The 177475-nt window shown below is 58.5% G+C and carries 148 protein-coding genes, 1 tRNA gene, 8 pseudogenes and 2 riboswitches (1 of these 159 running past the window's edge); of the genes and pseudogenes, 87 read left to right on the plus strand and 70 right to left on the minus strand.

What is annotated here, in order from left to right; all coding sequences use genetic code 11:
• From BN1129_RS17055 to ptsG, 3 genes are all read left to right on the plus strand, one after another.
• Positions 1–1126 carry the 3' portion of a maltoporin gene (locus tag BN1129_RS17055; RefSeq protein WP_042038136.1) on the plus strand. The gene continues 149 nt to the left of window position 1, outside the view, so the window shows 1126 of its 1275 coding nt (coding positions 150–1275); its start codon lies beyond the left edge, outside the window; its stop codon occupies positions 1124–1126.
• A gap of 182 nt (positions 1127–1308) precedes the next feature.
• Positions 1309–2178: a MalM family protein gene (locus BN1129_RS17060; RefSeq protein WP_244463074.1), complete on the plus strand. Its 870-nt coding sequence runs from the start codon at positions 1309–1311 to the stop codon at positions 2176–2178.
• Between the two features lie 433 nt (positions 2179–2611).
• Positions 2612–4042, plus strand: coding sequence for a PTS glucose transporter subunit IIBC (gene ptsG / locus BN1129_RS17065; RefSeq protein WP_042038138.1), 1431 nt, complete (start codon positions 2612–2614; stop codon positions 4040–4042).
• A gap of 252 nt (positions 4043–4294) precedes the next feature.
• On the opposite strand, the gene BN1129_RS17070 is transcribed toward ptsG, so the two are convergent.
• From BN1129_RS17070 to map, 4 genes are all read right to left on the minus strand, one after another.
• A complete protein-coding gene (locus BN1129_RS17070; protein WP_042038140.1) occupies positions 4295–4678 on the minus strand; it encodes a DUF3461 family protein in 384 nt (127 codons plus the stop codon).
• Positions 4679–4805: 127 nt separating this feature from the next.
• Positions 4806–5633: a 2,3,4,5-tetrahydropyridine-2,6-dicarboxylate N-succinyltransferase gene (dapD, locus tag BN1129_RS17075; RefSeq protein WP_042038143.1), complete on the minus strand. Its 828-nt coding sequence runs from the start codon at positions 5631–5633 to the stop codon at positions 4806–4808.
• 135 nt (positions 5634–5768) lie between these two features.
• Positions 5769–8456, minus strand: a complete 2688-nt coding sequence (gene glnD / locus BN1129_RS17080; protein ID WP_042038145.1) for a bifunctional uridylyltransferase/uridylyl-removing protein GlnD — start codon at positions 8454–8456, stop codon at positions 5769–5771.
• Positions 8457–8520: 64 nt separating this feature from the next.
• The gene (map, locus tag BN1129_RS17085) at positions 8521–9309 is read right to left on the minus strand and encodes a type I methionyl aminopeptidase (protein WP_042038146.1); all 789 of its coding nucleotides are present in this window, start codon (positions 9307–9309) and stop codon (positions 8521–8523) included.
• 362 nt (positions 9310–9671) lie between these two features.
• Here map and rpsB point away from each other — a divergent pair, with 362 nt between their 5' ends.
• The 17 genes from rpsB to accA all read left to right on the plus strand — a co-directional run bounded on the left by rpsB (position 9672) and on the right by accA (position 29084).
• Entirely contained in the window at positions 9672–10400 is a 729-nt protein-coding gene (gene rpsB, locus BN1129_RS17090) for a 30S ribosomal protein S2 (protein WP_005312073.1), read from the plus strand.
• Positions 10401–10504: 104 nt separating this feature from the next.
• Positions 10505–11386 (plus strand): translation elongation factor Ts, encoded by an 882-nt coding sequence (gene tsf / locus BN1129_RS17095; protein WP_042038148.1) that lies wholly within the window; start codon positions 10505–10507, stop codon positions 11384–11386.
• A gap of 71 nt (positions 11387–11457) precedes the next feature.
• The gene (gene pyrH / locus BN1129_RS17100) at positions 11458–12192 is read left to right on the plus strand and encodes a UMP kinase (protein WP_042038153.1); all 735 of its coding nucleotides are present in this window, start codon (positions 11458–11460) and stop codon (positions 12190–12192) included.
• Between the two features lie 102 nt (positions 12193–12294).
• Positions 12295–12852, plus strand: a complete 558-nt coding sequence (gene frr / locus BN1129_RS17105) for a ribosome recycling factor (RefSeq protein ID WP_042038155.1) — start codon at positions 12295–12297, stop codon at positions 12850–12852.
• A 72-nt stretch (positions 12853–12924) separates the two neighbouring features.
• A complete protein-coding gene (gene uppS / locus BN1129_RS17110) occupies positions 12925–13701 on the plus strand; it encodes a polyprenyl diphosphate synthase (RefSeq protein WP_042038156.1) in 777 nt (258 codons plus the stop codon).
• A gap of 26 nt (positions 13702–13727) precedes the next feature.
• A complete protein-coding gene (locus tag BN1129_RS17115) occupies positions 13728–14585 on the plus strand; it encodes a phosphatidate cytidylyltransferase (RefSeq protein ID WP_042038158.1) in 858 nt (285 codons plus the stop codon).
• A gap of 132 nt (positions 14586–14717) precedes the next feature.
• Positions 14718–15911, plus strand: a complete 1194-nt coding sequence (gene ispC / locus BN1129_RS17120; protein ID WP_042038160.1) for a 1-deoxy-D-xylulose-5-phosphate reductoisomerase — start codon at positions 14718–14720, stop codon at positions 15909–15911.
• An 82-nt stretch (positions 15912–15993) separates the two neighbouring features.
• Positions 15994–17346 (plus strand): sigma E protease regulator RseP, encoded by a 1353-nt coding sequence (rseP, locus tag BN1129_RS17125; RefSeq protein ID WP_042038162.1) that lies wholly within the window; start codon positions 15994–15996, stop codon positions 17344–17346.
• A 34-nt stretch (positions 17347–17380) separates the two neighbouring features.
• A complete protein-coding gene (gene bamA / locus BN1129_RS17130) occupies positions 17381–19804 on the plus strand; it encodes an outer membrane protein assembly factor BamA (RefSeq protein WP_042038164.1) in 2424 nt (807 codons plus the stop codon).
• Between the two features lie 148 nt (positions 19805–19952).
• Positions 19953–20465: an OmpH/Skp family outer membrane protein gene (locus BN1129_RS17135; protein WP_042038165.1), complete on the plus strand. Its 513-nt coding sequence runs from the start codon at positions 19953–19955 to the stop codon at positions 20463–20465.
• 3 nt (positions 20466–20468) lie between these two features.
• Positions 20469–21488: a UDP-3-O-(3-hydroxymyristoyl)glucosamine N-acyltransferase gene (gene lpxD / locus BN1129_RS17140; protein ID WP_042038365.1), complete on the plus strand. Its 1020-nt coding sequence runs from the start codon at positions 20469–20471 to the stop codon at positions 21486–21488.
• Between the two features lie 24 nt (positions 21489–21512).
• The gene (gene fabZ, locus BN1129_RS17145) at positions 21513–21974 is read left to right on the plus strand and encodes a 3-hydroxyacyl-ACP dehydratase FabZ (RefSeq protein ID WP_042038166.1); all 462 of its coding nucleotides are present in this window, start codon (positions 21513–21515) and stop codon (positions 21972–21974) included.
• A 5-nt stretch (positions 21975–21979) separates the two neighbouring features.
• On the plus strand, positions 21980–22771 hold the full coding sequence (gene lpxA, locus BN1129_RS17150; RefSeq protein WP_084204677.1) for an acyl-ACP--UDP-N-acetylglucosamine O-acyltransferase: 792 nt from the start codon (positions 21980–21982) through the stop codon (positions 22769–22771).
• On the plus strand, positions 22764–23903 hold the full coding sequence (gene lpxB, locus BN1129_RS17155; RefSeq protein ID WP_042038167.1) for a lipid-A-disaccharide synthase: 1140 nt from the start codon (positions 22764–22766) through the stop codon (positions 23901–23903). The genes lpxA and lpxB overlap by 8 nt, the downstream gene beginning before the upstream one ends.
• 81 nt (positions 23904–23984) lie before the next feature.
• On the plus strand, positions 23985–24575 hold the full coding sequence (rnhB, locus tag BN1129_RS17160) for a ribonuclease HII (protein ID WP_108536080.1): 591 nt from the start codon (positions 23985–23987) through the stop codon (positions 24573–24575).
• Positions 24576–24637: 62 nt separating this feature from the next.
• Complete coding sequence (dnaE, locus tag BN1129_RS17165) at positions 24638–28117, plus strand: DNA polymerase III subunit alpha (protein WP_042038369.1); 3480 nt, start codon at positions 24638–24640, stop codon at positions 28115–28117.
• A gap of 16 nt (positions 28118–28133) precedes the next feature.
• Positions 28134–29084, plus strand: coding sequence for an acetyl-CoA carboxylase carboxyl transferase subunit alpha (accA, locus tag BN1129_RS17170; RefSeq protein WP_042038168.1), 951 nt, complete (start codon positions 28134–28136; stop codon positions 29082–29084).
• Between the two features lie 183 nt (positions 29085–29267).
• On the opposite strand, the pseudogene BN1129_RS24265 reads toward accA, so the two are convergent.
• The 3 genes and pseudogenes from BN1129_RS24265 to BN1129_RS17180 all read right to left on the minus strand — a co-directional run.
• Positions 29268–29602: pseudogene (locus tag BN1129_RS24265) on the minus strand (IS4 family transposase); the annotation flags it as partial.
• Positions 29568–30989 (minus strand): MATE family efflux transporter, encoded by a 1422-nt coding sequence (locus BN1129_RS17175; protein WP_042038169.1) that lies wholly within the window; start codon positions 30987–30989, stop codon positions 29568–29570. The gene BN1129_RS17175 and the pseudogene BN1129_RS24265, both read right to left, overlap by 35 nt.
• Before the next feature lie 107 nt (positions 30990–31096).
• Complete coding sequence (locus BN1129_RS17180; protein ID WP_042038171.1) at positions 31097–32005, minus strand: LysR substrate-binding domain-containing protein; 909 nt, start codon at positions 32003–32005, stop codon at positions 31097–31099.
• Positions 32006–32509: 504 nt separating this feature from the next.
• Between BN1129_RS17180 and BN1129_RS17185 the strand changes: the two genes are divergently transcribed.
• Together BN1129_RS17185 and yjeH are read left to right on the plus strand one after the other, a co-directional pair.
• The gene (locus BN1129_RS17185; protein WP_042038172.1) at positions 32510–33805 is read left to right on the plus strand and encodes an HAAAP family serine/threonine permease; all 1296 of its coding nucleotides are present in this window, start codon (positions 32510–32512) and stop codon (positions 33803–33805) included.
• Positions 33806–33943: 138 nt separating this feature from the next.
• Positions 33944–35224 carry an L-methionine/branched-chain amino acid transporter gene (gene yjeH, locus BN1129_RS17190; RefSeq protein ID WP_042038173.1) on the plus strand — a complete coding sequence of 427 codons (1281 nt, stop codon included), beginning with the start codon at positions 33944–33946 and terminating at the stop codon, positions 35222–35224.
• Between the two features lie 59 nt (positions 35225–35283).
• On the opposite strand, the gene BN1129_RS17195 is transcribed toward yjeH, so the two are convergent.
• From BN1129_RS17195 to BN1129_RS17210, 4 genes are all read right to left on the minus strand, one after another.
• Positions 35284–35820, minus strand: coding sequence for a GNAT family N-acetyltransferase (locus BN1129_RS17195; RefSeq protein ID WP_042038174.1), 537 nt, complete (start codon positions 35818–35820; stop codon positions 35284–35286).
• An 81-nt stretch (positions 35821–35901) separates the two neighbouring features.
• Positions 35902–37635, minus strand: coding sequence for an ABC-F family ATP-binding cassette domain-containing protein (locus BN1129_RS17200; RefSeq protein WP_042038176.1), 1734 nt, complete (start codon positions 37633–37635; stop codon positions 35902–35904).
• A 382-nt stretch (positions 37636–38017) separates the two neighbouring features.
• Positions 38018–38455: a PliI family lysozyme inhibitor of I-type lysozyme gene (locus tag BN1129_RS17205; RefSeq protein ID WP_042038177.1), complete on the minus strand. Its 438-nt coding sequence runs from the start codon at positions 38453–38455 to the stop codon at positions 38018–38020.
• Between the two features lie 124 nt (positions 38456–38579).
• A complete protein-coding gene (locus BN1129_RS17210; protein WP_042038178.1) occupies positions 38580–40610 on the minus strand; it encodes a M13 family metallopeptidase in 2031 nt (676 codons plus the stop codon).
• A 129-nt stretch (positions 40611–40739) separates the two neighbouring features.
• Here BN1129_RS17210 and tilS point away from each other — a divergent pair, with 129 nt between their 5' ends.
• Entirely contained in the window at positions 40740–42080 is a 1341-nt protein-coding gene (tilS, locus tag BN1129_RS17215; protein WP_042038180.1) for a tRNA lysidine(34) synthetase TilS, read from the plus strand.
• A 67-nt stretch (positions 42081–42147) separates the two neighbouring features.
• Here tilS and BN1129_RS17220 read toward each other — a convergent pair whose 3' ends face one another.
• The gene (locus BN1129_RS17220) at positions 42148–43068 is read right to left on the minus strand and encodes a GGDEF domain-containing protein (RefSeq protein ID WP_042038182.1); all 921 of its coding nucleotides are present in this window, start codon (positions 43066–43068) and stop codon (positions 42148–42150) included.
• A 100-nt stretch (positions 43069–43168) separates the two neighbouring features.
• Here BN1129_RS17220 and BN1129_RS17225 point away from each other — a divergent pair, with 100 nt between their 5' ends.
• Positions 43169–45121 carry a cation:proton antiporter domain-containing protein gene (locus BN1129_RS17225; RefSeq protein WP_042038183.1) on the plus strand — a complete coding sequence of 651 codons (1953 nt, stop codon included), beginning with the start codon at positions 43169–43171 and terminating at the stop codon, positions 45119–45121.
• 36 nt (positions 45122–45157) lie between these two features.
• On the opposite strand, the gene BN1129_RS17230 is transcribed toward BN1129_RS17225, so the two are convergent.
• Entirely contained in the window at positions 45158–46294 is a 1137-nt protein-coding gene (locus BN1129_RS17230; protein WP_042038185.1) for a patatin-like phospholipase family protein, read from the minus strand.
• 209 nt (positions 46295–46503) lie between these two features.
• Positions 46504–47148 carry a response regulator gene (locus tag BN1129_RS17235; protein WP_042038187.1) on the minus strand — a complete coding sequence of 215 codons (645 nt, stop codon included), beginning with the start codon at positions 47146–47148 and terminating at the stop codon, positions 46504–46506.
• 158 nt (positions 47149–47306) lie between these two features.
• Here BN1129_RS17235 and BN1129_RS17240 point away from each other — a divergent pair, with 158 nt between their 5' ends.
• Positions 47307–47933: a glutathione S-transferase gene (locus tag BN1129_RS17240; protein ID WP_042038189.1), complete on the plus strand. Its 627-nt coding sequence runs from the start codon at positions 47307–47309 to the stop codon at positions 47931–47933.
• A 75-nt stretch (positions 47934–48008) separates the two neighbouring features.
• Here BN1129_RS17240 and BN1129_RS17245 read toward each other — a convergent pair whose 3' ends face one another.
• The 5 genes from BN1129_RS17245 to BN1129_RS17265 form a co-directional block, all read right to left on the minus strand.
• Entirely contained in the window at positions 48009–50120 is a 2112-nt protein-coding gene (locus BN1129_RS17245; protein ID WP_042038190.1) for an alpha-amylase, read from the minus strand.
• Positions 50121–50329: 209 nt separating this feature from the next.
• The gene (locus tag BN1129_RS17250) at positions 50330–51490 is read right to left on the minus strand and encodes a membrane protein (protein WP_042038191.1); all 1161 of its coding nucleotides are present in this window, start codon (positions 51488–51490) and stop codon (positions 50330–50332) included.
• Complete coding sequence (locus tag BN1129_RS17255; protein WP_042038192.1) at positions 51490–51861, minus strand: GtrA family protein; 372 nt, start codon at positions 51859–51861, stop codon at positions 51490–51492. The genes BN1129_RS17250 and BN1129_RS17255 overlap by 1 nt, the downstream gene beginning before the upstream one ends.
• On the minus strand, positions 51858–52922 hold the full coding sequence (locus BN1129_RS17260; protein WP_042038193.1) for a glycosyltransferase family 2 protein: 1065 nt from the start codon (positions 52920–52922) through the stop codon (positions 51858–51860). The genes BN1129_RS17255 and BN1129_RS17260 overlap by 4 nt, the downstream gene beginning before the upstream one ends.
• Before the next feature lie 56 nt (positions 52923–52978).
• Positions 52979–53524 (minus strand): hypothetical protein, encoded by a 546-nt coding sequence (locus BN1129_RS17265; protein ID WP_042038194.1) that lies wholly within the window; start codon positions 53522–53524, stop codon positions 52979–52981.
• 327 nt (positions 53525–53851) lie between these two features.
• On the opposite strand from BN1129_RS17265, the gene BN1129_RS17270 reads away from it, so the two are divergent.
• The 4 genes from BN1129_RS17270 to BN1129_RS17285 all read left to right on the plus strand — a co-directional run bounded on the left by BN1129_RS17270 (position 53852) and on the right by BN1129_RS17285 (position 57448).
• Positions 53852–54625, plus strand: a complete 774-nt coding sequence (locus BN1129_RS17270; protein WP_042038196.1) for a substrate-binding periplasmic protein — start codon at positions 53852–53854, stop codon at positions 54623–54625.
• An 81-nt stretch (positions 54626–54706) separates the two neighbouring features.
• Entirely contained in the window at positions 54707–56191 is a 1485-nt protein-coding gene (locus tag BN1129_RS17275; RefSeq protein WP_042038197.1) for a L,D-transpeptidase family protein, read from the plus strand.
• Between the two features lie 366 nt (positions 56192–56557).
• On the plus strand, positions 56558–57103 hold the full coding sequence (gene mepK, locus BN1129_RS17280) for a peptidoglycan L,D-endopeptidase MepK (RefSeq protein ID WP_042038198.1): 546 nt from the start codon (positions 56558–56560) through the stop codon (positions 57101–57103).
• Positions 57104–57196: 93 nt separating this feature from the next.
• A complete protein-coding gene (locus BN1129_RS17285) occupies positions 57197–57448 on the plus strand; it encodes a hypothetical protein (RefSeq protein WP_042038200.1) in 252 nt (83 codons plus the stop codon).
• Positions 57449–57539: 91 nt separating this feature from the next.
• Here the strand turns inward: BN1129_RS17285 and BN1129_RS17290 are convergent, their stop codons facing one another.
• Positions 57540–58154, minus strand: a complete 615-nt coding sequence (locus BN1129_RS17290; RefSeq protein WP_042038201.1) for a trimeric intracellular cation channel family protein — start codon at positions 58152–58154, stop codon at positions 57540–57542.
• Between the two features lie 143 nt (positions 58155–58297).
• The gene (gene cysZ / locus BN1129_RS17295) at positions 58298–59062 is read right to left on the minus strand and encodes a sulfate transporter CysZ (protein ID WP_042038203.1); all 765 of its coding nucleotides are present in this window, start codon (positions 59060–59062) and stop codon (positions 58298–58300) included.
• A gap of 109 nt (positions 59063–59171) precedes the next feature.
• Between cysZ and BN1129_RS17300 the strand changes: the two genes are divergently transcribed.
• The 3 genes from BN1129_RS17300 (at position 59172) to ligA (ending at position 65796) form a co-directional block, all read left to right on the plus strand.
• Positions 59172–62546: an AAA family ATPase gene (locus tag BN1129_RS17300; RefSeq protein WP_042038204.1), complete on the plus strand. Its 3375-nt coding sequence runs from the start codon at positions 59172–59174 to the stop codon at positions 62544–62546.
• A gap of 15 nt (positions 62547–62561) precedes the next feature.
• Positions 62562–63686 (plus strand): cell division protein ZipA, encoded by a 1125-nt coding sequence (zipA, locus tag BN1129_RS17305; RefSeq protein ID WP_042038206.1) that lies wholly within the window; start codon positions 62562–62564, stop codon positions 63684–63686.
• Between the two features lie 103 nt (positions 63687–63789).
• The gene (ligA, locus tag BN1129_RS17310) at positions 63790–65796 is read left to right on the plus strand and encodes an NAD-dependent DNA ligase LigA (protein WP_042038207.1); all 2007 of its coding nucleotides are present in this window, start codon (positions 63790–63792) and stop codon (positions 65794–65796) included.
• A gap of 69 nt (positions 65797–65865) precedes the next feature.
• Here the strand turns inward: ligA and BN1129_RS17315 are convergent, their stop codons facing one another.
• Positions 65866–66837 (minus strand): ABC transporter substrate-binding protein, encoded by a 972-nt coding sequence (locus BN1129_RS17315; RefSeq protein WP_209418525.1) that lies wholly within the window; start codon positions 66835–66837, stop codon positions 65866–65868.
• A 442-nt stretch (positions 66838–67279) separates the two neighbouring features.
• On the opposite strand from BN1129_RS17315, the gene nrdD reads away from it, so the two are divergent.
• From nrdD to BN1129_RS17335, 4 genes are all read left to right on the plus strand, one after another.
• Positions 67280–69397: an anaerobic ribonucleoside-triphosphate reductase gene (gene nrdD / locus BN1129_RS17320; RefSeq protein WP_042038209.1), complete on the plus strand. Its 2118-nt coding sequence runs from the start codon at positions 67280–67282 to the stop codon at positions 69395–69397.
• A 100-nt stretch (positions 69398–69497) separates the two neighbouring features.
• Positions 69498–70007, plus strand: a complete 510-nt coding sequence (gene nrdG, locus BN1129_RS17325; RefSeq protein ID WP_042038211.1) for an anaerobic ribonucleoside-triphosphate reductase-activating protein — start codon at positions 69498–69500, stop codon at positions 70005–70007.
• 64 nt (positions 70008–70071) lie between these two features.
• Positions 70072–70242 carry a YqaE/Pmp3 family membrane protein gene (locus tag BN1129_RS22740; protein ID WP_042038214.1) on the plus strand — a complete coding sequence of 57 codons (171 nt, stop codon included), beginning with the start codon at positions 70072–70074 and terminating at the stop codon, positions 70240–70242.
• A 151-nt stretch (positions 70243–70393) separates the two neighbouring features.
• Positions 70394–70768, plus strand: a complete 375-nt coding sequence (locus tag BN1129_RS17335; RefSeq protein ID WP_042038215.1) for a hypothetical protein — start codon at positions 70394–70396, stop codon at positions 70766–70768.
• A 29-nt stretch (positions 70769–70797) separates the two neighbouring features.
• Here BN1129_RS17335 and BN1129_RS17340 read toward each other — a convergent pair whose 3' ends face one another.
• The 5 genes and pseudogenes from BN1129_RS17340 to slyA all read right to left on the minus strand — a co-directional run bounded on the left by BN1129_RS17340 (position 70798) and on the right by slyA (position 75219).
• On the minus strand, positions 70798–71157 hold the full coding sequence (locus BN1129_RS17340) for an MliC family protein (protein ID WP_042038216.1): 360 nt from the start codon (positions 71155–71157) through the stop codon (positions 70798–70800).
• Between the two features lie 108 nt (positions 71158–71265).
• Positions 71266–72138, minus strand: coding sequence for a beta-1,6-N-acetylglucosaminyltransferase (locus BN1129_RS17345; RefSeq protein WP_052449374.1), 873 nt, complete (start codon positions 72136–72138; stop codon positions 71266–71268).
• Between the two features lie 527 nt (positions 72139–72665).
• On the minus strand, positions 72666–73691 hold the full coding sequence (locus BN1129_RS17350; RefSeq protein ID WP_042038217.1) for a DUF2955 domain-containing protein: 1026 nt from the start codon (positions 73689–73691) through the stop codon (positions 72666–72668).
• 10 nt (positions 73692–73701) lie between these two features.
• Positions 73702–74744 (minus strand): annotated as a pseudogene (locus BN1129_RS17355) (HlyD family secretion protein).
• Position 74745: 1 nt separating this feature from the next.
• The gene (slyA, locus tag BN1129_RS17360; protein ID WP_042038218.1) at positions 74746–75219 is read right to left on the minus strand and encodes a transcriptional regulator SlyA; all 474 of its coding nucleotides are present in this window, start codon (positions 75217–75219) and stop codon (positions 74746–74748) included.
• Positions 75220–75534: 315 nt separating this feature from the next.
• Between slyA and BN1129_RS22745 the strand changes: the two genes are divergently transcribed.
• The 5 genes from BN1129_RS22745 to BN1129_RS17380 all read left to right on the plus strand — a co-directional run bounded on the left by BN1129_RS22745 (position 75535) and on the right by BN1129_RS17380 (position 81433).
• Entirely contained in the window at positions 75535–75726 is a 192-nt protein-coding gene (locus tag BN1129_RS22745; RefSeq protein ID WP_084204678.1) for a hypothetical protein, read from the plus strand.
• 556 nt (positions 75727–76282) lie between these two features.
• Entirely contained in the window at positions 76283–77590 is a 1308-nt protein-coding gene (locus BN1129_RS17365; protein ID WP_042038219.1) for a 2-hydroxycarboxylate transporter family protein, read from the plus strand.
• A gap of 10 nt (positions 77591–77600) precedes the next feature.
• Complete coding sequence (locus tag BN1129_RS17370) at positions 77601–79151, plus strand: NAD-dependent malic enzyme (RefSeq protein WP_042038222.1); 1551 nt, start codon at positions 77601–77603, stop codon at positions 79149–79151.
• 17 nt (positions 79152–79168) lie between these two features.
• Positions 79169–80737 carry an ATP-binding protein gene (locus BN1129_RS17375; RefSeq protein ID WP_042038224.1) on the plus strand — a complete coding sequence of 523 codons (1569 nt, stop codon included), beginning with the start codon at positions 79169–79171 and terminating at the stop codon, positions 80735–80737.
• 3 nt (positions 80738–80740) lie between these two features.
• Positions 80741–81433: a response regulator gene (locus BN1129_RS17380; RefSeq protein WP_042038225.1), complete on the plus strand. Its 693-nt coding sequence runs from the start codon at positions 80741–80743 to the stop codon at positions 81431–81433.
• An 87-nt stretch (positions 81434–81520) separates the two neighbouring features.
• Here the strand turns inward: BN1129_RS17380 and BN1129_RS17385 are convergent, their stop codons facing one another.
• On the minus strand, positions 81521–82420 hold the full coding sequence (locus BN1129_RS17385; RefSeq protein WP_042038227.1) for a DMT family transporter: 900 nt from the start codon (positions 82418–82420) through the stop codon (positions 81521–81523).
• A gap of 103 nt (positions 82421–82523) precedes the next feature.
• Here BN1129_RS17385 and BN1129_RS17390 point away from each other — a divergent pair, with 103 nt between their 5' ends.
• Positions 82524–83318 carry an AraC family transcriptional regulator gene (locus BN1129_RS17390; protein WP_042038230.1) on the plus strand — a complete coding sequence of 265 codons (795 nt, stop codon included), beginning with the start codon at positions 82524–82526 and terminating at the stop codon, positions 83316–83318.
• Between the two features lie 82 nt (positions 83319–83400).
• Here the strand turns inward: BN1129_RS17390 and exaC are convergent, their stop codons facing one another.
• Entirely contained in the window at positions 83401–84918 is a 1518-nt protein-coding gene (gene exaC, locus BN1129_RS17395; RefSeq protein WP_042038231.1) for an acetaldehyde dehydrogenase ExaC, read from the minus strand.
• A gap of 354 nt (positions 84919–85272) precedes the next feature.
• Between exaC and BN1129_RS17400 the strand changes: the two genes are divergently transcribed.
• From BN1129_RS17400 to BN1129_RS17460, 13 genes are all read left to right on the plus strand, one after another.
• Positions 85273–86934: a sigma-54-dependent Fis family transcriptional regulator gene (locus tag BN1129_RS17400; RefSeq protein WP_042038234.1), complete on the plus strand. Its 1662-nt coding sequence runs from the start codon at positions 85273–85275 to the stop codon at positions 86932–86934.
• A 128-nt stretch (positions 86935–87062) separates the two neighbouring features.
• Positions 87063–87473 (plus strand): VOC family protein, encoded by a 411-nt coding sequence (locus BN1129_RS17405; protein WP_042038236.1) that lies wholly within the window; start codon positions 87063–87065, stop codon positions 87471–87473.
• 102 nt (positions 87474–87575) lie between these two features.
• Complete coding sequence (gene phoB / locus BN1129_RS17410; RefSeq protein ID WP_042038237.1) at positions 87576–88265, plus strand: phosphate regulon transcriptional regulator PhoB; 690 nt, start codon at positions 87576–87578, stop codon at positions 88263–88265.
• A gap of 8 nt (positions 88266–88273) precedes the next feature.
• A complete protein-coding gene (gene phoR / locus BN1129_RS17415) occupies positions 88274–89569 on the plus strand; it encodes a phosphate regulon sensor histidine kinase PhoR (RefSeq protein WP_042038238.1) in 1296 nt (431 codons plus the stop codon).
• Positions 89570–89945: 376 nt separating this feature from the next.
• Positions 89946–90920: a PstS family phosphate ABC transporter substrate-binding protein gene (locus tag BN1129_RS17420; protein ID WP_042038239.1), complete on the plus strand. Its 975-nt coding sequence runs from the start codon at positions 89946–89948 to the stop codon at positions 90918–90920.
• Between the two features lie 163 nt (positions 90921–91083).
• The gene (locus tag BN1129_RS17425; protein WP_042038240.1) at positions 91084–91890 is read left to right on the plus strand and encodes a M48 family metallopeptidase; all 807 of its coding nucleotides are present in this window, start codon (positions 91084–91086) and stop codon (positions 91888–91890) included.
• Positions 91878–92384, plus strand: a complete 507-nt coding sequence (locus BN1129_RS17430; protein ID WP_042038242.1) for a GNAT family N-acetyltransferase — start codon at positions 91878–91880, stop codon at positions 92382–92384. The genes BN1129_RS17425 and BN1129_RS17430 overlap by 13 nt, the downstream gene beginning before the upstream one ends.
• Positions 92385–92489: 105 nt before the next feature.
• On the plus strand, positions 92490–93392 hold the full coding sequence (locus tag BN1129_RS17435) for an ROK family protein (protein WP_042038244.1): 903 nt from the start codon (positions 92490–92492) through the stop codon (positions 93390–93392).
• Positions 93393–93433: 41 nt separating this feature from the next.
• Complete coding sequence (locus tag BN1129_RS17440; protein ID WP_042038245.1) at positions 93434–94180, plus strand: copper homeostasis protein CutC; 747 nt, start codon at positions 93434–93436, stop codon at positions 94178–94180.
• Positions 94181–94361: 181 nt separating this feature from the next.
• Positions 94362–94973: a BamJ family beta-barrel-assembly machinery protein gene (gene bamJ, locus BN1129_RS17445; RefSeq protein ID WP_042038246.1), complete on the plus strand. Its 612-nt coding sequence runs from the start codon at positions 94362–94364 to the stop codon at positions 94971–94973.
• A gap of 153 nt (positions 94974–95126) precedes the next feature.
• Positions 95127–96008: an ABC transporter ATP-binding protein gene (locus tag BN1129_RS17450; RefSeq protein ID WP_042038247.1), complete on the plus strand. Its 882-nt coding sequence runs from the start codon at positions 95127–95129 to the stop codon at positions 96006–96008.
• 70 nt (positions 96009–96078) lie between these two features.
• A complete protein-coding gene (locus tag BN1129_RS17455) occupies positions 96079–97092 on the plus strand; it encodes an ABC transporter permease (RefSeq protein ID WP_042038248.1) in 1014 nt (337 codons plus the stop codon).
• Entirely contained in the window at positions 97089–97403 is a 315-nt protein-coding gene (locus tag BN1129_RS17460; protein ID WP_042038250.1) for a DUF2845 domain-containing protein, read from the plus strand. Before BN1129_RS17455 ends, BN1129_RS17460 begins: the two co-directional genes overlap by 4 nt.
• 52 nt (positions 97404–97455) lie before the next feature.
• On the opposite strand, the gene BN1129_RS17465 is transcribed toward BN1129_RS17460, so the two are convergent.
• Positions 97456–97674 carry a DUF1107 family protein gene (locus BN1129_RS17465; protein WP_042038252.1) on the minus strand — a complete coding sequence of 73 codons (219 nt, stop codon included), beginning with the start codon at positions 97672–97674 and terminating at the stop codon, positions 97456–97458.
• Between the two features lie 211 nt (positions 97675–97885).
• On the opposite strand from BN1129_RS17465, the gene yfcD reads away from it, so the two are divergent.
• From yfcD to BN1129_RS17480, 3 genes are all read left to right on the plus strand, one after another.
• The gene (gene yfcD / locus BN1129_RS17470) at positions 97886–98368 is read left to right on the plus strand and encodes an NUDIX hydrolase YfcD (RefSeq protein WP_042038372.1); all 483 of its coding nucleotides are present in this window, start codon (positions 97886–97888) and stop codon (positions 98366–98368) included.
• Positions 98369–98722: 354 nt separating this feature from the next.
• Positions 98723–99196, plus strand: coding sequence for a peroxiredoxin (locus BN1129_RS17475; protein ID WP_042038253.1), 474 nt, complete (start codon positions 98723–98725; stop codon positions 99194–99196).
• Positions 99197–99319: 123 nt separating this feature from the next.
• On the plus strand, positions 99320–100288 hold the full coding sequence (locus BN1129_RS17480) for a calcium/sodium antiporter (protein ID WP_042038254.1): 969 nt from the start codon (positions 99320–99322) through the stop codon (positions 100286–100288).
• Positions 100289–100376: 88 nt separating this feature from the next.
• On the opposite strand, the gene BN1129_RS17485 is transcribed toward BN1129_RS17480, so the two are convergent.
• Positions 100377–101528 carry a type III PLP-dependent enzyme gene (locus tag BN1129_RS17485; protein ID WP_042038255.1) on the minus strand — a complete coding sequence of 384 codons (1152 nt, stop codon included), beginning with the start codon at positions 101526–101528 and terminating at the stop codon, positions 100377–100379.
• Between the two features lie 507 nt (positions 101529–102035).
• Positions 102036–102151, plus strand: a riboswitch (glycine riboswitch).
• A gap of 119 nt (positions 102152–102270) precedes the next feature.
• On the opposite strand from BN1129_RS17485, the gene BN1129_RS17490 reads away from it, so the two are divergent.
• Positions 102271–103647, plus strand: coding sequence for an alanine/glycine:cation symporter family protein (locus tag BN1129_RS17490; protein WP_042038257.1), 1377 nt, complete (start codon positions 102271–102273; stop codon positions 103645–103647).
• A 78-nt stretch (positions 103648–103725) separates the two neighbouring features.
• On the opposite strand, the gene BN1129_RS17495 is transcribed toward BN1129_RS17490, so the two are convergent.
• A complete protein-coding gene (locus BN1129_RS17495) occupies positions 103726–104442 on the minus strand; it encodes a lipoyl protein ligase domain-containing protein (protein WP_042038259.1) in 717 nt (238 codons plus the stop codon).
• A 102-nt stretch (positions 104443–104544) separates the two neighbouring features.
• A complete protein-coding gene (locus tag BN1129_RS17500; protein ID WP_042038260.1) occupies positions 104545–105942 on the minus strand; it encodes a nucleobase:cation symporter-2 family protein in 1398 nt (465 codons plus the stop codon).
• A 248-nt stretch (positions 105943–106190) separates the two neighbouring features.
• Here BN1129_RS17500 and BN1129_RS17505 point away from each other — a divergent pair, with 248 nt between their 5' ends.
• Positions 106191–107330 carry a GGDEF domain-containing protein gene (locus BN1129_RS17505; protein WP_042038261.1) on the plus strand — a complete coding sequence of 380 codons (1140 nt, stop codon included), beginning with the start codon at positions 106191–106193 and terminating at the stop codon, positions 107328–107330.
• Between the two features lie 34 nt (positions 107331–107364).
• On the opposite strand, the gene BN1129_RS17510 is transcribed toward BN1129_RS17505, so the two are convergent.
• Together BN1129_RS17510 and BN1129_RS17515 are read right to left on the minus strand one after the other, a co-directional pair.
• Complete coding sequence (locus tag BN1129_RS17510) at positions 107365–107613, minus strand: DUF2498 family protein (RefSeq protein ID WP_042038263.1); 249 nt, start codon at positions 107611–107613, stop codon at positions 107365–107367.
• A 149-nt stretch (positions 107614–107762) separates the two neighbouring features.
• Complete coding sequence (locus BN1129_RS17515; RefSeq protein WP_042038265.1) at positions 107763–109142, minus strand: MATE family efflux transporter; 1380 nt, start codon at positions 109140–109142, stop codon at positions 107763–107765.
• A 120-nt stretch (positions 109143–109262) separates the two neighbouring features.
• On the opposite strand from BN1129_RS17515, the gene BN1129_RS17520 reads away from it, so the two are divergent.
• Positions 109263–110120 (plus strand): helix-turn-helix transcriptional regulator, encoded by an 858-nt coding sequence (locus BN1129_RS17520; protein WP_042038268.1) that lies wholly within the window; start codon positions 109263–109265, stop codon positions 110118–110120.
• Between the two features lie 68 nt (positions 110121–110188).
• Positions 110189–111883 (plus strand): NAD-dependent malic enzyme, encoded by a 1695-nt coding sequence (locus BN1129_RS17525; RefSeq protein WP_042038269.1) that lies wholly within the window; start codon positions 110189–110191, stop codon positions 111881–111883.
• Positions 111884–111996: 113 nt separating this feature from the next.
• On the opposite strand, the gene BN1129_RS23565 is transcribed toward BN1129_RS17525, so the two are convergent.
• The 4 genes from BN1129_RS23565 to BN1129_RS17540 form a co-directional block, all read right to left on the minus strand.
• Positions 111997–112254, minus strand: a complete 258-nt coding sequence (locus tag BN1129_RS23565) for a hypothetical protein (RefSeq protein WP_157013453.1) — start codon at positions 112252–112254, stop codon at positions 111997–111999.
• Between the two features lie 236 nt (positions 112255–112490).
• On the minus strand, positions 112491–113492 hold the full coding sequence (locus BN1129_RS17530; protein WP_042038270.1) for an OmpA family protein: 1002 nt from the start codon (positions 113490–113492) through the stop codon (positions 112491–112493).
• Between the two features lie 434 nt (positions 113493–113926).
• On the minus strand, positions 113927–114946 hold the full coding sequence (gene ompA, locus BN1129_RS17535; RefSeq protein WP_042038272.1) for a porin OmpA: 1020 nt from the start codon (positions 114944–114946) through the stop codon (positions 113927–113929).
• 307 nt (positions 114947–115253) lie between these two features.
• Complete coding sequence (locus BN1129_RS17540; RefSeq protein ID WP_042038273.1) at positions 115254–115850, minus strand: hypothetical protein; 597 nt, start codon at positions 115848–115850, stop codon at positions 115254–115256.
• A gap of 259 nt (positions 115851–116109) precedes the next feature.
• Here BN1129_RS17540 and BN1129_RS17545 point away from each other — a divergent pair, with 259 nt between their 5' ends.
• Positions 116110–116376, plus strand: a complete 267-nt coding sequence (locus BN1129_RS17545) for a helix-turn-helix domain-containing protein (RefSeq protein WP_005298604.1) — start codon at positions 116110–116112, stop codon at positions 116374–116376.
• A 204-nt stretch (positions 116377–116580) separates the two neighbouring features.
• Positions 116581–117942, plus strand: a complete 1362-nt coding sequence (locus BN1129_RS17550; RefSeq protein WP_042038275.1) for a sodium-dependent transporter — start codon at positions 116581–116583, stop codon at positions 117940–117942.
• A 268-nt stretch (positions 117943–118210) separates the two neighbouring features.
• Here BN1129_RS17550 and BN1129_RS17555 read toward each other — a convergent pair whose 3' ends face one another.
• A complete protein-coding gene (locus BN1129_RS17555) occupies positions 118211–119080 on the minus strand; it encodes a patatin-like phospholipase family protein (RefSeq protein ID WP_042038277.1) in 870 nt (289 codons plus the stop codon).
• A 45-nt stretch (positions 119081–119125) separates the two neighbouring features.
• Positions 119126–120667: a sensor domain-containing diguanylate cyclase gene (locus BN1129_RS17560; RefSeq protein WP_042038279.1), complete on the minus strand. Its 1542-nt coding sequence runs from the start codon at positions 120665–120667 to the stop codon at positions 119126–119128.
• 198 nt (positions 120668–120865) lie between these two features.
• Between BN1129_RS17560 and BN1129_RS17565 the strand changes: the two genes are divergently transcribed.
• The 3 genes from BN1129_RS17565 (at position 120866) to BN1129_RS17575 (ending at position 127554) form a co-directional block, all read left to right on the plus strand.
• Positions 120866–121915 carry an efflux RND transporter periplasmic adaptor subunit gene (locus BN1129_RS17565; RefSeq protein WP_042038280.1) on the plus strand — a complete coding sequence of 350 codons (1050 nt, stop codon included), beginning with the start codon at positions 120866–120868 and terminating at the stop codon, positions 121913–121915.
• On the plus strand, positions 121915–125031 hold the full coding sequence (locus tag BN1129_RS17570; protein WP_042038281.1) for an efflux RND transporter permease subunit: 3117 nt from the start codon (positions 121915–121917) through the stop codon (positions 125029–125031). The genes BN1129_RS17565 and BN1129_RS17570 overlap by 1 nt, the downstream gene beginning before the upstream one ends.
• A 174-nt stretch (positions 125032–125205) precedes the next feature.
• Positions 125206–127554, plus strand: a complete 2349-nt coding sequence (locus BN1129_RS17575; protein ID WP_042038283.1) for a YgiQ family radical SAM protein — start codon at positions 125206–125208, stop codon at positions 127552–127554.
• A gap of 95 nt (positions 127555–127649) precedes the next feature.
• On the opposite strand, the gene BN1129_RS23570 is transcribed toward BN1129_RS17575, so the two are convergent.
• The 3 genes from BN1129_RS23570 to BN1129_RS23575 all read right to left on the minus strand — a co-directional run bounded on the left by BN1129_RS23570 (position 127650) and on the right by BN1129_RS23575 (position 129765).
• Positions 127650–128162 (minus strand): hypothetical protein, encoded by a 513-nt coding sequence (locus BN1129_RS23570; RefSeq protein WP_157013455.1) that lies wholly within the window; start codon positions 128160–128162, stop codon positions 127650–127652.
• Between the two features lie 284 nt (positions 128163–128446).
• Positions 128447–129271 (minus strand): hypothetical protein, encoded by an 825-nt coding sequence (locus tag BN1129_RS17580; RefSeq protein WP_157013456.1) that lies wholly within the window; start codon positions 129269–129271, stop codon positions 128447–128449.
• Positions 129272–129456: 185 nt separating this feature from the next.
• Positions 129457–129765, minus strand: a complete 309-nt coding sequence (locus BN1129_RS23575) for a hypothetical protein (protein ID WP_157013457.1) — start codon at positions 129763–129765, stop codon at positions 129457–129459.
• A gap of 434 nt (positions 129766–130199) precedes the next feature.
• On the opposite strand from BN1129_RS23575, the gene BN1129_RS17585 reads away from it, so the two are divergent.
• Positions 130200–131150, plus strand: coding sequence for a transposase (locus tag BN1129_RS17585; RefSeq protein WP_042038285.1), 951 nt, complete (start codon positions 130200–130202; stop codon positions 131148–131150).
• Between the two features lie 289 nt (positions 131151–131439).
• On the opposite strand, the gene BN1129_RS17590 is transcribed toward BN1129_RS17585, so the two are convergent.
• The 6 genes from BN1129_RS17590 to BN1129_RS17605 all read right to left on the minus strand — a co-directional run bounded on the left by BN1129_RS17590 (position 131440) and on the right by BN1129_RS17605 (position 138969).
• Positions 131440–132249, minus strand: coding sequence for a helix-turn-helix transcriptional regulator (locus tag BN1129_RS17590; RefSeq protein WP_042038286.1), 810 nt, complete (start codon positions 132247–132249; stop codon positions 131440–131442).
• Between the two features lie 189 nt (positions 132250–132438).
• Positions 132439–133098, minus strand: coding sequence for an isoprenoid biosynthesis glyoxalase ElbB (elbB, locus tag BN1129_RS17595; protein ID WP_042038287.1), 660 nt, complete (start codon positions 133096–133098; stop codon positions 132439–132441).
• Positions 133099–133189: 91 nt separating this feature from the next.
• Positions 133190–135373 carry an acyltransferase family protein gene (locus BN1129_RS24020; protein ID WP_280136040.1) on the minus strand — a complete coding sequence of 728 codons (2184 nt, stop codon included), beginning with the start codon at positions 135371–135373 and terminating at the stop codon, positions 133190–133192.
• Positions 135360–137558: an AMP-binding protein gene (locus tag BN1129_RS24025; protein WP_209418527.1), complete on the minus strand. Its 2199-nt coding sequence runs from the start codon at positions 137556–137558 to the stop codon at positions 135360–135362. Before BN1129_RS24025 ends, BN1129_RS24020 begins: the two co-directional genes overlap by 14 nt.
• A gap of 213 nt (positions 137559–137771) precedes the next feature.
• Positions 137772–138329, minus strand: a complete 558-nt coding sequence (locus tag BN1129_RS22750) for a YbhB/YbcL family Raf kinase inhibitor-like protein (protein WP_084204679.1) — start codon at positions 138327–138329, stop codon at positions 137772–137774.
• Positions 138330–138537: 208 nt separating this feature from the next.
• On the minus strand, positions 138538–138969 hold the full coding sequence (locus BN1129_RS17605; protein ID WP_042038288.1) for a DUF2787 family protein: 432 nt from the start codon (positions 138967–138969) through the stop codon (positions 138538–138540).
• A gap of 87 nt (positions 138970–139056) precedes the next feature.
• Here BN1129_RS17605 and BN1129_RS17610 point away from each other — a divergent pair, with 87 nt between their 5' ends.
• The 3 genes from BN1129_RS17610 to ruvC all read left to right on the plus strand — a co-directional run bounded on the left by BN1129_RS17610 (position 139057) and on the right by ruvC (position 141354).
• A complete protein-coding gene (locus tag BN1129_RS17610) occupies positions 139057–139524 on the plus strand; it encodes a LysR substrate-binding domain-containing protein (RefSeq protein WP_280136041.1) in 468 nt (155 codons plus the stop codon).
• 130 nt (positions 139525–139654) lie between these two features.
• Positions 139655–140560, plus strand: a complete 906-nt coding sequence (locus tag BN1129_RS17615) for a Gfo/Idh/MocA family protein (protein ID WP_042038289.1) — start codon at positions 139655–139657, stop codon at positions 140558–140560.
• 272 nt (positions 140561–140832) lie between these two features.
• Positions 140833–141354: a crossover junction endodeoxyribonuclease RuvC gene (gene ruvC, locus BN1129_RS17620; protein WP_017412842.1), complete on the plus strand. Its 522-nt coding sequence runs from the start codon at positions 140833–140835 to the stop codon at positions 141352–141354.
• A gap of 522 nt (positions 141355–141876) precedes the next feature.
• On the opposite strand, the gene BN1129_RS17625 is transcribed toward ruvC, so the two are convergent.
• The 3 genes from BN1129_RS17625 to BN1129_RS17635 form a co-directional block, all read right to left on the minus strand.
• Positions 141877–142632, minus strand: coding sequence for a lytic transglycosylase domain-containing protein (locus tag BN1129_RS17625; protein WP_042038291.1), 756 nt, complete (start codon positions 142630–142632; stop codon positions 141877–141879).
• A gap of 155 nt (positions 142633–142787) precedes the next feature.
• Entirely contained in the window at positions 142788–144185 is a 1398-nt protein-coding gene (locus BN1129_RS17630) for an alpha-amylase family protein (protein ID WP_042038293.1), read from the minus strand.
• Positions 144186–144366: 181 nt separating this feature from the next.
• Positions 144367–145518 carry a M23 family metallopeptidase gene (locus BN1129_RS17635; RefSeq protein ID WP_042038294.1) on the minus strand — a complete coding sequence of 384 codons (1152 nt, stop codon included), beginning with the start codon at positions 145516–145518 and terminating at the stop codon, positions 144367–144369.
• A gap of 473 nt (positions 145519–145991) precedes the next feature.
• Between BN1129_RS17635 and BN1129_RS17640 the strand changes: the two genes are divergently transcribed.
• Entirely contained in the window at positions 145992–146432 is a 441-nt protein-coding gene (locus BN1129_RS17640) for a GNAT family N-acetyltransferase (protein ID WP_042038295.1), read from the plus strand.
• A gap of 4 nt (positions 146433–146436) precedes the next feature.
• On the opposite strand, the gene BN1129_RS17645 is transcribed toward BN1129_RS17640, so the two are convergent.
• The gene (locus BN1129_RS17645) at positions 146437–146979 is read right to left on the minus strand and encodes a YceB family lipoprotein (protein ID WP_042038296.1); all 543 of its coding nucleotides are present in this window, start codon (positions 146977–146979) and stop codon (positions 146437–146439) included.
• 96 nt (positions 146980–147075) lie between these two features.
• On the opposite strand from BN1129_RS17645, the gene cls reads away from it, so the two are divergent.
• On the plus strand, positions 147076–148557 hold the full coding sequence (cls, locus tag BN1129_RS17650) for a cardiolipin synthase (RefSeq protein ID WP_042038298.1): 1482 nt from the start codon (positions 147076–147078) through the stop codon (positions 148555–148557).
• Positions 148558–148652: 95 nt separating this feature from the next.
• The gene (locus BN1129_RS17655) at positions 148653–149915 is read left to right on the plus strand and encodes a DUF945 family protein (RefSeq protein WP_042038300.1); all 1263 of its coding nucleotides are present in this window, start codon (positions 148653–148655) and stop codon (positions 149913–149915) included.
• A gap of 84 nt (positions 149916–149999) precedes the next feature.
• Here the strand turns inward: BN1129_RS17655 and purU are convergent, their stop codons facing one another.
• Complete coding sequence (gene purU / locus BN1129_RS17660) at positions 150000–150836, minus strand: formyltetrahydrofolate deformylase (protein ID WP_042038302.1); 837 nt, start codon at positions 150834–150836, stop codon at positions 150000–150002.
• 209 nt (positions 150837–151045) lie between these two features.
• Positions 151046–151200: riboswitch (FMN riboswitch) on the plus strand.
• 105 nt (positions 151201–151305) lie between these two features.
• Between purU and ribB the strand changes: the two genes are divergently transcribed.
• Positions 151306–151959 (plus strand): 3,4-dihydroxy-2-butanone-4-phosphate synthase, encoded by a 654-nt coding sequence (ribB, locus tag BN1129_RS17665; RefSeq protein ID WP_042038304.1) that lies wholly within the window; start codon positions 151306–151308, stop codon positions 151957–151959.
• A 225-nt stretch (positions 151960–152184) separates the two neighbouring features.
• Positions 152185–152427, plus strand: a complete 243-nt coding sequence (locus BN1129_RS17670) for an Lpp/OprI family alanine-zipper lipoprotein (protein ID WP_005334342.1) — start codon at positions 152185–152187, stop codon at positions 152425–152427.
• A gap of 141 nt (positions 152428–152568) precedes the next feature.
• Here BN1129_RS17670 and BN1129_RS17675 read toward each other — a convergent pair whose 3' ends face one another.
• Positions 152569–153417 carry a tetratricopeptide repeat protein gene (locus BN1129_RS17675; RefSeq protein ID WP_042038305.1) on the minus strand — a complete coding sequence of 283 codons (849 nt, stop codon included), beginning with the start codon at positions 153415–153417 and terminating at the stop codon, positions 152569–152571.
• Entirely contained in the window at positions 153414–154136 is a 723-nt protein-coding gene (locus BN1129_RS17680; RefSeq protein WP_042038307.1) for a 4'-phosphopantetheinyl transferase family protein, read from the minus strand. Before BN1129_RS17680 ends, BN1129_RS17675 begins: the two co-directional genes overlap by 4 nt.
• 300 nt (positions 154137–154436) lie before the next feature.
• Between BN1129_RS17680 and BN1129_RS17685 the strand changes: the two genes are divergently transcribed.
• The 3 genes from BN1129_RS17685 (at position 154437) to BN1129_RS17695 (ending at position 156995) form a co-directional block, all read left to right on the plus strand.
• Complete coding sequence (locus BN1129_RS17685) at positions 154437–154901, plus strand: C40 family peptidase (RefSeq protein WP_042038374.1); 465 nt, start codon at positions 154437–154439, stop codon at positions 154899–154901.
• A 150-nt stretch (positions 154902–155051) separates the two neighbouring features.
• Complete coding sequence (gene rlmF, locus BN1129_RS17690; protein WP_042038308.1) at positions 155052–156008, plus strand: 23S rRNA (adenine(1618)-N(6))-methyltransferase RlmF; 957 nt, start codon at positions 155052–155054, stop codon at positions 156006–156008.
• 267 nt (positions 156009–156275) lie between these two features.
• The gene (locus BN1129_RS17695) at positions 156276–156995 is read left to right on the plus strand and encodes a MaoC family dehydratase (protein WP_042038309.1); all 720 of its coding nucleotides are present in this window, start codon (positions 156276–156278) and stop codon (positions 156993–156995) included.
• A gap of 138 nt (positions 156996–157133) precedes the next feature.
• Here the strand turns inward: BN1129_RS17695 and BN1129_RS17700 are convergent, their stop codons facing one another.
• Positions 157134–158144 (minus strand): DUF481 domain-containing protein, encoded by a 1011-nt coding sequence (locus BN1129_RS17700; RefSeq protein WP_042038310.1) that lies wholly within the window; start codon positions 158142–158144, stop codon positions 157134–157136.
• Between the two features lie 30 nt (positions 158145–158174).
• Positions 158175–159092 carry a L,D-transpeptidase family protein gene (locus BN1129_RS17705; protein WP_042038313.1) on the minus strand — a complete coding sequence of 306 codons (918 nt, stop codon included), beginning with the start codon at positions 159090–159092 and terminating at the stop codon, positions 158175–158177.
• A 437-nt stretch (positions 159093–159529) separates the two neighbouring features.
• On the opposite strand from BN1129_RS17705, the gene BN1129_RS17710 reads away from it, so the two are divergent.
• Together BN1129_RS17710 and BN1129_RS22760 are read left to right on the plus strand one after the other, a co-directional pair.
• A tRNA-Ser gene (locus BN1129_RS17710) sits at positions 159530–159619 on the plus strand.
• A 112-nt stretch (positions 159620–159731) separates the two neighbouring features.
• A pseudogene (locus BN1129_RS22760) lies at positions 159732–159965 on the plus strand (IS1-like element transposase); the annotation flags it as partial.
• Between the two features lie 131 nt (positions 159966–160096).
• On the opposite strand, the gene nhaC reads toward BN1129_RS22760, so the two are convergent.
• The 3 genes from nhaC to BN1129_RS17725 all read right to left on the minus strand — a co-directional run bounded on the left by nhaC (position 160097) and on the right by BN1129_RS17725 (position 164404).
• Complete coding sequence (nhaC, locus tag BN1129_RS17715) at positions 160097–161566, minus strand: Na+/H+ antiporter NhaC (protein ID WP_042038314.1); 1470 nt, start codon at positions 161564–161566, stop codon at positions 160097–160099.
• Positions 161567–161710: 144 nt separating this feature from the next.
• The gene (arcA, locus tag BN1129_RS17720; RefSeq protein ID WP_042038315.1) at positions 161711–162964 is read right to left on the minus strand and encodes an arginine deiminase; all 1254 of its coding nucleotides are present in this window, start codon (positions 162962–162964) and stop codon (positions 161711–161713) included.
• A gap of 15 nt (positions 162965–162979) precedes the next feature.
• Positions 162980–164404, minus strand: a complete 1425-nt coding sequence (locus tag BN1129_RS17725) for a basic amino acid/polyamine antiporter (RefSeq protein WP_042038317.1) — start codon at positions 164402–164404, stop codon at positions 162980–162982.
• 823 nt (positions 164405–165227) lie between these two features.
• On the opposite strand from BN1129_RS17725, the pseudogene BN1129_RS23580 reads away from it, so the two are divergent.
• A pseudogene (locus BN1129_RS23580) lies at positions 165228–165691 on the plus strand (IS4-like element ISAs18 family transposase); the annotation flags it as partial.
• Positions 165692–165703: 12 nt separating this feature from the next.
• Here the strand turns inward: BN1129_RS23580 and BN1129_RS23585 are convergent.
• The 8 genes and pseudogenes from BN1129_RS23585 to BN1129_RS17760 form a co-directional block, all read right to left on the minus strand.
• A pseudogene (locus BN1129_RS23585) lies at positions 165704–165858 on the minus strand (IS4 family transposase); the annotation flags it as partial.
• A gap of 5 nt (positions 165859–165863) precedes the next feature.
• A pseudogene (locus BN1129_RS22770) lies at positions 165864–167011 on the minus strand (IS3 family transposase).
• 69 nt (positions 167012–167080) lie between these two features.
• Positions 167081–167230 (minus strand): annotated as a pseudogene (locus tag BN1129_RS24610) (ATP-binding protein); the annotation flags it as partial.
• Positions 167231–167250: 20 nt separating this feature from the next.
• Positions 167251–167810: pseudogene (locus BN1129_RS22775) on the minus strand (IS21 family transposase); the annotation flags it as partial.
• Between the two features lie 180 nt (positions 167811–167990).
• Positions 167991–168368 (minus strand): SHOCT domain-containing protein, encoded by a 378-nt coding sequence (locus BN1129_RS17745; RefSeq protein ID WP_042038326.1) that lies wholly within the window; start codon positions 168366–168368, stop codon positions 167991–167993.
• 69 nt (positions 168369–168437) lie between these two features.
• A complete protein-coding gene (locus BN1129_RS17750) occupies positions 168438–168662 on the minus strand; it encodes a LapA family protein (RefSeq protein ID WP_042038327.1) in 225 nt (74 codons plus the stop codon).
• A 20-nt stretch (positions 168663–168682) separates the two neighbouring features.
• A complete protein-coding gene (locus BN1129_RS17755) occupies positions 168683–169486 on the minus strand; it encodes a ceramidase domain-containing protein (RefSeq protein WP_042038329.1) in 804 nt (267 codons plus the stop codon).
• A gap of 84 nt (positions 169487–169570) precedes the next feature.
• Positions 169571–170680 (minus strand): META domain-containing protein, encoded by a 1110-nt coding sequence (locus tag BN1129_RS17760; RefSeq protein ID WP_042038330.1) that lies wholly within the window; start codon positions 170678–170680, stop codon positions 169571–169573.
• A gap of 590 nt (positions 170681–171270) precedes the next feature.
• Between BN1129_RS17760 and BN1129_RS17765 the strand changes: the two genes are divergently transcribed.
• The 5 genes from BN1129_RS17765 to BN1129_RS17785 form a co-directional block, all read left to right on the plus strand.
• On the plus strand, positions 171271–172770 hold the full coding sequence (locus BN1129_RS17765; protein ID WP_042038332.1) for an alpha/beta hydrolase: 1500 nt from the start codon (positions 171271–171273) through the stop codon (positions 172768–172770).
• 31 nt (positions 172771–172801) lie between these two features.
• Entirely contained in the window at positions 172802–173806 is a 1005-nt protein-coding gene (glsA, locus tag BN1129_RS17770; RefSeq protein ID WP_042038334.1) for a glutaminase A, read from the plus strand.
• A 68-nt stretch (positions 173807–173874) separates the two neighbouring features.
• Positions 173875–175512: an MFS transporter gene (locus tag BN1129_RS17775; RefSeq protein WP_209418529.1), complete on the plus strand. Its 1638-nt coding sequence runs from the start codon at positions 173875–173877 to the stop codon at positions 175510–175512.
• 61 nt (positions 175513–175573) lie between these two features.
• Positions 175574–176689, plus strand: coding sequence for an efflux RND transporter periplasmic adaptor subunit (locus tag BN1129_RS17780; RefSeq protein WP_042038335.1), 1116 nt, complete (start codon positions 175574–175576; stop codon positions 176687–176689).
• The coding region (locus BN1129_RS17785) for an efflux RND transporter permease subunit (protein ID WP_042038336.1) at positions 176686–177475 on the plus strand (790 nt) is incomplete at its 3' end. The genes BN1129_RS17780 and BN1129_RS17785, both read left to right, overlap by 4 nt.

Raw genomic sequence — 177475 nt, forward strand, 5'->3', positions numbered from 1 at the left:
AGGTCGTCTGGGCAACGAAGCCGAGACCTACGGCGAAGTACAGCTGGGCCATGAGGCCTACAACAAGGATGGCAAGTCCTTCTACGTAGACTCCATGTTTGCAATGGTTTCTGGTCAGCAAGGACGTGACTGGGAAAGCACAGGCGGCGACGATGCCGACTTTGCTCTGCGTCAATTCAACGTTCAAGCCAAAGGTGTTTTGGGCTTTGCCCCAGAATCTACCCTGTGGGCCGGTAAGCGTTACTACCAACGTCACGACATCCACATCACAGATTTCTATTACTGGGATGTGTCTGGTGCCGGTGCTGGCGTAGAAAATATCCAAGCTGGTCCGGGCAAGCTCTCTTTTGCATGGCTGCGTAACGACCCGTGGGAAGATTACGACAAGTTTGTTGGCGGGGTTGGTGTAGACGAGCGCGTTAACACTGACGTGCTGGACCTGCGTTATGCAGGCATCCCGCTGTGGAAAGATGGTTCTCTGGAGTTGGGTTATAACTACGCCCGTGGCAATCTGACCGATGAGCAGAAGTCCGTTCTGGGTGACAAGGAATTCGAGAGAAATGGTCACATGGTGACCGCAGAGTTGACCCAATCCATGCTGGGTGGCTTCAACAAAACCGTTGTTCAGTACTTTGCTGATGGTTATGCCGCTCAGGCGGTTGAATATGGTAGCGGTTCTGGTAGTGGCTTGAGCCAAGCTGCCGCCAAGGGCGACGGCTGGCGTTTCATCAACTGGGGCGTGCTGCCGGTGGGTGATAAAGTCGAAGTTGGTCACCAGCTGGTCTTCGGGACTGCCAGTGACATCGACAATAACAGCGCTGACAAGGAAACCTTCTCTGTAGTCGTTCGTCCGATGTATAAATGGAACGATACAATGAAGACTATCGCTGAGCTTGGTTACCACCACGATAACAATAAGCCGCACAACGGTACCGAAAGCAGTGATATCGGTAAGAAGTATACCCTGGCACAAGCCTGGTCCGCCGGTTCTGGTTTCTGGGCCCGTCCGGAAATCCGTGTTTACGCTTCCTATTTGGATGCTGATGGACAGTTCCGTCCGGATTCCAATGGCGTGAAACAGGATGACGTTTGGACCTTCGGTGTTCAAGCCGAAGCCTGGTGGTAAGCTGTTCATGACATGATTACAAGCGCCCCCGCATGACGGGGGCTCTTTTTTTACAACACGTTTCGTAGGGTCACGCAATGAGATATTCCAGATTAGCTTTGACTGTATTCTGCTCTGTTGCCCTGGGGGGATGTGCTGCGTTGGAAACGAACGTAGCCCCGACTCAAGAGTTCAAGTCTATTATGGAAAATCGCGAGGTTGCGATGGACCAATTGGCTACGGTTAGTAGCTGCTGTCGCGATGTCTCCAGCCTGCCTTTTCAGGATCTCCATCTTGGTTCGACCAAGTTGATCCCAATCAATGGCAGCTCTCCGGTTTACAATTTCAGTGAAGGGAAAAGCTATTTTTTAGCCTTCCGTTTACCCGTAAACTCTGGTGATCTACGTATCACAGTCGATGGATTAATTGATAAATCACTGTTCAACCCGACAGTCTTGATGCTTGATGCCAAATTCAATGTGACCCGCAAGTTAGGCAGCGATGTGTTCAAGTATGAGCCGGCGCGCATGCTGCAGGGTGATCGAATAGCAGCGGTGTTTACCGTTGATCGCTCCTATGTCGGCAACCCGAACAATGAGAGCTATATGGTGATCTATACCGACCATGGCACTCTGGATAAGACAACGACCATTTTTAGTCCCTCCAAGCTGATGACCAGGTCACTGGGGGTGGTTGACTATGGAGAGAAGGATCCTGTCATTCCGCACTCTCCCTGGGGGGTTGTCAGCATTTCTGTGGAAGACTTGAGTGGCGTAAAGACAGACAGCAACTATTACAAGCCTATCTATCAGGATGTGATTGATGCCAATACGCCGGTGGTCAACTCTTCGCCTAATAAACTGGTGGTGCCACTGGCCACTACTGGGGTTGCCAACAATGTGGCACCCATGCTGACCGAGACCGAAGCCTTCTATCAGTCCCAAATCGAGAAAGCGGTAAAAGCCGGCGATATCGACAAGGCGATGCAACTGGTCAATGAGGCCGAGCGTGCCGGTTCAACCAAGGCGAAATCCATCTTTATTGACGCGGTCAAGCGTTCGCAAAAAGGCTGAATATTGCCCAGTCTTTATAGAATAATATTTATTTGAGGCCTCCCTTGTTGGAGGCCTTTTTAATCGGTAGACTAAAATAGAAAAACAGCAATAAGTTACATTTGGTTACAAGGTGTTTCCTTTGGAATTGTTATGATTAGTTAAAATACAATGCGAAACAGCACTTTTCATATTAATGGCGTAGCATGACAGTGCCGAATTATATCTTCAATTCTTTCTAATTCCCCCTCAGAATTATCTTGTGATCTCCCCTCCAAATTTTTTATTCCCTTGCGCCTGAACGAAGAAATTTCCGATCTACTGGGTTATATTCATCTGGTCAAAATAAACAACCCCCCAATCGAATTCATGCCGATGAAGATGATGCTCGTGATCGTCTATCAATTGGACTGAAGCGTTTACGGGAAGATAATCCATTCAGGAGCATACACTCATGATGAAAAATGCGTTTTCTAATCTGCAAAAGGTTGGTAAATCGCTGATGTTGCCCGTCTCCGTATTGCCAGTAGCAGGTATCCTGCTCGGCGTCGGTGCTGCAAACTTCAGCTGGTTGCCAGAAATTGTTTCCCATTTGATGGAACAGGCCGGTGGCTCGGTATTCGGTCAGATGGCACTGCTGTTCGCCGTCGGTGTGGCTCTCGGCTTTACCAATAACGACGGTGTTTCCGGTCTGTCAGCCATCGTTGGCTACGGTATCATGACCGCCACCCTGTCTGTGATGGCGCCAGTGATGGGTGTTGACAAGATCGACACCGGTGTCCTGGGCGGTATCCTCGCCGGTGGTGTCGCCGCCTGGGCGTTCAACCGTTTCTACAAGATCCAGCTACCAGAGTATCTGGGCTTCTTCGCGGGCAAGCGTGCCGTCCCCATCATCACAGGTTTCGTCTCTATCGGCCTGGGTGTGATCCTGTCGGTAATTTGGCCGCCAGTTGGCGCTGCCATCGGTGCCTTCTCTGACTGGGCTGCCAACCAGAACCCGGTACTGGCTTTCGGTATCTACGGCGTGGTTGAGCGCTCACTGATCCCGTTCGGTCTGCACCACATCTGGAACGTGCCTTTCTTCTATCAGGCAGGTACCTGTGTTAACGCTGCCGGTGAAACTGTTCACGGTATCATGACCTGCTTCCTGACTGCTGATGACGCTTCCCGCGCTGCCGGTAACGGTTTTGGTCAGCTGGCTGGTGGCTACCTGTTCAAGATGTTCGGTCTGCCTGCTGCTGCGTTTGCTATCGCTCACGCTGCCAAGCCGGAAAACCGCGCCAAGATCGTTGGTATCATGGCCTCTGCCGCCCTGACCTCTTTCCTGACCGGTATCACCGAGCCGATCGAGTTCTCCTTCCTGTTCATCGCCCCTGTGCTGTACGCAATCCACGCTGTACTGGCTGGTCTGGCTTATGTGCTGACCAACTCCCTGGGCGTGGTACACGGTCATACCTTCTCCAACGGCTTCATCGACTTCGTGGTGCAATCACCCCGTGCCGAGAACATGCTGTTGCTGGTAGGTCTGGGTCTGGTCTACGCGGTCATCTACTACGTGGTGTTCAGCTTCGTTATCCGTGCCATGAACCTGAAAACCCCGGGCCGTGAAGACGAGACTGCTGAAGAGACCGTTAGCCAAAGCAAGGACGGGATGTCTGCTGCTCTGGTTGCCGCCTTCGGTGGTAAAGAGAATATCGCTTCTCTGGATGCCTGCATCACCCGTCTGCGGGTTGGTGTGAACGATGTTGCCAAGGTTGACCAGGCTGGTCTGAAGAAACTGGGGGCTGCCGGTGTGGTCGTGTCTGGTTCCGGCGTACAAGCCATCTTCGGTACCAAGTCCGATAACCTGAAAACCGAGATGGACATCTGGATTAAGAGTAACTAATCCTGTTGCCTGAATATCTGCGTGTTTGAAGAGGGAGGCGAAAGCCTCCCTCTTTCTATGTGTGGTCCGGGATAGTGCGCGTCGACGTGAGTCGGGTCGTGGCAGGTATGGAGTTGCCAAAGTGGCGCAGTGGAACAGTCGGCTCTGTTCACAAGGTGGCATGCTTAGCTCACCTGATCGAGAGTCATCAGTGGATAAAGCCTGCCCATAAAAAGAGCGCCACTTTGGCGCTCTTTTGGCGAGTTGGGGGGGCTAGAGTTTCTCCAGATCCCGCTCTATATCGCGGATCTTGTTCTGCACCACTTTTTCTAGATGACGCAGATCACGCAGTATCTTCTGCTTGATATCCGGGTCAGCCTGGGTGTGCACGCCCTGAGTCAGGTTATCCAGCTCATCCACCACATACTTGAGATTGGCGTTGATTTCGGTGACATCCTTGTACTCATGGGTACCCGAGTCGACCAGCATGGTCTTGCGCTGGCGGGGATATTTGAATTTGACACTCTTGGCGAAGAACTCGCCCTTCTGCTTCTTGAAGTAGATCTTGAGGATGTCGTGATTGGCTTCCTGGCGCAGGGTATAGCTGTCCACTGAGGTGGGTTCCTGGATCCCCAGGCTCTTCAGATTCTCGTACATCGGGCTTCCTCGGTTTGAAACGATCCTGACCCGTCTATCTTAACCGAAGCCTGATGGCTTGCCTGTGACAGGGGCGCCAAAATCAAAAGGGCGCCATAAGGCGCCCTTTTCATCACAGCAATGCTGATTACTCGTCGATGGAGCGCAGCAAGGCGTTGATACCGACTTTGGCGCGGGTCTTGGCATCCACCTTCTTGACGATCACGGCGGCGTACAGGCTGTACTTGCCACACTTGGAGGGCAGGGAGCCGGAGACGACCACGGAACCCGCCGGTACGCGACCATAGTGGATTTCACCGGTTTCGCGATCATAGATGCGAGTGGACTGGCCGATGAAGACGCCCATGGAGATGACGGAGCCTTCCTCGACGATAACCCCTTCAACCACTTCGGAGCGGGCACCGATAAAGCAGTTGTCTTCGATGATGGTCGGGTTGGCCTGCAGCGGCTCCAGTACGCCACCGATGCCGACGCCGCCGGAGAGGTGCACGTTCTTGCCGATCTGGGCGCAGGAGCCCACGGTAGCCCAGGTGTCGACCATGGTGCCTTCGTCAACGAAGGCGCCGATGTTGACATAGGAGGGCATCAGCACGGTATTGGGGGCGATGAAGGCGCCTTTGCGGGCAGTCGCCGGTGGCACCACGCGCACACCCGCTTCCTTGAACTGCTCGGCGGTGTAGTCGGAGAACTTGAGTGGAACCTTGTCGTAGTACTGGGCATCGTCGCCCTTGATGATGCCGTTGTCATTGATGCGGAAGTAGAGCAGTACCGCTTTCTTCAACCACTGGTGTACCACCCACTCGCCAGCAATTTTCTCGGCGACACGGGCCTTGCCGGTATCCAGCAGGTCGATGGCCTGCAGGATGGCGGCTTTGGTGGCGGCATCGACTGAGCCTGGCGTGATGGAATCACGGCGCTCGAAGGCCGCTTCGATGATCTGTTGCAACTCGGTCATGACAGGTTTCCTTTAAAAAATTCGGTTTGTTGTATCACACTTTTCCAATTGTTTTTAAGGGCTCAAGCCGATTTCTTCGGGAGAACGGTGATTTATTGTGCTTAAGTGGTCCAACCATTTGTTCTGCTTGATAAATCAGGATGAAGAAAGGCGTCTTGTGAGGCCTTTCTCCGGTCTGTCGCTGCTCTCCTCATCGGCGGACGCCTGGGGGTTGAGCTGATTCACCAGCCGCTCTTCCAGCGCCTGCTGCTCAATCTGGGTCAAGGGGTCGCCCGTGAGGGTGGTGAGGCTGAAGAAATCCTCCACCCGCTCGCCAATGGTGGTGATCTTGGCCGCATGCAGGGAGAGGCCGCACTGCTGGAACACGGCACCGATCCGGGCCAGCAGACCAGGCGTATCCAGCGCCGTCAGCTCCAGTAGCGTGTGGCGGTTTTCGCCCTTGTGGGGCAGGAAGACGGCGCGGGTCGGTACGCTGAACTGGCGGTGGCGCCGCGACAGCGGCTTGTTGCGCAGCACCAGCTTGCCCGGCTCCTGCAAGGCTTTCTCTAGCGCCTTCTTGATGGTGGCGGTGCGGTTGGGGCTGATGGGCTCGCCACTCGGCTCCAGCACCACGAAGGTATCCAGCACATAGTCGCTGCGCGAATTCATGATCTGGGCATCGTGGATGTTGAGGTTCTTCTGATCCAGCGCCGAGGCCACGGTGGCAAACAGGTTCGGGGTATCGCGGCAGTAGATGAACACCTCGCTGCCCCCCCGGGTCGGATGCTTGCCGATGATCACCAGCGGGGCCGGGTTGTCGCCATGCGCGATGATCTTGCGACAGTGCCAGGCGATCTGCTCCGGGCTGTGGCGCAGGAAGTAGTCAGCCTTGAAGTCGCTCCACAGCTGGTTGATGGCCGCTTCCGGCACGTCCCGCTGGGCCAGGATCTGCTTGGCCTGACGCTGGTTCTCGCGAATGCGCAGCCGCATGTCGGGCGGATTTTCCAGCCCCTGGCGCAGCGCCTTCTGGGTGGCGAAGTAGAGTTCGCGTAGCAGGGTGCCTTTCCAGTCGTTCCAGAGGCTGTCGTTGGTAGCACAGATGTCGGCCACAGTGAGGCAGTAGAGCAGGTCGAGATGTTGTTCGTCGCGTACTTTCTGGGCAAAGTCGGTGACCACCTCGGGATCATAGATGTCGCGGCGCTGGGCGGTGACTGACATCAGCAGGTGGTGGCGCACCAGCCAGGCGACCAGCCTGCTCTCGTAGCGATCCAGGCCGTGCAGCTGGCAAAACTCCAGTGCATCCACGGCGCCGAGCTCGGAGTGATCCCCGCGCCGGCCCTTGGCGATGTCGTGAAACAGGGCGGCGATACTGAGCAGCTCCGGCTTGCGCAGCCGAGTGAACACCTCGTGGCAGAGCGGGTGGCTCTGGCGACTGGCCGGATTGGGGAACTGGTGAATGTTCTTGAGCAGCCGGTGAGTGTGCTCATCGACCGTGTAGGCGTGGAACATGTCGAACTGCATCTGGCCCACGATGAGATTCCACTGGGGCAAATAGGCCGCCAGGATCCCGTATTTGTGCATCAGGGTGAGCGGCTGACCTATGCCGTTGGGGTGGCGCAGCAGCGCCATGAACAGGCGACGGCACTCGGGCAAATCCTGCAGCCAGCAGTTGAGCTTGCGGCGCGCCTCGCGCAGCTGGCGCAGGGTGGCGGAGTGGATGCCAGCCATCTCGGGATGTTGGGCTATCTGGTAGAAGAGCCGCAGTATGGCGGCGGGCTCGCGGCCAAACAGCTCGGCATCCACCGCGTCGATGAGGCGACCACGGAGCTGGAATTCGTCAGAGAGGCGGCGCACGTCCATGGCGGTGTTGCCGAGGATAGCCTCGTCAAACAGTTGCAACAGCATCTCGTTGAGCTCCGAGACCCGCCGCACCGTCTGATAGAAGCGTTTCATCATCTGCTCGACCGGGCTGTTGCCGTCCCCCTCGAACCCCAGCATCTGGGCTACGGTGCGCTGGCGGTCGAACAGCAGGCGGTTGTCGCCCTTGTTGATGGCCATGTGCAGGGCGAAACGCACCTTCCACAGGAAATTCTGGCAGTCGAGCAGCTCACGATACTCGGCCCGGTTGAGAAAGCCGTGGCTGGTCATCTCGAACAAGGTGGTGGCGCCGAAATGGCGGCGGGCGACCCAGGCCAGGGTCTGGATGTCCCGCAGTCCGCCCGGATTGCTCTTGAGATCCGGCTCCAGCTTGTAGGCTGTGCCCTGAAATTGCTGGTGGCGCAGCGCTTGCTCTTCGCGCTTGGCCTGGAAGAACTGCTCGCTCGGCCAGAAGTGCTGAGGGCCGGTCGCCTCCTTGAGTTGCTGGAAGCCTTCCAGGTTGCCGGTGATGTAGCGTGCCTCGATCAGGTTGGTGGCGACCGTGATGTCGGCGCGGCCCTGCTCTATGCATTCGGCCACGTTGCGTACCGCCTGACCCACCTCCAGCTTGAGATCCCACAGCAAGGTGATGAATTCGCCGATGCGCAGCCCCAGCACCTCGTCCAGCTCATCGCCTTCATAGAGGATCAGCAGGTCTATGTCGGAGTGGGGGTGCAGCTCGCCACGGCCATAGCCGCCCACTGCGATCAGGGTGAGCGCCGTCTTGTCGAAGCCGAACTTCTGCCACAGCCGGGTCAGCAGATCATCCATGTATTCGGAGCGGGTGGCCACCAGTTCAATGATGTTGTCACCGGCATCGAAACGGGCGTGCAGCCAGCCGAGAAAACGGCTCAGATACTCTTTGCAGTTCTCGCGAGTGAGCTGATCGTCGGGTAACAGATGGGGGGAAAGCAGGCTGGCATCCATGGCATCTCACACTCTCGGTCTGGCCGGATAAAGATCAACCCCGGCGTGTGGCCGGGGTTGAATATCAAACGTGGCGGATAACACGCTCGATGGTGTCATCGGGGCGCAGGGTGAGCACCTCGCAGCCATCCTCGGTTACCAGCAGGGTATGCTCCCACTGGGCGGAGTCGCCGCCATCCTTGGTGGTCACGGTCCAGCCATCTTTCGGGTTGACCTTGCAGTGATACTTCTTGCTGTTGACCATGGGTTCGATGGTGAAGCACATGCCCGGCTTGAGCTCCAGCTTGCCGCCATTGCGGTAGTGCAGGATCTGCGGCTCCTCGTGGAATTCGCTGCCGATGCCGTGGCCACAGTAGTCGCGCACCACGGAGAAGCCGGCCTTCTCGACGATGGGCTGGATCAGGGCGCCTATCTCGGTGATGCACATGCCGGGCCGCACCTGCTTGATGGCGGCATACAGGCTCTCCTGGGCAACCTTGCACAGCTGGCGACGCAGCGGTGTGGTCTCACCCACGATGAACATGGCGGAGGTGTCGCCGTGGAAGCCATCCTTGATGACCGTGATGTCCAGGTTGATGATGTCCCCTTCCCGCAATTTCTTGTGATTGGGGATGCCGTGACAGATGACGTCGTTCACCGAGGTGCAGATGGACTTGGGGAAGCCGTGGTAGTTGAGCGGGGCCGGGATTGCCTGCTGCACGTCGACAATATAGTCGTGGCACAAGGTGTTCAGCTCGTCGGTGGTGACGCCAGCCTTGACGTGGGGGGCTATCATGATTAGCACATCGGCGGCCAGCTGGCCGGCAACGCGCATCTTTTCAATCTCTTCCGGTGTCTTGATTTTAATGGACATGGGATCTCTCTTGGGGCCTGACTGCGCATACGGTCGATGCCCAACAATCAGGTAATGAAAAATAGATGCGTTTGCAATCAGGCCAAAATTTTATCCCCAACCCCCGTTTACTTCCAGTGTGATTGTCATCACAACGTCAAATCCTCTGTCTGGCATCCAGCAGAGGGATCCATTTTTAGCACTCCGGCCGGTGGTGTCCTGGCCAAAGTTATGGTATAAAGCGCGCCGGAATGGGGAACTTGCGTCCGCATTTCATCACCCTTACTTAATAACACACACACATCGACACCTGTACCGGGGTGCCCCTTTGGGGTCGGTTACATGGGATGTGTGGAGGCCTAACCCCAATACAGAGGTATAAAATGGCTAAAGTTTCTATGCGCGACATGCTGCAAGCCGGCGTTCACTTCGGTCACCAGACTCGTTACTGGAACCCGAAAATGAAGTCCTACATCTTCGGTGCCCGCAGCAAGGTTCACATCATCAACTTGGAAAAAACCGTTCCGATGTTTGACGATGCCATGAACTTCATCAGCTCCGTAGCTGCCAAGAAGGGCAAGGTACTGTTTGTAGGTACCAAGCGTGCCGCGTCTGAAGCCGTAAAAGATGCCGCCGGTCGTTGCGACCAGTTCTATGTCAACCACCGCTGGTTGGGTGGCATGCTGACCAACTGGAAAACCGTTCGTCAGTCCATCAAGCGCCTGAAAGATCTGGAAACCCAGAGCCAAGACGGTACCTTCGAAAAGCTGACCAAGAAAGAGGCGCTGATGCGTACTCGCGAAATGGACAAGCTGGAGAAGAGCCTGGGTGGTATCAAGAACATGGGCGGCCTGCCTGACGTGCTGTTCGTTGTCGATGCCGACCACGAGCACATCGCTATCAAAGAAGCCAACAACCTGGGTATCCCGGTAGTTTCCATCGTTGATACCAACTCCAACCCGGACGGCGTTGATTACGTCATCCCGGGTAACGACGATGCTATCCGTGCCGTACAGCTGTATCTGAATGCTGCTGCTGACACCGTACTGGAAGCTCGCGCTCAGGACATCGTTGTTCAAGCCGAACAAGATGGCTTCGTTGAAGCTGAGTAATTGATAAGGACTGAAAAGCCCTTATTAACCAAGCTGATGTAATTGGTTAGCAGGGGCCCTTGTGGCCCCTGTTTCTTGTCAATTCAAGACCGAGGATACTGGACATGGCTAACGTTACTGCCGCCCTGGTAAAAGAACTGCGCGAGCGCACTGCTGCTGGCATGATGGATTGCAAAAAAGCACTGGAAGAAGCTGCTGGTGATATCGAGCTGGCAATCGAGAACATGCGCAAATCCGGTCAGGCCAAAGCCGCCAAAAAAGCAGGCCGTATCGCTGCTGAAGGCGTGATTTTCGCCCGTACCGAAGGCAACATTGCTGCCATGATCGAGCTGAACAGCGAAACCGACTTCGTCGCCAAAGATGCCAGCTTCATGGCAATGGGCCAGAAGATCGCCGATATCGCTGCGACCCAGAAAATTGCTGACGTCGACGCCCTGAAAGCGACCGATTTCGGCAATGGTGAGTCCATCGAGCTGACCATCACCAACCTGATCGCCAAGATCGGTGAGAACATGAACCTGCGTCGCGTGATGCTGGTTGAAGGTGACAACCTGGGCACCTACGTTCACGGTTCCCGCATTGGTGTTATCACCAAGCTGACCGGTGGTTCCGCCGAGCTGGCCAAAGATCTGGCCATGCACGTTGCAGCCAACAGCCCGCAATTCGTCAAGCCTGAAGACGTGTCTGCTGAAGTCGTTGCCAAAGAGCGCGAAATTCAGATCGACATCGCCATCAACTCCGGCAAGCCGAAAGAGATCGCCGAGAAGATGGTTGAAGGCCGCATGAAGAAGTTCACCGGTGAGGTTTCCCTGACTGGTCAACCGTTCGTGAAAGATCCTTCCATGACCGTTGCCGAGCTGCTGAAGAAAGAAGGCGCTGACGTTGTCTCCTTCACCCGTTTCGAAGTGGGCGAAGGCATCGAGAAGCAAGAGACCGATTTCGCTGCTGAAGTTGCAGCCCAAATCGCGGCCGCTCAGAAGGCCTAACCGAACCGGTTTTTCCGTTTCCCCAGACCGCGACTTATGTCGCGGTCTTTATATGACCAGGAATCAGTGACATGAGTACCAATCCCAAGCCTGCATACAGACGTGTTCTTCTGAAATTGAGTGGTGAAGCCCTGCAAGGATCCGAGGGTTTTGGCATTGATCCGGCGGTGCTGGAGCGGATGGCCCAAGAGATCAAAGAATTGGTTGAGCTGGGTGTTCAGGTCGGTCTGGTCATCGGTGGCGGCAACCTGTTCCGTGGTGCTGGTCTTGCCAAAGCGGGCATGAACCGCGTGGTGGGCGACCACATGGGTATGCTGGCCACCGTCATGAACGGTCTGGCCATGCGTGATGCCCTGCATCGTGCTTATGTGAATGCCCGTCTGATGTCTGCCATCTCTCTGCAGGGCGTTTGTGATTCCTATAGCTGGGCCGAGGCCATCAGCCAGCTGCGCGCCGGCAAGGTAGTGATCTTCTCTGCCGGTACTGGCAACCCCTTCTTTACCACCGACTCCGCGGCCTGCCTGCGCGGGATCGAGATCGAAGCCGACGTGGTGCTCAAAGCCACCAAGGTCGATGGCGTATTCACGGATGATCCGGTCAAGAACCCGGATGCCGTGCTGTACCATGAATTGAGTTATGATGAAGTTCTTGAAAAAGAACTCAAAGTGATGGATCTTGCTGCTTTTACTCTGGCCCGTGACCATGATCTGCCGATCCGCGTGTTCAACATGAACAAACCGGGTGCGCTGCGTCGGGTTATCATGGGTGAGCCGGAAGGCACCCTGATCCACCACATCGGCAAGTAAGGCAAGAGATCAGGCTGGAAGGCGCTCTTATTCATTACGCCAGCAAATAAATATGATAGACACGAGCCGCGTGGCGGCTCGTTCGCCAAAAGGAAAACCACTGTGATCAACGAGATTAAAAACGACGCCAAGGACCGTATGGCCAAGAGCGTAGAGTCGCTCAAGACCCAGATGTCCAAGATCCGTACCGGCCGTGCTCACCCGAGCCTGCTCGACGGTATCCAGGTTGAGTATTACGGTGCTGCCACTCCTCTGAAACAGTTGGCCAACGTGGTGGCAGAAGATGCTCGTACCCTGTCCATCTCCATTTTTGACCGCTCCATGATCCAGGCGGTAGAAAAGGCAATCCTGACCTCTGATCTGGGCCTGAACCCGTCCAGCAATGGCCAGACCTTGCGCGTGCCCTTGCCGCCGCTGACCGAAGAGCGTCGCCGCGATTTGACCAAGATCGTCCGTGCCGAAGCCGAAGGTGCCCGTGTGGCCGTGCGCAACATCCGTCGCGATGCCAACGCCGACCTGAAAGCGCTGCTCAAGGACAAAGAGATCTCCGAAGACGACGACCGTCGTGCCCAGGAAGAGATCCAGAAACTCACCGATGCCTTCATCAAGCTGGCGGATGACGCCCTGGCCGTGAAGGAAAAGGAGCTAATGGAAATCTAAGTCTCTGACAGGTATATTACGAGCGCCGTGTAGTGCCCCTGCACGGCGCTTTTGTCTTTGTGGGAGAAATGAATGTCGCTTTTGGCAGCGTTAGGTAATTGTGCCAACTCGTCCTTGCCTCGTCATGTGGCCATCATCATGGATGGCAACGGGCGCTGGGCTCAGAACCGTGGCAAGATGCGGGTCTATGGTCACAAGGCGGGCGTGAAGTCTGTTCGTGAGGCGGTGACCTTTGCCGCGCGCGCCAAGATAGAGGCGTTGACCCTGTTTGCCTTCTCCAGTGAGAACTGGCGGCGGCCGGAAGGGGAGGTCAGTGCCCTGATGGAGCTGTTCCTGACCGTGCTGGGCCGTGAGGTCAGTAAACTGCACAGCAACGGGATCCGGCTCAAGGTGATCGGTGATACCGCCCGCTTCAGCGACCGCTTGCAAGCCAAGATCGCCAAGGCCGAGGCCCTGACCGCCGACAACCAGGGGCTGACCCTCAATATTGCCGCCAATTACGGTGGTCAGTGGGATATCGCCCTGGCGGCCCGTAAACTGGCCCGTGCCGTGGCGGCAGGCGAGCTGGACGCCGATGCCATTGATGAGTCCCTGCTGGCCGGACAGGTCTGCATGGCCGACCTGCCCCCCGTGGATCTGCTGATCCGGACCGGCGGCGATCATCGCATCAGCAATTTTGTGTTATGGCAGCTCGCCTATGCAGAGCTCTATTTTACCCCGGTATTGTGGCCCGATTTCAACGAGGCCGAGTTCAGTGAGGCGGTCGCCTCTTTCGTTGCCCGCGAGCGTCGCTTCGGGTGTACGGGTGAACAGATACGGGAATTGATCGCCGAGCATCAGACCGGCTAAATCCCCTCCCAAGAGAGAGGTTTCTTTTGCTAAAACAACGAATTATTACCGCATTGCTACTGGTTCCCCTGGTGTTGGGGGCGCTATTTTTTCTGCCGTTGAAATTCTTTGCCCTGTTGGCAGCCTTGGTGTTTCTGTTGGCCAGCCGCGAGTGGAGCGGCTTCGTCTCTGCCCAGCCGCAGCAATGGTTGCCGCTGGTGTTCTGTCTGCTGCTCGGTGCCAGCCTGTTCCTGCTGCCGGTCGAGCAGCTGTGGACTCCCCATCTGAACCCGCTGGTGATGGGTGTGCTCTGGACCGCGTGCAGCTGGTGGCTGCTGGGGCTATTGCTGGTATTGCGTTATCCCCAGAGCGCCAAGCTGTGGAAAGAGTCCATCTGGCTCAAGTCCCTGTTCGGTCTGGTGACCCTGGTGCCCTTCTTCTGGTCCCTGGTGGCTATCCGTGGTTACAACTTCTATCACGACCCCATGATGGGGTCCTGGATCCTGCTGTTCGTCATGGGGTTGGTCTGGGCGGCAGATTCTGGCGCGTACTTTTTTGGCAAGGCCTTTGGCAAACACAAGCTGGCACCGGCCGTCAGCCCTGGTAAAACCATCGAAGGCATGTTTGGCGGCCTGTTTACTGCCAGCCTGCTGGCCGTTGCTGTGACCTGGTTCATGGATTTCGTGCCCGCCAAGATGGCCATTGTGCTGTTTTGCTCCCTGCTGGCGGTGCTGGCATCCGTACTCGGCGATCTGACCGAGAGCATGTTCAAGCGGGAGGCGGGCATCAAGGATTCTGGTACCCTGCTGCCCGGTCATGGCGGCATTCTCGACCGGATCGATAGCCTGACGGCCGCCCTGCCGGTATTTCTGCTCAGCTATCTGTTGCTCAGCCAGGAATTCTGATGCCTCACTCGCTGATGATCCCGGGAGCGTCCGGCTCCGTCAGTCTGTTACTCGTTCAGGAGTGTTAATGAATAGTCTGATGATCTTGAAGGCTTTCGGCTCCATCCATCCGTTAGCAAGTCGGGAGTGTTGATGCATAACCTGGTGATCCTGGGCTCGTCTGGCTCTATCGGTCAGAGCACCCTCAAGGTACTGCGGCAGAATCCGGGCCGTTGGCAGGTATTGGCACTGACGGCGGCCCGCAGCGTGGATGCCATGTTGCGCGACTGTCTCGAATTCTCCCCCCGTTTCGCCGTCATGGTGGATGAAGACGCGGCTGCCACACTGGCAGGCCGGCTCAAGGCCCATGGCAGCGTGACCTGCGTACTGTCCGGTCAGGCAGCCCTGTGCGAGGTGGCTGCCCATCCCGATGCTCACAGCGTGATGGCGGCCATCGTCGGTGCTGCGGGTTTGGCACCCACCATGGCCGCCGTGCGCGCTGGCAAGCGTATCCTGCTGGCCAACAAGGAGGCACTGGTGATGTCCGGTGCTTTCTTCATGGAGGCGGTGTGCGAGTACGGTGCCGAACTGCTACCCATCGATAGCGAGCACAATGCGATTTTCCAGTGCCTGCCCGAAGCCATTCAGCGTCAGCCCGGCTTCTGCGATCTGGCGGGAGCGGGCATCAGCAAGATACTGCTGACCGGCTCCGGCGGCCCGTTCCGCTACACCAACATTCAGGAGCTGGCGCATGTCACGCCAGCCCAGGCCATTGCCCACCCGAACTGGTCAATGGGGGCCAAGATCTCGGTGGACTCCGCCACCATGATGAACAAGGGACTGGAGTACATAGAGGCGCGCTGGCTGTTCAATGCGGCGCCCGAGCAGATCCAGGTGGTGATCCATCCCCAGTCCGTCATCCATTCCATGGTGCAGTACAAGGATGGCTCCGTGCTGGCCCAGCTTGGCAACCCGGACATGTGTACACCCATCGCCCATGCCCTGGCCTATCCACGTCGTGTTGAGTCTGGGGTGGAACCTTTGGATTTCTTCAGTGTCGGAGAATTCAGCTTTATCCGGCCCGATTACGATCGCTATCCCTGCCTGGCGCTGGCCATGAGTGCCTGCCAGCAAGGACAGGCGGCGACCACGGCGCTCAATGCTGCCAATGAAGAGGCCGTTGCAGCTTTCCTTGCAGAGCGGATCGGTTTTATGGATATTGCCAGAGTTAATGAGGCCATCATGGCGGCACTGGGCAGTTCTGCCGTGGGGTCACTGGATGATTTGATTGCGCTGGATAGTGCGGCCCGTGCCCGTGCTCACAATTTGATTGAGGAGCTTAGCTGATGAGTGGTATTTCGTGGCATTGTGCTGCCTTTATCCTTGCCTTCGGGTATCGGACCCTGCATGAAATCGAGGTGGCTGACTGATGGGCGGCGTGTTGTGGAACATCGGTGCCTTTATCGTTGCCCTCGGGTTGCTGGTTGCGGTTCATGAATTCGGCCACTTCTGGGTGGCTCGTCGCTGTGGCGTCAAGGTCGAACGCTTCTCCATCGGTTTTGGCAAGGCGATCTGGCGTCGGGTTGGCAAGGATGGCACCGAGTATGTGCTGGCGCTGATCCCGCTCGGCGGCTACGTCAAAATGCTGGATGGCCGGGTCGATGAGCTCCAACCCGGTGATGAGCAATATGCTTTCAATCACAAGAGTGTCTGGGCACGCATGGCCATCGTCGCGGCGGGCCCCATGGCGAACTTCGTGTTTGCCCTGTTTGCCCTCTGGCTGATGTTCATGATCGGCGTCCCTGCCGTCAAACCCGTGGTGGGGGAGGTGCGTCCCGCCTCCATAGTCGCGGCGGCCGGGATCGAACCCGGCATGGAGATCGTCGGTGTCGGCGACAAGGCGACCGGTGACTGGGAGAGCGTGACCTATGCCCTCATCAGCCACTTGGGCGATGATTCCATGAAGCTCAAGCTGAAAGCGGCCAACACCAGCTATGTGGTTGACAAGACCCTCCAGCTCGATGGCTGGAAGTTCGACCCGGACAAGGAGTCACCCATCGGCAGCCTGGGGATTGTGCCCCTCGGCGGCAAGGTTCTGCCCGTGGTCGAGGCCATCGTGCCCAAGAGCGCCAGCGAAAAGGCCGGCATTCTGGTCGGTGATCGCATCAAGCGGGTGGGCGAGCAGGAGGTCACCGAGTGGGCCCAATTCGTGCTCGAGGTGCAACAGTCTCCGGAGCAGCCACTGCTGCTGGTGGTGGAGCGGGCGGGCAGCGAGCTGACCCTGACCCTGACCCCGGATGTGAAAAAAGTGCGGGGCCAGCTGGTCGGTTTTGTCGGCCTGTCACCGCAACTGGTTCCATTACCGGATGAGTATCGAATTCTGTTACAGTATGGGCCTTTACAAGCCCTGTGGCAGGGCGCCGAGAAGACTTGGAGCCTGACCACTCTGACCTTTGACATGATTGGCAAGCTGATTGGTGGCGTTGTTTCGCTGGATAATCTGAGCGGCCCCATCTCCATTGCCAAGGGCGCAGGCAGCAGTGCCGATTACGGTCTGGTCTATTTCCTCGGCTTTCTGGCGCTGATCAGCGTCAACCTGGGGATCATCAACCTGTTTCCCCTGCCGGTGCTGGATGGTGGCCATCTGGTCTACTTCCTCATCGAGGCAGTCACCGGTAAACCGGTATCAGAAAAAATTCAGGAAGTGGGTTTCAGGATCGGCGCCGCCATTCTGATGTTACTGATGGGCATTGCGCTGTTTAATGATTTCGCTCGCCTCTGAGGCCAGAGCATCAACAAGGACACATAAGAACAAAATGGCTGTTAAAAAAGCATTGGTGTTGAGTTGCCTGCTGGGTGCCAGTTTCCTGGCCCAGGCGGCCCCTGCCTCTTTTGTGGTGCAAGATATCCAGGTCGACGGCTTGCAGCGAGTGACGCTGGGAGCCGCCCTGTTGAACCTGCCGATCCGGGTTGGCGATACCGTCGATTCCGTGACCCTGGCCAACGCTATCAAGAAGCTCTACTCCTCCGGCAACTTCGAGGACGTGAGGGTTTATCGTGACGGTCAGGTGCTGCAAGTGGCAGTCAAGGAGCGGCCGACCATCTCCAGCATCGAGTTTTCAGGCAACAAGGATATCAAGGAAGAGCAGCTGACCCAGAGTCTGGAGTCTTCCGGCATCCGGGTGGGTGATCCGCTGGATCGCACCGTATTGAGCTCCCTCGAGAAGGGTCTGGAAGATTTCTACTACGGCGTGGGCAAATACTCTGCCAAGGTCAAGGCCATCGTCACTCCGCTGCCGCGCAACCGGGTTGACCTCAAGTTCACCTTCGTGGAAGGGGAAGCGGCCAAGATCCAGCAGATCAACATAGTCGGCAACAACGTCTTCCCGGAAAAGAAACTGCTGGCCCAGCTCTCCCTCAAGGATGATGTGCCCTGGTGGAATTTCACCGGTGATCAGCGTTACCAGAAGCAGAAACTGGCCGGTGACATCGAGACCCTGCGCTCCTACTACATGGACCGTGGCTACATCCGCTTCACCCAGGAGTCGACCCAGGTCTCCATGACCCCCGATAAAAAGGGCGTTTATGTCACCCTCAATATCAAGGAAGGGGACCAGTACAAGGTCTCCGGGGTTCAGCTCAAGGGCGATATGATCGATCGTGGCAGCGAGATGAAGGCCCTTATCCCCATAGAGGTGGGTGGCATCTACTCCGCCAGCCAGGTAACCCATACCGAAGAGGTGCTTTCCAAGTTCCTCGGCCGTTACGGTTACGCCTATCCGAAAGTGGTCACCTTCCCGCAGGTCAATGACAAGACCAAGGAAGTGGAGCTGATCGTCAACATAGAGCCGGGTCCCCGTGTCTATGTGCGCAACATCAACTTCAGCGGCAACGTCACCACCAAGGATGAAGTGCTGCGTCGCGAGATGCGTCAGATGGAAAGCACCTGGCTCTCCTCCGACAGCGTCGAGCAGTCCAAGACCCGCCTCAACCGCCTCGGCTTCTTCGAAACTGCGGAAGTGGACACCAAGCGGGTGCCTGGCAGCGATGATCAGGTTGATCTCGACTTCAAGGTCAAGGAGCAGCCAGCTGGCTCCATCAACGCCGGTGTGGGCTATGGTACCGAATCGGGCCTGAGCTTGCAGGCGGGCCTGCAGCAGGACAACTTCATGGGGACCGGCAAGAAGATCGGTATCTCCGCCAGTACCAACAAGTACTCCAAGAGCGTCGACCTCAGCTACAACGATCCTTACTTCACCGTGGATGGGGTCAGCCTGGGTAGTCGTCTCTACTACAACAAGTTCAGTGCGGCCGATGCCAACATAGTCGACTATGAGAACACCACCATCGGCTACCGCCTCTCCAGTGGTTTCCCGGTCAACGAGAACAATCGCCTCGACTTCAGCCTTGGGCTTGAGAACAACAAGCTGTCCCAGCCCAACCCCTATCTGCAGGTGGATGAGTTCTGGAAGATTTACAGTGACAACAAGGATGGTGACAACCGCATGACGTTCAACACCGTCGACGTCACCGCAGGCTGGACCCGTTCTACCCTCAACAAGGGGATGTTCCCGACCGCAGGTGACCGTCAGCGTGTGAACGCCAAGGTGACTGTGCCTGGTATGGATCTGCAGTACTTCAAGCTGAACGCCGAAGACGCGCACTACTTCCCGTTCGATGCGGATCACCAGTGGGTGCTGATGACCCGGGCCCGCGTCTCCTACGGCAACGGTTACGGCAGCAACGGCAACTATGACCACGTCTTGCCGTTCTTCGAGAACTACTTCGCGGGTGGTTTCGATACCCTGCGTGGTTTCAAGAGCAATACAGTGGGTCCGAAGGCGCTCTACTACTACAACCTGAGTGGCAATGACGTCATCCAGGGGACCGACAGCTCGGTGGGCGGTAACGCCCTGGCGGTGGCATCCCTCGAGATGATAGTGCCGACGCCGTTTGCGTCCGAGACCTATCAGCCTCAGCTGCGGACCAGCTTCTTCATCGATGCCGGTTCTGTCTGGGATACCACCTTCGACTATGACCAGTTCAAGAACCGCTGTTTCAGTGGTTGTAACTATCTGGCCGACTATTCGGATCCGACCAACTACCGTGCCTCGGCGGGTCTGTCGCTGCAGTGGCTTTCCCCCATGGGACCGCTGGTGTTCGCGATTGCCCGTCCGCTCAAGGAGTACGAGGGTGATCGCACCGAGTTCTTCTCATTCAACATCGGCCGTACCTTCTAAGGACGGACGCACCCCCACCCATGCGGTGGGGGTATTCAATGATGGGACGCGCAGCTTGCGTGCCTCACCAGGTAACAAGTCGGTCCGGGTACCACTTGCATAATCGGGTAAATCAGGTAGCCCTCACATGAGGGAACAAGGAGTAAGTGTGAATAAAGCGTTGAAAGTAGCTGGTTTGAGTTTTGCACTGATGGCTGCCGGCATGGGATCCGCCTTGGCCGAGACCAAAATCGCTGTGGTTGACATGGGCGAGGTATTCCAAAAGCTGCCCCAGCGTGAAGCTGTCTCCAAGAAGCTGAAAGGTGAATTCGAGCCGCGCATGCGTGAGCTGCAGAAGCTGGAAGCCGATGGTCAGCAACTGGTCGAGAAGTTCAAGAAGGACGAAGCCTTCATGAGCGCCGAGCAGAAGAAGCAGAGCCAGGAGAAACTGGCCAAGCTGCAGATGGAGTTCAACCAGAAGCGTCAGGCGTTCGAGCAGGACAACGGTCGCCGTCAGTCCGAAGAGCGCGGCAAGATCCTGACCAAGGTGCAGGCTGCTATCGAATCCATTGCAAAGAGCAATGGTTATGATCTGGTGCTGGAGCGCAATGCTGCCCCGTATGCCGCCAGCAAGCTGGACATCTCTGCCCAGGTTATTTCTCAGGTAAGCAAGAGCAACTAATTGATGGCATTCACTCTCGCACAGCTGGCCCAGCAACTGGGGGCCCAGGTCCATGGCGACGGAACCCTGGAAATCCGCAAGGTAGCGACACTGGAAAAGGCCGGGGAGGGGGATATCACCTTCCTGTCCAATAAAAAGTACCGGCATTATCTGGAGCAGAGCAAGGCCACGGCCGTGCTCATTACAGAAGCGGATTTGCCATTTTGTTCCACCAATGCCCTGGTGATCAACGACCCCTATGTGGGGTTTGCCCGGGTAGCCCAACTGCTGGACACCACGCCGCAACCGGCCACGGATATCCATCCGAGCGCCGTCATCGCGGCTGACGTGCAACTGGGCGAGAGAGTGGCCATCGGGGCCAATGCGGTGATCGAATCCGGCGTCGTGCTGGGGGATGACGTGCGCATAGGTCCTGGCTGTTTTGTTGGCAAAAATACCCAACTGGGAGCACGCTCCCGGTTGTGGGCCAACGTCACCCTGTATCACAACATCACCATGGGCACCGACTGTCTGGTTCAATCCGGCACAGTGATCGGCGCCGATGGATTCGGTTATGCCAATGAGCGTGGCGAGTGGATCAAGATCCCTCAGCTCGGTGGTGTGACCATAGGCAATCGGGTCGAGATCGGGGCCTGCACCACCATAGACCGCGGTGCGCTGGAAGATACCTGCATCGCGGATAATGTCATCATCGACAACCAGTGCCAGATCGCTCACAACGTCGAAATCGGTTACGGTACCGCCATCGCGGGCGCGACCACGATGGCCGGTAGTCTCAAGGTCGGCAAATACTGTATCATTGGCGGCGCCGCTGTCTTTAACGGGCACATGGAAATATGCGATCAGGCCACCATTACTGGCATGGCCATGGTGATGCGACCCATTACCGAGCCCGGTGTCTACTCTTCCGGCATCCCACTGCAAACCAATAAAGAGTGGCGCAAGACCGCCGCCCGGGTGATGCGTATCGAAGAGATGCACAAGCGGTTGAGCAAGCTTGAGAAGAAGCTGGATCAAGAATAATCACGATTGGTATAGGGTACTGTTTTGACTACTGAAAAGAAGAGCCTGGGTATCCAGGAAATCATGGATCTGCTGCCCCACCGTTATCCCTTCCTGATGGTGGACAAGGTGGAAAGCTACGAGATCAGCGACGAGCGCAAAACCCTGCGCGCTATCAAGAACGTCTCGTTCAACGAGCCGATCTTCCAGGGGCACTTCCCGGCCAAGCCGGTGTTTCCTGGCGTGCTGATCCTGGAAGCCATGGCGCAGGCCACTGGTATTCTGGCGTTTACCATGGTGGGCAAGCCGTCTCCCAACGAACTCTATTACTTTGCCTCAATCGATAACGCTCGTTTCAAGCGTCCGGTCGGCCCCGGTGATCAGCTGGTGCTTGACGTGGTGTTCCTGAAAGAGCGTCGCGGTATTGCCAAGTTCACCGGTGTCGCCACCGTCGATGGTGAAGTGGTCTGTACCGCCGAGCTGATGTGCGCCAAACGCGAGGTTTAATACACGTGATCGACCAGACTGCCATCATTCACGATACTGCCATCGTTCATGAGTCTGCCGTGATCGGTAAAGGGGCTGAAATCGGCCCCTTTTCTGTCATCGGCGCCGAGGTTGAAATCGGCGAAAACACCTGGATAGGCTCTCATGTGGTGATCAAAGGCCCGACCAAGATAGGTCGTGGCAACAAGATCTTCCAGCACACCTCCATCGGTGAGGATTGCCAGGACAAGAAGTACGCTGGCGAGCGCACTTTCCTCGAGATCGGCGACAACAACGTCTTTCGCGAGAACTGCACAGTGCATCGCGGCACCATCCAGGATCAATCCCTGACCAGGGTGGGCAGCGGCAACCTGTTCATGGTCAACGTGCACGTTGCCCATGATTGCCTCATCGGTGACCACTGCATCTTCGCCAACAACGCGACCTTGGCGGGCCACGTGGTGATCGGTGATTTCGTGATCTTTGGCGGTCTATCCGCAATCCACCAGTTTGGTCGGGTTGGCTCCCACGCCTTCGTTGGTGGCTGCGCTGCCCTGAACAAGGACGTGCCGCCTTATGTGATGGCGGCTGGTAACTACGCCAAGCCGTTCGGGGTTAACTCCGAAGGGCTGCGTCGTCGCGGCTATAGCCCTGAGGCCATCTCGGCCGTCAAGCGTGCCTACAAGGAGATCTTCCGCTCCGGCAAGACCATCGAAGAGGTGTTGCCCGTGCTGATGGAGATGGCGGCCAGCGAACCGGCTGTTCAGCTCTATGTGGATTTCCTCAAGGACAATGAGCGCGGGATCATCCGTGCCTGATCCCGTTCGCATCGGTATCGTCGCCGGGGAGACCTCCGGCGACATCCTGGCAGCCGGGCTGGTGCGTGAACTGCAGCGCCGCTATCCGGATGCGCAGTTTGAAGGGATTGCCGGGCCGCGGATGCAGGCCCTGGGCGTCAAGGCGCTGTTCGAGATGGAAGAGCTTTCCGTCATGGGGATCACCGAGGTGCTTGGCCGTCTGCCCCGCATCCTCAAGGTCCGCCGCGAACTGCTGCGCCATTTTATTGCCAATCCGCCTGACATCTTCGTCGGGGTGGATGCACCGGATTTCAATATCGGGGTGGAGCTGAAACTGCGCCGCGCCGGTATCAAGACGGTTCACTACGTCAGCCCCTCTGTGTGGGCTTGGCGTCAGAACCGCATTCACAAGATCAAGGCAGCCACCGACATGGTGCTCGCCTTCCTGCCATTCGAGAAAGCCTTCTACGACCGTTTCGATGCCCCTTGCCGCTTTGTCGGCCACACCATGGCGGATGATATTCCGCTGGTGCCGGATCAAGCCGCGGTGCGCCAGGCGCTCGGCATTGACCCGGGCCGACGCTGGCTGGCCATGCTGCCCGGCAGTCGCAGTGCCGAGGTGGGTTTCATGTCACCGGTATTTCTCGAAGCCTGCAAGCACCTGACCGTGCGTTACCCGGATCTCGGTTTCATCGTGCCGCTGGTCAACGACAAACGGCGCGAGCAGTTCATGGCCATCAAGGCCGAGCTGGCGCCGGATCTCGACATGGTGCTGCTGGAAGGGCAGGGCCGCGAGGCGATGATCGCCGCCGATGCCGTGCTGCTCGCTTCCGGTACCGCCGCGCTCGAAGCCATGCTGGTGAAAAAGCCCATGGTGGTGGGTTACAAGCTCAAGCCCTTCAGCTACTGGCTGGCCCAGCGGCTGGTGAAGACCGCTTATGTGTCCCTGCCCAACTTGCTGGCAGACCAGATGCTGGTGCCCGAGTTGCTGCAGCACGAGTGCACCCCGGACAATCTGGTGGAAGAGGTCAGCAAGCTGCTGGAACACGATAACCGCGAGCTCATCGCCACCTTCACCCGGCTGCACCAGCGCATTCGCTGCAATGCCGATGTGCAGGCCGCCGATGCGGTGGCCGATCTGCTTGGCAGATAATATTCCCGGGCGGCCGATTATGCTGCGCTAATCGACCCCATGTCAGGCCCTGCGGGGCCTGTTTTGATTCAAGGCTGCAAGATGATGATCGATATTCCCGAAGACAGGCTGGTTGCCGGTGTGGACGAGGTGGGGCGTGGTCCCCTGGTGGGTGACGTGGTCACGGCCGCCGTGATCCTGGATCCCGCCAACCCCATTGTCGGGCTGGCAGACTCCAAGAAGCTCTCCGAGAAGAAACGTCTGGCGCTGTTTGACGAGATCAAGGCCAAGGCGCTGGCCTGGGCCATCGGCCGCGCTACGCCGCAGGAGATAGACGAGCTCAACATACTGCACGCCACCATGCTGGCGATGCAGCGCGCCGTGGCGGGACTGAACGTCACCCCCGAGCTGGTCTTTATCGACGGCAACCGCTGCCCGGCATTGCCGATGGAAGCACGGGCCGTGGTCAAGGGGGACAGCCTGGTGGCCGCCATCAGCGCCGCCTCGATTCTGGCCAAGGTGACCCGCGATGGGGAAATGACCGAGCTGGACAGCCGTCATCCCGAGTACGGTTTCGCCCGTCACAAGGGCTATCCGACGCCTGAGCACCTTGCCATTCTGGCCGAGCGCGGCCCCTTGCCCGAGTATCGGCAGAGTTTCAAACCGGTGCGCCGTGCACTGGGGATCGAGTAAACCATGCAGAGCTGCCGGCATCACGACATGCGCGCCACTCTGTGCAACGAGAGGGTATGACGATGGCTGAACCCCGTTTTATCCACCTGCGGGTCCACTCCGACTTCTCCATGGTCGATGGCCTTCAGAAGATCAACCCCATCGTCTCGGCGGCAGCGGCCAACAACATGCCGGCGCTGGCGCTGACCGACCAGATGAACATGTGTGGCCTGGTGCGCTTCTATGGTTCGGCCCACGGCAAGGGCATCAAGCCCATCGTCGGGGCCGACTTCTGGGTGCAGAGCGAGGCGCTGGGTGACGAGCAGTTTCGCCTCACCCTGCTGGCCATGGATAACGACGGCTACCAGAACATCACCCTGCTGATCTCCCGTGGCTACCAGCGCGGTCACGTCCAGGGTCGCCCCGTCATCGACCGGGCCTGGCTCGCGGATCACGCCAAGGGCGTGATAGTGCTCTCGGGTGCACGTGAGGGGGATGTCGGCAAGTTCTTGCTCAAGGGCAACCGGCAGATGACGGAGTCGTGCCTCGACTTCTACCGGACTCACTTCCCCGACGCCTACTATCTGGAGCTGCTGCGCACCGGTCGACCCGACGAAGAGGTCTACCTGCACATGGCGGTGGCCATCGCCACCGAGTTCGAGCTGCCGGTGGTCGCCACCAACGAGGTGGTGTTCCTCAACGCCGAAGACTTTGATGCCCACGAGATCCGGGTTGCCATCCACGATGGCTACACCCTGATGGACAAGCGTCGCCCGCGCCGTTACAGCCCGCAGCAGTACCTGCGCAGCCAGGAAGAGATGGCCGAGCTGTTCGCCGACATCCCGGAGGCGCTGGAGAACACGGTGGAGATCGCCAAGCGCTGCAACGTGACGGTGCGCCTCGGTGAATACTTCCTGCCCAACTTCCCGACCGGCGACATGACCACCGAAGACTTCCTGGTAATGAAGTCCAAGGAGGGACTGGAGGACCGCCTCGCCTTCCTGTTCCCTGATCCCGAGGTTCGCGTCGCCAAGCGCGGCGAGTACGACGAGCGCCTCGACATCGAGCTCAAGGTGATCAACCAGATGGGCTTCCCGGGTTACTTCCTCATCGTGATGGAGTTTATCCAGTGGTCCAAGGACAACGGCATTCCTGTCGGGCCGGGCCGGGGGTCGGGTGCAGGGTCACTGGTGGCCTATGCGCTCAAGATCACCGATCTCGACCCGCTGGAATTTGACCTGCTGTTCGAACGTTTCCTGAACCCGGAGCGGGTCTCCATGCCCGACTTCGACGTCGACTTCTGCATGGACAGACGGGACGAGGTGATCGAGCACGTCTCCGAGATGTATGGCCGGGATGCGGTGTCGCAGATCATTACCTTCGGCAGCATGGCGGCCAAGGCGGTGGTGCGGGACGTGGGCCGGGTGCTGGGCCACGCCTACGGGTTCGTCGATCGCATCTCCAAGCTGATCCCGCCGGATCCGGGCATGACGCTGGCCAAGGCGTTCGAGGCCGAGCCCAAGCTGCCAGAGCTCTACGAGCAGGATGAGGAGGTCAAAGACCTCATCGACATGGCGCGCCGGCTGGAAGGGGTGGTGCGCAACGCCGGCAAACACGCAGGTGGCGTGGTAATCGCGCCCACCAAGATCACCGACTTTGCGCCGCTTTACTGCGACGACTCCGGTAATCACCCTGTCACCCAGTTCGACAAGAACGATGTGGAGTACGCAGGGCTGGTGAAGTTTGACTTCCTGGGGCTGCGTACCCTGACCATCATCGACTGGGCGCTCGGCATGATCAACCCGCGCCTGGCCAAGGAGGGCAAGCCACCGGTCGACATCGCCGCCATCCCGATCCACGACAAGAAGTCGTTTGACCTGCTGCAGCGGTTCGAGACCACGGCGGTATTCCAGCTGGAATCCCGCGGCATGAAGGATCTCATCAAACGGCTGCAGCCTGACTGTTTCGAAGACATGATCGCCCTGGTGGCGCTGTTCCGGCCGGGCCCGCTCCAGTCGGGCATGGTGGACAACTTCATCGAGCGCAAGCACGGCAAGGAGGCTATCTCCTACCCGGACGAGAAGTGGCAGCACGAGAGTCTCAAGCCGATCCTGGAGCCCACCTACGGCATCATCCTCTATCAGGAGCAGGTGATGCAGATAGCCCAGGTGCTGGCGGGCTATACGCTCGGTGGGGCGGACATGCTGCGCCGGGCCATGGGCAAGAAGAACCCGGCAGAGATGGCCAAGCAGCGATCTGGGTTTGAGGAAGGCGCCGTCAAGAACGGCATTGATGGCGAACTGGCGGTGAAGATCTTCGATCTGGTGGAAAAGTTTGCGGGCTACGGCTTCAACAAATCCCACTCTGCCGCCTATGCGCTGGTCTCCTACCAGACGCTCTGGCTCAAGACCCACTTCCCGGCCGAGTTCATGGCGGCGGTGATGACCGCCGACATGGACAACACCGACAAGATAGTGACCCTGGTGGACGAGTGCCAGCGCATGGGGCTCACCGTGATACCGCCGGATGTGAACACGGGTCGTTACCGCTTCTCGGTCAACGAAGACGGTCACATCGTCTACGGTATCGGGGCCGTGAAGGGGGTGGGGGAAGGTCCCATCGACGCCATTCTTAGCGCCCGCGATCAGGATGGGCCGTTTCGCGATCTGTTCGACTTTTGCAACCGGGTCGACATCAAGAAGATCAACAAACGGGTGATGGAAAAGCTCATCCTCTCCGGCGCCATGGACCGACTCGGCCCGCACCGCGCCGCCCTGATGGCGACCCTGGAGGAAGCGATGCGTGCCGCCGAGCAGCATGCCAAGGCTCAAGCGGTAGGCCAGGTCGACATGTTTGGTGTCCTGACCCAGGAGATTGACGACGTCAAGAAGGCGTTCGCCAACGTGCCGCACTGGCCTGACAAGGTGTGGCTGGAAGGGGAGCGCGAGACGCTCGGGCTTTATCTGACCGGGCACCCCATCAACCAGTACAGCGGCGAATTGCGTCGTTATACGTCCGGTCGCCTGTGCGATCTGCATCCCACCTCCCGGGATACGGTGACCACGGCGGCGGGGCTGGTGATCGCGGCCCGCAGCATGGTGACCAAGCGTGGCAACAAGATGGGGATCTTCACCCTGGACGACCGATCCGGCCGTCTCGATGTGACCCTGTTCAGTGAAGCGCTGGAAAAATATGAAGAATTGATGCAAAAAGACCGTATTTTGGTGGTTTCTGGACAGGTCAGCTTTGATGACTTCTCCGGTGGCCTTAAAATGTCGGCCCGTGAATTACTGGATATCAACGATGCGAGGGAGCGTTTTGCCAGGGCAATCCGCATCTCCCTCGATGAACAGCGGATTGATGATCGCTTTTTCCCGCGTTTGTGCGAGATTTTGGAACCCGCCCGTGCCGGAGTCTGTCCGGTTCAGGTAAACTATCGTCGCCCCGGCTCCCGGGTGCGATTGACGCTCGGTACCGAGTGGCGGGTGACGCCCACCGATCAACTGATAGATGACTTGCGCGTCCTGCTTGGACGAGAGCGGGTTGAATTGGTTTTTGATTAGAGGATCTATAGGCCCTATGAGTCTTTTTCTGGATTTTGAACAGCCAATTGCCGAGTTGCAGGCGCAGATTGATGAACTCCGTCATGTGAGTGAGCACAACAGTGCTGTCGATCTCAATGAAGACATTCGCCGGCTGGAGAAGAAAAACGAAGAGCTGACCAAGAAGATCTTCGGTGATCTGGGTGCCTGGCAGGTATCCCAGATGGCGCGTCATCCCCAGCGCCCCTACACCTTTGACTATATCGAGCATATCTTCACCGATTTCGACGAGTTGGCTGGGGATCGCGCCTATGCCGATGACAAGGCTATCGTCGGCGGCATCGCCCGTCTCGACGGTGAGCCGGTGATGGTGATTGGTCACCAGAAGGGTCGCGAGACCAAAGAGAAGATCAAGCGCAACTTCGGCATGCCGCGTCCGGAAGGATATCGCAAGGCCCTGCGCCTGATGGAGATGGCCGAGCGCTTCAAGATGCCGATCATCACCTTCATCGACACCCCGGGTGCTTATCCCGGTGTGGGTGCCGAGGAACGTGGCCAGTCTGAAGCCATCGCCCACAACCTGAAAGTGATGGCCGGTCTGACTGTGCCTGTGGTCTGCACCGTGATCGGTGAAGGCGGCTCGGGTGGTGCGCTGGCTATCGGCGTGGGGGATCGCGTCAACATGCTGCAATACTCCACCTACTCCGTTATCTCGCCGGAAGGGTGTGCCTCCATCTTGTGGAAGAGTGCCGACAAGGCACCGATCGCCGCGGATGCCATGGGCATCACGGCCCAGCGCCTGCAGGAACTGAAGCTCATCGACAGCATAGTCGAGGAGCCCCTTGGCGGTGCCCACCGCAATGTGGAGCTGATGGCCAAGCGCCTGAAGGATCGCATCCAGCAGGATCTTAACGCGTTGCGCCCGCTCGAGACTGATGAGTTGCTGGAGCAGCGCTACCAGCGCCTGATGGGCTACGGCTACTGCTAAGCACCGGCTTCATCCCGACCTGCCAGAAGGCCCCCGCATTGCGGGGGCCTTCTTTTTGGGGCCGGGAGAAATGCTATTCATACGGATATCATTTGGCGCTATGTTTGCCGAACACCCCGGTGTCGGATCAACGAGCGGCGGATCGTGGCCAAAAAGTGGGCTCCCGCTCCCGGTGCCAGTCAGTTAAGCCTGACTGACATTGTTTTTATTGGTTTTTTCACACTGCGCTTCCATGGTCTGGCTTCACGCAGCGGGGGTCAGTTCGCGCTCTTCTCTCTGTTAATACGAATAGCCTGCTGGCTGTTAATACGAATGGCCCGCTGGTTTCTCCAGGTCTGCCACCCGTCTCGGGATATGCCAGGTGACACAGATGGCATGCAGCTCAACTCATGGACAAGGTAGACCGACGCCCTGTGAAAACTCAGTTGACTTGCCGTCTATCCCCTCAAGCTCGCTGCCCTCTTCACCTGCGTGCGGCTCTGTCTAGCTGGCGCGACGGGCCAGCTGGACTCCCTGATGAGAACCGATCGGCTTGGCGTGATGCGGGTGAAGGGGTGTGCACGCCCGCTTGAGTCGACGCCACTCCTGCCAAAGCAGCCCGCACAGCGGCAGGGTCAGCAGCAAGACAGTGGTGGGCTGGGCCATCAGCACACCCTCGCGGCCCCACCAGAGCGGCAGCAGGAAGATCAGCGGCAGCAGCAGCAGTGTCTTGGCCGCCGAGATGATCAGCGCCTGCTTGGTGCGGGCCATGGACTGCAGCAACACTATGCCGAACATGATGATCCCCTCCAGCGGAATGGCGCTGAGGTTGAGGGTCAGGCTGCTGACGGCCGCAGCAAGCAGCTCGGCATCCTGATTGCCGATGTAGAGCATGGCCACTTGGCGCGGCAGCAGCTGGATCAGTAGCCAGACCGCCATGCCATAGGCAAGCGTGATCTTGAGCCCCATCTCCATCAGGAATTTCAGATCCCGATAGCGTTTGGCCCCCGTCGCCTGGCTGATGAGCGGTTGGATGCCGAAGGCCAGACCCTGCAGGATCACGATGAACACGGCTTCTGTGTAACCGGCTACGGTGAAGCCGGCCAGATCCTTGATGGCGCCATACGCCATCAGCTGGCTGTTGTGTAGCAGCAGTAGCAGCCCCAGGTTGAACTGGGCTATCAGGCTTGGCAGGCCGGTGAACAGCAGGTTGGGCATGGCCGGGAGTATGGGCACCATGTGGCGCCATGAGAGGCGTAGCTTGGCATGGGAGGTAAAGAAGTAGCCCAGGCCGAGCAGGCTGACGATCCCCTCAGTGATGAGCGTTGCCTGGGCCGAGCCCACCAGCCCCAGTCCCAGCCGCCCGACCATGAGGTAGTTGAGTACGATGTTGAGGATGGCGCCACTGCTGACCAGGATCATGGCCAGCCTTGGCCTGCCGTCGTTACGCAGCAGGTAGGGTACCGCCAGGTTGCAGGCCAGTAGCAGGGTACCGCCACCGATCCAGCTGAGGTAGTCACTGGCCTGTTTCCAGGTGTCGGTACCTTGCTCAATCCCCAATGCTTGCAGTATGTCGATGTGCCAATGGTACAGCAGCAAGGGCGCCAGGAGTCCGAGCAGCCCGAGCAGCCAAAACGCATTGACCAGCGCCTGTCGGGCCAGCCGGCTCTGCTTCGCCCCCTGATGCAGGGAGATGGCGGTGGCTGCCCCCATGCTGATCATGGCGGCGAGCCCGATCAGCACCATGATGACCGGATAGACCAGGTTGATGCCGGCGAGGCCAGCGGCCCCCACATAGTGGCCGACGAAGATGCCATCGACCAGGTAGTAGGCACCTGAGACCAGCATGGCCATGACGGAGGGGAGGGCATAGCCCCAGAAACGGCGAGTCATTGCCCGTTGGCGCAACAGTAAGTAGGCAGACATATCTGTTCTCTTGGGGGAGTTCGATGATCGAGCAGACAGTCTAGATTAATATGTTTTTGTTGATAATCCGGTTTGTATTTGATGGATTAATGAATTTATCTCAGTAATCATCGGGTTTGATAGTGTGCCTTGAGCATGTCTATCAGGGCGCGCAGGCCGCTGCCCAGCTGATGTCGGCTGGGATAAAAGAGTGAAAATCCCACGAAGGTGGGGCACCACTGCTCCAGCACGCTCACCAGTTTTCTCTGTGCCAGCTGCTTGCTCACCTCCTCCTCCAGACAATACGCCAATCCCAGCCCAGCCTCTGCCGCCCCCAGATAGAGAGCCGGCGTGCTGGTGGTCAGTGGCCCGGTCACCTCTATCTCCAGCAGGGCACCCTCTTCCCCGGCAAACGCCCAGCGGTAGTGATGAGATGGCGTCAGCCGGTAGCCTATGCAGGCATGGCGTGACAGCTCGCGGGGATGTTGCGGCGTGCCGCGCTCGGCCAGATAGGCGGGTGACCCCACCACCAGATAGCGTTGGGGAGGCCCGAGCGGCACACCTATCATCTCCTTGGGCAGCAGATCACCATAGAAGATGGCGGCATCATAGCCATCCTCGATGAGACGCGGCATCAGCTCCTGCTCCACCACTTCCACCTGTATGCGCGGGTAGCGCACCATGTAGTCGAGCAGCACGGGAGCCAGCAGCTCATCGATGGCGCCCCGCGGCGCACTGATCTTCAGCCGTCCCACCGGCTCGCCGCTGTGGTGAGCCAGTTCTTCGAGTGCGCTCTGCAGGTGGTTTAGCGTGGGCAGCAACTGTTCGAGCAGGTGCTGGCCCGCATCGGTCGGCACCACGGCGCGGGTGCTGCGATTGAGCAACCTGACACCCAACCGGGTCTCTAGCCCTTTCAGGCTGTGGCTCAGGGCGGAAGCCGACACCCCGAGCTCAAGGGCGGCTTTGCTGAAACTCTGGTGACGGGCGACGGCGGCAAAGACTGCCAGTTCGGCGAGGTCGGTACGGGTGATGGCCATATTAATGCAATGGGGAAATGTTGAGGAACAGGGTACGTCAGGGCACTTCAGCGCACAACCGGAGCAATAAACAGACACATGTAATCAGTTTGTTGTACCTCAAAGGGTGTAGATACGGGTGAAACTACCTGTGATTGTTAACGGTTGTTCACAAGATTGGGCTGATAACGTGATCTCGGACGTCAGAAAGGCGATTCTAATCAAACTTTGGTTGATTAATTCAAAAAAACACTGTGATCGCTAAGGGGATTTAATTAGAGTCAGCGCATCAGAACAAAGGTGCGTTAATGAGTTGTAATGGTTGACGCGCTTGCGGCCCCCGGGCTGATGACCCACAGATCTGTTTGTTGCAGTTTGGTTGTTACATGGAGTGGCGAGCAAGTTGCCGAGTCGGCGGGATAAGAATAACAGGGATGGACTGCAGGAGTTCCAGGGAAATGGGACAGGGCATTGCGCCCGGTTGACTAGATTTTTTCTATTTTCCTTGATGACAGGAACACCCCTATGTCTGACATGAACATTGCAGTTGAAGGCAACTTAGCCAGTAATGCGTCTTCCCGTGGCATCAACAAGGCCGACTTGGTCTGGATGCTGGGCCTGTACGGTACCGCCATCGGTGCCGGTGTGCTCTTCCTGCCAATCAACGCCGGTGTCGGTGGTCTGTGGCCGCTGGTGGCCATGTTGATCCTGGCCCTGCCGCTGACTTTCTTCGCTCACCGTGGTCTGGCCCGCTTCGTGCTGTCCGGCTCTACCCGTGATGGCGACATCACTGAAGTAGTAGAAGAGCACTTCGGCAAGACGGCAGGCAAGTTCATCACCCTGCTCTACTTCTTTGCCATCTACCCGATCGTACTGATGTACTCGGTCGCCATCACCAATACCGTCGAGAGCGTGATTGTTCACCAGCTGGGCATGTCTGCACCTCCCCGTGCCATCCTGTCACTGGCGCTGATCCTCGGTCTGATGGCGGTTGTTCGTCTGGGCGGTCAGGTTATCGTCAAAGCGATGAGCGTGCTGGTATTCCCGTTCGTGATCACCCTGATGGGCCTGGCGTTTTACCTGATCCCGCACTGGAACGGTACCATCATCACTGAAGCACCAGCGCTGGCTGACGCTTTCAACGGCGACTTCCTCAAGACCCTGTGGTTGGCTATCCCGGTCATGGTGTTCTCCTTCAACCACTCTCCGATCATCTCCTCCTTCGCGGTGGACAACAAAGGTCGCTACGGTGAAGGTGCCGAGAAGAAGTGCAGCAACATCCTGCTGGGCGCCCACGTCATGATGGTGATGACCGTTATGTTCTTCGTATTCAGCTGCGTACTGAGCCTCTCTCCGGCTGACCTGGCTGCTGCCAAAGAGCAGAACATCTCCATCCTGTCCTATCTGGCCAACCACTTCGACAACCCGGTTATCGCCACTGTGGCTCCGTTGATTGCCATGGTTGCCATCAGCAAATCCTTCCTGGGTCACTACCTGGGAGCGCAAGAAGGCATGAACGGCCTGATGGCCAAAGCGCTGCGCGAGAAGGGCAAGAACGTTGACACCAAGCAGCTGAACAAAGTGACTGCGGTGTTCATGATCCTGACCACTTGGGCCATCGCCACCATCAACCCGAGCATCCTCGGCATGATCGAAGACCTGGGCGGCCCCATCATCGCGATGCTGCTGTTCCTGATGCCGATGTACGCCATCTCCAAGGTGCCGGCCATGCGCAAATACGCTGGCAACATCAGCAACGGCTTCGTGACCCTGATTGGCCTGATCGCCATGTCCGGTATCATCTATAAGCTGATTGCCTGATAACACCAGTTACGCTGTTGAATGAAGAAGCTGCCTCGCAAGAGGCGGCTTTTTTTGTTTGATCAACGGATAGCCCTTAACAAGCAAGGGGCTGCGGCCTAACATGGCGTGATGTTTTTCCAGTCAGGGCAAAAGGATATGTCTGCGTTGAAAAAAGAGCTGGGGCTCTGGCAGGGGATGGGGTTGCTCGCCACCTCACTGCTGGGTACCGGGATCTTCGTGGTGCCAGCGACTGCGGCGTCGCTGGCGGGGGGCGCTTCGCTATGGGCCTGGGTGTTGCTCATCGTGCTGGTACTGCCCATCGCCTTCACCTTCGCCCGACTGGGGCGCCGCTACCCCCATGCGGGTGGGGCGCCGCACCTCATCGGGCTCGCCTTTGGCAACGGCGCCGAGCGCTTCTCCGCCTTTCTGTTTCTGGCTGTGCTGCCGGTGGGCTTGCCTGCGGCCCTCACTATCGCCGCTGGCTTCTGGCACGCGCTGTTTGATCTGGGGGAGTGGACCCTGTGGGCCATCCAGCTGCTGACCCTGCTCGGGGTATTCCTGCTCGGGCTGCGGGGGGCGCGCTCCTCCGGCAACCTGCAGTTGTTGATTGCCCTGGCCATATTGGGGCTGACCCTGCTCATCTGGTTCAAGGGGGATCTCAGCTGGCGTGACGCAGCGCAGCCACTGCCGACGGCAGCTGAGTGGCCCGCCATGGGCACGGCGCTGGCGCTGATGTTCTGGTGCTTCGTGGGGCTGGAAGCCTTCGCCCACATGGGGGAGGAGTTCAAGCGGCCGGAGCGGGACTATCCGCTGGCCCTGCTCGGCGGCGTCTTGCTGGCGGGGCTGATTTACTGGGTGCACTCGCTGGTGGTGCTCAAATATGGCCTCTATGGCGACGAGGCGACCAATGCCACCGCCATTCCGGCCCTGCTCTCCTTGCTGTTCGGCCCCACCGCCAAGTGGCTGGTGGCCATCCTTGGATACCTCTCCTGCTTTGCCAGCATCAACATCTACCTGCAGGGATTTGCGCGCCTTATCTGGAGCATGGCGCGGGAAGGCAAGCTGCCGGTCTCCCTCTCTCGCCTCTCGGCCAGGGGGGCGCCGCTCAACGCCCTGTGCTGGGTGCTCGCCATCTGCTTCGTCTCCATCACCTTGATCCTCTGGTTGCGACTGCCGCTTGATGAGCTGATCCGCTACGCCAACGGCAACTTTGTGCTGGTCTATCTGCTCTGCATGGCGGCGGGTTGGCGCTTGCTCGGTGGCATGGGCAAGGGGCTGGCGGCCTTGAGTGTGCTGCTCTGCCTCGCTGTGCTGGTAGCGCTCGCCTCCCAGGTGCTTTATGCGGCGCTGCTCAGCGCGGGTTACGGTGTGTTTTCCCTGTGGCGGCGCAGACGTCGCCGCGCTCTGGCTACCGACAACATCTGCGCCATCAAGTAACCGACCCGATAAAAAGCCCCAGTGCGGGGCTTTTTGCTGGCTATCAGATGCGGTGGTGCTCAAGCGTTTGGCAGGTCGCTGCGTAGCAGGGCGTAGTGCCGCAGGGAGATAAACTGCTCCCCCTTCCGCTCGCATTCCCGAGCCGTCCCTTCGTAGCGAAAGCCGGCCCGCTCGAGCAGGCGGGCAGAGGGGAAGTTTGGCTCCTCCACCACCGCCAGCAAGCGGTGCAGCTCGGTGGTGTGGTAGATGAGGTCCAGAAACTGCCGCAATGCCGTCTGCATGATCCCCTGGCCCCAGTGCTCGGGATAGAGCCAGTAGCCGAGTTCGGCCCGCTTGTGCAGCGGGTCGGCATCGTTGTAGCCGATGGCCCCCAGGGGGACGCCGTTTCGCTGGCAGCGGATCAGGAACCAGGCCCCGCTCTGGCACTGCGCTATCTCGGCGTACCAGCGCATCTGGGCCTGGCATGCCTCCATGCTGTCATAGCTGATACCGTAATAGGCGATGACCCTGGGATCTGACAGTGCGCGGTAGATGTGGGGCAAGTCGGCCTCCGTGACGGGGTCGAGCCTGATATCGGGTTGTGGTGGTGAAGACATCATGTGCTCCTTGCGGCCAGCCGTGGCTGGCCGCGTGAGTTGGGTAAAAGGGCGGGATAACAGCGCGGATCACGGCTGGGCTCACGGTTCGGAAAGACCCAGCAAACCGGCAAGCCTTTCCAGCTCATCGCGCCACTCTTGCTGCAGTCGCAGGGTTTGATGTTTGGGCTTGCGGGCGAGATCGGCGGCAAGCAGGGCATCCAGCTCGTACCAGCGTGCCAGCAGCGCCTCATCATCGTGTTCCGGCATGGGATCTTCCCTCCCGGCGTCATTGGCCTGGGCGTCGGCGGCGGGCCGATCGGGCGCATCGCCGAGCAGCTCGGCATAGGCCTGCTCGGCGCTGTGGGCCTCGTGGATCCGACCCTCCCTGATCACCCAGAAGCGGTTGCAGCTGCGCTCGATCAGATCCCGGTCGTGGGAGACAAGCAGCACGCCGCCAGCAAAGCCGGTTAGCGCCTCGGCCAGCTCCTCCTTTCCTGCCAGATCCAGATGGTTGGTGGGTTCATCGAGCCAGAGCAGATGGTGACTCGCCAGTGACAGGGCGAGGAACAGCAGTCTGGCTCGCTCGCCCCCGCTCAGGGTCGCGACTCGCTGACCGTGACGGGAGTAGGGGAAGCCCGCACGGATCAGGGCCTGGCGCAGCGTCACCTCCGGCAATGGTGCCAGTGGATAGAGGGCATCGGTCAGGGTGGCGTCGCCGTCCAGCTGCTGCAGGGACTGATCGTAATAGGCGATGCTGGCGCCAGGGTGGCGATACCAGCCCTCGGCCGGTTGTTGAGCGCACACCTCGCCCCAGCACTGACGCAGCAGGGAAGACTTGCCCGTGCCGTTGGCACCGAGCAGGGCGACCCTATCGCCAGCACGCAGCCAGAGATCCTCGGCTCGCAGCAGCGGCGGCAAGCCGGGGGCGGGGTGCACGTCGAGGTCTTCCAGCCGAAGCAGGGCATCGGCGGGCAGTGCCTGCCCGCGCAGTTCGAGGCGCCAGGGTGCGTCCGCTCCGACCACGCTCTGCTCCTCCTGCAGCCTGGCTACCCGTTTCTCCATGGACTTGGCCTGGCGCACCAGCTTCTCGTTGTCATGCTCCCGCCCCCAGATGGCGAGGCGTTTGCTGCTGGCGCTCAGGCGGTCGATCTCTTTTTGCTCGTCGGCCCGGCGCAGGCGGGTTTGCTCATCCTCTTCGGCCAGGGCCGCCCTGGCCTGGCTGCAGGGCAGGGCGAAGCGATGAAGCCGCCGATCCCGCAGGATCAGGGTCTCGCGGGTTACCCGATCGAGCAGGCGACCATCGTGGGACACTAATACGAAGGCGCCACGCCACGCCAGCAGGAAGCGCTCGAGCCAGAGCAGGGCGGGCAGATCCAGGTGGTTGCTGGGTTCGTCCAGCAGTAACAGGTTGGGTTGGTGCAGCAGAGCGCGGCCTATCTGCAAGCGGGTGTGCTGACCGCCGCTCAGCGCGCTGACCGGAAGGTCGGCCTGCTCGGTCAGTTGCAGTTCGGTCAGCATCTTGTCTACCTGCCACGCTTGGTCAGCCTCGTTGGCCAGTGCATCGAGCAGCACGGCGCGGGTGCTGAGTGCTTGCAGTTGCGCGGGCAGATGCTGGGCCACAAATTCACAGCGGCAGGGGCTAGCCTTGTGGATGCGTCCCTCATGGGGCTGGCGCTGACCAGCCAGCAGGGCGAGCAGTGTGCTCTTGCCACAGCCGTTGGCGCCTATGAGGCCAATGCGATCACCGCTGCGGATGCTGAGGTCGAGGTTGTCAAATAACGGAAGGTGCCCCGCACTCATTTGCAGGGAATGGGTACTCATCAGGGTTGTCATGCTCTTGCTCTCTTAAATTCCGGGATCGAAGATCCCTGTCATCAGGAGCGCTGGCGACAACGGCAGAGTCGAGAAAGGTCTCGGTTTGGAAGGGAGTCGGCTTTGCTCGAACCCGCTATCGCAGCGCGATGGTATGCAGGCAAGAGCACGCGAATGTGCCGAACAGGCGGGCCGAGAACATCGGACACGCTTGGATAACCATTTTTTACCTCCTTATTTTTCGTAGTGGCAAGGTGCGGCGATTATAAGCGCAGAAAAAAAAGCCGTCCATCGGGGTTCAGGTCTGTCGCCGGGCAGCAAGGAGGCGAGAAAGGGCGTCAGCGTTCGTCGCCGACAAGGAGGCAGCCCCGCGCTGCGGGGCTGCCTCATGGCGTGTGATGAATTAATCGCGGGGGGTTTTGAGTGCCTGGATCACATCGTCAGTGGGAGCCAGCTCCTCGACGTGGTTGAAGCTCTCGATCCCCTCTTGCGGATGCAGGGTGAAGGCGTCGGCGCTCAGGTAGCTGCCGCTGCCGGTGCTCTCCATGATGACGATGAGCTCGGGCTGCTTGTCACCGTTGAGATCCTGCAGTTTGAGCTCCTTGATGGTGCCATCGCGCGCCAGCACCTTGCCGTCGATGAACTGATCGAGGGGAAACTGCGGATTGGCGCCGGAGTAAAGGCGCACGTCGTAGCTGCCGATGGAGGCGGGTTCACCACGCCCCTCGCTGACGGTGATCACCTGGCCGGAGGGCAGCGTCAGCTGTTTGAAGAATCCCTCCGCCGCCTGGCCAGTCAGTGGCAGGGTGAGCAGGCCGAGTGTCATGAATAAGGTTTTCATCGATGTGACCCTTGTTGCTGCGGTGACGGGCCGGCAAGCCTGCCCGTCACGGATGTGAATGTGTGGGCCGGGTTCGGGCTTGCCTCTGCCCGGCTCTCTTTCTCTGCTTCGCCGGAGGCGACCATTACCAGATCTTGACCCGTTTGGCCGGGGCCAGATAGAGCTTGTCCCCCGGCTGGATATTGAATGCCTCATAGAAGGCGGGAATGTTCGGCACCACGCCGTTGACCCTGTACTCGGGCGGAGAGTGGGGATCCGAGGCGAGCAGCATCTGCATCAGCTCGGGGCGATACATGCCCTTCCACACCTGGGCCCAGCCGAGGAAGAAGCGCTGCTCGCCGGTGAAGCCGTCCAGCACGGGTGCCTCCTTGCCATCCAGTGACAGCTCGTAGGCCTTGTGGGCTATGGTAAGACCGCCCAGATCGCCGATATTCTCCCCCAGGGTGAACTGGCCATTGACGAACTGACCATCGATGGGCTCGAAGCGGTTGTACTGGGCCACCAGCCGACTGGTGCGAAAGCGGAACTCCTTGAGATCCTGTGGCGTCCACCAGTCGCGCATCAGGCCGTCGCCGTCTGACTTGGCCCCTTGATCATCGAAACCGTGGCCCATCTCGTGGCCGATCACTCCGCCGATGGCGCCGTAGTTGACCGCATCATCTGCCGTCATGTCGAAGAAGGGGGGCTGCAGTATGGCGGCCGGGAAGACGATCTCGTTGTTGCTCGGGTTGTAGTAGGCGTTCACCGTCTGCGGCGACATGTGCCACTCGTCTCTGTCTACCGGCTTGCCGAGGCGGGCCAGATTGTCGGCATATTCAAAGGCGTGGGCCCGCTGCAGGTTGCCCAGCAGATCGCCCTGGCGGATCTCGATGGCGCTGTAATCCTTCCACTTGTCCGGGTAGCCGATCTTGGGTCTGAACTTGGCCAGCTTCTCCAGCGCCTGCGCCTTGGTTTCCGGCGACATCCACTCCAGCTCCTGAATGCTCTGGCCATAGGCGGTGCGCAGGTTCTCCACCAGCTGCTCCATGCGGGCCTTGGCCTCTGGCGGGAAGTAGCGCTCCACGTAGAGCTGGCCCACCGCCTCGCCCAGATGATCGTCCAGCACGCCGAGCGCGCGCTCCCAGGGGGCGCGTTGCTTGGGGGTGCCACTTAAGGTGGTGCCGAAGAAGGCGAAGTGCTGGGCGTCGGTCTGGCTGTCAAGATAGGGGGCGTAATCCGTGATGAGCTGCCACTTGAGGTAGGCTTGCCAGTCGCCGATCGGGGTCTGCTGCATCAGGTCATCAAGGGCCGCGAGATAACTTGGCTGGCCTATGACCAGGCTGCTCTGACCGGCGAGGCCGGCCTGGTTCAGATAGCTGTCCCAGTCGATGTGCGGGGCGAGGCGCTTGAGCTCGCTCTGGGGCGCCTTGTTGTAATTCTTCTCCCGATCCCGCAGGGCCACGTTGTCCCACTGGATCTGGGCGAGTTTGGTCTCAAGGGCCAGGATGCGCTGGGCCTTGGCCTTGGCATCCGCTTCACCGAAACGGGTCAGCATGTCGGCGATGTGCTGCTCGTATTTCTGCCGCAGCGCCTGGCTGTTGGGGTCACTCTTGAGGTAGTAATCCCGATCCGGCAGGCTGAGCCCGGATTGATAGAGGTAGACCGCATAGCTGTCCGGCGCCTTGGCATCGGCGTCGATCCAGAAGCCGAACGGGGCACCGCCGCCAGTGCGACCGCTCTGGGCAAAGGCTCGGGCCAGCCCGCTCTGATCGCGGATCTGATCGATGTCGCTGAGCAGGGGCAGCAGCGGCGTGGTGCCCTTGGCATCCCGGCTGCCCTGATCCAGATAGCTCTGGTAGAGGTCGTGGATCTGCTGGGCCGGGGTGCCTGCCGCCGCCTTGCTGTCGAGCCCCTCGACCAGCACCCGCACGTCCGCCAGGGACTTGTCCCGCAGCATGTAGAAGGCGCCATCGGCGGGCCTGTCGTCCGGGATCTTGGCGGTGCTCAGCCAGTGGCCATTCACGTAGCGGAAGAAGTCGTCACCGGGTTTGACCCGGGTGTCCATGTTGGCCAGCGCGAGGCCGGAGTGTTTGTCTGCTGTGTCCGGCCCCTGACTACAACCGGCCAGCAAGGCCAGTCCGATGAGGCTGGCCAGTATGCTTTTTTTATTGTTCATCTTGTTGGATTCCAATTCGGGTTATTCAGCTTACTGGCCCAAACAGGACAGTTCTTCACTCTAACAGTCGGGTTGCAGCTTGATAAGCCCGACTCTGCTAAGATCGGCCTGGTCGTTTTGGGGAAGCCTATGATTTCTCGTATTTATTCTCGTTTTTGTCAGACCCTGCCCGCGCCGGAAGGTTCCCGGGGCCTGTTGGTTGCCTTCAGTGGCGGGCTCGATTCCACAGTGTTGTTGGTGCTGGCGGCGCAGTTTGCTCGCGAGCAGGGGCTCCGGCTACGCGCCCTGCACGTGCATCACGGCCTGAGCCCTCACGCCGATGCCTGGGTGGCCCATTGTGAAGCCGTGTGTCAGCAACTGGCGGTGCCGCTCATCGTCCAGCGGGTGCAACTGGTGCGTGGCAATGGCCAGAGCCTGGAGGCCCAGGCCAGGGAGGCCCGCTATCAGGGGCTGGCTGCCAGTCTGGGGGCCGGTGAGTGGCTGCTCACCGCCCACCATCAGGACGATCAGCTGGAGACACTGCTGCTGGCCCTCAAGCGTGGCGCTGGCGTGCGGGGCCTGGCGGGCATACTGCCGAGTCAGCCGTTTGCGGCCGGCCTGCTGCTACGCCCCTTGCTTGAGGTCAGCCGGGCCGAGTTGGCCGAGGCGGCCCAATCGCTTCCTTACGGCTGGGTGGAGGATGAGAGCAATCAGGATGTGAGTTATGACCGCAACTTCCTGCGCCAGACGCTTATCCCCCAGCTCAAGGCCCGCTGGCCCGCCATGGCTCGCACCGCCGCCCGCAGCATGGCGCTGTGTGCCGAGCAGGAGACGTTGCTGACCGAGCTGGCCGAAGCGGACTGGCGGCTGGCCGCTGAGGGGAGTGCCCTGAATATCGAGCCGCTGCATGGGCTTTCGGCGACCCGGCGCAACAACCTGCTGCGCTACTGGATCCGCCGGCTGGGGGGCGAGATGCCCTCCCGGGATCAGCTGGCTCTGCTGTGGCAGGAGGTGGCGCTGGCGCGAGAGGACGCCAATCCGCAGTTCAGCTTGAAGCGTCTGGATTGCCGCCGCTTTCAGGGCCGGCTCCATCTGGTCAAGCCAGGACTGGTGCCCTGCCACGAGCAGTTGACGGTGCTGGTTGGCGAGTCGGTCGCCTTGCCGGATGGGCTGGGCCAGGTGCAGCTAGCGCTGCGGCAGGGCGGTGAGGGGCTGAGGCTGCCCACTGCGTGGGAGCCAGTGTCGGTACGTTTTCAAGTGACGCCAGGGATCATGCTCAAACCCGTGGGGCGCAGCGGCAGTCGGCGTTTCAAGAAGTTGCTGCAAGAGTATGGGGTGCCCTCCTGGCAGCGGGGGCGCATCCCCATTCTCTATTACGGCGAGCAGGTGGCAGCGGTGGCCGGACTCTTTATCTGTGACGGATTCATGACGCGAGCGACCGGTGTGGAGTGGCACTGGTTGCCAGCGGCAGACAGCTACATCCCGGAGTGAATCCGGGATCGCCATTAAGATAAAAAGCCGGCATTGCCGGCTTTTTGGCACTTGTCCACTTACCGGCTCAATCCAGCAGGCTGGTCTTGCCCGCTTTTTTGCGGGCGTAGAGGTGGGCGTCCGCCGCCTCATACAGGCTATGGACAGCCACCCCGGATTGCCAGCTGGCAGCCCCCAGGCTGCAGCCGACCGAGAAGCGACTGAGCTCCTTGTTGGTTATCAGCATGTGTTGCAGCCGCAGCCAGACCGGGCGCCAGGCCTCGGGCTCGGCGGGTTGCAGCAGCAGCGCAAATTCGTCGCCACCGAGGCGAAACGCCTGATCCGTGCTGCGGGTGCAGTTCTTGAGCAACTGGGCGAAGCGGCTTAGCACCAGATCGCCGACCGGGTGGCCCCAGGTGTCGTTGATCTGCTTGAAGTGATCCAGATCCAGCAGTACCAGCACCAGACCGTGGGACTCCCGGCTGTGCTGCTCCACCGCGCGGCCTATTGCCTCGTCGAAGTAGGATCGGTTGCCGAGCCCGGTCAGGTGATCGAGCCGCACCTGCTGCTCCAGTTGCGCCAGTCGCAGATAGAGGGGCAGGGGCAGGCAGAGCAGCTGATGGTACTGCTGCAGGATCCGCTGCTGGCTGCCGCTCAGGGTATGTTCCAGGGTGTAGTGCAACTGGCCGAACAGCTGGCCATGCTGGCCGCGCAGTTCGAACGGATAGCTGTGTAGCGTCAGGTTGGCCTGGGGCGGCTGCTGGATCAGCCGAAGTGACTGGGCGTGATCAAAGTAGAGGCTGTGTATCCGGACAACTCTTGCCGCATGATCGGCAAAGGTTGCCAGCAGGCTGTCGAGATCCGTCTGTACCAGCAAGAGCTCGAGCAACTGGTTGCGATCCTGGCTGGCCAGCGGCGTGAGCCGCTCCATCTGGCGAACCCACTGTTCTATGCCATGTCCCAAACCATTCAATGACGATGTGTTTTCCACGGTATAGTCCTCAGACATCCTACTTACTCTCACCTCCTTGCAATCCTTGTGCCCAAAATATGTTCGATGTGAACAAGGGCCGCTGGCTAGGCTTAAGTGGATAAAAAGGGAGGGGAAATTGTATACAGATGTCTTGATCCTGCTGTTTGCCGCCGTCTTGCTGGTGGCGATTTTCCGGCGCCTCGGCCAGCCGGTGATCCTCGCCTACCTGCTTGCCGGGGTACTGCTCGGCCCCCATGGCGCCGCCGTGATCACGGGACAGGCGATCATGCAGACCATCGCCGAGCTCGGCATCGTCTTTCTGATGTTCTCGCTCGGGCTGGAGTTCTCGCTGCCGCGGCTGATCGCCATGCGGATGCTGGTGCTGGGCGTGGGCGGTTTGCAGGTACTGTTCACCTCCTCGCTGTTCTTCTGGCTTGCATGGTGGTGGGGACTGAGCCTGCCGCAGGCACTGGTGGTTTCGGGCACCCTGGCGCTCTCCTCCACCGCCGTGGTGATCAAGCAGCTGGGGGAGCAAAAACAGCTGCACACCCGCCGTGCCCAGCTCGGGGTGAGCGTGCTGCTGTTTCAGGATCTGGCGGTGGTGCCGCTGCTGGTGATGATCCCCATACTGGCGAGGCCCGAGATCCAGGGCGGCGCCCTGCTGGCGGAGATTGCCTGGGCCACCCTCAAGGGGCTGTTCGCCCTGTTCAGCCTGCTCGCGGTGGGCAAGTGGCTGCTGCCGCTGCTGTTTCACGAGGTGGCGCGGGCCCGCTCCGACGAGCTGTTCGTGCTGACCGCCTTGCTGGTGGCGCTGCTGGCCGCCTCGCTGACCCAGTGGATGGGGCTCTCCATGGCATTGGGAGCGTTTCTGGCGGGCATGATGCTGGGCGAGTCCCACTATCGCCATCAGCTGGAGGTGGACATACGGCCGTTTCGGGACGTGTTGATGGGGCTCTTCTTCATCACCATCGGCATGACCATGGACTGGCAGCTGGTGGCACGGGCCTGGTGGCAGGTGATCATCAGCGTGCTCGGCCTCATCTTGATCAAATCCCTGCTAGTATTGCTGGCCGGCCGCCTGATGGGGGAGCGCAAGCGCGATGCCATGGCGGCAGGGATCATGTTGAGTCAGGTTGGCGAGTTTGGTTTCGTACTGCTGGCGCTGGCCAATCATCACGGCCTGCTCGACCATCAGCTGATCTCCCTGCTCATCGGCATAGGGGTGATCTCCATCGCCATGACCCCCTGGCTGGTGCAGCGGGCCCATGGTTTGGCACGTTCGCTCACCGACTCGGCTCTGCTCTCCCGCTCCGAGGTGGCGCAGTCCGGCCTGAGCAAGCATCAACACGTCATCATCGCCGGTTTCGGCCGGGCCGGGCAGACCTGCGCCCGCTTCCTCAAGCTGGAAGACATCCCTTTCCTCGCGCTGGATCTCGATCCCGAGCGGGTGAGCGAGGCCAAGTCGGCGGGGGAGCAAGTGGCGTTTGGCGATGCGAGCCGGCGCGATATCCTGTTGGCCGCCGGCCTGCTGCGGGCCCGGCTGGTGATCATCACCTTCGACGATCGCAAGCGGGTCGAGGCCATGCTGGCGCTGATCAAGGAGCTGGCGGTGGAGGTCAGGGTGCTGGTGCGCACCCGGGATGACAGCTTTCTGGAGGCCTTCAAGCAGGCGGGGGCCCACGAGGTGATCCCCGAATCTCAGGAGGGGGCCCTGATGCTGGTCTCTCACCTGCTGCTCAACTGCAACATTCCCATCGGCCGGGTGATCCGGCGCATGGAGCACGAGCGCAGCAGCCAGTATCGCTTCCTGCACGGCTTCTACTGGGGGGATCAGAGCGCCAGCAATCTGGAGACGGATCAGCTGCTCGAGCGACTGCATCCCGTGCTGTTGCACGATCAGGCCTGGGCTGTGGGGCGCACTGTACAGGCTCTGGCACTGGATACGGTGCGGATCAAGGAGGTCCAGCGCGGTGAGCAGAGCCTGGAACCCAGACCCGAGCTGATGCTGGTGGCGGGGGATCTGCTGGTCCTGTTTGGCAATGCGGTGGCAATGGAGCAGGCCGAGCAGCGGCTGCTGGAGGGGCGCTAGCCCGGCGCCCCCCGGACCGGCTGCGGTTCATGCCACTTACCGCGCCATCTGCTCGATACCCAGAAACTGTTCGACCCGCTGGCGCTCGTTGAGGGTGTCCCGGTAGCCCAGCTTGATCAATTGCTGGCAGTAGCCGGGGTAGAACATCAGGAAACTGGCCAGGCTGCTGCTCTCATCCCCCGTGACCCCCAGCACCCGCAGCAGGCGGCGCAGCTGTACCGGCATCTTGCGCAAATAGTTCAACGCTATGATGTCTAGATCTTCGCTCGGCTTCAGTACACAGGTCTCCACGCGCTTCAATTTCAAACGGTTACGCTCCCGCTCCGGGATGAAATCCAGGGTCTGGTTGATGCTCCACAGCCGCTCAAGATCCGAGTTGAGGGTGTCGGTGAAGACAGTATCGAGCAGGTGGCCGGCGATGTTGGAGCTGGTCAGGTGATCGTGATGAAAGGTCGGTGCCGAGTGGGCCGGCGGATCCAGGGTGACCAGCAGGATCCGCTCTGCCCCCAGGTGGATGGCGGGGCTGAGCGGACTGAGCTGGTGGATGGATCCATCGCCATAGAATCTGTCGCCTATATGGGTTGCGGGAAAGACAAATGGCAGCGCTGAGGAGGCCATCAGGTGATCCGAGGTGAGCAGGGTGCGTACCCCGCGCCGTCTGGCTCGCTCCCACGGCAGGTGTTCGGCCCGTCCCTGAAAGAAGGTGGTGGAGAGGCCGTCATCGTAATCGGACGCCGTGATGGCGAGCGCCTCCAGGCTGCCGTAAAGAATGTTGTCATCGATGCGGTGGTAGTCGATGAGCTGATCCAGCAGGCGGCGCAGCGGCGCGTTGTCGAACAGGTGAAAGGCGTGGTTGGTGTGGGGATTGATGAGGCCTGCCGAGCCCTCGTACATCAACCGCCACAGCAATCTGCTGGGGTGAAAGTCGAAGATGTGATGAGTCTCGAAGCGGCGCCAGACCCACTCCAGCTTGCGCACCCCCAGATGAAAGCAGGAGGCATAGCAGGCCAGTGCGGTGGCATTGATGGCGCCGGCTGAGGTACCGCACAGTATGGGGAAGGGAATGCCGATATTGCGCGGATAGAACTCGGCGATGGCCTTGAGGGCACCGACCTGATAGGCGGCGCGAGCACCGCCACCGGTCAACAGAAGAGCTGTGTTGGGTCTGGCCATGATACTGCGCCTTATGTTTGCAACTGGGAGGCTGCCACCGAGCAATGTAACTATAAGGCACTGTATCGAATATAAAAATAGGATTGTCTCCCCTTTTTTTCAGGCTGGTTTTGCTCCCTCGTCAGGGTGCCCTCACTGGTGTGAATGGCCTCGCAGGCGCCGTCTCGTCATGCTGATTACGCTTGGGGGGAGCAACAGCTTGCTGCCGCTCAGTCGTCCTTGATATCGAGCTGCTGCAGGGCGATAACTGCCTGAGTGCGGTTCTTGACCCCGAGTTTTCTGAAGATGGCGGTGATATGGGCCTTGATGGTGGCTTCGGAAACGTTGAGCTCCCAGGCGATCTGCTTGTTGAGGCTGCCATCGCGCAGCATCACCAGCACCTTGTATTGTTGGGGGGTGAGGCTGGCGAGCTTGCTGGCGAAATCGGGGCCATCTTCGGACTCGGGATGCAGCGAGATGCCGGCCGGCACCCAGTTATCCCCTCCGATCACCGTATTGAGGGCGCTGACCAGCTCCTTCATGGGCACGGATTTGGGGATGAAACCCAGCGCCCCGAGCCGCAACACCTGCTGGATGATGGCGGGATCCTCCGAGGCGGAGACCACGACGATGGGCAGATCCGGGTGCTGGCCGCGCAGGTGAGCGAGGCCGGAGAAGCCGTTGGCGCCCGGCATTTTGAGATCGAGCAGCAACAGGTCCACCTCCGGGTGTTCCCCCAGCAGGCTGGTCAGACTGTCGATGGAGTCCGCCTCCAGCAGTTGGGCGTCGTTGATGGCCATGTGCACCGCTTGATAGAGGGCGCCCCGAAACAGGGGGTGGTCATCTGCGATGACGATGGTAAATTGGCTATCCATTGCTCACATTGTTGCTAACTGATTGTTTTGGAAAATTAAACTAGCATCGCGCCTCTAGGGGGTCAAACCCGCAGGCATGCAAATGTGAAGCGAGCGTCGGATGTCGTGCCATCAGGGTCGACATGGTGGTCATGTGAAGCCCGTGCAGGAGGCAAGAGATGGGATCTTTGGTATTGACGGTGGGCACAGGCTCCACCTGGGCAATGCGTGCTGCGCTGGTGCTCGCCATGAGCGGGTTGGCGTGGCAGGAGCAGGTGTTTGATCTGGAAGATGCCAAGGCGTTGCAGCGGCTCAAGCGCGTGGGGCCAGCCGGCCTGGTGCCCTGGCTGGATCACGATGGTGTGCGGATACACGACTCGCTGGCCATCGCCGAATATCTCCACGAGCTCTGTCCAGATCGCCGGCTCTATCCCGCGTCCCTGGCCGAACGGGCGCTGGCCCGCAGCCTGTGCGCCGAACTGCACTCGGGTTTTGGCCAGATCCGCAGCCAGCTGCCCTTCTTCCTGGGGGCGCCGACCCGCAGCGAGCCACCGGTAGAGGCCATCGGCGAGCTGGCTCGTTTGCAGACTGTCTGGTCCCAGGCGAGGGGGCCCTTCTACTTTGGCGAGGCGGGCATTATCGACGCCTTCTATGCCGTGATGGCCTATCGGCTGGCCAGCTACGGCATCGTGCTGCCCGGTCAGGCGGGGGTGTATCAGCAGGCGCTGCTGGCTTGGCCTCTGTGGCAGGAGACCCTGCTCAAGGCACGGTTGCAGTGGCCGGTGGCGGCGCGCCAGTCCCAGTAAACTGTTGCGGGCGGAATAACGAGAGAGGGGAGCCAGTGGCTCCCCTCTCTGTTGGTGGTGAAGGTGGCTTAAGGGTTACTTCTGCCGACCGGCAAAGACGACGACGACCTTGTCATCCCCCTGCTCCCGCACGAAGGCGTAGGGGGCATCCGAGAGTTTCTGGTGACTGCCTGCCGCTACCGCAGGATGAGCTGCGCGGAACTGGCCGAGTCGCTGCCAGTGTTTGACCAGCTCGGCCTTGTCGCCGTGCCCCAGCTCCTGCCAGTTCATGTCCGAGCGCACGCTCTGGTCAAAGACGCCGCCATCCTTGGCCAGGCCACGGCCCGACTCGTCGCCGTAGTAGAGCTGGATGCCGCCCGGCAGCAGCATGAAGCTGTTGGCCACCCGCCGCTGCAGCGGTATGTCCTGATAGTCACCGAAGAACAGCTTGGTATCGTGGGAGCTGATGTAGCTCAGTACGTTGAACTCGGGATCCTGATTGATGCGGCTGGCGTAGCTGGCATAGGTGGGATCGCTGCCCGCCATGCACTGGGCCTGGGGCAGGGCAAACTCGCGCTGGTAGTCGAAGTTGATCAGCGAATCGAAGCCGTTCTGGTACCAGAAGTCCTTGGCGACCCCGTGATCCCACACCTCGCCCACCATGTAGAAGGGAAGGTCATCCAGCGCCTTGTCCGGGTTGGTGGCCTTCCACTCCTTGAGTGCCGCCGTGCCTGCCTGCTTGAGCCTGGCCCACACCTCGGGCTCCAGATGTTTGACGGTGTCGGCCCGAAAGCCGTCGATGCCGAAGCGGCGCACCCAGTCGGTGTGCCAGGCGATGAGGTAATCGCTGACGCTGGCATTGGGGATTGCTTTGGCTTTGGTGTCTTTTTTCGCGGCCAGCAGCGGCGGCAGCCCCACCGGTTTGGTTGATTCGGTCAGAAAATCGGGCAGCCCCGCCACCGAACCGGTCACATCGTCGGTGCCCGGTTGTGGGTAACCGGGCAGACCGGCCCGCACCCAGCCAGGCCCCCACCATTGGTTCCAGTTCGGGGACTGGTAGTCGATGAACTGGTTGTAGCCATGCCAGTTCAGATCGCCGCTCGGGCGCCACTGGTTCCAGACGGTCGGCAGTTTGTCGCTGTTCTGGGTCAGGCTCTCGAGCCCCAGATCCTGCAGATCGGCCAGGGTGGCGTAACCTGCGTGGTTCATCACCACGTCCAGAATGATCCGCATGCCGCGCTTGTGGGCTTCGTCCACCAGGGTTTTCAGGCTCTCTTCATCACCATAGTTGGGATCGATTTTGGTGAAGTCCAGTGCCCAGTAGCCGTGGTAGGCGTAGAAGGGGAAGTTGCCCTGTTCACCACCGCCGATGAAGCCGTGCACCTGCTCCACCATGGGGGTGATCCAGATGGCATTCATGCCGAGGGACTTGATGTAGTCGAGCTTCTCGGTCAACCCCTTGAAGTCGCCGCCATGCCAGGTAGCCACCTCGTCCTGACCATCCTTCTGGCGCCCGAAGCTGTGGTCGTTGGCGGGATCGCCGTTGTGGAAACGGTCGGTCAGCAGGAAATAGACGCTGGCCTGATCCCAGCTGAAGGGGGCCGCTTTGGCTGCTTTGACCGGTTCGAGCAGCAGCAGGCCGCCGCTCTCCTTGGCTGGGGTCAGGGTCAGCTTGCCCTGTTTGACCACCGCCTCCTGTTTCGAGTAGGCATCTCGCAACCGGGTGCCGTCGGGCCAGACCCCTTGCAGCGATACAGTGACAGGGCCGCCATCCCACTGGATGCAGGGCTCCTCGGGCGGCTGACGCTTGAACTCGCTCTTTTTGGTGGCACGCAGCACCTGGAGGCTGGGGGGATCCGGGTTGAAGGTGAACTGATAGTCCCCTGCCAGCATCACCCGCAGGGTAAAGCTCTGATCCTTGGTGCAGTTGTCCATGGGTTGCGCCGTGCCGAAGGGGAGCGGCTTGCTCTCGCTCGGGCCAAAGCTGGTGCCGCAACTGTTGCCTGCATCGCTGATGCGGATCTGGTGGCTCCCCTTGGCAAGGGGATGGGTCAGCGCTACCGGGCCCTTGTTCAGGTGCAGCGGCGTGGCGACTGCTTTGCCGTCCACATAGAGATGCACCTCGGGGGCAGCCAGCACCTGGCCGGTCAACAGGGGGCCGCCCAGCAGGGCGAGCCAGAGGGGAGAGAAGCGGGGATCGCGACGCATAAGCCATTCCTTGAGCAAGGGGTAACCGGACCAGATTTCGTCAATGGGGCTCATTCTAGGGGTATGGTGGTGGGCATGGACAGGCAAAGCGCTGATTTGTGACCTTAGTTCAAATGGTTACGTTTTCAGAAATGGGAAAGTGTGACACCGGAACGCCGTCCATAAAAAAAGCCGGTCAGTCGACCGGCTTGTTGGTGCAGGTTATCACCTCAGACGGTGAAGAACTTGAAGTTGACGAAGGCCACCGCGATGAAGGAGGCCACCATGCCGCTGATGCAAAGCACGGCTGGGCGAATGGCAGGCCAGCGATGGGTCAGCAGGACAATGGCCAGGATGGTCGGATAGAGGCCGAACATGTAGCGCGGCATGGCGTTGAGGCCTGTCATCAGCGGTATGGTGCAGCAGATGAACATCAAGGTCGCCTCGGCCCAGCGCTTCTGGCTGAACAGATAGAGGTTCAAGGCCCAGCCGAACATCACCATGATGGAGAGGTAGGACTTGCGACCACCCAGCTCGAAGCCGCTCAGCCACCAGTCGAGGGGGCTGTCCATATAACGGCCCCAGGCCACCTGGATATGCTTGAAGGCCAGCGCATCGCCGGTGAGATGATAGAGGTAGACCATGTAGGCAAACAGGCCGAGCGGGATCATCCAGAGTGCGAACATCACCCGGAAGGCCCGCTCGGTGAAGCGGAAGAACTCGCGCCAGCCATAGGCCTGCAGGGCCAGGATCAGCACGGGGAACACCATCATGACTCCCAGGTTGCGGGTGCTTGAGATGAACACGCCGAGCAGGGCCACCATCAGCCACTGTTCCCGATAGGAGAACAGGAACATCCCCAGCATCAGCGCCATGAACATCGACTCGGTATAACCGGAGACGAAATAGGCGGAGAAGGGAGAGAAGGCGAGCAGCCAGACGCCGAAGCGGGCAGTCTCGTCACCGAGCTTGAGTTGACGCAGCACCAGCAGTATCAGCGGCAGGCTGGCGAAGAAGGCGATGTTGGTCACCAGCATCAGGCCGATCAGACTCTCGACGTTGAGCAGGTTGGAGAGCATACCCGACAGGATCGGATAGAGCGGCATGAAGGCCCAGTTGGCTGCGTTGCCCTTGCTGAGCCAGCGCGGGTAGAGATCATAGCCGTTCTCTATGATGCGCTGGAACCAGACACAGTCGAACTGGCAATAGGCTTGCAGCGGACCGATTTCAGGGGAGCCATAGAGCTGGACACCGAAATAGCCTATACCGTACAGCGCCACTCGGCTCAGTACGAAGGCGGCGATGATCATCAGCCAGTCGCGGCCGCTGATGCGCAGCGACGGGCGATAGGGGCCCACGTTGTCAGGGGTCATAGTTGTCATGTCATTCATCAGGCAAATACCCAGATCCTGGAGAGGAGGTAGGTGAGCACGGTGACTGTCAGGGTGGCGATCACCACAGGCAGCAGACCGGAAAGACCTGCAAACAGCAGACCGCTCAATATCAGGTTTCTCACCGCCAGCGAGAAGAGTGCGACCAGCAAGAATTTGCCGATGGCGCCCTGTTTCTGGAAGGTGATGTAACGATGGCCAAAGAATGAGAACCAGAAGGCAATCATGAAGGCGATGGTCGTGACCCAGTGCTCAGAGATGGTGGGCCAGGTGTGGAACAGCGCGATAGAGGTGCCAAGGTCGACGAGGGTTGCCCCCCCGCCGACCAGACCGAACCGAAACAGGCGCCAGAATTCCTCGCGGGATATCATTGAGGCGCTTGCTCCTGCTGGTCGTCAGTGACTTTTACTGTGGCCGCTTTCTTGCCGGTGCCCTTCTTGCTGCCAGTCGCCGCGCCGTCCTGTGTTTGCGCTTCATCCTGTTTGGCATACTGGCCGTACACCCCTTCAATCAGGTAGACGGGGCGCTGCTTCACTTCCACAAACATGCGACCTATGTACTCGCCTATGATGCCAAGCGACAGCAGCTGGATGCCGCCGAGAAAGAGCACCACTGACATCAGGGAGGCGTAGCCCGGCACGTCTATGCCGAAGAAGACCACCTGGGTCACTATCTTGAGGATGTAGAGGAAGGCGACGAAGGAGACGCCGACCCCGACGTAGCTCCACACCCGCAGCGGCCAGCTGGAGAAGCTCATCAGGCCATCGAGGGCGAAGTTCCACAGCTTCCAGTAGTTGAACTTGGTTTCACCGGCGTGACGGGCTGGGCGCTCGTAAGGCACGCCGACGGCGCGAAAACCGGCCCAGGCAAACAGCCCCTTCATGAAGCGGTTGCGCTCGGGCAGTTGCTTGATCGCCTCGACCACTCGGCGGTCGATCAGGCGGAAGTCACCGGCGTTTTCCGGCAGCTTGGTGCTGGTGGAGAGGGCGTTGAAGAAACGGTAGAAGCCGCCTGCGGTGAGGCGCTTCATCGCGGTATCTGCGCTGCGATCCACCCGGATGCCATAGACGGTGTCATAGTCACCTGTCTGCCACAGCTTGACGAATTCGAGGATCAGGGCCGGGGGATCCTGCAGATCCACGTCCATCGGCACGATGGCATCGCCCTTGGCATGATGCAAGCCGGCGGTCATGGCCGCTTCCTTGCCGAAATTGCGCGCCAGGTTGACCAGGGTTACCCGGGGATCGCGGGTAATGGCCTGCTCAATCACTTCACGGGTGCGGTCACGGCTGCCGTCATTGACGAACACTATCTCCAGTCGATCCTTGAGGGGTGCCAGTTCGTTATCTATCGCGTTGATGAAGGCATCTATGCTCTCTTCCTCGTTGTATACGGGAACGATCAGAGAGAGTCGAAAATCGGAATGCGACATGAAAACTTCCTTATTTGGAAAATTATTTTATAAAACAGCGTATTGGATAATACGTCTTACTGGGCGACAGTCAGTCGTACCGACTGGACATTGAGAGGTGTCGGTGCGGACAGTGCCAGGAAGTTGGGACGCTTGGGATCTGATGTCAGCGACTCGCCAGGCAGATTGAGCCGGATCTCGTTGATACCGGCCTTGGCCAGCTTGATGGTGGTGGTGAAGTCATGGCCCAGGGCCACCTTGAGCAGCGCGCCGGCTTGCGGGCTGTTGACCCGGGCCTGAATGGTCAGCTGTTCGGGCTGTGCCTGTTGTCTGGGCAGCACGAAGTAGAGGCCACCCTGGCCACTGAGTTCGGTGCCGTCTGCGCTCGGCTTCTTGGCCCAGCCTTCGCTGGAGAGGAAGCGGCTCGGCTTGGTCAGATTGAGCTCGTTGCCGGGCTGGTAGGTCATGCTGGAGTTGTGTTCCCAGAAGCGGGTTTTGCCTTCCAGGTAATAGAGTTTGTAGGCCAGGCTCACATTGGGGTGAGCAGCCAGATAGAGGGTGTAAAGGTAGAAGCCACTCAGGGCCATGATGGCAGTCAGAAAACCGAACTTTTTGTACGTCATATCACTCTCTACGCCTCACGATTGGTAGGCTGATTTCGCGCATATGCTAATCCAATTGCAAAAAAAGCATAGTGGATCACAAAAATATATTTGGTCACATATTAACCCCTTTCCAGCCAGTGTTCCAAATGTTACTGCTTTGCCTTTTTTATCGCCTGATCCGGCCTTATGCCGCGCGGGGACTGGGCTCATTTTCGAGCTGAGTCCCTGCTGTCGCAGCGGGCCAGTTCAGACACTGTGCTGACCGTTGCGATCGCTGTGGCGGGATCTGTCGCCATTTTACCAAGGCCGATTTATGATGGGGTATCGCCAAGTCAAGGATGACCCATGAGGCTGAAACTCTTCTGCTGGACGCTCTGGTTATTGACCCCGCTGGTGTCGGCAAACAGCCTGTGTCCCTCTCCATTGCGGGTCGGTTATGACAACTGGCCACCCTATCACTATTACGCCAAGGCGGTGGCGACCGCGCCTAAGGTGCTGCAGGGGTTTGCGGTCGAGGCGCTCAACGCCATACTCCAGCGTCTGGACTGCCAGGCGACCTATGTCGAGCTGCCCTGGAAGCGGGTGTTGCACGGTTTGGATCAGGGCTCGATCGATATTGCCATGGAGGCCTATTTCAACGACGAGCGTGGCCGCTATGCCTGGTTCTCCGATGCCTATAACCCGGGGCGCAGCGTGCTCTGGATCCGCAAATCATCCGTTTATTCCGAATCCGATCTGGCGACCTGGCTGGCCAATGGCCATACCCTGGGGGTCACCAAGGACTACTACTATGGAACTGAAACCGCCGAGCTGGTGCGCCGTTATGCGGCCCAGGTCAGTGCGGTCAACGATCGGCAAAACTATGGCAAGCTGGTGCGCGGCCGCATCGACGGTTTTCTCGGGGATATTCTGGCGACCCCCTGGGGTCTGAAAGAAGAGGGATTGGTCGATCTGATCGTGCCTCACGCCATGCCCGTATATGAGGCACCGACCTTTTTCATGTTCAGCAAGAAGCGGCTGTCGCCCGCATTTGTCAAGGCGTTCAATCGGGAGTTGACTGAATTTAGAGCAACCAATGAGTATGACGTTATCTGGCGGCGCTACGCGCCCGCCAGCTAGTAAAGTCGTTGGCATTCACGCATCATGAGCGCCTTGACCACCGGGTCTGACAGGCTGAAGTAAACCGATCTTGAGGTAAGCATGGGGAAGACGTATTGGCTGGCATTGGCAAACCTGATCTGGCTGGGCTGTTGGCCTGCGGCCATGGCGCAGGCCAGCGAGGGTCAGGTGGTGGTGACCAATGCTGCGGTGCAGCACGACTGGTACCAGAACAGCACGGCGGGGCAGGCTCGCCACGAGTTGGAGCTGCAGTTGCAGGAGGCCGTACTGGCCCATCTGCACCCGGATTTCTTCAGCCTCTGGACGAGGCTGCAGGCCAAGCCCGCCGATCAGCGCGGCGCCATTTATGACGAGGTGTTTGGCAAGCTGGCCCGTTTCCAGCAGGCCTGGCGAGCCATGGGTCTGGTCTCCCGCGAGCAGATGCAGACCCTCAAGCTCAATCTGAACAAGCCGCTGGCCCACGAGCCTGCCGGTGACAACCTGCTGGAGCAGGTCAAGCAGCTCAGACCCCAGGTTGCCGAGTACGACAGGGTGCGCGAGGAAGTACGCAAGCTGCTGGCCATGCCCATGGCCAAACGCTGGCCGACCCTGACCATGCCGACCCTGCGGGCGGGTGAAACCTCAGCCGAACTGGGACAGATCCGCAGCATACTCAACGAGTTGGGTGATGTGGCTCCCCTCCATGACGACGCTACCTATGACGCCGACACCCAGCAGGCCATCAAGCAGTTCCAGCGCCGCCATGGTCTGACCGCCGACGGCATCATAGGTCGTCAGACCCGCGGCTGGCTCAATACCGGGCCCGAGGTCCGTGCCAGCCTCCTGCTGCGCAACCTGTGGCGCCGCGATCTGGTGGATCAGCTCTCCGGTGCCCGCTACGTGCTGGTCAACATTCCCGACTATCGACTGAGCGTGGTGGAGTCCGGCAACGAGGTGTTTACCAGCCGGGTCATCGTCGGCAAAGAGCAGCGGGCGACGCCCATTCTGGCCAGCGAGATCCGCTCGATCGTGCTCAACCCGGCCTGGCATGTGCCACGCTCCATCCTGAGCAAGGACATTCTGCCCAAGCTGAGTCGGGATCCCGCTTACCTCAACCGCGAGCAGTTTGAGGTGATCAACGGCGAAGGCAATCCGGTGCAGTTTACCGAGGAAGCGTGGCAGCATGCGCTGGCGACAGGTTTCCCCTATCGCCTGCGGCAAAAGCCGGGGGATCACAATGCGCTGGGTCGCTACAAGTTCTACCTGCCCAACAACGATGCCATCTACCTGCACTCCACGCCGCGCAAGGCCCTGTTTGAGCAGGGGGCGCGCGCCTTCAGCTCGGGTTGCATCCGGGTGGAGCATGCGGACGATCTGGCCGAGCTGTTGCTGGCGGACTCTCGCTACCAGCCGGACAAGGTGGCCAGCATATTGAAAGAGACCCAGACCAGGTGGCTGCCGCTGACCACCCCGATCCCGGTGTTTACTGTCTATTGGAGCAGCTGGATCGACGAAGAGGGTCGTCAGCAACTGCGCAACGATATCTATGGATTTGATCGAGTCAGCTTCCAACGTCGCTTGCTGTGATCCTTGCCACAGAGTGAAAAGCCCGGCCCGTGCCTAATGCCAGTCAGTTAAGCATTTTTATGACTAAATATTCGAGATATTGAATATCAAAAGCTGTTCCATGGTTAAAGAGTCAATTTGGCTCCAACCCTTGCCCTGACTGGCATGCAATAAAAAGAGGGAGGCATCATGCCTCCCTCACTCTTTAGCCCTTATCCCCTGCGGGTTGGGACTCAAATTCTCTTAACTGACTGGCATTACGGCCCGTGCCGGGCTTTTCTATTGGGCCCCTGCGGTTTGACATGATGGGGTCCGGAAGGTAGTTTCGGGCCCCTGTATCAAATTCATTCACCTGTTTTACTTCAATCTGCGATGGACGGACAACGGATGCTTGAACAAGAGATAAGCCGGCGTCGCCTGCTGCTGGGGGCCGGTTGCCTGCTGGGGGGAGCCCTGCTTTCATCCCCGGCCATGGCGAGTCGCAGTACGGCGGGACGTGAACTCAGTTTCTTCAATCTCAATACCGGAGAGCGGGTGAGCGCCAGCTATTGGGAGGATGGCCGTTACCTGAAAGACGGGCTGGCCGAGCTCAACCATATTTTTCGCGACTACCGTCGCAACGAAGTATTCAACATCGACCGGAAGCTGTTCGATCAGCTCTATCTGCTGCAGCACAAGCTGGGCCGTCACGGCGAGATCCAGCTCATCTCCGGTTATCGCTCCCCTGTGACCAACCGTCAGAAGCGCAGCAGGAGCCGCGGTGTGGCCAAGCACAGCTATCACACCCTGGGGCAGGCGGTGGATGTGCGGATCCCGGGCGTGCAGCTGGCACACCTGCGCAAGGCGGCGCTCAATCTCAAAGTGGGCGGGGTTGGCTACTACCCGAGCGACAACTTCGTGCACCTCGATACCGGGCCTGTTCGCAGCTGGTAGCCGTGGGCGGCCTCAATCCGGGGGGCTGTAGCACGGCTGGCAAACAGGGTGGCCGAGCTGGTAGGCTATGGGCATCACTCAGAGGAGATTCATATGAAGCATGTTTTGCTCGGGGGCCTGATCGCCCTGTTGCTGACCGGTTGCAGCAAGCTCAATCGCGAGAACTACGACAAGTTGCAGATGGGGATCAGCTATACGCAGGCTAGCAGCATCCTCGGCAAGGCGGAGCGCTGCGACGATACCTTGGGCACCACCAGTTGCATCTGGGGCAACGAGGGCAAGAATATCAAGATCCGTTTTATCGCCGACAAGGCGACCTACTTCAGTTCGGAAGGGATCAACTGAGGCAAACGCCCGGTTCTCAATACAAAAAAGCGCCAGTCAGGCGCTTTTTTGTTGTTGGCGATCCGTACCGCCTCGCCAGAACCTGGCGCGCTCAGTGCGTCGCGTACTGGTAATGGAAGGTGGGTAGCCCCCACTTGAAACGCACCGCCAGCAAGCGCAGTACGAAGCCGATGCCGATGGCACCGAAGGCGGCCCAGTCGTTGGGCAGGCCTTGATCCAGCGCCAGGCAGTAGAGGGCAGCCGTCACCAGCGAGATGGCGGCGTAGAGCTCGCGGCGAAACACCAGCGGAATGCGCTGGCAGAGCAGATCTCGCAATACGCCACCAAAGGCCCCCGTCACCACCGCCATGATGCAGGCGATACCGGCCCCATGACCCATCTCAAGCGCCCGGGCTGCCCCGAAGATGGAGAAGACCACCAGCCCCAGCGCATCGAGCGCCATGAACAGCTTGCCGAGGTAGCGCATCAGTGGCGCCGAGATGACCGCCGCCATGGCAGCGCCGGCTACCAGTAGCACATATTCCGGATGCTCGATCCAGAGCAGGGGATAGTGGCCGAGCAGCACATCGCGAATGGTGCCACCACCGATGGCCGTGGCCGAGGCGATGATCACCACGCCAAACAGGTCCATCCGTCGCCGACCCGCTGCCAGCGCGCCAGTCATCCCTTCGGCCACCAGGCCCAACAAGAAGAGTGCATGTAACATGAGATATCCCAGGGTGCGAGAAAGGCCCGCATCCTATCAATTCAGGCTGTATGGGACAAGCAACGAAGGGTATTCATTATTTTTTATAATGCAAAAAAGCAAACAGGCACCGTCAGGGTGCCTGTTTGTCGCGGGGGAAGGGCTCAGCGGTTGAGCTGTTCGGCGCGGTAGTGATCCACCCAAATGGCGGTGGCGCCACAGATGGCCACCGGCATCACGAACAGGTTCACCACAGGGATGGCGGAGAAGAGGGTGACCAGGGCGCCAAAGCTCAGGCACTGACCGCGGTGCTGCTTGAGGGTATCGCGCATGGTGATAAAGCGGATTTTGTGGTTGTCGAATGGATAGTCGATGTACTGGATCGCCATCATCCAGGCGCTGAACAGGAACCAGAGCACGGGGGCGAGCGTCTGGCCGACCACCGGAATGAGGAACAGGATCAGACAGCCGATGGCCTTGGGCAGGTAATATTTCAACTTGGTCCATTCGCGGCCGAAAGTGCGGGGCATATCCTTGACGATATCCAGCATGCCGGTGTCGCTGACCACCTTGCCGGTGAGGATCTGTTCCACCTTCTCTGCCAGCAGGCCGTTGAAGGGGGCTGCTATCCAGTTCGCCACCGAGCTGAACAGGAAGGAGAAGACCACCAGTACGGTCACCAGGGCGATGGGCCAGAGCAGGTAGTCCAGCCAGTCGAGCCAGCTGGGGATCTGCTGGTGCAGCCAGCCGAACAGGCCGTCGAGTTGCAGCAAGAGGGCGTAGAAGGCCCCCGCAAACAGCACGAAGTTGACCAGCAGGGGGATCACCACGAAGGTGCGGATGCCGGGCTGACGGATGAGCGAAAAGCCGCGCAGGAAGTAGTCCGCACCGCTGATTGAGTCTTTGACCATAGGGGGGGATTGGCTCATCTGAGCTCCATCTGTTCATGGGAAAGTGCCAGCATATTACAAACAAGGTTTGGATTTGGTAAAGTCGCCTGCCCGCCTCCTCTTTATTTCGTTACCCACATAGGCTCCCATGCGTCTGAAATTGATCAAACTCGCCGGTTTCAAGTCGTTTGTCGAGCCGACCCGTATCGAGTTCTCGGCCGACATGACCGCCGTGGTGGGACCCAATGGCTGCGGCAAGTCCAACGTGATCGATGCCGTGCGCTGGGTGCTGGGGGAGAGCTCGGCCCGCCATCTGCGCGGCGAGAACATGACGGATGTCATCTTCAACGGATCCATCAACCGCAGCCCCCACGGCCGCGCCTCGGTTGAGCTGGTGTTCGACAACCCCCACAACCGGGTACCCGGTGAATTTGGCCGCTTTACCGAAATTTCGGTGCGCCGCGAGGTGCTGCGCGACGGTTCCAACTACTACCAGATCAACGGCCAGAAGTGCCGCCGCAAGGATGTCACCGACCTCTTCCTTGGCACCGGTCTGGGCCCGCGCAGCTACGCCATCATAGAGCAGGGCACCGTCAGCCGGCTGGTGGAGTCGCGCCCTGCCGATCTCAAGCTGTTCATGGAAGAGGCTGCCGGTGTCTCCCGCTACAAGGAGCGGCGCCGCGAAACCGAGCAGCGCATCCGTCATACCCTGGAGAACCTGGAGCGGCTCGGCGACATTCGTGGCGAGCTGGGATCGCGCCTCGAGCATTTGAAAGCCCAGGCCGAAACCGCCGAGCGTTACAAGCAGCTCAAGGGCCGCAGTCGCGCCGCCCGGGCAGAGCTCATCGGTTCCGAGCTGTGGGCGCTGGAGACCCGTCTCGGCGAGGCCAAGGCCGAGCTGGCCCAAGCCGAACAGGCGCTGGCGGCACTGGATGCCAAGCGCACCGCCGACGAGGGGCGCCACGTCACCCTGTCGGTGGCCCGTCAGGAGGCCCAGGCCGAGCAGGCGAGCCGTCAGCAACAGATCTTTCTCGGTGGCCAGGCCATCGCCCGCCTCGAACAACAACAGTTGCACCAGACCGAGCTTGGCCGCGACTGGCAGGCCCGACGTCAGGCGCTTGGCGAGCGTATCGAGGCGATCAAGGCCCAGCTGGCCAGCCAGCATGAGCAGCTGACCGATGGCACCCTCAGAGAGGAGGTTGAATCGGCGCGACTCGAACAGTGTGAGCAGTTGCTCACCGACCAGCAGGGAGTGCGCCAGGTAGCTGGCGAACAGCTGGAGCAGGCCCGGCAGCGGCAGCAGCAGTGGCAGCAGCAGCTCGGTCAGTTGCAGGGGCAGCTCAACCAGACCCGGGCACAGGTGAATGGTCTGCAAGAGCTGCAGGCCAAGACCCGGCTGGCCCGCCTCAAGCTGGAGGATGAACAGGCCGGTCCCCTCGGCGGGGAAGGGGAGAGTCTGCAACCCGCGCTGGATGCCCTGACGGCCGAGCTGGCGCTCTCCCGCGCTCGGCTCGCCGAGCTCGATGAACAGTGGCAGGCCAGTGTGGCCCGCCATGAAGAGTGCAAGTCAGAGCAGGGTCAGCAGGGCGGCCTGCTGCGCGAGCTTGAAGCACGTCTTACCACGCTTGACCAAATTTTGGGGGAGCAGATGGTGGGGGCCACCCTGGCGGATCGGCTGCAGGTGACGCCCGAGTGGGCCCAGGCGCTGGACAAGGTACTGGGGCGCTGGCTCACCGCCCAGCCAGGGGACGAGTGCAACCTTGAGCAGAGCGGACTCTGGATTGGCCCGGCCCTGCCCGCGGTTGCCGGTACTTTGGCGGCCCGGCTCGAGGGCGATCACATTCCCGCCTTTCTCAATGCCATTTGGCTGGCGGAAAACCGGGAGGCGGCGCTGGCCCGCCAGCCAGGCCTCTTGGCCGGTGAGTCGGTACTGACCCCGGCGGGAGACTGGTTTGGTTCCAACTGGGCCGATCTTGGTCAGGGTGGGGCGCTCGGTACCCTGGCGCTGCTTGGTGAGCGTGAGCGGTTACACACAGAACTGGCGGCAGGCCGACAGGCACTTGGCCAGTTGAATGAGCAACTGGGCGCGGCCGATGCCGAGCGTGCCCAGCTGCACGGCGCCTTTGAGCTGGCCCAGCGCACGGTGCGTGAGCAGGAGCCGCAGTGGCAGCGACTGCGTGAAGCCTGGAGCCTGCGCGAGGGCCAGCGTCAGGAGCGATTGCAGCGGCTCGGCCAGCTTGGCGAAGAGCTGATCAGGCTGGACAAGGAGCAGGCCGAGGAGGCGCAGCGACTGGCTGCTGCCCTGCAGCAGCTCGAGCTGGATGAAGCGCGGCTTGGCGAGCTGCAGGAGCAGGGTGAGCCGCTGGCTCAGGCGCTGCAACATGCCCAGGAGCGGGTCACCAGTGCCGAACGGGCGGTGGAAGAGGCTCGCCTGCGCCGGGAGCAGCAGCAGGCCAACTGCCAGCGTTTGCAGCTGGAGCTGCAGAATCAGCGCCAGCTCATCACGCTGCGTGAGCAGGAGCTGGCCCGGCTCGGACTGGAGTTGGCCGAACTCAAGGCGCCGGGAGCCACACAGGGTCAGGATCTGTCGCCCCTGCTGGCCGAGCAGCGCAACCTGGAAGCGCTGCAACTTGCCTGCCATCAACGGCTGGCTGAGTTGGAGCGCCAGCTGACCGAGCTGGAGCAGACTCGCAGCGCCGATCACAAGCAGCTGGTGACCCTGCAAGAGAAGCTGGCCCAGCTCAGATTGGAGCGCGAACGCAACCTGACCCGCCGTCAGGGGCTGCACGAGCAGTTCGAAGAGTTGGGTGTGCGGCTGGTGGACCTCGATCAGGCGGTGTTGATCGCTGCTGATCGCGGCAAATTGCGCCAGGAGATCCAGACGCTGGAGGCGCAAGTGGAGGCGCTCGGTGCCATCAACCTGGCGGCGCTGGCGGAGTATGAAGAGGCAAAAACCCGCTCAAACTACCTGGAAAACCAGTGCCAGGATCTCGAACAGGCGCTGGAAACCTTGAGCCAAGCCATTAAAAGAATTGATAAAGAAACACAAATACGCTTCCGGGACACTTTCGATAAGGTCAACGAAGATTTAAAATCCCTCTTTCCAAAAGTGTTTGGGGGTGGCAGTGCCTGGCTTGAGCTGACCTCGGATGATCTTTTGGAAGCCGGAGTGAGCATCATGGCAAGACCTCCGGGTAAGAAGAATGCTACCATTGCCCTGCTTTCCGGGGGGGAGAAGGCGTTAACCGCACTTGCGCTGGTTTTTGCCATCTTCAGACTCAACCCAGCACCATTTTGTCTGCTGGATGAGGTGGATGCACCGCTCGATGAAGTGAACGTCGGTCGCTTCTGTTCTCTTGTCAAAGAGATGTCGAGCACAGTACAGTTCGTTTACATCAGTCATAATAAGGTCTCCATGGAGATGGCTGAGCAACTGGTTGGCGTCACAATGCAAGAGCCTGGGGTTTCTCGCATTGTGTCGGTCGATATCGGTGAAGCCGTCGCTTTGGCTGAGCAAAACTAGAAAGAGAAGCAGCTAATGCAGGAATTGCGTTACATCTTGGTTGCCCTGGGCGGTATTGCTATTGCGGCATTGCTCATTCACGGGCTGTGGAGCAACAGAAAGAATCGTCAGGCACCGATCAAAGAGAAACCTCTGGGCCGGATGGAATCCAAATCACGAACTCGTGACAATGACGCCTTCGACAGCGATGGCATTGGTCAGGTGCGCGTGGTCAGTGGCAGCCGTCGTGCCGAGCCCAAGCTCCACAGCGACGAGGCTCGCCAGCCGGATGTCAGCCGCCGTGCGCCCGTCCCCGCCTTCGATGATGAGGATGATGACGCCGAGCTGCCACCCCCCGTGGTGCGCAAGCCTGTCGCTCGCCCGGTTGAACCGCCCCCCGTCTACGAAGAGGACGAGGAGGAGCTCGAGACGCTTCAGGCCGAGACAGTAGAGGCAGCGCCTGCTGCGCCGGTACACAAGCCTGCCCAGGTGATCCGTCGTACCCCGGTACACCGTTCACGCCCCCAGCGTGAGCCGCTGTTGCAGCCGCTGGATGATGAACCCCTGGTCGAACCGGCTTATGCCACAGCCCCGACGTTCGGTGTGCGCGAACCGGTTCAGGCGCCGGCACCTGAATACAAGCAGGCCCGTTATGCAGTCCCCGAGCCTGCCTACGAGGAGCCCGTGTATGAAGAGCCCGTCCGTGAGCCGCAGCTCGATACCCCGCCGGTCGAGAAGATCTGGCAGGATGTCTATGTCATCAACCTGATGGCGCGCCCCGGTCACGACCTGCAAGGGGCTACCCTGCTGGCCTCCCTGATGGCGCTGGGCTTCAAGTTTGGCGAGATGGACATCTTCCATCGCCACGAGGATCTCAACGGCAAGGGGGAAGTGCTCTTCTCCATGATCAACATGGTCAAGCCGGGCACCTTCAATCCCTACCGGATGGAACAGTTCGACACCCCGGGTGTCTCCCTGTTCATGCAGTTGCCGCTGCGCAGCAATGCCGCCTTTGCCTTCGAGCACATGTTGCAGGCTGCCGATCAGCTGGCCAGCGATCTGGATGCCATGCTGACTGACATGGATCGCAGCCCGCTGAGTGACGAGACCATAGCCCGTTACCGGCACGAACTGGCTGCCTACGAGGCCAGTCGCGACTGATACGCCATGCGGGTCGAATGAATAAGAAAGTGCGGTACCCAGGTGCCGCATTTTTGTTTGTGCGGTTAACTTAATTATTTCAACCACAGTCCGAGACTTCTCCATGAGCGAAACCCTCTCCCGCCACCGTCAACTGTGTGAACTGCTCACCGAATACGGCCATCAGTACTATGTGCTGGACGAGCCGACCGTGCCGGATGCCGAATACGATCGCCTGATGCGTGAACTGATCGCGCTGGAAACCGACCATCCCGAGCTGAAGAGCCCGGCCTCACCCAGCGTACGGGTCGGTGGTCAACCTCTGCTCGCCTTCAAACAGGTGCGCCACGAGATCCCCATGCTGAGCCTGGACAACGTGTTCAGCAGCGAGGAGTTGCAGGCGTTCGAGCAGCGCATGAGGGATCGTCTGAAGCAGGAGGTGAGTTTCGCCTTCTGTTGCGAGCCCAAGCTCGATGGTCTGGCGGTGAGCCTGCTCTATGTGGATGGCCTGCTGGTGCAGGCCGCCACCCGCGGCGATGGCACCACGGGTGAGGAGATCACCGAGAACGTGCGTACCATCAAGGCCATTCCCCTGGCCCTGCGGGGTGAGGATTGGCCAGCTCGTTTAGAGGTGAGGGGGGAAGTCTTTATGCCCAAGGCCGGTTTCGAGGCGATGAATGCCAAGGCACTGGCGGCAGGGGAGAAGGTGTTCGTAAACCCGCGCAACGCTGCCGCAGGCAGCCTGCGTCAGCTCGATTCGCGCATCACCGCCAATCGTCCCTTGAACTTCTACGCCTATGGCGTCGGGGTCGGCGGCGATCAGCTTGGGGATTCCCACTTCGCTCGCCTGTGCCAGCTCAAGGCGTGGGGTCTGCCCATGAGTCAGGAGGTGAAACTCAAGCAGGGGGCGACCGGTTGTCAGGCGTTCCATGATGACATCCTGGCTCGCCGCAGCGAGCTCCCTTACGAGATCGATGGCGTGGTCTACAAGGTCGATGCCATCGCTCTGCAGGAGGAGCTGGGTTTTGTGGCCCGCGCGCCGCGCTGGGCGACCGCCCACAAGTTCCCGGCGCAGGAGGAGATGACCGAGCTTGAGAACGTCGAGTTTCAGGTTGGCCGTACCGGCGCCGTGACCCCGGTGGCCAAGCTGAAACCCGTGTTCGTTGGTGGCGTCACCGTCTCCAACGCCACCCTGCATAATGCTGACGAGATTGAACGGCTCGGGGTGATGATCGGCGATACCGTGATCGTGCGCCGGGCAGGGGACGTGATCCCGCAGATCGTCGCCGTGGTGGAGGCGCAGCGCCCCGTTGATGCCCGCGCGATCCTCTTCCCGACCCAGTGCCCTGTCTGTGGATCTGCGGTGGAGCGGCTGGAGGGGGAGGTGGTGACCCGCTGCTCCGGCGGTCTGTTCTGCGAGGCGCAGCGCAAGGAGGCGATCAAGCACTTCGCCGCGCGCCGCGCCATGGATGTGGACGGCCTTGGCGACAAAATTGTCGAGCAGCTGGTGGACAAGGGACTGGTGAAGACCCCGGCCGATCTGTTCAGCCTCAACGCCATCCAGCTCGCCGGGCTGGAGCGTATGGGGCCAAAATCTGCACTCAATCTGGTGGCGGCCATCGATGCGGCGCGCAGCACTACCCTGCCGCGCTTCTTGTTTGCGCTGGGCATTCGCGAGGTGGGGGAGGCGACCGCGCTCAACCTCGCCAATCACTTCCTCACCCTGGAAGCCCTGCGGGCCGCCACGGTGGAGCAGTTGCTGACGGTGGCGGATGTGGGGGACGTGGTGGCCAAGCACGTCTACTACTTCCTGCGTCAGCCCCACAATGTGGAGGTGTTGGAAGCCCTGCTGGCGGCCGGTATCCACTGGCCGGCCATCGAGAAGAAGGCTGCAAGCGATCAGCCTTTTGCCGGCAAGACCTTCGTGTTGACCGGCACCCTCACCCAGCTTTCACGCAACGACGCCAAGGCGGCGCTGCAGGCGCTGGGGGCCAAGGTGGCGGGGTCGGTGTCGGCCAAAACAGATGTGCTGGTGGCGGGGGAGGCGGCAGGCTCCAAGCTGACCAAGGCGCAGGAGCTCGGCATCACCATCTGGACCGAAGAAGAGCTGCAACAGGCGTTGCAAGCCTAGGTGGCTGCTGGCCCTGTCTGATAAGAAGAGAACCCGGCGAGGCCGGGTTCTCTTTTTTGTTGCAGTGAATCACTCACGCAACAGGATCTTGTCGCGCCACTTGTCGGGCAGGGTGAGCTGCCAGCGGGCCAGCTCGTGCTTGCTGAATATATACTCGCCGCGCAGGGCGGCGCGCGGCGCCAGCGTGTTGGGCTGAGCTCCCGCCAGGATGGCGTTGACGAGCCCAGCCGCCTTGGCCCCCTGATCTCGCCCATCCAGCACCAGGCCACCGATGGCCCTGCCCGAGCCCACCGAAAACGCCCAGAAGCAGAACATGGGCACAGGGCTGTGGGCACTGGTCCACTCCAGCACAGTCTGTTCGCTGACGTGCTTGCCCGCATCGTCCACCAGCGTGTGGTAGAGGCCGATAAAAAGAGCTTCGTAGCCATTTTTTCTCGCGTTGAGTACGGTCTCCTGCCAGAGGCTGTAGTCACCTATGAGTTGGCTGTTGACCCGGGTCTGGCCGACCCGCAGATCGGTCTGGCTCTTGAACTCATCCTCGATAGCAGTGAGTGCCACGTTGCTGGAATCAAACAGTGCCAGTGCCTTCTTGATGCCACCCATCAGCTGGCTCATCTCGCTGATGTTGCGCTTTAGCAGGGGGCGCTCCAGCACGCCGGTGATCTTGGGGTGGCCGACCAGCCCCTTGTGGCGCGGGTTCTCGTTCATGCCGAGAAACACCACGGGGGTGCCGAGGGAGGCAATCTCGTGGGCCAGATAGTTGATGGCGTTGTCGTCACCGAGCACCACCAGATCCGGCTTGATCTGCTGGTAGAGGGCCAGTGCCTGTTGGGCAATCTTGTCGACATCGCCATTGGGCTGGCGCTTGGTGTCCATGTAGAAGTGGCTGATATGGTTCTCGCCACTCAGATGGGCCTGCAGGCTGGCGTTGTAACTCTGATCCCACAGGTATTCGGAGTGATAGCTGCTGATCACCAGGATCTCGGCCGCCCACAACCGGTAGGGCAGGAGGCACAGCAGCAGTAGCAGGGGCTTGGCCATGTCGGGTCCCGTTGATGGCAATGACATTCCGTACATTATGCCTGTTTTACGCCACGGGTACCCTCGTCAACTATGGTCGCAGGGGGGCGCTTTTTTCTGTTATGGTCCCATCGAACGCCAGCCCTTACCAGGCTTGGGATGCCCTTTTATGGGGCTGTTTTTCACTGGTCGGGAACTGCGCCACTCGCCTCAAAACCTGTTCTGGATCAAGAAATAAGGCCGCGCTTTGGTGCCTAATAGACACCATATATAGGGATGTATTCGTTTTTAATCCCTATATGTTGTGTTATCAAGCTGTGTACAAGCTGTTCCCTTCCTATCTTCAGCCCGGGCTTGTCAAGTCTCGGCTGAATTTATTTGCGTCCAGGATGAGATGCCGGGAGGGGGGCCCAACAAGGGTGAGCCAGAGGCAAATGCCTGGCCTTTTAAACGGGGAAAATCGATGAAACCGGTTGTGATCAAACGTGATGGATGTCGCGCACCATTCAATGCCCAGCTGATTGCCGAGGCAGTGGGCCGAGCGGCAGAAGCGGTCAATCAGGCCAGTTCGGCTCTGGCACTGCGCATCTCAAGCGCGGTCAGTCAGGAGCTGGAAGGGCGTGGTGAGGTGGATATCCACGAGATCCAGAACCGGGTTGAAAACCATCTGATGGCCTCCGACGACAAGGCCATCGCCCGTGCCTACATCGAATACCGTCACGACCGGGATCAGGCTCGCGAGGCCCGCGGCCGGCTGGCCCAGGAGATCCGTGGTCTGGTCGAGCAGACCAACGCCGCCCTGCTCAACGAGAACGCCAACAAAGATTCCAAGGTGATCCCGACCCAGCGTGACCTGCTGGCCGGTATCGTCGCCAAGCACTACGCCACCAGCCACATGCTGCCCCGGGATGTGGTGCAGGCCCACGAGAGCGGCGATCTGCACTTCCACGATCTCGACTACTCGCCCTTCTTCCCGATGTTCAACTGCATGTTGATCGATCTGAAGGGGATGCTGACCCACGGCTTCAAGATGGGTAATGCGGAGATCGATACCCCGAAATCGATCAGCACGGCCACCGCCGTGACCGCCCAGATCATCGCCCAGGTGGCGAGCCACATCTATGGTGGCACCACCATCAACCGCATTGACGAGGTACTGGCCCCCTATGTGACCATCAGCTGGCAGAAACACAGGGAAGTGGCCGAGGAGTGGGGCATCAACGATGTGGACGCCTACGCCATGGCCCGCACCGAGAAGGAGTGCTACGACGCCTTCCAGTCACTGGAGTACGAGGTCAATACCCTGCACACCGCCAACGGTCAGACCCCCTTCGTCACCTTCGGCTTCGGCCTTGGCGACAGCTGGGAGTCCCGCATGATCCAGGGCGCCATCCTCAGTAACCGCATCGCCGGCCTTGGCAAGAACAGAAAGACGGCCGTGTTCCCGAAACTGGTGTTCGCCATCAAGGATGGCCTCAATCACAAACAGGGCGATCCCAACTACGACATCAAGCAGCTGGCGCTGGAGTGTGCCTCCAAGCGGATGTATCCGGACATCCTCAACTACGACCAGGTGGTCAAGGTGACCGGCTCCTTCAAGACGCCCATGGGCTGTCGCTCCTTCCTCGGGGCTTATGAGGAAAATGGTGAGCTGATCCATGAAGGACGCAACAATATTGGCGTGGTCAGCCTCAACCTGCCGCGCATCGCCCTGAAATCCCGCGATGAGGCGGATTTCTGGGACAAGCTGGATGCCGCCCTGCGCGTGGCCAAGACAGCGCTCATGTATCGCATCGAGCGTCTCGACGGCGTCAAGGCGCGGGTCGCCCCTATCCTCTATATGGAAGGAGCCTGCGGCGTGCGTCTGAAGGCAGATGACAACGTCAGCGAGATCTTCAAGCACGGCCGCGCCTCCATTTCGCTCGGTTATATCGGGGTGCACGAGACCATCAACGCCCTGTTTGGCACCGATGTCCATCTGTTTGACAGCGACACCCTGCGCCAGAAGGCCATCGCCATCATAGCGCGGCTCAAGAGGGCGACCGATGCGTGGAAGGACGAGACAGGCTACGGCTTTAGTCTCTACTCCACCCCGAGCGAGAACCTCTGCACCCGCTTCTGCCGCATCGATGCCAAGGAGTTTGGTGTGGTGGCGGGCGTGACTGACAAGGGTTACTACACCAACAGCTTCCACCTCGACGTGGAGAAGCAGGTCAACCCGTACGACAAGCTGGACTTCGAGGCGCCCTATCCGCCCATCGCCAGCGGCGGCTTCATCTGCTACGGCGAGTACCCCAACATCCAGCACAATCTGGAAGCGCTGGAGAACGTCTGGGATTACAGCTATGACAAGGTGCCCTACTACGGTACCAACACCCCCATCGACGAGTGCTACGACTGTGGCTTTACCGGCGAGTTCGAGTGCACCTCCAAGGGCTTTACCTGCCCGCGCTGCGGCAACCACGACCCGGCCAAGGTGTCGGTGACCCGCCGTGTCTGCGGCTACCTCGGCAGCCCGGATGCGCGCCCCTTCAATGCGGGCAAGCAGGAAGAGGTGAAGCGCCGCGTCAAACATATGTAAGCGCGCAGGCGATGAAGCGCTGGCCCCTGACTCAAGGGGCCATTTTCATTGGAGGGCGGCAGCCATGCCGCTGTCCCATGAACGAGGCAGGAAACAAGCGATGCACTACCACCAATACTATCCGGTCGATGTGATCAACGGCCCCGGCACCCGCGCCACCCTGTTTGTGTCGGGCTGCGAGCACCAGTGCCCGGGCTGCTATAACCAGAGCACCTGGCGGCTCGATGGCGGCCAACGGTTTGATCAGGCGATGAGCGATCGCGTCATCCGAGATCTTAACGACAGCCGTATCAAGCGGCGAGGTCTGTCGCTCTCCGGCGGCGATCCGCTCCACCCGGCCAACGTGCCTCATGTGCTGGCGCTGGTGAAACGGGTGCGGGCCGAGTGTCCGGGCAAGGATATCTGGTGCTGGACCGGTTATTTGCTCAATGAGCTCTCAGATGCCCAGCGCGAGCTGGTTGCCTTGCTGGATGTGCTGGTGGATGGCAAGTTCGAAAAAGCGCTGGCGGACCCAGGTCTGCTCTGGCGTGGCAGCAGCAATCAGCAGATCCACAACCTCAATGCCAGGGGTGAAGCGGGTGAGCGTATTCCCTCTCTGGTTTGCAGTTGAAGCCAAGGCTGTTTATGGTTAGCCCATCCCTATATCGACGACATCATTGACGAGGAGAGCCGAGATGAGTCATCTGTTCAAGATCCTGCTGGCCATTTTCCTGCCCCCTGTGTGCGCTTTTATCCAGGTGGGTTTTAGCCTGCACTTTTTAATCAACATAGTGCTGACCCTGCTCGGTGGCCTGCCCGGCATGGTGCATGCGCTCTGGCTGGTGGTGAGTGACAGGCGCGGCTGAATCAGGCTATCCGTTGCATGCTGAGCCAACCCGACCGGGTTGGCTTTTTTTATGATGTTCAAACGGCGTCGACTTGTTACCGTCACTGGTCGGCCATCGTGCCGGAGGATGGCGCCGCGTCATCCTGAGCCGACTCAACAAGGCGTGTTGAATGCGTTTGAATGTCTTGCTGCTGGGCGCTGTGCTCGGCCTGCTTGGGGGCTCAGTGACGCTGAACCAGCCGCCGATCGATATGACCCCGGAGCAGTTGTCAGGGTGCTGGGTACAGGAAGAAGAGATTGGGTGGTTCCGCCCTGTAGGAGACCTGCCCGGCAAGCAGCCGGTCAAGGGGTATGTGGCGATCCGCTATCTCATCGACTCCAATGGCAACCTGTTCAGTCCCGAGAGAGTGGCATCCGAGCCGCCCTGTGTGCTGGATCTCGTCGCCTTGTCGGGCTTGGCCAAGACCCGCTATCGGGTCGCCGAGCAGAACCCGGACGCCATACCGGTGCGTGTCGTGAGTCGCTTGGATATCGAGGTTAAATAACAAAATCCCGGCCAGGCCGGGATTTCTCATTACTGTTGTTTGCAGTCGTTGTAGACGCCCTGCCACTCGCCATCCTTGTCGCGCATCTCGACGAATCCTCCCTCCCCCTTGTTCCACCAGATGGCCTCATGGTCATCGGTATAGCGAGCGCCGGAGGCGGAGACTGTCTGTGGCAGGGTGTAATCCTTGCCATCGGGCAGTGCCAGCTTGACGAAATTCAGGCTCTGGTCGGAGAGGGCGAAGTAACTCACCTGCACCTTCTTGCCCTGCTCACACAGATAGGTGACGGGATCGCCGCCGGTCACGCTCAATGTGGTGGCCCCGCGTTCGCAACCGCTCAGCAGGGTCAGGGCCGTGATGCCCAGCAACAGAATATTGGCGTGCTTCATCTTGAACTCTCCATCGGTATCAACCGGCTTGAGCCTACCAGTTTGTGCCCAAGTCGCAATCTTCCCGGAGGCGGATTGCGTCGGTAAGTGTCCGGATGACTCGCATTGTCATACCAATGCAGCTTGCCGGATGACAGGTGCGTCGAGGGGGCATCTCATGGCGCGCTCCAGGATATCCAGAATGTCGCTGTCTATGGTCTCGTCAAATTTGCGGGCGAACAGGTGCTCGCTTTGTTGCAGGGCCTCGGCGTCGTGCACCGTGTAGTCGCGCGGGCGCAGCTTGATGTCACCCATGGGGATCCAGTCGATGGCTCGCTTGTCATCGTTGACTATCTGGCCCTGATAGCTGGTGTTCATGATCACCGTCTGGAAGAAGCCCTCGTCAGCGATCAGGGTGTGGCGGTAGAAATCCTTGAAACGATCGACCTCCGGGCTGTGGCTGACGAATTCGCAGAAGGCCCGGCTCAGGATCATCCACTGATTGCCAATGTAGGGGGTCACTCCTTCCAGGTAGGGACGGGTCTTCACCGGTTCGCACACCAGCTCCTGGGCGGTTTCGGTCACATAGTGATCGATGCGGTGCAGGGTGTCCGGTCTGTGCTGGCGCTGATCTGCGACCTTGAGGAAATCCTTGCCCTTGTGATCGCGCAGGAAGTCATGAATGTCACTCTGGGAGCGCAGCGGGAAGTCCTGGGCGCTCAGATTGATGAAGAACTCCCACTCCTTGTTTTGCTCCAGCAGCGCCGCTATGCCGCGCAGCTCCGCATCCACCAGGCTGTAGCCGCCCCAGAGCGCATTCTTGCTGGGGAGCATGCCAGCGTTGGGGTAATCCGCCAGAAAACGGGTTATCTCCTGCTGCAGCTCAGGACCCGAGCTCTTGTCCACGTGGATCAGGTAGTGGTTGCTGTCGTGGTAAATCGCCTTGAACAGGCGCTTGAACTGATCGGGATAGCGATGCACCAGAATGAGGTAGGCAATCATGTCAATGTGTCCTGTGTGGGCGGCAGGGCTGCGCCAAACAGAAAATCGCCTCAGGCCGCTGGCTTGAAGCTTGTTTTCGTCGGGATGGCCGCTGTCGCAGTAAAAAGAGTGGATAGCAGATAACAACAGTGAGAACAGGCTGCGACGGGGAAGGGATGCGCCTTATGGCATCGGGTCAATACAGCTGGTCTGGCGACGTCAGGTTGAGGGTGAGAGGTGGGCAAGGGCTGCCCTGGCTGGCGACTCTTTTGCATGACAAGCCTGTCATCAGGTGCAGAGCGCAATCGGCCGGTAAGTGAGAGGCCACAGTAGCACGGTTCGGGCCAGCGTCGTCATATATCGCCGGTGCCGCAGAAAAACCATTCAATGGAGTCCAAGTCTGGCTTCGACGTCCCATACCAGCCCTTGCCAGCATCGTTATCGTTGTCGTCAGACAAGAAGGGTCGATCTGCAACACGCGGGCAAAAAAACGCCCCGCAGACGTGGCGGGGCGAAAGGCAGCAGATCCTTTGCTATTGGAAAAGGGTTCAATAACCGAATCGGGTCGCCTCGAAGCGGTTAAGCAGCCGGTGGATGAGGTAACAGGCCAGCAGGGTGGCGACGATGGCAAACAGTATGCTGCTCACCCGATAGAGGGCGCTAAACACCAGATCGTTACCCAGGGTGAGGTATTGGCCAAACAGGATGCCGAGGGTGGTGAGGGCGCCAAAGCTGACCCCCGAGCCGCCTGCCTCCTTGACGTGGGCATGGCTGAACAGCATGGCGCCTAGCCAGAGCATGGGGGCGACCAGCAGGAGCAAACCGGACCAGTCGTAGAGCACCAGCTGGCTGAGCAGGCCGAAGGTCACACCGAGCAGTGTGCCCATGGCCCGCTTGCGGGCATAGCTCAGCGCGCCGTTCCAGTGCATGGGAAACAGCAGCAGGGTGGTGGCCTGGGCGGACATGGAGTCCCGCAAGTCGAAGATCTGGAACACCATGAAGGAGAGGGTGGCTATGCTGGCGCCGAGCAGGGCCTCGTGTCGCATCCGGTGTGGCGCCTTGGGGGGCGCAGCCGGCTTGGGCCGCTCTTCCACATCCGGGATCAGTGCCGTCATCAGGTAGGCGATGAGCACCGACAGGGTGCTGGCCCACAGATTGTTGAAGATGAGGTCGTTGAGATCGGTCTGCGGGTAGCTGGCAAAGTGCAGCATGATACTGAGGCTCATCACGCCATTGGCGCCAAACAGGAACAGGCTGCCCCGGGACATGGCGGCAAAGCGGTAGAGAAACAACAGGAAGGCGATGGGGATCATCAGGCCGGGATGGCCGCCAAACAGCCCTCCCAGCAGCCCCACCTCTACCCCGCAGATAACGGCGGCCGCCATCAGCTGACGGGCAGCATGGCCGTTCATCACAGGCACCATGCCCAGCAGCAATACCGGGGTCACGGTATAGAGGACACCATAGTTCCAGCCAAACAGCTTGCAGAGCAGGAAGCCAAGGGTGCAGCCAAAGGCGATGCGCAGACATTGGCGCAGCTCGTTGGCGGTGAGGGGCCTGTGCCACAGATTCATCGTCGCCACCTTAGTAGATGTAGTGCAGCAGGCTGAGCAGGCGGATCTGGCCACGGGCAAACAGAGCGCTTAGTGCGTTGTCCGGCAGCAGTTGCACTGTGGCGCGGGCACCGGCCGGCAGGTGGCTTGGCAACTGCTCCAGCGTCAGGTGTACCCGCAGCCGCTGGGCGTTGCGCACCCAGCGATCCGATTCGGTGGGGCTGGCCAGCAGACCGTTGGCATCGAACTGACCGGCGCTGACTCCGGCATCCAGGCTGGTGACACGGGCCGGATAAAGCTTGCCCGGCTCGCCATCGAAGGCGACCAGCGCCTGGCTATCCTGAGCCACGTGCCGCAGGCTCTTCTCGCGAAAATCGGCGATCACGTCCACCTGCTCGGAGACCAGCGCCAGCAGCGGGGCTCCGGCTGCGGCGAAGCTGCCCGGCTTGAGTTGCAGATTGGTGATGATGCCATCCTGACTGGCCTGTATCTGGCTGTAGGAGAGGTTGAGCTCGGCCTGGGCGAGGTGGTTGCGCGCCTGGCGTAGCAACAGGTTGTCATCACCGGGCAGGCCGCGGTTAACCCTGGCCTGGGTCATGCGGGCCTTGCTGGCCATCACGTTGGCCTGGGCAGTGCGCAACGCGCTGTCGGCGTCATCTTTTTCATGCTACGGCGATAGAGTGCATCGATGCGTTCGGCTTCCCGCCGCTTCTGGGAGGCCTGACTTTGCAACGAGTTGAAGTCGGCGGCAGCGGCGTTCAGGGTGGCGTCGAGCTGACGGTTCTGCTGCTCGGCCTGATCCAGCGCGAGCCGGGCCTGTTCGACGGCCAGTTCAAAGGGGGCGGGATCGAGCGTGAACAGCAGATCCCCCTGTTTGACATGCTGGTTGTTGCCGACGGCGACCTGCGCCACCTTGCCACTGACTTGGGGGGCCAGCTTGGTCACGACGCGGGTGGCCATGGCTTGCGGGGTGAGCGGCATCTTGAGGTCGGCCAGCAGGAAGTAGCCAAATAGCAGTATGAAGCTCCCCATGGCCCATTTTATCCAGCGTTTGAATTGTTGATCCGGGGTCATCCTATTCTCTCTCTTCACTCTGTGAACCTATCTTGCCGAGGGCGTTGGCGGAGATCCGGTGCACTATGTCTTCAAATTGTTCCAGCTCTCGCTTGCTGATGCCGGTGAGCAGGTCCCGGCGAATGTCCATGATGCGATCTTCGATCTGGTCGAGCAGCGCCTTGCCCTCTGGCGTCAGGGTGACGATGCGGGCCCGTTTGTCCTTGCAACAGCAGTGGCGCTCCACCAGCCCCTGCTCTTCCAGCAGACCCAGGGTGCGCATCAGGGAAGGCAGCTCTATCTCCAGTGCCTCGGCGAGCGTCTTCTGGCTGAGGTGACCTCCGAGGCGACTGAGTTTCCACAGCGCAGTCCAGCGGGGATGGGTCAGACCCAGCGGCGCCAGCTCGAGATCGGCCACGGTACGCCACAGTCGATGCAGTCGTCCGACGCGCTCGGCGAGGGACAACTCGCGCAACATTTCCAGATCTTTCATCATGAGCACTCTCAATTTACTTAGCTTGCTAAGCATTGTAATTGTTTAGCAGGCTAAGTAAATGGTGTGGTCGAGATCTTGTTTATAAAAAATCAGGTGGGTTTCTTATGGCGCTTTTTGATGAGTAAAGGGCTTCGCAAGAGGCTTTTTGGGTTTGGAATGAGCGAAAGATGCGCGAAATCCCATGGAATACCCTGGCGGGATAAATAAACGTGGGCTGGCTGGTGGGATGAAAATAAGGCAAGGGTTGCGTCTGCTATTATTTTTGGTCAACAGGATGCCATATAAATTCGGCAGCCTGTTTTTTATCCACTAATATTGATGGGTCAGCTAAACAGGGAGACGATAGCTGTGGAACGATATGAATCGGGTGACCCCCATTTCTCAATCGAGAGCCTGCTGGCCGATGGAGAATATGTTGCCGACGCACATTATGGCCCCAGTCTGGAAGCGAGTGATATCTGTCATGAATTTGACCCCGCCAATATTCCACTGTTATTAGCCGAATAGCGAAAGCGAGCAGGTTGAAATGAGGCTCTGGCCATTCAGGCGAGCCTGATCCTTGGGGCATGCACTGTCCCACCTGCCTCATTTTATCGCTCTGGAAGGCACCGCTGTTGTTTCGCGCCCGCGGAGCAACCCACATCATATCCCTCCCGGAACTGCCTCTTGCCGGTGACACCCGGGGCCTGATGATCCACCAGCCTCAGCTCATGGGATCGCGCAGGTGCTATGCCAGCGTTGTTGCCCTGTTGATATGAAGGCGCAGCTTATATATGGGCTGTCGTCATCCGACTGCTATCCGATTATTTTTTGCCTGTTGGTGGGCGAAATTTAATCATTTTTTAATGCCTGTCCCGCCAGGTCGTGGCGTCACGCCGACATCACTCTTTATGTCTGTGTCTGGCCAGCGTAGTTCAGGGCGAGTGAATAACGCGGGCGGTGGCTATTTTATGGCCATAGCGTTTAAGGTTTTAATGTTTTTATATGCCTTTGTAATCGGGCTAACCGACAGGGAAGGGGAGGATCACTAGAGTAGCGCCACACCACACGTTGGAGCATAACAATGAAAAACCTCTCTACCCCACAAACCAGGGTTGCGCTGTTTGGCGACCGACAAATTGCCGGCATGCCCATGATGATCTTTCTCGGGCTTGCCACCTGCGTGCTCTTTTCTGGCTGGAATGGATCCTTGCCGCTCGGCATGGTCGGCGCGTTGGCGCTGATGTTCGTGCTCGGTACCCTGCTGACCGAGCTGGGCGAACGCATCACTCCCATACGTGAGTATCTGGGGGGCGGCACCATACTCGCCATCTTCGGCGGCGCCGCCCTGTTTGAATACCGGATCCTGCCAGTCGAGGCGGGTCAGGTGATCATCGGCTTCATGAAGGAGGGGGGCTTTCTCAACTTCTTCATCGCCAGTCTGGTGACCGGCTCTGTCTTTGGCATGAGCAGTGCCCTGCTGAAAAATGCCGCCATGCGTTACCTGCCGGTCATTCTGGGGGGCGTAACCCTGGCGCTGCTCAGCGTTGGCCTGGTCGGCGCTCTGATGGGTTATGGCTTCAAGAATGCAGTGTTACTTATCGGCCTGCCCATCATGGGCGGTGGCATGGGTGCTGGCGCCGTACCGCTGGTGGAGATCCTCTCCGGCCCGATGCAGATGTCCAGCGCCGATCTGCTGTCACGCATGGTGCCCGCCGTGGTGATCGCCAACACCCTGGCCATTCTGGTGGGCACAGTGCTGGCCCGTCTTGGCCGTCGTTACCCCTCCCTGACTGGCAACGGCCAGCTGATGATCAAGGAGATCAGCCAGAACGTGGCCGAAGAGCAGACTCAGGCCCCGACGCTGGAGAGTCTCGGCATCGGGCTCTTTATCAGCTCCTGCATGTTCGTACTGGGATCCCTGCTCGGCAACTTCATTCCCATGCACCCCTTTGCGCTGATGATACTGGCAGTGGCCATCATCAAGGTGAGCGGCGTGCTGCCACGTCGTTACGAGCAGGCTGCCGCCGACTGGTACCAGTTCGTGGTCGGCAATCTGACTCCCTCCCTGCTGGTGGGGATAGGTGTCGCCTACACCAGCATCCCAGAGCTCATCAGCGCCTTCTCCATCAGCTACTTCGTGCTGGTGCTGGTGACAGTGGTTGGCGGTGCCCTGGGGGCAGCCCTGGTGGGGCGCATGATAGGTTTCTATCCCATAGAGGCGGCCCTCACCGGCGGTCTGTGTATGGCCAACATGGGGGGCACGGGCGATGTGGCTGTGCTGTCGGCGGCCCAGCGCATGAAGCTGATGCCGTTTGCCCAGATCTCTTCCCGTCTCGGGGGCGCCGTCATGTTGATCCTGGCCACCCTGCTCATCTCGCTGCTGGCATAAGGAATAGACAATGAACGACATCATGATGGGCACCAGCCTGCCCTATGCAGAACGCAAGCGACAGGGGCTGATGGGGCGTATGCCCCATAAAGAGGAGTCCCTGGCCCAGCAACGGCGCCGTATCTATCGCCTGGTCTCTGCCATGCAGAGCCCGTTCGATCAGCACCTGCTGCTGCGCCAGCTGCAAGAAGACAACCCGGTGCTGTTTTACGATCTGGTGCGCCACCACCTGCCGGAACTGCTGCCCATTATCTACACCCCAGTGGTGGGAGAGGCGTGCCAGCGTCACAGCGACCTCTATCTGCGCAGCCACGGTCTCTACCTCTCCTGGCATGACAGGGACGATCTGGACGCTATCTTCGCCGCGGTAGAGCAAGAGGTGGATGTCATCGTCATCTCTGACGGTGAGCGGGTGCTGGGGCTCGGCGATCTCGGTATCGGCGGCATGGGGATCTGCATCGGCAAGCTGGCACTCTACTCGGCCGCTGGCGGCATCGACCCGGCGCGCACCCTGCCGCTGTGCGTCGACGTCGGCACCAACAATCCCGAGCTGCTGGAGGATGACTCCTACCTCGGCTGGCAGGCCAACCGGGTGGATGGCGAATCCTATTACCACTTCATGGATCGGGTAGTGGCGGCCATTCGCACACGCTGGCCCCAGGTGGTGCTGCAGTTTGAAGACTTCGCCGGCAAGCATGCCGCGAACCTCTTGGCCCGCTATCGGGACGAGCTGTGTATGTTCAACGACGATATTCAGGGCACGGCGGCGGTCGCCTCGGCCTGTGTGCTGGCGGGCTTGCAGCAGGCGGGCAGCCAGCTGGCCGACACCCCTGTGCTCATCGTTGGTGCCGGCTCGGCGGGTTGCGGCATCGCCGCCATGCTGGCCCAACTGGCGGGTGGCTCGGAGCGGGTGCAGCTGTTTGATCAGGATGGACTGGTCTGCCTGGATCGCGCCAACCTGACCCCGTCCCAGCGGCCGTTTGCCCGCCCGGCGCAAGAGGCCTGCGGCGAGCTGCCTGCGCTCATTGAACGTCTGCGCCCCGGCGTACTGATCGGGGTGAGCGGCCAGGGCGGCCTGTTTGATGAAGCCGTGCTCAGCGCCATGGGCGCCGCCTGTGAGCGGCCAGTGATCCTGCCGCTCTCCAACCCCACCCGTAGCGCCGAAGCGACGCCGGAGCAGGTGTGGCAGGCCACCGGGGGACGCGCCCTGCTCGCCACCGGCAGCCCCTTTGCCCCAGTGACGGTGGCGGGGGAGGCGCGGGTGGTCTCCCAGTGCAACAACGTCTACGTGTTTCCGGGCATTGGCCTGGGGGCCTGCGCGGTCAAGGCGCGCCGCATCAGCGATGGCATGCTGCAGGCGGCGGTGCGGGCTGTGGGTGCCTATCCACTGGCCGAGGGGCGGCTGTTGCCTCCCATTGAACAGGTGGGGGAGGTGGCCCGTGCGGTCGCCAGAGCCGTGGCCCTCACCGCCCGCGAGGAGGGATTGGCCGATTTTAGTGGTGATCCTGCGCCGCTGATTGACCAGACCTGGTGGCGCCCGCACTATTGGTCCGCTTCCTGATGTTGCAAGGCTAATCGATGAAACTGCGCCACCAACTGGTCACCCTCTCTCTGGGTCTGTCACTGCTGCTGATCGTGATCCTGGGCAGCCTGCTTGCCCTTTTTATCCGCCATCTGCTGGAGAGCACTCTGCAGGAGAATGGTGCCGATCTGGCGCGGGTGCTGGCGGCTGACAGCCGGGTGGTGCAAGCCCTGCAACAGGGCAGTGATCCCGGTTTGCGCGACTATGTGGAGGGGATCAGCAATCGCACCGATGCCGCCTACATGGTGGTGACAGATGAACACGCCCACCGCCTGAGCCACCCTTCGCCCGAACGGATCGGTGGCCTCTTCCGTGGTGAAGACATCTGGCCGGCCCTCCATGAGCGGCTCAGCTACTGCTCCGAAGATGAGGGCACATTAGGCCCGGCCATTCGCTGTTTTGCTCCGGTGATCGGACCCGATGGCCGCGCCATGGGCGCCGTGGTGGTGGGTTACCTGATGCAGACGGTGGAGGACATCTATCTGGAGCGGATCGCTCTGCTGGTCACTGCCATCCTTGCCGTGCTGGGTTGTGGTCTGCTGCTGGCGCTCTGGCTGCAACATCTGCTGCGCCGCACCCTGCTGGATCTGGAGCCCGAAGCCATTGTCAATCGCTTCGTGCTGCAGGAGCTGGTGCTGGAGCACATCTCGGAGGGGGTGATAGCCATCGACAGCGGGGGCAATATTCGGATGCTCAACAGCGCTGCCTTCTATCAACTGCGTCTGCCGGGCACAGGGCGTCATGCTCTGCTGGGGCAGCCCCTTGCCGAGTTGTCACCACCACTGGCGCCCGCCTTGACCCAGCTCGAAACCGAGCTGGGCTTCACTGTGCACGGTGAGGCGTTCGTGGGGCGCTGGCAGGCGGTGGAGGGCAAGGTACCCGGTCGCCTGCTGATCTTCAGTCGCCCCGAGGTGACCGGCAGCCTCGGCATGCAGGTAACCCATCTGCGCCAGTATGCCGAGATGCTGCGGATGCAGACCCACGAGTTCGCCAACAAGCTGAGCAGCCTCTCGGGCCTGCTGCAGCTCGGTCATGTGGATCAGGCGGTGGAGCTCATTCAGCAGGAGAGCGAGGCCTGCCAGACCATGTTGCAGGGGCTGCTGCGGGCCATCGAAGATAAGCCGGTGGCCGGGCTTATTCTCGGCAAGTTCAGCCGGGCGCGGGAGCTGGGGGTGGAGCTGGTGCTGGATCCCGACTCGGCGCTGGGAGAGTATCCGGCGGCGGTGTCGGCGGATCTCATCACCCTCATTGGCAACCTGCTCGACAATGGCATTCGCGCCGCTTGGGCCAGGCGCAAGGCGTGTCCGCCGCGGGTGCTGATTTCCCTCAACGATTTTGGTCGCCGGCTGGTGATAGAGGTGGAGGACAGCGGCGAGGGGGTAGACGAAGCGCTGGCGGATCATTTGTTTGATTACGGCATCAGCCGTCAGACGGGTGATCACGGGGTTGGCCTCTTCCTGGTCAAGGAGACGGTGGCCAGACGAGGGGGTGTGATAGAATGGCGCCGCACCGCCGAACAGACCACTCTGTTCGGTATCTACTTGAATAAAAACCAATTGGTGTGATCTATGGCGCCCATATTCACTCTGGTGATCGAGGATGACGAACGGATTGGATCCATTCTGTCCGAGCTGGTCTCCTCCACCCCCGGATTTTCCCTGCTGGGTCGGGCCGAAAGCCTGACCCAGGCCGACCTCATGATGCGAGCGACCCAGCCGCAGCTGCTGCTGGTGGATATTTCCCTGCCCGACGGCTCTGGCCTCGAGTGGGTCAATCGGCTGCGTAGCCATAACCGTGAGGCTTACGTCATCATGGTGACCGCCTCCTGCGATGTTGAGACGATACAGCAGGCCCTCAACCTGGGGGTGCAGGATTACATCATCAAGCCGTTGCGGCTGTTTCGCATCCAGCAGAGCCTGGACGAGATCCTGACCCTGCACAGGCGTATCAGCGAGCGGGGCTCTCTGGAGCAGAGTGACCTGGATCGGCTGATGGGCAAGGGGCGTCCCCAGGCCAGGGAGATACGTGATACCCCCAAGGGGATCGACGCTATCACGCTGCGCCAGGTGCTGGAGCTGCTGGCCGGTGAGCCGGATACCGCGTTTTCCACGGATACGGTGGCGCTGCGACTGTCGCTCAGCCGCACTACGGCGCGCCGCTACCTGGAGTATCTGGAGTCCGAAGACCGGGTCGATGTGGATCTCAACTACGGCCAGCGTGGTCGGCCGGAGCGGCGCTACCACTGGCGCCGGGGCAACTGAGCCTGCGGATTTTAGCGCGAAGATGCATGCAAGAAGGGAGCCTCGGCTCCCTTCTTGTATTGTGTTGCAGCGGCTTGTCTCGCCGGTTTATGCCTCCCCGGCAAGGGCGGGGCGTACCCTGGGTCTGAACTGGGAGAGCATGACGCCGGTCAGGATCAGGCCGCCCCCCAGCAGGTGATAGCCGTGAACGGGCTCTCCCAGGGTGATGACGGCAATGAGGGCGGTACACAGCGGCATCAGGTTCATGAACACAGAGGTGCGCTCCGCCCCCATGCAGGCGAGGCCGCGCATCCAGCAGTAGGCGGCCAGCAGGGAGGAGGCTAGCCCGGCAAACAGCACCAGGCCCCAGCCCTCGGCGGGTACCGCCAGGGAGTCTGCGCTGAGGGCGACCGGGATCAGCAGCAGCACAGCCAACAGGATCTGCATGTAGAGGTTGAGCCAGGGACCGAACGGCAGTTGCCAGCGGCGGATCAGCAGACCATAGAGGGCGTAGCTGGCGGAACCGAGTAACATGAGCCCATCCCCCGGGTTGATGCTGTCGTGCAGCAGAGCCAGCGGTTGGCCCTGGCTCAGCAGCCAGAATACCCCGAACAGCGAGATGCTCATGCCAAGCAGTGCCTGCTTACCGGGGCGTTGGCCGAAGAAGAGCGCGCTCTGCAGCAGGGTCAGCAGCGGGATGAGGGAGCCAATGACCCCCATGTTGGTGGCCGAGGTGGTGTGTGCGGCGTAATAGGCAAGGCACTGGTAGAGCACCATGCCAAGGGCCGCCAGCACCAGCAGCTTGCCGAGCCAGGGGCGGATTTCGTGGCGGCGGCGCCACAGTTGCGGCAGGCAGAAGGGGGTCAGTGCCAGGGCGGCTATCACCCAGCGGTAAAAAGAGATAGCTGCCGGGTCGATCACACTGGCGGCGGCCTTGGACACCACTGTATTGGTGGCCCAGATCAGCACGGCCATCAGCGGAAACATAAGCGGAAAGAAGATACGCATCAAAGGATCCTTGTTAACAGGGGGCCAAGTCTACCCTTGTCTTTCTGTTATCAAATAACGTAAAACTGACAATTCATCCCGCAGAAAGGACAAGTCACCCGCAATGGCCGTACATCAGTATCACCCGACCGACTTACATCTGCCCGAGCCCAACCCCCTCTATCTGCGCTATCAGCAGATCCAGGCCGAGAGCGCCTGCGCGCCACACAGCCACCCCTGGGGCCAGCTCAGCCTGATAAGCCTGGGGGTGATGGAGATAGTGCTGGATCAGCACCGGCTGGTGGCTCCCGCCGACTACCTTATCTGGGTGCCGGCGGGTCTGGAGCATGCCTCCTACAACCAGCAGGCCCTCGACTACACCTCCATCTATGTCAATCATGCTCTGGCGGCCAAGCTGCCAGCCGAGCCACGCCTGCTGGAGATGACACCGCTCATCCGGACCATGCTGGCAGATTTTTGCGAGCGCAAGCTGGGCCACATGCAGGATGAATGGGATGTGCGCCAGGCCGAGCTGCTGGTGGAGAAGCTGACCCGCACCCGCTGCCAGGAGAGCTACCTGCCCATGAGCCAGGACAAGCTGCTGGCTCCCATGCTGGCGGCGCTCCACTGCGATCCTGCCGATCCGCGCACCCTGGCCCAGTGGGCCGAACAGTTGCACAGCACGGAGCGCACCCTGGCCCGGCGCTGCGTGCGCGAACTGGGCATGAACTTCGGCCAGTGGCGGGCCCGGCTCAAGCTGCTCAAGGCGCTGGCCTGGCTCAAGGGGGAATTGCCGGTGCAGGAGATTGGCTGGCGGCTCGGTTACGGTTCCACCTCGGCCTTTATCGCCATGTTCAACCGTGAGTTGGGCTGCTCGCCGCAACGTTATCGCCTGCAACTGGCCCAACCAGGGGGCTGATCCTGGGCTGATGCTGCCGGGATGGATTCGGCGGATAAAGGAAGGGCGCCTTGCAGGCGCCCTTCTCATGAGAGTGACCGGGCTAGAAGAAGCCGAGCGGGTTGATGTCGTGGCTCACCAGCAGGTTCTTGGTGTTCTGGTAGTGATCCAGCATCATCTTGTGGGTCTCGCGGCCTATCCCCGACTTCTTGTAGCCGCCAAACGCCGCGTGGGCCGGGTAGGCGTGGTAGCAGTTGACCCAGACTCGGCCAGCCTGGATACCACGGCCCATGCGCCAGGCCAGGTTGCTGTCGCGGGTCCAGAGACCCGCCCCCAGGCCATATTGAGTGTCGTTGGCAATCGCCAGCGCATCCGTCTCGTCCTTGAAGGTGGTGACACCGAGCGCTGGCCCGAAGATCTCCTCCTGGAACACCCGCATCTTGTTCTGGCCAGAAAAGATGGTGGGCTGGATATAAAAGCCCCCCTCCAGTCCGCTCACCTTGGCCGGGCCGCCCCCGATCAACATCTTGGCCCCCTCGCCACGGCCTATCTCCATGTAGCCCAGGATCTTGTCGAACTGCTCGCGGGACGCCTGCGCCCCCACCTGAGTGGCGGTGTCGAGGGGGTTGCCCTGCACTATGGTACGGGCGCGGGCCAGCACCTTGTCCATAAAGTCGTCGTAGATGCTGGCTTGCACCAGGGCGCGGGAGGGGCAGGTGCACACCTCGCCCTGGTTGAAGAAGGTCATCAGCATGCCTTCCACCGCCTTGTCGATGTAGCTGCTCTCGTGCTGCATCACGTCGGCAAAGTAGATGTTGGGGGATTTACCCCCCAGCTCCACGGTGGAGGGGATCAGCTTGTCGGCGGCGCAGCGCAGGATATGGGCGCCGACTTCGGTCGAACCGGTAAACGCCAGCTTCTGGATCCTGTCGCTGGTGGCGAGCGCCTGACCCGCCTCGGCGCCGAAGCCGTTGACCACGTTGACCACGCCGGGGGGCAGTATGTCTTTGATGAGATCCATCATCAGCATGATGGTGACCGGGGTCTGCTCGGCGGGCTTGAGCACGCTGCAGCAGCCTGCCGCCAGCACCGGGGCCAGCTTCCAGGCCGCCATTAGCAGCGGGAAGTTCCAGGGGATGATCTGGCCGACCACGCCGATGGGCTCCTTGAAGTGGTAGCTGACGGTGTGCTGATCCAGCTCGGCGGCCGAGCCCTCCTGGGCACGGATGCAACCGGCGAAGTAGCGGAAGTGATCCACCACCAGCGGCAGGTCGGCGGCCAGGGTCTCGCGCACCGCCTTGCCATTCTCCCAGGTTTCGGCGACGGCGAGCACCTCTATGTTCTGCTCGATGCGATCGGCGATGCGCAGCAGCAGGTTGCTGCGCTCGGTGACGCTGGTCTTGCTCCAGCTGGCGAACGCCTTGTGGGCGGCATCCAGCGCCAGCTCGATGTCGGCGGCATCGGATCGGGCCACCTCGCAGAACACCCGGCCATCCACCGGCGAGATGTTCTCGAAATAGCGACCGGCGCGGGGGGCAACCCAGTCGCCCCCGATGAAGTTGTCGTAACGGGACTTGAAGCTGACCAGGGCACCGGCCTGACCGGGAGCGGTATAAATCATCTCATCATCCTTATGCGTGTGAAGGTCCTGCCAGCGGCCCGCGCTGGCCGGGGTAATACGCAGGGGTTATCGCAAGGGCCATGCCAAAAGGTCTGATGAGTGTGCAAAAGGTTGCTAAAACGTTACTAAATGGGGGGCGAAAGCGTATCTTGGTTAACCAATGGCCCTGGCTGTGGCGATGACACTGTGCCGTTTCTGAACAGTCGCCGTGACAGTCGTGCCGTTTGTGAACAGGAGGCGTGATGAGCGAGTTACTTCAGTCCGGCCCTATTTTTGCCGTGTGTGAACAGGAGGCGTGATGAGCGAGTTACTTCAGTCCGGCCCTATTTTTGCCGTGTGTGAACAGGAGGTGTGATGAGCGAGTTACCTCCGTCCAGTCCCGGTCCGATCCAGCGTTCCTGGCTGCGCTGCCTGCATCAGGGCCTGCTCCGTCAGCAGATCGCGGAACTGGATCTGCTGCCCCAGGGCGAGTTGTCGGCCCGCCAGGAAGAGTACAGGACGCTGATCGCTTGCTTCCAGCGCTTCGTGTTGCCGCTGTTTGCCCAGTTGCTGGCGGGCAGACCCTGTCGCCTGCTGTTGTGTGACGGCGAGGGGGCTATACTGGCCGCCAGCGGTGACAATGGCTTTGCCCGCCACGCCGATCGCATTTTTTTGCGCAGCGGCGCCCGTTGGGGGGAGGCGAGCAAGGGCACTAACGCCATCGGCATCGCGCTCGCCGAGCAGAGCGAGGTGCAGGTGCTGGGTGCCCAACACTTCTTCGCCCAGTACAGCTTCCTCAGTTGCAGTGCCTGCCCCCTGCTTGGGCCAGACGGGCAATTGCTCGGGGTGCTCGACATCACCACCGACGCAGCCCACCACGATGGCGACATGCTGGGCACGGTACGGCTGCTGGCCATGACGCTCGAAAACGCGCTGCTTGCGCGCCAGCCTGGCTGGCTGGTGGATCTCGACCCCCAGAGTCTATGGTCCGCCCGACTGCTGCTGGGGGAGGCGGGCGAGCTGCTCGGTGCTAACCGGGCCGGACGGCTCTGGCTCGGTCAGCACAGGTTCGATGGCCAGCAGTTGCTGCGCGAACGGCGTGGCCTGCGGCTGGCGCCCGAGCCGGTTGCGGCTCCCCAGCAAGCCGCGCAACAAGGGCTGGCACAGGTGCCGCTCAAGATGCTGGAGCGTGGTATCTCGCTGCTCATCGAGGGGGAGACCGGCAGCGGCAAGGAGCACCTGGTGCGTACCCTACACCGCCAGTCGAGCCGGCGGGACCAGCCCCTGGTGTGCGTTAACTGTGGGGCCCTGCCGGCGGATCTGGTGGAGGCCGAGCTGTTTGGCTATGTGGGTGGGGCCTTCAGTGGTGCCCGCAGCCAGGGCTGTCAGGGCTATCTGCGCGCCGCCCACGGCGGCATCCTGATGCTGGACGAGATAGGCGAGCTGCCGCTGCTGGCCCAGACCCGGCTGCTGCGAGTGTTGCAGGAGCGAGCCGTCACCCCGGTCGGCAGTCACAAGCCCGAACCGGTGGATTTCTGGCTGGTCAGCGCAAGCCACCGGGATCTGGCGGCCATGGTGCAGGCCGGGGCGTTGCGCGAGGACCTCTATTACCGGATCTGCGGCTGGCGCCAGCCGCTGGCACCGCTGCGGGCATGGCCAGAGGGCGATCGCCAGGATCTGATCCAGCGGCTATTGGCGGAGATGGATCCGGCCCTACAATTGACCCAGGAGGCCGAGCAGCAACTGCTGGCCCATCCCCTGCCCGGCAATGTGCGCCAGCTCAAGCAGGTGCTGGAGGTAGCCTGCGTGCTGGCGGAAGGGCAGGGCTGGATTGAGCCCTCACACCTGCATCTGCCCTATGTGCCCACCAAGGCCGGTGCCTTGCCTATGGGGGAGGGAGCCACCACCTTGCGCCAGCAGAACCGGTTGCGGGTACAGCAGATCCTGGCGGCGTGCGGGGGCAACGTGAGCGAGGCGGCGCGCCAGCTCGGCATCAGTCGCACCACCCTCTACCGGGCGCTGCGTGAGGCGCCCTGAGTTTTCGATTCCTCTCACCGGTTGTTTTCAAGCAGCAGATGACGGCTGGAGCCCTGCTCTTCCAGCCGTTATGATGCGCGCCAGTCGGGGCGTGAGCCCCCTTCATTCATCTGTTGAGGAGTATTCCCATGTCACAACACATAGGGGCGCTGACCCTGCTGGTGGCCGATTACGATCAGGCCATTCGCTTTTTTACCGAGGGACTTGGCTTCGCGCTGCTGGAAGATACCCGGCTTGATGAACCGGGCAAACCGGGCAAGCGCTGGGTGCGGGTGGCGCCTGCCGGCGCGCCAGGATCAGCGCTCTTGCTGGCTCGGGCCGCCACGCCGGAGCAGCAGGCCGCCATCGGTCAGCAGGGGGGCGGCCGGGTGTTTTTATTCCTCGAAACCGACGATTTCTGGGGGGATTACCAGCGTATGCAGGCGTACGGTGTTCATTTTTGTGAACAGCCACGTAGTGAGCCATACGGCATGGTGGTGGTGTTCGAGGACATCAGTGGCAACCGTTGGGACCTGCTGCAACTCGCAGCTGCCAAATGAATCTGAAAACGTTTATCATCTCGCCTGTCATAAAGTCATAAAAGTGTCACAGAAAGTTCTAATAATTGGCGCACCCATCTTCACACAGGAGAGAGAAGGGATATGGCTAAGCGAATTCTGGTGGTCGAGGACGAAGCACCCATCCGCGAAATGCTCTGCTTCGTGCTTGAGCAAAAGGGATATGAGACGGTTGAAGCGGAAGATTACGCCGATGGACTGGCGAAGGTGTGCGAGCCTTACCCCGAACTCATCGTGCTGGACTGGATGATGCCGGGTGGCAGTGGCATCCAGTTCATCAAGCAACTCAAGCAGGATGAGGTGACCCGCCAGATCCCGGTGGTGATGTTGACCGCCCGCGGTGAGGAGGAGGACAAGGTGCGTGGTCTGGAGGCCGGTGCCGACGACTACATCACCAAGCCCTTCTCTCCCAAGGAGCTGACCGCCCGCCTTCATGCTGTGATGCGTCGTGTTTCGCCCACGTCGGTGGACGAGGTGATCGAGGTGCAGGGACTTAAACTGGATCCGGTTTCCCACCGGGTCAGCGCCGAGGAGAAGGCGCTGGACATGGGGCCGACCGAGTTCAGACTGCTGCACTTCTTCATGACCCATCCCGAGCGGGTCTATAGTCGCGAGCAGCTGCTCAACAATGTCTGGGGGACCAATGTGTACGTCGAGGACAGAACCGTGGATGTGCATATTCGTCGCTTGCGCAAGGCCATTGAAGAGACGGGTCACGATCGATTGATTCAGACGGTGCGCGGTGCAGGCTATCGCTTTTCCATCCGTCTCTAGAGGACGTTATGTTGCAACCTTACGCCTGGCGGCGACAGTTGTGGCGGATGGCGTTTTTTTATACGCCCTTCGTCTTGGTCGGCTGGTTGACGGATACCTTCACCCTTTGCCTGCTGGTGGCGACCGTGCTGCATCTGGGCTGGCACTATCGCTTTCAGAAGCGGCTGTCGGACTGGCTGTGGCACGATCGCAGCCTGGTGCCCCCCAACGGCAGTGGCAGCTGGGAGTATATCTTCAACGGCATCTACAAGTTGCAGCAACGCCACCGCGCCCGGCGCCGCGAGCTGGCGGGCCTCATCCGCCGTTTTCGGGAAGGGGCCGAAGCCCTGCCCGATGCCGCAGTGGTGTTTCGCACTGACGGCAGCATCCTTTGGTGCAACCGGCTGGCAGAGCAGTTGCTCGGTTTTCGCTGGCCGGAAGACGCCGGTCAGCACATAGGCAACCTCATTCGCAATCCCACCTTCGGTGCCTATCTGGGTGAGGGGCAGTATGACGAACCGTTCGAGATAGCCTCGCCTATCAACGAGGAGAAGAGTCTCGAGTTTCGCATCATGCCCTACGCCGAGGATCAGGCCATGCTGGTGGTGCGGGATGTTACCCGGCTGCGCAGCCTGGAGAAAACCCGCAAGCACTTTGTCTCCAACGTTTCCCACGAACTGCGTACACCGCTCACTGTACTCAAGGGCTATCTGGAGATGACCGAAGAACTGCCCCCCCCTGACCTGTGGGCCAAGGCACACAGGGTGATGATGGAGCAGACCATCCGCATGGATAACCTTGTCAACCAGCTGCTCACCCTGTCGCGCATCGAGGCGGCTCCCTCGGTGGATCTCTCCCACCTGGTGGACATGCCTGCCATGCTGGGGCTGCTGGAGCAGGAGGTACGGGTACTGTCGGGGGATCGGGCACACCAGATCGAGTTCAGGGTGCAGTCCAATCTCTTCGTACGCGGGGATCAGGATCAGCTGCGCAGCGCCATCTCCAACCTGGTCTACAACGCCATTCACTACACCCCGGCGGGGCGCAAGATCAGCGTGGAGTGGCGCAAGCAGGGGGCCATGGCGCTGTTTGTGGTGCAGGACGAGGGGGAAGGTATCCCGCCCGAACATCTGGCGCGGCTCACCGAGCGTTTCTATCGGGTCGACAAGGCACGCTCGCGCCACACGGGTGGCTCAGGGTTGGGGCTTGCCATCGTCAAGCATGCCTTGAGTCATCACGACGCCCAGCTCGATATCGAGAGCCGGGTTGGCCTCGGTAGCCGTTTCAGCTTCCTCATTCCGGCCAATATGGTGGTGCTGAAATAGTCTTTTTTAGCAAGGGGTTAGCAGTGCAGAGAGGGCGGCGACGGCGGCCCTCTTTTCATTTGGCCAACAGCCTTGCCATGTCATTAAAGTGTCACATTAAATCCATAAATTTGTCACTGCCAGGTCAGATACTGGCGCCGTCTTGAGAACGGACCTTCTGTCACGTTGGCGGGGACGAAATGAAGCCCGACCAACAGTACGAGCGGGTTTTAACCAGGTTTGACATCAGATTGACGATTGCCTTTTGCAACCTCGGACTGGGTGGAGAGGGCATGGAATGAAACTCAACAAATCGGTCGTCATGACCGGCGTTGAGCGAAGTTAACACCGTTTTTGAATGGACTGCGTTCTACAACCTTGGACTTGGAGAGATTGGATGAAACTCAACAAACTGGCTGGTGTAATCGGATTCACCGCAGCAACCCTGTTTTCCGTCAGCGCCCTGGCTGCCGGTGTGGATAAAAATCTGCCGGATTACACACCGACCAGCGGCATCTCGGGCAACCTGTCCTCTGTCGGTTCGGACACCTTGGCCAACATGATGACCCTGTGGGCCGAAGAATTTAAGCGCATGTACCCCAACGTCAACGTGCAGATCCAGGCCGCCGGTTCCTCTACCGCGCCAACTGCCCTGACAGAAGGTGTTGCCCAGTTTGGCCCCATGAGCCGCGCCATGAAGACAGGTGAAGAGGAAGCATTCGAGAAGCGCCATGGCTACAAGCCGACCGCCATCCGCGTTGCGGTCGATGCCCTGGCCGTGTTCGTCAACAAAGACAACCCCATCAAGGGGCTGACCATGCCGCAACTGGATGCCATCTTCTCCAGCACCCTCAAGTGTGGCGAAGACAAGGCGGCCACCAAGTGGTCTGATCTGGGTCTGGACGGCAACTGGTCCTCCAAGGATCTGCAGCTGTTCGGCCGCAACTCTGTCTCCGGTACCTACGGTTACTTCAAAGAGCACGCCCTGTGTAACGGCGACTTCAAGAGCGGCGTGAACGAGCAACCGGGGTCTGCCTCCGTGGTGCAGTCAGTCTCTGCATCTCTGAACGGTATCGGCTACTCGGGTATCGGTTATGTTACCTCTGGTGTGCGTGCCGTTCCGCTCTCCAAGGATGGCAAGACCTTCATCGAAGCGAACGCTGACAACGCCATCACCGGTAAGTATCCGCTGTCGCGCTTCCTGTACGTTTACGTGAACAAGCATCCGAACAAGCCGCTCTCCCCGATGGAGCAAGAGTTCGTCAAGCTGATGCTCTCCAAAGCGGGTCAAAGCATCGTTGCCAAAGATGGCTACGTGCCGGTGCCGGCCAAGGTGGTCGAAGCCGACCTGAAGAAACTGGGCATCATGTAAGCCAGTTTCCTCTGCCACACGGGCCCCGCGGGGCCCGTTTTCTTTTTGAGTGGATCCACCATGGCGACCTGTGACCGCTTTCGCCGAACAGTATGATTTGGCGACTTGCGCCGGACGCCCGCATTTCCGAAAATAGGGCATCTTTATGGTGAAGGACACCTCCATGACATCCCCCCTGTTCAAGCTCGGCCTGGCGGCACTCTGTTCCACCCTGCTGGCCAGCTGTGCCCAGTCTCCTACCGGTCGTAGTCAGATGTTGCTGTTCTCGCCCCAGCAGATGAACCAGCTGGGCGCCGACTCCTTCGAGCAGATGAAGAAGCAGGAGAAGGTGAGCAAAGATGCCAGGATGAATGCCTACGTCTCCTGCGTCGCCAAGGCGGTGACTGCCCAGGTACCCGCCAGCTATGGCATCACCAGCTGGGAAGTGGTGGTGTTTGACTCCAAGCAGGTCAACGCCTTCGCCCTGCCCGGCGGCAAGATAGGGGTCTACAGCGGCCTGCTCAAGGTCGCCAAGAATCAGGATCAGCTCGCCACCGTCATCGGCCACGAGCTGACTCATGTGCTGGCCCAGCACTCCAACGAACGGCTCTCCCGCAGCCAGCTGACCGGTCTCGGTCTGGCGGCGGCCGACATCGCCATGGGCAGCAGCGAGTATCGCGGCGCCACCATGGCCGCCCTTGGCCTCGGGGTCGAGGTCGGTGTCATGCTCCCTTATGGCCGCACCCAGGAGAGTGAAGCGGATCGGTTGGGGCTGGAGTTGATGGCCCGCGCCGGTTTCAATCCGGCTGAAGCCATTCCCCTGTGGCAGAACATGAGTGCCGCCGCCGGTGGCAACACCCCGCCGAAGCTGCTCTCCACTCACCCCAGTAACGAGAACCGGATCGCCGAGTTGCAGGCGCAACAAGCGTACGTGCTGCCGCTCTTTAAGCAGGCTCGCGCCAACGGTCTGGTGCCCCAATGCAAGGCGTAAGCCTGCGCATGGCGCGGCCCGATGACGCCCCCGCCATGACGGTGACGCAGCGGGCCAGCTGGCTCGCAGCCTATGGCGAGGTGCTCGGTGCCGACATGCTGACCCAGCTTTCGGTGACCGAGCACCTGCAGATCTGGCAGAGCCGGCTCGCCGGATCCGGCCCCAGGCCCATGTTGATCTGCCAGGACGAGGTGGTCATAGGCCTGCTTTACTGGCAACTCGTGCTGGATAGCACAGAGCCGAGCGCCCTGATCCGCGCTTTTTACCTCCATCCCGAGCACTGGCGCCTGGGTCATGGCAAGCGGCTATGGCAGGCGGTGGCGATGCAGATGCGTCGTGCAGGTTGTGGCAGCGTCAGATTGTGGCTGCTCGATGGCAACCGGATCGGCGAGGGGTTTTACCTGAGGCGCGGCTTCGTCTTCGACGGTCAGGCACGCACCCTGATGAGCCTTGGGCAGGCTTGCCTGCAACGGCAAATGTTCCGTTTGCTTTGATCTCTCTCCCATTTTTCGCCCCCGATCACTTTATTTTTTTTGCGAATTAATACAATGTGCAGCTCTGGACAGGCTGAGGTGACTTACCGACAAGGGAGTGTGGGCATGTATTACGGCTTTGATATTGGTGGCACCAAGATAGCGTTCGCCGTGTATGACGACGCCTTGAACCTCTGTCATGAGGAGCGCATGAGCACGCCCGGTAACGATTACGAGGGATTGCTGCAGCTCATCCGTGCCCGGGTCGAGCAGGCGGACGCCCGTTTCGGCGCGAGAGGCGCCGTGGGCATCGGCTTTCCTGGCATCCTCAATCGGCACGATCACAGCATAGTGGCGGCGAACCTGCCCTCCATCAATGGCCGCCATCTGGGCGCCGATCTGGCCGAGCGGCTGGGCCGTCCGGTCAAGGTGGACAACGATGCCAACTGCTTCCTCTGGTCAGAAGTGCACCAGGGGGCGGCGGCCGGGGCCGACAGTGCGTTGGGGGTCACCATCGGCACCGGCATCGGCGGCGCCGTCTATCTGGCGGGCAAGCTGATCCAGGGCCGCAACTGGCTGGCGGGGGAAATAGGTCACTATCCGCTGCCAGCCACCATGTTGATGAAGTATCCCGACCTGCCTCGTCCCCGTTGTGGCTGCGGCCGCCTGGTCTGTTTTGAAACCTATGCATCCGGCACCGGGCTGGAGCGGCTCTATCACCATTTTCATGGTCAGCGTGCCAGCGGTCACCAGATAGTGGGGCGCTTCGAGGCCCATGAGCCCCATGCGCTGGCCACGGTCGACTGCTGGCTGGAGATCATGGCCGCCGGGCTCGCGACCGCCATCTCTGTGGTTGATCCCGAGGTGGTGGTGCTAGGGGGCGGCTTGAGTGGCTTGCCTGCCCTGTACCAACAGCTGCCGCTGCGTCTGCCCGGCCATCTGTTGCCCGGTGTCGCCCTGCCCGAGCTCCGCCAGGCCCGCTTCGGTGGCGCCGGCGGGGTGCGCGGCGCGGCCTTGCTCAATTTATGAGATCAGATGTGCTGTCTGATCTCTCCAATAAAGGAGTCATCATGACCCGTCTTGAAATTTGTATCGACAACCTGGAATCCCTGTTCACCGCCCAGCAAGCAGGCGCGGATCGCATCGAGCTCTGCTCTGCGCTGGGGCTGGGTGGCCTGACCCCCTCTTACGGCTTTATGCAGCTGGCTGCGCGCCACGCCAACGTGCCTGTTTACGCCATGATCCGCCCCCGCGCCGGGGATTTTTGCTTCAGCACCGCCGAGTTTGAACTGATGCTGGTGGATATCGCTGCCGCCCGCGCAGCCGGGTTGCAGGGGGTGGTCATTGGCCTGCTGGATCAAGAGGGGCGGGTGCCCGCCGACCAGCTGCGCCAGCTGGTGGAGGCGGCCGGGCCGCTCGGTGTGACTTTCCATCGGGCCATTGACCTCTCCTCCGACTGGCGGCTGGATCTGGAGACGATCGTCGCCGCCGGCTGCGAGCGCATCCTGAGTTCGGGTCATGCGCCGACCGCGCTGGCGGGGCTGGAAACCCTGCAGGCCATGCAGCAGGCGCTGGCGGGCCGTGCCAGCCTGATGCCGGGTGCCGGGGTCAATGCCGACAACGTGCGCACCATCCTGGAGTTCACCGGGGTGAGCGAGGTGCATATGTCCGGTATGGGCTGGCGTGGCGGCATGGTGCCCCATGGCGTGAACATGGGCACGTCTGATGACGGCCGGGTCAATATCACCGACGCCGGCAAGGTGGCAGCGGTGCGGGCCCTGCTGGATCGCGCTGATGCCACCGAAAGCGTGGTTTGAGTCCAAAGGTTCAGTGTGTCATTGTGCCTGACAGGATCGCCGCCGATAGGCGGCGATCCTGCTCTTCTTGTGTGAAGTTCCTCCCACTGGCGTGGAAATCAGGGCTGCCACCGGCAGCACCTCGCCAAAAAGTCTGATATCATCCCGCCTCTTTATTACTTGGATCTGGAGCAACATCTCAATGTCCCAATACGACGCTATCGAACAGAAGGCCAGCTATGGCATCGGCCGCAACATGGGTGATCAGCTGGCGCAGCAAGCCTTCGCTGGTCTGGATATCCCGGCCCTGCAACAAGGTCTGGCAGATGCCCTGAATGGTCTGGAGTTCGCGGTCAGCCGTGACGATATCAATGATGCCTTCCAGGTGATCACCGCTCGCATGCAGGAAGAGCAGGAAGCCGTTGCCAAGGCTGCCGCCGCCGATGGCGAAGCCTTCCTGGCTGACAACGCCAAGCGTGCCGACGTCAAGGTGACCGATTCCGGTCTGCAATACGAAGTCATGGTAGAAGGCAATGGCGCCGTGCCGGTAGCCGGCCAGTCCGTGCGCGTGCACTACCACGGTACCTTCACCCACGGTGGCGTGTTCGACAGCTCGGTTGCCCGTGGCGAGCCGGCCGAATTCCCGGTCACCGGCGTCATCGCCGGTTGGGTTGAAGCGCTGCAGCTGATGCCGGTTGGTTCCAAGTGGAAGCTATACATTCCGCAGGATCTGGCCTATGGCGCCCGTGGTGCCGGTTCCATCCCGCCCTACTCAGCCCTGGTATTCGAAGTGGAGCTGCTGGACATTCTGTGATCCGGCTGGCTTGATGCAAACGGCGACCTCAGGGTCGCCGTTTCTGTTTGAGGTGCCCCTGTCTGGTGGGCCCTTGTCGATAGACAATGTGCCTTTGCGGGGGATTTGGATATAGTCAGGGCTTGGCGTTCCCGGTCACTCTGGAAAACACGCATGGCTGCCATCATAGAAGTCATTGACCTCATCAAGCACTTTCCCGGCGTCAAGGCGGTGGACGGGCTCAGCTTTACCATTCCCGCCGGGTGCTGCTTCGGCCTGCTCGGTCCGAACGGGGCAGGCAAGACCACCACCATAGAGTTGCTGGAGGGGATCCTCACCCCGGACAGCGGCCAGATCCTGTTTCATGGTGCTGCACGTGGCACTGATTACCGCTCCCGCATCGGCATCCAGTTTCAGCACACGGCGCTGCAGGATTTTCTGACGGTGCGCGATACCTTGCGCCTGTTTGCCAGCCTCTATCCCAATCCCTTGCCCCAGGCGCAGCTCATCGAACTGTGTGCCCTTGGCGAGTTCATCGATCGGGACAGCCGCAAGCTCTCCGGCGGCCAGCGTCAGCGCCTGCTGCTGGCGCTGGCCCTGCTTGGCGACCCCGAACTGCTGTTTCTGGATGAACCCACCACAGGGCTGGATCCCCAGGCGCGCCACCACTTCTGGCAGCGCATCGAGGCGATCAAGGCCCAGGGCAAGACGGTGGTGCTCACCACCCACTACATGGACGAGGCGCAGCAGCTGTGCGATCGCATCGCCATCGTCGATCACGGGCATCTGCTCAGCCTGGATACCCCGGCCGCCCTGCTGGCTCGTCACTTCGATGGGGTGCTGGTGCGTCTGCCGGATCATCCGGCCCTCGCCAGCCTGGGTTATCCACTGTTGCCCCACGGCGATCAGGTGGAGCTGACTTGTCCCGATGTGGCGCTGCTGTTGCCGCAACTGCTGGGTCTGGGGGTGCCGCTGACCGGCATGCAGGTGCGCTCCCCCAATCTGGAAGATCTCTTCTTGCACCTGACCGGCCATAGCCTGAGGAGTGGCGCATGAACGCAGTCATGAGGTGCCGTGTCGAGGCTCCTTCTTACCCGCGAGCCTTGCCGTGGCCTAGGAGCAAAACATGAAGGGGGCCATCAAGCGGATCGGTGCGCTTTTTTATGCCCGCAATCTGGAGTTTGTGCGCGACAGGGCCGCCCTGGTGTGGAACCTGGCCTTCCCGTTACTGCTGGTGGTCGGTTTCTCTCTTATCTTCTCCGGCCCGCCCAAGCCGCTAGTGCAGATGGGTGTGGTGGGCGAGCTGACGGCGGCCTACGCCCCCCTGAACGCCATTCCGCTGCTCAAGCTCATCCCCTATGACGATGAGCGCAAGGGCCAGCTCAAGGTGCGCCATCATCAGCTGGATCTGCTGCTCTCGCCCGGCTCGGACCGTTACTGGGTCAACCCGGACGCCGGCCAGGGCGCCATGGCCGAATACCTGTTGCGCCAGGCTATCTCCCGGCCGCTGGTGAAGGAGACCCTGAGCGGGCAGGCGATCCGCTACGGTGACTGGCTGCTGCCCGGGGTGATCGGCATGAACCTGATGTTTTCCGGCCTGTTCGGGGTGGGCTTCGTCATAGTCCGCTATCGCAAGAACGGAGTGCTCAAGCGACTGAGGGCCACGCCGCTCTCTGCCGCCGAGTTTCTCTGCGCCCAGTTGCTGTCGCGCATTGTGATCACCCTGGTGGTGAGCCTGCTGGTGTTTCTGGTCGCGTACTGGCTGCTTGGCGTGCCCCTGCTCGGGTCAGGCTGGTTGCTGCTGCTGATCGCCCTGGCAGGTGGCGCGGCCATGGCGTCGCTGGGCTTGCTCATCGCTGCCCGGATCCAGAACGAGGAGCTGGCGAGCGGCCTGCTCAACGTCATCAGCATGCCCATGATGTTTCTCTCCGGGGTCTGGTTCTCGCTGGAAGGGGCGCCGGTCTGGCTGCAACAGTTGGCGGCCTGGCTGCCGCTCAGCCAGATCATTACGGCGGCCCGTGCTGTCATGCTGGAGGGGGCTGGCTGGGCCGAGGTGGTCGCGCCTCTCGGCTGGATCCTGTTGTTTACCCTCTGTTGTCTCACCCTGGGCAGTGCCCTGTTTAAATGGAATAGCCAATGAAGCGACATCTGAACCTGGGGGTTGTCCTGGCCCTGCTGTTACTGAGCATACCGGCCAGCGCCGATGCAATGCGTTGCAAGAATGCCCTCATCACCGAAGGGGACAGCACCGCCGAGATGCTGCTCAAGTGTGGTGAGCCCATGCTGCGCGAGGAGCTCAGCCGCAATGAGGTGAACCAACTGGGCAATCTGGTGCAGGTCAAATTTGGCGAGCGCTGGACCTACAACTTCGGTAAGAACGAGTTCATGCGTTTCGTCACAGTGCGCAATGGTGTCGTCACCGACATTGAAAATGGCCCGCGCGGCGAGTAGCCAGCGGGCAAAGCATGGATGCACAACAGACGGTATGGCAAGGCCCTTTGACTCACATGTCCGGCAAGGGCTCGTTGTGACGAAGCTGGCTGACGGCCTGATTGATCTGGCGAGCCAGCCTTAGCCGTTGGCGGCAGGTCAGGCCATGGAGGTTGATCCTGCCTGCGTTGAATTCAAATGTCCCCAGCGACTCGATGGTAAAATAGCCTCGGTGAAAGCTCTTGATGTAGCGAGCGATCTGCCGTGGGGATAACTGCTTGAACACCTTCATCACAAGGTTCCCTGATTGCCTGGACAGGGCACACTATGCCGTCGTCGGATGACACTGATATGACAGTGGGGTGAGGGATTGTATGAATCCTTTGATCTGCGTCGATGAACGGGGGCATTTGCTGGCGTATGTTGAAAAAAGTGCTGCCATGACAAGCCCTTACCCCGATATACTGCTGTCAGTTGAGCAACATGAGCAAAAGGACCTGCACGTGGAATGGGTGGATGTGGTGGATGCGGATAACCGGGTGATTGGCGTGGCCGAGCGCGCCAGGGTGCGGCGGGAGAACCTGTGCCATCGTGCCAGTTATATCCTGGTGCTCGACGAGGCGGATCGCATCCTGGTGCAGCGGCGCACCCTCAGCAAGGATTTCTGCCCCGGCATGCTGGATGCCTGCGCCGGTGGCGTCGTGACCACGGGCGAGCAGATGGAACCGGCCGCCCGCCGCGAGCTGGCCGAGGAGTTGGGTATCGAGGATGTCCCCCTGCAAGGCTTTGGCAGCTTCTACGCCGAAGGGGAGGGCTATCGGGTTTGGGGTGGCCTCTACAGCTGCCATTATCAGGGGCCGCTGCGCTTGCAGGCTGAAGAGGTGAGCGAGGTGCACTGGATGAGCCAGGCCGAGATCGCCGCCCGCGCCACCGAATTTACCCCCGACTCCCTGCTCGCCATTGCCACCTGGCAGGCGAGGCGTTAAACCGCTTCTCATCTCCTCATGCAAAACGGGCAGCCATTGGCTGCCCGTTTTGCATTGTCACACCCGCCTGAGGCGCAGGCTGTCGCTCGGGATCCCGGCCAGCTCAGCCGGCTAAGGGCGAATTGGCCTGTTGGGCGGCAAACAGCTCGGCGGCGTCGGGCAGGGGCAGTGTGTTCTGCTCGCGCAAGGTGGAGGGGCGAATCTCCAGTCCATCTAAATGGTTCTGATTGAGATCTTATGGGCTGGTGGAACCTGCTCAAGGTTAGTGCAAATGGCGGCGCTGATGGGGGTGTGTCTCGCGTGCATGGGCTGGGGTAGACTGTGGCTCCCTACCTCCACCACGGATGAGAGATCATGATAGCGATTGGCCAATCCCTGCCTTTGGGCGAGTTCACCTTCATCACCCGGGAGGGCAAGCAGGTTCAGGATAGCCAGGCCCTGTTTGCCAGCAAGAAGGTGGTGCTGTTTGCCGTGCCGGGCGCCTTTACCCCCACCTGTTCCAACGCCCACCTGCCCGGTTATGTGGCGCTGGCCGACCAGTTCAGGGCCAAGGGTGTCGATGCCCTCTATTGTCTGTCGGTCAACGATGCCTTCGTGATGAAGGCGTGGCAGGCGGCCCAAGATGCCGACGCCATCACCATGCTTGCCGATGGCGACGGCAGCTGGACACGGGCGCTTGGCCTTGCCAAGGAGACGGGGGCCTTCGGCGGTATTCGCGCCCAGCGTTTTGCCCTCATCGCCAACGATGGTGTGGTCGAGCAGCTGTTCGTGGAAGCACCGGGCAAGTTCGAGGTCTCGGCTGCCGAGAGCCTGCTGGCGGCGCTGTAAATGTTCATCGCCGTTTGATTTCCCCTTGAAATGGGAGGTCGGCCCGTTACACTTGGCCACTTCTGGACAGAGCCAGGCATTGTGCCTGGCTCTGTTGTTTGCAGGCGATGGGATGGATACGTTATGACCCTGGCTGTTGTTGCCCTGATTGCCGGACTGGCGCTGCTGGTCTGGAGTGCAGATAAATTTGTGGACGGCGCTGCGGCGACCGCCCGTTATGCGGGCATGCCGCCGCTGCTGATCGGTATGGTGATCATCGGTTTTGGCACTTCGGCCCCCGAGATGGTGGTCTCCGCGCTGGCGGCTTCCCAAGGCAACCCCGGGTTGGCGCTCGGCAATGCCTATGGCTCCAACATCACCAATATTGCCTTGATCCTGGGGCTGACTGCCCTGATCAGCCCTATTGCTGTGGCCTCTCAGGTGGTGCGCAAGGAGATCCCCATACTGCTCGGCATTACCCTGCTCTCCGGTGCTCTGCTGCTCGATGGGCATTTGGGACGGATGGATGCGGCCATTCTGGGTGTGGCGTTTGTTGGTCTGATGGGCTGGTCCATCTGGGCTGGCATGAGTGGCAAGGGGGATGCGCTGGATGCGGAGACCGCCGAGGATATCGAGAGCGAGGGGATGTCCCTCAAGCGCGCCATTCTCTGGCTCATTGTCGGGTTGGTGCTGCTGATCGGCGCTTCCCGTTTGCTGGTATGGGGTGCGGTGACCATCGCTCAGGCATTTGGCATCAGCGACCTGGTGATAGGTCTCACCATCGTTGCCATCGGTACCTCGCTGCCAGAGCTGGCGTCGTCCCTGATCGCTATTCGCAAGAATGAGCACGACCTGGCGCTGGGCAACGTGATCGGTTCTAACCTGTTCAATACCCTGGCGGTAGTCGGGATTGCGGCGGGGATTCACCCGCTCGACGTGGCGCCCGAGGTGCTTACCCGTGACTGGACCGTCATGATGGGGCTGACCCTGTTGCTGCTGGTGATGTGTCTGGGCCGCAAGGGACAAGGCCGCATCAACCGGCTGGAGGGGGGCGTGCAGCTCGCCTGTTTCGTCGCCTATACCGGCTGGCTGCTGACCAGTCAGTTTATCTGACCTGTGCCGGTGAAATGAGAGAGGGGGAAGCTTAAGCTTCCCCCTCTTGTTTTTGCTTGGTGAGTCTGTTGGCCGGTGAGTGGTTTGCTCAGGCAACCGCCACCAGCTTTTTCCCTTTCTGGCTGCTGTCCAGAATGAGGATGCTCGCCTTGGGGAAGAAGTTGAAGGTGGAGGCCGAGGCCCAGGTGTAGGCACCCATCACTCGGCCCACCACCAGCTCGCCGATAGCCAGGTCCGGCAGCATGATGCCATCGCGGATCACGTCCACGCTGTCGCAGGTGGGGCCGGAGATCACCGAATTGTGCTGCTCGCCGCTGGCATAGGGGGTGCTCACCGGGTAGGTGACGTGGTCATAGAGCTGACCGTTGTAGCTGCCGTAGAGGCCGTCATCCAGGTAGTACCAGATCTTGTCGCCGCGGTGGGCCTTGCCCATCACGCTGGAGACCGAGGTCATGGCTGGCGCGCTGATAAAGCGGCCCGGTTCGGCAATTTTCTGCACGGTAGCGGGCAACTTGGCCAGCGCCTCGCGGATCGGGGCGCAGAAGCCGTCGATATCGAATTCGCCGCCCTCATAGTCAACCGGAAAACCGCCGCCGATATCCAGCACCCAGGGCTTGAGCCCCAGCGTCCAGGCTTGCTCCATGATCTCGCGGCAGGCGTCGATGGCTTGCACATGGCGACGGGCATGGGGCACCTGGGAGCCGACGTGGAACGACAGCCCCATCACCTTGAGGCCCTTGGCGTGGGCCAGTTGCAGCAGCGGCAGGGCTTGCTCCGGGGTGCAGCCGAACTTCTTGGAGAGGTCGACCTTGGTTTCCGGGTTCGGGAAGCTGACCCGCAGCAGCAGTTTCACTTCGTCCTTGTAGGGAATGAACTTCTCCAGCTCCAGCGGGTTGTCGTAGACAAACACGGTGCAGCCGAACTCCAGCGCATAACGAATGTCGCTGTCGCGCTTGATGGGATGGGTATGAATACAGCGTCCCGGGCGAACCCCTTGGCTACGCACCAGATCCACTTCGCCATTGGTGGCCAGATCGAAACAGGCCCCCTCTTCCTTCAAGACAGAGACCACGGCCTCGTGGGGCAGGGGTTTGAGTGCATAGTGCAATCGCACATCGGGCAGGGCGGCAGCCAGGGCCCGATACTGTTTGCGGATGGCTGCCTTGTCGAGCAGCAGCAGGGGAGAGCCGAATTGTTCAACCAACTGACGGTAGTCTTGTGCGATCAGGGTTTCGTTCATTCTCTTTTGAAAGTCCTTAGGGGGCAGATTTGCCCTAGCCTTGGTTTGTTGAGACGGCAGCGGCCGGCTCAGGCGAGTGGTCCGGAGGGACCAACCAGACACAATGCATAACTCCATCGCAAAGTGCTTAGTTATGCGCGGAATTATCTGCCTATTGAGTTTCTGTGCAAGCATTTTGAGTGGATATGTTGGAAAGTTTTTCTGGTCGAGATGACAGGTCATCCTGATATGCGACCTGGTGGCGCAACCGGCTCGCGGGATGCCCAAACTGGCTTTGTTAAAGCATTGAAAGTTAACAAACAAATAACATGTCTCACTGTGGTGCCCGAGGTGGAAAAAAAGCGGCGCAGCGGACGGCCGAGTGGGAGACAGCTCACATTTTTTGGATTAACATGCCCGCTTCCTAATCCAAACTAGTTCGGATGAAGGTAGCAGGAGAGCGATGGGCAACCATCCACCGAAGAAGTGAATCTTTCAGGTACCGGGCAACCGGTGTGGACTGCTACTGGACGATACTCTGGAGAGACCCGTTAAATCGGGCGCCGAAGGAGCAAGGCACCATGACTACCCGCAAGGGCAGGCTGGCGCCGGAAACTCTCAGGCAAAAGGACAGAGGGGATGGGATGGTTGTACTTTGGGTTGTACTTTGGCTTAGCCCGCATCCGATCGCCTCTGGCCGATCGCGACACCTATGGGAAGATCATCCTTCTCCTCCTTAATCTTTGTTTTTTAAGGAGGATGCATGTCATCAATTCAATCGGCGTTAACCGCCATCGATAGCTTTATCTGGGGTCCGCCCCTGCTGATCCTGCTGGTCGGGACCGGTATCTATCTCACCCTGCGTTTGGGTCTGCTTCAGGTCGTGCGCTTACCGCTCGCCCTGCGGTTGGTGTTTGGCCGCGATCAGGGGCAGGGCAAGCAGGGGGATGTCTCCAGCTTTGGTGCCCTGTGTACCGCCCTCTCTGCCACCATAGGTACCGGCAACATCGTCGGCGTCGCCACCGCCATCAAGCTCGGCGGCCCCGGCGCCCTGTTCTGGATGTGGATGGCGGCGCTGTTCGGCATGGCCACCAAGTACGCCGAATGCCTGCTGGCAGTCAAATACCGCGAACAGGATGCCAACGGCCAGATGGCGGGCGGCCCCATGTACTATCTGGAGAAGGGGCTTGGCTCCAAACCGCTCGCCAAGCTGTTCGCCCTGTTCGGCATAGGTGTGGCCTTCTTCGGCATCGGTACCTTCCCGCAAGTTAACGCCATCTCCGATGCCATGAGCCTCTCTTTCTCGGTGCCCCGTGAAGTGACGGCCGTGGTGCTGACCCTGATAGTGGCACTGGTGACCCTGGGGGGTATCAAGTCCATCTCCAGCGTGTCGAGCAAGGTGGTGCCCTTTATGGCGATCTTCTATATCGTCGCTTGCCTGGGGGTGCTGGTGAACAATGCGAGCGCCGTGCCCGATGCCGTCATGCTGGTGATCGAGAGCGCCTTTACCGGCCATGCGGCGACCGGCGGCTTCGTCGGCGCCAGCATTATGCTGGCGATCCAGTCCGGTGTCGCGCGCGGGGTCTTCTCCAACGAGTCGGGGCTGGGCTCTGCCCCCATCGCGGCAGCAGCGGCCAAGACAGATTCTTGCGTGGAGCAGGGGCTGGTTTCCATGACGGGCACCTTTATCGACACCATCATCATCTGCACCATGACCGGCCTGGCTCTGGTGGTGACAGGGGTGTGGAGCGGGGACTTGAGCGGCGCAGCCATGACCAGCCAGGCCTTTGCCCAGGGGCTGGATGCCCACATAGGCCAGTATCTGGTGAGCATAGGGTTGCTGTTCTTTGCCTTCACCACCATCCTCGGCTGGAACTATTATGGCGAGCGCTGCACCGAGTATCTGTTCGGGGTCAAGGCGATCAAGCCCTATCGTCTCATCTATCTGGTGCTGGTAGCGAGCGGCGCCTTCCTCCATCTGGACATGATTTGGCTGCTGGCCGACATCGTCAACGGCCTGATGGCGGTGCCCAACCTCATCGGCCTGATTGGCCTGCGCCATGTGGTGATCGCCGAAACCCGCGCCTACTTTAGCCGGGATCTGGATGGCGAAGCCGAGCCGGATCCGCAGACGGCCTGATTTAATCTGTACCGAAAAAGCCAACGCCACGACCCGGGTCGTGGCTTTTTTTATGGCGCGTTAGGGGCTCATTCTTGCTCAGAGGGAGGGTGTCTGATCGCGGGTCAGCAGCACCTTCAGCCGTGACTGAACGCAGTCGACCAGCTCGGCGTCGCTGCCCTGCCACTTAATGCCGCGGGCCAGCGTGGTCGAGGTGCCGGGTGCAAAGCGCAGCTCTGCACCCGCCAGCGCATAGAAACGGCTCGCCATCCGGGTACCCTCATCCACATCTCCTGCCACCAGCAGCATGGCCTGGGCCAGCACGGCGCCGCCGTGATCCTGCCCCGGTGCCAGCCAGCGCTGGGCGGTGCCGGTGATCTTGCGCCCCCCGATCACCAGATTGTACTGGCCATCGCAAAAGGAGCCGGGCACGAAGTCATAGTTTCCCTCAAGGCCGTACTCCCCCAGCAGGGCCAGCAGCGGCGCCCCCAGCAGCCGGTAGTAGTGAGCCAGATCGGTGGTGGTTCGGGGCAGTAACAAGGAGAGGTTGAGGATGCCAGCGCCGTGGGGCACGGCGGTGCCGCCACTGTCGCGCACATGCACCGGCCAGCCTTCGGCGGCGAGCTGCTCACAGGCGGCAGCGTAACGGGGCAGACGGGTATCCTTGCGGGTGACAATCAGGCATTGGGGGGCCTGCCAGAGGTGGGCACGGGGCTGGCCGTCACGGGCACAGTCGCGCAGCCAGTGCTGCTCCTCGGCCAATATCTGTGCGGGGGAAGCTGTGTCGGGGAGGAGAGAGAGCAGGCGATAGGGCATGGCGACATCCTCAAAAAAGGCTGCTCAGCACACTACCCGTGGCGGCTGACAAGGTAAAGCCCCGCAGTGCGGGGCTTGAGTCTGCTATCGGTTGATGACGTCTCAGGAGTGACGCTGTTCGCGCTTTGGCAGCAGCAGGTTCATCACGATGGCGGTGAGGCCACCGGTGGCGACGCCGTAGGAGAGCACGCTTCTGGCCAGATCCGGCAGGTGTTGCAGCACTTCCGGCACCTGGGCGACCCCCAGTCCCATGGCGAGCGACACCGCCAGGATCATCAGGGCGCGTCTGTCCAGCTCCTCGCGGGAGATGATGCGCACCCCGGCGGCGGCTATGGTGCCGAACATGACGATGGTCGCACCGCCCAGCACGGGCTCGGGGATCTGCTGCACCAGGCTGGCGACCGCGGGGAACAGGCCGAGCAGGGCCAGCATGGCGGCGATGAAGAGGCCGATATGGCGACTGGCCACCCCGGTCAGCTGGATGACGCCGTTGTTCTGGCTGAAGGTCGACATGGGAAAGGTTGCAAACAGGGCAGCCAGCATGGAGTTGCAGCCATCGGCCAGTACCCCGCCCTTGATACGTTCCAGATAGACAGGGCCACTGACAGGCTCACCCGAAATGTCCGAGGTGGCCGTCATGTCGCCGATGGCCTCCAGCGCCGTCACCACGAAGATGATGGTGAGCGGCACGAACAGCTGCCAGTCAAAACCGAGGCCGTAATGCAGCGGGATGGGCACCATCACCAGGGGACCATCGAAAGTGGGGGCGCTCACTTTGCCCAGCAGCAGTGCCGCGGCATAGCCCGCCAGCATGGCGATCATGATGGCGGAGAGGCGCAGCCAGGGATTACGGCTGCGTTGCAGCAGCACGATGAGGCCGAGTACCAGCAGGGAGAGGAAGAGGTTGCTGTGGCTGGCGAAGCTGCCATCCGAGAGGGCGGCATAGCCGCCACCCATACTGATGAGCCCGACCTTGATCAGGGTCAGGCCGATCAGCAGTACGACGATGCCGGTCACCAGCGGTGTGATCACCCGTTTGACCAAGTGGAGGAAGCGGCTCATCACCACCATGGTGAGGGCGGCCACCAGCATGGTGCCAAACAGGGTGCCCAGCAGATCCTCGGTGGGCATGGCGGCCTGCTTGAGGGCGAGACCGGAGGCGATGATGGGGCCGAGGAAGTTAAAGCTGGTGCCCTGCACTGACAGCAGGCCCGAGCCGATGGGGCCGAAGCGACGGGTCTGGATGAAGGAGGCGATGCCGGACATGACCAATGACATGGAGACGATATAACGGGTGTCGGCGGCAGGGAGACCGAGGGCATTGGCAATGATGAGGGGCGGGGTAATGATGGCAACAAACATGGCGAGCATATGCTGCAGGGCGGCGAACAGAGTCTGGGGCAGGGGGGGGACATCGTCTATGCCGTAGACCAGTTCGCTGTGGGCTCGTCTGGGAGGATGAGCCTCTGGGGTTGCACGGACGGCGGCAGCCTGTTCCATAAATACCTCGAATGTGTGGGGGAGGGGGGGGAGAAAATTGGGCGCTATTTTAGTGATTGAAATGGCGCTGACCAGCGCTAATTCGGGCTGAAACCGGTTTATTTTTTCATGGGTTGAAACGTTTGCGTGTGGCGATTATGATCCGCCGGTTTGTGTGACGGCGCTCGCCCTGAAATGGCGCCGGTTGCATAGGATTTTGAGCCTGTGCGGCGTAGAATGAGCCCTCTGTCGAGATTTGGAGGCTCTGGATGCTGAAGTTGTCGGAGTTCTGGAGTGCCCGTGCCCACTCCGAAGATTTTACCCTGACCCGCATGGGCTTCATGACGGTGCGCTTGCGCCTGCTCACCTGCCTGCTGATGGTGGGTCTGCCCGCCTGGGCCCTGGTGGACTGGCTGACCCTGCCCTCTGCCCAGTTCGATGAACTGCTTCAGGCCCGGATTTTCTGCCTGCTGGCCCTCTCTCCACTTATCCCCCTCTCCTACCTCATCCATTTCAGGCACGAGCGCATGAAGCTCGCGCTGGGCTATCTGATGGCGGTGATGATGCTGTTCTCCCTCATCTGCCTGCACAGTTTCGGTGCGGATCAGGAGTTGCAGGCGGGCTACATGGCCTTTCCCTATCTGCTCGTCAGCCTGTTTGCCATCTTCCCCATTCCGCTCTCCCTCGGCCTGCAGCTGGCGGGGGGCATTCTGGTCACCATGCTGGCGGGCAACTGGTTGCTGGTGGGGCAGCCGCTGTGGAGCGTGCAGACCCTCAACCAGGTCTGGTTGCTGGCGCTGTTTGCCCTGGCCAGCAGCTGGGTGCAGTGTGGTCAGCTCAATATGCTGCTGCAGCTCTATCGGGAGTCCACCACGGACGAGCTGACCGGCATGATGAACCGTCGACTGCTGATGAAGCGGCTGGAGAAGGCCTGGATGAACATGAGCCGCAAGCAGACGCCCTTTGCCGTCCTGTTGCTGGATCTGGACCGCTTCAAGCGTATCAACGACACTTTCGGCCATCTGGCGGGGGATGCGGTACTCAAAGAGGTGGCGGCGACCCTGGCGGAGCAGCTGGAGTCTGACATGGTGCTGGGACGTTATGGCGGCGAGGAGTTTGCCATCCTGCTGCCCAACTGCGGCGATCTGATCCAGGCGAAGCGGGTGGCGGAGCGGCTGCGGGTGGCGGTGGAGGCGCGGCTGGTGAAGAGTCCCACCTCGGATGAGTTGTTGGAGGTGACCGTGAGTATCGGCCTGACCCTGGCCCAGCGCGGGGAGAGCATAGAGGATCTGTTCAATCGGGCCGACGAGTACCTCTACATGGCCAAGATGGCGGGGCGCAACTGCGTGGTGGGCGAGCTGGCCGGCAAGCCGGCACTGCCCCACACCATCAAGACAGATGCCGCCTGAGGGCGGCATCTGGTTGTCATGGGCACGGGAGAGATCAGCTCAGCTGGTACTTGCCGGAGAGCTGCTGGGCCAGCAGCTTGAACATGTTGAACACCGCCATTGTCTTGCCGGTCGGGGTGCCATCTTCGGCCAGGAAGAACTCCCCCTTGAACACCAGAATATCCCCCTTCTGCTCTACCGCGTCGGCGCGCATGCCGTGGATGAAGTCTTCGTGGCGCTTGATGATGCCGTTGGCCATCTCCAGCAGGGCAGTCTCGGTGATCAGCTCTTTCTGTGGTTGCATGCTCGTCTCCTGAAACGACGACGGGACAGGGCATTGGACACGTGCACTTAGCGGCGCCCTGTCTCTGATTGAAGAGGGGGCCAGCATACTGCAAACGGGGATTTTCTGTCATTGATATGACCCCGCATTTTGCCTCTTCCTGCGTCCCCTTATCCTATCACCAGATTTCTGAGCCAGCGGCGCTGGCGGATCCTGCGCTGCACCAGCACGACCTTGCACAACTCCTCCAGCAGCACCACGGCCACCACCCAGGAGAGAGGCCAGCCGAGCAGGCTGACCGCCACCCAGGCGAGCGGCAGGCCTATGCACCACATGGCGATGATGTCGATGACGATGCTGTAGTTCACGTCGCCGCCGGAGCGCAGCACCCCGATAATCCCCACCATGTTAAACACCTTGAGCAGCATGCCCAGACACATGACGGCGAGCACCTGCCCCGCCTCTCCCAACATCTCGCCCGGCAGGTTGCCGACCCACTGCAACAGGTGGGTCTGCAACAGCCAGACTGCCATCCCTACCAGCAGGGCGCCTATGGGGGCGAGCAGCAGGAACAGCTGGGAGTGTTGCCAGGCGATGTCGTACTCCTCGGCCCCGAGCCGGTGGCCGAGCAGGGTGGAGCAGGCCACCGCCAGCCCGAAGAAGAGAGAGATGAGGATGCTCTCGAGCGTCCCCAGCGTGGTCATGATGGCCAGTGAATCTGTGCCCAGATGGGCATAGAGAAAGCCGTAGAGCAGCATGCCGAAGGCCCAGAGCCCGTCGTGGAACAAGAGCGGCAGGGCGATCAGGGTGAAGCGCACCACCTCCTTGCGCTTGAAGGCGTCCCACCACTCCTGTCTGCGCGGGATGAGGCGGGGCTCCTGCCGCCACACATAGATCAGCAGCAGCGCCGTTTGCAGCAGGCGTGAAATGGTCGTGCCCCAGGCAGAGCCTGCCACCCCCATGGCCTCGAAGCCGAAATTACCGAAGATGAGGGCGTAGTTGAGGATGACGTTGGCGATGATGGCGATGATGCCGATCCGGGTCGGGGCGGCGGCGTTGCCCACCGAACGCAGCGTCGACTCCAGTGGCACTACGATGGCGGTGCACAGAATAGTGGCGCCGGTGATCATCAAGAACTGGTCGGCGAGGGCGCGCAATTGGGGTTCCTGGCTGGCAAAATCCAGCACGCTGCCCGGGGCGAGCACATAGATGAGCGCAAACGGCAGACTCACCAGCAGGGCACCCACCAGCGCCAGTAACAGGGCGCGGCGCACCCCGGCCAGCTCGCCGCGACCGTAATATTGTGCTGCCAATACTGAGACGCCACCCGAGAGTCCCGCTATCACCAGCAGATTGAAGAAGAAGACCCGGTTACCCAAGCCCACTGCCGCCACCGCCGTGGTGCCGAGCTGGCTCACCATCATGATGTCGATGAGGCCGAGCAGGGAGAACATCATGGATTGCAGCGACACTGGCAGGGCCAGCCGCCACAGTCGTGTCATGAACTCGCGATCAGTGGTTTGTTTTAAAATCGCTTGCCAATAATTCATTTATGTTAACCAGGTAAGTGAAAAGCAAGGTTTGTCATGGGTATGATAGGGGGAGTGGCGAGCGACTTCACTGTGAGCCTCTCTCGGGTTTCTTGTTTAAAACTATCATGTTGAGGCGTTATGGCTTTTGTCCGCGAGTGTCTGGAAATAGCCCCGGCCTGCGAGGAGCGGATGCTGGGCCGTGAAGGGCTGCCCCTGCTCGGCGAGGCGGGTATTTTTCTGACCGGCCTTTCGCACATCAGGGAGCACTACCTCATTCGTCGCAATCGCCCTGAGTTCCACATCCTGATGGTGAGTCACGATGAGGGAGGCGCCTTGCTCACAGACGAGGGGGAACAGCCGATTCCGGCAGGCTCGCTCATCTTCCTGCCCGCCGCCGTGCCAGGTGGTCTCAGGCTGATTGGCGAGCGCTGGCAGATCAGCTGGATTTTGCTCGATGACGTGCCGCGATGGCAGCACCTGCACCGGCTTGGTCACCGCATCTGGCAGGGAGAGGAGGGGGATCAGCTCTATCACCTGCTCAGCCTGATGCAGGGGGAGGGGGTATGTTCACCCCTGCAACCCCAGCTGCTCAGCCTGTTGCTGGCGCTGCTGGAACGCACTCTGCAAGGGGAGGTGCGCGGTACCCCTGAGCTGAGGTTGCAGGCGCTGTTTCGGCGGGTGGAGGCGCGCCTTGACGAGCCTTGGAGCGTAGCACTGCTGGCCCGGCAGATGGCCTGCTCTGTGCCCCATCTGCACCGGCTCTGCCAGCAGGTGTTCGGCATGGGGCCCATGGCCTGGCTCACCGGGCTCAGGATGAACAAGGCGCGTCAGCTGCTGCTCTACACCAACTGGCCGCTCGGCGAGCTGGCCAGCCGGGTTGGCTACAGCGATGGCGCCAACTTTGCCAACCGTTTTCGCCGCATCACTGGTCAGACCCCCGGCGCCTTTCGTCGCCTGGGTCGCAAACCTTTTGCACCGGATGTGCAAACTCTTTGAAATTAATGGCGCAAGCTCATAGGATCGGCGGATCCCTTCGTCCAGGTCATTGTGTAGGTACCCGATCCATGTTTGAAGATAATAACCAGAAGCGCCCCCTCTACATTCCCTATGCCGGTCCGGCCCTGCTGGAGACCCCCTTGCTCAACAAGGGCAGCGCTTTCACTAGTGAAGAGCGCAGCAATTTCAACCTCGAGGGCCTGCTGCCCCAGAATATTGAAACCATCGAAGAGCAGGCCGAGCGGGCCTACCGTCAGTTCATGGCGTTTGGCAACGACATGAACAAGCACATCTATCTGCGCAACATCCAGGATACCAACGAGACGCTCTTCTACCGTCTGCTGCACGACCACCTGACCGAGATGCTGCCGGTCATCTATACCCCGACCGTGGGCAAGGCGTGCGAGGAGTTCTCCAACATCTATCGCCGCGCCCGCGGCCTCTTCATCTCCTATCCGGACAAGGACAGGATCGATGACATGCTGCAAAACGCCACCAAGCAGAACGTCAAGGTAATCGTGGTCACCGACGGCGAGCGGATCCTGGGTCTTGGCGATCAGGGGATTGGCGGCATGGGCATTCCCATCGGCAAGCTCTCCCTCTACACCGCCTGTGGTGGCATTTCCCCGGCCTACTGCCTGCCGGTGGTGCTGGATGTGGGCACCAACAACCAGCAGTTGCTCAATGACCCCTTCTACATGGGCTGGCGCAATCCGCGCATCTCGGGGGAAGAGTACGCCGAGTTTGTCGATGCCTTTATCCAGGCGGTCAAGCGCCGCTGGCCCGATATCCTGCTGCAGTTCGAGGATTTCGCCCAGAACAACGCCATGCCGCTGCTCAACCGCTACAAGAACGAGCTCTGCTGTTTCAATGACGACATTCAGGGCACCGCCGCCGTGACGCTCGGCAGCCTGATCGCCGCTTGCAAGGCCTCCGGTGCCAAGCTCTCCGAGAAGCGGGTCGCCTTCCTCGGCGCGGGCAGTGCAGGTTGCGGCATTGCCGAGCAGATAGTGGCGCAGATGAAGGCCGAAGGGCTGACGGATGCACAGGCCCGTGGCCGGGTCTTTATGGTGGACCGCTTTGGTCTCATCACCGACAAGATCCCCAACCAGCTCGACTTCCAGCGCCGCCTCTCCCAGCCGGTTGAGCGCATTGCCGACTGGTCGGTGGGGGACAATATCTCCCTGCTGGAGGTGATGGAGCACGGTCGCCCGGACATTCTGATCGGGGTCTCCGGCCAGCCGGGCCTGTTCACCGAAGAGGTGGTCAAGACCATGCACAAGCACTGTGCCCGTCCCATCATATTCCCGCTCTCCAACCCCACCTCGCGGGTCGAAGCAACTCCGGCAGATCTCATCCGCTGGACCGACGGTCAGGCGCTGGTGGCCACCGGCAGTCCGTTTGCACCGGTGGAGCACAAGGGCAAGCGCTATGTCATCGCCCAGTGCAACAACTCCTTCATCTTCCCGGGGATCGGCCTTGGTGTCATCGCCTCCGGTGCCACCCGGGTAACCGATGCCATGCTGATGTCGGCCAGCCGCGCCCTGGCGGAGTGTTCGCCGCTGGTGAAGGGGGCCGAGGGCTCGCTGCTGCCGGATCTGGCGGACATTCACGAGGTATCCCGCTACATAGCCAAGATGGTGGCCAAGACTGCCATGCTGCAGGGCAAGGCGGTGCAGACCCCGGATGAGGTGATAGAGCAATCCATCGAAGCGAATTTCTGGCAACCGGAATACCGCCGCTATCGCCGCACCTCCTTCTGATCTTTCGCACAGACGAAAAGCAACAGGGATGCCTCGGCATCCCTTTTTTGTGCACTTTTCACCGGTTTCCCTTTCAGTACCTCTCCCACACGCCTGATTGCTCTCTTCGTTATTTAACTCGGCCTATGGTGCGGCTGGCTCTGCGACGGGGGCCTCGGGGGCACCCTGAGAGCCGGTGACCGTTTGCTCTCGCCACTGCCCAGGATGCTCACCTTGTCGGCGGGCTGGCCGAGGCTGGCTCGCGGTGCCAAGTTGATGGACTTGACGCGATAGAGATAACCGCTCCCTTCCGCCAATACCGAGAAGATGTCGCCAGGGGGCAACCGGCCTATCACCGATAGGGAGGCCTCATGGCTGCCAATGCAATCCAAACAGGTTTCGGTCTTATGTTCATCGCGTATCCTCGTCGATGTTTGATGCCGCAGAGCGCCAGTGCTGTTGTGTACAACCCCGACGATTGATAGAAAATGTAGTTTTTTTAAACACTTAGGTGGTGCTTGGGATTACAACGAGCGGGACGAGGTGACAAAACGGGGAGGGTGAGCGGTGATCACGGAGCAATAAAAAAGGAGGCCATCAGGCCTCCCTCATATGCCACCTGAGTGACTTACTGTTTCACTTCTTTTACGCCGGTGACGCTTACTTCAACGCGACGATCCGGTGCCAGGCAGGCGATCAGCTGTGCCCGGGCCTGGATGCCGTCACACTGGGTGCCGGTGACCGGGTTGGCTGTGCCACGACCTTCGATGGTGACCTTGCCAGCAGGCAGACCCTTGCTGATCAATACGTCGGCCACGGTGCGGGCGCGGGCTTCGGACAGTCTCAGGTTGTGCGCTTCAGAACCGATGCGGTCTGTGAAGCCGACGACTACGGCGCTGCCATCTCTCGGCTGCACGTCGACGATCTGCTGATACAGGGTATTCAGCGCGGCAACACCTTCCGGCTTCAGAGTGGATTTGCCAAAGGCAAACAGCACGTCCGAGCTCAGGGAGAAGTTCTTTTCGACCATCACTGGCTCAGGAACCGGCTCGGGAGCCGGTGCCGGGACGGGGGCAACGTAAGAGGTGCGGTTCGGGTGAAACACCAGTTCCAGGGTTGCCAAGCTCATGTTGGTTTCCCCGGTCACATTCTCATCACCCACGTTCCACAGGTAGCGGTAGCGGGCTTGCAGATCGAGGAGGTCGGTGAGCTTGGCGGTCAGGCCCAGACCGGCCAGCGGCACGGTGACTTGGTCGCTGCTGTTCTTGCCGTTGACATTGCTGAAGTAGGCTCCACCTTCTGCAAATACGGAGAAGATGTCGCCCAGTGGCAGACGGGCAAGACCGGACAGGGTAGCGCCCTGGGTCCTGAAGTTGGCACCGTCGACATCGAATTGGCCGGTGTAGAGGTAGCCCAGTTCAGCGGCGTAGTTATCATTGAAGTTGTAACCACCAAACAGGGAGAGCGCGGTAGCGTCCTGATCAGCGTCTTTGTCAAAGTCGTTCAGGTCATGGCCATAAGCCCAACCGGCGCCGATACCTGTGTACCAGTCGTTGGCTGCCTGAGCGGTGGAAGTTCCCATTGCCGTGATGGCCAGAGCAATCAGGGCAGGTGCCATTTTCATTTTCATCGTTTCATCCTCGTTGAGTTTGCTGTGCTAGGGCGTACTGCGCACTCTAATCAGTTATACCGGTCACAGGTGACAATTCAGCTGCGACTTCCATGGTGTATCACGACTGGCTTGAATGAAAAAAGAGACGGTATCCTGGATACTCATGAAGTCTTGGCCTCATGGACAACTAACCGGACAATAAGCACTTTTAAAAGTTCATCTAATCCCTCACAAGCAGAGTAACTGTATTCTTTTGACCCACTTTTATCAAGTTTCTGTACAGGTATCCAGCACTTGTGCGGGTTTGAGCGAACAAGCAGGGCGTGTGGCGGGGGAGACGGTTTGACAGAAAGTGTCGCGTCTTGCTGCGTTCACTATTAATCAATGGAAAGCGGGAAAACAAAAGGGGATGCCGTGGCATCCCCTTTTCACATCATCGGAACAAAGTCAGATTATTTCTGAACTTCTTTTACGCCAGAGATGCGAACTTCTACGCGACGATCCGGTGCCAGGCAGGCGATCAGCTGTGCTCTGGCCTTGATGCCGTCGCACTGGGCGCCGGTGACCGGGTTGGCGGTGCCACGACCTTCGATGGTGACCTTGCCGGCAGCCATACCCTTGCTCACCAAGAAGTCAGCAACGGTACGGGCGCGAGCTTCGGACAGCTTCAGGTTTTGTGCTTCAGAACCGATGCGGTCTGTAAAGCCGACGACCACGGCGCTGCCATCTCTCGGCTGCACGTCGACGATCTGCTGATACAGGGTATTCAGCGCGGCAACACCTTCCGGCTTCAGAGTGGATTTGCCAAAGGCAAACAGCACGTCGGAGTTCAGGGCGAAGTTCTTCTCAACAACCTGCGGGGCAGGAGCCGGAGCTTCTTCAACAATCGGAGCCGGAGCCGGCGCTACGTAGGAAGAACGGAACGGGTGGTATACGGCTTCCAGGGTCGCAACGCTCTGGTTGGACTTGTAGCGTACATCGTTGACTTGCAGGTCAGCCACGTCCCACATGTAGCGGTAGCGAGCTTGCAGATCCAGCGCGTCGTTAACCTTGTAGGTCACGCCCAGGCCAGCCAGCGGGGATACTCTGGTATCGCTGGTGCCCATGCCGTCGGTGTGAGCCCAGTAGGCGCCGCCTTCAGCGAAGGCAGAGAAGTCGCCGCCCAGCGGCAGACGAGCGATACCGGACAGGGTGGCACCCTGGTTTTCGTAACGGTTGCCATCGGTGTTGCCACGGCCAGCGTACTGGTAGCCTAATTCGGTACCGAAGTTTTCGGTGAAGTTGTAACCAACGAAGGCGTTGGCAGCCGCCGCGTTTTCTTCGCCAGTGTTCACGCCTTCGATCTTGTTCAGACCGTTGAAGTGGGCAGCACCGACACCGGCACCGAAGTAGATGTCGTCAGCGGCGTGAGCTGCAGTTGCACCCATGGTAGCCATAGCGATGGCGATCAAGGAAGGGGCCATTTTCATCATAAAAAAATCCTCGTAGAGATGGCACGTTGTTCACGTGCTTCGCACTTTTTAATTTATGTAAGCTGCAGGCTCTGCCGAACAACAGCGTTGAGTCTGGCAGGGATCCCGGTTCCATCCGGGAGGCACACATTCCTGGTGCACAAGCGAGCGGGTAGCAGCGTAAGCAATGCCTTCACCCTTCACGAACAGCCGACGTCATTCCGATGACGTGGCGCACTCTATGCCGATTTCAAAACATGATCAAGCTCACACATAATACATATGGCAAATTGTGTCGCGTGGATAACTGGCTGTTTATCCGAATTAATTAGTGATCCAAATAGGCTCTGTGCAGCTTCTTTTCGAGTTTAATATAGGCCTGAACCCAGTCAGATTGCGCCATAGAGGGAGATACCCTCGCCTGGAATACCGCCAGATAATCGGCCTCGGTTGCTTCGCACAGTAAGGGTGTGAAGCTGAGCAAAAAATGACGGGCGAGGTAGGGGTCGAGGGGCCAGATGTTGAGGATGGCCCGCGCCACGGGCTGAACCGCAGCTGAACAGAGAAAATGGCGATGACCCGCCTCCAGCCAGAGCGCCATCTCGGCGAGCCCGCTTTCAGGCACCAGACCCCCGTCTCCCTGCCCGTTGGCAAGGGCAAGGCTTTGGCCATTACCGAGCAGCAGATGTCCGTCTTCTTGCAAGACTCCATCGTGACTGCGCAGGGGCAGGCCGGGCACGGGCTGTTCGAGAAACAGGCTGCTTTTATCATTGAGCGCGGTCAAAATCGCTGCCGCCTGATCATGCATGGCCGCAGGTAACCAGAAGGCTTCGGCGCGTGTCTGCTGGCCTTGCATCAACTGGCGGGTGAGGTCTGCGGGTGTTGAAACTGGTTGTAAACAGGAGATTATGCCGGGGAGTGCCATGAGTTCCTACTCTTTAGGGATAGCTAGCGGATTATACGAGTTATTTCTGCTGCAACAATAAAGGTTTCTTTTCGAGACTGTTTACCTGAGGCGGTTGAGCGATTACCATCCCCAATGTTTGCAAGGGTTGTCGTCGAAAGACGCTGATTAAAGATAGAGGCTCGACCATAACGAGTCCGTTCAAAACTGATACACTTGACTACGAGTCGTCGCGAAAAATAAAGGTGGAGTTAATCCGCCGTACGGAGTATTGAACAATATGAATTCAAATATCGTAACTGTTGGTAAAAAGATCCGTCAGATCCGTGAAGCGGTCGGTTTAAGCCGTCCCAAGTTTGCCGATCTGCTGGGTGTTCCCCCGACCACCCTGAAGAACTATGAACTGGGTTATCGTGAAGTTGGTGGCGCCTTCCTGGTGGCACTGGCGCATCACCCGGAGCTGCACAAGTTCACCCTCTGGCTGCTGGCTGACAAGAAAGTCGCCGAAATTGGCCAGATCGGTCCGGACGATATTGCCAAGGCTTGATTTATTTGGGCTTTGACAAAAATGCCGCCATTGAGGCGGCATTTTTTTATCCATCTAATAACCACTTCAGTTAATTAAATTTGGCTAATTGTGCTCTCGTCCGGGATTTTAACGAAAATTTCTTGGAAAGCCGGATTAATCCTCAGAAAATTCCTGCTATAAAATCAGTATTATCCTTCGCGTGATGCGCACAGTGAGACAAGTATGAGTCAAACCATTCCCCAGGTCAGAGATGGCTTTACCAGTAAATTTGGTGTTCTTGCCGCCACCCTGGGCTCTGCCGTCGGGCTGGGCAATATCTGGAAATTTCCCTATCTGACGGGTGAAAACGGCGGCGCCGGTTTTCTGCTGGTCTATGTGATTGCCACCCTGCTGGTGGGATTGCCGGTGATGATTTCCGAGATCATGCTGGGTCGCAAGGGCAAGGCCGATGCGGTGACAACTCTGAGCAAACTGAGCCCCAAGGGGCAACCCTGGTGGCTGATTGCCGTGATGGGAGTGGTCGCCGCCTTCCTCATCATGTCCTTCTATTCCGAAGTGGCGGCCTGGGTGTTCGCCTATATCTTCAAGGCCATCAGTGGCGAGATACTGTCGACCGACCCTGCGGTCACGGGGGCTGCCTTCAATGCGCTCATCACCAACCCGCTGCAGAGCCTGCTCTGGCAATGGCTGGTGTTGGCGCTGATGGGGGGAATACTGTTGATGGGGGTTTCCAAGGGGATCGAAGCGGTCACCAAGAAGCTGATGCCGGTGCTCTTTATCTTGCTGCTGGTCATCGGTATCCGCAGTCTGACTCTGCCGGGGGCGAGCGAAGGTCTCGCCTTCCTCTTCTCGCCAGATTTCTCCAAGATCACCGGGGCCGTGGTACTGACCGCCATGGGGCTGGCCTTCTTCAAGCTCTCCATCGGTATGGGTTGCATGATGACCTATGGCAGCTACTTCCGGGATGATCAGAACATTCCGCTTACCACCTTCCGGGTGATGTGCGCCGATCTGTTTGTCTCCATGCTGGCGGGGATCGCCATCTTCCCAGCCGTGTTTGCCTTCGGGTTCGAGCCCTCGGCCGGCCCCTCCCTGCTGTTCATCACCATTCCGGCAGTGTTTGCCAGTATCCCGTTTGGCCATGTTTTCATGGTGCTCTTCTTTGTACTGTCCGCTATTGCGGCCACCGGTGCCATGCTCTCCATTCTGGAAGTGCCGGTCTCGGTGCTCTCCGAGCGCTTCAAGATGAGCCGCCCCAAGGCGACCCTGATCAACCTGCTGGTACTGGGTGCGGTGGGTTCCACCTGTGCGCTCTCCAACAGCTCGCTGGCGGATGTGCAGATTGCGGGCAAGACCTTCTTCGATCTGTTTGACTACCTCTCCTCCAACATACTGATGCCGCTGGGCGGTATCTTCCTCTGCCTGTTTGTGGGCTGGGTATGGGGTGAGGAGAAGATGCGCGATGCTCTGACCAATGGCGGCGAGCTGGCTCTGCCGATCCTCAAACCACTGTTCTTCATCATTCGTTACGTATCGCCGCTGTTGATCCTGATCGTGATGCTCAAAGGGCTGGGGCTGTTCTAGAAAAAGAGTGCGGCAAAGCTAATGCCAGTCAGTTAAGAGAAAGTGAGTCTCAGCCCGCGAGGTATAAGGGCCAAAGAGTGAGGGAGGCATAAATGCCTCCCTCTTTTTATTGGATGCCCATCAGGGCAAAGGTGTCAGCCACATTGACGCGTTAACCATGGCACCGTTCCTGTTATTCAACATTTCGAATGTTCAGTCACAAAAGTGCTTAACTGACTGGCATTACACTGCAAGGCGCTCTTTATTATTGGTGCGATTGGGGGGAGGGTTACAGCAACCCGAGGCGGCCCAGCTCCTCCTTGAGCTGATCAAGGTTGCGTTCGACGCAGGCCTCCCCCTCGTTGATGGCATCGCTGGCACGATGAAAATCCATGATGGAGAAGCTGCCCAGGCGTGGACAAAGCTGGATTTCCGGCGGGTCCCCCGCCATTCGGGCGCGGGTGATCCGTTCCTGCATGATGTTGATAGAGCCGCTCATCACGCTCCACAGACCGGGAGTGGCCGGTGCCGATTCGCCGCGATTAAGCCACTGACTGAGCAAGCCGCCGCCACCCGGTTGATCCGGTCCGTCGGTCCAGGGCTGGTGCATGTCGTTGTTGAGGTTAACCGCAATCACTACCTCTGCGCCCATGGCGCGGGCCAGCGAGATGGGAACCGGGTTGACCACGGCGCCATCTACCAGCCAGCGGTCGTTGACCCGGGTTGGAGTGAGGATCCCCGGCATGCCACAGGAGGCGCGCACTGCCTGGCGTAGCGAGCCCCGTTGCAGCCAGATCTCGCGGCCGGTGTCGAGTTCGGTGGCGATGCAGGCGAAGGGGATGGGCAGGTTCTCGAGATCGGGATCCCCCAGATGGCTGGCGGCGAGACCAAATACCTTCTCACCGCGAAACAGGCCGCCGGAGAGGGCGGGATCGAGCAGGCCGACGACTTGCAGCCGGCTGAAGCCGCGAACCCAGGACTCGAGCTTGTCCAGCTTGCCCGCAGCATAGGCGGCGCCGACGAAACTGCCGATTGAGCAACCTGCTACCAGATCTGGTTTGACGCCGAGGCGATCAAGGGCACGGATGACACCAATGTGGGCCCATCCTCTGGCGGCGCCGCTCCCGAGAGCGAGCCCTACGCGGGGTTTACGTGGCACAACTTTCCTCCAAAAAAGGGTTGGGTGACCAGCTTACCTCGCAAGTCAGGAGGCGTCACCCAGCCATCTTTCACTGCGGTTGCGTCCGTTGGCCTTGGCCTGATAAAGCGCCATGTCGGCGCGGCGCACCGCTTCATGGAGCTGGACGCTCTCCTCGTGGGGGTAATAGCCGAGGCTGATGGTGACAGCCAGATCAGGTTCGATGGTGGCCCAGTCGTGGTCGGCGACCGCGATCCTGATCTGTTCCGCCAGTTCGCCGAGACGGGATACGTCGCTGTGGCCGATCAGTAGCAGGAACTCCTCACCGCCCCAGCGGACCAGGCGGTCTGATGGGCCGAGTTGCTGCTGGCAGATTTGTACCAGCCGGATCAGCACGATATCGCCAACGGCATGGCCAAAGTTGTCGTTAACCCGTTTGAAGTGATCCGCGTCGAACATCAGCATTCCCGGCCGGAGCCGCGCCAGGCTGCCAGTTTGCTCCAGCAGGACCAGATAGTGGCGGTTGAAGGCACCGGTGAGGGCATCATGACAGGAGAGATAGTTGAGCCGCTGGTTGAGGCGATGGGACCTCAGATTGGAGAGGGCCGCCAGCAGCAAGAAAAGGATGGCGAGCAGGGTTGGAGCGGACTGGTAGGCAAGGGTCCATGCCAGCGGCAGCAGAGTGACGCTGTGCACCAGCAGCAAGGGGGTATCGGGGACAGCTAGCGTCAGTTGCAATGCCCCCTCTCGCCACTGGTACTGTACAGTTGGAGCAAGATCCTGGGGGATTCGCGGTTCCTTCGTACTGCTGGCTAGCACCTGATGGTACTGGTTGAGAAGCAGATACTGCCCCAGCGCGGGCGTCAGCCGATCGAGTTGCAGTTGCAGGCGTGAGAGCAGAATATCCATGCTAATCATCCCCACCAGCGACCCGTCTTTGTAAAGAGGTTGGGACATGGTGACCATGGTGCCAAGTCCGGCGAAATCTTCGTAAGGGCGGGAGAGAATGGTGTCCTGTGTGGGGTTGGGTGACATCAGCGCATCCTGCCAGTAGTGCTTCTCATAGATGCTGCGGCTAAAGCGGAACTGGCTGGAGGGGATCCATGGGTAGAGGTAGATGAAGTTGTCCACACCGGTAAAGTAGACCCAGGCGATCTCCTCGCCAAGGCGCTGGCTGGCGGTGGCCAGCAAGGGGGAGAGACTCAGCGCCAGATGAAATCGCGCCTCCCGCTCACTGCCGGGGGGAGGTAATGGGCCTTCCCCGGTGAGGTTGCCTGCCAGCCCCGCAGGCAGGTCGGCGGGGAGCTTGTCGAGTACCAGTCCCTGATCCGGCAGTTGTTGGATATAGCTGTAGAGCTGGCGGGTCAGCGCCGATTGAGGGTCGCTGCGCAGCCGCTCTTCGGCCTGACCGCGCATCGCTTCGAGAAAGGTGTCGGTCCTCTGGAACTGATCCTGAAGGTGAATAGCACTATTGAGGGTGTCGCTCAGGTAGAGGCTCTCTATCTGTTTCAGGTTTTGTCGCAAGGTCAGACCAATCAGCAGGGTGACCAGAGCGAACAGCAGCCAAGTAAGGCGTGTGGGAAAGCGGGCGTCGGACACGTTGAGCATAGGCAGCTATCTGGCGTTACAAAGGAAACTGTCGTTAGTGTAAGCGAGGTAGCCGGAAAAAAAATAGAACCGCAAAAAATGCAGTGATCTCATCGCCTTCCTGTTACGTTTTGTCACATTTATACATAGTCACGGCATAGTCTGTGGCTAAAATGGCCCCAATCTGGATTTACCCTTTCACTCTTCATGGATTGTTCGATGAAAATGCGTATCTGGCTCGGCTCGGGCCTTCTCTTTATCGTGGTTGCCGGTGTCTGGGCGCTGCGTCACACCGAACCGGCCCCCAAAGCGCCGGCCAGACAGGTCAATATCCGCACCGAAACCGTCAAGCAGAGCCTGGCCGAACCCACCATCAAGCTGGTGGGCAAGCTGGCCGCCAACCGCTCCGTGGTGATAAGCCCCGAGGTGACAGGGCGTATCGTCAAGATAGCGGTGCGTTCCGGTCAGCAGGTCAAGCAGGGCGATACCCTGATAGCGCTGGATGCGGGCAAGCAGCAGGCGGAGCTCGCGGAGCAGAACGCCAGCGTGCGCGATGAGGCCCGCAAGCTGCGGGATATGCGCCGGCTGGTGGCGCGCGGTGCCATCACCACCTCCGAGCTGGAAGGGCAGGAGGCCATAGTGGCCCAGGCCCAGGCCCGTGCCGATGCGGCCAAATACGAGTTGTCGCTGCGCACCCTGCAGGCTCCCTTCAACGGCACCGTCAGCCTGATTGATCTCAGTGAAGGGGCCCTGGTCAACAGCGGTGATACCCTGCTTCATCTCGATGAGTTGGCCAAGTTGCGGCTCGATCTGGCGGTGCCCGAGCGCTATCTCTCTCAGTTGCGTCCCGGCATGGCGGTGACGGCAACCAGCTCGGCCTGGCCTGATCAAGCGTTTCGTGGCGTGCTGGAAACCCTGGACAGCCGTGTCTCCAACGATACCCAGAACATCAAGGCGCGCGTCATCATCCCCAATCCCGACGGTCAATTGCGGCCCGGCATGCTGCTCAACCTGGCGCTCTCCCTGCCGCCCCAGAAGATGACCCTGATCCCGGCCCAGTCGGTGGAGTATGCCGGCGAGCTGCGCTTCGTCTATCGGCTCGAGCCTGATGGCCTGGTCAAGCGGGTGCCCGTGGTGCTGGGGGATACCCATGGCGAGGAGGTGTGGGTTACCGAGGGGCTGAAGGTCGGCGATCGCATCGCGGTTGAGGGGCTGGTCAATCTGCGTGACGGCGTCAGCGTGAACGATCTGGCGGAGGTAAAAGGCTGATGTGGCTCTCCGATATCTCTGTACGTCGCCCGCTGGTGGCCGTGGTAGTGAGTGCCCTGCTGACCGTGTTCGGTCTGGTGGCCTTCAGCAAGCTGACGGTGCGGGAGATGCCGGACGTGCAGACGCCGTCCGTCTCCATCTCCACCACCTATGAGGGGGCGGCGCCAGCCGTCATGGAGAGCCAGGTCACCAAGCCCATCGAGGATCAGCTCTCCGGCATCAGCGGCATCAAGAACATCAACTCGGTGACTCGCAAGGGGCGCTCCGTCATCACGGTGGAGTTCAAGCTCGGCTGGAACATGGTGGAGGGCACCTCGGATGTGCGTGACGCCATCTCCCGCGCCCGCCCCAGGCTGCCGGATGGTGTGGATGAACCTATGGTCACCAAGGACAACGGCAACGGCGACGTGGCGATCTGGCTCAACTTCAGTAGCAGCCAGATGGATCGCACCGCCATGACCGATTACGCCAACCGGGTGCTGGTCGATCCCCTGAGTCTGGCGGACGGGGTGAGCGAGGTGATGCTCTCCGGCGACCTGACCCAGGTGATGTATGTGCGGCTGCGGCCCGCCGACATGGCGGCCCGTGGTATCACGGTGACGGACGTGCAGGAGGCCCTCAAGCGGGAGAACATCGAACTGCCGGGCGGCGAGATCCGCAACAACTCCATGACCATGTCGGTGCAGATCGCCCGTCTCTATCACACCGCAGATGATTTCCGCCAGTTGCAGATCCGCACCGCCGCCAACGGCCAAAGCATCTACCTGGCGGATATCGCCGACGTGGAGGTGGGGGCCAAGAACGAAGACAGCGCCTATCAGCGCAACGGCCGCGAGAGCCTGGGGATAGGCATAGTGGCCCAGTCCACCGCCAACCCGCTGGCGGTAGCGCAGGGGATCGAGAGGAAGATCGTCGAGATGCAGCGCTTCCTGCCACAAGGGGCTGTGCTCGAGGTCGATTACGACTCCACCATTTTCATCAAGCAGGCCATCGACGAGGTCTACATGACCCTGGCCATCTGTGCCGTGCTGGTGGTGGCGGTGCTATACCTGTTCCTCGGGCAGGGGCGCACCACCCTGATCCCGGCCATTACCGTGCCTGTGTCGCTCATCTCAGCCTTCATCGGCGCTTGGTATCTCGGCTTTTCCATCAACCTCATCACCTTGCTGGCGCTGATCCTCGCCATCGGTCTGGTGGTGGATGACGCCATCGTGGTGGTGGAGAACATCCACCATCATCTGCAACGGGGCGAGCCACCGCTGCTTGCCGCCTGGCACGGCACCCGCGAGGTGGGCTTTGCGGTGATCGCCACCACCGCCGTGCTGGTGATGGTGTTCGTCCCCATCGCCTTTATGGATGGCATGGTGGGGCGGCTCTTTACCGAATTTGCCATATTACTCTCGCTCGCGGTGCTCTGCTCCTCGCTGGTGGCGCTCACTCTCACGCCCGCCATGGGCTCCTGGCTGATGCGCCCGCTCGATCGGCCGAACCGGCTGACCGCCGCCCTCGACCGAGGCCTTGGCTGGGTCGAACTGCACTACCGCGCATGGCTGGCGCAAGTGCTGCGCCACTCCCGCTGGGTGCCACTGGTGCTGCTGCTCTGTCTTGGCGGCATCGGCGCCCTGTTCAGCCTGCTGCCCAACAGCCTCACCCCCACCGAGGATCGCGGTGTGGTGTTCGTTTTCGTCAAGGGGGCTGAGGGAACCAGCATAGAGCGGATGAAGCGCAACATGCAGCAGGTGGAAGCCGCCATCATGCCGATGCTGGGGGATGGCGTGGTGCAGGCCATGAGCTTCAGTACCCCCGCCTTTGGCCGTGGCGGCGACCAGACCGGCATGGTGATCATCCAGCTCTCCGACTGGGCCGAGCGTGATGTCACCGCCACCGAATTCTCCCGCTCGCTGGGCGCCAAACTGGTCGGCATTCCCGACGTGATGATCCGCACCTTCCAGCCCGGTTTCCGGGGGGGCTCCACCGCGCCGGTGCAGTTCGTGCTGCAGGGCAATGACTATGCCGAGCTGTATCAACAGGGGCTGGCGCTGCAGAAAGCGGCGCAGGCCAGCGGTCTGATGCTAACGCCAGATCTGGACTATGCCGAGAAGACCCCCGAGCTGCAGGTGACCATCAATCGCGACAGCGCCAGCCAGCTCGGCATTCCGGTCTCCACCGTTGCCAGCACCTTGCAGGCGATGCTGGGCGGGGTGAGCAAGACCACCTATGTGGACAGGGGGGAGGAGTATGACGTCTACCTGCGCGGCAACCAGACCGAGTTCAACGGCGTCTCGGATCTCAGCCTCATCTACCTCAAGGCCGCCAGTGGCGAGATGGTGAGTCTCTCCACCCTGGCCACCGTCAAGCAGGTGGCGACGGCCAACCGCCTTAACCACTACCAGCGGCAGAAGGCGATCACCCTGACGGCGGATGTGCATCCTGATCACACTCTCGGCGAAGCCCTCAATTTTCTCGATGGCTGGGCCGACGCCAACTTGCCGAGCGGCATGACGGTGGATTATGCCGTTGAGTCCAAGGACTATCGCGATAACCAGGGCGAGATGGTGATGATATTCGCGCTGGCCCTGCTGGTGGTCTATCTGGTGCTGGTGGCCCAGTTCGAGAGCATGCTGACCCCGGCGGTGGTGATGGTGACTGTGCCGCTTGGCATCTTCGGCGGTCTGCTCGGTCTCTGGTTGACGGGGCAGGAGATGAGCATCTACAGCCAGATCGGCATGATCATGCTGATCGGCATGGTGACCAAGAACGGCATCCTCATCGTTGAGTTCATCAACCAGTTGCGCCAGCGTGGCGAAGGGTTCGAGGAGGCGATAATCAAAGGCTCGGTGCGCCGCCTGCGCCCTATCCTGATGACCTCGCTCACGGCCATTATCGGCGCGGTGCCACTGATGCTCTCCATGGGGGCGGGCTACGAGAGCCGGATGGCAGTGGGTACCGTGGTCTTCTTCGGCCTCTCCTTGGCGACGCTGGTGACCTTGCTGGTGGTGCCTGCCATCTATCATCTGCTGGCGCGTAAAGCCGGTATGACCGGCGCGCGGGATCAACAGGTAGACGAGGCGCTGGCCGCCAAGGGGGCAGGGGAGTCACCCCCCCCGGCGCCCTGACTTGAATCCAACAGGGGCCAGTTGCTACCCACCATCATCACAAGGGCGCCTGCGGGCGCCCTTGCTATTGCCAGTGGCCGCGCTATTCCGTGGGATCTATAGGGGCAAAAAGCCATCGCCCCCGCTTCGCTCTGCCGGTATAATGCGCGACCCGAATTGTTCCAGGTGTTCAAAATGCAGCCGGTTACCCACCTTTTCTCCTATCCCCGCTACTGGGCCGAGTGCTACGGCACAGCGCCTTTCCTGCCCATGTCCCGTGCGGAGATGGACAAGCTCGGCTGGGACAGCTGTGACATAGTCCTGGTGACCGGTGACGCCTATGTGGATCACCCGAGTTTCGGCATGGCGGTGATTGGCCGCATGCTGGAATCCCAGGGTTTTCGGGTCGGCATCATCGCCCAGCCGGACTGGTCATCGAAGGATGACTTTATGCGCCTGGGCAAGCCGAACCTCTTCTACGGGGTGACGGCGGGCAACATGGACTCCATGATCAACCGCTATACCTCCGACAAGAAGCTGCGCCACGACGACGCCTACACCCCGGGAGACATAGGCGGCAAGCGGCCCGACCGCGCCACCCTGGTCTATACCCAGCGCTGTAAAGAAGCCTTCAAGGAAGTGCCGGTGGTCATCGGTGGCATAGAGGCGTCCCTGCGCCGCATCGCCCACTACGACTACTGGTCCGAGACCATCCGCCGCTCCATCCTGCTCGATGCCAAGGCCGACATCCTCATTTATGGCAACGCCGAGCGGCCGCTCATCGAAGTGGCACACCGCATCGCCAATGGCGAGACCATCGACACCATGCAGGACATTCGCGGCACCGCGGTGATCCGCAAGGAGCCGCTGCCCGAGTGGCGCGGGGTGGATTCGAGCAAGCTGGATCAGATCGGCCGCATCGACCCCATCATGAACCCCTATATGGAAGGGGCGCCCTGCTCGGATGACGAAGGCACGGCGCCGGTGGAGCAAGAAGCCAAGCCGGTATTGGTGCAGCCACCCAAGCAGAAGCCGTGGGAAAAAACCTATGTGAAGCTGCCGGCGTTCGAACGGGTGAAGGAAGACAAGGTGCTCTACGCCCATGCGTCGCGCATCCTGCACCACGAGACCAACCCGGGCTGCGCCCGTGCGCTCTCCCAGGCCCACGGTGATCGCATCGTCTGGGTCAATCCGCCCGCCTTCCCGCTGGAAACCGACGAGATGGACGGCGTGTTCGGCCTGCCCTATCAGCGGGTGCCGCACCCGGCTTATGGCAAGGAGAAGATCCCGGCCTACGAGATGATCAAGACCTCGGTCAACATCATGCGTGGCTGCTTCGGCGGCTGCTCCTTCTGCTCCATCACAGAGCACGAGGGGCGCATCATCCAGAGCCGCTCGGAAGAGTCGATCATCAAAGAGATCGAAGAGATCCGCGACAAGGTGCCGGGCTTTACCGGCGTCATCTCGGATCTGGGCGGCCCCACTGCCAACATGTACAAGCTGCGCTGCAAGAGCCCCAGGGCCGAGCAGACCTGTCGCCGTGCCTCCTGCGTCTGGCCGACCATCTGCCCGCACATGGATACCGACCATACCCCGACCATCAGCCTCTATCGCAAGGCGCGGGATGTGAAGGGCATCAAGAAAATCCTGATCGCCTCCGGGGTGCGTTACGACATAGCGGTGGAAGATCCCCGCTACATCCGCGAGCTGGCCAAGCACCACGTCGGCGGCTACCTGAAAATTGCCCCCGAGCACACCGAGGAGGGCCCGCTCTCCAAGATGATGAAGCCGGGCATGGGCAGCTACTACAGCTTCAAGGAGCTGTTCGACAAGTATTCCAAAGAGGCGGGCAAGCAGCAGTACCTGATCCCCTACTTCATCTCGGCCCACCCGGGCACCACGGATGAAGACATGGTGAACATGGCGCTCTGGGTCAAGACCAACAGCTTCAAGCTCGATCAGGTGCAGAACTTCTACCCGTCGCCGCTCGCCAACGCCACCACCATGTATTACACCGAGAAAAACCCGTTAAACAAGGTGAGCCGCCAGGGCGGGGACGTGTTCGTGGTCAAGGGCGAGCGTCGCCGCCGCTTGCACAAGGCGCTGCTGCGTTATCACGATCCGGCCGGCTGGCCGATGATCCGCGAAGCCCTGCTGGAAATGGGCAAGGGCCACCTGATCGGCAACGGTCCCAACTGCCTGGTGCCGCCGGAAGGCCGTGGCGAAGCCAAGGCCGAGCGCAGTCGCAGCAAGGGGCTGAAACCGGCCCTGACGCGCCATAGCAACATCACTCACCAGCGTGGTAATGGGGCGGGCAACAAGGCGGCTGGCGGCAAGCCGGTGGGTTCCCAGTTGCAGAAAGGCGCGGGTAACGGCAAGCCTGCTGCCCAAAGCGCAGGTCAGGGTAAACCGGTTGGCAAACCCGCCCATAATAAAGGCAAGGCTCCGACCCGCGCGGGCTCCGCCAAGCCGGGTGCCAAACCCGCGTCTCAAGGCGGCAAACCTGCGGCGAAAGGGAATGGTGCCAAGCGACCGGCTCGGTAATATTCCTGATTGGGAAAACGATAGAAAATAAAAAGGCGACCGGATGGTCGCCTTTTTATTTAAAGTAATCGTACCTGTAAATTTATTAACAATGTTTACTCACAAGGGTTTTCATCACTTATTTTTGTAACGACGAGGTCTGAGTAAACAGATGAGTTAGATTTTCCTGAGACAGCATGTAATTCTATGCCCGTGGCTTGTGTCCCAACTTTGATCTTATCTAGGGTTATATTTTTAAACGCTATATCAAGGCTTTTTCCAACATGTATTTTAACTCTTTCTGGTGAATGCATGTTATCCATGGCAGTTCTGTATTCCTTATTTAAATAACCTTTATTCAAAGCATTGCCACATACATATGTAGCCTCATAGTGTCGCTCTTTTTCGAACTGTTGTAGGTATCGAATTTTACCATTAGATAACAACCATCCATTCTTATCTTTATTTATTTCTATGACATAGTGTGCTCGGCCAGCAGCATATTTTTGATGAAATGATTTCTCTGGGGTTTTATCAACAATCGTGGTAACACCACCTTCCAATTCTATATATTTTGCTGCAGAGGCAGGCAGAGTAATTGCTAAAAATATTAATGAAACGAAACGCATTATAAATCTCCTTAAAAAATGCTGGTAGCAGAAATCTGGGACACCCACCTTTCTGATCATGGATAAATCCTATAGGTCTATTAAAACTTAACGTATTAATAACCGCTGTCACACCTCACTTACATGAGAGATGGCTAGCCTCTTATGTTGGGATAATAGTTGTATGTTGATGCTGAACGAAATTAAGTACAATGTTTACCGCAATAACTAATCTTTATTGGCAGTGTTACAGCTCTCAATATTTAATCTGTTCAGGTGCGTAGGGATTTCTATATGATGCTGAGTTACAATAATTCAGCTTTGCCATCGATAAGCACTAACCGCTTACCATCTTCACGCGGGCTGATCAAGGGTAGTGTGTTCTTGCCTGACTTATAAACACCGTCCTTCATATAAAAATAGACATCTGGGGCATCATCTTTTTGGATCAAATCCGACTCATTTCTGGTTAAAAAAACTCCATATCTGCCAGGCTTGAGATTGAGGATTTTTCCAAATTCTTCTCCCGTCGCAGGGCGGGCTGCAGTGATATAAATAGTGGAGTAGCTCACGCCTGGCAGCGTACATTCGTGGGTATACTGGTAAGGTTTGTTCTCCACACAAGTGATTTTATTGATATCAATCATTCCCAGTCTTAGCTTAATCTTGGGCGTGTCATCGGGCTCAACAGGTCTGACTTTGAAATTATTGATAATGAAGCGTTCGATTACGCGACTCTGATTATATGTCTCACCATTTTCAAGCTTTGCAGTCCACACTTCAGATGGCTTTAGTGGATAGCCTTCCGTCAGTCCTCCAATAAACCCAGCACCCAACCCTAGTGCCCCCCCTGCAAGGGCGCTCCCAAGATCTGACGTTAGATTCATTGCATATGAAGTCGAGTTAACCATCATATCGATAGATTTGTCATATGTATGATCGCTTAGGACCCATGGGTAGCCTGCATATGCACCGACGTTCCAAGCAAAGCTTTTGGTCTTGTCATCTTGATAATAACTTCCAAGTGCTTCTGGGCTTCGGATATTGTCGTATATTTTGAATGCACTACAACCGCTTACCCCGAACAATGATATAGAAATAATCAAGCTTGCTTTAATTATACTTTTCATAATGTATGTGTGTATCTAAGGTTAGTCAGTTTTTACTAGTTTATAAGTGTGTTGATGTATAATATTTCCCCACTCATTGAACGATGGTATTATCATGTAATTAATACTATCGTTCTGATAACGAAAATAATTTCGCATGAGTGATAGCATAGCTTTGCTATGGTTTAAAAAGGTGAGCGTTAAATTTATTTAGCCGGTTTTTTTTGCTCTATGATTTGGAGTGGTGCATAGATGCAAGATACACCACCATTTGTCAGTGCGATACTGAATCGATGATCGCAATTAACGGCAGAAAAAATGACAGGTAACTGTTCATTACCAAATGAATCTGGTAGGAAAACAACCTTCTGACCTGGCTTGCAAGATGCAGCGGTTACATCTTTCTGCCATTTATTTACTTCACATAAATCTTCTTGGTCTATCACTGGATATATTTGATCGCAGCCAAACAAATTAGTTATAGCAATGGTTAAGATAGACAGTTTTTTAATCATAATATCCGCCAATAAAATTAACTATATAAGGTTATAGACTTAGCTACTGTGGCTCCTTTTGGGAGAGCGCTCTTTCAGTTCTTACGTGTTTTGTTGGGTTGGCCAAAAACACACGCTACCGCCCGTGGATTACAGCTTCCAATATGCTCCATTGACCAACTAGGACTGTAACCTATCGCGACTGGGGTGGATTCGTGTGGGTATGGTAATCCAAGTGAAGCTACATTGGCGAGTGAAAAATGGCGTAACCACCAGAAATTCATCATTTTTTGCGCGGTATCACCAAACTGAAATCTGGGAGAGATCGGGAGATCTGGAGGGAAGGGAGGAAATCTGGGACACCCACCTTTTTGGAGGAAATCTGGGACACCCACCTTTTTGACAGTGGCGTAGTACTGTTCTTGACTTGAGAAGTCGCAGTCGAGGGATGCGCCATGACCATTGCCCGTTCACGCCAAATCAGCTTGCAGGATACGCCTTACTACCACGTGGTGAGCCGCTGTGTGCGGCGAGCCTTTCTGTGTGGTGAGGATGCCCATTCTGGCCAGAGTTACGAACATCGGCGCCAGTGGGTGGTCGACAAGTTGGGGCAACTGTCACGGCTGTTTGCTATCGGTGTTTGTGCCTATGCGGTGATGAGCAATCACTATCATCTTGTGCTCAAGGTGGAGCCCGATACGGCGGCCAACTGGAGTGAACGGGAGGTGGCTGAGCGCTGGGCGGCTCTTTTCCAGTGGCCGCTGTTGGTACGACGCTGGTATCAGGGGGAGACGCTGATCGAGCCTGAACTGGCGGTCGTGCAGCAATTGCTTGCCCAATGGCGGGAGCGGCTTCACTCCATCAGCTGGTTTATTCGTCTACTCAATGAAAATTTGGCCCGTCAGGCCAATCAGGAAGATGGCTGCAAGGGCCATTTCTGGGAGGGTCGCTTCAAGAGTCAGGCTTTGCTCACCGAATCAGCCTTGCTGGCCTGTATGGCGTATGTTGACCTCAATCCGATACGAGCTGCGTTGACCGACCGGCCAGAGCAGAGCGACTACACCAGTATCAAACAGCGCCTTGAGGAACCTGCTACTCCTGAGGTTTTGCTACCACTTTTGCTGCCGTTTGCTAGCCAGGGGAAGCCTGAAGAGTTGCCCTATGCCTTCACCGATTACCTGATGCTGGTTGATTGGACGGGTCGTGCTATTCGGCCCGACAAGCGGGGTCATATTCCGGCCCGTCTTGGACCCATCCTGGAACGGCTGGGTCTTGATGGCGCCCGCTGGTTGAAACAGGTGACGCTGTTTAGGCGACAAGGGATCAGAGTGGTGGGAGACAGAGATCATTGCCAGCAGTTTGCCCGCCACTGTGGCCAGCGGCGATGCCATCAACCACAGCTCTGATTGATTTGCGTCCACCCTCTCGATAGCTCCGGGTATTGCACATAGTTCAGTGGATGGCTGTGCAGGGGCTGTTGCTTTCTAAACCTGAAAATCTCTCCCACTAGCCGACTTTTGCAGGTATCAGTTCGAATGCATTCACCCTTATTGTGCCTGCAAGCAGCCTGATAGTGGCTTGCACCAAAAGGTGAGTGTCCAAATTTCCTTTCGCAAATTTCCTTTCTAATTAGTGACGATTTATCGTCCCACTGTGGCACAAAAGATGGGAGGCGACCATTCCATTAACAAAGCTTTAGAGAGGTTGTTTTGTTTTTCTAAGTTCAGTGGGTGTTAATCCAAAGCGATTTTTAAAACTCTGGGTAAAACGGGAGTGGGATTGGTAACCACATTTTTCAGAAATCAAGCTTATTGATTTTTCTGTTGTTTGCAACAAATGCAAACCAAGGCCTAACCGGGCTCTATCTTTTATTTCTTTAATGCTGGTGTTTTCTGATTTAAGCTTGCGATGTAATGTTGATTGACTCATTGCCAATGCGTCACAGATCTTATCCATCGTTATTTCGCGGAAATTATTTCTAATCAATAGGTCGTGTATCTTATGGCTGACCTTGGAGCGACCTACCATAGATACGACCTCCTTATATCCTAAATGATAAAGTAGTATCAGAAACTCTTTTTTTCTTAATGACAAAATTTTTTTTGGTGCCCATGAAGATATTGTTATAAACTGCTTCAAACACTGTTTTATTTCTTCTCTTGCATTACCAATAAAATAATCAGTCTTATGGCTGAAATTATTTATGGGTAACCCATCAAAGTCTTGATGTTCAAACTCAATTAATATTGCGATATATTTCTTTTTATTTGGGATGTTTCTCATGTGAATCGAATTATTATCAGGAAGGAAAATAAACTCATTACTCTGGCAAGTTAGCTTAAAGCCTTCACCGAGTTTTTTTTCACCGTTGACAACAAAGATAAGCAGCGGTTTTGCTACCGGTATATTCAAGATATTCTGTTCATAAGTCGATGTGTAAACATAGAAAGGTAATTCTGAATTCGCAAATTGTACTTTTTGAACGAGACGCATGATGTCATCCATAATTCCTCTCCATGCCTTCCTTTACATAATTATTTTTTGAAAATTTTGAGCTAATCCTTCTTACATGTCAAGGGAAATAAATCACTATATGCATAACACCCCTAGCTCTATTTATTAATATTATCTATAAAGCTTGCTGTTATTAAAAAAACCGCCAATATTGCATATATTGGCGGTTGTTGATAAAGATTAGGCTAACTCAACAACTTTCTTTACAAGTTTTGAGATTCCTAAATAGGTATCCGATAATTTTGCATCGTCAGTCATGTAAGCTGGTGTTGTAACGATTTTATGCTCCATATCAACGACACATTCTGATGTGATACAATTCTTATGTATAGCTCCCGTTTTTTCTATCTCGCTAGCGATCTCACTATTTGTACCAATGGTCAAGGTAGGTTTATCATGACCAATAGAGAGTGCCAATAATGCAGGTGCAATACAAATTGCCCCAATAGGCTTATTAGCACCTTTAAATGCTTTAATCTGGTTTAGAACCTGTTCGTTAACTGATGCGTGGCTGCCAGAAAAAGCAAATGAACACATATTCTTTGCTACCCCAAAACCACCTGGGATCACTAAAGCATCAAACTCATTAGTATTCAGCTTGGCGATGTCTTCTATTTTACCGCGTGCAATTCTGGCTGCTTCTTCCAATATATTTCTTTTATTACCTTCAGACTCCTCTCCAGTAAGATGGTTGACAACATGATGCTGGTCTTGATTTAACGCAAAAATCTTGTAGGAAACACCTTCTTGATCCAGTGCTAGGAGTGTTAAAACCGACTCACGAATCTCTGCACCGTCAAGATAACCACAACCAGATAAAATAACCGCTATATTTTTCACAAATGAATCCTTTTCATATTTATGGTACTACGTAATAATATTGGCTAAGCTTACGACTGCTAGACATAGCCAATAATAATATTTATGACTGTCAGGTTAAATTGGTAAGCTCATTATCAAACTTCTGTGATGTTGGTTCTATTTTTTTGCTCCCTTCGTGTATTGCCCGCTCCACCATGACGGAAATTTCATTAAGATCCTTGGCAGAAATAATGTCAGAGACAGATAGCACTATTTTATGTGATGGTGGTGAAAATTCAGTTTGTAGGGTATTGGTAAATTGGACAATACCTAAAGAAGCAAGACCACATTCTTCAAGGTTCCATTCTGGTTTAACTTCCATGCCCGTGATTCGATAAACTATAGCTAGAATACGCGTAGTGGCATCCAACTCAGGGAGGGTTACAGATTCCTTACTGTTTGCACCTGTGAGTTTTCCCAGCAAGTCGCCGATATTGACAAATGTACGTCTTAATAAAGGATCAACAGGCTGAATTGCTTTAGCAAAGAGGACTACCAATCCTACAATATAAAAGTACTCATACCATTCAACAGGAACAGGTTGTGGACTAAACCAGTAGAAAGCCTTTTGGTGACTCCACCAGTTCCACCACTCACCATGTCGTGTCACTGAGTAATACCATTGGCCAATCATTTGGTGAAACAGGAAACAAGAGAATGCCGTTGGTGCCAATATTTGCGAAATAGGACTCGACCTAAAGAAGCGAGCAGTCATCCCTTGCCCCGTGCTTAGAGCAAAAATCCAAAGCAAAGTGATAGGGGCAAACAGACGTCCATAGATATTATCCCAGATCCTGTTCACTATAGCTGGATCGGTCAGAGAATCTGCAGCCGCAGGGCGTAGGGCATTTTGTTCAACAGAAACCCAGCCCTCACCGCTAGGAAAATAACCTTGCGCTATGTGCGCTACACTCACGACGATCATAATCAAGGTAATGGTATCAGCGATTCTTCCCCATATATCGGCCCGGACATGTTCCGCAGGGCGAATAGCATCGTATAAAAATGCTGCACACATACCTGCTATAAAATAAACCATCCAAAATGGTGCAAACAAGTAGAACCCAAGAATAACAGCATTTTCCTTGCCTGCCATTTCCAGTTGTGATTGTGAAGGCGTTGTTCTCTGACCAGTTAATGCATCAAAGAAACCATACCCGGTGGCATCTACGGCGTAGACATACCAGAAAGAGAGAACGATTAAAATATTCAGCCCAAGGCCTAAGAGTGTCAGCGATAGGAGCTGTTTGGATTTGCCCCGATTTTTATAAAGTGCGTTATACAAAAAGGGGAAGACAATTAGGCACTGGAAATACATGGACATGAACCACAAATAGAATCCCATGAACCATGATGCTCCCCACAGCGGTGTGGCCTGTAATCCCGTCAGATGTATCCCCAAAGTGAGCAGCACATTCGCTAACCAGGAATCTTGTACCCAAGGGGTTCCTTCACAGAATTTCGTCCCAGAATCAACGATCTGTGCCCAATGAAAAATAGGCGAGAATGTTGATGGTTGGCACGTCACCAATAAATTCCCCAAGGCAAACAACACAGCTAGCCCATATAAAGGATATATTCCGGCAACTCGGGCTGAAACAAATGCCATCTTATTTTTTATCAAGGACGGCATGAGTGCAGCCAAAGTGAAGCCAGCTAATGTAAAGAATGTATGCACATGCCATGGGAATTGCCTTAGATTGGAAAAAGCATCCCACGACCCGTTGGAGCCAATATGCATAAACATCACATAACAAGCCAACAAGAAGCGAAAACCTGCTAACGTCTGCCAGTCTATTTTAGCTTTACTACCTGATACATCAATCACATTATCTTTTTTAGATGAGAACAGATCATCTAACAAGCCAGTGGATTTATGCTTACCCTCGGTTGCTTTGCTCTTTCTTGTGTTTCTCTCAACCAATGCCGCTGTTGCTGATACGCCAGGTGTCACGTTCAGTTGTTGTGCAATTTTATTACGCACAATTTTTCGACTAGCTGTTCTTGGTATTTCTTCATCCAGAGCTAGTTTCCAACATGTTGGAAATTTAAATGAGGCTAACCCTTGCTCCCTCAAATATGTTCTAAACTCTCTAACTATTTCTTGATCGGAGAATTGCTCTGAGTAGGAGGGGTCTAAAATTAATGCACAGCCAACCTCTTCGCCATATAGCTCAGAGGGAACAGCGAAACACACAGCCACATTGACTGCGTTGTGCTGTGTCAAAAGAGCTTCGACTTCAGCTGGTGCGATTTGTTCTCCCCCCCCTTTTGATCAATTCTTTAAGACGACCTTTCAGGGTTAATGTACCATTGTGGTCCATCTCCCCTAAATCTCCGGTGAGAAACCACGTTTCGAACAGACCACTATGTGGGGATTTGAGCAGGAAACGGGAACTGTTGTTTGCATCCTGATTATCTTGGTAACCGGTGAAAACGGTTTCTCCTGAAATGGCCACTTCACCCTCACTTCCAAAAGGAAGAGGACGCAAAGAAGTAGAATCGACAATGGCGAGTGAAGCAGTGATAGGGACTCCTACTGCGCCGGGTTTTTGCAGCCACGAACCTTCGGTTCTTGCTGGTTGGGATATGGGCATCTGTTCCGACATGCTGTAGGTAGTGACAATCTGACATCCAAAAATGGACGTCAGAAGTTTACGGTCTGCCTCTTTTAAATCCGCAGCCCCAGAGCGGATCATACGTAGGTTATGCCCCTGCCAGCGGCCTGCCTGATCGAGATAAGCCTCCGCATTGTCTAAGAGATAACGCACAGTACCATTATGAATGGTTGGGACAGATGAGTACCATGTTGGGCGCGGATTGGACAGTGATAGCGCTTTAGCCATTGCTTCAGGTTGGTAAATGCCATCACAAGTAATCGTTGCGCCAACAGCAACACTGCACAAGATCGATGCACTTAACCCACCAATGTGATCTAAAGGCATAACACTATAGGTCACATCATCTGCGTTGAGCCCCATAGAGTCGGCAAGAAGCGCGCCGTTTAATACCAAATCTCTTTGTCTTAACGGGACTACTTTGGGTAACGAGGTCGTACCTGACGTGCGTAGCAGTAAGCAGTGAGCTGCTGGCTCGTTTGATAACGGTGGTAAAAGTGCAAAGTCCGTAGAGGTGTGCAGATAGCTAAATAACCCAGGCGAATGCTTATCAGAGCGCTCAGCATAATGCAGATGAACTTTTGACATCACTCGTAGCGCATATTTATCAAAAGCTGCTTTGATTCCAGGAGCGGTAACGTCTGTAAACATCACTAGATGCTTAACATTAAATTGCTCTAAGGCCTGAAGGGCATCTGATTCGCTCAGTGTGGAAGAAAAAGGTACGGCACAAGCCTGTGCGGCGATGGACAAAAAAGCACATGCAGCAGTAGCATTGCCGCCTATTGGCGCTACATATGCAACGACATCCCCTTTTTGCACACCAAGTTTGCGAAGGTCACCGCCTCCACCTGGAGAACAAAACTGAAGCATTTCGCCATAGGAGGTAAACATATCGGCGTTCTGCTCCCGAGCCAGGCGGAACAGGGGAGCCTCCTTAGGAGGTGTTGCGAGCAATTGATGGAGGGTTTCCGGTAACCCTTCAAGGTTTAATTTAACATCCGCGAACTGGAGATTTTTTGTGATGGCCCGCGAACTTAACTCACTTGACTTTGTCCATGTAGGTTCCTGAATGCTATCAGTGTGGGTTTGACTAATTCCTTCCTTGAGACTCTGATATATAAGGTCTGACACTTTACCCTGTTCTTGAAGTGGATAATTTATCTCATGACCGCCAGAAAGGTACAAAACAGTCGTTCGGCTCGGTTCAAAAGTATGAACAAAAGACTCCGACCACGGCTTATAGGGGTCTTCACGCCCGATTAAATGGATACTTTGATAGTCGGGGAATGACGGAACAGGGAGTAAACCTAATTTCGCCCTGAGTTCAGATAGCGGAGTGGAACTGGCAGCACAGGCAAAAATAGCAATATTAAAGAGCGGACCTTTAGGCATTATCAGTCTGATAGATTCCCCAAAACGGGACATCAGTGCAGATTGAAGCGCCCGATCCTTATATAAGTTATTGGCTAAATTTGCTACCAATGCCCCTTGGCTGAAACCGTAAACGCCATCAAACGGCCCTTCCTGTTCTACACTTTTAAGGATGTAGTAAACAGCATCACAAAGAGTATTAAGCCGAATATCGCCCTCTTGCTGGCTATTGAACCAGGAATACCAAGGGCCAGATCCCAGTCCCTCTAAGCCGATTCCAGGTTCATCTACAGGAGTGGGGCCGTTAAGGTAAACAAATTGAAACTTGGGCATCACTAAATCTAAATTACTTAACTGCAATTCAGTGATCGTGCTGTTACTACCGTTTCCATGCATCGCCAACAATTTTACTTTTGTTGAACGGTTTGCGGATAAAATCACTGCCATCACTCCTTTATTGTGAATGACATTTAAACCTAGATTAAAACTTCGCTCTGTTATACTTGAATGTTAGGCGTACATATTTAATTGATTTTAATATTAAACATAGAAAAAAAGCCTGCCACTCATTTAGTAGTCGCAGAGCAGAAGTAAGGTAACTAAAAAAAACTTCTAGCTGTAATGAAAGGAAAATATAACTATTTATTATATTTTCTTAAATTAATCCCGCTTATACAAGGCTTCAATAGTGCTCGCTCCCAATGAGTGGGCTTTGACCATATAGCCTGTAAGTGCACCTGAGGCATTTTCTGGTAACTCAATTTTTTTGGACAGCGCATAGACCGTAAATTGATAACGATGCATACCGTGTCCTTCAGGAGGACAAGCTCCGCCGAATCCCCGTTGCCCGAAGTCGTTATTCATTTGGAAACTTCCAGCAGGTAGTACATTTTTGCTTGGCTCACCAGCTCCTGTAGCCAGAGTAGTGACATCTTTAGGTATATTGATTACCTGCCAATGCCACCAACCACTGCCTGTCGGGGCATCAGGATCATAAGCAAAAACAGCAAAGGCTTCAGTGCCTTTTGGGGCACCAGACCAGGACAGCTGTGGTGAAAAATTCTTACCATTACAGCCAAACCCTTGGAACTCTTGAGATTGGCTCATGACTTTCCCATGGGTAATGTCTGTGCTTGATAATTTTAGCGAATCTGCTAGCGTTGATGCAGATGCAAACATAATGAGGGGCAAAGCAAGTTTGATAGTTAAAGATGGCATGGAGCTCTCCGAGTTACTTGTGTGCAAGAGTCATGCATCATATAGCTTCAGATGTACCAAGGTTACTCAGAAAACTGTCAAGTTTTCGCTTTTTTCATCCATGTTTGTGCTATTGAACGTCATGCCGATAATGTCAGAGTGGTGTAATGGGATAACCTTGGCAGCATCCTCTGCATCGCCATGGGTTACCCTCTTGCTATCGTGGTGGTCAAATTTCCCACGACACGGCTGTGGTGTAGGCATCCGCATGCCAGTAACTGACAAAGTTTTGCTGCCACAGTGCGTACAACTCTCTTCCCTCCGCATTAGTCAGGTCACCCAGTCGGCTCTCGAACACGTAACGCTGCGTCCAGCTAAAATCCAGTATCTTCTCCAACTCTGGGTAAACCGTGCCGACAAAGCCAAAATCCGTCACATAGTCGAAGCGCCAACCTTCGCTATGTCGTATCAGCCGTATTTCTACCGGGTGGTAGCCACCGCGTTCGCTGCTGTACTGCGGGTCACGGAAATTGAGCGTTACCGCACGGGTTGATGGGGGCATATCTGGGGCAGCGGATAATGCGTTGAACAGCAGTTGAGTGAATGACCGACTGACCGGAAGAATAAAACCTGCTTGATCGATACGATGATGTATGTGCATAAGTACTCCTTTCTCAGTTAAAGAAATCGCTGTGGATATGAATAATGTGTATTAAACCAAGTAACTAATCACTCAGAGCAACCCGCGCTGGCCAGCGGCGAGATTGATCTGGTGATTGGTTTCGATGCCTATATTGATCCGGGGTTGCTGCGCGCAACCCTGCGCCGGGACCACTACTGCTGCGTGCTGCGCCAGGACTCCCGCTATCTTCCGGATAATGCCCAGCCGCAGGATATGGCGGCCATCCCCTTTGTGCAGTTCGCCAACAGCGTCGGCAATTTTGAAGGGCAGATGAGCCCGCAGCAGGTCGCCCGCTCGGCGGTGGCGACGCTCCCCTGTTACACCTCGCTGCAAGCCTTTATGTCGGTCAATGACGTCGCCGCCTGCATTCCGTCGGCTATCGCCGCCCTCGGCGATTTTCGCACCGTGGCGATGGCCGGGGCGCCGCAACTGTTTGAGGTGGTGGTCGGCAGACACAGAAAAAGTCAGGGCAATCTGGCCATCGAGTGGATGGCCGAGGTGATTAAGTCGGTCAGCGACCTTGCGCCCAGATAACGCAGCCACTGGCAGAGAAAGGCCGCCGCCAGCCAGAGTGGCTAACAGCAGGCTGGCGCTGCGGGGGGACATCCTGCGATGGTGCGGGCAGTTATCCGCTTATTCCGTTATTGAGTGAAAAGGAGTTGAGATGCGCATTGCCCTGATTGGTCTGGGGGATATCGCCCAGAAAGCCTATCTGCCGCTGCTGGCGAGCGACGAGCGGGTGACCCCGCTGCTCTGCACCCGAAGCCCAGAGGTGCTGGACAAGCTGTCTCGCCAGTACCGGATCCCCGAGTCGTACACCGATGTTAATGCCCTGCTGGCAAGTCGCCCCGATGCCGTGATGATCCACGCCGCCACCGCGGTGCATCGCGAGCTTGCCGAGCAGAGCCTGCGCGCGGGGATCCCCACCTTTGTCGACAAACCCCTGTGCGACACGCTGGCCGAGGCCGAGGAGCTCGCCAACCTCGCCATGGTGCAGGATTGCCCGCTGTTTGTCGGCTTTAACCGCCGCTATCTGCCCGCCATGGATGCCGCCCGTGCCCAGCCGCTCACCGAGCTTAACTGGCAAAAACACAGACACGCACTGCCTGGGGCACCCCGTCAGTTTCTGTTCGATGATTTTATCCATGTGCTCGACAGCCTCTGCTTCTATGGCGGCGCGCCAGACGGGGATTTTCAGGCGGTATTGCGGCCGGATGCCAAGGACAACAGCCTGCTGGCCGGGGTGAGCGTCAGCTGGCAGAGCGGTGATCGCGCTATCAGCGGCAGCATGAATCGCAGTGCTGGCATCACCGAGGAGCGCATCGACGCCTATGGCGACAACCTCTCCCTGCACCTTGAGAACTGCACCCGCGGCACGATTGCCCGAGACAAGAGGTTGCAGGCCCTTATCCCCAACGACTGGCAGCCGGTATTGGTCCAACGGGGCTTTGCCGCCATGCTGGAACACTGGTATCAGCAAATTGAATCGGGCAAGGCCGATAGCGAGCTGATCGCCTCCTGCCTGCATGGTCACCGGCTGGCGGAGCAGCTGGTGGCGCTCGCGATCTGACCCCTCTCCTGCGCCTGTCGAGCCTGATTTATCGGGCCCGCACGGGTGAGTAAACCGGCAGACTACTGTACAAGATGACGGATCCCTGCGCAGTCAGCAGGCGAGGGCGCCGCCGCGCGAGCCAAGCGGACGCTTGTTTGCTATCTTGGCGGCCATGAACTGCCTTCAGAGCAACAGAGTGTCATGAGCATTATTTTCGGAATGGAGCCGGGCCCCCGGCTCAGTGGTGATGAGGGTGTGAGCCGCCCTCAGGCGTGCATGGCGGAGCTGCCATGAGCATTATTCTGGGGATAGATCCGGGCTCCAGGATCACCGGCTATGGCGTTATCCGCATCGTCGCGGGCAAGGCGGAATACCTGGGTTCAGGTTGTATTCGCACCGACCTGGGCGAGCTGCCGTCCCGCCTCAAGCAGGTGTATGACGGGGTGAGCGAGATCATCACCCAGTTCAAGCCCGACGAGTTTGCCATAGAGCGGGTCTTCATGGCTCGCAACGCCGATTCGGCCCTGAAGCTGGGTCAGGCCAGGGGCAGCGCCATCGTCGCGGCGGTCAATGCCTTGCTGCCGGTGAGCGAATACTCGGCGACCCAGATCAAGCAGGCAGTGGTGGGCACGGGCGGCGCGGCCAAGGAGCAGGTGCAGCACATGGTGACCCATCTGCTCAAGCTGTCGGCCACGCCCCAGGCGGATGCGGCGGATGCGCTCGGGGTGGCTATTTGCCACTTCCATACCCGCCAGAGCCTGATCAAAATGGCGGGGCGGGCCACCAGCTCGGTGCGCGGCCGCTATCGCTGAAGCCTGCCGCGTCTGAAGACTAATGTGAGAGGAGGGCGCCCGGGCGCCCTCCTTGTTTATTCGTTGCGCCTGGCACGGCTCAGGTGCGCGCCACCCTTTGCTAAAAGCCTTAACCGAGTCAAGAGTTGTCTTGTCACATGGCGTGACTCCAATCGGGACAGCCAGCCTGCGGAGTGACGACAATCCTCTTTATTAATCAATGGCTTGTGACCTTTATTACATCTTCTTGGCGAGACGTGGTTTACGTCGCCTCGTCATGTCACCCGCCCATAATGTGGCGCCGTTTAACAACGGCGACCTCGTGAGCCCCGGCTCCTTGCCCCGGGTTGCGCCGAACGTCGGTGCCATTCCGGGGGCCTTGGCCTATCGCGTGATTGCACCGAAAGCGTGATCCGTGACAAAAACGTGGGTATCAACAGGCCCCGTGAGGGGTATGCATTCAGACGTCGAGTTCGGGCTGGACAGCCGTGGGGCCGGGTATCAGGGGGATCTTGTGCCAGCGGTTGCGCCACGGGAGTGTGGTCACAGCCCCCGGGTGTGCAGCATCTCTTTATAGCGTTGATGTAATAGCTGCACCCGCTCCACATAGGCGCGGGTCTCGGCATAAGGGGGGATGCCCCCATGTTTTTGCACCGCTCCGGCCCCCGCGTTGTAGGCCGCGGTCGCCAGCGCTATGTTGCCGTCATATTGCTTGAGCAGGCCTGACAGGTATTTCACCCCGCCAAAGATATTCTGCTCGGCTATCAGGGCATCGCCGACCCCCAGTTCGTGCGCCGTGGCCGGCATCAGCTGGGTCAGCCCCATGGCCCCCTTGCGGGAGACCGCCAGCGGGTTGAAGGCGGATTCGGCGTGGATAAGCGCCCGGATGAGCGCGGGCTCCACCTGATAGGCCTTGGCTGCCGCCTGTATCGTGCTGGCGTAGTCGTAGAGGAAGAGGCCGGTCGTGTGCCAGTTGACCTTGGAGGCCGGGTCGCAGGCGTAGCAGTCGTTGAACAGCAGCAGCTCGTAGTGGCCCTGCTCCGGCATCATGTCGGAGTAGCGTATCACGCCGTTTTTCTGGACCGATTTGTAGACCTGGATCTGGCGTGTGCCGGGCGGCAGGCTGGTGGTCAGCCGGCTGGGGTCGGGGAGTGCGCTGGGCGCGGGCATTGACGTGGGAGCCACCAGAGGAACGGGGAGGGGGGCTTGCGCCTCTGTGGTCAGGATCACCACCTCGGCCGGTGGGGGAGTCTGGCTCCAGCCGGGCGGGGAAAACAGCGGGATCAATCCCATCAACATCCATGATTTCAACGGCTTGCTCCTTCAGCCTCGTTAGGCTTGTTGAGTAAAGCATCATGACGGTGGCAGAACAAGCTGCCGATGATCGCGGCGCCTGAAATAAACCGGCAAAAAGAGGGGCCGCACGGTGGCGGCCCCGGTTTGATCTCTCTTTCTTATTCCTGCAGCCAGAGCCGGGCGCTGCGGGCAGGAATGGCGACCCGCACCCACTGGCTCTGCACATTGAGCAGCGCGTTCTGATCGAGCACGTCCCGGTAGTTGCGATACCAGTTCATCTCGAACTTGGCGGTATCGAGCCAGTACTCCTGCTCGTAGTCACATTTGTTAATGCCGACCAGCCCCAGCTTGCCGCGTTTGAACAGCACGAAGCAGTCGCCGCTGCCGATGAGCTGCATGGGCTGGCCCTGCACCGCATTGTGGAAGCGGATCATTCCCTTGAGATCTGCGCGTTGGTAATAATCTTGCCAGCGCAGCCCATCCTTGGCCTGGGTCTCGCCGTGATCGGAATAGACCAGCGGTGAGCCACCATCGCGGCCAAGCAGATAGGCATAGGCCAGCGTCTCGTCGGTCTGGTTGAGGATCTGGTAGCGAAAGCCATCGTTGGTGGGAATGTCGTGGGTGATGGTGAAGGTGATGGCCCGGTTGCCCGGCAGGGCCTGTCCGTAGGCCCCCGGATCCGCCAGCAGGTTCATGCTGCCGCCATAACCCAAGGCCCCGCGCAGGGAGTTAAACAGCAGGAAGTCATAGGCCCCCTGACCGCTGCTGTCGAGATAAGGTTTGAGGAAGCGTTCGTAATCCGTGCTGCCGGCGCCCCCCGACGTGACCACCTCGCCAAACACATGCACGCCCTGTTTTATCTCGGGGGTGAACACGGCGTTGATCTGGTAATTGCTCATGTGCTTGACCGCATCGACCCGAAAGCCCTTGATCCCCATCCCCTTGAGCGCCTTGAGATAGGCCTGCTGCTGGCTCACCACCCAGTTGTTGGGGTCGAGATCCGGCAGCCCCTTGTCACCGGCGCCACCGCACAGGCGCCAGTACTGGACGTGACCCGGATCGTGCCAGTCGGTGATGCAGCCTTCGGGGTGAAAATCCGATCCGGCCAGCAAGTTCTGCCCCAGATCACCAAACAGCCTCTGGCGCTCGAAGTAGGCCGGGTTAGCCGCATACTGGTCGAGCAGCGCGCTGCCGGGGTAGTTGAGATCGCTGCGCTTCCAGCTCTCGTTGGCCATGTGATTGAGCACTACGTCCGCATAGACGGCAATGCCCCGCGCCTGCATGGCGGCGATCAGTTGCTCGAGATCCTGCTTGTTGCCAAGGGGGGTGTCGATAAGGCGCAGATCCTGCGGTTGATAGCGTGCCCACCACTCGTTGCCGGATGATTTGAGGGGGGGCGAAATGAGCACCTGCTTGTAGCCGGCGGCCTTGATGAGATCGGCCTTGGCGGTGACGTCACTGTATTTCCAGTTGAAGGCGTGCAGTATGACGTCGGCTTGCGCCAGCGGGGCGATCAGCATGCCTGCGATCACCCAGATTCCCGCGATTTTTTTCATTATTGTCAGTCCTTGTTTGGGTGCCCATATGGGCACCCATAGCCTCACACTGGTCTGGCTGGCCGGCAATCTCATTTTGGCTGTTTTGTGAGCACTTTCAAAGGGGCATATGCGGATCTGTGACGGCTTGCATGAAACCGCCGAGCCCTGTCATGAGCGACTTACCCAGGATGTAATCGGCTCAGTCGAGGCCATTGTTGTAGAGCGGCTGCCAGGCACAGAAACGCTGGCCGTTGCGGCTGTTTTGCAGCCAGAAACGGTTGCAGTTGTCGTCGTAGTTGCTGGTGCCGACGTTGACCGCATAGCTGCTCAGACGCTGCCCCTGCAGGGACTGGAACACCCCGTTGTAGAGCAGGGAGAAATGCAGGTGCGGGCCCGTGGAGGAGCCGCCCTCGCACAGGGCTTCGTTGCGATTGCTGGCATAGGTGCCGATAGGGGTGTCGGCGGCCACGTAGTCACCGCTGCGAACCGAGATGCCGCTCATGTGGTAATAGTTGGTGGCCCAGCCATTGGGGGCCGTGATCCGCACCTGGCAGCGGGAGAAGACGGTGACGGTCCCGCCGTTGGCCGCGGTGACCGTATAGGTGGCGCTGCCCCACCCCGGCCAGTCGTAGGAGACATCGATGGAGGAGTAGGGAGAGCCCGAGCCGGTATGGGAGTGGGCGCCGTTCACCTGCCAGCTGTAACCCTGGCGCCAGGGCAGCTGGAACTGGCCACCGGCCAGCCGGTCCGACGGTGTGACCGTCTGCGCTCTGGGCGAGATCATGGCCTCCTTGCCAAACAGGGTCTGCCACTGCTCGCTCAACTGCTGCCGCTCGTGGGGGGCAAGCAGGCTGGCCAGAGCGGCCTGGTGCGCGGCGAGCGGGGACAGCGCGGGGGCATTGCGCAACTGGGCCAGGGCCTGATAAAAGCGCGCAGAGAGCTGGCGCGCCATCTGCTCGAACTGGTTATCGAATCCCCGGGCCTTGACCAGCCGGGCGAACGGGGCCGCCATGGCTTGTTCCGAGGGGGCCGAGATGAGCTGGCTGCTCGCCTCCATCAGGGCCAGCAGCAGTTGGGGGTTGAGGCTGGTGATGCCGATCCAGTGCAGGATCACCTCCTCCTTGGGCAGCAGGTGAGGCGCCTGTTGCAGCAGGAAGTCGTGCAGATCGAATGCCATGGCTGCCTCGCCAAACACGAAGTGGGCCTCGTCCAGTGGCACTGTGACAGCGTCAGTGGCGCTGAGCTGCTGTCGGGTGAAGTGGTAGGGAGCAAGCGGGGTGTGGATGTCGCCGGCCCAGCTGGCGGTAGGGAGCAAGGCCAGCATCAGCAGTGAAGGAATGGGTCTGAACATGGTATCTCCTTGGCAAGGGGGTGAGGTGTCAGCGTGGGAGTGATCCCACTCAGGCAACGACAGCGCGACGCTATGCCAAGGTTTCACCATAGGGTGACAGGTCAGAATTGCTACTCGAATGAGGCTTTTGTTGCAGTGAATGATCAGTGTTAATTGTTAACAAATGTTTACAAAAATATTTTATGATACTCAATCGGCGCTATTTGATGTTCGAGCAAGGCCTTGCCGTAAAATCGGGCGGTTCGCGCAAGCAGTGCCCGTGCGGGGGATAGCGTGATAGGCTTGCCCCCGACTTCCTGCGGCCAGCCGCCTGTTGAAAAGTGCGCAAGCCGGGTTGTTATTGGCTGTTTTGTTATTAAATGGCGTGATATCTTGCCGGTTAATCTGGTCGGATCTCTCTCCGAACTGCAACTGAATATTGAGGACTGGGCCGAGTGTCCAAGGATGGAACGGGTGTGATAAGCAAGCGGGCGATGGCGATCACGTTTGAAGAGTACTGTGATGCGGATCTTTCCCTAATCAGGGACTACTACGAAACCACTTTCTCCCATTACGTGCCGGATCTGGCCGAGCGTATCTTCGTGGTGCGCGACGCTAACTGGCTGGTGGGCGTCGTGCGTCTGCGCGACGAAGAGGATTACTACCACCTGTGCGGCTTTCGCTTGCTGCCCCATTACCAGTCGTTGGGACTGGGCTCCCGTCTGTTGCAGCACGCCTGCAACGATCTGCTGGACAAGCCGGTGGTGTGCCAGGCATTGCCGTTCGAGAAGCCGTTTTACCTCAAGGCCGGTTTTACCGACCTACCCCTGCACGAGCTGGATGGCCCGCTCTTCTCCCTCTATGACCAGCAGCGCGAACAGGGTTACCAGATCGAGCTGCTGGTGCGTCAGGCCCAGGCCCCCGCCTACAACTAAAGGCTCATTTGGGGTTGGTTAGCAGGTGAATTTTGCCTGGTGACAGCTCAATCCCCAGCAGATTCTCTTTCAACCAGGCCTGGTTCGTGTCCTTGTCGTTGAGGCGATAGACAGGTTGGGTCTCCAGCCGTTTCTCCATGCTCTGCAGCAGCATGCCCAGCATGAAGCCGAACTTCTGCTGCGCCGCCTCCGGTTCCAGCTTGTACTCAATCAACTTCATGTTGTCGAGGAAGAGTGCGCTCTGGGCCTTGTCATAGCGCGGCCTGGCCTCGTAGGTCATGTTCAGGCGCGCGTCGTATTCGGTCTGATCCGGCAGGGTGATTTTCAGCTTGCCCTTGCCATAGACACGGGCGGTATCCGGGCTCTGGCGCCCAATCTGGACGTCGCTCTGCTCGAGCTGCACATGGGCCTTGATGATACCGGGCAGCTCCAGCTGTTTGTTCACTTGTACCTGGGATTGCAGGTACTGGTTTATCTGTTGCTCATTGATGTCATATGAGCCTTGGCCTAGCATGGCCAGACTCAGCAGCATAGATTGCAGGATCATGCTAACGACCTGATAGAATGGGTGTGTTTTACAGCATACCATCCTGGCCCCGTGGGATCTGCCCACCGCGGCCACTCTGGTGTACAAGGAGTTCTCTTGATCAATGGCTTGGAGCACGACATCCAGCTGCTGTTTTCCCAGTTCCTCGGCGGGTTGCTGCTGCTATTTCACACCGTGATTGTGGCGGGGGTTTCCCTGCGGGTGGTGATGAAACGGCGCCCCATCGGCGTCTCGCTGGCCTGGCTGGCGCTTATCTATGCCATCCCGTTTGCCGGGGTCGGTTTCTACGTGCTGTTTGGCGAGATCCGTCTTGGCCGCCGCCGCGCCGAACGGGCTCAGGCCATGTACCGCCCTTACGCCATCTGGATCCGCCAGCTGGCCCGCCTCTTCCCCCAACACTGCTGCGAGGTGGGCAGCAAGGCCCAACCGCTGCACGATCTGATCCAGAGCAGGCTGTCGATGCCCATGCTCTCCGGCAACCGGATGACGCTGCTGAGCAAGCCGGAATCCATTTTGTGCGAGATAGTGCGCGACATCCGTCAATCCTCCCAGTCCTGCTATCTGGAGTTCTACATCTGGCACCCGGGTGGCGATGTTGACGAAGTGTGCGAGGCGCTGATGGAAGTGGCGGCGCGCGGCGTGGATTGTCGTCTGCTGCTCGATTCCATGGGCAGCAAGGCCTTCTTCCGCTCGCCCTGGCCGAAGAAGTTGCGCAAGGCGGGAGTCAAGCTGGTGGAGGCGCTGCCGGTCGGCGCCTGGCGCATCCCGTTCCAGCGCCAGGATCTGCGCATGCACCGCAAGCTGGTGGTGATCGACGACAGAGTGAGTTACACCGGTTCCATGAACATGGTGGATCCCCGCTTCTTCAAGCAGAACGCCGGGGTCGGCCAGTGGGTAGACATCATGATCCGGGTGCAGGGGCCCATGGTGCCGCTGATGTGGTCCATCTTCGTCTGGGACTGGGAGATGGAGACCGGCGAGCGGCTGCTCGACAGCCTGCAGCACGAGCCCGAGGCCTGGCCCCAGAGCAACTACCGGGCCCAGCTCATTCCGTCAGGTCCCTTCGTCGGCGGCGACTGCATCCAGCAGAGCCTGCTGCTGGCCATCTATCAGGCCCGTCACCATCTGGTGCTGACCACCCCCTATTTCGTGCCGGACGATCCGCTGGCGGCGGCGCTCTCCTCGGCGGCGGCGCGCGGGGTGAAGGTGCAACTGGTGTTGCCGGCGCGCAACGACTCCCTGATGGCCAATCATGCCTGCAACGCCTTCATGGAAGAGCTGCTGGAGGCCGGGGTCGAGGTCTACCGCTACGATGCCGGGCTGCTACACACCAAGAGCGTGCTGGTGGATGACGACTTCGCCCTGGTGGGCACAGTGAATCTGGATAGGCGTAGCCTCTGGCTCAACTTCGAGGTGACCCTGCTCATCGACAACCCGGTTTTTGTCGCCGAGATGACCCAGCTGGTACAGGGCTACATGATAGAGGCGACCCCCATGTCGCTGGCCAAGTGGCGCGCCCGCCCCTGGTACAAGAAGGTGATGGAGAACATCTTTTATCTGTTCAGTCCCTTGCTGTGACAGCACATATTTGCGGCCGAGGCCGAATTGGACTTGCCTAGCCCCGATATGGCCCCGTAGAGTGCGGCAATGAGCCTTTGGAGAATCATATAAAGATGAAGAAGCGAGTAGCGCTGGCCGTCGGTGCGGCCCTGGTAGTCGGTGGATTGGGTGCCTGCTGGTACACGGGCAATACGTTCGATCGCATCATGGCCGAGCAGATTGCCAAGGTGAAGCAGGAGAGCGGCATCGAGCTGACCTGGCTGCCCGGCGCCAGCAACCTGTTCACCCGCGATGGCGTGCTGAAGGTGGTGGTCACGCCGGAGACCCTGGCCCACCTGGATGGTCAGCTGGAAGGGAGCGAGCCGGTCGGGGCGCAGTTCATCGTCAACAGCCGTATCCTGCCGCTCTATATCAAGAGCCACATGTTGCTTGATACCACACAGGGCTCGCTGGCCCCGGTGTTCAGCTCGCTCAAGCTGGAGCAGTGGCAATTTGGCATAGAGTCGGTCAGTAGCCTGTGGACCGCCAGCAACAGCAGTCGCTTCTGGGCCAACGAATTCAAGGTCAAGCAGGGGCTCGACGAGTTCAGTTTCCTGCCCATGAAGGGCGACTACCACGGTGATTTGGAAGGCAATGGTCACGTCACCTTCCACTGGCAGGGCATGACGCTGCACGAAGAGCAGAGCAAGATGGACATGGTGCTGGCCGAGCTTAAGGGCAGTGCCGACATGGCCGAAATCAGCGGCATCTGGCTCTCTCCCCGCAGTAACATGTCTCTCTCCGCGCTGTCGGTGCAACTGCCTGACAGCGTCAAGGTGTCACTGCAGGGGCTGACCACGGAAACCCAGCTGGCAGGGGACGATGCCCAGACCCTCTCCAGCAGCTATCGGGTGAAGCTGAACACCCTCAATCTGGAGAACGAGACCGACAACCTGGCGCTGACCCAGAGCAAGCTGGCCCTGAATCTCAAAGGACTGGATCTGGAAGGCTATCAGGCGCTGCAGGCCGTGAGCGGCCAAGGGGTGGAAGATCAAGCCATTCAGCAGGCGCTGGACAAGTTGCTCAAGCGCGGCGCGACTCTGGAGCTGGTGGAGTTGGGCGCTCAGCTCAACGGCGAGCCCGTCGCCATGAAGGGGGACGTCACGCTGGCGGCCACCTCGCTGGAGCAGCTGTTCAACAGTGAAGAGGGGATGCATGCCCTGTCCGGTCTGCTGCATGCCAACCTCAGCGGCAAGCTGGGCAAGGCGGTACCGCAACTGGCTCCCATGCTGGAACAGCTTACTGCCATGGGCTATCTCAAGGCGGACAACGCCCAGCTGACTGCCGAGCTGAAGCTCGACAAGGGTGTCATGACCATCAATGGTCTGCCGCTGTAAGCCGAGTGCAAGAAAAGGCAGTGCAGAAACAACAAAGGCTCCCGCAGGAGCCTTTGTTGTTTCTGGCGTGGTGCCAGAGGTGGGTTACTTGAACACCACCGTCTTGTTGCCGTAGACGAACACCCGCTCGTTGAGCACCAGCTCCAGTGCGCGGCTCAGCACGGATTTCTCCACGTCGCGACCGGCCTTGGCCATGTCGTCGGCACTGAAGGCGTGGCCGACATGGATCACGTCCTGCTCGACGATGGGGCCCTCATCCAGATCGTCAGTGACGAAGTGGGCGGTGGCGCCGATCAGCTTGACTCCGCGCTCGAACGCCTGGCGGTAAGGGCGGGCACCGATGAAAGCCGGCAGGAAGGAGTGATGGATGTTGAGGATCTTGCGCGGATAGGCCTCGACGAAGCTCGGCGTCAGCACCCGCATGTACTTGGCCAGGATCACGTAGTCGGGCTGATAGCCGTCGATGATGGCGCGTACTTGCTCTTCGTGCTCGGTGCGGCTCAGATCCTCGTGGCTGACGGTGTGGAACGGGATGTCGAACTTGCCGGTCAGTTCGGCGAGGGTATCGTAGTTGCCGATCACCGCCACTATGTCCATGTCCAGTGCACCGGCGTAGTTCTTCATCAGAATATCGCCGAGGCAGTGAGTCTCTTTGGTCACCAGGATGACGATGCGCTTCTTGCCCGCCTTGACCAGGCGGCGCTGAGCACCGGTGGGCAGGGCATCATCCAGATCCGCCAGCAGGGTTTCGTCGTTGAAACGCCCCTCCAGCTCGGTGCGCATGAAGAAGCGGCCGTTTTCGTTATCCACGAACTCGTCGTTCTTGTTGATGTTGAGCTGGTGCTTATAGCAGATGTTGGTGATCTTTGCGATGAGGCCCTTGGCGTCCGGACAGTCCGTCAGCAGTATTTTCTTTTCCATCTCTGTCATGATTCCGTTTGTGGTATTGGCGCCTGAGTCTGCGCAGGCTGCGCGTTTTTTCAGGCACTATGCCATAAACAAAATCAGAAAAGACAGTGCGCCGTGCGTGCGTGAGCCAAGTCGTTGGCTGTGGGTGTTGGTCGGGTCCACATTCATTCTTGATGGGTTTTGGGCTGGTATCCGGCGTTTTTTTTCTTTAGGCTATCTGCGCTTATTCTCAGGGCGGGGTGAAATTCCCCACCGGCGGTATCCCGATCTGACTCGGGGAGCCCGCGAGCGCCCGACCTTGTAACCAGGGTCGGGGTCAGCAGATCCGGTGAGATGCCGGAGCCGACGGTCATAGTCCGGATGAAAGAGGATAAGACAGATATTGCAGGCATGGCCCCGTTGGGCTGGCCGCTGCATACCTATCTCTGTCTGCCTTTCCATGCCCTGATTCTGGTCCTTGTCTTGTTTTAGGAGTCTTACCATGAATCAGTCTCTACTCAGTGAATTTGGTGATCCCCTTGCTCGCGTCGAAGCGGCGTTGGCGGCTCTGCGGGCCGGTCGTGGCGTATTGGTAGCCGACGATGAAGATCGGGAGAACGAAGGCGACCTCATCTTCGCCGCCCAATCCATGACCAATGAACAGATGGCCATGATGATCCGGGAGTGCTCCGGCATTGTCTGCCTCTGTCTGACCGACGAGCGCGTTCGTCAGCTTGAGTTGCCCATGATGGTGGAGGCGAACTCCAGCCACTATCAGACCGCCTTCACCGTCACCATAGAGGCTGCACAAGGGGTGACCACGGGCGTCTCTGCGGCCGATCGCGTCACTACCATTCGTGCGGCTATCGCCGATGGTGCCAAACCGTCCGATCTGCATTGCCCTGGCCATGTCTTCCCACTGCGGGCTCGTACCGGTGGTGTACTGACACGCCGTGGTCATACCGAAGCCACGGTTGACCTGATGCAGCTGGCCGGCCTCAAACCCTTTGGGGTCTTGTGTGAACTGACCAAGGAAGATGGGTCCATGGCTCGTCTGCCAGACCTGGTTGCTTTCGGTCGCCTGCATCAGATGCCTGTGCTGACCATCGAAGATCTGGTGCAATATCGTCAATTGTTGTCAGAACGTTCAGCTTGAGCCTCATACGAAATTGTAATAAGCCCAAAATTTGGTTACGCTTTGTGCGAACCTCATCCAGAGGCACTCATTTTTGCTTAAAGTTTGCGCATAAAGTGTGCGGCTAAAAAAAAATGAGGGTTTTAATGCATTTATCTGTGATGGGGCCTATCCAAAGTATGATTCTTTTGTGCCATAATCACGCCGCTTGCTAAACGTCTGGCGAGTTAAAGGGAGCTTTTAAAAATGAAAAAATTGTTGTTGGTAGGTGTTGTTGGTCTGTCCGCTCTGCTGGGCGGTTGTGCAAACACCAGCGAACTGGAAACCTCCGTTCAGAATCTGTCTAACAAAGTTGACCAACTGGCTCAAGATGTTAGCGCAGTTCGTGCTGATCAATCCAAGATCGCTGCTGATGTTGCAGAAGCCAAGCAAGAAGCTATGCGTGCTAACCAGCGCATCGACAACATGGCTACTTCCTACAAGAAGTAATCCATGCGAAAAAATGGCGCATTTATGCGCCATTTTTTTTGCCTGAAATTCGTCAATTCCCCGCATTGAGTCACAACTTTCTAGCCTTGCCAAGGCAATGCCGATCCCTCGGCATCCCCCCGTTTTTCATCATGTGATCATTCAGTAGAGCAGGCTGTAGAGCTTGCGACGGTAGTTCTGTGCCGCCGGATGGGCGCCCATGGTGGTCAGAATGTCGAGATAGGTCTTCTTGGCATCGCCAAAAGCCAGGTCGTGCTTGAGGATGGTGAACAGTAAGGTCAGTGCCTCTTCCTGTCGACCCGCCTGGTTGTATTGCACCGCCAGCTCCTGGGTCAGGGGGAAATTGTCAGGATCCTGCTCGTAACGTGCCTCCAGTGCCCGCAGTTCCGGGCTGTCTGCGGCCTGCAGTGCCAGCGCCAGTCGGGAGCTCAGAGTCTGATAGTGGTCATCCTGCGCGATCATGGGGATCTTGCCGAGTCGCTCCTGCGCTTCGTCTAGCAGATTGAGATCCAGCGCCGCCTGAATGAGCCACAGGCTGATGTCGTGGCGCTCTGGGGCCAGCTGGTGAGCCTTGGTGAGATGGGCATAGGCCACATCCGCCTGACCGTCAGCCAGAGCCTGCTGCGCCTGCTCGAACAGCAGTTCCTCCTCCTTGGGAGCGAAGGCGGCAAAATAGTGGCGCAGGGTTGCTTCGTCCTGCGGCCCTTCCAGAATAGCCTGCTCGTCCGGGCGACCCTGATGGAAGAGTACCAGTGCAGGCAGGGCACGCAGACCAAGCTGGCTGGCCAGCGGTTGCAGCTGCGGATCGTTCATGTCGACCCTGGCCAGGGTCACCTGGGGGTTGGCCGGGCCAACCAGTGACTCCACCAGCGTGGTCATGCCCTGGCACTCGGGCATTTGGGGGGCGTGGAAATAGATGACGACCGGCTTTTTCATGGAAGCATCGATCAGTGCGGCTTGGAAGTTCTGGGGATTGATGTCGACGATCATGAGGCTGTCTCTTGGAAAATGGTGTGAGTTAACATGGGGTTGATAGGGGCGGATTTCAAGTTGTCGTCCAGCAGCCAGCCGTTGACGGCCAGGGTCGGGGCGGCGAGGCTGAGCCAGCCGCCGCCAAGGGGCCAATCCTGTACCTGGTAATCGTGTTCATCGAGCCTGTTATCGAGCCGCCACTCCTGCTGCGGCACAAAGCATATCTTGTCGAGCCCGGCGGCAATGCCGGCACCATGGGCCTTCAACACCGCCTCCTTGCGTGACCAGAGCCGATAGAAGGCGCTTTCCTGTTCTTCAGCCGGCAGGGCGGCGAGCCACTCGTACTCGCTGGTTGCATAGAAGCGTCTGGCCAGTGGCAGGGTTTGGCGGCGACGCTGGCCCAACTCTACATCTACCCCAAGTGGCCCCTTGGCACAGAGTGCGATCACCAGCCAGTCGCCACTGTGGCTGAGGTTGAACTGCCAGCGCTGGTCGCTCAGCTCGGGTTTGCCGTGGGGGTTGGTGCAAAACAGCAGCTCGCTGGCCTGGCACTGCAGGCGATCGGCCAGCAGCCACCTGAGCAGCACTCGGCTGACCAGGAACTCCTGGCGGCGTCCTTGGTGGTGGATCCCCTGCCACTGTTGCCGCTCTATCGGGGAGAGTGCGTCCGGCAGCAGAGCCAACTGGTCGACGCTGACATTTGCCGGTTTTAACAAGTAGAGATCCACAGCGATCATAATTTTTCACTTTAAAAGAGGGACGAAACAGCGATAAGAGTCAGTTTAATCGAGCAAGGACGGTCGCTTTCGATATTGTATATTGTTTGGGCATGCTCACATTAATCACGGTAAATAATGCATTTACTTGCAAAAATGTGATCTCGATTGGGATTTTCGCTTGCCTCAATAGGATTCTTGGATATAGTCAAGTGCTGTTGCCTTATAAATTGCCCTTTGGGGCCGTATTTTAACAAGTTTTACTATTTTTGCGGGGATAAAGGATTGCGCCACCTGATACTGCTGCTGGTCGCGCTCGGAATGGTGGGTTGTGCTTCGGCACCCCAGCCCGAGGTCGCGAGCAAGATTGAAGTTTCCATGATGGAACCCATTATTGAACCGGAAGCTTCGCAAACACCCGATGTGAATGAAATCCTGACAGTATATAAAGAGTGGCGTGGTGTGCCTTACCGTATGGGGGGCAGCAGCCAGCGAGGCATAGATTGCTCCGCCTTTGCCCGTGAAGTGTTCCGCAATGCCGTCGGTGTCGAATTACCCCGTGACACTCGCTCCCAAGTCCATGAAGGGACTCGTGTTTCCAAGCAAGATCTGGTCGAAGGGGACTTGGTGTTCTTCAAGATCAATCGTCGTCTCAATCATGTCGGTATCTACGTAGGCAATGGTGAATTCATCCACGCCTCGACCCGTGCCGGAGTGACGCGCTCCAAGCTGAATAGCTCCTATTGGCGCAGCAAGTTCTGGCAAGCACGCCGGATCGACATCTGAGTCAGGCTGGACAAGCGGCTCGCAGTACGGACTGTTTTTCCAACCTCACTTGAACCGGGCACCTGAAGCCCGGTTTTTTGTGGCTGTGATTTAGACTTTCCGGGGCCAAATCACTATAGTGTGGGCCCGTTTTCCCTCGGCAGGCCCAGCATGAAGACCCCCTCCCACCGTAAATCCGGATTGCATCCACGCAATCGCCATCAGGCTCCCTATGATTTCGATGCGCTCTGCCAGCGTACCCCCGAGTTGCGACCCTTGGTATTCGTCAATGAGCACGGTACCCAGACCCTGGATTTTGCTGATCCTGCCGCCGTCAAGGCGCTGAACAAGGCCTTGCTGGCACTGCACTACGGTATTCAGCACTGGGATCTGCCTGCGGGTTATCTTTGCCCACCGATCCCGGGGCGGGTGGACTATCTGCATCGGGTGGCGGATCTGCTGGCCGAGAGTGCGGGACGCGTACCGACCGGCAAGGGGGTACGAGTGCTGGATATTGGGGTGGGGGCGAACTGCATCTACCCGCTGCTGGGGGCGCGCGAATATGGCTGGCGCTTCGTCGGGTCGGATATCGATCCTGTCTCGGTCAAGGCGGCGAACCTGCTGGCCAAGAGCAACGGGCTGGGTGGACAGGTCGAGTGCCGCCATCAGGGCAATGCCAAACATGTTTTTCACGGCATCATAAGCCCGCAGGAGCGCTTCGCCCTGACCCTGTGCAACCCGCCGTTCCATGGCTCGCTCGATGAGGCGAGCAAGGGCAGCGAGCGCAAGCTGCGCAACCTAGGCAAAGCCGTTAAGGGGGGTCCTGTGCTCAATTTCGGCGGCCAGAAGGCCGAGCTCTGGTGCGAAGGGGGGGAGGCCGCGTTTCTCGCCACCATGATTGCCCAGAGCAAGGAGTTCGCCAGCCAGTGTCTCTGGTTCAGCTCGCTGGTGTCGAAGAAGGAGAACTTGCCGGCTGCGAAGAAGGCGCTGGCCCAGGTCGGTGCTCGTCAGGTGCGGGTGATCGACATGGCGCAGGGCAACAAGGTGAGCAGGATCCTGGCCTGGTGTTTTCTGGATGAGGCCACCTGTAAGCAATGGTGGCAACCGGCACCGCATGACGACGCCTGACGGGCCAAGCAAGGTATCGACATAGGCTCTCAGATGGCATTCCCCCGGTTTCGGCCCCTGTTTGTGCGGGGATCATGGCCGCTTGACGCTGGCCATGGCAATCGTTTTTCTCCTTGTACCATCAGGCTTGCAGCCAACAGGTTAGTGACCACTTCTGCTCGTGGTACAGCTGTACGCTGAGATTTTTTTGCACTTGCTGTTGAAACTTTCATAAAATGGGACTGGTTAGACCTCTTTACAGGCTTTGAATCGAATAGGGATCGGTAGATGAAAGTTGTCGATTTTCTGAAGCGCAAGCGTGAAATTCTGGCGCAGCACCCCTTTGAGCTCAAGGATTGGCTCTCTCCGGCGATCCGAGACTACTGGCGTGAGTTTCAGCAAAAGGCACACCTTCACCCTCTGCTGGGTCGTGTGCTGGACCTGCATGCTGACAGTCAGTCCGTGCTGCGGCAAGCGGGCGTGGCACAGGTTGCCAACGGCCAGCCCCAGCAGGCGGATGAGCCGGCAGTTGAGCTTAATGGTGAGGCGGCTGCCCTGTTTGCCACTCTGCAGCCCAGCATAGGCGCTGAGACCCACGTGGGTGAATGGTTGCTGGTGAGTCAGCAGATGATCAATGCATTTGCCGCCGTGACCGGCGACAACCAGTGGATCCATACCAACCCTGAACGTGCCGCTGCCGAGTCGCCGTTCAAGACCACCATAGCCCATGGCTTTCTGACCCTGGCGCTGCTGCCACGGTTGACGGGCAGCATCAACGAGGCGACGCCCGAGTTTCCGGATGCTCGCATGGTGGTGAACTTCGGGCTGGACCAGGTGCGTTTTCCGTATCCTATCAAGGTGGACAGCAATATCCGCGCACGCACCAAATTGCTGCGAGTGACTCCCATCAAGGGGGGGCTTGAGCTGCTCAAGGAGATCAAGGTCGAGATCGAAGGCATTCGTCGTCCCGGCTGTGTCATTGAATCTGTCACCCGGATCTACTTCTGATGTCGTGATGGTTGTCGCCCGGTGGCATGAATCGTATTGAAATAAAACAGGCTCACCCAGGTGAGCCTGTTTTATTTCTGGCGTTATGGTGCTTGTCAGTGGCACAGATCCTTGTTCAGGAATGGCTTGCCCTGATGTCTAGAAGCTGGCCCCCAGGCTTATCAGATGGCGCCACTCCTTACCTGCCAGACCTGCCAGCTGTGGGTGAATATCTTGGTAATCCGACCGGGTATCCTCCCAGTCCAACTCGCTTGACCAGGAGAGGCGCAAGTGATCGTTGAAGTAGTAACGCAGCCCCAGACTCCCCTGAATGGATTGCTCCTTGGTTACATAAGGAGAGGGCTGGGCCAGGTAGCGCTTGTAGCCCACCTTGCTGAATATCTCTATGCTTTCTGACCACAAGATGACCGGCTGTCGGTAATCCCAGCCCAAATTGAGGAGGGGATAGTTGATGATCCTGTCATCAAAGATGTCGGCGATGATGGACTCATCGTAGGCCGCAGGTCTGAGATATGTGCGCTCCAGACCGACCTGGGTGATGAGCTCAAGGCGCCGTTTCTTGTCGTTCCAGAACCTATAACCCGGGCCCGAGGCATAACTCAGGTTCAGGTAGTTAGCGTCGAGCATCTGATAGTCATAGTCGATGGAAGAGCGCACGAACCAGTGCTGGTCAAAGAAGAAGTCCAGCATGGGCTTGAGTTGATACTCATGTTTGTTGGTGACGTTGTTGGCCGTTTCGTAGATGTACTCCCCATTCAGGCTGTATCGCCAGTCGAGATTGGCAACCTCTGTCTCGGCCTTCAGGTTGACGTTGTTGGTCTGCTTCTCATTGTGCCTTAGCCTCACGTTCAGATCGCTGCTGCCGGTCCACAGCCAGGCGCGCTTGTCATCCTGCGTGGTAAGAGCGCGCAGGGTAATGCCGGTCTTCACCGTCGGTTTTGGCTTGTCCTGCTTCTCGATACGCCAGCGTTTGACCGCCTCGCGCTTGACCGTCACCGGTGAACTGTAGGGCAGTGCTATGCGCACCTGTTCATCCGTGATCTCCTCTATGGTGCCGGTCAGCCGGTCACCGTTGTCCATCCAGAGGATGTCGGCCAGCGCCATCGGGCTGAGCAAGATGGCGAGCAAGAACCAGACGCGGTATTTCATGGAAAATCCTTCATGAACACAGGGTTGCCGTTAACCGCTGACGGGGCGTGGAACGCCGTTTTTATTGTTCAGCACGGCAGCGACCTTGTCACCGTCGATCTCGGGCATGGCGATAAAGGTTTCCACCTCGGCTGAGAGGATCAGGGGGGCACCCTGCTCCAGCTCCAGTTCAGTGCGAGAGAGGGGGGAGTGGACCTCCAGCCAGTGGCGGCCATCGGGCTCGCGGGCCGTCTTGACCGGCTGGTTGATCACCCGTACCTGGGTGCCGAGGGGGACTATCTTGAACAGGGCCTCGATATCATCGGGGCGCAGGCGAATGCAGCCTGCACTGACCCTCAGCCCGACGCCAAACTCCTTGTTAGTGCCATGAATGAGGTAGTCCTGCTTGCCGTAACCCAGGCGCATGGCAAACTTGCCGAGGGGATTGTCCGGGCCTGGCGGCACGACCGCGGGCAGGGTGATGCCCTTCTGCTCCAGCCAGGATTTGCGCACCATGGGGCCGGGTACCCAAGTCGGGTTGGGGTTCTTGGCGATCACCGTCGTGGTCATCTCAGGGGTTTCCCGTCCTATGTCGCCGATGCCGATGGGCAAAACGATCACCTCATTTTTCCCCTTGGGGAAGTAGTAGAGACGCAGTTCGGGCAGGTTGATGACTATCCCCTCTCTTGGCACATCCGGCAGCAACATCTGGGTCGGCAGGGTCAAGCGAGTGCCTGTCTTGGGCAAATAGGGATCAACCCCGGGATTTGCCTCGAGCAGTGCCAAAAAACCAATCTGGGTGTGCTTGCCGATCAGTTCAAGGTGCTCACCCGGCTGGACTATGTAGTCCTCCAGCTCGCCAATCAAGCGGCTGCCAGCCGGTGGCAAGGTATAGGTCGTAGCCCAGGTTGGCGCGCTCCAGAGGCTCGCTGTCATTAGCAGCAGTGAGACGATTCGTGCATTGAACATGGTACTTCCTGTCAAATAGCGTGAGGGCCGATCACTGCCAGCCCTGAAAAAAGAGATGAAATTGTCAACCAATCCACTCCCGATTACCAGCCCGTCCCACAAGGGTTACAGGGGAGTCTTGTCTCAGAAAATGGCCCTTTTAACGACATCCCCCCTTTTTTAATACAGTGCCAGATAACCTTGGCTGAACGCTGTCCGTGATGGAAAATACCGCAACCTGTCACCCACAAACAGGCCTGTTGTGGGGGAGTCATCACACTTACCAAGCTGTCTAAGGGACTGGACCCGGTGCGCTGAGGCCAAAGCGCCGTCGAAATACCACGTGCAGGCCCCACGGTAGAAACAGTGTTGCTTGCCTGTTTTATAGGCAGTTATTTGATCTTTAAAGAGATTCTGGTTGATTTACCAGACCGGGTTCGGTAAGAATGAAGCCTTGCGGAGAGATGCCGGAGTGGCCGAACGGGATTGACTCGAAATCAATTGTGGTAGCAATACCACCCAGGGTTCGAATCCCTGTCTCTCCGCCATTTATTCCCTTCAAGCCCACGCCTGCCGAGGGTTTGGCATGGATATGCTATGTCAGCCCATGCTTTCGATCGGTTGATAAGATATGGTGATGCTTTTGAGACTCAGTTCTTCATGGTATCCATCATCGTCTACTGTCCTCGTTGCCCTGCCTGTCCCCACGTTTTTCAGCTCACTTACACCTATGAAGCTCATAAACCAGGTGTCAAAGAGAAGATTGTCGAGATGGCCTTCAACGGCTCAGGTGTCCGTGACACAGCCTGCGTCCTCACATTGGCATTAACACCATCCTGCGCGCCTTAAAAACTCGCACCAAGGCAAGTAACTACCGAAAAAGTATCAACAGCAGTCGAATTCTGACTGTAGTGGTTAACTAAATCCGGACACTTGGTTAGGCCGGTTTTCGGCTGCTGGCGATATCTGTCATGGTGGTGATGTGGACTCCGCCAGTTGTCGTGCATGGCCAGCGCACGAGCCATTCAGCTTGTTGGCCGCACAGCCTTGCTTGGCAAACGCAACATACGAAATCCTGCGTAAGCCACTGCGATAGTCAGTAACGGGCTGATAAAACAGAACACCGCATAGGGTGCGTAGCTCCAAGTCGTTACCCCCAAAGTGGCCGCCATATAGGCGCCGCAACTGTTCCAAGGGATCAACGCCGAGGTTGGCGTCGCGGTATCGCCGACCGCCCTCGATAGCACCACAGGGGCCAGGCCACGCTTGGCAAAGGCCGATTTAAACATCCGCCCCGGCAGCACAATGGCGATGTATTGGTCGGCGGTGACGATATTAGTGGCCACAATTGAGGTTGCCAGCGAGGCAACCAAAGCACCGTCCGACTTAGCTTTCTGAATAATCGGGGTGATTAGCCGCTCAAGCACCCCGACCTTCTCAACTACCCCACCAAACGCTAAGGCGCTGATAATCAGCCAGATGGTATTGAGCATGCTGCCCATACCGCCACGCGATGCCAGCATGTCCATCGGAGCAAAGCCCGAGGTTGAGGTATAGCCATTGGCCAAGGCCCGCCAGACGCCTTCCAATAACGCCAGCCACTGCGGAATTCCCTCGTTGGCAGCGGCAAAAGCCAGCACCCGCTCCGGGGCCATAACCGCCGCGAGTAGACCACCGGCAATCGAGCCAAGGAAAATAGCGGTAAAGGGCGGAAAGCGGAACAATGCCAACAAAATCACCAACACTAGCGGCACAAACATCACCAACTGTGGCTGGAATGAGTTTTGAATCGCAGCAATTTTATCTGCGGCGTCGAAATCTCCTGGCTCACCCCACATAAAGAAAAACACTAACGAGAGCAACAAGGCCATTAGCGAGGTCAGCAGTGTCTCACGGATATGCTGATACAAATCGACACCAGCAGCGGCTGCGGAGAGATTGGCCGAGTCCGAGAGTGGCGACGACTTATCGCCAAAGTAAGCACCCGAGATCACCGCGCCCGCCGCTATCGCCGGATTCAAGCCCATGCTCAGGGCTATCCCCATAAAACCGACACCGATGGTGCCGACCACTGTCCAAGAGCTACCAATGCTGGCCGAAACGATGGCACTGATCACGCACGCGGTTACGAAGAAGTAATCTGGATTAAGTAGCTGTAATCCGTAATAAACCATAGCCACCAGCGTGCCACTGAGTGCCCAAGTGCCAATCAGGCCGCCGACCGCGAACAAAATAAAGATCGCACCAATGCCAGTGGACACGCTATCAGTCGCGGCTTTACCCAGCGCCTCAAGCGTGTGTCCTCGACGCCAACCGATAAACACCGCAATCATCGTCGCGGTAACCAGCGCAACTTGGTTAGGGCCACCGGCACCAGCATCACCAAATAAAAAATAAGACAAGGCAACCAAGATAACCAGACAAGCGACCGGAATGATCGCCTCAAACAGCGACAGTGGTTGCGGCGTGCTAGGTCTGCGAATAAAACTGAACATTCAGATATGCCTCGGTTAATGTTCATATGACGGCTAGACATGCAGCGCTTGAACTGAGCGCCATTGTCTGCCGCTTAACGCGTTGTCACCAGCACCAGTAAAACCGCCGCCAAAAGTGGCGGCGATTGCTGTTGCAGACGTCGCTTAGAAATCTACCTCATCACGGCTGATCGGGCAGGTCATGCAATGGCCGCCGCCACGGCCACGGCCGAGTTCGGAACCAACGATGGTGACCACTTCGATCCCCTCTTTGCGCAACAGGGTGTTGGTGTGCACGTTACGATCATAGGCAAATACCACCCCCGGCGATGCGCACACCAAGTTGGCGCCGCTGTCCCACTGCGTGCGCTCACGCATGTAAGCGTTACCACCGGTTTCCACCACCCGCAGCTTCTTCAGACCCAAGGATTGCGCAACCACATCGGTAAAGCGGCCCTTTTCCTTGACCAGTTCGATACCGCTTGGCTTGTCGCTTGGGCGGTACGAGAAGGTGCTGACGTGATCCATGATGTCTGGGTAAAGCAGCACGCAGTCGCGGTCAGCAAAGGTGAACACGGTGTCCAAGTGCATAGCCGCGCGCAGTTTAGGCATCGCTGCAACGATTACCCGCTCCGCTGCACCTTGCTTGAACAAGGTCGCGGCCAACTGGCTAATGGCCTGACGCGAGGTTCGTTCGCTCATGCCGATCAGCACGTTACCCTTGCCGATCGGCATTACATCGCCGCCCTCTAAGGTGGCCATGCCATGGTCTTCGGTAGGATCGCCCCACCAGACTTTGACCTTGCCGGCAAAATCGGGATGGAACTTATAAATAGCGGTGGTGAGGATGGTCTCTTCGTGACGCGCCGACCAGTACAGCGGGTTAAGCGTAACGCCGCCGTAAATCCAGCAGGTGGTGTCTCGGGTGTACAAGGTATTCGGCAAAGGCGGCAGCAGGTATTCGGTCACACCTGCGGCTTCACGCACCAGCTTGAGGGTTTCGCCGCCGAAGGTTTCGGGAAACTCGTCAGTGGACAAGCCGCCGATCAGCGTCTCGGCCAGATCTCGTGGCGACAGGCCTTCGAGGTAGCTACGAATCTCATCTACCAGCCCAAGGCCAACCTGATTAGGCACAACCTGATGATCAAGAATCCACTTCTTGGCCTCAGCAATAGCGACAGTTTCAGCCAATAAGCTGTGCATTTCGACCACATCAACGCCGCGATCGCGCAGCTTGTTGGTGAAATCGAAGTGATCACGTTTAGCGTTCTCGACCCACATAACGTCATCGAACAGCAGCTCGTCGCAGTTGCTCGGGGTAAGCCGGGCATGCGCACGGCCCGGCGCGCAGACCATCACTTTGCGCAGCTGGCCGACTTCCGAATGCACGCCAAATTTGACTTCACTTGCATTTGTCATGATCAACTCCCTTGGTTAAATAGAGATAGCGCCAGTCGCTAAGCCGTAAACGCCGTAAATAGCCGCGGCGGCAATCACAGCGAAGATGATCCAATCCGAGGCCTTATCGAACACCACCTTGCCCTGCTCACGGCGGGCGATGAAATACAAAACAGTGCCAGGCGCAAACAACACCGCCGACAACAGGATGAACTTCAAGCCGCCGGAGTAAATCATGAACAGCGTATACAACACAGCAAAACTGGCGATCAGCAGGTCGCGATTTCGTTCCTGTGGACGCACCTCATAGGTTTCACTGCGCTTGGCAATCATCAAGCCGTAGGCAGCCACAAACAGGTAGGGGATCAAGGTGGTGGCGCTAGTCAGGTTAAGCATCAGCGAGAACGCATCACGCGACCAATAGGTGGTGATCACAATGATCTGGACGATGATGCTGGTCACCCAAAGCGCCGTGACCGGCACGTTGTTTTTGTTGACCTTGGCAAACATCGCTGGCATGTCCTTTGACTTGCCCGCTGCGAACATTACCTCCGCACAGATCAGCGCCCAGGCCAAATAAGCGCCCAGCACTGAGACGAGCAAGCCTGCACTGACAAACATCGCCCCCCACGGGCCGACTACCGACTCCAGCACGCCAGCCATCGATGGCTGACGCAGGCCGGCAATTTCGGCGCGCTCCATCACTGCGTAGGGCAGCAAGGTAACCAGCACCATCAAGCCGGTAACCACGATAAAGCCAAGGATGGTTGCCTTGCCGACGTCGGCGCGCTCTTTGGCGTAGCGTGAATACACGCTGGCGCCTTCAATGCCGATAAACACAAACACAGTGACCAGCATGGTGGCCTTGACCTGTTCGAACAGGCCTACAGTCAAGTCGCCGCCATACAGATTCATGCTGAACAGATCGATCTTGAATGCAAAAAACAGCAAGACGATAAACACCATGATCGGAATGACCTTGGCGACCGTGACAATGCTGTTGATAAAGGCGGCCTGCTGTACGCCGCGCAGAATCAAGAAATGGAATAACCAAATGCCGATTGAAGCAACACCGATGGCGATCACCGTATTGCCATCGCCGAATACCGGAAAGAACGCACCCAAGGTGGACTTGATCAGCACCCAGTAAGACACGTTACCTATGCAACTGCCGATCCAATATCCGAAAGCCGAGAGAAAGCCCGGATAGTCACCAAAACCTTCTTTGGCATAAGCGAATACGCCGGCATCGATATTCGGTTTGCGCTCAGCCAAGAATTGAAAAACTCGCGCCAGCATATACATGCCGGTACCGGCAATAATCCACGCAATCAGTGCACCCAGCGGCCCGGTTGCTCCGGCAAAGGTTCTTGGTAGCGAGAAAATCCCGGCACCGACCATGCCGCCAACTACCATCGCGGTTAGAGCCATCCGCGACATTTTTTGTTCTGTAACAGCCATATTCTATTGTCCTCCTTGAAACTTATACCGGGTGAGACACCCGACTGCGCTAACCCCTTGCTTAAACACTCAACTTCTTGTTAAAGAACAAGGTCAACCCTGTTGCTTTGTCAAGCTGATTGTCACAATATTTTACCCGTCTAAAATAGTAAAACTGCCAAAAATACTGAATGTGCACCAAGGCAGATTACATTGACGTGATTGTACTGGTTTAAGCCCTCTCCGATGCATGGCTCAAGCATTACCGCGAGATGCCATAACAGAAACGGCCGCGATTAATCGTTTACGCTGTAGCCGAGGATTGTCTCGCCATAACCTGTAAAATACTGCTCCATTGCTCCACAAAGCAGCCCGGCACACTTGGAAACTGCCGATTAGCCAAGTAGCTTGCAAGTCAGTGCTGAAATTATTGCCCTTGATGCCCCTTCGTAAACGCCAAGCTAGCCGCCAGTCGTTGCCTTTGTGATAGTTGAAGCGGTTTTCGCCGTAGCCTAGGTACTTTAGATATCCGCGTTTTTACTCTTCGAAGTAGAGGTATAAGCATAGACCTTCTGTTAGAAAGCCCCAGTGAGAATCATCAGGATTGCCATAAGTAAATTCTGGGTGCTCAGAAAAGGTATGGATACTCCGGTGTCAGGATAGTTGTCGCCTCTTCGGTTATTCCTAAAAAAAACGTATCGGGGGCGGAAGGAGACAGGCCGTACTATTCACCTGAATGCAGAGCCGCATTACCTTAGCCATCCCCTCATACGAGTGAGGCGCGGTGCGGCCTCTGAGGTATGCTCTGCGTTTTTGACCCGCCAATACCGAACAGAGTAGCCCAATGCTTAATCACGACATCATTCTCAACCACATTGATGACATTTTCTGGCAGGACATGCATGCCAAACGTGTGTTGTCGCTCGCCCATGAAACCCACGGGGTTATCGAGTCTGGCTCGCTGGTCATCCCATTGGCAATGGCCTCTCTTTGGCCAGTGGTCTTGAACACAAGTACGCGGTCAAGCAAGTCGACCGCTTGCTGACCAACATCCAGCTCAATGTCTGGCGCCTTTTCGATGACTGGGTTCCCTATGTGGTGTCCGAACGCACCGAGATTGTCGTATCCATAGACTGGACCGAGTTTGAGGCCGATGACCACAGCCCCCTGGTTATCAGCCTGCAAACCAACCATGGCCGCAACACACCGCTATTGTGGAAAACCCACCAGGAATCCTTGTTCAAAGGCCAGTGCAACATCCATGAGCGGGCGTTGCTGACCAAGATCAGAAAGACCTGGTCGGAGGGCAATGCCAGTCAGTTAAGCCTGACTGGCATTGTTTTTTTATTGGTTTTTTTAACTCCATACTTCTGTGGCCTTGGCTTCACGCTGCGGGGATAACTTCGCTCCGGCAATACAAACTGCCCTGCCTGTTTCTCCAGCTCCGCAACGCGTTCCGGGATATTCCCCGGTGTAGTGGTCAACTAAATCCGGACACTTGGTTAGGCCGAACCTCGGCTTGTGCTGGCGGTATCCCGTCATTGTGGCGATGTGGACGCCGCCAGTTGTAGTAATCCATCAGGTAATAACTGATATCCCGCTTTGCTTCCCGCACGCTCATGTATCCCGTTACCGGGAGCCACTCTGACTTCAGGCTTCTTCGGGGCGTTATCCCAGCAGTTACCACGACGACTCATGCTCTGGGTCATGCGATAGCGCCACAGTCGTTGCCGAAATGCCCGGCAGCCATATTGGCTGCCCTGGTCAGAGTGAAACAGCACACCAGAGGTGCAACCCCGTTGCTGATAAGCCATCTCCAGCGCTTTGATTGCCAATTCTGAATCAGGTTTGTCAGACATCGCCCAGCCAACGACCCGCCGGGTATGGAGGTCGAGCACTGCGGCCAGGTAATGCCAACAACCACCGACCCAGACGCAGGTGATATCGCCACACCACACCTGATTGGGTTGCGGAACATCAAATTCGCGGGCCAGCAGATTGGGAATATCCGGTCGTTCAGACCGTGCAACCTTATAGCTGTGTGCGCCGGGCTGCTTGGATGTCAGCCCGGCTTCCTTCATCAGGTTACGTACTTTGAACTGGCCAATCTGATACCCCAACTCCCGCATCATCGACATCAAGGCGCGACTGCCTGCCGAACCCCGGCTCTCTTTAAACAAACGGCGCAACTCGCTGCGCTGTTGCATGCGCTCAGGGTTAATCGCTCGCCTGCGAGCCAGATAATCGTAAAAACAGGAAGTGGGAACATCGAAAGCGCAGCAGACCAGGGTGATAGGGGCTTGCTCCCTTAATCGGTCTATCAGCGCGTACGTGTGAACTCGTCCGCCATCAAGAGAGCCGTAGCCTTTTTTAGAATGTCCTTTTCGCGCTCGAGCCGGTTGATACGGGCTTCCAGCTCCTGAATTTTCTGCTGCTCCGGAGTCAGCGCTTTGCTGATAGGAGTGGTGCCGGTTCTTCGGATTGCAGTTGCTGAACCCAGCGGCGAAGTACGGTTTCACCGACATCCAGTGAACGGCTTGCTTCGGGGACAGAATATCCCTGGTCGAGCACCAGGGATGCGGCTTCGAGTTTGAATTGGGCAGTAAATGAGCGACGTAATCTTGTCATTGAACACCTCTGATCTTGGTGGCGACTGTACCACCTAAAATGGTGTCCGGGATGATTAGACCACTACAGTTGGGTACGCTCGGTCCTCAAGGTCTGTTCTGGGTGCAGCAACCACTCCAGATAATCGGCGAAGCTCGCCTCCTCGTTGGCTGTCTTCTAAGCCAGTGCTGGCCACTGGGCAGCAATCCCTTCCAAGCGCAGTGTCTGACTCAGGGCCATCAGGCGCTCATGCTACAAGTTCATACGTTCACCTCCAGCAGGTCTTGGTATACCGATAGCGGATGCTGCAAGCTCTCTAGCGACATGGTGCGCTCCGTGGCAGTGGTGCCGGGACTAACGGGCAGCGCCTGTGGTAGGGGTAAAAAATGAGGCAGCTCTTGCTGTAATCGGATAGCCGGGACTTCACTGGTAGTGCCATGGCGACGCTGGTTGGCGATGTCTTGCAACTAGGGGCCAATATGGGCATTGGCGGTTGACACATCCAGTGCCAGTTCTGCCTGTTTGAGGGTGGCAGCCAGTGGTGTGACAAAGCTGCGCTGAAACGCTCGACCTTGCCTTTGGTCTGGGCCCGGTAGGGACGGCAGACGCGGGGGCGCAAACCGAACTCTTCGGCCAGGGCGAGCAGGGTCGGGTGCCAACGATGGTCACCTTCACCATAGGCATCCCGCTCGCGGATAATGGTGAAATCGACCTGCATCTGTTTACTGGGTGCCGTTTCAAAACGGACAACAGCGCCAGGGGCGTCATGGCGCTGAGGAGATAACCAGGCCTTGAGCTGTGAGAGCCCGCCAGTGTAACCACTAGGGAACCAGGGGTGAATTACATTACATTCGTCACTTTGGCACTCAGATGCCGTTTTGGGGAGGGGCGACCATCCCATTTACGCCGCGTAACGCTTGCAGCAAAAACTGAAAAGCCCGCATCCACAGCGGGCTCTCTGGTTTAACGGTTGAGCGCCAAGATGCGGCGCTGCATATGCTTAGGCCAGTGCTTTGGCTTTGAGTTGGGCATACTCATCAGCATTAATCGCGCCGTTATCGAGCAAGGCTTTGGCCTCGCAGATCTGCTCGACTGGTGATTTACCTGCCACTTGCCGAATATAGTCTTCGGTATCTGATTTGGCCCGCTGCATCGCCGCACGTTGACGCTGGGCCATACCTGCGCCATTGCTAACAATGTAAATCAGCGCGGTAAACATCGGCAAGAATATCAGTCCGAGGATCCACAGAGCTTTAAATCCGCCGCCCATTTCAGTGTTGCGAAACAGATCGCCGACGATCTGGAACAGTACCAAAAGGTAAGCGATAAAGATAAAACTTGAGAGTATTAACCAGAAGAAATCCCAGAAATTGCTCATATTGGTGTGTTTCCTTTGCGTTGCCTAATTGGTTTAGGTGTAGCCGGCGTAAACTCGCCGGCGATGGTGTTACCCGGGCTTGCGCATCGCGGCCTGTAGCCAGCTGCGCAGAAGCGACCAGAGTGCGCTGCCGGTGAGCATGCCAAGCACGTAAACGCCGGCGATCAGTAGCGACGCCGGCAGCGTCAGGCTCATATTAAGCAGCGAAACTGTGACAAGACTTATATTTTGAATTTTAAACAGTAAAACAGTCGTCGTGATGACGATGATTAAAGCGGCGTAAACGTAACGCATAGACCCCCCTGTACTGATGATTAAGGCAGTGTTGATGGTGTTTTAAGCGACTCATCAGCCGTCGTTGCTGGATGTTGTAACACACGATTTATCAGCATGTAACAGGCAATAAAACCGCCCAGCGAGGCGGCAAAATGTTTCAAGGTATGGCCGCTGACAAAATGGCTAAGACTAAGGATTTCGGCGTCATAGGTTTCGAGCACCTTGCTTAACACATACCAGCTAAAGATCCAGTAAAGATCACTACCGCGTGAGTAACGTGATGGTTGCAAAATAGCCAGAAAAAGTAAAGCCAGTACTGCATAAGCCTGCAGCATTGCGTACGGCAGCACGTTGCCAACGCCTTGCCGCTCGGTCACACGCCAGTAAATAACCGATAAGGCACCAATCAGTAACATCGGTACTAATAACACTAGCCCGGTGCGCACGCTGATGCGATCTGAAATCTGGCTGGCGACTAAGGCCATAAAGGTAATGGTCATCGGCAGACGGTCCCAGAACAGTCGGTCATTGTCGGGGGCTAGATGGTAGTAACTTGAACCTAAAGCAGTCGCGAATATACCAAAGAAAAACACCAAATAAGGCCAACGCTCACGCATAAATTCAAACCGCACGCGGCTGCGGATTAGCAGGGCCAACCCCAAGGTACCCGCCAGAAAAAAACCTATATTGGAGACCACGTTATTGAAATGCGGGATCCCCAAGAAGCTGCGTTGGTCGGCAAAATTATGGTAAGCCAGCGGCTGCGGCACGGCCGGTAACAAAAAGGCTGTCGCCACACAGGCGAGGGTAAAACCGATCAGTAGAAGGTTGCGCACACTCATAGGACAAGCTCCTGTTGTCGATGCGCGGTACTGTTTAGCGTTGTGCATGATCGGTACTGTGTCCATCAAATGGATTGTGGGTTCTTATGGAGCGCTGACGACGGCATTAAACACACGCTCGCCATCCGCACGATGTGCATCCAACAAACCGTCGCGTATTTCCCATAGTTTTACCGACTCCAGCGCCGCGAGAAACTCGCGCTCTTGTTGCATCACCCCATCGGCGGGGCAAACCATACGTGTGCTCAGCAATGGGCCGATGCTCAGGCGATTTTCGACCGAGGTAAAGCTCGCCTGATAAGTATTGCAACCGCTGCTGCCGTGTACCTGGCCTTGCTCAAAGACCATGCTCAAACGCGTGCCAGGCAGAGCGCTAACGACTGCTTGGCGGCCGTTGTTGAATCCGGTTACGTCCCAGTACACGCCCTCAAGCGTTGCCGCGGGCTGCGCTTTAAATGTCAATACCGCACCAGTGGCAGTGCTCAGGCTCAGTTGCTCAGTATTAATGGCATACGCCAGAGTGCCGCTGAGTGCCGCTCTCACGGCGTTCTCCAGCGTCGTTTGTGGCTCCGGGCAAGCCATCATCGAACCGGCTAACATGCTAATTGTCACCTTGCCAGTACTCAGGTTATAGCCACCCATAAGCCTATTACAGCCGGAAAAACCGCTCAAACGGCCTGCCTCAAAACGTACCGTTACAGGCTTTGCCGCGTCAATTGCGATACCGGCAAAGCTACCGCTAGGAGAGTCTAACTGCCATGTTGGCCCCTCTAGTGTGAGCGGCTTGGCGGTGGTATCCGTGGTATCCTTAGCTGGCTTTGGCACGCGACAACAACCTGCCAACAGTTGCCCGTCTGGCAGCGATACCCTTGCGCTCATTGGATGTTGGGTGTTAGACATACCGTCGCTACAGCTCGCCTCACGCAGCAGCGCGACTGCTTCGCCGCCCTTACCGGTTACCGGCTTGCCGCGCCAAGCGTACTCTTTGAGCGCAAGCAGATGCGTTTTCTGGCCGAGGAAATCGACCGCTTTCTGTTCGGGCAAGAGCAATTGCGCTCGACTTTTGTCACTAAACTGCAGGCTCCATGACGGCTCATTGCCAAAGCAAATAAGCTGCGGCTCGGCGGCGAACACAGTAAAAGCCGGCAATACCGACGCCAGTAAAATTGCTGCATTTATCGATGTTTTTAGCATGTGATCGACTCATCCTTTATGAATATAAGAGCGTATTGTGACCATGTAGGCACCGCGCAGGCGCTGCTACCGCATAGGTAAAGGGCCGCAGCTTGAGGGCGGTTTTGGTAGTGCAGATTTTTGCTTCCAGCATACTAATAATTGGTGATAAGGCCTCACTATCTCAAGCTATTGGCGCTTGGGGTTTTGGGAACAATGGAACACAGCACTACCCGCGTCGCTCAGTGCCTTCTTCCCAGCAATCGGTTTTGATAACGCGCTGAAGGAATAGTAGTTAACTGCTCATACGTACAATGTAGCCGATGTTATGGTTGTTGTCCTCAATGGGGAAGGTCAGTGACTCAAACAGTGGCAGTGTTGTGAGGGCAGGCTATAATCATGTTTATCTGCTTGCATCACGTATTAGTATAAGGCTCTGATGACTGACGCCTGCGCCCCCGTTAGTGGCATCGTAGTTGTTCCACTAGAGCACCCTGATAGCAATTAAAACCTTTAGGTCTAATTGGCTTTGCCATCTATTATTGCCTATTGCCGCGACTTCTGTCATTGCATCACTGTCTATTATTGCGCTATTGCACGAGATAAAACCGATGATAAGAGCAACACTGAAAACATTTAAATGGGCAGCGTTGGTGCTAGGCGTCAGCGTGCTGACGATATTGGGTGTGCGTGCTTATGACTCGCAGCGCGGTGCGCCATTGGAGCTTTGGCATACTTTTGTGCCGCATGAATTGACGGTCGAGCAGATTGATATGGCTGACTGGGCTCAGTACGTGAGCGCCGAAGAGCGAATTTTTGCTGAGGTACGTACCGAGGTGAGTGATCGGTTGGATCCCGAGTCGCGCAATGCCAGCGACCGTTATTTTGTCGATAGCCCAATTTACCCCGGTAACTTTGCCAATAACTGGAACCACTCTTACATCATGATGCCGACGGGCACGCCCATAGGTGCGGTGGTGTTGCTGCACGGTCTGACCGACTCGCCCTACAGTCTGCGTCACATTGCCTTGCGTTATCAGGCCGATGGTTATGTGGTAGTTGCTGCGCGGATGCCGGGGCATGGCACTGTTCCGGGCGGCTTGACCAAAGTTGAGTGGCAGCAGTGGGCGGCAGCGACCCGGATGGCTGCGCGTGAAGCGCGTCGACTGGGTGGTGCGTCTACGCCTCTGCATATTATCGGTTTCTCCAATGGCGGCGCGTTGGCGATGAATTATGCCCTTGAAGCTCTCTCTGATAAGGCGCTGTCTCGCCCAGATCGCATTGTGCTGATCTCGCCAATGATCGGCATCACCAGTATGGCGCGATTTGCCGGCATGATGGGCTGGCCTGCAGTATTTCCCGCGTTTGCCAAGGCCGCATGGTTGAATATAGTCCCGGAGTTTAATCCGTTTAAATACAACTCATTTCCGGTTAATGCGGCGCGCCAGACTGCGCTCATGTCTAACGAGTTGCAGCAGCGCATCGCGCGCTATGAGAGTGAAGGTCGCTTGAGAGAATTGGCCCCAATACTAACCTTTCAGTCGGTGGTCGACTTTACCGTTAGCACGCGGGCAATCATCAACGCGCTCTATGCTCATCTGCCTGCCAATGGCAGTGAGTTGGTGTTGTTTGACATCAACCGCAATACTAAGATTGGCCCGCTACTGCGCGTGAGTAACGATACCGTGCTGAAACGTTTATTACCTGCGCCGCCGCGTGCCTATACCGCGACCGTTATCAGTAACATTAGCCCTAACCAAGCAGAGGTTATGGAGCGCACCACCCCGGCAGGTTCAACAAAGGGGCAAACGCGTGCCTTGGGCTTGGTTTACCCGCGTGAAGTTTTTTCCTTGTCGCATCTAGCGCTGCCATTTCCGCTCGACGATTCACTGTATGGTTTAACCCCAGGAGATAACCTCGATTACGGCGTTAATTTAGGCGCGATGGCGGCACGCGGGGAGCGCGGTACGCTGATCGTGAGCATGGACTCGCTGACGCGGATGTCTTCCAATCCATTCTTTTCTTACATGCTTAAACGTATCGAAGAGGGTCTTGGCGGTGGCCGCAGCACGGCGGCACCAAGTGCTAACGGTGCGAATAGTCCCGAGTAAGTACAATCGTCCAGCGAAACAGGAGCACGACATGCACACACGGATTCCACTTGATGAAAATGTGCTACTTGAGTCCGTATCGACCGGACATTTGCCACCTGCCGAACAGATAGAGTCATTGGTGGCCGAGGCGTACGAGCGTTATCGGTCGCTGGATGAGGGACGGGTAGCCGATTACATTCCGGCCTTGGCTAAAGTGCCGCGTGAGCTTTTTGGTATCTGTGTTGTGGGAGTCGGCGGGGCGGTTTATACGGCTGGCGATGTTTCCTATGAGTTTACCATTCAGAGCGTCTCCAAGCCCTTTGTGTTCGCTCTGATTTGTCAGGCGATTGGCGAAGCCGAGGCGCGCACTAAGCTCGGCGTGAATGCCACGGGGCTGCCCTTTAATTCGGTGATGGCGGTCGAGCTCAACCAAGACCGAACCATGAACCCGATGGTCAACGCCGGGGCTATCGCAGCCACCAGCCTCGCGCCAGGTGTTAACGCCGATGAGAAATGGCAGTTTATCGAAGAGGGCCTGTCGCGTTTTGCCGGCCGAAAACTCACCCTCAATCGCGAAGTTTACGACTCTGAAGCCGCCACTAATCTACGTAATCGCGGCATAGCCAAATTGCTGGAGGGCTACGATCGGATGTATTTCGACGCCCTCGAAGCCACCGATATTTACACCAAGCAATGTTCGCTAAACGTCTCGGCTCGTGACCTTGCCATCATGGGGGCGACGTTGGCGGATGGCGGGGTCAACCCTATTACCGAAGAGCGGGTGGTGGATGCCTCGATCTGTAAGCGTGTACTGGCTGTGCTGGCAACCGCCGGGCTGTATGAGCTTTCGGGTGACTGGCTGTATGAAATAGGCTTGCCGGGCAAGAGCGGTGTTAGCGGTGGTATTGTTACCGTGGTGCCGGGTAAGGGGGGATTGGGCACGTTTTCGCCTGCGCTCGATGAGGCTGGCAACAGCATTAAAGGACAGCGGGTGGCGAAGTTTCTCTCCGAACGGATGGGTTTGAACCTGTTTGCCTCTAAGCCTGACCATTGAGTGGTTGGGTGTATCGATGTATCTCGCCAGTCAGTTGGCTTGGCGTAATTATCCAGGGATGAAACATTATGACTAAGGCGTTCTCTGCAGGCATGGGTGAGCAAACGGAGCAGCAAGCATCTTGGCTTCCGATGATTATCATCTCGATGGGGCAAGCACAAATGTCGTTGAATATCAACGCCTTGCCGGTATCTATTGGCGGTATTGTCGAGGAGTTCAATACGGCCCCGACGACGGTGGCGACTGCTATCGTGGCGTACTCTCTGGCGGTTGCCGGTTTTATTATGCTCGGCGCTAAACTCAGTCAGATGTTTGGTGCGCTCACGGTATTTCGTTTGGCAACTGTTGTTTTGTGCGGGTCGATGGTGATGATGACCTTCAGCCCCAATGTAGCCGTGATGATTGCCGCGCAAGGCATCGCTGGCTTGGCTGCGGCCGCCATAGTGCCAACCTTGGTAGTGCTGATTGCCAACAATTACTCCGGCAAGCAGCAAGCCAAAGCGCTGGGTATTCTGGGGGCCGTGCAGGCTATGGCGACGGTAACCGCCTTCTTTGTGGCTGGTGTGGTCGGTACCTACCTTGGCTGGCGCTATGCGTTTGGACTGGTTATCCCGTTTTCCGCGATAACCCTGTTTCTTACTCTGCGACTCAAGCCCGTTGCCAAGGTGCCTGAGGTGAAAATTGACGGTGTCGGGGTGATCCTGGCCGCAACCTCAGTCATCCTGATCAGCCTTGGGGTCAACAACCTGAACAATTGGGGGCTGATGCTGGCCAATACACTTGCACCGTTCAATGTGCTGGGGCTATCACCGGCGTTGCTCATGCTGATTGTCGGTTTGGTGGGTATTCAGTTGTTCGTGGCTTGGGCGCAGCGTCGCCAGGCACGTCACGAAACGCCCTTGTTAGCCCTTGAAGTTATCCAGTCGCCACAGGAACGGGCGGCGGTGTACTCGATGATGTCGATTGTGATCTTGGGTAATGCATTGACCTTCCTCGTGCCGTTGTATATCCAAATGGTCCAGGGGCGTTCTAGTTTCGACACCGCAGTGGCGATGATCCCTTACCAACTGTCAGTGTTTACTGCGGCTATTCTTGTCGTTGGTCTTTATGATCGACTGGCGCCCCGCCAGATCGCCCGTTATTCTTTTGTGTTGGTGTCGATTGCGATGGCGCTGCTGGCCTTCGTGATGAAAAACGACTGGAGCAACTGGTTGGTTGTGCTGGGCCTAGTCATGTTCGGTTTGGGCCAAGGTGCGTTGGTTACGCTGCTATTTAACGTGTTGGTCACCTCATCGCCAAAAGAATTGGCTGGTGACGTGGGATCGCTGCGTGGCACGGTGAATAATTTATCGGCAGGTGTTGGCAGCGCCATTGCCGGTGCATTGGTGGTGGGTATCCTGAGCATGAATATAAATAGCGCCTTGGTTGAGAATCCGACTATTCCTGCAGCCCTGATTGAACAGGTTGATCTCGATCGGGCCACCTTCGTCAGTAACGATCGCTTGCTCGGTGTTATGTCGCGAACCACGGCAACCTCGGAGCAGGTTGACGAGGCCGTGAGAATTAACGCTGAGGCACGCCTTAAAGCGCTGAAACTGACATTTCTGTTAATGGCTGCGCTGGCTCTTTTAGTCATAGTACCGAGCGGCCGGTTACCGGGTTATATTCGTGGTCAAGGTCCCAGTGGACAGCCACCCAAGGTTTAATGATTGATGGCTGACTGCGCCCGCTCGAACAAGTGCCAATACCATTGAAAGGAGTCGTTCTGTGTTTGTGAATTACCTTGCCACGCGTGTTGGCCATTTACATGCCGCGACCGCTGTACTCGCGCTTGCTTCTCTGGCACTAGTCACGGGCTGCCAGCGGGAGGGTGAAGAGCTGCAAGCGGAGATTCGCCCGGTTCGCGTGATGACCATCGAAAGTCGTGACAGCAATGGCGCGTTTTCGTTGACCGGCACAGTGCAGGCGCAGGCTGAAATCAACTTGTCGTTTCGTATCGACGGTCGAATGATCATGCGCACAGTGGATATTGGCGACAGCGTCAAGGCTGGTCAACTGATTGCTCGGCTCGATCAGCAAGATGAGGAGCGTGGTCTACAGGCGGCGCGCGCTCAGTTAGCTGCGGCTCGCGCGCAGTTGCTTGAGGCGCGTAACAACTACGGGCGTATGCGTGAGCTGGTCGCCCAGGATGCCGTCTCGCGGGCTACTTATGACCAAGCCGAGGCGCTTTTGGGGACGGCAGATGCACAGGTTAAGGCAGTGAAGGCGCAGGTTGACTTGGCGAAGAACCGCTTGAGCTATACGCGTCTCTTGTCTGATGTGGCTGGTGTGGTGACGGCACGTGGTCCTGAGGCGGGCGAGGTGGTCGGGGCAGGGCGGATGGTTGTTCAGGTTGCGCGCGATGGTGCACGTGATGCGGTATTTGGTGTGCCGGCACAGATCAAAGACAGTGCACAGAGCAACTCGGAGATCACGGTCTTTTTAACCAGCGACCCACAGGTTACTGCCGTAGGCAAGGTGCGTGAAATTTCGCCCCGTGCCGACCCGGTAACGGGCACTTTTGCTGTGCGTATTGGTCTGCTTAATCCACCACCGGCGATGCGCTTAGGTAGCACTGTGACTGGACGTTTAAAACTGTCCGTGGCTTCCAGCATTGAGGTTCCCGCCTCGGCGTTAACCCGTGCGGGTGGCAAACCTGCAGTATGGGTGGTCGACGCGCAGGCACTGACAGTGTCGCTACGCACTATCGAGGTGCGCGGCCAAGATACGGCCAAGGTCCAGGTTGGTGCAGGGCTTAACCCTGGTGATGTGGTTGTGACTGCCGGAGTACAGGCGCTGCGTCCGGGCCAGAAGGTCCGTCTGCTAGAGGCGAGTAAATCGTGATAGGTCCGAATCTGTCTGAGTGGGCGCTTTCGAAGCGCTCGTTGGTGGTGTTTTTGATGATTCTCTCCGTGGTGGCGGGGACGCTATCGTTTACTAACTTGGGCCGTGGCGAGGACCCTGCGTTTACCTTCAGGAGCATGGTGGTCGGAGCTGCGTGGCCAGGGGCTACGGTTGAGGAAACCCTGCTGCAGGTTACTGAGCGCCTCGAGCGCACCTTACAAGAGACGGATCATCTTGAGCGTGTGCGCAGTTACACCACTGCGGGCCAGGCCACGATTTTTGTCGACCTGAAGCAGTCAACCCCGCCCGCCGAGGTTGAAGATGTTTGGTATCAGGTACGTAAAAATATTGGTGATATGCGTCATACCCTGCCATCGGGCGTGGTCGGGCCATTCTTCAATGATGACTTTGGCAGCACTTTCGGCATTATTTATGGGTTTACGGCCGACGGTTTTACCTTCCGCGAGTTGCGTGATTACGTCGAAAGCGCCCGCTCACGGCTGCTCCAGGTGCCGGACGTTTCCAAGATAGAAGTGTTGGGCGCTCAAGATGAGCAAATATTTATCGAGTTCTCCACCGAACGCTTGGCTGGCTTGCGCCTTGACCTACCGGCGATTTTAGCCTCACTGCAGGCGCAAAACTTGGTAACCCCGGCGGGCGTGATTCAGTCTGAGCACGAGCGGGTGTTTTTGCGTGTTAGTGGTGCGCTGGATTCTGAGCGTGATATTGAAGCCATGACCATTGTTGCTGGCGGGCGGATGATTCGTCTTGGCGATATTGCCAGCG

Origin of the sequence: Aeromonas popoffii, from assembly GCF_000820025.1 — a bacterium.
Lineage (GTDB): Bacteria > Pseudomonadota > Gammaproteobacteria > Enterobacterales > Aeromonadaceae > Aeromonas > Aeromonas popoffii.

Excerpts from the sequence above, each read along its gene's own strand:
- BN1129_RS17070 (WP_042038140.1), bottom strand. The coding sequence starts at position 4,678 with ATGTACGAGAATCTGAAGAGCCTGGGGATCCAGGAACCCACCTCAGTG.
- rpsB (WP_005312073.1), top strand. The coding sequence starts at position 9,672 with ATGGCTAAAGTTTCTATGCGCGACATGCTGCAAGCCGGCGTTCACTTC.
- BN1129_RS17565 (WP_042038280.1), top strand. The coding sequence starts at position 120,866 with ATGAAAATGCGTATCTGGCTCGGCTCGGGCCTTCTCTTTATCGTGGTT.
- BN1129_RS17540 (WP_042038273.1), bottom strand. The coding sequence starts at position 115,850 with ATGGCACTCCCCGGCATAATCTCCTGTTTACAACCAGTTTCAACACCC.
- BN1129_RS17260 (WP_042038193.1), bottom strand. The coding sequence starts at position 52,922 with ATGTCGCATTCCGATTTTCGACTCTCTCTGATCGTTCCCGTATACAAC.
- BN1129_RS17570 (WP_042038281.1), top strand. The coding sequence starts at position 121,915 with ATGTGGCTCTCCGATATCTCTGTACGTCGCCCGCTGGTGGCCGTGGTA.
- BN1129_RS22750 (WP_084204679.1), bottom strand. The coding sequence starts at position 138,329 with ATGCCATCTTTAACTATCAAACTTGCTTTGCCCCTCATTATGTTTGCA.
- BN1129_RS17265 (WP_042038194.1), bottom strand. The coding sequence starts at position 53,524 with ATGACGTACAAAAAGTTCGGTTTTCTGACTGCCATCATGGCCCTGAGT.
- BN1129_RS17475 (WP_042038253.1), top strand. The coding sequence starts at position 98,723 with ATGATAGCGATTGGCCAATCCCTGCCTTTGGGCGAGTTCACCTTCATC.
- BN1129_RS17490 (WP_042038257.1), top strand. The coding sequence starts at position 102,271 with ATGTCATCAATTCAATCGGCGTTAACCGCCATCGATAGCTTTATCTGG.
- exaC (WP_042038231.1), bottom strand. The coding sequence starts at position 84,918 with ATGATTTATACCGCTCCCGGTCAGGCCGGTGCCCTGGTCAGCTTCAAG.
- BN1129_RS17465 (WP_042038252.1), bottom strand. The coding sequence starts at position 97,674 with ATGAAGGTGTTCAAGCAGTTATCCCCACGGCAGATCGCTCGCTACATC.
- rlmF (WP_042038308.1), top strand. The coding sequence starts at position 155,052 with ATGAAGACCCCCTCCCACCGTAAATCCGGATTGCATCCACGCAATCGC.
- BN1129_RS17300 (WP_042038204.1), top strand. The coding sequence starts at position 59,172 with ATGCGTCTGAAATTGATCAAACTCGCCGGTTTCAAGTCGTTTGTCGAG.
- bamA (WP_042038164.1), top strand. The coding sequence starts at position 17,381 with ATGGCTGTTAAAAAAGCATTGGTGTTGAGTTGCCTGCTGGGTGCCAGT.
- glsA (WP_042038334.1), top strand. The coding sequence starts at position 172,802 with ATGCACACACGGATTCCACTTGATGAAAATGTGCTACTTGAGTCCGTA.
- BN1129_RS17460 (WP_042038250.1), top strand. The coding sequence starts at position 97,089 with ATGAAGCGACATCTGAACCTGGGGGTTGTCCTGGCCCTGCTGTTACTG.
- BN1129_RS24025 (WP_209418527.1), bottom strand. The coding sequence starts at position 137,558 with ATGGCAGTGATTTTATCCGCAAACCGTTCAACAAAAGTAAAATTGTTG.
- BN1129_RS17695 (WP_042038309.1), top strand. The coding sequence starts at position 156,276 with ATGAAAGTTGTCGATTTTCTGAAGCGCAAGCGTGAAATTCTGGCGCAG.
- rseP (WP_042038162.1), top strand. The coding sequence starts at position 15,994 with ATGGGCGGCGTGTTGTGGAACATCGGTGCCTTTATCGTTGCCCTCGGG.
- ruvC (WP_017412842.1), top strand. The coding sequence starts at position 140,833 with ATGAGCATTATTCTGGGGATAGATCCGGGCTCCAGGATCACCGGCTAT.
- BN1129_RS17605 (WP_042038288.1), bottom strand. The coding sequence starts at position 138,969 with ATGCACATACATCATCGTATCGATCAAGCAGGTTTTATTCTTCCGGTC.
- BN1129_RS17210 (WP_042038178.1), bottom strand. The coding sequence starts at position 40,610 with ATGAACAATAAAAAAAGCATACTGGCCAGCCTCATCGGACTGGCCTTG.
- BN1129_RS17505 (WP_042038261.1), top strand. The coding sequence starts at position 106,191 with ATGCTGAAGTTGTCGGAGTTCTGGAGTGCCCGTGCCCACTCCGAAGAT.
- slyA (WP_042038218.1), bottom strand. The coding sequence starts at position 75,219 with ATGATGAAAGATCTGGAAATGTTGCGCGAGTTGTCCCTCGCCGAGCGC.
- BN1129_RS17755 (WP_042038329.1), bottom strand. The coding sequence starts at position 169,486 with ATGAGTGTGCGCAACCTTCTACTGATCGGTTTTACCCTCGCCTGTGTG.
- BN1129_RS17220 (WP_042038182.1), bottom strand. The coding sequence starts at position 43,068 with ATGTCTGAGGACTATACCGTGGAAAACACATCGTCATTGAATGGTTTG.
- uppS (WP_042038156.1), top strand. The coding sequence starts at position 12,925 with ATGTCGCTTTTGGCAGCGTTAGGTAATTGTGCCAACTCGTCCTTGCCT.
- BN1129_RS17680 (WP_042038307.1), bottom strand. The coding sequence starts at position 154,136 with ATGATCGCTGTGGATCTCTACTTGTTAAAACCGGCAAATGTCAGCGTC.
- tsf (WP_042038148.1), top strand. The coding sequence starts at position 10,505 with ATGGCTAACGTTACTGCCGCCCTGGTAAAAGAACTGCGCGAGCGCACT.
- zipA (WP_042038206.1), top strand. The coding sequence starts at position 62,562 with ATGCAGGAATTGCGTTACATCTTGGTTGCCCTGGGCGGTATTGCTATT.
- BN1129_RS17385 (WP_042038227.1), bottom strand. The coding sequence starts at position 82,420 with ATGCGTATCTTCTTTCCGCTTATGTTTCCGCTGATGGCCGTGCTGATC.
- BN1129_RS17485 (WP_042038255.1), bottom strand. The coding sequence starts at position 101,528 with ATGAACGAAACCCTGATCGCACAAGACTACCGTCAGTTGGTTGAACAA.
- BN1129_RS17390 (WP_042038230.1), top strand. The coding sequence starts at position 82,524 with ATGGCCGTACATCAGTATCACCCGACCGACTTACATCTGCCCGAGCCC.
- BN1129_RS23575 (WP_157013457.1), bottom strand. The coding sequence starts at position 129,765 with ATGATTAAAAAACTGTCTATCTTAACCATTGCTATAACTAATTTGTTT.
- BN1129_RS17560 (WP_042038279.1), bottom strand. The coding sequence starts at position 120,667 with ATGCTCAACGTGTCCGACGCCCGCTTTCCCACACGCCTTACTTGGCTG.
- BN1129_RS17675 (WP_042038305.1), bottom strand. The coding sequence starts at position 153,417 with ATGATCGTCGACATCAATCCCCAGAACTTCCAAGCCGCACTGATCGAT.
- nhaC (WP_042038314.1), bottom strand. The coding sequence starts at position 161,566 with ATGTTCAGTTTTATTCGCAGACCTAGCACGCCGCAACCACTGTCGCTG.
- BN1129_RS17425 (WP_042038240.1), top strand. The coding sequence starts at position 91,084 with ATGACATCCCCCCTGTTCAAGCTCGGCCTGGCGGCACTCTGTTCCACC.
- BN1129_RS17335 (WP_042038215.1), top strand. The coding sequence starts at position 70,394 with ATGCGTTTGAATGTCTTGCTGCTGGGCGCTGTGCTCGGCCTGCTTGGG.
- BN1129_RS17430 (WP_042038242.1), top strand. The coding sequence starts at position 91,878 with ATGCAAGGCGTAAGCCTGCGCATGGCGCGGCCCGATGACGCCCCCGCC.
- BN1129_RS17315 (WP_209418525.1), bottom strand. The coding sequence starts at position 66,837 with ATGGCCAAGCCCCTGCTACTGCTGCTGTGCCTCCTGCCCTACCGGTTG.
- BN1129_RS17700 (WP_042038310.1), bottom strand. The coding sequence starts at position 158,144 with ATGAAATACCGCGTCTGGTTCTTGCTCGCCATCTTGCTCAGCCCGATG.
- BN1129_RS17685 (WP_042038374.1), top strand. The coding sequence starts at position 154,437 with ATGGTGGGTTGTGCTTCGGCACCCCAGCCCGAGGTCGCGAGCAAGATT.
- cysZ (WP_042038203.1), bottom strand. The coding sequence starts at position 59,062 with ATGAGCCAATCCCCCCCTATGGTCAAAGACTCAATCAGCGGTGCGGAC.
- nrdG (WP_042038211.1), top strand. The coding sequence starts at position 69,498 with ATGCACTACCACCAATACTATCCGGTCGATGTGATCAACGGCCCCGGC.
- BN1129_RS17705 (WP_042038313.1), bottom strand. The coding sequence starts at position 159,092 with ATGTTCAATGCACGAATCGTCTCACTGCTGCTAATGACAGCGAGCCTC.
- ispC (WP_042038160.1), top strand. The coding sequence starts at position 14,718 with ATGCATAACCTGGTGATCCTGGGCTCGTCTGGCTCTATCGGTCAGAGC.
- BN1129_RS17525 (WP_042038269.1), top strand. The coding sequence starts at position 110,189 with ATGTTTGAAGATAATAACCAGAAGCGCCCCCTCTACATTCCCTATGCC.
- BN1129_RS17370 (WP_042038222.1), top strand. The coding sequence starts at position 77,601 with ATGAACGACATCATGATGGGCACCAGCCTGCCCTATGCAGAACGCAAG.
- BN1129_RS17630 (WP_042038293.1), bottom strand. The coding sequence starts at position 144,185 with ATGAAAAAAATCGCGGGAATCTGGGTGATCGCAGGCATGCTGATCGCC.
- rnhB (WP_108536080.1), top strand. The coding sequence starts at position 23,985 with ATGATGATCGATATTCCCGAAGACAGGCTGGTTGCCGGTGTGGACGAG.
- BN1129_RS17545 (WP_005298604.1), top strand. The coding sequence starts at position 116,110 with ATGAATTCAAATATCGTAACTGTTGGTAAAAAGATCCGTCAGATCCGT.
- BN1129_RS17195 (WP_042038174.1), bottom strand. The coding sequence starts at position 35,820 with ATGTCTTCACCACCACAACCCGATATCAGGCTCGACCCCGTCACGGAG.
- BN1129_RS17760 (WP_042038330.1), bottom strand. The coding sequence starts at position 170,680 with ATGCTAAAAACATCGATAAATGCAGCAATTTTACTGGCGTCGGTATTG.
- nrdD (WP_042038209.1), top strand. The coding sequence starts at position 67,280 with ATGAAACCGGTTGTGATCAAACGTGATGGATGTCGCGCACCATTCAAT.
- ptsG (WP_042038138.1), top strand. The coding sequence starts at position 2,612 with ATGATGAAAAATGCGTTTTCTAATCTGCAAAAGGTTGGTAAATCGCTG.
- BN1129_RS17180 (WP_042038171.1), bottom strand. The coding sequence starts at position 32,005 with ATGGCCATCACCCGTACCGACCTCGCCGAACTGGCAGTCTTTGCCGCC.
- BN1129_RS17655 (WP_042038300.1), top strand. The coding sequence starts at position 148,653 with ATGAAGAAGCGAGTAGCGCTGGCCGTCGGTGCGGCCCTGGTAGTCGGT.
- BN1129_RS17060 (WP_244463074.1), top strand. The coding sequence starts at position 1,309 with ATGGAAAATCGCGAGGTTGCGATGGACCAATTGGCTACGGTTAGTAGC.
- BN1129_RS17745 (WP_042038326.1), bottom strand. The coding sequence starts at position 168,368 with ATGAGCAATTTCTGGGATTTCTTCTGGTTAATACTCTCAAGTTTTATC.
- BN1129_RS17205 (WP_042038177.1), bottom strand. The coding sequence starts at position 38,455 with ATGAAAACCTTATTCATGACACTCGGCCTGCTCACCCTGCCACTGACT.
- BN1129_RS23570 (WP_157013455.1), bottom strand. The coding sequence starts at position 128,162 with ATGCGTTTCGTTTCATTAATATTTTTAGCAATTACTCTGCCTGCCTCT.
- ribB (WP_042038304.1), top strand. The coding sequence starts at position 151,306 with ATGAATCAGTCTCTACTCAGTGAATTTGGTGATCCCCTTGCTCGCGTC.
- purU (WP_042038302.1), bottom strand. The coding sequence starts at position 150,836 with ATGGAAAAGAAAATACTGCTGACGGACTGTCCGGACGCCAAGGGCCTC.
- BN1129_RS17725 (WP_042038317.1), bottom strand. The coding sequence starts at position 164,404 with ATGGCTGTTACAGAACAAAAAATGTCGCGGATGGCTCTAACCGCGATG.
- BN1129_RS17480 (WP_042038254.1), top strand. The coding sequence starts at position 99,320 with ATGACCCTGGCTGTTGTTGCCCTGATTGCCGGACTGGCGCTGCTGGTC.
- BN1129_RS17455 (WP_042038248.1), top strand. The coding sequence starts at position 96,079 with ATGAAGGGGGCCATCAAGCGGATCGGTGCGCTTTTTTATGCCCGCAAT.
- BN1129_RS17175 (WP_042038169.1), bottom strand. The coding sequence starts at position 30,989 with ATGTCTGCCTACTTACTGTTGCGCCAACGGGCAATGACTCGCCGTTTC.
- BN1129_RS17420 (WP_042038239.1), top strand. The coding sequence starts at position 89,946 with ATGAAACTCAACAAACTGGCTGGTGTAATCGGATTCACCGCAGCAACC.
- BN1129_RS17230 (WP_042038185.1), bottom strand. The coding sequence starts at position 46,294 with ATGGCCAGACCCAACACAGCTCTTCTGTTGACCGGTGGCGGTGCTCGC.
- lpxD (WP_042038365.1), top strand. The coding sequence starts at position 20,469 with ATGGCATTCACTCTCGCACAGCTGGCCCAGCAACTGGGGGCCCAGGTC.
- BN1129_RS17450 (WP_042038247.1), top strand. The coding sequence starts at position 95,127 with ATGGCTGCCATCATAGAAGTCATTGACCTCATCAAGCACTTTCCCGGC.
- BN1129_RS17530 (WP_042038270.1), bottom strand. The coding sequence starts at position 113,492 with ATGAAAATGAAAATGGCACCTGCCCTGATTGCTCTGGCCATCACGGCA.
- mepK (WP_042038198.1), top strand. The coding sequence starts at position 56,558 with ATGCTTGAACAAGAGATAAGCCGGCGTCGCCTGCTGCTGGGGGCCGGT.
- BN1129_RS17550 (WP_042038275.1), top strand. The coding sequence starts at position 116,581 with ATGAGTCAAACCATTCCCCAGGTCAGAGATGGCTTTACCAGTAAATTT.
- BN1129_RS17285 (WP_042038200.1), top strand. The coding sequence starts at position 57,197 with ATGAAGCATGTTTTGCTCGGGGGCCTGATCGCCCTGTTGCTGACCGGT.
- tilS (WP_042038180.1), top strand. The coding sequence starts at position 40,740 with ATGATTTCTCGTATTTATTCTCGTTTTTGTCAGACCCTGCCCGCGCCG.
- BN1129_RS17645 (WP_042038296.1), bottom strand. The coding sequence starts at position 146,979 with ATGATCCTGCAATCTATGCTGCTGAGTCTGGCCATGCTAGGCCAAGGC.
- BN1129_RS22740 (WP_042038214.1), top strand. The coding sequence starts at position 70,072 with ATGAGTCATCTGTTCAAGATCCTGCTGGCCATTTTCCTGCCCCCTGTG.
- BN1129_RS17590 (WP_042038286.1), bottom strand. The coding sequence starts at position 132,249 with ATGGATGACATCATGCGTCTCGTTCAAAAAGTACAATTTGCGAATTCA.
- BN1129_RS17500 (WP_042038260.1), bottom strand. The coding sequence starts at position 105,942 with ATGGAACAGGCTGCCGCCGTCCGTGCAACCCCAGAGGCTCATCCTCCC.
- BN1129_RS17235 (WP_042038187.1), bottom strand. The coding sequence starts at position 47,148 with ATGGATAGCCAATTTACCATCGTCATCGCAGATGACCACCCCCTGTTT.
- BN1129_RS17290 (WP_042038201.1), bottom strand. The coding sequence starts at position 58,154 with ATGTTACATGCACTCTTCTTGTTGGGCCTGGTGGCCGAAGGGATGACT.
- BN1129_RS17640 (WP_042038295.1), top strand. The coding sequence starts at position 145,992 with ATGGCGATCACGTTTGAAGAGTACTGTGATGCGGATCTTTCCCTAATC.
- BN1129_RS17200 (WP_042038176.1), bottom strand. The coding sequence starts at position 37,635 with ATGACAACCCTGATGAGTACCCATTCCCTGCAAATGAGTGCGGGGCAC.
- yjeH (WP_042038173.1), top strand. The coding sequence starts at position 33,944 with ATGTCTGCGTTGAAAAAAGAGCTGGGGCTCTGGCAGGGGATGGGGTTG.
- BN1129_RS17580 (WP_157013456.1), bottom strand. The coding sequence starts at position 129,271 with ATGAAAAGTATAATTAAAGCAAGCTTGATTATTTCTATATCATTGTTC.
- BN1129_RS17240 (WP_042038189.1), top strand. The coding sequence starts at position 47,307 with ATGGGATCTTTGGTATTGACGGTGGGCACAGGCTCCACCTGGGCAATG.
- BN1129_RS17510 (WP_042038263.1), bottom strand. The coding sequence starts at position 107,613 with ATGCAACCACAGAAAGAGCTGATCACCGAGACTGCCCTGCTGGAGATG.
- BN1129_RS17350 (WP_042038217.1), bottom strand. The coding sequence starts at position 73,691 with ATGAATCTGTGGCACAGGCCCCTCACCGCCAACGAGCTGCGCCAATGT.
- BN1129_RS17380 (WP_042038225.1), top strand. The coding sequence starts at position 80,741 with ATGGCGCCCATATTCACTCTGGTGATCGAGGATGACGAACGGATTGGA.
- BN1129_RS17365 (WP_042038219.1), top strand. The coding sequence starts at position 76,283 with ATGAAAAACCTCTCTACCCCACAAACCAGGGTTGCGCTGTTTGGCGAC.
- glnD (WP_042038145.1), bottom strand. The coding sequence starts at position 8,456 with ATGGATGCCAGCCTGCTTTCCCCCCATCTGTTACCCGACGATCAGCTC.
- ligA (WP_042038207.1), top strand. The coding sequence starts at position 63,790 with ATGAGCGAAACCCTCTCCCGCCACCGTCAACTGTGTGAACTGCTCACC.
- bamJ (WP_042038246.1), top strand. The coding sequence starts at position 94,362 with ATGTCCCAATACGACGCTATCGAACAGAAGGCCAGCTATGGCATCGGC.
- pyrH (WP_042038153.1), top strand. The coding sequence starts at position 11,458 with ATGAGTACCAATCCCAAGCCTGCATACAGACGTGTTCTTCTGAAATTG.
- BN1129_RS17520 (WP_042038268.1), top strand. The coding sequence starts at position 109,263 with ATGGCTTTTGTCCGCGAGTGTCTGGAAATAGCCCCGGCCTGCGAGGAG.
- BN1129_RS17615 (WP_042038289.1), top strand. The coding sequence starts at position 139,655 with ATGCGCATTGCCCTGATTGGTCTGGGGGATATCGCCCAGAAAGCCTAT.
- BN1129_RS17270 (WP_042038196.1), top strand. The coding sequence starts at position 53,852 with ATGAGGCTGAAACTCTTCTGCTGGACGCTCTGGTTATTGACCCCGCTG.
- BN1129_RS17775 (WP_209418529.1), top strand. The coding sequence starts at position 173,875 with ATGACTAAGGCGTTCTCTGCAGGCATGGGTGAGCAAACGGAGCAGCAA.
- BN1129_RS17400 (WP_042038234.1), top strand. The coding sequence starts at position 85,273 with ATGAGCGAGTTACCTCCGTCCAGTCCCGGTCCGATCCAGCGTTCCTGG.
- map (WP_042038146.1), bottom strand. The coding sequence starts at position 9,309 with ATGTCCATTAAAATCAAGACACCGGAAGAGATTGAAAAGATGCGCGTT.
- BN1129_RS17185 (WP_042038172.1), top strand. The coding sequence starts at position 32,510 with ATGTCTGACATGAACATTGCAGTTGAAGGCAACTTAGCCAGTAATGCG.
- BN1129_RS17625 (WP_042038291.1), bottom strand. The coding sequence starts at position 142,632 with ATGTTGATGGGATTGATCCCGCTGTTTTCCCCGCCCGGCTGGAGCCAG.
- phoR (WP_042038238.1), top strand. The coding sequence starts at position 88,274 with ATGTTGCAACCTTACGCCTGGCGGCGACAGTTGTGGCGGATGGCGTTT.
- BN1129_RS17340 (WP_042038216.1), bottom strand. The coding sequence starts at position 71,157 with ATGAAGCACGCCAATATTCTGTTGCTGGGCATCACGGCCCTGACCCTG.
- BN1129_RS17245 (WP_042038190.1), bottom strand. The coding sequence starts at position 50,120 with ATGCGTCGCGATCCCCGCTTCTCTCCCCTCTGGCTCGCCCTGCTGGGC.
- BN1129_RS17585 (WP_042038285.1), top strand. The coding sequence starts at position 130,200 with ATGACCATTGCCCGTTCACGCCAAATCAGCTTGCAGGATACGCCTTAC.
- arcA (WP_042038315.1), bottom strand. The coding sequence starts at position 162,964 with ATGACAAATGCAAGTGAAGTCAAATTTGGCGTGCATTCGGAAGTCGGC.
- ompA (WP_042038272.1), bottom strand. The coding sequence starts at position 114,946 with ATGATGAAAATGGCCCCTTCCTTGATCGCCATCGCTATGGCTACCATG.
- BN1129_RS17670 (WP_005334342.1), top strand. The coding sequence starts at position 152,185 with ATGAAAAAATTGTTGTTGGTAGGTGTTGTTGGTCTGTCCGCTCTGCTG.
- BN1129_RS17440 (WP_042038245.1), top strand. The coding sequence starts at position 93,434 with ATGACCCGTCTTGAAATTTGTATCGACAACCTGGAATCCCTGTTCACC.
- BN1129_RS17275 (WP_042038197.1), top strand. The coding sequence starts at position 54,707 with ATGGGGAAGACGTATTGGCTGGCATTGGCAAACCTGATCTGGCTGGGC.
- dapD (WP_042038143.1), bottom strand. The coding sequence starts at position 5,633 with ATGACCGAGTTGCAACAGATCATCGAAGCGGCCTTCGAGCGCCGTGAT.
- BN1129_RS17405 (WP_042038236.1), top strand. The coding sequence starts at position 87,063 with ATGTCACAACACATAGGGGCGCTGACCCTGCTGGTGGCCGATTACGAT.
- BN1129_RS17255 (WP_042038192.1), bottom strand. The coding sequence starts at position 51,861 with ATGATATCCCGCGAGGAATTCTGGCGCCTGTTTCGGTTCGGTCTGGTC.
- dnaE (WP_042038369.1), top strand. The coding sequence starts at position 24,638 with ATGGCTGAACCCCGTTTTATCCACCTGCGGGTCCACTCCGACTTCTCC.
- BN1129_RS17635 (WP_042038294.1), bottom strand. The coding sequence starts at position 145,518 with ATGTTCAGACCCATTCCTTCACTGCTGATGCTGGCCTTGCTCCCTACC.
- BN1129_RS17750 (WP_042038327.1), bottom strand. The coding sequence starts at position 168,662 with ATGCGTTACGTTTACGCCGCTTTAATCATCGTCATCACGACGACTGTT.
- phoB (WP_042038237.1), top strand. The coding sequence starts at position 87,576 with ATGGCTAAGCGAATTCTGGTGGTCGAGGACGAAGCACCCATCCGCGAA.
- BN1129_RS17435 (WP_042038244.1), top strand. The coding sequence starts at position 92,490 with ATGTATTACGGCTTTGATATTGGTGGCACCAAGATAGCGTTCGCCGTG.
- BN1129_RS17765 (WP_042038332.1), top strand. The coding sequence starts at position 171,271 with ATGATAAGAGCAACACTGAAAACATTTAAATGGGCAGCGTTGGTGCTA.
- BN1129_RS17495 (WP_042038259.1), bottom strand. The coding sequence starts at position 104,442 with ATGCCCTATCGCCTGCTCTCTCTCCTCCCCGACACAGCTTCCCCCGCA.
- BN1129_RS17250 (WP_042038191.1), bottom strand. The coding sequence starts at position 51,490 with ATGAATGACATGACAACTATGACCCCTGACAACGTGGGCCCCTATCGC.
- BN1129_RS17575 (WP_042038283.1), top strand. The coding sequence starts at position 125,206 with ATGCAGCCGGTTACCCACCTTTTCTCCTATCCCCGCTACTGGGCCGAG.
- BN1129_RS17345 (WP_052449374.1), bottom strand. The coding sequence starts at position 72,138 with ATGATTGCCTACCTCATTCTGGTGCATCGCTATCCCGATCAGTTCAAG.
- accA (WP_042038168.1), top strand. The coding sequence starts at position 28,134 with ATGAGTCTTTTTCTGGATTTTGAACAGCCAATTGCCGAGTTGCAGGCG.
- BN1129_RS17515 (WP_042038265.1), bottom strand. The coding sequence starts at position 109,142 with ATGAATTATTGGCAAGCGATTTTAAAACAAACCACTGATCGCGAGTTC.
- BN1129_RS17375 (WP_042038224.1), top strand. The coding sequence starts at position 79,169 with ATGAAACTGCGCCACCAACTGGTCACCCTCTCTCTGGGTCTGTCACTG.